This window comes from Desulfobacula phenolica (assembly GCF_900105645.1).
Classification (GTDB): Bacteria; Desulfobacterota; Desulfobacteria; order Desulfobacterales; family Desulfobacteraceae; genus Desulfobacula; species Desulfobacula toluolica.
Map to the genome: position 1 here is coordinate 230,687 of NZ_FNLL01000005.1, position 165,347 is coordinate 396,033.

165 protein-coding genes, 2 tRNA genes, 2 pseudogenes and 1 riboswitch (1 of these 170 cut by a window edge) are annotated in these 165,347 nt (G+C 41.0%); of the genes and pseudogenes, 81 read left to right on the forward strand and 88 right to left on the reverse strand.

Annotation, left to right across the window (positions count from 1 at the left end; genetic code table 11):
• A protein-coding gene (locus BLT94_RS10030; protein ID WP_092233511.1) for a sigma-54 interaction domain-containing protein crosses the window boundary here: on the reverse strand, window positions 1-810 show its 5' portion. Its footprint begins 594 nt before the window's first position; the window shows 810 of its 1,404 coding nt (coding positions 1-810); its start codon is at window positions 808-810; the stop codon falls past the left edge of the window.
• A 281-nt stretch (window positions 811-1,091) separates the two neighbouring features.
• Here BLT94_RS10030 and BLT94_RS10035 point away from each other — a divergent pair, with 281 nt between their 5' ends.
• The 8 genes from BLT94_RS10035 to BLT94_RS10070 all read left to right on the forward strand — a co-directional run bounded on the left by BLT94_RS10035 (window position 1,092) and on the right by BLT94_RS10070 (window position 9,259).
• Complete coding sequence (locus BLT94_RS10035) at window positions 1,092-2,216, forward strand: rhodanese-like domain-containing protein (RefSeq protein WP_014957267.1); 1,125 nt, start codon at window positions 1,092-1,094, stop codon at window positions 2,214-2,216.
• 43 nt (window positions 2,217-2,259) lie between these two features.
• Complete coding sequence (locus BLT94_RS10040) at window positions 2,260-2,610, forward strand: cytochrome c family protein (protein ID WP_092233514.1); 351 nt, start codon at window positions 2,260-2,262, stop codon at window positions 2,608-2,610.
• A 166-nt stretch (window positions 2,611-2,776) separates the two neighbouring features.
• Entirely contained in the window at window positions 2,777-4,414 is a 1,638-nt protein-coding gene (locus BLT94_RS10045; RefSeq protein WP_092233517.1) for a tetrathionate reductase family octaheme c-type cytochrome, read from the forward strand.
• On the forward strand, window positions 4,415-5,059 hold the full coding sequence (locus tag BLT94_RS10050) for a cytochrome b/b6 domain-containing protein (protein WP_092233520.1): 645 nt from the start codon (window positions 4,415-4,417) through the stop codon (window positions 5,057-5,059).
• 483 nt (window positions 5,060-5,542) lie between these two features.
• The gene (locus BLT94_RS10055; RefSeq protein WP_092233523.1) at window positions 5,543-6,856 is read left to right on the forward strand and encodes a cytochrome ubiquinol oxidase subunit I; all 1,314 of its coding nucleotides are present in this window, start codon (window positions 5,543-5,545) and stop codon (window positions 6,854-6,856) included.
• 108 nt (window positions 6,857-6,964) lie between these two features.
• Window positions 6,965-7,993 carry a cytochrome d ubiquinol oxidase subunit II gene (gene cydB / locus BLT94_RS10060; RefSeq protein WP_092233526.1) on the forward strand — a complete coding sequence of 343 codons (1,029 nt, stop codon included), beginning with the start codon at window positions 6,965-6,967 and terminating at the stop codon, window positions 7,991-7,993.
• Between the two features lie 59 nt (window positions 7,994-8,052).
• On the forward strand, window positions 8,053-8,211 hold the full coding sequence (gene rd, locus BLT94_RS10065) for a rubredoxin (RefSeq protein ID WP_083863545.1): 159 nt from the start codon (window positions 8,053-8,055) through the stop codon (window positions 8,209-8,211).
• A 229-nt stretch (window positions 8,212-8,440) separates the two neighbouring features.
• The gene (locus BLT94_RS10070; RefSeq protein WP_092233528.1) at window positions 8,441-9,259 is read left to right on the forward strand and encodes a DUF3786 domain-containing protein; all 819 of its coding nucleotides are present in this window, start codon (window positions 8,441-8,443) and stop codon (window positions 9,257-9,259) included.
• A 184-nt stretch (window positions 9,260-9,443) separates the two neighbouring features.
• Here the strand turns inward: BLT94_RS10070 and BLT94_RS10075 are convergent, their stop codons facing one another.
• The gene (locus tag BLT94_RS10075) at window positions 9,444-9,908 is read right to left on the reverse strand and encodes a Crp/Fnr family transcriptional regulator (RefSeq protein WP_092233531.1); all 465 of its coding nucleotides are present in this window, start codon (window positions 9,906-9,908) and stop codon (window positions 9,444-9,446) included.
• A gap of 782 nt (window positions 9,909-10,690) precedes the next feature.
• Here BLT94_RS10075 and iorA point away from each other — a divergent pair.
• The 5 genes from iorA (at window position 10,691) to BLT94_RS10100 (ending at window position 19,977) form a co-directional block, all read left to right on the forward strand.
• Window positions 10,691-12,541, forward strand: a complete 1,851-nt coding sequence (gene iorA, locus BLT94_RS10080) for an indolepyruvate ferredoxin oxidoreductase subunit alpha (RefSeq protein WP_092233534.1) — start codon at window positions 10,691-10,693, stop codon at window positions 12,539-12,541.
• Between the two features lie 26 nt (window positions 12,542-12,567).
• Window positions 12,568-13,167 carry an indolepyruvate oxidoreductase subunit beta gene (locus BLT94_RS10085; RefSeq protein ID WP_092233537.1) on the forward strand — a complete coding sequence of 200 codons (600 nt, stop codon included), beginning with the start codon at window positions 12,568-12,570 and terminating at the stop codon, window positions 13,165-13,167.
• A 126-nt stretch (window positions 13,168-13,293) separates the two neighbouring features.
• Window positions 13,294-15,243 carry an acetoacetate--CoA ligase gene (locus BLT94_RS10090; protein ID WP_092233540.1) on the forward strand — a complete coding sequence of 650 codons (1,950 nt, stop codon included), beginning with the start codon at window positions 13,294-13,296 and terminating at the stop codon, window positions 15,241-15,243.
• A gap of 336 nt (window positions 15,244-15,579) precedes the next feature.
• Window positions 15,580-17,160: a hypothetical protein gene (locus BLT94_RS10095; protein WP_092233543.1), complete on the forward strand. Its 1,581-nt coding sequence runs from the start codon at window positions 15,580-15,582 to the stop codon at window positions 17,158-17,160.
• 441 nt (window positions 17,161-17,601) lie between these two features.
• Complete coding sequence (locus BLT94_RS10100; RefSeq protein WP_092233546.1) at window positions 17,602-19,977, forward strand: HDOD domain-containing protein; 2,376 nt, start codon at window positions 17,602-17,604, stop codon at window positions 19,975-19,977.
• 156 nt (window positions 19,978-20,133) lie between these two features.
• Here the strand turns inward: BLT94_RS10100 and BLT94_RS10105 are convergent, their stop codons facing one another.
• From BLT94_RS10105 to BLT94_RS10135, 7 genes are all read right to left on the reverse strand, one after another.
• Window positions 20,134-20,319, reverse strand: a complete 186-nt coding sequence (locus tag BLT94_RS10105) for a hypothetical protein (RefSeq protein ID WP_092233549.1) — start codon at window positions 20,317-20,319, stop codon at window positions 20,134-20,136.
• An 18-nt stretch (window positions 20,320-20,337) separates the two neighbouring features.
• Window positions 20,338-21,663, reverse strand: a complete 1,326-nt coding sequence (locus tag BLT94_RS10110; RefSeq protein WP_092233552.1) for a phenylacetate--CoA ligase family protein — start codon at window positions 21,661-21,663, stop codon at window positions 20,338-20,340.
• Between the two features lie 148 nt (window positions 21,664-21,811).
• Window positions 21,812-22,825, reverse strand: a complete 1,014-nt coding sequence (locus BLT94_RS10115; protein WP_092233555.1) for a TRAP transporter substrate-binding protein — start codon at window positions 22,823-22,825, stop codon at window positions 21,812-21,814.
• A 299-nt stretch (window positions 22,826-23,124) separates the two neighbouring features.
• Entirely contained in the window at window positions 23,125-24,003 is an 879-nt protein-coding gene (locus tag BLT94_RS10120; protein WP_092233861.1) for a PAS domain S-box protein, read from the reverse strand.
• 16 nt (window positions 24,004-24,019) lie between these two features.
• Entirely contained in the window at window positions 24,020-25,009 is a 990-nt protein-coding gene (locus BLT94_RS10125; RefSeq protein WP_092233558.1) for a DHH family phosphoesterase, read from the reverse strand.
• Window positions 25,002-26,105, reverse strand: a complete 1,104-nt coding sequence (locus BLT94_RS10130; protein WP_092233561.1) for a hypothetical protein — start codon at window positions 26,103-26,105, stop codon at window positions 25,002-25,004. Before BLT94_RS10130 ends, BLT94_RS10125 begins: the two co-directional genes overlap by 8 nt.
• A gap of 56 nt (window positions 26,106-26,161) precedes the next feature.
• Window positions 26,162-27,553, reverse strand: a complete 1,392-nt coding sequence (locus BLT94_RS10135) for a TIGR01777 family oxidoreductase (protein WP_092233564.1) — start codon at window positions 27,551-27,553, stop codon at window positions 26,162-26,164.
• Window positions 27,554-27,762: 209 nt separating this feature from the next.
• Between BLT94_RS10135 and rd (BLT94_RS10140) the strand changes: the two genes are divergently transcribed.
• The 3 genes from rd (BLT94_RS10140) to BLT94_RS10150 all read left to right on the forward strand — a co-directional run bounded on the left by rd (BLT94_RS10140) (window position 27,763) and on the right by BLT94_RS10150 (window position 29,729).
• Window positions 27,763-27,921, forward strand: a complete 159-nt coding sequence (gene rd, locus BLT94_RS10140) for a rubredoxin (protein WP_092233864.1) — start codon at window positions 27,763-27,765, stop codon at window positions 27,919-27,921.
• Between the two features lie 120 nt (window positions 27,922-28,041).
• Window positions 28,042-29,238 carry an FprA family A-type flavoprotein gene (locus BLT94_RS10145; protein WP_092233567.1) on the forward strand — a complete coding sequence of 399 codons (1,197 nt, stop codon included), beginning with the start codon at window positions 28,042-28,044 and terminating at the stop codon, window positions 29,236-29,238.
• A gap of 23 nt (window positions 29,239-29,261) precedes the next feature.
• The gene (locus BLT94_RS10150; RefSeq protein WP_092233570.1) at window positions 29,262-29,729 is read left to right on the forward strand and encodes a ferritin-like domain-containing protein; all 468 of its coding nucleotides are present in this window, start codon (window positions 29,262-29,264) and stop codon (window positions 29,727-29,729) included.
• A gap of 126 nt (window positions 29,730-29,855) precedes the next feature.
• Here the strand turns inward: BLT94_RS10150 and BLT94_RS10155 are convergent, their stop codons facing one another.
• From BLT94_RS10155 to BLT94_RS10175, 5 genes are all read right to left on the reverse strand, one after another.
• Window positions 29,856-30,236: a desulfoferrodoxin gene (locus BLT94_RS10155; protein ID WP_014957243.1), complete on the reverse strand. Its 381-nt coding sequence runs from the start codon at window positions 30,234-30,236 to the stop codon at window positions 29,856-29,858.
• Window positions 30,237-30,355: 119 nt separating this feature from the next.
• Window positions 30,356-30,562, reverse strand: a complete 207-nt coding sequence (locus BLT94_RS10160; RefSeq protein WP_092233572.1) for a hypothetical protein — start codon at window positions 30,560-30,562, stop codon at window positions 30,356-30,358.
• A gap of 634 nt (window positions 30,563-31,196) precedes the next feature.
• Window positions 31,197-31,646, reverse strand: a complete 450-nt coding sequence (gene trxC, locus BLT94_RS10165; RefSeq protein WP_092233575.1) for a thioredoxin TrxC — start codon at window positions 31,644-31,646, stop codon at window positions 31,197-31,199.
• Window positions 31,647-31,655: 9 nt separating this feature from the next.
• On the reverse strand, window positions 31,656-32,087 hold the full coding sequence (locus tag BLT94_RS10170; RefSeq protein ID WP_014957239.1) for a flavodoxin domain-containing protein: 432 nt from the start codon (window positions 32,085-32,087) through the stop codon (window positions 31,656-31,658).
• On the reverse strand, window positions 32,072-33,262 hold the full coding sequence (locus BLT94_RS10175; RefSeq protein ID WP_092233578.1) for an alpha-hydroxy-acid oxidizing protein: 1,191 nt from the start codon (window positions 33,260-33,262) through the stop codon (window positions 32,072-32,074). The genes BLT94_RS10170 and BLT94_RS10175 overlap by 16 nt, the downstream gene beginning before the upstream one ends.
• 398 nt (window positions 33,263-33,660) lie before the next feature.
• Here BLT94_RS10175 and BLT94_RS10180 point away from each other — a divergent pair, with 398 nt between their 5' ends.
• The 4 genes from BLT94_RS10180 to BLT94_RS10195 all read left to right on the forward strand — a co-directional run bounded on the left by BLT94_RS10180 (window position 33,661) and on the right by BLT94_RS10195 (window position 36,222).
• Window positions 33,661-33,927: a glutaredoxin family protein gene (locus BLT94_RS10180; protein WP_092233581.1), complete on the forward strand. Its 267-nt coding sequence runs from the start codon at window positions 33,661-33,663 to the stop codon at window positions 33,925-33,927.
• Window positions 33,917-34,246 carry a ferredoxin-thioredoxin reductase catalytic domain-containing protein gene (locus tag BLT94_RS10185; RefSeq protein ID WP_014957236.1) on the forward strand — a complete coding sequence of 110 codons (330 nt, stop codon included), beginning with the start codon at window positions 33,917-33,919 and terminating at the stop codon, window positions 34,244-34,246. Before BLT94_RS10180 ends, BLT94_RS10185 begins: the two co-directional genes overlap by 11 nt.
• A gap of 17 nt (window positions 34,247-34,263) precedes the next feature.
• Window positions 34,264-35,442 (forward strand): citrate/2-methylcitrate synthase, encoded by a 1,179-nt coding sequence (locus BLT94_RS10190; protein ID WP_092233583.1) that lies wholly within the window; start codon window positions 34,264-34,266, stop codon window positions 35,440-35,442.
• 123 nt (window positions 35,443-35,565) lie between these two features.
• Window positions 35,566-36,222, forward strand: a complete 657-nt coding sequence (locus tag BLT94_RS10195; protein ID WP_092233586.1) for a rubredoxin-like domain-containing protein — start codon at window positions 35,566-35,568, stop codon at window positions 36,220-36,222.
• 13 nt (window positions 36,223-36,235) lie between these two features.
• Here the strand turns inward: BLT94_RS10195 and BLT94_RS10200 are convergent, their stop codons facing one another.
• The 5 genes from BLT94_RS10200 to BLT94_RS10220 all read right to left on the reverse strand — a co-directional run bounded on the left by BLT94_RS10200 (window position 36,236) and on the right by BLT94_RS10220 (window position 40,958).
• The gene (locus BLT94_RS10200) at window positions 36,236-37,027 is read right to left on the reverse strand and encodes an exodeoxyribonuclease III (protein ID WP_014957233.1); all 792 of its coding nucleotides are present in this window, start codon (window positions 37,025-37,027) and stop codon (window positions 36,236-36,238) included.
• Window positions 37,028-37,096: 69 nt separating this feature from the next.
• The gene (locus BLT94_RS10205) at window positions 37,097-37,777 is read right to left on the reverse strand and encodes an acetate--CoA ligase family protein (RefSeq protein ID WP_092233589.1); all 681 of its coding nucleotides are present in this window, start codon (window positions 37,775-37,777) and stop codon (window positions 37,097-37,099) included.
• On the reverse strand, window positions 37,771-39,138 hold the full coding sequence (locus BLT94_RS10210) for a CoA-binding protein (RefSeq protein WP_092233593.1): 1,368 nt from the start codon (window positions 39,136-39,138) through the stop codon (window positions 37,771-37,773). Before BLT94_RS10210 ends, BLT94_RS10205 begins: the two co-directional genes overlap by 7 nt.
• 294 nt (window positions 39,139-39,432) lie before the next feature.
• Window positions 39,433-39,894, reverse strand: coding sequence for a ferritin family protein (locus BLT94_RS10215; RefSeq protein ID WP_014957230.1), 462 nt, complete (start codon window positions 39,892-39,894; stop codon window positions 39,433-39,435).
• A gap of 158 nt (window positions 39,895-40,052) precedes the next feature.
• Window positions 40,053-40,958, reverse strand: a complete 906-nt coding sequence (locus BLT94_RS10220) for a TIGR01777 family oxidoreductase (protein ID WP_092233596.1) — start codon at window positions 40,956-40,958, stop codon at window positions 40,053-40,055.
• A 241-nt stretch (window positions 40,959-41,199) separates the two neighbouring features.
• Between BLT94_RS10220 and BLT94_RS10225 the strand changes: the two genes are divergently transcribed.
• Both BLT94_RS10225 and BLT94_RS10230 read left to right on the forward strand, forming a co-directional pair.
• Window positions 41,200-42,201 (forward strand): PAS domain S-box protein, encoded by a 1,002-nt coding sequence (locus BLT94_RS10225; protein WP_175530318.1) that lies wholly within the window; start codon window positions 41,200-41,202, stop codon window positions 42,199-42,201.
• Window positions 42,198-42,611 carry an HIT family protein gene (locus BLT94_RS10230; RefSeq protein WP_092233602.1) on the forward strand — a complete coding sequence of 138 codons (414 nt, stop codon included), beginning with the start codon at window positions 42,198-42,200 and terminating at the stop codon, window positions 42,609-42,611. The genes BLT94_RS10225 and BLT94_RS10230 overlap by 4 nt, the downstream gene beginning before the upstream one ends.
• A gap of 21 nt (window positions 42,612-42,632) precedes the next feature.
• On the opposite strand, the gene BLT94_RS10235 is transcribed toward BLT94_RS10230, so the two are convergent.
• The 5 genes from BLT94_RS10235 to BLT94_RS10255 are packed head-to-tail and all read right to left on the reverse strand — an operon-like array spanning window position 42,633 to window position 45,635.
• Entirely contained in the window at window positions 42,633-43,232 is a 600-nt protein-coding gene (locus BLT94_RS10235) for an MlaC/ttg2D family ABC transporter substrate-binding protein (protein ID WP_092233605.1), read from the reverse strand.
• A gap of 24 nt (window positions 43,233-43,256) precedes the next feature.
• Window positions 43,257-43,622 (reverse strand): STAS domain-containing protein, encoded by a 366-nt coding sequence (locus BLT94_RS10240; protein WP_175530319.1) that lies wholly within the window; start codon window positions 43,620-43,622, stop codon window positions 43,257-43,259.
• Entirely contained in the window at window positions 43,612-44,049 is a 438-nt protein-coding gene (gene mlaD / locus BLT94_RS10245) for an outer membrane lipid asymmetry maintenance protein MlaD (protein WP_092233611.1), read from the reverse strand. Before mlaD ends, BLT94_RS10240 begins: the two co-directional genes overlap by 11 nt.
• 17 nt (window positions 44,050-44,066) lie before the next feature.
• The gene (locus BLT94_RS10250; protein ID WP_245743081.1) at window positions 44,067-44,840 is read right to left on the reverse strand and encodes an MlaE family lipid ABC transporter permease subunit; all 774 of its coding nucleotides are present in this window, start codon (window positions 44,838-44,840) and stop codon (window positions 44,067-44,069) included.
• Between the two features lie 9 nt (window positions 44,841-44,849).
• Entirely contained in the window at window positions 44,850-45,635 is a 786-nt protein-coding gene (locus BLT94_RS10255) for an ABC transporter ATP-binding protein (protein ID WP_092233618.1), read from the reverse strand.
• A gap of 733 nt (window positions 45,636-46,368) precedes the next feature.
• Between BLT94_RS10255 and BLT94_RS10260 the strand changes: the two genes are divergently transcribed.
• The 10 genes from BLT94_RS10260 (at window position 46,369) to BLT94_RS10305 (ending at window position 51,736) form a co-directional block, all read left to right on the forward strand.
• On the forward strand, window positions 46,369-46,767 hold the full coding sequence (locus BLT94_RS10260) for an iron-sulfur cluster assembly scaffold protein (RefSeq protein ID WP_014957221.1): 399 nt from the start codon (window positions 46,369-46,371) through the stop codon (window positions 46,765-46,767).
• A 197-nt stretch (window positions 46,768-46,964) separates the two neighbouring features.
• Window positions 46,965-47,363, forward strand: a complete 399-nt coding sequence (locus BLT94_RS10265; RefSeq protein WP_014957220.1) for a response regulator — start codon at window positions 46,965-46,967, stop codon at window positions 47,361-47,363.
• Window positions 47,364-47,368: 5 nt separating this feature from the next.
• Window positions 47,369-48,223: an ATP-binding protein gene (locus BLT94_RS10270; protein ID WP_092233621.1), complete on the forward strand. Its 855-nt coding sequence runs from the start codon at window positions 47,369-47,371 to the stop codon at window positions 48,221-48,223.
• The gene (locus BLT94_RS10275; RefSeq protein WP_014957218.1) at window positions 48,220-49,119 is read left to right on the forward strand and encodes a 4Fe-4S binding protein; all 900 of its coding nucleotides are present in this window, start codon (window positions 48,220-48,222) and stop codon (window positions 49,117-49,119) included. The genes BLT94_RS10270 and BLT94_RS10275 overlap by 4 nt, the downstream gene beginning before the upstream one ends.
• A gap of 30 nt (window positions 49,120-49,149) precedes the next feature.
• On the forward strand, window positions 49,150-49,536 hold the full coding sequence (locus BLT94_RS10280) for a NifB/NifX family molybdenum-iron cluster-binding protein (RefSeq protein WP_014957217.1): 387 nt from the start codon (window positions 49,150-49,152) through the stop codon (window positions 49,534-49,536).
• Between the two features lie 37 nt (window positions 49,537-49,573).
• Window positions 49,574-49,933, forward strand: a complete 360-nt coding sequence (locus tag BLT94_RS10285; protein WP_092233624.1) for a NifB/NifX family molybdenum-iron cluster-binding protein — start codon at window positions 49,574-49,576, stop codon at window positions 49,931-49,933.
• A 227-nt stretch (window positions 49,934-50,160) separates the two neighbouring features.
• Complete coding sequence (locus tag BLT94_RS10290; protein ID WP_092233626.1) at window positions 50,161-50,415, forward strand: FmdB family zinc ribbon protein; 255 nt, start codon at window positions 50,161-50,163, stop codon at window positions 50,413-50,415.
• A gap of 2 nt (window positions 50,416-50,417) precedes the next feature.
• On the forward strand, window positions 50,418-50,861 hold the full coding sequence (locus BLT94_RS10295; RefSeq protein ID WP_092233629.1) for an iron-sulfur cluster assembly scaffold protein: 444 nt from the start codon (window positions 50,418-50,420) through the stop codon (window positions 50,859-50,861).
• A 15-nt stretch (window positions 50,862-50,876) separates the two neighbouring features.
• Window positions 50,877-51,398 carry a gamma carbonic anhydrase family protein gene (locus BLT94_RS10300; RefSeq protein ID WP_014957213.1) on the forward strand — a complete coding sequence of 174 codons (522 nt, stop codon included), beginning with the start codon at window positions 50,877-50,879 and terminating at the stop codon, window positions 51,396-51,398.
• A 26-nt stretch (window positions 51,399-51,424) separates the two neighbouring features.
• On the forward strand, window positions 51,425-51,736 hold the full coding sequence (locus BLT94_RS10305; RefSeq protein ID WP_139169010.1) for a hypothetical protein: 312 nt from the start codon (window positions 51,425-51,427) through the stop codon (window positions 51,734-51,736).
• 107 nt (window positions 51,737-51,843) lie between these two features.
• On the opposite strand, the gene recD2 is transcribed toward BLT94_RS10305, so the two are convergent.
• Window positions 51,844-54,387 carry an SF1B family DNA helicase RecD2 gene (recD2, locus tag BLT94_RS10310; RefSeq protein WP_092233635.1) on the reverse strand — a complete coding sequence of 848 codons (2,544 nt, stop codon included), beginning with the start codon at window positions 54,385-54,387 and terminating at the stop codon, window positions 51,844-51,846.
• A gap of 201 nt (window positions 54,388-54,588) precedes the next feature.
• On the opposite strand from recD2, the gene BLT94_RS10315 reads away from it, so the two are divergent.
• From BLT94_RS10315 to BLT94_RS10330, 4 genes are all read left to right on the forward strand, one after another.
• On the forward strand, window positions 54,589-54,864 hold the full coding sequence (locus tag BLT94_RS10315; protein WP_092233638.1) for a GIY-YIG nuclease family protein: 276 nt from the start codon (window positions 54,589-54,591) through the stop codon (window positions 54,862-54,864).
• Window positions 54,861-55,103 (forward strand): YheU family protein, encoded by a 243-nt coding sequence (locus tag BLT94_RS10320; RefSeq protein WP_014957209.1) that lies wholly within the window; start codon window positions 54,861-54,863, stop codon window positions 55,101-55,103. The genes BLT94_RS10315 and BLT94_RS10320 overlap by 4 nt, the downstream gene beginning before the upstream one ends.
• Window positions 55,104-55,191: 88 nt before the next feature.
• Window positions 55,192-56,394 (forward strand): type IV pilus twitching motility protein PilT, encoded by a 1,203-nt coding sequence (locus BLT94_RS10325; protein WP_092233641.1) that lies wholly within the window; start codon window positions 55,192-55,194, stop codon window positions 56,392-56,394.
• A gap of 43 nt (window positions 56,395-56,437) precedes the next feature.
• On the forward strand, window positions 56,438-57,166 hold the full coding sequence (locus tag BLT94_RS10330; protein ID WP_092233644.1) for a zinc ribbon domain-containing protein: 729 nt from the start codon (window positions 56,438-56,440) through the stop codon (window positions 57,164-57,166).
• Between the two features lie 33 nt (window positions 57,167-57,199).
• Here the strand turns inward: BLT94_RS10330 and BLT94_RS10335 are convergent, their stop codons facing one another.
• The gene (locus BLT94_RS10335) at window positions 57,200-58,246 is read right to left on the reverse strand and encodes an HDOD domain-containing protein (RefSeq protein ID WP_092233647.1); all 1,047 of its coding nucleotides are present in this window, start codon (window positions 58,244-58,246) and stop codon (window positions 57,200-57,202) included.
• A gap of 379 nt (window positions 58,247-58,625) precedes the next feature.
• On the opposite strand from BLT94_RS10335, the gene BLT94_RS10340 reads away from it, so the two are divergent.
• The 6 genes from BLT94_RS10340 to BLT94_RS22525 all read left to right on the forward strand — a co-directional run bounded on the left by BLT94_RS10340 (window position 58,626) and on the right by BLT94_RS22525 (window position 62,247).
• Entirely contained in the window at window positions 58,626-58,832 is a 207-nt protein-coding gene (locus tag BLT94_RS10340) for a dodecin family protein (protein ID WP_014957205.1), read from the forward strand.
• Between the two features lie 297 nt (window positions 58,833-59,129).
• Window positions 59,130-59,774, forward strand: coding sequence for a DUF3786 domain-containing protein (locus BLT94_RS10345; protein ID WP_092233650.1), 645 nt, complete (start codon window positions 59,130-59,132; stop codon window positions 59,772-59,774).
• Between the two features lie 190 nt (window positions 59,775-59,964).
• The gene (locus tag BLT94_RS10350) at window positions 59,965-60,309 is read left to right on the forward strand and encodes an antibiotic biosynthesis monooxygenase family protein (RefSeq protein WP_014957203.1); all 345 of its coding nucleotides are present in this window, start codon (window positions 59,965-59,967) and stop codon (window positions 60,307-60,309) included.
• Between the two features lie 86 nt (window positions 60,310-60,395).
• Window positions 60,396-61,394 (forward strand): potassium channel family protein, encoded by a 999-nt coding sequence (locus tag BLT94_RS10355; RefSeq protein ID WP_014957202.1) that lies wholly within the window; start codon window positions 60,396-60,398, stop codon window positions 61,392-61,394.
• 82 nt (window positions 61,395-61,476) lie between these two features.
• Window positions 61,477-61,692 carry a DUF3820 family protein gene (locus BLT94_RS10360; protein ID WP_014957201.1) on the forward strand — a complete coding sequence of 72 codons (216 nt, stop codon included), beginning with the start codon at window positions 61,477-61,479 and terminating at the stop codon, window positions 61,690-61,692.
• Window positions 61,693-61,701: 9 nt separating this feature from the next.
• Window positions 61,702-62,247 (forward strand): rhomboid family intramembrane serine protease, encoded by a 546-nt coding sequence (locus BLT94_RS22525; RefSeq protein ID WP_092233652.1) that lies wholly within the window; start codon window positions 61,702-61,704, stop codon window positions 62,245-62,247.
• Between the two features lie 180 nt (window positions 62,248-62,427).
• Here the strand turns inward: BLT94_RS22525 and BLT94_RS10370 are convergent, their stop codons facing one another.
• Together BLT94_RS10370 and BLT94_RS10375 are read right to left on the reverse strand one after the other, a co-directional pair.
• Window positions 62,428-63,042: a pyridoxamine 5'-phosphate oxidase family protein gene (locus BLT94_RS10370; protein WP_092233654.1), complete on the reverse strand. Its 615-nt coding sequence runs from the start codon at window positions 63,040-63,042 to the stop codon at window positions 62,428-62,430.
• Between the two features lie 24 nt (window positions 63,043-63,066).
• Window positions 63,067-63,324, reverse strand: a complete 258-nt coding sequence (locus BLT94_RS10375) for a hypothetical protein (RefSeq protein WP_092233656.1) — start codon at window positions 63,322-63,324, stop codon at window positions 63,067-63,069.
• Between the two features lie 825 nt (window positions 63,325-64,149).
• Here BLT94_RS10375 and BLT94_RS22645 point away from each other — a divergent pair.
• The 4 genes and pseudogenes from BLT94_RS22645 to BLT94_RS10395 form a co-directional block, all read left to right on the forward strand.
• Window positions 64,150-64,368, forward strand: a pseudogene (locus tag BLT94_RS22645) (hypothetical protein); the annotation flags it as partial.
• Window positions 64,358-65,926, forward strand: a complete 1,569-nt coding sequence (locus BLT94_RS10385) for a PAS domain-containing sensor histidine kinase (RefSeq protein WP_014957197.1) — start codon at window positions 64,358-64,360, stop codon at window positions 65,924-65,926. The pseudogene BLT94_RS22645 and the gene BLT94_RS10385, both read left to right, overlap by 11 nt.
• 2 nt (window positions 65,927-65,928) lie before the next feature.
• On the forward strand, window positions 65,929-67,275 hold the full coding sequence (locus tag BLT94_RS10390) for a sigma-54-dependent transcriptional regulator (protein WP_092233658.1): 1,347 nt from the start codon (window positions 65,929-65,931) through the stop codon (window positions 67,273-67,275).
• Window positions 67,272-67,799, forward strand: coding sequence for an archaemetzincin family Zn-dependent metalloprotease (locus tag BLT94_RS10395; protein ID WP_092233660.1), 528 nt, complete (start codon window positions 67,272-67,274; stop codon window positions 67,797-67,799). Before BLT94_RS10390 ends, BLT94_RS10395 begins: the two co-directional genes overlap by 4 nt.
• A 14-nt stretch (window positions 67,800-67,813) precedes the next feature.
• Here the strand turns inward: BLT94_RS10395 and BLT94_RS10400 are convergent, their stop codons facing one another.
• Window positions 67,814-68,734 (reverse strand): glycine cleavage system protein H, encoded by a 921-nt coding sequence (locus BLT94_RS10400; protein ID WP_014957194.1) that lies wholly within the window; start codon window positions 68,732-68,734, stop codon window positions 67,814-67,816.
• A 609-nt stretch (window positions 68,735-69,343) separates the two neighbouring features.
• Between BLT94_RS10400 and BLT94_RS10405 the strand changes: the two genes are divergently transcribed.
• Window positions 69,344-70,174, forward strand: coding sequence for a cytidylate kinase family protein (locus BLT94_RS10405; RefSeq protein WP_092233662.1), 831 nt, complete (start codon window positions 69,344-69,346; stop codon window positions 70,172-70,174).
• A gap of 235 nt (window positions 70,175-70,409) precedes the next feature.
• On the opposite strand, the gene BLT94_RS21995 is transcribed toward BLT94_RS10405, so the two are convergent.
• On the reverse strand, window positions 70,410-70,583 hold the full coding sequence (locus BLT94_RS21995) for a hypothetical protein (protein WP_158406088.1): 174 nt from the start codon (window positions 70,581-70,583) through the stop codon (window positions 70,410-70,412).
• Window positions 70,584-70,984: 401 nt separating this feature from the next.
• Here BLT94_RS21995 and BLT94_RS10410 point away from each other — a divergent pair, with 401 nt between their 5' ends.
• The 5 genes from BLT94_RS10410 to BLT94_RS10430 all read left to right on the forward strand — a co-directional run bounded on the left by BLT94_RS10410 (window position 70,985) and on the right by BLT94_RS10430 (window position 73,641).
• Window positions 70,985-71,431 (forward strand): Hsp20/alpha crystallin family protein, encoded by a 447-nt coding sequence (locus BLT94_RS10410; RefSeq protein WP_092233664.1) that lies wholly within the window; start codon window positions 70,985-70,987, stop codon window positions 71,429-71,431.
• A gap of 38 nt (window positions 71,432-71,469) precedes the next feature.
• Window positions 71,470-71,856, forward strand: a complete 387-nt coding sequence (locus BLT94_RS10415) for an Hsp20/alpha crystallin family protein (RefSeq protein ID WP_092233666.1) — start codon at window positions 71,470-71,472, stop codon at window positions 71,854-71,856.
• A gap of 105 nt (window positions 71,857-71,961) precedes the next feature.
• On the forward strand, window positions 71,962-72,525 hold the full coding sequence (locus tag BLT94_RS10420) for an Hsp20/alpha crystallin family protein (protein ID WP_014957189.1): 564 nt from the start codon (window positions 71,962-71,964) through the stop codon (window positions 72,523-72,525).
• A 281-nt stretch (window positions 72,526-72,806) separates the two neighbouring features.
• On the forward strand, window positions 72,807-73,226 hold the full coding sequence (locus BLT94_RS10425) for an Hsp20/alpha crystallin family protein (protein WP_014957188.1): 420 nt from the start codon (window positions 72,807-72,809) through the stop codon (window positions 73,224-73,226).
• 34 nt (window positions 73,227-73,260) lie between these two features.
• On the forward strand, window positions 73,261-73,641 hold the full coding sequence (locus tag BLT94_RS10430) for an Hsp20/alpha crystallin family protein (protein WP_014957187.1): 381 nt from the start codon (window positions 73,261-73,263) through the stop codon (window positions 73,639-73,641).
• Between the two features lie 169 nt (window positions 73,642-73,810).
• Here the strand turns inward: BLT94_RS10430 and BLT94_RS10435 are convergent, their stop codons facing one another.
• The 14 genes from BLT94_RS10435 to cmoA form a co-directional block, all read right to left on the reverse strand.
• Window positions 73,811-75,976: a TonB-dependent receptor, FCYXU motif-type gene (locus BLT94_RS10435; RefSeq protein ID WP_175530320.1), complete on the reverse strand. Its 2,166-nt coding sequence runs from the start codon at window positions 75,974-75,976 to the stop codon at window positions 73,811-73,813.
• A 260-nt stretch (window positions 75,977-76,236) separates the two neighbouring features.
• Window positions 76,237-76,449, reverse strand: coding sequence for a hypothetical protein (locus BLT94_RS21775; RefSeq protein WP_139169011.1), 213 nt, complete (start codon window positions 76,447-76,449; stop codon window positions 76,237-76,239).
• A 65-nt stretch (window positions 76,450-76,514) separates the two neighbouring features.
• Complete coding sequence (locus BLT94_RS10445) at window positions 76,515-77,138, reverse strand: class I SAM-dependent methyltransferase (protein WP_092233672.1); 624 nt, start codon at window positions 77,136-77,138, stop codon at window positions 76,515-76,517.
• Window positions 77,135-77,284, reverse strand: a complete 150-nt coding sequence (locus BLT94_RS22000; protein ID WP_175530321.1) for a hypothetical protein — start codon at window positions 77,282-77,284, stop codon at window positions 77,135-77,137. Before BLT94_RS22000 ends, BLT94_RS10445 begins: the two co-directional genes overlap by 4 nt.
• Window positions 77,285-77,398: 114 nt before the next feature.
• On the reverse strand, window positions 77,399-79,444 hold the full coding sequence (locus BLT94_RS10450; RefSeq protein ID WP_092233674.1) for a TonB-dependent receptor: 2,046 nt from the start codon (window positions 79,442-79,444) through the stop codon (window positions 77,399-77,401).
• A 103-nt stretch (window positions 79,445-79,547) separates the two neighbouring features.
• A complete protein-coding gene (locus BLT94_RS10455; RefSeq protein ID WP_092233676.1) occupies window positions 79,548-80,558 on the reverse strand; it encodes a methyltransferase in 1,011 nt (336 codons plus the stop codon).
• Window positions 80,555-81,835 carry an MFS transporter gene (locus BLT94_RS10460; protein ID WP_092233678.1) on the reverse strand — a complete coding sequence of 427 codons (1,281 nt, stop codon included), beginning with the start codon at window positions 81,833-81,835 and terminating at the stop codon, window positions 80,555-80,557. The genes BLT94_RS10455 and BLT94_RS10460 overlap by 4 nt, the downstream gene beginning before the upstream one ends.
• Before the next feature lie 103 nt (window positions 81,836-81,938).
• Window positions 81,939-82,121, reverse strand: a riboswitch (cobalamin riboswitch).
• A gap of 101 nt (window positions 82,122-82,222) precedes the next feature.
• Window positions 82,223-83,200 carry a helix-turn-helix domain-containing protein gene (locus tag BLT94_RS10465; RefSeq protein WP_175530322.1) on the reverse strand — a complete coding sequence of 326 codons (978 nt, stop codon included), beginning with the start codon at window positions 83,198-83,200 and terminating at the stop codon, window positions 82,223-82,225.
• Window positions 83,201-83,396: 196 nt separating this feature from the next.
• A complete protein-coding gene (locus BLT94_RS10470; protein WP_092233683.1) occupies window positions 83,397-84,416 on the reverse strand; it encodes a hypothetical protein in 1,020 nt (339 codons plus the stop codon).
• Window positions 84,394-84,843 (reverse strand): DEAD/DEAH box helicase, encoded by a 450-nt coding sequence (locus BLT94_RS10475; protein ID WP_092233685.1) that lies wholly within the window; start codon window positions 84,841-84,843, stop codon window positions 84,394-84,396. The genes BLT94_RS10470 and BLT94_RS10475 overlap by 23 nt, the downstream gene beginning before the upstream one ends.
• A complete protein-coding gene (locus tag BLT94_RS10480) occupies window positions 84,813-85,139 on the reverse strand; it encodes a BREX system ATP-binding domain-containing protein (protein WP_245743083.1) in 327 nt (108 codons plus the stop codon). Before BLT94_RS10480 ends, BLT94_RS10475 begins: the two co-directional genes overlap by 31 nt.
• Before the next feature lie 150 nt (window positions 85,140-85,289).
• Window positions 85,290-86,516: a BREX system ATP-binding domain-containing protein gene (locus BLT94_RS10485; protein ID WP_092233688.1), complete on the reverse strand. Its 1,227-nt coding sequence runs from the start codon at window positions 86,514-86,516 to the stop codon at window positions 85,290-85,292.
• A 137-nt stretch (window positions 86,517-86,653) separates the two neighbouring features.
• Window positions 86,654-87,625 (reverse strand): tRNA 5-methoxyuridine(34)/uridine 5-oxyacetic acid(34) synthase CmoB, encoded by a 972-nt coding sequence (cmoB, locus tag BLT94_RS10490; protein ID WP_092233691.1) that lies wholly within the window; start codon window positions 87,623-87,625, stop codon window positions 86,654-86,656.
• Window positions 87,626-87,712: 87 nt separating this feature from the next.
• On the reverse strand, window positions 87,713-88,441 hold the full coding sequence (cmoA, locus tag BLT94_RS10495) for a carboxy-S-adenosyl-L-methionine synthase CmoA (RefSeq protein WP_092233867.1): 729 nt from the start codon (window positions 88,439-88,441) through the stop codon (window positions 87,713-87,715).
• 281 nt (window positions 88,442-88,722) lie between these two features.
• Here cmoA and BLT94_RS10500 point away from each other — a divergent pair, with 281 nt between their 5' ends.
• A complete protein-coding gene (locus BLT94_RS10500) occupies window positions 88,723-89,898 on the forward strand; it encodes a ParM/StbA family protein (RefSeq protein WP_092233694.1) in 1,176 nt (391 codons plus the stop codon).
• A gap of 14 nt (window positions 89,899-89,912) precedes the next feature.
• Window positions 89,913-90,671 (forward strand): nickel pincer cofactor biosynthesis protein LarB, encoded by a 759-nt coding sequence (gene larB, locus BLT94_RS10505; protein ID WP_092233696.1) that lies wholly within the window; start codon window positions 89,913-89,915, stop codon window positions 90,669-90,671.
• Between the two features lie 33 nt (window positions 90,672-90,704).
• On the opposite strand, the gene BLT94_RS10510 is transcribed toward larB, so the two are convergent.
• Window positions 90,705-91,853, reverse strand: coding sequence for a response regulator (locus BLT94_RS10510; RefSeq protein WP_092233699.1), 1,149 nt, complete (start codon window positions 91,851-91,853; stop codon window positions 90,705-90,707).
• Window positions 91,850-94,285, reverse strand: coding sequence for a response regulator (locus tag BLT94_RS10515; RefSeq protein ID WP_175530323.1), 2,436 nt, complete (start codon window positions 94,283-94,285; stop codon window positions 91,850-91,852). The genes BLT94_RS10510 and BLT94_RS10515 overlap by 4 nt, the downstream gene beginning before the upstream one ends.
• A 510-nt stretch (window positions 94,286-94,795) precedes the next feature.
• Between BLT94_RS10515 and ilvD the strand changes: the two genes are divergently transcribed.
• The 5 genes from ilvD to BLT94_RS10540 are packed head-to-tail and all read left to right on the forward strand — an operon-like array spanning window position 94,796 to window position 101,884.
• On the forward strand, window positions 94,796-96,472 hold the full coding sequence (gene ilvD / locus BLT94_RS10520) for a dihydroxy-acid dehydratase (RefSeq protein WP_092233704.1): 1,677 nt from the start codon (window positions 94,796-94,798) through the stop codon (window positions 96,470-96,472).
• A gap of 9 nt (window positions 96,473-96,481) precedes the next feature.
• Complete coding sequence (gene ilvB / locus BLT94_RS10525) at window positions 96,482-98,173, forward strand: biosynthetic-type acetolactate synthase large subunit (RefSeq protein ID WP_092233706.1); 1,692 nt, start codon at window positions 96,482-96,484, stop codon at window positions 98,171-98,173.
• 27 nt (window positions 98,174-98,200) lie between these two features.
• Window positions 98,201-98,692, forward strand: a complete 492-nt coding sequence (gene ilvN, locus BLT94_RS10530) for an acetolactate synthase small subunit (RefSeq protein WP_092233710.1) — start codon at window positions 98,201-98,203, stop codon at window positions 98,690-98,692.
• 50 nt (window positions 98,693-98,742) lie between these two features.
• The gene (cimA, locus tag BLT94_RS10535; RefSeq protein ID WP_092233713.1) at window positions 98,743-100,338 is read left to right on the forward strand and encodes a citramalate synthase; all 1,596 of its coding nucleotides are present in this window, start codon (window positions 98,743-98,745) and stop codon (window positions 100,336-100,338) included.
• A gap of 1 nt (window position 100,339) precedes the next feature.
• Window positions 100,340-101,884 (forward strand): 2-isopropylmalate synthase, encoded by a 1,545-nt coding sequence (locus BLT94_RS10540; protein WP_092233716.1) that lies wholly within the window; start codon window positions 100,340-100,342, stop codon window positions 101,882-101,884.
• Between the two features lie 240 nt (window positions 101,885-102,124).
• Here the strand turns inward: BLT94_RS10540 and BLT94_RS10545 are convergent, their stop codons facing one another.
• Window positions 102,125-103,570: a sensor domain-containing diguanylate cyclase gene (locus tag BLT94_RS10545; protein ID WP_092233719.1), complete on the reverse strand. Its 1,446-nt coding sequence runs from the start codon at window positions 103,568-103,570 to the stop codon at window positions 102,125-102,127.
• 224 nt (window positions 103,571-103,794) lie between these two features.
• Here BLT94_RS10545 and BLT94_RS10550 point away from each other — a divergent pair, with 224 nt between their 5' ends.
• The 4 genes from BLT94_RS10550 (at window position 103,795) to BLT94_RS10565 (ending at window position 106,544) form a co-directional block, all read left to right on the forward strand.
• Entirely contained in the window at window positions 103,795-105,006 is a 1,212-nt protein-coding gene (locus BLT94_RS10550; protein WP_014957167.1) for a putative sulfate/molybdate transporter, read from the forward strand.
• 88 nt (window positions 105,007-105,094) lie between these two features.
• Window positions 105,095-105,646 (forward strand): RNA polymerase sigma factor, encoded by a 552-nt coding sequence (locus BLT94_RS10555; RefSeq protein WP_092233722.1) that lies wholly within the window; start codon window positions 105,095-105,097, stop codon window positions 105,644-105,646.
• A gap of 15 nt (window positions 105,647-105,661) precedes the next feature.
• The gene (locus tag BLT94_RS10560; protein ID WP_092233725.1) at window positions 105,662-106,078 is read left to right on the forward strand and encodes an anti-sigma factor family protein; all 417 of its coding nucleotides are present in this window, start codon (window positions 105,662-105,664) and stop codon (window positions 106,076-106,078) included.
• A gap of 1 nt (window position 106,079) precedes the next feature.
• The gene (locus BLT94_RS10565) at window positions 106,080-106,544 is read left to right on the forward strand and encodes a Spy/CpxP family protein refolding chaperone (RefSeq protein ID WP_092233727.1); all 465 of its coding nucleotides are present in this window, start codon (window positions 106,080-106,082) and stop codon (window positions 106,542-106,544) included.
• Between the two features lie 112 nt (window positions 106,545-106,656).
• Here BLT94_RS10565 and BLT94_RS10570 read toward each other — a convergent pair whose 3' ends face one another.
• The 4 genes from BLT94_RS10570 to lepA form a co-directional block, all read right to left on the reverse strand.
• Window positions 106,657-108,789: an acetate--CoA ligase family protein gene (locus BLT94_RS10570; RefSeq protein WP_092233729.1), complete on the reverse strand. Its 2,133-nt coding sequence runs from the start codon at window positions 108,787-108,789 to the stop codon at window positions 106,657-106,659.
• 18 nt (window positions 108,790-108,807) lie between these two features.
• On the reverse strand, window positions 108,808-109,572 hold the full coding sequence (locus tag BLT94_RS10575) for an enoyl-CoA hydratase/isomerase family protein (RefSeq protein WP_092233732.1): 765 nt from the start codon (window positions 109,570-109,572) through the stop codon (window positions 108,808-108,810).
• A 78-nt stretch (window positions 109,573-109,650) separates the two neighbouring features.
• Window positions 109,651-110,019 carry a cytoplasmic protein gene (locus BLT94_RS10580; RefSeq protein WP_092233735.1) on the reverse strand — a complete coding sequence of 123 codons (369 nt, stop codon included), beginning with the start codon at window positions 110,017-110,019 and terminating at the stop codon, window positions 109,651-109,653.
• A gap of 116 nt (window positions 110,020-110,135) precedes the next feature.
• Window positions 110,136-111,938, reverse strand: a complete 1,803-nt coding sequence (lepA, locus tag BLT94_RS10585) for a translation elongation factor 4 (protein ID WP_092233738.1) — start codon at window positions 111,936-111,938, stop codon at window positions 110,136-110,138.
• A 129-nt stretch (window positions 111,939-112,067) separates the two neighbouring features.
• Between lepA and BLT94_RS10590 the strand changes: the two genes are divergently transcribed.
• Entirely contained in the window at window positions 112,068-112,985 is a 918-nt protein-coding gene (locus tag BLT94_RS10590) for a GGDEF domain-containing response regulator (protein ID WP_092233741.1), read from the forward strand.
• Between the two features lie 71 nt (window positions 112,986-113,056).
• Here BLT94_RS10590 and nadC read toward each other — a convergent pair whose 3' ends face one another.
• The 3 genes from nadC to BLT94_RS10605 all read right to left on the reverse strand — a co-directional run bounded on the left by nadC (window position 113,057) and on the right by BLT94_RS10605 (window position 117,136).
• Entirely contained in the window at window positions 113,057-113,887 is an 831-nt protein-coding gene (nadC, locus tag BLT94_RS10595) for a carboxylating nicotinate-nucleotide diphosphorylase (RefSeq protein WP_092233744.1), read from the reverse strand.
• Window positions 113,888-113,893: 6 nt separating this feature from the next.
• Window positions 113,894-116,551 (reverse strand): valine--tRNA ligase, encoded by a 2,658-nt coding sequence (locus BLT94_RS10600; protein ID WP_092233747.1) that lies wholly within the window; start codon window positions 116,549-116,551, stop codon window positions 113,894-113,896.
• Between the two features lie 87 nt (window positions 116,552-116,638).
• Window positions 116,639-117,136, reverse strand: coding sequence for a hypothetical protein (locus tag BLT94_RS10605; protein ID WP_092233750.1), 498 nt, complete (start codon window positions 117,134-117,136; stop codon window positions 116,639-116,641).
• 170 nt (window positions 117,137-117,306) lie between these two features.
• Between BLT94_RS10605 and BLT94_RS10610 the strand changes: the two genes are divergently transcribed.
• The 5 genes from BLT94_RS10610 to BLT94_RS10630 all read left to right on the forward strand — a co-directional run bounded on the left by BLT94_RS10610 (window position 117,307) and on the right by BLT94_RS10630 (window position 122,472).
• Complete coding sequence (locus BLT94_RS10610; RefSeq protein WP_175530324.1) at window positions 117,307-118,041, forward strand: 16S rRNA (uracil(1498)-N(3))-methyltransferase; 735 nt, start codon at window positions 117,307-117,309, stop codon at window positions 118,039-118,041.
• A gap of 79 nt (window positions 118,042-118,120) precedes the next feature.
• Window positions 118,121-118,196, forward strand: a tRNA-Phe gene (locus tag BLT94_RS10615).
• Window positions 118,197-119,152: 956 nt separating this feature from the next.
• A complete protein-coding gene (locus BLT94_RS22185) occupies window positions 119,153-120,343 on the forward strand; it encodes an LTA synthase family protein (protein ID WP_281243375.1) in 1,191 nt (396 codons plus the stop codon).
• Between the two features lie 55 nt (window positions 120,344-120,398).
• Window positions 120,399-121,073 carry a heavy metal response regulator transcription factor gene (locus tag BLT94_RS10625; protein WP_092233756.1) on the forward strand — a complete coding sequence of 225 codons (675 nt, stop codon included), beginning with the start codon at window positions 120,399-120,401 and terminating at the stop codon, window positions 121,071-121,073.
• Window positions 121,051-122,472 carry a sensor histidine kinase gene (locus BLT94_RS10630; RefSeq protein WP_092233759.1) on the forward strand — a complete coding sequence of 474 codons (1,422 nt, stop codon included), beginning with the start codon at window positions 121,051-121,053 and terminating at the stop codon, window positions 122,470-122,472. Before BLT94_RS10625 ends, BLT94_RS10630 begins: the two co-directional genes overlap by 23 nt.
• Before the next feature lies 1 nt (window position 122,473).
• Here BLT94_RS10630 and BLT94_RS10635 read toward each other — a convergent pair whose 3' ends face one another.
• The 19 genes from BLT94_RS10635 to coaE all read right to left on the reverse strand — a co-directional run bounded on the left by BLT94_RS10635 (window position 122,474) and on the right by coaE (window position 142,419).
• Complete coding sequence (locus BLT94_RS10635) at window positions 122,474-123,091, reverse strand: class I SAM-dependent methyltransferase (protein WP_322787276.1); 618 nt, start codon at window positions 123,089-123,091, stop codon at window positions 122,474-122,476.
• A complete protein-coding gene (locus tag BLT94_RS10640) occupies window positions 123,078-125,375 on the reverse strand; it encodes a DNA translocase FtsK (RefSeq protein ID WP_092233762.1) in 2,298 nt (765 codons plus the stop codon). The genes BLT94_RS10635 and BLT94_RS10640 overlap by 14 nt, the downstream gene beginning before the upstream one ends.
• Complete coding sequence (locus BLT94_RS10645) at window positions 125,372-127,021, reverse strand: ribonuclease J (protein WP_092233765.1); 1,650 nt, start codon at window positions 127,019-127,021, stop codon at window positions 125,372-125,374. The genes BLT94_RS10640 and BLT94_RS10645 overlap by 4 nt, the downstream gene beginning before the upstream one ends.
• A gap of 21 nt (window positions 127,022-127,042) precedes the next feature.
• Window positions 127,043-127,375: a hypothetical protein gene (locus BLT94_RS10650; protein WP_092233768.1), complete on the reverse strand. Its 333-nt coding sequence runs from the start codon at window positions 127,373-127,375 to the stop codon at window positions 127,043-127,045.
• Window positions 127,376-127,537: 162 nt separating this feature from the next.
• Entirely contained in the window at window positions 127,538-128,362 is an 825-nt protein-coding gene (locus tag BLT94_RS10655) for a phosphoribosylformylglycinamidine synthase subunit PurQ (protein WP_092233772.1), read from the reverse strand.
• Complete coding sequence (locus tag BLT94_RS10660) at window positions 128,359-131,367, reverse strand: phosphoribosylformylglycinamidine synthase subunit PurL (protein WP_092233775.1); 3,009 nt, start codon at window positions 131,365-131,367, stop codon at window positions 128,359-128,361. The genes BLT94_RS10655 and BLT94_RS10660 overlap by 4 nt, the downstream gene beginning before the upstream one ends.
• A 1-nt stretch (window position 131,368) precedes the next feature.
• A complete protein-coding gene (gene rseP / locus BLT94_RS10665) occupies window positions 131,369-132,439 on the reverse strand; it encodes an RIP metalloprotease RseP (RefSeq protein ID WP_092233778.1) in 1,071 nt (356 codons plus the stop codon).
• A gap of 14 nt (window positions 132,440-132,453) precedes the next feature.
• The gene (locus BLT94_RS10670) at window positions 132,454-133,602 is read right to left on the reverse strand and encodes a 1-deoxy-D-xylulose-5-phosphate reductoisomerase (RefSeq protein ID WP_014957147.1); all 1,149 of its coding nucleotides are present in this window, start codon (window positions 133,600-133,602) and stop codon (window positions 132,454-132,456) included.
• Window positions 133,599-134,414 carry a phosphatidate cytidylyltransferase gene (locus BLT94_RS10675; RefSeq protein WP_092233781.1) on the reverse strand — a complete coding sequence of 272 codons (816 nt, stop codon included), beginning with the start codon at window positions 134,412-134,414 and terminating at the stop codon, window positions 133,599-133,601. The genes BLT94_RS10670 and BLT94_RS10675 overlap by 4 nt, the downstream gene beginning before the upstream one ends.
• The gene (locus BLT94_RS10680) at window positions 134,390-135,151 is read right to left on the reverse strand and encodes an isoprenyl transferase (RefSeq protein WP_092233783.1); all 762 of its coding nucleotides are present in this window, start codon (window positions 135,149-135,151) and stop codon (window positions 134,390-134,392) included. The genes BLT94_RS10675 and BLT94_RS10680 overlap by 25 nt, the downstream gene beginning before the upstream one ends.
• The gene (gene frr, locus BLT94_RS10685) at window positions 135,141-135,698 is read right to left on the reverse strand and encodes a ribosome recycling factor (RefSeq protein ID WP_014957144.1); all 558 of its coding nucleotides are present in this window, start codon (window positions 135,696-135,698) and stop codon (window positions 135,141-135,143) included. The genes BLT94_RS10680 and frr overlap by 11 nt, the downstream gene beginning before the upstream one ends.
• A 26-nt stretch (window positions 135,699-135,724) precedes the next feature.
• On the reverse strand, window positions 135,725-136,450 hold the full coding sequence (gene pyrH, locus BLT94_RS10690) for a UMP kinase (RefSeq protein WP_014957143.1): 726 nt from the start codon (window positions 136,448-136,450) through the stop codon (window positions 135,725-135,727).
• Between the two features lie 4 nt (window positions 136,451-136,454).
• Entirely contained in the window at window positions 136,455-137,051 is a 597-nt protein-coding gene (gene tsf / locus BLT94_RS10695) for a translation elongation factor Ts (protein WP_014957142.1), read from the reverse strand.
• A gap of 19 nt (window positions 137,052-137,070) precedes the next feature.
• The gene (rpsB, locus tag BLT94_RS10700; protein WP_014957141.1) at window positions 137,071-137,925 is read right to left on the reverse strand and encodes a 30S ribosomal protein S2; all 855 of its coding nucleotides are present in this window, start codon (window positions 137,923-137,925) and stop codon (window positions 137,071-137,073) included.
• A 135-nt stretch (window positions 137,926-138,060) separates the two neighbouring features.
• Entirely contained in the window at window positions 138,061-138,951 is an 891-nt protein-coding gene (prmC, locus tag BLT94_RS10705) for a peptide chain release factor N(5)-glutamine methyltransferase (RefSeq protein WP_014957140.1), read from the reverse strand.
• 17 nt (window positions 138,952-138,968) lie between these two features.
• Window positions 138,969-140,033: a peptide chain release factor 1 gene (gene prfA / locus BLT94_RS10710; protein WP_014957139.1), complete on the reverse strand. Its 1,065-nt coding sequence runs from the start codon at window positions 140,031-140,033 to the stop codon at window positions 138,969-138,971.
• Window positions 140,034-140,119: 86 nt separating this feature from the next.
• Entirely contained in the window at window positions 140,120-140,338 is a 219-nt protein-coding gene (gene rpmE, locus BLT94_RS10715; RefSeq protein WP_014957138.1) for a 50S ribosomal protein L31, read from the reverse strand.
• Window positions 140,339-140,392: 54 nt separating this feature from the next.
• Window positions 140,393-141,640, reverse strand: a complete 1,248-nt coding sequence (rho, locus tag BLT94_RS10720) for a transcription termination factor Rho (protein ID WP_014957137.1) — start codon at window positions 141,638-141,640, stop codon at window positions 140,393-140,395.
• Window positions 141,641-141,804: 164 nt separating this feature from the next.
• Window positions 141,805-142,419, reverse strand: coding sequence for a dephospho-CoA kinase (gene coaE, locus BLT94_RS10725; RefSeq protein ID WP_175530325.1), 615 nt, complete (start codon window positions 142,417-142,419; stop codon window positions 141,805-141,807).
• Between the two features lie 202 nt (window positions 142,420-142,621).
• Between coaE and ndk the strand changes: the two genes are divergently transcribed.
• The gene (ndk, locus tag BLT94_RS10730) at window positions 142,622-143,041 is read left to right on the forward strand and encodes a nucleoside-diphosphate kinase (RefSeq protein WP_014957135.1); all 420 of its coding nucleotides are present in this window, start codon (window positions 142,622-142,624) and stop codon (window positions 143,039-143,041) included.
• Window positions 143,042-143,337: 296 nt separating this feature from the next.
• On the opposite strand, the gene larE is transcribed toward ndk, so the two are convergent.
• Together larE and BLT94_RS10740 are read right to left on the reverse strand one after the other, a co-directional pair.
• Window positions 143,338-144,168 carry an ATP-dependent sacrificial sulfur transferase LarE gene (gene larE / locus BLT94_RS10735; RefSeq protein ID WP_092233786.1) on the reverse strand — a complete coding sequence of 277 codons (831 nt, stop codon included), beginning with the start codon at window positions 144,166-144,168 and terminating at the stop codon, window positions 143,338-143,340.
• Between the two features lie 15 nt (window positions 144,169-144,183).
• Window positions 144,184-144,468, reverse strand: coding sequence for an antibiotic biosynthesis monooxygenase family protein (locus tag BLT94_RS10740; RefSeq protein ID WP_014957133.1), 285 nt, complete (start codon window positions 144,466-144,468; stop codon window positions 144,184-144,186).
• Between the two features lie 151 nt (window positions 144,469-144,619).
• On the opposite strand from BLT94_RS10740, the gene BLT94_RS10745 reads away from it, so the two are divergent.
• A tRNA-Gln gene (locus tag BLT94_RS10745) sits at window positions 144,620-144,693 on the forward strand.
• A gap of 255 nt (window positions 144,694-144,948) precedes the next feature.
• Window positions 144,949-146,184 carry a hypothetical protein gene (locus BLT94_RS10750; protein ID WP_092233789.1) on the forward strand — a complete coding sequence of 412 codons (1,236 nt, stop codon included), beginning with the start codon at window positions 144,949-144,951 and terminating at the stop codon, window positions 146,182-146,184.
• A gap of 147 nt (window positions 146,185-146,331) precedes the next feature.
• Here BLT94_RS10750 and BLT94_RS10755 read toward each other — a convergent pair whose 3' ends face one another.
• From BLT94_RS10755 to BLT94_RS10790, 8 genes are all read right to left on the reverse strand, one after another.
• The gene (locus BLT94_RS10755; protein WP_092233792.1) at window positions 146,332-147,180 is read right to left on the reverse strand and encodes a ComF family protein; all 849 of its coding nucleotides are present in this window, start codon (window positions 147,178-147,180) and stop codon (window positions 146,332-146,334) included.
• A 27-nt stretch (window positions 147,181-147,207) separates the two neighbouring features.
• On the reverse strand, window positions 147,208-147,951 hold the full coding sequence (gene rlmB, locus BLT94_RS10760; RefSeq protein ID WP_092233795.1) for a 23S rRNA (guanosine(2251)-2'-O)-methyltransferase RlmB: 744 nt from the start codon (window positions 147,949-147,951) through the stop codon (window positions 147,208-147,210).
• A gap of 3 nt (window positions 147,952-147,954) precedes the next feature.
• Complete coding sequence (gmk, locus tag BLT94_RS10765) at window positions 147,955-148,518, reverse strand: guanylate kinase (RefSeq protein WP_092233797.1); 564 nt, start codon at window positions 148,516-148,518, stop codon at window positions 147,955-147,957.
• 4 nt (window positions 148,519-148,522) lie between these two features.
• Window positions 148,523-148,783 (reverse strand): DUF370 domain-containing protein, encoded by a 261-nt coding sequence (locus BLT94_RS10770; RefSeq protein ID WP_014957125.1) that lies wholly within the window; start codon window positions 148,781-148,783, stop codon window positions 148,523-148,525.
• A 141-nt stretch (window positions 148,784-148,924) separates the two neighbouring features.
• The gene (locus BLT94_RS10775) at window positions 148,925-149,806 is read right to left on the reverse strand and encodes a YicC/YloC family endoribonuclease (RefSeq protein ID WP_092233800.1); all 882 of its coding nucleotides are present in this window, start codon (window positions 149,804-149,806) and stop codon (window positions 148,925-148,927) included.
• Window positions 149,799-150,347: a DUF4416 family protein gene (locus BLT94_RS10780; protein WP_092233803.1), complete on the reverse strand. Its 549-nt coding sequence runs from the start codon at window positions 150,345-150,347 to the stop codon at window positions 149,799-149,801. The genes BLT94_RS10775 and BLT94_RS10780 overlap by 8 nt, the downstream gene beginning before the upstream one ends.
• Window positions 150,348-150,350: 3 nt before the next feature.
• A complete protein-coding gene (locus BLT94_RS10785) occupies window positions 150,351-150,518 on the reverse strand; it encodes a Trm112 family protein (protein ID WP_092233806.1) in 168 nt (55 codons plus the stop codon).
• An 11-nt stretch (window positions 150,519-150,529) separates the two neighbouring features.
• Window positions 150,530-152,293, reverse strand: coding sequence for an ABC transporter ATP-binding protein (locus tag BLT94_RS10790; RefSeq protein WP_092233809.1), 1,764 nt, complete (start codon window positions 152,291-152,293; stop codon window positions 150,530-150,532).
• Window positions 152,294-152,368: 75 nt separating this feature from the next.
• Here BLT94_RS10790 and BLT94_RS10795 point away from each other — a divergent pair, with 75 nt between their 5' ends.
• Both BLT94_RS10795 and BLT94_RS10800 read left to right on the forward strand, forming a co-directional pair.
• Window positions 152,369-153,649, forward strand: coding sequence for a 3-deoxy-D-manno-octulosonic acid transferase (locus BLT94_RS10795; protein WP_092233812.1), 1,281 nt, complete (start codon window positions 152,369-152,371; stop codon window positions 153,647-153,649).
• 195 nt (window positions 153,650-153,844) lie between these two features.
• Window positions 153,845-154,462 (forward strand): GAF domain-containing protein, encoded by a 618-nt coding sequence (locus tag BLT94_RS10800; RefSeq protein WP_092233814.1) that lies wholly within the window; start codon window positions 153,845-153,847, stop codon window positions 154,460-154,462.
• A gap of 88 nt (window positions 154,463-154,550) precedes the next feature.
• Here BLT94_RS10800 and BLT94_RS10805 read toward each other — a convergent pair whose 3' ends face one another.
• Entirely contained in the window at window positions 154,551-155,582 is a 1,032-nt protein-coding gene (locus BLT94_RS10805; RefSeq protein WP_092233879.1) for an NAD(P)H-dependent glycerol-3-phosphate dehydrogenase, read from the reverse strand.
• A gap of 278 nt (window positions 155,583-155,860) precedes the next feature.
• Between BLT94_RS10805 and BLT94_RS10810 the strand changes: the two genes are divergently transcribed.
• From BLT94_RS10810 to BLT94_RS10840, 7 genes are all read left to right on the forward strand, one after another.
• Window positions 155,861-157,936 carry a cache domain-containing protein gene (locus BLT94_RS10810; RefSeq protein ID WP_092233816.1) on the forward strand — a complete coding sequence of 692 codons (2,076 nt, stop codon included), beginning with the start codon at window positions 155,861-155,863 and terminating at the stop codon, window positions 157,934-157,936.
• An 11-nt stretch (window positions 157,937-157,947) separates the two neighbouring features.
• Window positions 157,948-158,505, forward strand: a complete 558-nt coding sequence (locus BLT94_RS10815; protein ID WP_092233818.1) for a SiaB family protein kinase — start codon at window positions 157,948-157,950, stop codon at window positions 158,503-158,505.
• 10 nt (window positions 158,506-158,515) lie between these two features.
• A complete protein-coding gene (locus BLT94_RS10820; RefSeq protein ID WP_092233820.1) occupies window positions 158,516-158,914 on the forward strand; it encodes a DUF1987 domain-containing protein in 399 nt (132 codons plus the stop codon).
• On the forward strand, window positions 158,911-159,633 hold the full coding sequence (locus BLT94_RS10825) for a GGDEF domain-containing protein (protein ID WP_092233822.1): 723 nt from the start codon (window positions 158,911-158,913) through the stop codon (window positions 159,631-159,633). The genes BLT94_RS10820 and BLT94_RS10825 overlap by 4 nt, the downstream gene beginning before the upstream one ends.
• A 98-nt stretch (window positions 159,634-159,731) precedes the next feature.
• Window positions 159,732-160,520 carry an FAD binding domain-containing protein gene (locus BLT94_RS10830; protein WP_092233824.1) on the forward strand — a complete coding sequence of 263 codons (789 nt, stop codon included), beginning with the start codon at window positions 159,732-159,734 and terminating at the stop codon, window positions 160,518-160,520.
• The gene (locus BLT94_RS10835; protein ID WP_092233826.1) at window positions 160,511-160,993 is read left to right on the forward strand and encodes a (2Fe-2S)-binding protein; all 483 of its coding nucleotides are present in this window, start codon (window positions 160,511-160,513) and stop codon (window positions 160,991-160,993) included. Before BLT94_RS10830 ends, BLT94_RS10835 begins: the two co-directional genes overlap by 10 nt.
• The gene (locus BLT94_RS10840; protein ID WP_092233829.1) at window positions 160,980-163,289 is read left to right on the forward strand and encodes a xanthine dehydrogenase family protein molybdopterin-binding subunit; all 2,310 of its coding nucleotides are present in this window, start codon (window positions 160,980-160,982) and stop codon (window positions 163,287-163,289) included. Before BLT94_RS10835 ends, BLT94_RS10840 begins: the two co-directional genes overlap by 14 nt.
• Here the strand turns inward: BLT94_RS10840 and BLT94_RS10845 are convergent.
• The 4 genes and pseudogenes from BLT94_RS10845 to BLT94_RS10860 form a co-directional block, all read right to left on the reverse strand.
• On the reverse strand, window positions 163,260-163,934 hold the full coding sequence (locus BLT94_RS10845; RefSeq protein ID WP_092233832.1) for an HAD family hydrolase: 675 nt from the start codon (window positions 163,932-163,934) through the stop codon (window positions 163,260-163,262). The two genes, BLT94_RS10840 and BLT94_RS10845, sit on opposite strands and share 30 nt — an antisense overlap.
• A gap of 12 nt (window positions 163,935-163,946) precedes the next feature.
• Window positions 163,947-164,261, reverse strand: coding sequence for a TIGR04076 family protein (locus BLT94_RS10850; protein ID WP_041279379.1), 315 nt, complete (start codon window positions 164,259-164,261; stop codon window positions 163,947-163,949).
• Window positions 164,262-164,325: 64 nt separating this feature from the next.
• A complete protein-coding gene (locus BLT94_RS10855) occupies window positions 164,326-164,967 on the reverse strand; it encodes a UbiX family flavin prenyltransferase (RefSeq protein WP_092233835.1) in 642 nt (213 codons plus the stop codon).
• Between the two features lie 35 nt (window positions 164,968-165,002).
• A pseudogene (locus tag BLT94_RS10860) lies at window positions 165,003-165,347 on the reverse strand (CBS domain-containing protein); the annotation flags it as partial.

Below are 165,347 nucleotides of genomic sequence, written 5' to 3' on the forward strand. Positions count from 1 at the left end.
ACCGACCCGCTGAATCATTTTTTCTTCCAGAACTCTGAGCAGTTTTACCTGGACTGAAAGAGGAATATCCCCGATTTCATCCAGGAAAATAGTTCCTTTGTGGGCCGCTTCAAACCGCCCTACCCTGTCACTGTCCGCACCCGTGTATGCGCCCTTTACATGGCCGAACAATTCACTTTCTAGAATATGTTCACTTAAAGCAGCACAATTGACTTTAACAAAAGGTTTTGATGCTCTTTCCCCGGTTTCATGAAGGGCTTTGGCAACCATCTCCTTGCCGGTCCCGCTCTCCCCTAAAATCATTACCGGCGTGTCCTGTGAGGCCACACTCTCTATAAGTTCATAAAGACTCTGCATTACCGGTGTTCTTCCAACTATGCCATGAAATCCGTCATCAATATGATACATTCTTTTTATGGATGCCAGTTCATTTTTATAATTAATATTTTCAGATATGTCTTTAAGGGTTTCAACAGCACCTATAATCTCTTTTTTATCATCAAACAATACGGTTGCACTCTTTATAATCGGTATGGTCCTGTTCTGCCTGTTGGTAATCAAACATTTTTTTTCCCTGATAAGGCCTTGGGAAAAAAGTCCGCACCAGTTTTTCCCTTTGCCTTTTCCGATAATTTTACAGCCCGTGCAATTCAAAATCCGGCAGGATTGGCCTTTGAGTTCTTCTTCAGTATAACCGGTGATCCATTGGGCCGTCTGGTTCGCTGCAACAAAACACCCTTTTTCATCAACAATAATGATGCCGTCCTGGACCGAATCAATAATATGACGCCATTGTTTTCCAATATCCATGTTATCCTCACAACATTAACAGTGTTAATCACAAAGTTAACACACAATTAACACATTTACAATAAAGCCACTTAATATCCCACGGCAAAATAAAAATATTACCCATAATTATTCTTTTAATTTAAACAGTTACAACAATCATAAATGAATATTTTATACTACGGCACACGCATTGCTTTAATGTAAACAAACTAAAACGAAACAAAAAATAGAAACAAAAAAAACTTAAATGGTAACATTCATAACACGAACTTAAACCGATAAAACCTTAAGGAGATTCCATGAAAAAAAACAAGGCAAACATTTTTATTCTGACCTTGGTGACAGGCATTTTTCTATTAACAGGATGTACTGCAACAAATTCGATCAAAACCAGTGAAACAGCCAAAGAAGATATGTCATGGATGTTTCATGATACCGTTGATTCCCAATTTGTAAAAGCACACATGTCGGTTCCAATGCCTGAAAACGTTATGATTATTGACGCCAGACCGTATAAGGGGAAATATGTAAAAGGTCATATCCCAGGTGCAGTCAGCATCCCGTTTTCAGAATTTGACCAAAAAACTGATCTTCTGCCAAAAGACAAAAATGCCCTGTTGATTTATTATTGCCAGGGGCTTAAATGCAAACTCAGCCACAAATCTGCTAAAAAAGCTCAAAAGTCAGGATATAAAAACGTTAAAGTCTATGCAAAAGGATATCCCGAATGGATAAGCCTTAAAGGAAATTATCCTTCCGTAAGCGCCGGGTATGTGGCACAACAGATAACTGAAAACAAGACCGTAATCATAGATGCCAGACCACAGGAAACCAAGTTTGTCAAAGGCCATATTCCTACGGCAATAAATATTCCCTTTTCAAAATTTGATGCCCTTAAAGGAAAACTGCCCAGAGATCCGAATACTCCGATTATTTTCTATTGCGGAGGCCTTAAATGCAGGTTAAGCCATAAATCAGCCGTAAAAGCGATTGAAATGGGATACACAAATGTCTCTGTTTTTGCCAAAGGCTATCCTGAATGGAAAAAAACATATGGCGCATCCAATGAGACTGTTCAGGTAAAAGCCGGGGAGATTGAAGGTTCGATTGATATTGAACGATTCAAATCCATTATTGCGAAAAACCCTGAATCCATAATGCTCATTGACGTAAGAGATGCTGATGAATTTGCAAAAGGATCTTTTAAAACAGCTGTTAATATTCCGGTTGAAAATCTTGAATCTAAGATCAAAAATTTTCCTGATGACAAACCCATTGTTTTTGTATGTTCAACCGGCGCAAGAAGCGGCGAGGCGTTTTACATGACAAAAGATGTGAGAGAATCTTTAAAAGACGTTTTCTATGTTGAAGCTGAAATTGATTTCAAAAGTAATGGAATTGTTGAGATTAAAAAACCCAAATAAGGTCGAAAATACAAACAAATAAAATCTACAAAGGAGATATATCATGTTTAAAAAAAGTATTCTTACCATCACGGTTCTTATCTTTTCAATCGTTTCTTTTTCCATGGCATTTGCCTATCAAGGCCCTGACGGCAACAAAAGAAAAGGCAAATACACTTATCGCAAAGTGTTCAAAGCCTGTGCGGCAGCAGGCATGATTGAATCCGCAACCCCCACCATAAGCCCTGCAGACAAAACCATGGGGCAATGGAAAAATATTTTCGAAAATAAAACCTTTGACGAGTTCAAGTGTACGGACAACTGGGCAGCACTTTCCGACACTGATATTCTTGACATTTATTCATATTTCTATCATCATGCATCTGATTCACCTACACCTGCAAAATGCCAGTAAGTGCAACGGTCAGCCTGGGTATTTAGCCTTGGCTTACCCACAACAAAAATTGGAAGTCTCTGTGTGTTTGTGTGATTTTTTTAAGACTTTCATATAAAAAAAAAGAAAGGGTGGTGATTTTATCCCGCCCTTTTTACAAAAAAATCAAAAATCCATGGAGATGCCAATGAAAAAACGGTATTTAATAAAACGCTGCCTGGTCGTTATTGCAACGATAACTTTTTTTTACTCTTTTCCATTTCAAGCTGCAATTGCATCACCGCCCCAAAACGGTGAAGAGGCATTAGGAAGGAAACTGGCCAGACAGGCGGTTAAAGGCAGTAAAAGGTGGAGTACGATTGACCATAAAAAAATCGAGGCTTTAAACAAAGATTTCACAACTGGAGAAGAAATCACTCAAGCCTGCTTGTCCTGTCATTCCGAAGCTGCAACCCAGTTTCACAAATCCATTCACTGGTCATGGCTTGCCTCGGAAGACAAGAACGATATACGCTACGGCAAGGCCGGGTACTCAGTCAATAATTTTTGTATTTCAGGTAATGCCATGGAAGATAAAGGCTGTCTGAAATGCCATCCCAGCTGGAATAAAAAAGGAATAAAAGGTGAAGTCAACTGCCTGAAATGCCATAATTCATCCGGATTTGATTTTACAGAAGCTTTTTCAGACATCAAGGCATTTTCAGAAGACAATGATCCTGAAACCCAAGAAATAGCAAAAGACATTCAGCAGGAAGTTAAAGAGGCAACCACCCAGGTAACGCTTCCCACACGAAAAAATTGCGGCAGCTGCCATTTTACCGGCGGCGGCGGAGACGGGGTAAAGCATGGAGACCTTGACACCTCCCTGACCAAGCCCAACCGTATGCTGGATGTACATATGGGCGTTGACGGTAAAGATTTTTCCTGCACCAGGTGCCACACAACAGTGGACCACCATATTGCCGGACGGATCTATACAAACCCTGCCGTTGAAACAAGAAAAAGCCTTATCGAAGATGATCTGGCACCCAAAATAACCTGTGTCTCCTGCCATAGCAGCGAACCTCATAAAAACGATTCAAAAATGAATGACCATACAGATGTAGTTTCCTGTCAGGCATGCCATATTCCAACATTTGCAAGGGTGAATCCAACAAAGATGTGGTGGGACTGGTCCAAGGCTGGAAAAATGAAAGACGGCAAACCCTATGAGGAAAAAGGCCCTTTTGGAAAAGCGATTTACAAATCCATTAAAGGCGAATTCAAATGGGAAAAAAATGTAGTGCCTGAATATTTCTGGTTCAACGGCTCTTTGACCAGCACCACGGCCAATGACATCATTGATCCGGCTCAAATCGTAAAGGTCAGCCACCCGGTGGGGGATAAAAATGATCCCGAAGCCCGTATTTTTCCATTTAAAATCCACAGGGGAAAGCAACCCTACGATAAAATCCACAAAAAAATGCTGGCCCCTATGCTCTCAGGCAAAAACGGATATTGGACTACCTTTGACATGAATGATGCAATTGAACACGGCAACAAAGCCATCGGCATTCCCTATTCCGGAGAATTTGATTATGTGGAAACCACATATGCGTTTCCCATCACCCATATGGTGGCACCAAAAGAAAATGCATTAAACTGCACCCAATGCCATGCCAGAAAGAATTCCAGACTTGCCAATATTACAGGATTGTATCTGCCGGGACGAAACAAATCCGATCTTTTTGATGCAATTGGCTGGATTTCCGTTTTTGGCGCCTTGGCAGGTGTATTGCTCCATGGACTGGGACGGTTTTTCACACGCAACGGCAAGGAGGATTAAATGGCGGATAAAAAAATCATCAAAATTTATCTTTACACACGGTTTGAACGGTTGTGGCACTGGCTCCAGGCACTGATGATCATCTGCCTGATTATTACCGGTCTTGAAATTCACGGCACATACCGGTTAATGGGTTTTCAGACAGCCGTCAATGTTCATAATTTTACGGGCCTGTCCTGGCTGATCATGTTTGCCTTTTTTGTCTTCTGGCTTCTGACAACAGGAGAATGGAAGCAATATCTTCCCACAACCAAAAGACTTTTTCTGGTCATCCGGTACTATGCCTGGGATATATTTCAGGGAAAACCCCATCCGGTTCAAAAATCAAAAGGGGCAAAGCATAACCCGCTGCAGCGGCTGGCATATCTGGGAATCTCCGCCCTGCTGCTGCCGGTACAGATGATAACAGGATTACTATACTATCTGTATAATGATCTGTCAGGTGCCCTTCCCCTGGAAGTTCTTGCCGTTATGCACATGTTAATTGCACTTTTTCTGTTAAATTTTTTGATCATTCATGTTTATATGACAACCACTGGCCATTCGATTTTCAGCCATATAGCAGGTATGATAACAGGATGGGAAGAGATTTACGAGACCACAAAAATTGCCGACTGGGAAACCCAGGCCACCCGAAAGAAATAAAAAGACGGCGGCAGGAATCTTTATTCCTGCCGCCGTCTTAAACCAACCCCCTCATCCTCCCTGACAATACGCAGTAACAGCCTTGACAAATTGCCTGCCACAACAAAACATAAAAATTGCCGCTTGAATTTTTCAAGACTTTCATATAAAAAGTTATACATTCATAACTTTATTATATACAAATTACTTATGTCTCAAGAAAACAGCCGACACACTATTGTTTCAAATTCCTTGCTTTCCTGATACGGATTTGATTGAATTTTTACTATGGGACACTCTGAAACCAAGATAACTACAAAATTGATCCAATAATCTAAAACGCCCTTGCCATAAGCCTGAAAATCATTTAATGTTCTGATATTCATCTTTTAAACATTTTATTTCAACCTCGTTTTTCTTGTATGGCATATTATTTGCTATTTTTGAAAAAACATAAAAAAAGCTTTTTAAGCAAATCAAAACAACTATTAATTGGAGGAATGTATGGACCCGGTTTTTCTATCAAGATTACAATTTGCCGCAGCAACCATGTTCCATTTTCTTTTTGTACCCCTGACCCTTGGAATTTCAGTTATAATTGCCTACATGGAAACAAAGTATGCAAGAACCGGGGAAGAGGTCTATTTGAGAATGACAAAATTCTGGGGCAAACTTTTTTTAATTAATTTTGCCTTAGGTGTTGTCACAGGCATCACCCTTGAGTTCCAGTTTGGAACCAACTGGTCAAGATATTCCGAGTATGTGGGGGATGTATTTGGCTCACTTTTAGCCATTGAGGCATCTGTTGCATTTTTTCTTGAATCCACGTTCATAGGCATCTGGATTTTCGGCTGGAAAAAAATGTCAGCCAAAGCCCATGCAGGCGTTATGTGGGTTGTTGCAGCAGCAGGTAACCTATCCGGCATATGGATACTGACGGCCAATGGATTCATGCAAAATCCGGTTGGCTATACCATCAGAAACGGAAGAGCAGAACTGACTGATTTTTTTGCTGTTCTTTTTAATTATCACGGCATTCTTGAAATTTTACATGTTCTTCCTTCCGGCCTTCTGGTCAGCTCGTTTTTCATTATGGGAATTTCTGCCTATCACCTGCTTAAAAAGCAGGAAATCGATCTTTTCACCCGTTCTTTCAAAATAGCTCTCTTTGTTGGCCTTGCATCTTCAATCATAGTGGCTTTGGTTGGCGATTTTCACGGTGTCAACGTTGCTAAAACCCAACCCGCCAAGCTGGCTGCCATGGAATCCCACTGGGAAACCCAGACCCGGGCACCCATTGTTCTGTTTGCCATACCCGATGAAAGCCGGGAAAAAAATCTGATTGAGATTGGCTCAATCCCCGGCATCCTGAGCTTTTTAGGGTTTCATGATTTTAATGCAACCGTTATCGGACTCAAAGACATTCCCAAAGATGAACGTCCGCCGGTTCTGCCCACTTTTATCGGATTCAGAACAATGGTGGGAATTGGCACACTTTTGATCCTGCTGACCATTTACGGATGGTTCAAAAGAGACAAGCTCATGGAAAGCCCCACATATCTGAAATGGATGCTGTTTTCCATTCCCTTGCCCTATATTGCCATAGAAATGGGATGGGTGGTTTCAGAGGTCGGCAGACAGCCCTGGATAGTTTATGGAGTTCTTAAAACATCAGATGCCGTATCCCCAATTGCCGGAAACCAGGTTCTGTTTTCCCTGATCGGTTTTATTATCGTCTATGGCATGTTAGGGGCCCTGGGCTTTTATCTGATCAGCAAATATGCCAAACAAGGCCCTGAGGCCGCTGCAACCAAATAACTGCCAAGGGCATACTGGGTATTTGACCCGAATTTGCCACAACAAATAATGAAAGTTGCGATTTGGTTTGCTAAAACTTTTATATCAAAACATTACAGGAGTTTAAATATGTTACTTCAATATACTTGGTTTTACTTGTGGGGACTCTTATGGGCTGTATTTTTTATGACGGACGGGTTTGATTTTGGAATCGGGACACTGTATCCTTTTCTTGGCAAATCAGACCGGGACAAAAGAGTCATGATCAATTCCATAGGCCCGTTATGGGACGGAAATGAAGTCTGGTTGATCACTGCCGGGGGCGTCACCTTTGCAGCATTCCCCCAAGTGTATGCCACAATGTTTTCTTCCCTTTATACCCCTTTGATGCTGATTTTATTTGCCCTAATTTTCAGGGGAGTAGCCTTTGAATTCAGGGGAAAAATCGAAAGTAACGGCTGGAAAAAACTCTGGGATACTTTTATTTTCCTTGGCAGTTTTTTACCGGCTCTTCTTTTTGGAGTTGCATTTGCCAATATTTTTCAGGGTATCCCCTTTGACGGCGATGGCATTTATCATGGCAACACCTTAAAGTTGCTCAACCCTTACGGGCTTTTGGGGGGTGTTTTATTTGTCCTGTTATTTTTGCAGCATGGTGCAAACTGGCTCAACATCAAAACCACGGGGGAGCTTAGGGAAAGATCCATTTTGGTATCTAAAAAAATATGGCTCTTTCTGGTTCCTGTTGCCGTAATTTTTCTGATCGCAAGTTATTTTACAACCAGTCTTTATGAAAATTATTTTAAAACTCCTGCCCTGTTCCTTGTGATCCTTGCAACAGTTGCTGCACTATTTGCAACCCGTTTTTTCATTGAAAAACAACTTTTTTTTAAAGCCTGGTTTGCATCAGCATTAACGATTGTGGGCGCGATATTCTTTGGAGTTATCGGACTTTTTCCTGCACTTTTTCCCTCCAGCATGGACAAAGCATTTTCATTAACTGCATTCAACGCATCATCAAGCCCCTTAACATTAAAAATCATGCTGGGCGTTGTCCTGGTATTTATTCCCATTGTCATTATTTATCAGGCCTGGGCCTATCATTTTTTCAAGGAGCCTGTCACACAGGAAGATCTTGATATGGATGAAGCATATTAATTCTATGCTTAAGTATAAATGTAATATGATTAATCAATTATTAAAAAGGAGAATGTATTATGGACAGGTATGTATGTGACCTTTGCGGTTATGTGTATGATCCGGCAGACGGAGATCCCGATAACGGTATTGATCCTGGAACAACGTTTGAAGAGCTTCCCGAAGACTGGGTCTGCCCTATTTGCGGTGCCGGGAAAGAAGATTTTTCAAAAGAGTAACTGCTACGGGCAAACCTGGTATTGCATTCTGATATTGCGTCCTGGTTTGCCCACAATAAAAAGTTTGCCCACAACAAAAATTAAAAATCACGATTGAATTTGTCGGGATTTTATTATAAAAATTGATTATAATCGCCAGACAGATTGTCTTTTAGACAAAATACTTTTTTCTTCCTGGCTTCTTGTATTAAATTTTACCAAATTTTATCTGAGAGAGGAGGAAACAACCATGGCACTTTCTGTTGTAGATCTTTATGTAAAAGTCCTGCCGAAAACAAATTGTAAAGAGTGTGGATACCCCACATGCCTTGCTTTTGCCGGAATGGTGGTATCTGAAAAATATCCGTTAAAAAACTGCCCGCACATTGCCCTGGAAATCTTGAAGCCAGCCCAAAAAGAGCTTGAACAACAATATAAAGAAGGTAAATGGCTGAAAAAAGACATGGCAAAAGAGGCCCTTGAATGGGCAAAAAAACGGGTGGTCTCAATGCAATTAAAAGATATTGCATCCCGGATTGGAGCAAAGGTAACAACCGTTGACGATATGGATCAGATCACCCTTCCCTGCTTCAATAAAATTCTCCTGATAACCAAAGACAGCGTCCGGGATGCATCAGGCAACGAACTTACCCGCAATGAGCAGACATTTGTTTATATCCATATGGCCCAGGGAGGATCATCCCATCCGGCAGGGAAAATGAAAAGCTTTAAGGAGTTTCCCAATACCGTATCAAAAATAGTTTCCATGGAAAAGAATGTGGAAATCCCGCTTAAAAAAGCATTTGCATCCCATAGAACTGAACTCAAACAAGCGTGTGAAAATTCAGGCGGAGAAAATGTTACTGCCCAATATGAATCCTGTGATCTTGCCTTCCGGTTTACAGCATTTCCAAAAATCCCGGTAATCCTTTTATTCCGGGACGAAGAGGACGGATTTGAAGCAGACATAAAACTCTTATTTGACGAAACCATTATTGAACACCTTGACATTGAATCAATTATGTTTTTAAGCGAACATCTTTGTCAGATGCTGCTTGGCAACACTTAATCTCAATTTGTTTTTTCAGCTATTTTCCTTGTTCTTTGAATTCATCCGCCAGGTTCAAATTCACAGGGTTCAAACTTGCAGGCTTTAAATTAATACAGCACACCACTAACGGCAGGACCGGAAGGCTTTAATCGTCCGGTCTGAAGCACCACAACCCGACCATGGGAACAAAAAAAATCGTCTTTTAACCATAAGACGGTTTTGTTTGAGAGCCCTTGGAAACCAGCAAATCCAAATGTGCCCGATATGCATTTAAAAGCCTGTCTGAAAACACGTCCATCAGCCTGCGCAGAACTTGAAAACCGGCTTCCGGATGATGTTTAAAAATAGTATCCAATTTATTCCTATCAATCTTAACGGTTTTCAAGTCAGTTGCACAGACTCCGGAAGATGTATATTTTCCTGACTCTGCCATGCTGGACCAGCCAAATATTGTTCCGGGTTCAGTTAAGCTGAAATTCAGCGAAGCTCCATTTTCAACCACCAGTTTAAGACCTCCTTCCACAAGAATATAAAGACAATCGGCAACCTCTCCTTTTTCAAATATCCGGTCATCCTTCTTAAAAATCTCTTCAACACAGATATCTGCTATCTGCTCCATTATTGCATAATCTATTCCTTTAAAAAGGTCTATTTCTTTTAGAATCATTTCCAATCTCCTTTCATATGGCTCTTTTTAGGCTTAATCACACAAAATAATCTTCATGCCTCCCCAACAATTAAAACACCTTGAGGAGGCATAAAAACGGCAATTTAATACAATGTATTAGAAAAAAAATTTTCATAACAAAAAAAACTCCAAGCATAATAGGATTAAAAACAAAAAGGGGCTGAAAAAGAGGCAGCTGAAAAAGAGTAAAAAAAATGAACAAGCAAAATTGTAGGTTCTTAAAAAATCTACCTTAATACGAATGAAAAGTAAAACTTTTTATAGGGTTTTCCAAACAACTGCACACCCTAAGCCGATAAAAACAGACAACGAATGATAAAGCAATGCCGGGATAGCGAAAACCGCAGTATGGAGCAAAAGCATAGCAAAACACCTATAAAAACAGGTCTTGTTATGGATATCGCAACAGATGACAAATTAAATTAAAATAAGGTGTTTTTATATAATTTACTTATAAAATAAGCTAATATCAAGGTATATGGTTTCGATAGTTATGAAAATTTAAAATTTTTCCTTATAAAATTAAAATTAACTCTTGACAAAAACATGCTGATTTGATTAGTCTAAAAACAAAGGATATGCGATCATTCACCCTGCGGTTTAATATAACCGGCTAAAAAGTTTATTTTGATACGATTGAAATAACAGGGCGAACGAAGATACAGGGAACTCAGGAAACTGGATATTGACGTTAATCATTGAAGACGTGGAAAAGTTATATTCATAGTGATTATAAACAGCTTTTAAATTAAGGAGAACAGATGCACAAATTATTGAATGACAGCCCGGGTGAAAAAATCATGCTCCTGGGGAATGAAGCCATCGCAAGAGGTGCTGTTGAGGCAGGTGTGGCATTTGCCACAACTTATCCGGGCACCCCTTCTTCTGAAATTTCTTTGAATCTTTTTCAGATGTCTCAGGAATCAGACCTCTATTTTGAATACAGCACCAATGAAAAAGTCGCCCTGGAAGTGGCGGCTGCTGCTGCCAACTCAGGACTTCGGACCTTTTGCATGATGAAACATGTGGGATTAAATGTTGCGGCTGATCCTCTGATGACTCTGGCCTATGTCGGAGTGACCGGCGGCATGGTGATCCTGACAGCTGATGATCCGTCCATGTTTTCAAGCCAGAATGAGCAGGACAACCGTTATTATGCAAAATTCGGCAATCTGCCCATGCTTGAACCCTCATCCGTACCTGAAGCAAAAGAGATGATCAAGTATGCATTTGAACTTTCAGAGGAACTCAATCAGCCGGTACTGTTAAGAACCACTACCAGAATCAACCATTCCAATGCCTATGTGACCTTTGGTGATATAAAACCAATGCAAACCAAAGGCAGATTTGAAAAAGATCCGGGCCGATGCGTTACTGTTCCGGTGGTCTCAAGGCAACTTCATGTCAAAGTGCTTGAAAAGATGAACAGAGCAAAAGGCATTGCTGAAACCTCCGAGTTTAACTTGATTGAAGGATCTGGAAAATTTGGTATTATTGCCAATGGTGTCAGCTATCACTATGCTCAGGATGCCGTAAAAGATCTTGGTATTGAAAACGATGCAAAAATTTTACGCCTGGGATTTTCCAACCCCATGCCGGAAAAACAGATCAAAGATTTTCTGGCAGATTGCGAAAAAGTCCTTATCATCGAAGAAGGTGAACCTTTCATGGAGGAAGCTGTAAAAGCCTTTGCCCAGGAGGCCGGGATAATCATACCCATTAGTGGCAAATCAGAAGCATTGTTCTCACGCCTCTATGAATATGATCCTGCCATGGTCAGAAAAAATATGGCTGATTACTTTGGTATTGAGTACACACCAACAGAAAAACTGTCTGTCGACAATGTTCCTGAAATTCCCATGCGTCCGCCAAATCTTTGTTCAGGGTGTTCACACCGGGCAACCTTTTATGAGATTCAGCAGGCAGCCAAAGACATGGATATCATCTGCCCCAATGACATCGGCTGTTATACTCTGGGGTTTATGCCGCCTTTAAGTACGGGTGACTTTGTGATCTGCATGGGTTCTTCGGTCAGTTCTTCCTGCGGCTTCGGACAGGCCACGGATCAGAAAGTGGTCTCGGTTATCGGCGATTCCACCTTTTTCCATTCAGGCATGACAGGACTTGTCAATGCCGTATTCAACAACCACAATTTCACCCTGGTCATCCTTGAAAATGACATCACGGCCATGACAGGACACCAGCCCCATCCTGGCGTGGACATGGAAAGATTCGGCTTGGACGGATTCGGCCGGGTGAATATCGAAAAAGTGGTCAGGGCCTTTGGTGTGGAACATGTTTCCATCATCAAACCGTTCAAGGTGAAAAAGAGCATCGAAACCATCAAGGAAGCCCTGGCATACAAAGGTGTTTCCGTTATTATATCCCAGGAACCTTGTGCTTTATATGCAAAAAGCTTGAAATTGCTCAAGCCCAGAGCATTCAAGGTTTCCGACAAGTGTGTGGATCACAAGGATTGCATCAACACCATTGCCTGTCCATCCTTTTATCTTGAAGACGACAAGGTGAAAATTGATGCAGATACCTGTGTAGGGTGTGCGGTTTGTGCCCAGATATGCCCTGAAAATGCGATCACGCCTTTAAAAAAATAACCTTTAAAAAGAGGATCATATAAACAATGGAAACAACCAGATTAATCATCGTAGCTGTGGGCGGCCAGGGCAATCTTCTGGCATCCAAGGTATTGGGTGAGGCGGCACTGATTTCAGGCGTGCCGGTCAGAATGAGCGAAATACACGGAATGGCCCAGCGGGGTGGTGTTGTTGAATCAGCCATAGTTTTTGGAGATGCAACCAGTTCTATTATTTCAGACGGTGAGGCAGATATCCTGATGGGATTTGAACCTGCTGAAACATTGAGAGCCTTAAACCGGTGCAGCAAGAACACAAAAGTTATCACCAATACGGCAACCCTACCGCCTTTTACCGTATCCATCGGCAAGGGGGTTTACCCTGATGTTGAAAATGTAAAAAACCTGCTCAAAGAAAAATGTGCAAGCCTTGTTGCCATTGATGCAATGAAGCTTGCCAAAGAAGCCGGAAGCCCCATGAGTGTCAATATTGTTCTTTTGGGTGCCCTGGTCCAGTCAGGCGGACTTGGTTTTACAAAGGAAAATGTGATAGAGGCCATTAAAAGAAGGACAAAAAAAGCGTTTTTAGACATGAACCTTAACGCTTTTGAAATGGGATATGAGGCTGCAAAAAATTATAGCAGCTGACAATATGGAATGGGGAAATAAAAACAGTGGGTGCTGCCTGCTATACACTATTTCCCCATTCCATCATTGCAACAATCGAAAAAGTCACCATACTTGCTGTTCTCTATGAATAAGGAGGCAATACTCATGTCAAAACTCTTATGGCAGCCGTCAGAAGAAAGAATCAAAAATACCAATATGTATCAGTTCATGAAACTTGTGAATGAAAAATTCAACAAGGATTTAAAAGACTATCCTTCTCTTTGGGAATGGTCAGTGGACAATATTGAGGATTTCTGGTCAACCACCTGGGATTTTATCGATATCAAGGCCTCAAGATCTTATGACAAGGCCATTGATGATCCTACCAAAATGCCGGGCGCAAAATTTTTTGTTAACTCCAAACTGAATTTTGCAGAAAATCTTTTACGATTCAGAAATGATAACATAGCCTTGATCTTCAGAGGTGAAGATTCTGTTCGAAGAACCCTGACCTATAATCAGCTCTATGATGAAGTGGCAAAAACAGCAGCCTCATTAAAAGCACTTGGCATACAAAAAGGCGACAGGGTTGTTGGTTTTGTTCCCAATATGCCCGAAAGTATTATTGCCATGCTGGCCACCACAAGCCTGGGTGGAATCTGGTCTTCCTGCTCTCCTGATTTTGGTATCAAAGGGGTTCTGGACAGGTTCGGCCAAACCCAGCCCAAGGTATTGTTTACGGCTGACGGATATTTTTTTAAGGGCAAACCTTTGGACAGCATCAAAAGAATTGCCGGCATTGTCAAGGAAATCCCCTCCATTGAAAAAATTGTTGTAATTCCCTATGTATCAGAAGAAGCGGATATAAGCTCTTTACCAAATGCTGTCCCCTTCAAGGATTTCAAAGATCCTGATGCCACTGAAATCAAATTCGAGCAGATGAATTTTGATGATCCGCTTTATATAATGTATTCTTCAGGAACAACCGGACTGCCCAAATGCATGGTGCAAAGTGTGGGAGGTGTACTTTTACACCAGAAAAAAGAATTGGTTCTGCATACGGACTTGAAACAAGAAGACACCATTTTTTATTTTACCACCTGTGGCTGGATGATGTGGAACTGGCTGACCACATCCTTGAGTGTGGGCGCAACCCTTGTTCTTTATGACGGCAATCCGTTCCACCCCGGCCCTGATACGTTATGGAAAATGGCCCAGGATGAAAAAATAACTATTTTCGGAACCAGTGCAGGCTATATTGAAGCTTTAAAAAATGCAGACGTGAAACCCAGACAACAATTTGATCTGTCTGCTTTAAAATCAGTTCTTTCAACCGGCTCACCCTTATCTGATGAAAATTTTGAATTCATTTACAATGAAATAAAAGAAGATCTCCAGCTATCCTCCATCTCCGGGGGATCAGACCTTAACGGCTGTTTTGCATTAGGCAATCCAATGGGTCCGGTCTATACAGGAGAACTTCAATGCCGTGGACTTGGCATGAAGGTTTATGCCTATGATGAAACCGGAACTCCCGTGGTGGGCAAACAGGCTGAACTTGTCTGTACCGCACCCTTCCCTTCCATGCCCATTTTTTTCTGGGGGGATGAGGATGGATCAAAATATCATTCTGCCTATTTTGATGAATATCCGGGAATCTGGACTCATGGCGATTTTATCATGGTCACTGAAAATGGTGGTGTGATCATGTTCGGCCGGTCGGATACCACACTGAACCCAGGTGGTGTAAGGATCGGTACTGCAGAAATCTACCGTCGCCTGGATGCCATGGAAGAGCTTGAAGATTCTGTTGTTGTGGGACAATCCTGGGACAATGACATCAGGGTTATCCTCTTTGTTAAGCTTGCCAATGGATTTGATCTTACTGACGAACTTCAAAATAAAATCAGGGCAGACATCAGAGCCAATGCTTCCCCAAGACATGTGCCTGCTAAAATCATTGAATGCCCGGACGTTCCCTATACGCTCAACATGAAAAAAGTCGAGCTGGCAGTCAAAAAAATGATTGAAGGCAAAGAAGTGAAAAACAAGGATGCTTTAAAAAATCCAGAAGCCCTTGACTTCTTTGGCAATATTAAAGAACTTAAATCCTAATTTTTTACACTCCCCCCCCCTTTGGATGAATCCCAATGATTCCAAAGGGGTTCATAACAAGATCTCTCCCCCCTGAAATATTCTCATATAGATTTTTTTCGTGTTATTTTTTGATTCAGCTGTGATCATAATCATCCCGCAACCCAATGGAACTTGTCATTTTTTTTGTTTAAAACCTTTAATTTTATCGAAATTTCCCGAAAAATAAAGGATGCCATATTTTGTTGTTTACATTGGGTTCCATATGTTTTAAATTTTTCAGTTAATTAAGTTTGAAGTATTGGGGTTAAAATTTGAAATATTGGGGTTGAAAATAAAAAACAAGAGAGAGGTTCTATGGCTTCAGAAGCAATATCCACTGATAGTATTGAAAAAATCAAAGCACAGTTTGAACAAATAGCTGTAAAATCAGGATTGGATCATGAACAATTCCATTCCATCCTGCACGCTTTTTGTTGTGAGAACACTCTGGATGTGAGTGAAGATAAACATCTGGTTCGTGCAGAGTTAAACCGGCTTCAACTGGTTTTGGAAAATTTAATCACCCGGGCTGAAGACCCGGATGCTGAAACGCGAAAATTATTAACCGTCCAGGATATGGGAGTGTTATGGCACTGTCTTAAAGGTATTTCAAAAGTTTTAATCAGAAACATTAAACCGGTAATTGAATCCAGAAGACAACTCAGAAGGCAGGCCAGGATGGAAGGTCAGCTTTTTTCACTTCCCAGGCAAAAAGCACTGAGCATAGGTGCGGTAACAAAAAAATTTGAAGCTGAAAACGCATCGCTGAACAGCAAAATAGAAGAAATGATCCGCGTTGCAGAAGAAGCGGAATCAAAAAACAAACAAGCCATTGCAGACCTCAATTCAAAACAGAAAACACAAATTGACTCTTTGAATTCCAAAATCAAAGAGATGGCTGATGCGGCCAAGGAAGTTGAAAAGCATCACAATAAAACTATTGCTGATCTTGAAGCCAAGAATAAAAAAGAAATTGAAGATCTAAACAAAAAAACAGAAGAAATTGCTGCCGCCGCGATAAAAGAAGCTGATATCCTTAACCGGAAAAACACAGAAGAGCTTGAGGCAAAATACCAGAAGGCCATAGAAGAACTTGAAGCAAAACATAAAAACCAATTGATAGTCTTGACTGACAGAGAAAAAGAACTCACTGCCGCTGCAAGTGAAGCTGAGATTAGCCACAAAAAAATTATTAAAGAACTTGAAGCAAAACATAAAAACCAATTGCAAGCCTTGAACATAAAAATAGATGAACTCACTGCCACTGCAAGTGAAGCCGATATCAGGAACAAAAAAACCGCAGAAGAACTTGAGACAAAATACCAGAAGGCCATAGAAGAACTTGAAGCAAAACATAAAAACCAATTGGCAGCATTGACTGACAGAGAAAAAGAACTCACTGCCGCTGCAAGTAAAGCTGAGATTAACCACAAAAAAATTATTGAAGAACTTGAAGTAAAATACCAGGGAAAAATGGCAGAAATTTCGGAAAAGCTAAATAGTGAATATACAGAAAAACAGACTGCCTGGGATACCCTTGAAAAAAAGCTTAAAAACACAATTGCAGAACTCACAGAAACACAGACACAACTTTTAAGCAAAAATGACACACTCACAAAAGAGTTTGACCAGACCAAGCAAAATATGGAAGAGACGTACCGAAAAGAAATTGAAACTCAGGTGGAAAAATCTATCCTGACGGAAAAGGAAAAAGCCGACACCAGGGAATCGGAACTTCAGGACGAGATCAAAAAAATACGGGAAGATTATGAGGAAAAAATAAAAGGTCTTGAAGAAAAGGCAATCAAAACAACTCCTAAAAAAAAGAAGACACCGGCAAAAGCACAGAAAAAAGCCAAATCAAAGGCAAAAAAAGCTGCAAAGGTAAAAGCTTAAATCCTTGAACCCCTCGGGTTGGGCCGGACCCCAAGCCCAACCCGCAAACTTTGCAAACCCTTCTGAAGATCTTCTCATTTGAAATGCTACAAATACGATATAAATTTCAGCAACCAGCCAACTCTTAACTTGTGTATTTCCCTTTTTCTATAACAGCCATGGGCAAACCTGGCATTTTATTTGAAATTTACCCGCAACACAACCTTAAAGAGATCTGATTTCAACAGGTTAAAAGTCCTTTTATGTGAAAGTATTAAAAAATTCATACAGAGACTTTAAATTTTTGTTGTGAGCAAATCTGATCGAAAACCCAGGTCTGCCCGTGGCAGTTATATAAAAAGTTGAAAAATAAAGGCAAACTGATTATTGTATGCAAAATATTTTTGTTTAGAAACAAACAGATACTTATAACAAAGGGTCATATTTTTTAGGATGTCAAAAATGCAAGATAAATTAAATCTCCCTTCGGAGTCAGATATAAAAAAAAATCTCACGTTAGATGATAAAAAATTGCCAAGCTTTCCACAGGTAGCTGCAAAGCTGCTAAAAATATCCGGGGATAAAACATCCTCACTGCCCGACATATCAAAAATTGTAGAAACAGATCCGAGTATTTCCATCAGGGTACTTGAGATTGTCAACTCAGCCATGTACGGACTTGGGAAAAAAGTTACATCCCTTTCCGAAGCTGTTGTGTTTTTAGGCGTGGATGAAATAAAAAGGCTGGCTATCGGGATGACGGTCTTTGAAAAAATGTTCAAATTCGGCCATGCCAAACAGTTTGACAGGCTCCTTTTCTGGCGGCACTGTATTTGCGTTGCCGTATTAAGTATGGAAATTGCCAAAGAAACCGGATATGCTGACCCTGAAGAAGCTTATATTGCAGGGCTTATTCATGATATAGGCAAAATATTTCTCGATATCAAAGGCAAAAAAGATTATAATGACTTCATACTCGAACTATCCTTATCTACAGATCTGGTTATTGAAAAAGAACGCAGTACAATTGGGATAGGCCATGATGATGTAGGTGCTTTTTTCTGTTCATTGTGGGAACTGCCTGAAAAATTAATCATCGCAGTCAAATATCATCACCAGCCCTTTGAACATAAAGACTTGACCAAAGAAGAGATACAGTTGATTTCCATTGTATCTTTAGCAAACTTCCTGTGCTGGACACAAGGAATCGGATCTTTTGATTTTATCCGTCCCCCAGTACTTGCACCTGAAGTTGAAAAAACAATACGTCTGGACAAAATTGATATTATCAAATGCATTCTTCAAATGAACAAGGAAGTTGAAAATATTTCCAAATTTTATCATTTTGTTTTCCCATCCATCAGTCAGCTAAGGGAAAACTTACTCTGGGCCAATCTTAAACTCTCAAAAGCAAATACAAAATATTATTACCAGAAAAACCCCTTAACAAAATCCCAGGATATGGCTCAAACCAAGAATTCAGGCAGCATGCCATCCGATATGGCACTTGAGCTTGGCAAACCCCTTGCCAAAGCAAAAAGCATCAAAGAAGTTCTCGATATCGTCATGTATCAGGTCGGCCGTATTTTTCAACCCCAGCACTGGTCTATACTGTTAAAAGATCCAAAAACCTCGGACATGGTTTTTTCTGTTGTGGTGGGGACAAATAAAAAAAAGCTGCAAGGGCTAAAACTTCCCAAAGGAGAAGGGGTCGCAGGGCATATCATGGAAACCGGAGAATCTTTGATCATTAGAGATGTTGCACAAGATAAACGGTTCAGCGTCCGGGTTGATAAGTATACAGGATTTAAAACCAATTCCATAATAGGCACCCCTCTTAAAACCGATGCAAAAATTTTTGGTGTTATTGAACTGATCAATAGAATTAATGAAGATCCTTTCACCTCCCTGGACTTAAAAATTTTATCCTCAATTGCTGAATATGCTGCCATTGCCATTGAAAGATCTTATTATAATCAGGCACTGACAAATCTTGCCACAAAGGATTCATTGACCGGCCTTAAAAACCGGTGGAGCTTTGAGCATGCCATCGGCAATGAGAAGGAAGTCCTTCGAAGGTATGGCACCATTTTTTCCATATTGATTATTAAAATCAAAAGATTCCGGCGAATCAATGAAACAATGGGACAATCTGCCGAAGATAAGATTCTGAAAGAAATGGCTCTTATTTTGAGTAAAATTAAACGCCAAAAGGATGAAATTTTCCGTTATGGCGAGGACTCATTTATCCTGCTTTTGCCCCAGACTTACGCGGATGGGACAAAAACAGCAAAACAAAAAATCACAGACGCTTTTTCACTGGCTCTTTGCCAAAAGGACACCTCACCAATACAAATAGATATCTTTCCCCATACTCTTAGCGCTAAAGATTCGGGGCAGTTAAAAAATATTGTGGGTAATTTCCTGTCCAAATCAAAAGTTCTCTTAAACGAAGACACGATTGAAGATTTTGAAGACAGCCTGCATCCGATTCTGGAACAGGATCACACTGAAGCCTCCCCTGAAATTAAAAACAAACAGACCTTTGGCAAACTCGTATCATTAGGGGGAAGGTTTATTCGCCTAAAGACAGGGGAATCCGGCCATATCAGAGTGGAAAAGCTGTCCATGCTGTCCATTGGTTTCAGAATTTCAAAATCACACAGAATACAAGTCAATGATTTTCTGGACATACAATTCACTCTGGACAATATAAATAAGGCAATTATAAAAAGACGAATTATGGTCATAAAAATAAAAGGCAATTATATTGATGCGGATTTCTATAATCCGCCACCCTATGCAAAAAATCTTGGATTTTACCTTATGGGCGGTTGATCAGAAAACAGTCCTTTACTTTAAACAAATTCAATGGCAAGGCTAAAGCCCTGCCATCAAAAAGAAGCTGCAATCAAAAAAGCGGGGAGAAATTTAACTCAAAACAATAATGATCCTTCCCGCCAACTCTTTCAATCAATGGGATTTCACCCCCAATCATAAGTCTTCAAGTGATACAATATCTGAAATATTCAACTCAAGCATTTTTATGCTCACCAGGGCTTTTTTTGAATTTCGTGCCAGAGCAGGAAACTGTTCTCCTTGTGCCTCAAGTTCAAGCAGCAACTCTTTTACCTTGAGAATTTTATCGTTAATTGCATTGATATCAGACGAGTTTTTCATGGCCATCATTCCTTTTCACTATTGTTTTTTCCGCAGATCCTTAAACCGTTTTGCCTTAACTTCATACCGCGGCAGACTGCCATAATCATAGTATTCAATTTGATACCTCAGGTTTGTTTTCAGTCTGAGCTGATCGATCAGGGTATTTTCCACACTGAGCCTGGTCACCTCGGGCAGGAGTTCTACTTTCAGCTTTATCCTGTCCACATCGCCCTGTTTGTCCACGATAATCTCAAACTCGTCGCCCAGGCCGTCAATGGATCTGACTACCTCTTCTATGGCAGCCGGTGAAAACAGCACCCCTTTGACCTTTGTAATGTCATCGGAACGTCCCAGAACACCGCCTTTGATCAATCGAAACGTTCGGCCGCAGGTACACGATTCCGAATCCCATTCAATCACATCCTTGGAATCAAACCGGACACAGGGCTGGGCAATTCTGTCCAAGGCAGTTATGATCATTTTTCCTCTCCGGCCAGGCTCTTCTATGATATGACCTGTTTCAATATCTTCAATTTCCACAAGGAACATGGCTTCATTCACATGCATGCCGTGGGGCTGATCCTCACACTCGTATGCCCATGCACCGATCTCAGTTGCACCGCAATGGTCATAGACCTTGGCACCCCAGGCATCTTCCATTCTTTTTTTCGTACTGGGAATGCCGGCACCCGGCTCTCCTGCACAGGTAATTTTGCTGATGGACAATTCCCGGGAATCAATTCCCATCTTGTTCTTTGCCACATCAGCCATGTTTAACACATAGGTCGGGGTGGCCATCATGGCGGTGGCATTCAGTTCCTGAATTTTCAAAATCCGGGCCTGGGTATCCAGTATCCCGCCGGGAACCACTTCACAACCCAGCTTTTCAGAGCCATAATGAGCCGCCCAGAACGCAACAAAAATATTATACCCAAAAGGAAGAAACACACGATCTTTTGCGCGATACCCCTGGGACCACAGGATAAAGGCCCAGCATTCAGCCCACCAGTCCCAATCCTGCAGGGTATCGGGTTGATATACCGGCTGTCCGGTAGTGCCGCTGGTCTGACGAAAGGCTGAAACCTCTTCCAATGGAACACACAGGGCATCTCCATAGGGATAGGGATCTTTTTTCTGAATATCTCTCATCATGGATTTTTCAACCTTTGGAATCTTCTTGATATCATCAAAGGACCGGATATCATCAGGGGTTAACCCTGCTGTATCATAGAGTGCCCTGTGAAATTTTGAATGGGTATAGGCCCAGGTCAATATTCGCTTGAATTTTTTAAATTGCAGTTGTTTAAGTTTTTCCCGGGGCATTGTCTCCAGTAACGGATTCCAATATTTTTGACGATTCATCTGCTTTTCCTTACATAATGGTTTTAAATAGCGGGGACATGGTTTTTCATGCGGCCATTTAAACCTTATACCCCGCCATTTCAAATATTTCATTCCGACCAAATAATTTTTTATTAACTGGTGATATGCGCGACACATGTTCTATGGCTTAACGATTTTTTTCCATGCTTTGTTTTACAAAATCAACAATTTTTCTGCCGTCAAATCCTTTTTTATTCATCTTTTCAACATATTGATCAATAACCGGCTCAATGGCATTTTTCCATTTTTCAGATTCCTCATCACTGAGTTCAATCACTTCATGCCCAAGGCTTTTAAAATAGGCCAGCCCTGTCTTATCGCTTTCATCCCATGCCTGACCGTGCTTTACAATCCATTCTTTGTTGATTTGACTGATAATTTCCTGAAGATCTGCCGGGATTGAGTTCCATTTTCTCTTGTTCATAACAACATAAAATGATGAAGTATATGCAATTGAAGTACTCATGGTCAGGAAATCAGTGACTTCCCCCATTCGCCAGCCTTTGTTTGTTTCAATGGGATACATGGCTCCTTGAACAATATTTTTTTGAAGGCTTGAATAAAGTTCGGGCATGGGAAGAGAGACCGGAGTACCCCCAAGGGCATTGATTACCATTGCACTTGTACCATGGCCCCGAAGTTTCATGCCTTGAAAATCCGCCATGGTTCGAACAGCCTTTCCCTTTGTATGAAGAAGGCCTGCACCATGAGCATGAAGATACATCACCCGGGTATCGGACAATTCTTTGGGCTTGAATTCATCGTACAGCTCATTTACCACTTTGGTGGCCTGAACACCGCTGGTATACCCAAGGGGCAGATCAGCAGCTTCCAAAACTGGAAATCTTCCCCGGGTATAGGCAAACAATGCCAGGCCCACATCAGAAAGCCCAACTACCACACCGTCATAAACCTGTTTAGACTTGCTCAGTGTCCCTCCTGGATAATATTCAACCACCACCTTGCCATCTGTTCGTTTTTTCACTTCATCGCACCAGCCTTGAGCCAGTTTGCTTTGAACATGGGTGGGGGGGAAAAAATTGGAATAGGTTAATTTAATGGGTTTGGCATAAATAATTGAACTAAAGAAAAATGCACAGAACACAATGAGGGCAATCCGAAAACACATAAAATTTTTCATTTTATCGATCTCCTTGGTTAAAGTAGTCATACGATCTTCAGTTGAACGATTACATCACCTCCTTTCATATTTTTTTGACATTTTTTTTAAAACCGGTCAGATCCAGTTGCCACAAATCAGTGCCAACAGCTAATGATACATAACTATACTGAAAAAAATCATCACACAAGAGGGATATAACAGGGGTAAAACAGGTATAAAATATACCAGGTCATATAAAATTTTGATAACACTCAATAGTGACCTTAATTATTTATTGCGAACAGACCCGTGGGAAACACCAGGTCTGTCTGTGGCAGTTATTCAGTGGAAGATAAAAAAGTCTGAAGGTTGATGGATTTATTGGTAATGCCGACCTTTTTCCTGATACGTTTGCGATAAAATTCAACGGTTTTTCCGGATAAATTTAAAATCTGAGCTATTTCCTTGGTTGTCTTTCCGTATTTAACCATATTTGCCACCTGAATCTCAGATGGAGTAAGATTTAAGAATTCCAGGGAAAGTTTATGCAAAAAAGGGGAAACAATATCATACAGGGTTGATTCCATGATATCCAGGCACCCTTGCTGACTGTCGCTGAGATTGTCTTCCCTTATTCTCTCAATATAAGGAATAATAAGTTCCCTGACATTTAAAACCATTCTTTCTTCAAGCACGGTTTTATCTTCTTCTCTTTTCTTTAACAGAACCCGTAAAGCAGTATTCACTTCTTCAAGGTTTCTAGTTTTATTTTCAAGCTCCCTGGTTCTTTGTTTAATCCTGAGTTCCAGCAGATTCTTTTCTTTTTTATGCTTTGAAATATCGGTAACAATGGCAAAACTGCCCTTAAACTTACCATTGTCATCAAAATAAGGGGTCGGGGTCATAATGGCATGAAGTTTAGACCCGTCTTTTCTGGTCCACACAATTTCATAGGGGTGGCTTTCCCCTTTTTGGCGTTTTTCATGCTGCGCAAAAAGAATTTTTTTATTCTCGTCATCTAGAAATTGATCAACTTTCCAACCTATGATCTCATTTTGCGTGCGTCCCCACATCCGGCAGAGCATCTCGTTGGCATAGGTAGCCACCTGGTTTTCATCAACTTCCGTCAAGCCGTGCCCCATGGTTTCAACAAGTTTTCGATACCGCTTTTCGCTGTTTGATAAGGCTTTTTCTCTGTCAGGCTTTGGTAAAATCATCGTTCCATTTTTAAAGTTATTCGATTTTTTTCCCGGCTGTCTTTTCAATAACCGATATTATCCAGTCTCCCAGCGTTTTTCTACCAACTGATCCTATTTTTTTTCTGATCAGTTTCAAATCAAGCTCAGCCCTTGCCATTGTCTTGTGCCCGCCAGCAGACCCAAACATGGAAAACGCTTCTTTTACAGTATTTCCAGCCCCTTTTCTCAAACCGTCATTTCGAATGATAATTATCAGTTTTTTTTCATACACACCTGAAATAATGCTCCAGTTAACCTTTGAAATGGTTAAAAAAAAGTCTGCCACAACAACCAGTTCATCAGGTTTGGAAACATTGCCGGCATGAAAAAAAATCCGGTTGTTGATCACTTTTCGGCCCCTTATGGCCCTGCCTAAAAAATCAAGATCCTCCTGGGTAAAAGCTGCTCTTTCCACTTTGGTGACAATATTATTATCTGCATACTGATACAGGTATTGGAAAGCCCGAATATCTTTCAGGCTTGCCTGCCGAGTAAAATCAGATGTGTCGGTTTTAATTCCCAGCATCAGGGCTGCTGCAAGCCGTGCAGAAGGTTTTATTTTTTTTGATTTTAAATATTCGGTCATAATAGTGGAACAGGCACCGTATTCAGGACGTATATCAACATAGGCTGCCTCATCAAAACTTATTGGATGGTGATCAATAATAGCATCAAAACAAAACCCTGAAAATTGTTCATTATGATCCGGCTGGGAGTCCACCACCACAAAAACATTAAAATTTTCTTTTTGAATATCATCCAATACCATAAGACCCGGTTCTGTATATTCAATCATGGCAAGGTTATCGGGCCGGCTTATCTTGTTGAAATGGGCAATACAAACTTCACTGACCTTTCGCCACAGCAATCGTTTAATCACCATGGCACTGGCAATGGCATCTGGATCGGCATTGATAACTACAAGGACTTTTGAACTTCCTGTGAAAAGGTTAAAAAACCGTTTGAGTTTTTCCCGGTTACTCATCTGCTGTTTTCCTCTTATTGCTGCTAAAGAACAGGGTCAACGTTATAAAAGAATATCCAATAATGGCAAAAATTGCAAACCAACCGTAAAAAACACCCAGAGGCGCAAGAACTACCGCAGTCAACCAGTGAATACAGATCACCGTTGCAGAATGCAATTTTATGGGAAAATCATCAAACCTGCAAATAACGGATAATCCGCACAGGTTCCAGCCATAAAGGGAAGCAAACACATGCATATGTATCAGCCATTTTGTTTTTAAAGGGTCATACCCTTCAGACATTTGCAAAAATATATAGGCAATGCCGGTTATTGCGGTAAAGATTAAAAATCCGATCCCGGATGTTAAAAAAAGCTTTTGCTGAATTTTATCTGCAAACTTCGAGTAAAGGTAAAATACGGTTACAACAGCCACAAAAAGTGCTGACGTCACAAAAACCTGGGGAATAAATCGTTCAAATAAAATAAAAACAAAAAAAATGATCACACCAAGAGTAATGATCCAGAAACACAATTCCATAAGCAACTTGACCCAAGATGCTTCTATCTTTTTCAACATTGAAAAAACCACTGACAAAGAGATCAGAGACAATGGAAAAGAAAATCCCAGAAAAAATGTATTCAGGGTCAATTTTTCCATATTCACGAAATTAAAGTATTCATTATTTAAAATAACCAGTGTTGCAATAACAAGCCCGCAGGAAAGACACAACAGCGATGCCTGATGAAATTTTTCAGAGACCGGTTCTCCGGGCTTAAAAAAAAGAAAAGGCAAAAATGAAAATTTATCCGTACGGATTTTTTCCACCAGAACAAACAGTATAATGGAGACAAGGATGGTAATTGGATAGAGTTTTAAAAAAGCTGAAAACGCATAAATAAGCGAGCCTGAAAAAAAAAACCACACTGTTTTGGATACCGTCTCTTTGCCCTGTGTATAATAAAGGAGAATGGTGCCCCCGGTGCAAAGATTAAAAAGAAAAATATGAAGCCGTTCAAAACTATAATTATCTGCCGGAAAATAAATATGAACAAACCCGAAAACAAGGGCAATGATCATTAAAAAAGAGAAAAGAAGTTTTAATTTTATACTCATGTTGATCTACCTTAATAATTGTGTTGGTGATGAGGCTATATAAAATCGAAAAAATTTTATCTGCCAAGAGTGTCTTTTAAGGCCCTCAAAAGTGTTTTATGCTGAAATAAAAACCCGTTTTTCAACAATTTTTCAGGTTTCACGCGTGCGCTGGCCAAAAGGGTTTCTTTTCCCATTTGCCCCCATAAAACAAGGGCCACAAACCTTGGAATGACAAAAAATACTTGTTTTGAAAAAACTTTTGCCAATGTTTTTGAAAATTCTTTGTTGGTGACAGGATTTGGTGCAGTAAGGTTAACCTTTCCTTGGATCTTATCATTGTTTAAAATATGCAAAATTCCTGACACTGCATCATCCATACTGATCCAGCTCATATATTGCCCACCGCGTGAAAGCCTGACCCCGCAACCAATCTTAAACGGCAGTTCCATTCTTGCCAAAGCGCCGCCGGAAGGCGTAAGTACCACACCGATTCTGAGTTGAACAGTTCGAATCCCGGCCTTTTGTGCATCAGCGGACGCATCTTCCCATTGCCTGCAAACCTTTGAGATAAAACAATTACCCATACTTGAGGCTTCTGTTAACATTGCAGCGCCTCCTTCACCATAATATCCAATGGCCGAAGAAGAGATAAAAACCTCGGGTTTATGATCAAGACTTTTCATTTTATCCACAAGCAGGCGAGTGGGAATTATCCTGGAGTCAATAATCTGTTTTTTTTGCCGGTCCGTCCACCTTCCTCTGGAAATATCAACCCCGTTCAAATTGATAACAGCATCAATGTGTCCGATAGTTTCAAGGTCAAGAATACCCTTGTACGGATCCCAGAAATATTCGCCTGGTGACAAGTCCTTATCTGTTCGCACCAGACGGACAACCTCATGACCACAGGTTTGCAAAAAAGGAACCAGCATACTTCCTATGGTTCCGCTTGCACCTGAAACAAGAATTCTTTTCTTTTTGTCTCCTATTTTATTTTCATTTCTATTGGCATGATGCTCCAGGTCATATTTTAAAACCCTGTGCCGGTAGGCAAACATTCTTTCAAACTCTTTTTTGGCCACCCTGTAAAACGGCCTGCTTAACCAGCCAAACGGCAGTTTAAATTCAACCCTATCCTCCATGATGGAACTTTGCAGACCATCAGGATAAAACCTGTGGGTATGTTCCCATTTGGAAAACGGCCCTTTTATCTGCCTGTCTTTGAACACCTTGTTTTCCTGATAATCGAAATGTTCGGCTTCCCAGACCATGGGTATCTTAAAAACACTTAGCCTGAAAATTACTTTTACTCCTTTTTTAACACCATCACCACTGCGGGCGATCATTTTTAATGGTGCCCAGGGAGGGGTCAACCGCAGAATGGCTCCGTTTCTTTCATGCCAGGCAAAAAGCCTTTGGACGGGTGCATTAATTTTTGTTGTTTTTATATAAATAGCATGGCTCATATTTTACTCTAAAAAATAAATGATTCATTGATTTTACGCACCTTATACTATAATAATAATCTTGTTAAAACCCTTTTATCAGTAAGGAAAATTTAAAAACTCAAGGCACACTCTTTGCATTATTTTGCAATAAGACGATGACACTTAAGAGTGATGAAATAATTCATCAGCTGATTTTAATTGATTATTATTTGGAGGAGCAAAAAACAATGGATAAATATCAATGTGTTTGTGGATATGTGTATGACCCGGCAAACGGCGATCCTGACAATGGAATTGAACCTGGAACTTCTTTTGAAAATCTGCCCGAAGAATGGGTATGCCCCCTTTGCGGCGCTTCAAAAGAAAATTTTGAAAAAAAAGATTAAGGTTCAATAACTGCCACGGGCAGACCTGGTCTTTCAACCATGTTTGCCCACAACAAAGCTTGAAAGTCACTGTTTAGATTTTTAAAGACTTTCATATAAAAAAAGGAGGCAAAACATCAAATGTATAAACCCATTGAAATAGCGGATGGGATCTATTCTGTCGGATGCCGGGACTGGGATATTCGGGATTTCCATGGTTACTCCACCTATGAAGGTACAACCTATAATGCATTTTTAGTACTGGGTGAAAAAAATATTCTCATTGATACTGTAAAAGAAAAATTTTGCGACGAACTGCTTTCCAATATCAGCCAGATTATTGATCCAAAGAAAATTGATATACTGATCAGCAATCATACGGAAATGGATCATTCCGGAGCCATCCCCAGAGTGATGCATAAAATAGGAGAAAACAAACCGCTCTATTGTTCAAAAATGGGCGCGAAAAACCTGAAAAGCCATTTTAACCGTGACTTTAATTTCCAGGTTGTGGGAAGTGGCGATGAACTTAAAATCGGGAACCGGACATTTTCGTTTCTTGAGACAAGAATGCTTCACTGGCCGGACAGCATGTTTACATATCTTGTGGAGGATGCCATCCTTTTTTCAAGTGATGCCTTTGGACAACACTATAGCGGAGACATGTTCTTTGATGATCAAATTGGAGATGCGATCATGTCCCACGCAAAAAAGTATTATGCCAATATTCTGCTTCACTTTTCACCAAGGGTTCAGGCACTTTTAAAAGATGTTGCAAAAATGAACCTGAAAATCAATATGATCTGTCCGGATCACGGCATTATCTGGCGAAACAATCCATCAAAAATCATTGAAGCTTATGACAAATGGTCCAGACAGGAACCTTCCAAAAAAGTGGTTGTCATTTTTGATTCCATGTGGGAAAGTACCGCCAAAATGGCAAGGTCCATTACCAATGGGATTGAGTCAAAAGATGTGAGTGTAAGGCTTATGAACACACGCAAATGGCACAGAAGTGATATCATGACGGAAATTATTGATGCCGGAGCTATTGCCGTGGGCTCTCCTACCCTGAACAACGGTATTTTCCCGGTAATTGCAGATGTCATGACATATGTCAAAGGATTACGGCCCCAGAATAAAATTGCAGCAGCATTTGGTTCTTACGGATGGAGCGGTGAAGCTGTTAAAATACTGAATAAGGATTTTTCTGAAATGAAGTGGGATATTATTGACGACGGCGTTAAAGTTAAATATGTTCCAGATGAAGATGATCTGAACAGATGTTTTGATCTGGGGGTAAAAATAGCGAAAACATTAAAGAAAAAACTATCTTAAAAAAAGAGAATCTGGAGGAAAGAATGCCTAACGAATTTAATGCAAATGAAATTTTTGAAATTGCTATAAAAATCGAACAAAATGGTGCAATATTTTATCGAGATGCTGCAAAACAAATAAAAGAAGAAAACCATAAAGAATTTCTCCTTGAGCTGGCAAAAATGGAAGATGAGCATGAAGCCACCTTTGTCAATATGCAAAAAGATTTGCAAGACGAGGAAAAAACCTCTACAACCTTTGATCCTGATGATGAGACAGTTCTTTATTTAAAAGCACTCGCAGATATCCGGGTCTTTTTTGAAAAAGGTCAGCCTGACAACAGCTTTAAAGGCATATTAAACAGTGCTATTCAGGCAGAAAAAGATTCCATCGCATTTTACCTTGGCATGAAAGAACTGGTCCCCGCAAAACTGGGCCAATCAAAAATTGATGCGATTATCAAAGAGGAAATGAGCCATATAAGACTTCTTGCAGGAAAATTAACCAAATAATATTATTTTGTTTTGTTAATTTAAAAACCCCACTGTACCATACCCTATCCATACAGTGGGGTTTTATTTATCCGCTTAACCCGGCTCTAAAATTTTCAAAAGCACACTTGATTTTTAAAAGCACGCTTAGGATTTCCAAAGGCCATGAAGATTGCAATAGGCTCTTGCCACAACTTTTGCAGCATCAGTTTTAAATTCAGCTTCAGGCGCACTTGAAGGTGTCAGCATCTGTCTTTGCACAAACGTATTATCCTCTGACGCAAGCTCAATCCACTCAATCCAGTGATCATTGCCCATGGGATGGGCAACACTTCCCACCTTTACCAGGTATCCGCCATCAAGTTTTTCAATCACGGGTACATGTTTTTCCAATGCCGCATCCACTGTATTCTCAACCAGACGGTCCATTGCCTGACCACAACACATTACGGGCGGTTTTTCTCCATGAAGTACCTGTACAATATTTCCACATTTGCCGCATTTGTAAATACCAAGTTTTTCAGCCATTGAATCTCTCCTTGCTCATGTTTTATAATTATTATAATCAACCAAAAAAGAAGTTTTGGATCTAAAAAAACCGACGAAAAAAAATAACAACTCAAGATATAGAACATCTTATATGCTAGTTATAAAAATTTTTCCAGCAATATTTCAGATTTATTCCCGGTTAAAATCCCACTGCAAATATTTTCCGCCAGTTGTTCTTCATTTTTGGTAACTGCTTTAAAAATAGAGGCCATTTGATAATAAATTTCGTCTTGGGATTTTAAAGCGAAATAGGAAATAGACGAGTCAACACTTTTCCTTTTTTTTCCAACTTTTAATTTGGACATCTTTGATCCCCCCTAAAATATTTTATTATACCCTCATATTACGATTAACCTTGCAAACACCGTACCAGTCAATCAAAACAAGGAGATTTATGTTCGCCTCCTTATCTTTTTATAAACTGCCATTACAGACAAGCTGCCACAATAAAAAGCAAAAAAAATCTGACTCCAATATATTATAAAAGCCTTCATATAAAAGCCTTTAAAAATTCAAACAGCGATATTTATGTTTTGTTGTGGCAAAATCCAGACAAAAAACCAGGTCTGCCGTGGCAATTATTCAGCAAATCGTTATGCCTGATAAAAACAAAAGGCAGTCAATAAAAACAAAAGAAACAGTCATGTCTCAAACAACCGTATCAATTATCAACAACAGAAAATACAACTATGTCCCATATTAAACAAAGACTGTGATGATAAAAAAAAATTGGATTTAAAAAATTGATTTTTTATACTAACAGAAATTTAAATATTTTTTCAAGACCTTATTTTTTTAATTTTCAATCCCGGCTCACCATTTGTTGAAACACAAAAAAAGTCCGCCCGGAATGGCCTTGAACAGCCATATCCAGACGGACAAAAAAAACATTCAAAATTCAACCGGCAGCCTAACAAACCAACAAATTATTCATTCCTTTTATCCAAGAACTCTTGCAATCTGCGATTCCAATTGTTCTTTTGGCAGGGCACCAATCAACTTGTCAATAATCCGGCCATTTTTTACCAGGAACATGGTAGGAATACTTGAGATGGAATATCTTGAGCCAATCATGGGATTTTCATCTACATTCAGCTTGGCGATTTTTAATCTGCCCCTGTATTTTATCGCAAGTTCATCCATAATCGGGCCAATTGCCTTGCATGGCCCACACCAAGGTGCCCAGCAATCCACTAAAACAGGCAGTGAAGAGGACATCACTTCGCGGTCAAACGTATTGTCCATAACAATGACCGGTCGGCTTAAACTTTCCACAGGCAAAAATTTTTTACATTTCCCGCATTTGGGTGCTTCATCAATTCGCGATATCGGCACCCTGTTTTTTGCGCCGCAATTTGAACACGCCAATATCAATTTATCAGCAGTCATTATTTTTTCCTAAATCATTTTTGCAATGCTTTTTCCATATTCCTGAGCCGCCTGAATGCCCCCTTCAACCCCGCTTGCCTTGAGCATCAAGGGACCTGATACCATTTTCATACCAAAAATATGATCCATGGTATCAAATATTCTTCCAGGCGCTTCCCCACTCCAGCCATATGCACCAAAGGCACCGCCAGGCTTATCTTTAAGCTCTGCGCGTTCACCAACAAACAGAATCTGTTTCATGGATGTGATCATTTCACCATGATAGGTAGCAGATCCAAATGCATATCCGTCATACCCTTTGAGGTCATCTTCACTCTTAATATCGCTTGTTCTTTTAAGTTCAGCCTCGTGTCCTGAAATACGAATCCCTTCAGCAATCAGTTCAGCAATTGATTTTGTCTCATCCGACCTTGATGCATAAACGATTAATACTTTTCCCATTGCTCCTCCTTATTTTGGTTATAATCAAATAAAATTTTTGAATCAATCATTTTTATATTTTTCATCCCAGTCATAAACATAGCTTTTTTCAATGTTTTTTTAATATGTTCAAGATGCATTTTCACACCCAAGGTTCCGGCACCCACAGCCGCCCTTATGATATCTCTTCCCAAAAGCACTGCATCTGCACCCAGGGCAAGCATTTTTAACACATCATACCCTGTTCTCACCCCTCCGTCGGCCGTAATTGTAACCAAATCCCCCACTTTTTCCCTTATCAACGGCAACATGGTTGCAACCCCAGGGGTGGAATCCAGGACCCTGCCCCCGTGGTTGGATACAGCAACAACAGAGGCTCCTGCATCTGCACACATTAAAGCCTCATCAGGAATCATGATACCTTTGGCGATAAAAGGCAAATTTGTAAAACTCACCAGCTCTTCAATATCTTTGACACTCTTTTTGAACACCGGCTGCCCATGCAACGCCATAATGCTTGACCCGCAGCCGTCCAGATCAATGCCAAACGCTTTGCATCCAAAGTCTTCAGCCTTTTCAATCAGATTTTTCAGGACATCTTGTGATCTTGGTTTAAATATGGGAATGCCGTATCCTTCACAGGCTTTCATGGCATTCAGAGATGGATTGTCATCAAGTGTATAAAACCATGTATCCCCCCGCAATCCAATAGTGCCCGCTTCTTTTGATCCCCTTAACACAGATGTACAAAACTGGGTTTCATCCATAGCATCATTATATTTCTGGGCTCCGGCCGTGGAGGATGCCAACACTGGAAATTCAAGATCCACATCCAGAAAAGAACAGGTTGTATCCGGCTCAAAATGCTCTCCAAGTACTGACATATTCAATTGGATTTTCTCAAGGGCTTCTGAATTTCCCCTGAAAGATCGTCCCAACCCTATGCCGCCAAGACCGATAGGCTTGCCATAAGCCTCCCTCTGGCATATTTTATCAAAACTGCCGTCACAAGAAGGATAGCCTGCACAGATTCCTTTGAGTTTTTTCCTGGCCAGATCCCTTACCTGCTCAAGGGATTGGGGAACCTCTTTTATATTAAAAATCATTCGATGGTCTGCATCACAGATTTCACAGATGACGGGTTTATCTTCATAATCAAACATTTCATGACAAACAGAACAATACCACTGATTCATTAATTTCCTCCTTTTTTGATTTAGAGTCTGCCAAGGGTATCATTCATTCTAATTTTAGCAAACCCGTATTCAAAAAACCGGTTTATTTTTACAAACCCATTAGAATCACTATAAAGCGCTATAACAACTAATGACTAATAACTAACCATCAAAAGACAAAGCAAAATCCGGGCCAATCTTATTTTAAAATTTTTACAACATATTTTTTTGACTAATCTTTGTTCGCAGCAAAGTCAACGGTCAAAAATCAAACAAACCAAAGTAAGCGGTCAGATGTTACTTTAAACTTGCAAAACCGGCATAATTTATGCACAATCCATTATCTTAAGTTTATTGTCTTAAAATCAATCAGGACAGATTGTTTTTTTTTAAAACAGATATTATCAAAGGAGAAACAAATGGCCAAGGATAAAACAACTTTATATGCATTAAGCACCTGCAGCCATTGCAAATCAACCAAAAGGCTTCTTTCCGAATGCAATGTGGAATATGAGTATATTGAGGTGGACGACCTGGAAGGAGAAGAACGCAAAGCAATTCTGGCTGACATACGAGAGCTCAATCCTCGCTGCTCTTTTCCCACCATCAAAATCAACGAAATCGTCATTGTCGGATATAAGGAAAAACAAATCAAGGAGGCATTAGGAATTAAAAATGAAAGTTGAACAATTGTATGAAGCATTGAAAAAATCCCAGGAAGCCAAAGGAATTTATTTTAACAAAGACAAAGATCTGGTGTTTGAGCTTCTTGAATCACTTCTTTTAAATAAAAACCGGTATGGATATATGGCCTGCCCCTGCAGGCTCGCCTGTAATGACAAAGAAAAAGACAAAGATATTATCTGTCCTTGCGATTACAGAGAGCCTGATCTGGAAGAATTCGGAGCTTGTTTTTGCGGTCTTTATACTTCACAGGCACTTCATAATAATGAAATCTTGTCAACATATGTTCCTGAAAGAAGACCCCCTGAAAAAATATTTTAATCTTTAAGGAGATAATCATGGATGAATGTTTGCCTGTTATGAATACCGGCCTTCGGGGTGTTGCCGTGGCCAGTTCAAAAATTTGTGATGTCCGGGGAAAACAAGGAAAACTGATCTATAGAGGATTTTTAATTGAAGATCTTGCCCAAAATGCAACATTTGAAGAGGTCTGTTTTCTTTTATTGTACGAAAGGCTTCCCAAAAAAGCGGAACTGGAAGACTTTCAGCAAAGCCTGAAACAAAAAAGAAACATTCCTGAAAATATTTTTTCTTTTCTCAAAACACTTCCAGCAGACACAAACCCCATGGATGTCCTTCAAATGGCCACCCCATTGTTGGTTCAAAATGATCTGACTGTCGGAAAGCCCGGAATTGAAAACACTCTTTACAGTGCGGAAAATCTTATTTCAGGACTGGCGATTATTACGGCTGCATGGGACCGGATAAGAAATAAACAAGAAATTATTCCACCGGACAATAACTTATCCCATGCTGCAAATTTCCTGTATATGCTCAAAGGAAAGATACCTGATGATGAAACAGCCCGTTTTTTTGATACAAGCCTTGTGCTGCATGCAGAACACTCTTTTAATGCCTCAACATTTACGGCACGACAGGTTGCATCCACCAAAGCACATATTTATGCTGCCATATCCGCTGCCATAGGTTCCCTTTCAGGTTCTCTTCACGGAGGTGCCAATGTCAGGGTGATGGAAATGTTAAAGCAGATAGGATCTGTTGATAAAATCGACGGATATATTCAAAATATTTTAAATGAGGGCGGGCTCATCATGGGGCTGGGTCATGCAGTTTACCAGACAGACGACCCCAGGGCGATCATACTTGCTCCCATGAGCCAAAGGATGGGACAGATTGCCAATCAACCCCTGTGGTATGAACTTTCAAGGGAGCTTGAAAAAAAAGGCAAGAATGCCTTTAAAGCAAAAAAACAAAAACAAATCTTTTGTAATGTAGATTTCTACAGTGCCTCGTTTTTCCATGCCATAGGCATTGCCATGGATCTTTTCACACCTGTTTTTGCGGTTTCAAGGGTCAGTGGATGGTCAGCCCATGTCATTGAAGAACAATTTGCCATGGCAGCCCCTAAACCAACCCTTTACAGGCCGGGAGCCGAATATATCGGGGACTATTGCGGACCGGATGAATGTCTGTTTACGGATATGGATGAGCGTTAATAACGACCAAGGGCAAATCCTTGATTTTATTTGAGATTTGCCCAAACAAATTTTGAAAGTCTCAGTGTGATTTTTTTTTGAAGACTTTCATATAAAAAAATATAATTGTAAAGGATGATATAGATGAAAGTTTGGCAGTGCAGTATTTGCAAGTATATTCACAGGGGAGACACTCCCCCTGAAAAATGCCCTATTTGCGGAGTTGATGCAAGCAAGTTTGTGCAAATCGATGAGGCGTCCATACCTCAAAAAATTCCCCCAAAAAAAACCGTTAAAGAGCCCGTTAAAGAAACGGGACCAAAAACACCTGTGACCAAAAAAGGCCAAACACCACCTCCTCCTGAAAAATGGTTTGAAAAAATCATTTCTTTGCTGGTCAAACATCATGCCCACCCGATTAGCGTACATTCACCCAACGGGATACTGCCGGCTGCCGTCATTCTCTGGCTGTTGGCATGGTTTTTCAGTTTCGAGCTTTTTGCCAAAACCGCTTTTATCAATATGGTTTTTGTTGTCCTTGCCCTTCCTTTGGTAATTTTCACAGGCATACTGGAGTGGAAAAAAAAATATAAGGGAGCTATGACCTCAATTTTTAAATTAAAAATTCTAGCCGCTACAGTGACAACAATTTCATGCACTATAAGTCTTGTGTGGTATCTTTTAGACCCCGATATTTTATCTTCACCCAAAGCCTGGGTATTTATTTTCATCAACATCATTATGCTTGCTGCCGTAGGCATTGCAGGACATATTGGTGGGAAACTGGTATTTAAAGATTAACCGGACATCCCCATCAGATATTTATTACAATACCAATTGGGCAATGATCTGATCCAAAAACCGTATTATCGATAAAGGCTTGCTTGACCAAGCCTTTATCGATAAGGTCTTTTGTCACAAAAAAATAATCAATACGCCATCCCGCATTGTTTTTTCTTGCATTAAACCGGTAAGACCACCATGAATACTTGACTTTTTCAGGATAAAAATATCTGTAGGTGTCCACATACCCCATGTCAACCATATGATCCAGCACATCCCTTTCAATCCTTAAAAAACCGGATCGTTTGGAATTGGGCCCAGGATTTTTCAAATCAATTTCATTGTGGGCCGTATTAAAGTCCCCAGTAATAATCAGGCTTTTTCCCTGGTCTTTCAATTGATTTGCATAGTCTAAAAACCAGTCATAAAAAGCAAGTTTATACTCAAGCCGTTCATCACTCATCTGACCATTGGGAAAATAGATATTAAATAATATAAATTTCTTATAATCCAATTGAATGACACGGCCTTCATTATCAAATTCAGGCCTGGAAAATGATGTGATAACTTGTTCTGGTTCTATTTTTGAATAGGCTGCAACACCACTGTACCCTTTTTTTACGGTTGAATAAGACCAGAAAGATTCATAGGAATTTAACCGGATCATCTCATCTGTGCGCTGGTTTTCCTGGAGCTTTGTCTCCTGGAGCAGGAGAATATCGGGATCAAGCTCACAAATACTGCTTGCAAACTCTTTTTTCATCACTGCCCTAAGGCCGTTTACATTCCATGAAATTATTTTTAACTGCTGTTTATCAGACATAGTTGTTTCCCGTATTGTTTATCTTTCATGTCTCATGGTACAAGTTTGTACCAATACAACCCGCTCACATCAAAATGACGGCAATATAATTCTTGCATCAGCGATCACACACCTGTCCCTGGTACAAATCACAGGATTCAAATCCACGGATTCAATATCTTCTTCAAGCTCCATGATCAAATAAGAAAAATTAACCATCAAATAGGTCAGAACCTGCATATTCACACCATGCCCTCCACGATATCCGGATATGAGATCTTTTGCTTTTAATGATTCTACCATTGAATAGACATCGCCGGGTTTAAGCGGTGCCATCCGGATGGCCGTATCATTATAAATTTCAACGGATGTGCCGCCAATGCCAAAAACAATAACAGGACCAAACTGATAATCATTTTTTGCACCAATAATAATCTCAAGCCCCTGTAGCATCTGTTCGACAAGAATCATTTCACACCCGTCAAGTTTTTGCAGCCTTTTCATTTCTTTTTTCAAATGATCGCTTGAAGAAATGCCCGTAACAACGGCCTGAACCTCTGTCTTATGAAGGATTTTCTTTGAAACCGCTTTTGCAACAACCAAAGATTCGGATTCTCTCATGAACTTGTCTGCAGTCTCAAAGGAATTGGTTAAAACAAAATCCGGGATATCAAGCCCCCGCAGCTTCATCAAAGCTTTTGCATCCGGTTCCAGAACCCATCCCAGGGATTTGCTTTTATCTATAATTTTTTTGCTGTTTTTTGTTAACATGGTCTGCACCTTTTCAATGCCTTAGCCATCATGACTGCCCCGTCCACAGAGGATGCCACCGGAATATTATTAAGTTCAAATCCTTCGATGATGATTTTATATTTATCTTCATGGGGTACATAGGCAATCAAAGGTTTTCCTTCATTTCTTGCCAACTGGCTGAGCTTTGCACCAATATCTGCTGAAACGCCCGGCGAATAAGGAATCAACAAGGCCAGAATACATTCAATATTTTTATCTCTTGACAGATATCTTGCCGAAGTCAAAATATCACTGTCCACAGAACTCCCGGTAAGATCCAGGGGGTTGGCAAGAGAAACAATATTCCTGATTTCCGGTGATAATTTCTCTTTAATAGCATCCATGGTCTGCTGTTCTATCCCGGGAATGGACAGTCCGTACAGATCACAGGCATCCGCTGCCAGAACGCCATGCCCGCCGCTCAGGGAGATAATGCCGACATTGCCGTTAATACCTTTGGGATAACAGCTTAATGCCTCACAAAAGGAGGTCAGCTCATATTCATTATCTGCCTCAGCCACACAATGCTGTTTCATGATTTCAGAAAATACCCTGTAGTCTCCTGCCAGAGAAGCCGTATGACTGGAAACCGCCTCAATACCTTTTTGGCTCTTTCCAGCCTTTAAAATTACAATAGGTTTGGAACATTGCTCAGCTTTTTTAATAAACTGTCGCCCTTCCCTTTTTTCAAAACCCTCGACATAAAAAGCGATCACCTTTGTATCAAAGTCCTGCTCAAACCACTCCAGCATGTCTGTTTCCCTGACACATGCCTTGTTCCCGATACTTACTGCCAGTGACACACCAATCCCCTGGCCTGCAAATTTAACCATTTGATCCACTAAAACCCCTCCGCTCTGACTGACAAAACCGATATTGCCTTTGTCCGGACGAATAATCCGTTCACCAGGCAAAAAAAACGTATCCACATGATCAGGAGCATAAATTCCAAGGCAATTGGGACCGATAAAAGGAAAAGATGCTTCTTTGGCAATATCAATCACCTGTTGCTGCAAGCTCAAATTTCCAGCTTCTGCAAATCCGCCGGATACGATTACCGCACCTCCGACACCCTTTTTAATACATTGTTCCATCACCTTGGGAATAAACTGTGCCCGGACAGCAATGACAGCCATATCAATGTTTTCTTCGATATGGTCAACCTGTTGATAAAGTGTTTTCCGATTTAAAATTCCCCCCTTTGGATTGACAGGAAATGTTTTTACCGGATAACGCAGATGATTTTTATTATATATCACATTGGCCGGGTGATTATCCTGGGATGTCGACACTCCTATAACCGCCATAGTCGATGGTCTGAAAAGATATTTTAAATCCACTTTTTTCCTTTTTTTCAGGCAATCTTAAGTTACAGCAATAAAACTGCCGTCATTTTTAAAAAATCGTTGAAACAAATACAATGCACAGGTGGTTGATTTTAAAAACCAAAGCCGTTGCAAAAAAATATTTTTTACAACGGCTCAATTAGTTATGTCAGGTAGTGTGTCAGGGTTAAAAAAATAACAGCACATATATTGGATACAATTTGCTCAAAATTCATTTTAAAACCCTGTAATAGATTCAGCAGAAGGGTTGATACAATTTTGCGGTCAAACCTTTTTTACTGATGTAATTTAATTATCCTGATCAGCCAGGTAATCATCATACATTGATTCTAAAGCAAGCTTGTGTTTTGATTCTTCCTGAACAAGAATCATAAAAACCTTTTTTGCATCTTCATTGTCTGACTGATCGGAAAGCATTGAATAAAGCTTAACCGCTTTTTCTTCTCGTTTCATGGCAATTTTGAGAATCTCAGGCATTGGCATCCCTTCTTCATACTCGGTTTCAACCAGGTAATCACTTATTTTAAGATCTGTGATTTTCTTAAACTCATAGGAATCCATTTTCTTTTTATTACCTGAAATATCGGAAAGAAGTGCAGCATGTTTTTCTTCTTCTTTTGCAAATCTCTCAAAGGTCTCTTTAAGAGATGCCCTGGTTGCTTCTTTGGCCAGGGATAAATAAAATTCAACTGCTTCTTTTTCCTTGTCAATGGCAAAACTTAATATTTCATCAACCGATCCAAATTCCATGTTACTCTCCTCATGTGTTAGCGGTTTTAATTATATTTACTTTCAATAATAAATAATAACAAAGTGATTAAAATGCAAATTGCATACCATATCAATTAAACTATATATACCACATACTCTAATATATATGATAACCCGACTAATTTTCAATTAAAAATTCATTTTCCAAAAATATCGTTAAGCGCAGTATCAACATTCGCAAATAAAAAAGGATATCCAACATCTGCCAAATGCTTGGGAACCGCTCTTTGACTTTGCAAAAAAGCCTTGCCAAGCTGACCCATCACCACCTTCACCATAAAAGCCGGCGCAGGTATAACCGCAGGCCTGTGCAAAACACGCCCCAGGGATTTGGCAAACTGCTTCTGGCGAACTGGTGTCGGCCCTGTAAAATTAAATATTCCCTCAATATCTGAATTTTCAACGATAAATTCAACGGCTTTTTCAAGATCCTTGATATGTATCCATGAAAACCATTGCCTGCCATCTCCTAACGGACCTCCTGCAAACAGCTTGAATGCAGGGGTCATCAAAGACAAAGCCCCTTCATTCCCAAGCACAACACCCAGTCGCATGACTGAAACGCGGACTCCTTTTTGTCGGGCTTTTAAGCCTTCTTTTTCCCAATCCTTACACACATCTGAAAGAAATCCCCTTCCAGGCTCTGTTTTTTCCGTTAACACATTTTCTTTGCGATCCCCATAAATTCCCACGGCAGAAGTTGTCAAAAGCGTGTGTGTTTTTCCGGGTTCAATGGCATTAACAATATTCCGGGTTGTTAAAATACGGGAATCATAAATAGCTTGTTTGTATTTTTTTGTCCAATACCGAAAAATATTTCGACCGGCCAGATTAATGATAATATCCGATCCTGCAACATGATCCTGCCATTTTCCTTCAATGGCCGTATCAGCACTGACCCATTCAAACCTTTGAGATTTTCTTGAAAACAGATGGGTTTTAGATGTACCCATACCGGTTACAAAATATCCCTTTGACAGAAAAAGCCGGGCAACTCTTTTGCCGATAAACCCGGAAGCACCTGTAATCAATATTTTTTTCATAACAATTAATCCATTATTATGTTGTGCTTGATAAAAACATCGGTCACCCGTCACATTTAGTGAGCCAATGTCCGGTTTTGTGATCAAGCCATTTATCTTTGAAAGGTTAAGTTAAAGAATAACCACACTTTTTAACTTAACAACTGTAAAATAAAATATGCATGGGCCTTTTATTGATTTTTTCTTTGTGCTATATCCAGATAACAAAAAATTGAACATAAAACTCTCAAGGCGGGTAAAGATGTCATCAGAGCGACAAAAAAAAAATGTCATTTGTGAAAGCCTGTTTAAAAATTCCCATGCAATAATGTTGATCATCGATCCTGAATCCGGGTCAATTATTGATGCCAACCCTGCAGCGCTTAAATTTTATCAGTATTCAAAAAAAGAGCTGATAGGCATGAATATATCAAAGATCAACACCCTGTCTGAAAAAGAACTAAAACAGGAAATGGAAAACAGCAAACTTGAAAAGCGCAGTTATTTCAAGTTTCACCATCGGTTAAAAAATGGTGAGATCCGAGATGTTGAGGTGTACAGTGGACCTGTTAAATTTGATAATCATAAGGTATTGTATTCTATTGTCCATGATATTACAGAAAAAAATCAGGCTCAGGACATCCTGAAAAAAAGCGAAAGCACCATAAGGGCAATGATTAATGCCACAAAAAGCCTGGTTTACCTCTCCGATATAGAAGGCAATATTATCAACCTGAATACACCTGGAGCATTACTGTTTAACAACAGTCCCCAGGAGATGATTGGCAAGAATCTTAATGTTTTTTTCAATGAACCTGATTTTTCAAAACTCAAATCACTGATGAATGAAGTCACTGAGACCCACAACCCCATCATTTATCAAAAAGAGCATCGCAAAAGACATTATGAGGTTACCCTGTACCCGGTTTTTAACAAATCAAATCAAGTAGACAGAATTTGTGTCTTTGCCAATGATATTACCGATTTAAAAACAACTGAAAAAGTATTTGCCGCCATAGAAACAGCTGGCGGAATCTGCAATGAAATGACTCAGCCCTTGCAGATTATTATCGGGAACCTGGAACTTCTCAAATTAAATATCAAAAATGATGATCCAAACAGGCTCTTTATAAATGCCATGTTATCCCAGGCAGAACGACTCGGGGCTATCACAAAAAAACTGACCCATATCACACGTTATGAAACAAAAAAATACACAAAAGGAAATATTTTTGATATCGATAAATCATCGGGAATCAAATGAACTGCTCACCTGTTTTATCAGAAAACAACACAACAACAAAACATTGTGTGTTTTGCATGACAGAACAATTAAACATACTTGTTGAAAATAAAACGGTTTTTGCCATCAGGGACCGTTCACCCGTAAGCCAGGGCCATCTGCTTGTCATTCCCAAACGACATTGTATTGATTATTTTGAAATGACCCGGCAGGAACGTTGCGATTCCCATAAATTAATTGAAATACTGAAAGAAAAGATCCTTAAAACAGATACAACGGTTAACGGCTTTAATATTGGCGTCAATTGCGGTAAAACCGCCGGTCAGACAATATTTCACGCCCATATCCATCTTATTCCCAGAAGAACAAATGACACACCAAATCCCAGAGGAGGAGTCCGTGGTGTTATTCCTGACAAAATGAACTACTGATTCTAAAAATCGAAAAAAACATCAACTGCCCATTTTCTCTTTGAGTTCTTCCACCAGCTTCTCATAAGAATTTTTCCGCAGGATCTGATCAAACTGGGAGCGGTAATTTCCCACCAGACTTACGCCTTCGATCACCATATCATAGACCATCCAGGAACCATCCTTTGCTTGATACATTCGATAATCAATGGGAATTTCAACTGTATCCGAAACAACTTTGGTAGACACCTGTGCTTTATTCTTTTTTACAAACTCTTTTACATAGATCACTTTTTCACTGGTATAGGCTTCTATTTTGGCAACATAGGTATCCTCAAGGAGTTGCCCAAACAGTTCAATAAATGCTTTTTTTTCCTCATCGCTTCTCTGATTCCAGTGTCTGGCAAGACTCAATTGTGACATTTTAGCAAAAGAAAATCGTTCATGGATAACTTTTCGAAGGGATGCTCTTCTTTTTGCAGTAGATTCTTCTCCAGTAAGAGACGGATCACTCAATATTTGCATAACTTTATCAATAGTGGTTTTCAACTGATCCTGAACAGAAGATGCACCGGCATTATTTGCCGGAGAAAAGACACAGACCGCGAACAAAAAAAAAATAACCAGCCCCAACCGTTTCATCTATTCCTCCCAAAAAGAATATGTTTAACGCTCACACAATATTTTATATGCACCATCGATATCTGTTTTTATATCAAATGCATTATCCAGTTTTGTCAGGGAAAGTGAATTCAGCACATTTGTCCCCAATCCTGTCAAAATAAAATCCTTATTATTTTTCTTGCTCCATTGAAGTCCCTCAACAAGTGTCGCAATACCTGAACTGTCCATGAACAATACCCCTGAAAGATCGACAATAATCCCTTTAACTTTTTTTTTAAAGTAAGGCACCAGTTTATTCCGCAAACCAGGAGAGGTGAGCATATCAATTTCACCCTCAACAATAATTACACCTATGTTGTTTTTTTCTTCACTTTTAATTTTAAGATCCACGGTATGGTTACTTTTCAAAAATATATTTGCTGACCAATTCTTCCAGACTGATGGCAGACTCCGTATCCATCAAAGAATCTTTATCTCCCAATATATCATCAGACCCCCCAGGGGATAACTTGACGAATTTGTCTCCGATCACGCCTTTTGTACGAATGGAAGCAATTGTATCATCCGTGATTTTCGTCCCGTTTTTAATTTCCATTTGTACAAGGGCTTCATTTTCTTCAAGAGTAATTCTTTTTACTTTTCCCACCGACACCCCGGCAATCTCAACTGATGCACTGACCTCAAGGCCTTCTATGGAACCAAATCTTGCATCAATCATAAAAGAGTCAGACCCGAAAAGATCAACATCGCCCAAATTAACGGATAAATATACCAGACAGGCAATGCCCACCATCATAAAGATACCCACTGAAATTTCTGTTTTCCGTCCATACATAATGAATACGTTAAATCCTATAGTAATAAAGATGTCAAGATATAATCCATAACTAGAATTGAAAGGGATGTCAAAACAACCGTGTTGGTGGTTGCACGGCTCACGCCTTCCGTGGTTGGTTCAGCCGTAAACCCCATAAAAGTAGATATCCAGGTGATCAAAAGGCCGAAACACAGGGACTTGAGGATTCCCCCGCAAATATCCGTAAATGTTATGGCGGTCACCATCTTGCCCAGATAAGCGCCTTCGCTGACCCCTAACAGCTTAACGCCGACAAGGTATCCTCCGGCAATACCGACCAGGTCAAAAAAAGCGGTTAAAAGCGGCAGGCAGATAATCCCGGCAAGAACCTTAGGACTGATTACATATTTCAAAGGATCAACAGCCATCATCTCAAGAGCTGGAAACTGATCCGTAATTTTCATGATACCGATTTCTGCGGCAATGGCAGATCCTGCCCTGCCTGTCACCATCAATGCACAAAACACAGGCCCCAGTTCCCTGATGATTGAAAGGGCAACCAGTATACCAAGGGCGGCTTCTGATCCGAACTGGTTTAATGAATAATATCCCTGAATGCCCAGGACCATACCGGTAAAAAGAGCTGTAATAAAAACGATCAAAAATGATTTTGATCCGATAAATTCAATTTCTTTGATCAGGCGGGATATCCGGAACGGCGGAACAAATGCCTGAAAAATAGACACAAACAAAAAAATCCCGCTCCTGCCAAAGATCTGAAGACGATTTAAAGTAAAACGTCCCAGTAATGCTGCAATCTCCAAGTTCACATTTTTCCTTTAATCAAACAAAATTTCATCCAGATAATCCTTATCCGCACGGGTAAAGGGGATGGGTCCCTCAGGCTCCCCATTGATAAATTGCTTCACCCTTAAATCCTTACTGTTTCTTATCTCTTCCACGGTTCCTTGTGCAATAATGTCCCCGTAAAAAAGAATAATAATATTATCGGCAATCCTGAAACAGGACTCAATATCATGAGAAACCACAATGGTTGTAATATCCAAAGTTTGGTTAAGATCCTTTATCAGCTTATCAATCACACCTGTTGAAATGGGATCAAGGCCGGATGTGGGCTCATCATAAAAAATTATTTTGGGATCCATTACAATGGCACGGGCAAGCCCTGCCCGTTTCATCATTCCTCCGGACAACTGGGAAGGCATAAGGTTCTGCGCTCCCCTTAAACCCACCATTTCCAGCTTCATGGTCACGATTATTTTGATGATATTATCGGCAATTTTTGTATGCTCGCGCAAGGGGAATGCTATATTTTCAAAAACATTCAGGTAGTTAAAAAGGGCTGATCCCTGGAACAGCATGCCCATTTTTTTCCTGATTTCATATATTTTTTTTTTGCCCAGGGTTGTCAGGTCCATACCATCAAAAAAGACAGACCCTGAATCGGGTTTTTCCAACCCTGTGAGCTGCCTTAACAGGGTGCTTTTCCCTGATCCGCTGCTCCCGAGAATGACAGTGACTTTCCCTTTCTCAAAATGACAATTCATATGGTTTAAAGCGGTGATACCGCCATATTTTTTTACAAGATTTTCTACTTTGATCATAGATTGATTTATCACTTATATGTTTATGATTTTCAATAACTGCCACAAGAAGACCTGGTCTTTCAAGTTAATTTACCCACAATAAAATATAAAAGAGATTTAATTCCAATAAGTTATATTTTTTTAATACAAACATATATATATATCAGATTTGTCAGCCACAACAAAAGCCAAAAACCTTGTTATTACAGTATATTGAGCTTGATTTCATATAAAAAAAATAACACAATCCAAGCTTAAGCCTGGCCCCATCTAAATTTTGCCGACTAACACTAAATTTTACCAACTACATAAGGTTGAGTAAGTAACTCACCACATTCACCGTGTCAACGACAATTCAGGATTGATGACAACATCGGCCATTCTTTCATATCAAAATTTATATCTTTATTTATTTAAACTTACAACTTAAGTCAAGATGGTTTAAAACGATCCTTTTCCCCGATCAATAGTCGCATTTGCGCAACATTTTAAAATAACACCCTTGATTATTATTACGATCTTATTTCATAACAAACTAAAACCATTCAGTTATCATCATTCAAAAAACCGGCACTAAGTTTGGCATACTCTTTGCTGTATCTTAAAAAAAAACAAAAAAAACATTTGACTAAATTAAAGACTTAATTTAGAAGCAGGTGTTATTCGGATTCCACAAGACATACTAAGCTTCAATAATTGTAATCCGGGCGAATAACACCTGTTTTTATTTTTTTTTAAAATGGAATTAGCAATGATGAGTCAATATGATACAAATTTTTTAAACCACCACTCTTTAAAATATATAGAAATGGCATTAAGGACAGACAGGATTGAAAGAGTTGCCAATCCTGACGGATATGGAAAAAGAACAGGAGACTGTGGTGATACCGTAGAATTCTTCTTAATCTGTAAAAACGATATTATTGAATCCGTCTCTTTTTATATTCAGGGTTGTATAAATACAGCGGCCTGCTGTAATACGGTTGCCAAATTTGTCCAGGGCAAAACAATTGAATCTGCATGGCAGATTTCACCTGAACAAGTGGACAATTTTTTAGAAACCCTTCCTGAAGATCACTTCCATTGCGCAGAGCTTGCAGTGGGAGCGCTATACCTTGCACTGGCCGACTTAAAAAAGGATAAAACCTGATATAAAAAACGATTCGAATAGTCGCGTAACTGCGACTATTTTTTTTTATTTCCAAAACAAACCAGTAACTCAAAAACATTCCAACCCACTAAAATAATTCATTTATCAACCATCAGTCATTTTATCATCCTTCATGGCACATGGCTTGCAAATTCATAAAAGCCGAACCAAAAAAAATCAAGGGAGATAAAATATATATGATTCATATACTGTTGGTAAGCCGGGAAAAAAACGCCTTTGAAAAACTTGAAACAGCCTTTTCGGACAATAAGATAACAACCGAATGGACTGACAAGGGACAAGAAGCCCTTTCCAGACTCACAGAAAAAAAGATCGACCTGTTCATCACGGAGGAACAACTGCCTGATATGACAGGCAGAGAGCTGATCGAAAAAGTCCTCTTTAAAAATGCCATGATGAACTGTGTGGTATTAAGCGAACTGGCCCATGATGAGTTTCATGAAGCCTATGAAGGATTAGGCGTTCTGATGCAGTTCCCTTTGGTTCCGGATAAGGAACATGTCCAAAAGCTTTTGGATCACCTGAACCTCATTGCTCAAATTGCAAGCCGTACAAGCAAATCAAAAGGAGAATAAATCTGATGATTATCAGTATTGCAAGCGGCAAGGGAGGAACCGGTAAAACAACCGTATCAACCAACCTTGCGCTTTCTATTGAACATAAAGTACAACTTCTTGACTGCGATGTTGAAGAACCCAATGCACATCTTTTTCTCAATCCTGTCATGAAAAAAAAAGAACCGGTAATTGCTCCCATACCTGAAATTGATCTTGAAAAATGCACCTTTTGTAAAAAATGCATGGACATGTGCAGATATGGTGCCATTGCTGTTTTAAAAAAAGATGTCCTCACCTTTGACAACCTGTGCCATTCATGCGGCGGATGTTTTGAGATCTGCCCTGAAAATGCAATTGTTGAAAAAGACCGGATTCTGGGTGAAATTGAGCATGGATCAGCAAGAGGCATTTCTTTTATCCACGGCCGCATGGATGTCGGACAGGTCATGGCTCCGCCCATTATCAAAAAAGTAAGATCCTATACTGACCCAGACTTTGTTACCCTTATTGATGCGCCTCCCGGAACCTCATGCCCGGTAATTGCAGCAATGAACAAAGCTGATTTTGTCCTTCTGGTAACCGAACCGACACCCTTTGGTCTTCATGACTTAAAGCTTGCCGTTGAAACGGTTAAAATTCTTGGTATCCCCCACGGACTTGTCATCAACCGGGCAGGTTTGGGAAATGATGATGTAAAAATATATGCAGGAAAGGAGAACCTGCCCATACTCATGGAAATTCCTTTTGATAAAAAAATTGCACAGATCTATTCCAAAGGTCAAATGGTTGTTGACGAACTGCCGGAGTATAAAGAAAAATTTCAGGCCTTGTTCGAGAAGATAGTGCAATTGGTTGAAAAAGGAGGACAAAGCAAATGAAAGAGCTGGTTATTTTAAGCGGAAAAGGCGGTACGGGAAAAACAAGCATCACATCAGCTTTTGCCTCTTTGGCACAAAACATGGTTCTGTGCGATGCTGATGTTGATGCAGCAGACCTTCACCTGATATTAAGTCCTGATTTTAAAAAAACTGAAGATTTCAAAGGCGGCCATGAAGCAGTGATCGATCAGGACAAATGCACACAGTGCGGCAGGTGTCTTGAGGTGTGCAGGTTTGATGCGGTCAAGGATACCTTTGAAATTGATTCAATTGAATGCGAAGGCTGCGGAGTTTGCGTTGACCTTTGCCCTGAACAGGCCATTGATTTTCCAGAAGTCATTTGCGGACAATGGCATATTTCAGACACACGTTTTGGTCCCATGGTTCATGCAAGACTTGGCATTGCCCAGGAAAATTCAGGAAAGCTGGTTGCCCTTGTCCGGCAGGAAGCAAAAAAAATCGCAGAAAAAAACAAGCTTGATCTGATTTTAACGGACGGACCTCCGGGCATCGGGTGTCCTGTCATTGCCTCCATCAGCCAGGCAACCGCCATACTGATCATTGCCGAGCCAACGGTTTCAGGTTTCCATGACATGGAAAGGGTCGGGCAACTGTCCAAACATTTTAACATACCTGCCATGGTCTGCATCAATAAATATGATCTGAATCCGGATCAAACTAAAAGAATTGAAGATCTTGCCAAAGAGACTAACATTGCTGTTGTGGGCAAAATATCATTTGACAAAACATTTACCCAAGCCATGATCCAGGCAAAAACCATTTTTGAATACGACAAAAACTCACAAGCCAGTCTTGAAGTACGGCAGATATGGGACACCATTGTGTCTTTGCCGCAATTCAACACACCTGTGAACAATATACTGCAACATTTATAAAAATAAATACTTAAAAGGAGCAATTAAATTATGAAAAACGGAAGAATAGCAATCCCTTCAAATGGCCAGGGCGGACTTGACGGAACAAGAGCAGGCCATTTCGGACATTGTGATGTATTTACCTTTGTAGACGTGGAAGATGGTGAAATCAAAAAAGTATCAGTCCTCCCGAATCAGGAACATGCCCAGGGCGGTTGCATGGTGCCGGTCAACCTCTTGTCTGAAAACAGGGTAAATGCACTGATTGTCGGCGGCATTGGAATGCGCCCCCTGATGGGTTTCAGACAGGTAGGAATTGATGTATTCCATGACGACCAACGTCCTGATATCAAACCCGTTGTAATGGACCTGATTGCAGGCAAGCTGTCTGAAATCAACAATGATCAGGTTTGTGGCGGTGGTGGCGGACAGGTGTAGAAGACAGCGCAATCAATTTATAAAGGAGAATAGTATAATGAAAATAGCTGTCACGTCACAGGGAGACACGCTGGATGCCCAACTTGATCCAAGATTCGGAAGAGCGGCGTACATTATCGTAGTAGATACGGAAACACTTGAATTTGAAGCATTTGATAACAATGAAAACAAAAATTCATTCAAAGGAGCAGGTATTCAAGCGGCAGCAATGGTAAGTGAAAAGGAAGCAGAGGTATTGCTGACAGGATTCTGTGGCCCCAATGCCTTTAAAACCCTTGAAACAGCCGGTGTAAAAGTAGTAAATGATCAGAGCGGCCGGATCATTGATGTGGTACAGAACTTTAAGCAGGGCAATGTTGTTTTTGCCGAGGATGCCAACAAAGACGGTCACTGGTAAGCCATTTATATGAAAGTCTTCAAAAACCCAAACAGAGACTTTCATATTTTGTTGTGGGCAAACCAATGTGACCAGATTGTTATAGAAAATGGCCAAGTCTGCCCATGGCACTTATTCGGTTAGAAAAGAAAAGCACCCCCCAAAAGCATAGAACCGCCCATTCAAAGGCCAGGGTGCTTTTCTTTTCTCTATTTCCTGTGTTGATTAATTAAAAAAAGGAGAGGTGAATGCCCCTTTATGATTTTAAATGTGAGGATTGCGGAAGAAACAATGAAATCCTTATCATCGGAACACAAGATATGCCTGCATGCAAATCATGCGGCAGCACAAACATGACAAAGCTTTTATCCGCCCATTCGTCAAGCTCAGGCCCTGTTAAAAACAGCATGCCCGGCCCTGGCGATACGGCATGCTGCGGATCTGCACCCGGTCAGGCGCAAGGATGCGCTGGACCTGGAAGCTGTTGTGGAAAGAGTTTTTAATCATGAGCAACTTAGATGATTTTTTAGACAATCTTCAAAATGAAATATTTGAGGAAGCAAAACAATCCCTTGGTGAAAAAGGATTCCAGCGGTGGCGCAACCCTAAATTTCACGGAAGAATGGAGAATCCAGATGGTCAGGCAAGGGTAATAGGCGAATGCGGCGACACCATGGAAATCTATTTAAAGTTTGAAAACAACAGGGTTTGCGATGCGTCCTATTTTACGGACGGGTGTGCTTCAAGCGGAGTCAGCGGTTCCTTTGCAGCAGAACTGACTTTGGGCAAAGACCCGGATGAGATAACGGATATAACCGCAGACACGGTTTTAGAGACAATAGGCAGGCTGCCTGAAAAAGATTTGCATTGTGCAGGACTTGCGGCAAGAACCGTCCAGGAAGCATTAAGCAATTATATGTCAAGCCTTCAAAAAAAACATTTAACATAAAACCAGGGAGACCACATGGCGTTATATAGATATGGTGACAGAATCCCCCAAATTGGAAAGAACTCATATGTAAGCGATTCCGCAAGGGTCATTGGTGATGTCACCATTGGTGACAATTGTTATATAGGTCATGGGGCTGTTGTCCGGGGAGATTATGGTAAAATTATCATTGGATCAGGAAGTGCCATAGAAGAAAACTGCACTCTCCACATCAGGCCCAACGGTGTTCTTGAGCTGGAAGAAAGTGTTACAGTTGGGCACGGGGCCATTATTCACGGTAAACTCATAAAATCCCATGCCGTAATAGGAATCGGCTCCATTATCGGATTTGATGTGGTCATCGGATCATGGGCCATTGTTGCTGAAGGGTCTCTCATACCCAAAGGAAACATCATTCCCGACGAAAAAATCACCGGTGGCGTCCCTTTTAAAATCATTGGAGATGTCAAACAAAAACATAAGGATTTTTGGACATATGGAAAACAGCTCTACGTTGACCTTGCCAAAGAATACCCTGAAAAATTTGAAAAACTTTAAATACCCTTAAATACTTAAAGATCACAATGGAAATACCTTTAAATTTAACTCATCACTGCATCGAAACAGCATCCAAAAGAGAATATGAGCGTATGGTCAGGCAATGCTTTAAAATATCCGATGATGACAATGAAAGAATGCCCCTTGAAAATAAAATCAGTGCTTTAATATATTTCCTTGAAAACACTGACTTTTCTGATCTCAGGAACCGGTGTAACAAGATCTATTCAGATAAAAAAGATGAAAAAAAAGCTGATCTGATCATACCTCAAAACTTTAAAGACATGTATGTTTGCATCGACAAAACAACCCTTTACCCGATCTGGAAAAACAAGTAGAATATTTAGATCCTAATCAAAGCACAAGAAGGGGTGGCTGCGTTTTTTTTAAAAGCGCAATCCTCTGTGGCAGGGAAAATGACCTTGCCGGTAATGTTGATGTATGCTCATTGATTCAATAATATCAACAATTGCTTCAAGGCTGTTTGCCTTTGACTGATATCATGATTTCTGACAGCCATTGACAGGGCTTTTCGCGTACCCACAAAAACGGCAAGTTTTTTTGCCCTGGTTATCCCTGTATAAATCAAATTTCGAAAAAGCATTTTAAAATGCTGGGTCACAATCGGGATAATAACAATTTCAAATTCACTGCCCTGGGATTTATGTATGGTTATGGCATAGGCCAGGTCAAGCTCCATAATATCATTTTGCCTGTAATGAACCTGCCGGTTATCAGGATAAAAAGAAACCGTGCATGTTAAATCAACATTGTCAATCTCTGTGATAACGCCAATATCACCATTAAAAACTCCCAGATCATAATTGTTGCGCCGGTGAATAACCCGGTCTCCTGCTCTGAAAATTCTTTCTCCAACCTTTAACTGCCGTTTGCCTTCAGCATATGGATTTGAAGTTTCCTGAATCAGTTTGTTTAAACTGACTGTCCCAAGGCTTCCTCTTGTCATGGGAGAAAGGATCTGAATTTCACAATTGCCATAATATTTGGGAATCCATTCCTGATAAAGCTTTTTAACAACATCAACCGCACAAATGCCGTAATGCAGAGATGACCAGGGATGAACTTTTTTTACAACCATAAGCAGTTCTTCACTCCTGGTTTGGGCTGCATACACTTTTTGCAGATCCACATGCTCAAATTTTTTGGGGATGGTTATTTCCGTTTCATAGGGAATCACAGGTTCTTGGACACGAAACTCAAACAAGTCGGCATCAGCGGATTCCCCGGACAAATTGGATTGATTGGACAGATCGGACAGGTTGTTTTCCAATTCAGGAGGTGTTAACCCATAAAAATGTTTCACCCGTGCAATAAAATTGACCTGCTCTTTGGTTGCCTCCTCCGAATCAAGAAACAGGCAATCGCTTGTATCCTGCCAGATTCCAGGACTTTTAAAGGGTGATTTAATCCAGGGCATCTTGCCTTTATTGATCTGGTGGGCATATTTGATGATCAAAGACGATTGAGCCTGCCGAAATATTTTTGTCAGTTTAAAACACGGCACCTTGCCTGATGAAATGATGTCCTTTAAAACATTTCCCGCACCCACTGAGGGCAACTGGTCGGAATCTCCGATGAACAAGACCTGGGCGGTTTCAGGAACCGCCTTGAGCAATGATGCCGTCAAATTGATATCCAGCATTGAACATTCGTCAACAATAAGAAAATCTGTTTTAAGCGGTGTTTTTTCATCTTTTTTAAATTTTCCGCCCTGCCATCCCAGCAGCCTGTGGATTGTTTTGGACTCTTTTCCAATAACATCCATCATTCTTTGGGCCGCTCTGCCGGTCGGTGCTGCCAGAATAACATTTAACCCCATGGCTTCGATTAATTTAACAATGACAAGGGTGGCAGTGGTCTTACCACACCCTGGCCCGCCTGTAAGAATTGAAAATTTTTCACGCACAACACCGCAAACCGACTCTGCCTGCTCATGGCTCAAACAGATATCTTTTGCTTCACAGTACACAGATATCCAACGCTCAACCCTTGCCTTTTCAACCTTTGGTGGATTTCCAATATCACTAATTCTTTTTGCAACATAGAGTTCATCAAAATACAAAGATTTCGAATAATAGCATCGTTCACTGGTGCCGTTTTCCAAAACAAGATCCCTGACCATGAGAAGCGTTTCTTTTTCCATATCTTGCAACAGCTCCATCAGTTTATGGGACAGATCCAATTGCAGTAACGCTGTAACCTGCTCATCAATCTGGGAAGCCGTCAAATAACAATGCCCGAAATTCCTGCTTGCAGCCAGGGCATGCTTGATGCCGGCCATGATGCGTTGCCGGCTGTCAGGTTCAAGCCCTATACTCAACGCCACCTTGTCTGCAGAAAAAAAACCTATTCCGTAAAAATCATTTGCCAGCCGGTAAGGATCTTGAGTAACAATCTTTATTGCGTCATCCCCGTACTTTTTATAGATCCTGACCGCGAACAAAGTGCTGATGCCATGGGACTGTAGAAACATCATCACTTCCCTAATGGATTTGTGTTCTGTCCAGGCCTGACTGATCATATCCAGTTTTTTTTGGGCAATGCCGGGAACCTCAGTGAGTCTTTCTATATTTTCTTCAAATATATCAAGAGTTTGTCTGTCAAAATGCATGACGATTTTTTTAGCGGTTTTGGGTCCGACACCTTTTATCAACCCTGAACCCAGATATTTTTCCAATGCAGCAGCTGTGGCAGGTTTTTTTTCCCTGGCAGCTGTTGCCTGAAACTGGCGGCCATATTTGGGGTGAATCGTCCAGAACCCTTCAAATTCCATTGTAGCACCGGCAAATACTTTTGTTTGATGCACAATAACGGTTTCCTGTCCATGGGGATTATTAAACGGCAATACCCGGAGAATGGACCATCCATTATCAGGATTGTGAAAGGTAACCCTATCCACAATCCCTTTGATGATCTCAGTGATAACACCTGTCTGGTTGACCGCTTGGTTGACTGCCTGCTGTCTCATTTTATCCTAATCCTTGACAAGATCCATACAATGACATTAGATACACTAAACTAAAAGGTTTTTTCAATATATTAATAACTGCTATGGGCAGACCCGACCTTTTTATACAATAATCTGGTCAACTTGGTCTACCCACAACAAAACAGGAAAGTCGCTGTTTGAATTTTTGAAAACTTTCATATAAAAAAATAAGGATGGAAATTGAAAAATTGGCAGGTCTATTTATTAAAATGTTCTGACAACTCTTTGTACTGCGGCGTGACAAAAGATCTTGATAACAGATTATCAAACCATAATAATGGCACTGCATCAAAATATACAAGGTCCAGGCTTCCGGTAAACATTGTTGCAGTAAAAAATGATCTTACAAAAAAGGAAGCTTTTAAACTTGAATATCAAATCAAAAAACTGCCGGCAGAAAAAAAAATTTCTGCTTTGAAACGTGGAAACCCTGAACGTGGAAACCCTAAAAAATGAAAGCTGTTAAAATCCCATATGATCAGTTGAACCCTGACACGCTTCATGGCGTTATTGAAGAGTTTGTCACCCGTGACGGCACGGATTATGGAGAAATTGAGGTTCCCCTGGAAACCAGAATTTCCCAGGTGCTTGCCCAACTCAAAACCCAAAAAGCCGTTATTGTTTTTGACCATGATTCTGAAACCTGCACGATTTTGAGAAGCGATGACCCTGTTTTAAAAAAACTTAAAGATTAATTTTTTTTCTAAAAAACAACACAACCCATGAAAATAACATACAATTATTAATTCTTTCCGATTTTAATTCTTTCCAAGGGGAAAAAAAATGAAACAACCTGAAATTGATTATTGGATTACCTGCATGCTGGAGACCTTCAGCAATGTATCCGATCTGAATATTACAGTGGGAAAAGGTCTTCAGGTGGAATCTTCAGGAGAGCTGACCACGGTTCCCGTTGTCCCTGAAGTAACAGAACTCACCCCGTTCCAGGCGGAAGTGTTTGCCTTAAACCTAATTGGAGGCGATCCTCGGCTTCTTGAAGATCTGGTTACCACGGGCTCCTGTGACCTGTCCTACTGGCTGGGTAATAAAGCCAGGTTCAGGGTCAATATTTTCAAACAAAAAAATCATCTGACCACGATCTTAAGAAAACTTGAAACCACCATCCCCAGCATTGAAAAATTAGGACTTCCCCCTATTTTTCATAAAATGGGCGAAGAAAAGAACGGTCTTATACTGGTTACCGGTGCCACGGGTTCAGGAAAATCCACCACACTGGCGGCACTGCTCAATCAGATCAACGAAGAAAAATCCATTCATGTGGTCACCCTTGAAGACCCGGTGGAATTTGTCCACCCCCATAAAAAGGCAACCTTTAACCAGCGGGAACTGGGAAATGATTATGATTCTTTTCCAACGGGACTGAGAGCGGCGCTTCGGCAGGCTCCCAAGGTCATCCTGGTCGGGGAGATGCGAGACCGGGAGACCATGGAAATAGGACTTTCAGCTGCCGAGACAGGGCACCTGGTGGTTTCCACCCTGCATACGGTTGATGCAGGACAAACCATCAATCGTATCCTTGGAATGTTTGACCAGGAAGAACAACCCCAGATTCGCCACAGGCTTGCGGATACCATTCGATATATCGTCTGCCAGCGCCTGCTACCCAAAATCGGCGGAGGGCGGATCGCAGCCCTGGAAATTCTCGGAATGAACCTGAGAATCAATGATATAATCCTGAACGGGGAATCTGAAGGCAAGACCATTAACGACGTCATCACCAATTCCCGGGCATTTGGCATGCAGGCATTTGACCAGCATATTCTGGAGCTGTTCCAGGAGGGCCTGATCTCAGAAGAGACTGCCTTTGCCTATTGTTCCCAAAGAAATGTGCTGTCCCAGGAAATGGACATCTTAAAACGGGAAAAAGGGGAAAAAACCTCTGCCATTGAAGGCCTTTCCATTGACTGGCGGAATGATGAAAACACAGACGAAAATGAAACCGACAATCCCGTTGATCCGGCTTAAAACCGCATGCTTGAACGAGTGGAATAAATGAAAGGAAAAACAAATGATTTCAGAATGCCCCAATTGCAAACAAGCCCTTCGTTTTTCAGATGCCCACAAACAGAAACTGGCTACAGCCATTGAAAAACTGGCACCCGGCCGGACCCTGAAATTTGGATGCCCAAAATGCAAAAAAACCATTGAGCTTGGCCCGAACGGATCTCCTGTTGAAAGGAAAAAGACACCTGCCACAGCAAAGACAAGCGCACAGCAACCACACCGGACTCCTGTTGAACCACCCGAACCACAGGATATCGGATGGCTTTCCAGCGGAGAATTAAATGAGGATCAGATTGTTAATAATATCCCCACTGCCATGATTCTTATGCTGGAAGATGAAATAAAGCAGAACGTAATCAAAAGCCTTGAAGAACAAAAATATCAGCTCTATTTTCCCAAAACAGTGGATGAAGCCATTAACAGCATGAGATTCCGGGATTTTGCAGTGGTTGCCTACCACAGTGAATATGAGGCCAAACCATTAAAAACCCAGGATTTTCATCAATTCATGATGCAGCTGAGCATGTCAAAACGCAGATCCGTTTATTACATCCTTATCGGACCGGAGTTTCAGACGCTCTTTGATCTGGAGGCACTGACCAACAGTGCCAATCTTGTGGTAAATACAAGTGAGACAGAATATCTTTCCACTATATTAAAAAAGGGCAGCGCAGATTATGAGGCACTCTTCAAACCCTATAACACTCTTTTAAAAAAGCATGGAAAAAATTAAAAAAACGGGGATGCAAAACAAAAAAATGCCGTATCAACCGAACAATGACTTTATCCAGGCAAGCAATCCTTTGTTATCTGTTTTCGGCTGTGTTCTTACAGAAGAATTCTTATGGTTATCAACTGGTATTTTTGAATCCGGCAAAACATCTCTTTTTGGGGGGATAACGCCTGTAATACTCTCTGATTTTTTTTCCAGGGATTCCAATATTTCCTGGACAATATTGTCCCGGATTCTTTTTTTTGAAAGCAGCACGCCTGACTGCCCGGCAATCCAAGTGGATTCGAGTGTCAGCACCCCCCCGTCACCATTGATTCCAATGCCGGACATTGCGGCTATAGAATATGCAGATTGGAGCAATGCCGCAATATCCCTGCACTTTTCCGGTGCAGAACCCGGATCCTGATAAAATTCAACACCTGCACGAATACGGGAAGGGATATTCCAGATGGTCATCAGTTTCGATGCAATAAGGGTATCTGTGGTGCCGAATTCATCCAGTTCAATAGTGTGAAGCGGCTGCTTTAATTCAGCCGCTTTTTGTATGCATTTTGAAAATTCAACCGGATAATGGATAGCAAAAATTAATTTTCCAATACCATGAAGCAATCCGGCAATATAAAGTTCGCCCGGCAAGGCCTTCATATTCAAATTAGGATGGCCAAGGCGCCTGGCGGCAGTGGCACAGGCCCAGGAAAATGCCCAATAGTCTTTGGTTGAAAATCCCTCTATTTCAGGAATTTTTGGAAGTATGCGCTGGAAAAAGTAAAGATTAACGAAATTAATCGTTTCTTGAAGCCCGACACGGGTAATGGCTGCCCGCAAACTGAAGATTTCATCAATCCCCTTAAAATAAATGGAATTTGCCAATTGAAGAATCATGGAAAAGAGTCCCGGATCCGAGTCGATTAGTTTGGCAAAAGAATCAATATCTATTTTATCAATTGGTTGCTGGATTAAAGCCATAAGCTTCGAACCATTTGCCGGCATGGGCGGAAGTTTAAAATTTGAATTTAAAATATCCAATGTTATTGCATTTGCAATGGTTTCTTCTCCCTGCAGTTCATTTTGCGCTTTCATATTTTTTCCCTTTTATTCAAAAACCGCTCTACCCGACACTATTTTTTTAATAATACCAGTAAAATGACGAACTCAACCCTATAACACACCGACAAATAATAAAAAAGCCAACAAATTTCAGGAAATAATTCTGTAAATATTTAACCCTTTTTCCTTAACCTTTAATTTTATATCCCCAAATTTAAAAATTTATTTTCTTCCAATACAAACATGGTCTGATCATTCCGAAAACAAGATTATCTCATCTTTAAAAAAAATAACTTGCAAACCGGTTGGTTATCTGTATCATTAATGAACAGGTGCAATGATTTATCTCACAATTCCAAGATTGTACCAAACTCATTTTTAAGATCATTTTAAATTTTGAAAGGAGATTGTCATGGAAAAAAGTGTTTACAAATTAATTGAAGTCGTAGGATTTTCTGAAACTTCCTGGGAAGATGCCGCAAAGGTTGCTGTTGCAGCGGTTGACAAATCTGTTCGTGACATACGCGTAGCAGAGGTGGTTAAGATGGATATGCGTTTGGAGGATAACAGAATTGTTGGTTACCGTACCAAATTAAAAGTTTCATTTAAGCTTGAATAATCAATACAGTAAAATCAAATGCCAAGATGGAAAATCTCATCTTGAGATTAATTTTACTTAATTTCAATGGGTTGAAATCCGTTAACACAGGGAAACAAGAAACGGGCGCAGAAAAATATTTATTTTGATAGGTTTCAAGAGACCGATTCTGTCCCGGATTCGGTCTCTTTTTTTAAAATTCCTTTTACTTATTTTATTGTCATGACGATTGATCCATCCCAATTTGCCGTTATGTACCGAAACTCAAAACTGAAAAAAGCCCAAAATCGCTATTAAAAAGGTTAAAAAAACAATCCTATGGAACCCAAATCCAAAATGTTTGAAAAACATTATAACGACTATCTTCAACGTATTGCATGCCTTGACTTTAATTCCATTTCAAGAAAACTGGGCGGGAAGATTCATGAAAACCAATGGGGCAAATCCGTAAAATTGACTTTTTTTGACAAAGTCTATGACATCTCATCAAAGGGAATCAAAGACACCTCAGGGAAAAGACCCATCTATGATATCTGTATTATTTTGTTTCGTTATTTACTGATGTGCCCGGTAACACTGCCCCATGACCCGCAATGGGTCAGTTTCAAAGATCTCAAGGATGCCGGCCCCCTGACCGTCTATTTCCGGGACAATGGAGAAAAGGCCATTGCTGAACGATTTGCCGGGAATACCGAGAAACTAAAACAATACATGGCCGCATTGAACGGATACCCCCCGGATCTGAACGTCAATTATGACCTGGCCATACAGATTGATGCCCTGCCAAAAGTTCCGATGCTCTTACTGTTCAATGATGCAGATGAAGGATTTCCGGCAGACTGTTCTATTCTTTTTGAACGAACCGTAGAATCCTACCTTGACGCAGAGTGCATTGCTATGCTGGGCTACCAGTTGTATGTTCACTTAAAACCACTGATTCTAAAATTTATATCGCCTTTTTAATGAAAGTTCTGGGTAACCCCAATAGTGACTTTCATTATTTATTGAGGGCAAAACCTGGTGAAACACCAAGTCTGCCCGTAGCAAATATTAAAAAGGAAATACCTTTTCCAAGCCACAAAACATAAAGTTTCGAGTTGAATACTATGAAAATCAACTCTTTTTTAAAAAAAACACTGTTAAAGGGGGAATCATGATTGTAAAAGTTATAATCAAAAGGGACGTAACCGATGGAAAGGAAAAAGATTTTTTTGCACATCTTAAAAATCTGCGTTTCAATGCAATGGATCAAAAAGGATATATTTCAGGAGAAACACTTATTTGTGCGGAAAAGACAAACAAAGTGATGGTGATCAGCAAATGGGAAAAACTCGAAGACTGGAACAATTGGAGAAACAGCAAAAAAAGAATGGAATTGGATGGCAGGCTCAGTAAACTTCAGGACAACCCGACAATTTACGAACCATATGTTTTCAGCAAATATAAGATGGCTGCCGAACAGGGTTTCCCACTCCCACTCCAGGATCAACAATTGTAAAATTTTATACCTGCCGTCTAAAAACATCCAAACAAATTTAATAAAAAGTTTGTTTAAGGCATTGCAATGATTCCAGTGGTAAAACAATGAATCGACCAAAACAAATCATCACATCCATCCTACTTTTTCTTACACTTATCATCCTGGGGATAGTTGGATATATGGTTATCGAACACTGGCGGTTCATGGATTCTTTATATATGACAATCATCACCCTTGCTACTGTGGGATACGGCGAGGTGAGACAAGTCAGTGAAAAGGGACGCATTTTTACAATTCTGCTTATTCTTCTCGGCGGCGGGTTTTTCCTGTATTTGATCAGTGATATTATTAAATTCCTGGTGGAAGGGCGAATCAGACTTGTACTTGGGAGGTATAAATTGGACAATCAGATCAAAAAACTTAAAGGGCACTACATTGTCTGCGGCTATGGAAGAATCGGCAAGCTGCTGACTCGATATCTTATTCAAAAATATATTGATGTGGTGGTGATAGAACGCGATCATGATCTTGTGGAAACCATGAATGAAGACGGCATCCTGTATCTTATGGGCGAGGCTGCCAATGAGAACCTTTTGATAAGAGCCGGGATTGAAAGAGCTGTGGGAATAATAGGCGTGGTTGCAACAGATGCGGAAAATGTTTTTCTGGTATTGCTTGCCAAGCAGTTAAATCCCAAACTTTTTGTGGTGGCACGGGCAACTCAGGATTTATCCAAAAAAACATTGCTGGCAGCAGGTGCGGACAAGGTCATATCGCCTTATGATATTGGCGCAAGGCGCATGGCCCATGCCATTCTTCGCCCCACGGTAATTAAGTTTCTTGAAATGGCTTTTGCCGATGACACAACCGATATTCAGATTGAAGAACTCTTAGTAAAACCAGGATCAAAACTGATAGGCGTAAAACTTATTGATTCCGGAATACGAAAGGACATGGATCTGATTATAATCGCCATACAAAACAAAGAAAACCGCATGATTTTTAACCCCAAAGCAGACACAAAACTTGAACAAGGAGATATAGTTGTGGTTATGGGGTGCGCAAAAAGCATCAAACAACTTGAGCTTGCCCTGCACGGTTAATTATTTTATTATCGGTTTTTGTATTGTTGACATTCTATCTCAAACCATAACAGCTCTTTTTTTTTAGGGAAACCACTTTATAATGACTAAACTTATTCAAACTGATAAAGAAGCATTCATTGCACTTGCAACTGCAAAAATGCCATTTGGCAAATATAAGGGGTTGCGCTTAGTAGATCTTCCGGAACGGTATTTGGTCTGGTTTTCACAAAAAGGTTTCCCGGAAGGAAAACTTGGAGAGATGCTGCGGGCTGTTTATGAAATCAAGCTTAATGGACTTGAATATCTTTTTAGATAAGGACTGCAGATGAAGATCAAATACAATGCACCGGTAATTTTGACCTATGCGATATTCTCTATATGTGTTTTGACGTTTTTGAGCAATGAAATTTTAGCAAAATATTTTTCTTCCCCTGCCAATTTATCATTCTCAAACCTGTATTTTTATCTCAGATCAGTGTCTTATATTGCCGGTCATGTCGGTTGGAATCATCTCATTGGAAATCTGATGATAATTCTTCTTGTCGGCCCTTTGCTTGAAGAAAAATACGGTTCCGGTAAGCTGTTAGAGATGATCTTGATCACAGCAATATCCACAGCATTATTAAACGCTTTTTTATTCTCAAATTCTCTTATAGGTGGCAGCGGCATAGCATTCATGCTGATTTTGCTCAGTTCTTTTTCAAACATCAAATCCAAAGAGATACCCTTGACATTTATAGTGATTGCAGTGCTTTTTGTTGGGTCTGAAGTGGTTTCGACTTTAAAAATAGACAGGATCTCACAATTCAGCCACCTCGCCGGAGGATTTATTGGAGCGGGTTATGGATTTGTTCGAAGCTGTAGAAAATGAATAAGAGCTATGATGTGAAACCTGTTTTGATCATGTTAAAGGTGACACCAGAAAACTCAGCACCCATCTCAAAGAAAAAGTGGGCAATTTCCATATCAAAGCCGGGAGGTTCGAAACCCTACTGAAGAACCCGATATTCACTTAAGCAAATTAAGCTTAAGTGAATTGTGCCATAAAAGATCAAGGGATTATCCATGATGCGTCAATGTGATCTTTCTCCCAGTGAAATCTCGCCCGGAGGTGACCCGTCAATTTTAGCATCAGCCAGTCCATTTGATCGAATCGGCAGACAATAACGGCAAAGTTTTTACGGGCTTCAGGACAGTCAAACAGCTTAGACGTCTTATCACGAAGAAAATTCGGCAGGCCTGAAGTAGGTTTCTCCGTGACCGAACCTGGCGGGATTTCAGCACAATAATTAATTCGACTTGTCAGGCGCACCTTTTCCCATTGAGATTCAGCAATTTTATCATCGGTATGGATCACAGCTTTTCCTGAAAGGCGAAGTTGCAGCCATTCTTCAGGATGATAAAATAACCAGCTCACATTGGGATTATCTTGGATCTGTGAAACCTTGGGAGTTCGAGCATCACAGTGACATATCAAAGTCCTGTCCTCTTCTGAAAAACCCCTCAAAATGACAGTTCGCACATCGGGTTTGTTACCATTCATGGTGGAAAGGACTGGTCGATAAAACGGATGCTTGAAGTTTTCAACGCCTTTATGCAAAAGTCTCCAGCTTGTATTGAGGACATCGTCCAGTTTTGAAATGGTTTGTCTTTTTCCAAATACCATGTAATTTTCCTGTGCATTTTTTTTTTATGTTTGCTGATCTCTTTCAATCACCCTTATTTTTTTAAAACTTGTCATTAAACCCATTGCTGCTAATTTAGCATAACCATGCTCATTGAGAATAGTATGCAATAACTCATCAAATTTTTCTTCAATAGCCGGGGTGAGCAGTTTGTTTGTTTCAATTCCATTTTTTTCTGCAGCCCTAATTAAAGTTTCTTTTGTTTTTTTGATGGCCACATCATCTGCCATATTCTTTGCAACACTCAATAACTTTTTCAACATGATTTAAAATCTCCAATTATTTCCTTTCACGCAAAGAATATGGCATAACCAAAGTCCTATCACAAGACAATAAACTAATAGCCGAAAGTTCAGGTTTGCGGTCGTGGGGTGGAGTTCCATGTGTAATCCAGGTATTCAATACCGATTTTATTCATTTAACCCTCCATCCTTAACTTGCCGGTATTTTTTGATTCTCTCGACTGACTCAGGGCCGAATTTTAAAAGCAGGTTTATTATTTGTTCCACCTGATGTTTATCAAGGCTGAACAAAATTTTGTTTTCATTCTCCTTTATAAAAACACCGGCGCTCCCGTCCGGTCTCTGTTGTGGTTTGATTTTTTTTTAAAAACCTGGCAACATAACAAATTAAAAGGCACGCTCGGGCCTCGACGCTGAAGCCCCCGCATTTCATCTGCCAGTCCTGCCTATTTTGAAATCAAAGCCGATCACCGATGATGCCGGTAATGTGTACGCCCTGACAATTGTTGAAAACCAGTCCAACTATACCTTGATCAGCACCCTTTTTTATCCTGGATATTATTTGAATTCATGAGTATCTTGAGCATCCAGATTGATGCAAGTTATGATTTTTTGAAGAATAAGTTGTTTGAATGAATCTAAAATCATATACTATGACATAATTCAAAAGGATTAATCAACAACTCAGGAGAGTTCATGAATATCCTAAATTTTCTATTTTTTTTCACTGCAACTATGTTGAGTTTTTGCAGATATCCGGCAAACTCATCTGAAAAGCTGAAACCTGTTACGATACAGTTAAAATGGTATCATCAATTTCAATTTTCCGGATAGTATACCGCTGTTGAAAGAGACGTTTATGCTAAAGAAGGGCTTGATGTCACCTTGCGGGAACGCGATCTATCAGTTGACCATATTCAGGAGGTCGTCAAGGGTAAAGTGAAGTATGGTGTGGTCGATGTCAGAGTAATCGAACCCGCATCGCTTAAAAACGAAATCCAGGCAGAGGTCGTCTCAATTGCGGGGCAGTATAATCAAACTGGAGGGTGGCCGAATGGAGACTAAAAACAATATCCCAGGGAATCATGAAAATGCCACGTTCTCACTTAATATCGCCATTGTGGGCGGCGGCCGGACCTGCCGATTTTTCCTTGGACTCATCCATAATGATCCTTTTCCCTTTTTCGATATCAAAATACTGGGGGTGTGCGATAAGAATGCTCGTGCAGAGGGTATCCTGCTTGCCGAAAAAATGGGAATTTATACGACCGATGATCTCCATGATTTGCTGAATATCGAACACCTTGACAGTGTCCTGGAGCTTACGGGTAGCCGGAACGTACTGCTTGAGATCATCCGTTTGAAACCCAAGGGCGTCGGTGTCCTTGAGTACAATATCAGCAGAATACTGCGCAACTTATTGGATACGAACCAGCGGCTGAAATCAACTGAAAAGAAGCTTATTGCCGAAAAAACCTTTTCCAACTTACTGATCCAGCAGAGTACGGCTGCAATTGTCATCATAAACACGGATTTTACCATTGTCGATGTCAACGATGCCTATCTTAATACGGTAAAAAAAACAAAGGACCAAGTTATCGGCGCCCATTGCCATGAAATTTCCCACGGAATAAAGGCCCCTTGTTCAAGTGCTTTTCCCGGGGTGAAATGCCCCATGCTTGAAACGTTAAGAACCGGCAAAAATGCCCATGTGATCCATGATCATCCAGGACCGGACGGTCATAAGATGTACTGCAACCTTACCACCTATCCAATTAAGAATGACGACGGTGATGTCATACAGGTTATCGAGTTCTGGCGGGATATTACGGCTGAGTTCTCAGACCGGTGGAACAAGCGGGTTAAAGAATTCAAATCCGATATCCAGAAAATGATCCAGGAAGACCGGATGATTTCTTTAGGCAAATTAGCGGCAAGCTGTGCCCATGAAATCAACAACCCCATCCAGGGAATTTTAACATTCTGTGATTATATGCTGGATATTTTAAATGCCGGACGCCCAGAGGATGATGACTTAAAAAAATTCAAAGACCATCTGTCGCTCATGTCAACGGAACTGGAGCGTTGCGGGAGTATCGTTTCCGGGATGCTCTTCTTTGCCAGGGAATCCGGCCTGGAACATAAGCATATCGATTTAAACGAAGTTTTAAATGCAGTTCTCTCCCTTACCCGGCATAAGCTGGAACTCGGGAATATCAAACTGGCAACAGATCTGTACCCTGCTCCGCTAATTCTTGAAGGGGATATCAACCAGCTTCAGCAGTGTTTCCTGAACCTGATTTTTAATGCCAATGAATCAATGCTGGACGGTGGGGATCTGGTCGTTACATCCTGGATGGATAAGGAATCGGAAAACGCCTGTGTTGAAATCCGGGACACCGGGTACGGCATTCCGGAAAAGTTAAGGGATAACCTGTTCGATCCTTTTTTTACCACAAAGGATGTCGGCCAGGGTACGGGGCTGGGACTGTCCATTGTACACGGCGTGGTCAAGAACCATAAGGGGACTATAAAAATCAAAAGCAGGGAGGGAGAAGGCTCTGCATTTACACTGACTTTCCCTGTAATATCTTCGGTTGACCATGATCCTGACGGAGGATAAGCATGGATAATAAAATTAGAATCATGATTGTGGATGACGAGCTGATTGTTCGGGAATCTCTTTTGACCTGGTTTGAAAAATACGGCCATGAAATGGATACTGCCGCTTCCGGTTTAGAAGCTCTGGAGAAACTTGAACAAAAGCCTTTTCAGGTAATGTTTGTGGATATTAAAATGCCGGGTATGGACGGCCTTGAACTGCTTGAGAAAGTAAAAGAGGAATACCCGGAGATCATGGTGGTGATCATTACCGCCTACGGTTCCATTGAAAGCGCGGTAAAAGCGATGCGCACCGGTGCCAGCGACTATTTGCTTAAACCTTTCAAGCCACGCCAGCTGTCACTGGTGATGGAACGGATCTTCCGACAGCAGAAAATCACATCGGATTATTATTATTTAAAAGGACATCTGGAACAGATCACCCGGTTTGACAACATCATCGGCCAGTCAGCACCCATGAAAAAACTGTATTCATTAATCCCGGAAGTGGCGCAGAGTGATTCGTCCGTTTTGATCACCGGAGAAACCGGTACGGGAAAAGAACTGGTGGCAAAAGCCATCCATGCCAAAAGCCCAAGGGCAGAGCTTCCCTTTATTGCCATCAACTGCGGCGCACTGCCGGACACGCTCATGGAAAGTGAATTGTTCGGGCATAAAAAAGGGGCGTTTACCGGGGCGACACATGCCAGAAAAGGCTTTCTGGAAATAGTTTCCGGCGGCACCCTGTTTTTGGATGAAATCGGTGATATCAGTGCAAAAATGCAGATAGATCTACTCCGGGTACTGGAGGACAAAAAAATATTCAGCGTTGGCAGCAAGACACCTGTTGCGGTTGATTTCCGCCTTATTTCAGCTACCCGGCAAAACCTTGAGAACCGCATCATGGACGGTGTGTTCAGGGAAGATTTCTATTACCGCATTAACGTGATAAAAATCCATTTGCCAACCTTGCGGGAGCGGAAAGATGATATTGAACTTCTAACGGTGCATTTCATGGAAAAATACAGCCATGAAACAACGAAACATGTGGATAGGATCAAACCGGATGCCATCACGCTGTTGAAATCTTACGACTGGCCGGGAAATGTCAGGGAACTGGAAAATGCCATTGAACGCGCCGTTGTGTTGAGTAAATCCCGGACTCTCGGTGCCGGGGATTTTTCATTTCTGCAGCCGGCACGGGCAGCCGTACCTATTGAACAGACATTAAAGGCTGTACAAAAAGAACATATACTTCGGATACTGGATGAACAGGACTGGCAGATTACCCGGTCGGCAGAGATCCTTGGCATAAACCGCGTGACGCTCCATAAAATCATTAAACGGGACAATTTAAAAAAACGTACATGAAAAAACAGATCGGGGTGGTGCCGCTGGGAGAGGTCCCGGCGTTCGTGTTAAAGGTTATCGCAGCCAATGTTACGGCCTATTACAAGTGGCCGGCCATTGTCCTGCCCCGGCAGCCCGTTCCCAGGTCCGCTTTTGATGACAGGCGGCTCAAGTATGATGCCGGTATCATAATCAACAAGCTCGATGCATTGGATTTTAGCGATTATTCTAAAATTGTCGGAGTGATTTCCCATGATATTTTTATTCCCATTTTCAATTATGTTTACGGTCAGGCCGTCCAGGGAGGCAATCTCGCCATAGTTTCGCTGTTCAGGCTGAATAAGAACGCCGACGGATCATTACCGCCGCCTTCCCTTTGTTATGAGAGGGCAGCTAAAGTAGCACTCCATGAACTTGGACACCTGTTCAATCTTTTCCACTGTAATGAAAACAAATGTGTCATGCACTTTACCGGGGCCATTGACGATTTGGACAATATTCCCTTTTATCTTTGCCAGGACTGCGAAAGACGCATGACACCCTGACCGTATCGCCCTTGTTATTTTTTGGTTCTCAAAAACTCCCTCACAAGGATTTCCCATTCGATCTCAGGAAAACTGCCGTATATATCATCTACCGGTTCACCGCCCGTGGCAGCCAGGTCCATGTATTCAGGCTCGATCAGGTGTAAAAGCCTCTGGCTTTCGCGGTCTGTCCATTCAAGGCTTTCTTTTCCGTAAAAAAGTCCCTTATGATTTCGTTTGGGCATGTTTGGCTCAAGGATACAAAGCCAGCCTTCATGGTAAGGGTCTTCATGGACGATTTCCGGGTGTTCCTTTGCTTTGATGTTAACTGCCAGCACATTCCCTGTGACAGGTGAAAGGGCTGTAGCCGTCTTATCTGAGCGGGAAAATGTCAACCCGGCATGATCTTTTTTTAAATTAGTGCCGATGGGGGGAATCAAAATTTTTGAAGGGGGGCCAAAAAGCTTGACCATGAAATCATCAAACCCGACCGTCACCCGGCCGCCGTGCTCGAACCGCGCCCAGGTATGTCCCATGTGATAGTAATAGCCGTCGGCCAGGCGATACCCGGATGCCAGTGTCAAAGACGGTTTTGCGGGGAGCCCGGTCAACTCTTCCTCATCCAGCATCTGGTCATAGGCGCAGTGATAACATTCATAGTTCATAAGACAGGTTTTCAGTGCATGGACGCGACCGGTCAGCGAGTGACGGCAGGGACGGGTGGTTGATTTGTAAATATTTTCTAAATTTTGAGCCCACCTTGAAAAGTCTCTTTGGGAATTCATATGGCGTTTTGCATTCATTTTTTTCTGCATGGCTTTATCAAACGGACAGGTGCGGCAGTCATACGCATTATCGCACAATTTGAAACTGACAATACCCGATTTCATCCAGATACAATCGTTTTCAACAACTTGAAACCCTTTGACGATGTTTTTTTGTTTTTTGGGTATCATTTTTACTCCTCCTTTATATTTAATGGTTAAATGCTTTTATTCATTGATATTGCAAACCCGGTACCACAAGAAAAAAAGATGGAACACCTAAAAGTTATCCTATTGGAATCAAAGGATTATATTGCATTCAGACATAAAAAGATTTCAAACGGCCATGCATGATTGATATATCAATGTATTTTTTTGCTACATGTCTGTCCGCTGTTTTTGAAGATATAAGTTCAAATGGGCTATAGATAGGCGGTCTTGGCCGATGTTGCCAAAAGTTACAGACGTGTAGTGACTTTTCACACAGAATTAGCGCTTATTTTTCTATCAGGTTTTAACAAGGTGACTGTCTTTTCAAACTCTGCCGACAGGGATTTCAATTTCACAGATTTTGATCCTCCCCCCCAATGAAAATTGCTGTTTGAGATCAAAGGAGGTTGACCCGGTTATGCTAATGTATTAAACTTAATGGACGATTGGCTCATTTGATGTAGCGTAGGAAGCAGTCTTAACTCATTGACTTATCTGACTTATCCTCTTCAATTCCGGTTTAATTATCGCGATAAATGATTTCTGGTAATGTAAAAAAAATATGATAATTACTTGAAAAGGAGTTATAAAATGGCAATAATTACTATTTCACGGCAACCCTATAGTTTCGGTGATGAGATTGCTCAAGAAATTGCAAAAAAACTAAATTACAAACTTATTGATAAGTTCATAATTAACAATAAAGTTAAAGACTTTCATTGCAATTTTTCCGATGAACTGCACGATTTGGCGAATGAAAAAGAACCTGGTTTTTTTAAACATTTTTTTAAAAACCCAGAGGTTTACAACTGTCTCGTACAGGCTATCCTTTTTGAAGAAGCAAGTCATGACAACATTGTTATCAAGGGACGTGGTGGTCAGTATATCCTGAATCAGCCCTATGTGTTAAAAATTCGAATTATGGCCCCTTTTAATGTGAGATGTTCTTATCTTGAAAAAAAAGAACGTGTAAATCATAGCCTTGCTGAAAAACTTCTTGCAAAAAAAGATCATGAGCGTGAGTATTTCATACGGTATCTTTTCAAAAAAGATATTTCAAAAACGAATTCATATGACCTTATTTTTACAGGGCAAATCAGCTGTTTTGATCACTATAAACTTGGCGCGGATCTCATTATCTCAACGATTCTTGATTATGCAAAAAAAATTGAAAAAACACAGCCTTTAACAGAAAATAACAAAGATAACCTTAAACGTCTGTCTCTTGAAAAAAGGGTCGAAGCAACGATAAAAAAAGAAATATCCTCCGAGCATGTTGATCTAAATATTGGATGCGAAAAACTGGGTGATATAAAAATTAACGGTTTTGTTGCAGATGAAATAGAACGAAATAAAATATTCAAACTGGCTCAATTATGTCATGGTGTCAATTCCGTTGACAATCAATTGAGTGTAACTTAACCTGGACAAGCCAGAACCAAAGATGTTTTCTGATTTTCTTGCCAAAACAACACGAAAATCAGAGATAAAAATCTAAATGCAGAACTCCTGACATAAAAGTTGAAAATAAAAACAGAATGCATCTGTATTTTAAGATGGATTTTTTATTATTAAAAGAAAAATAAAATTAAGGTGTCCTCATTTAAAGACATCTTTTTTTGAGGACACCTACTGAATCTCTCTGTTTTCAGGACAGCTAAAATTCGGGATAATGTTCAGGTACAAAATCATCATTCACATTGATCAATTTATCCATATCCAGTTCGATATCAGAAAAGTCATTATAATTGTTGTCATACCCACAAACAGAACATATGCGTGTGTAGGGAGATAACAACATTCCACAGTCCATGCAAAAGTCATTAGACATTGTTTCCTCCTTAACAATAATTTAAATTTTTGGTTTGGATTGACACAGCCTTATTTATGTCAATTCCTTAAATCTTTCAAAAAATAATTTCATATTTTATCGTGTCAAGAGTACCATTTTCAGCCCTGTTTTTAATAGCCAAGCCTAAATCAGCTTATGATAAAAAAATGCACTGTCAGACAAAGATTTCTCATGCCATAGAATTTCTCTTTCATCATCTCTGAGTTCCTTTAAAAAGGGAAACAAATATTTTTCATTACTTTATCAATAAAAATTATATTCGTAATAAAAATTATATTGACATGTTGTTTTTTATGTCTATTTTAGTTTCAAATTCAAGGCGGAGGTCGAGATAAACTCAGCCTCACAAACAAAAGAATTAAAGAAAAGGAGTCTCAGCTATGTTTACAAGAATGAATTACATCGACAGAATGTTCGGAGCCATGGATCTGCTCCGGAGCAGAATGGACAGACTTTTCAATGATTTTGACCGATCATGTCTTTATGGGCCTGCCTTCACATTGCCATCTAATTCACCCAGAACCAACCTTCTGGAAAATGGTGACAACTTTGAAGTACAGACTGAAATCCCCGGAATTTCAAAAGATGACCTGAACATTAAAATCCAAGGAAACTACCTCGAAATCAGTGGCAAACGCTCTGTGGATACCCCGGAAGGCTATAAAACCCATTGCAGAGAAAGATGCGGCAGCACCTTCTCACGAAGTTTCACCCTTCCTGACGATGTAAATGCAGATAAAGTTGAAGCTACTCTGAAAGACGGCATCCTTTATCTTACACTGCCGAAATCAGAAGTTGCCAATCCCAAACAAATCACCATCAATTAATCAATAAATAATAGTATCAAATTGATTAGGAGGTTATCATGAGTGACAGAAAAGATATTGCTAAAAAACAAGCAAAAGACATTGAAAAAACCAGGGAATTAAGGACTGAAATCCCATATGTTGATATCTATGAAAATGATGATGAAATACTTCTTCATGCAGATATGCCTGGTGTAAACAAGAATGATGTTTCCGTAAATATTGATAACGGAACACTTTATCTTTCAGGTTTACGACGGTGTGACAACAAAGGGATTTCAACCCGGGAGGAGTTTTCTGATGTTGAATATGTCAGAAATTTTTCCGTACCCCCGAGCATTGATGTTGAAAGGGTGAAAGCAGAACTCAAAGACGGTGTTCTCAAACTGCATATGCCCAAATCTGAGGCGGCCAAACCCAAAATGATCGAGATAAAAGCCGCATAAAATCACCACACCATCTCTTGTCGCAAGATGGCTGCGGAAACTTTCCAGTCAGGAGCATTGCAGCCATCTTGTGCGAAAACAAGCAGCAATAAAAGGAGATGAAAAATGGATATTAAGAAATTAGCACCATGGAATTGGTTTAAAAAAGAAAACGGCGACATTGGCCATACTATTCCTGTAAAGTACAACAACAAAGCAAGTAACAGCTATTCACCAAACTCATTGAGTATCTTTCACGATGAAATGGATCGGTTATTTGATAATTTTGTCAGCCAATTTGGATTGTCACCCTTTAGGCCCGGCTCACGGATGCTTGAGGGAATCACCGGCAGCTTACTAAAACCCCGGCTCGATCTGGGTTCAACTCAGAAAGAATACACGGTTTCTGTAGAAATCCCAGGCGTCAGCGAAAAGGATGTTAGCCTTGAACTTGTTGATGACACATTAATAATCCGAGGCGAGAAGAAACAGGAAAAAGAAGAAAAAAGCAAGAACTTTTACAGACTCGAAAGATCCTATGGGTCTTTTCAACGCACGTTGTCACTGCCTGAAGATGCCAACAAAGATAATGTAAAAGCTGATTTTAAAAACGGAGTGTTGAATATTACTATACCCAGAATGGAGATTGTCGGAAGCCGCGCAAAACAAATTGAAATCAAAGACGGTTAACAGACTGATATCAAACAAAATCACAAGTCAACACAAAAGCAACAAAGTAAACATGAGACCATTTATTATTACTAATAATAAAAATTTTATGAAAAACAATAAAACCCTGTTGACATGAAAAAAACAAGAATTAATTTAGGCTCAAATACAGATAATTTTGTGGGAGCAAAGGTCTTGCAGATAGATTGGACGACACCTTAAATCTTTCATAAATAGTCGAGTCTACTTTGCAAATGGTTCCCGCAACAACTTAAACGCCTATCAAAGAAGGAGGAAGAATTATGCTTACAAGATTAAGTGATATAGACAGATTGTTCGGGTCCATGAATCTTCTCCAGAAGAAACTGGACAATCTTTACGGTTACAGATGGGATTTAGAAGAAACCTCTCCCCGGACAAATCTTTATGAAAACGGCGATAATTTTGAAATCAGGGCCGAAGTTCCAGGACTTGAAAAGGAAGATCTGAATGTAAAGATCCAGGGAAACTATCTTGAAATAAGCGGCACCAGGGGATCTGATGCACCAGAAGGGTATAAAACCCATAAAACAGAACGGGGGGTCGGATCATTTTCCCGAAGTTTTACCCTGCCGTCGGATGTTGACTCCACAAAAGTAGAAGCAACATTAAAAAACGGAGTGCTTTACCTTATTCTTCCCAAACATGAGGCGTCAAAACCCAAGAAAATTAGTATTAGTTAAACTCCAAAATTAATTCATAAAAAGGAGGTTTGCCATGGATAAGGCCCATGAAATCACAAAACAAGATAAAAAAAACGTTAAAAAAACACGCTATGAAGCAACCCCTGCAGTTGATATTTATGAAAACGAAAATGAAATTCTTCTCCACGCAGACATGCCGGGAGTTGTAAAAGAAGATATCTCAGTTGATATTGATAACGGGACATTGTCTATATCCGGTGTCAGGCATCTTACCACAAAAGGAACAGCTACCTATGAAGAGTTCTCAGATGTTGAGTATGTCAGAAATTTTTCCGTTCCCCAGACAATAAATGTTGAAAAAGTTGAAGCTGAGCTGAAAAATGGTGTTTTAAGGCTGCATCTACCGAAATCTGAAGCAGCAAAACCCAGACAGATTGAAATAAAAACCGCTTAATCATACAAACTCACCCGGAGACACTTGATCCTCCTTAAAGAATATTAAGGTTAATCTAAGGTGGGGAGCTTTCTCCGGGTGGCTCCTCATCTTTTACATATTGCCCGATCCAGGGAGAAGGTCTGAAATATAAACGGCGACAGATAGCGGGAATGTAACCGCAGGCACGCTAAAGATCAAAATTTAAAGCAATGCCGTATGTACGATCCGTGGCCGGATACCCGCTGAGATTTTCATAATCTGCATCAAACAAATTGTTGATATAGAGCTTTATAGTTCCGTTTTTAAACATGCCCCAATTTTGGAAAAAGGTTTGTTGAACTGCAAAATCGAAAACATGATAAGCTTCCATGGGAATTTTAGTAAAAACCCATTCCCCCGGTTCAATCTCTTCAGCCTTCTGGGCAATCTGTTTATCCTGGTATTTATAATCCAAAAGCAACAAGGTGTTCTTGAATAAATCATAGCGCAGTCCTGCGTTTACCCGGTGTTTGGCTTGATTATCCAGCCCTGTTTCTCCTGCCGGTTCACCCCCCTTATTGTCAAACGACTGGTAAGCATAACCCAGGTAAAAAGAAAGATCCTCCATAAGATGACCGCTCAACTGCAACTCAACACAATGATGGATGACTTTGTCCAGGTTGATAAGATAATCCTTGTACTCCATACCGGGTGAAACAAGGTTACCGCTTACAGGTGTATATTTTGCGTAATCCCAGTTCCAGGCGATATAGTCGTTTATCTCATAATAGGCGTAGTTGACTTTCATTTGAATATCATTCACCACCCTCCTTGATAATACCAAGTCATAACCCATGCCGTGTTCGGGTTCCATCCATGCACCTGCCGGCATTCCCCGAGGATTATAATCACCATGCCAATCAGGGGCTTTCCAGATTTTGCTGACACCCAAAGACACGGATGTGTCCCTTAGTCCCGGTGCTATGTTGTCCAGTTCATAGGTAAGAAAGGATTTGGGAAGCCACTGGTTCCAGTTACGCTCGATCCACCTGGGTTTTCCAGTAATAAACATGTTGCCGGTGCCAACGCAATAGTTGTCTACCTTGATGCTGACATCTTCATAGCGCATGCCGGCCGTGAGTGTCAGGACGGGTACGATCTGCCAGCGATGCTGGGCAAAGCCTGATATGATTTCTATCCTTTTTTCATCTTTAAAGGAAGCAGGTGAGACCTGGAAAATATCGGAGCCGTCAAAGCACTGCGTAAGATCGGTTCCGATAGTGGTCACATGATTGTCTGAAAATCGTATTGTATCCTGCAGCTTTGCCCCTTGCTGATGCCACTTGGTCTCCCACGAGGCGTCATAAATTCCACTGGAGTTTTTGCTCAGGTATAATTTTTTCCACTTTTCTTCGCTGTAATAGGCATTAAGGTCCAAAAGGCCTATGGGTGTCGCCTGATTGAAATTAAGACGAAATGATGTCGCTGTTTCATCCCATTCCGGATTTTGCCATTCCATATATGAAGAGGCTTCTACCACAGGACGGCTGCTGTCAAAATCTGCAAGGCCCGGATCATTTTTGACGGGTATTTCACGATTTGCTTCGGTATGGAAAACCGTAAGCGCGATGTGGCCGTCTGAAGGCAATATATAACCGATACGCCCAAAGACCGTGTTGATATCCGCTGCCGCATTTCTCAGATACCCGTCGGTTGAATACTTTTGGCTACCCAGATCATAGGTAAAGGCGCTTGCACTGCCTTGTACGTCAATGCTGTGATTCTGAGTGTTGTAAGATTTATAGCCCGTTGAAATAGTTAAATCAGGTTTTAAGGTATCATGCCTTTCAGGGGATTTGGTGATTAAATTAACCACACCCCCGATGCTCTTGGCAGGAAACAGGGCTGAGTGGGGACCTGGCAGAATTTCAATTTTTTCAATCAAAAATGTCGGGAGCAATGAATAGTCTACAATATGAAGCGTGTTGCGCCCGCCGCTCTTGCGAAGGTCTGATCCGTCGATAGCAGTGCTAAAACGATTGCTCCCGAATCCCCGCATCCAAAGGGTGTCATCACCATTCACCAAGTCTCCCGGCACAAGGTCAGAGGCTCCCCTAAAATCAATGATCGGTTGATCCTTGATAATGTCGCCTATGTTTTGGACATTCCCAACTGACTGATATGTCTCAACATCAATAAAAGTCTTTTCCGGGGTATAGGAAATCTGTTTGTCCTTAATTTTGTTGGTGACCACCACCTCGTCCAGAGTATGAGCCTTTTTTTCTTCAGCCCACGCACCAGCCGTTAAAACCAGATACAATAAAATCACCATAAAAACTTTTATTTTTTTTCTTTTTTCCCAAATCAGTTTCATTATTATTTCTCCTGCAACCATCAATTGCTTTTGCTTAAATATAAAAATATTCCGGCATGCAGATTTCAAGGCTGTTGCTGATTGGCAATGCCGGCTCTCTTTATCCTGGGATGAAACTTCTCTGGCAGGTTTCCTGAATTTAAACAAAAAAAAAGCCATAAAGGTTCCTTCCCTTTGCTTGGAAAAAAACCTTCATGGCTTTGATTGTCTGCTGCTCTGCTACAGACTCATAAATATCTGAATCTGCTGTGCAGTTTTTCCTATAAGGCTGTACAGATACCTCGCCTTTCCAAAGGCATGGTACAGGCGGCTTCAGCCGCTTGTTTTTTTGCTTTGCTTGTTGTTCCCGCCAGGGCAATAAGGAGAAAAAGCCCCTGCAGTCCTTGTTTTTCCTGTTGCCGCGCCCGATAAAACTTATAGATGTTGCATTGCGAATCAGCATCTATGGATTTATCAATAAACCAACTGGACATATCCTGTCTTTTGATCAAAGCACATTTTTTTATGAATGCCGCACAAATTGATTTAACAGATCTCCTCAATAATTTTTAACAAACTGAATCAGATAATTATAACCAAGATCAGTAACACCTGTTTTTTCAAATCCTGAATCTTTTATTGACAACTCCACTTCTTCCGGGGACAGGCGCATATGAATCGGTGGGCCAAAGGGCATTTCTTCTTTTTTGCACTCAATAATTGCCAGACGTCCGCCTGGTTTTAAAATACGGCTTACCTCATTGTATATCCCCCTGCCCTGTCTCGAAATGTCAAATATATGCAATACGGTAAATATCAGGCAAATATCAATATCATTATCCTTGACAGGCAGGATACCCAAAAGGTCAGAAACCAATGGTTTAATATTTGTCAGCCCCAGGGATTCAACTGATTTTTTTAAAGCATCAATGGTGGGGGGCCAGTGGTCAATTGCGTACACAAGACCTGAATCTCCAACAATGCCGGATGCCTTAACCGAATAATCCCCTGCACCGCAGCCCAGGTCAAGAACCCTGTCCCCAGACCTGATTTCAAGTGCATCAAAAACAAATTCCGGGTCGTGCATCCAAAAACTGCTTGGCCCTTGTCCCTTATGGCCATGTTTTTGCTTACAATTTTTTCTTGCCATACCTTCCTTTAATACTTCCTCTTTGCTTTTCATTGGTGTTTTCCAGTTTTTTTTAAACGATATATAACAGGAATCTCAATAATTGCCATGGGCAGAGCTGATATTTCACCTTGGTTTGCCCATAACAAATATTGAAAGTCGCTGTTTGGATTTTTGAAGACTTTCATATAAACGGCCATGGTAGATCGCCCCGCCACAACAAGCAATGAAAGATGTTTAATTTCAGTAACTTAAAAAGCATTTCATATAAAAAACACTATGATTAATAAATTCTGCTTGCGTGTCAAAGTTTTTTAAAACCGGTAGACACAATTGATTCCCACGGTTCTTGGAGAAGCGTCAAGCCCTACATCGCTCTGTTCATCAAACGGGCTGACATAGGTAAGGTATTCTTCATCAAAAAGGTTATCGGTCCATATATAGATATCAAAAGACTCTCTTTCATATCCCAGACGAAGGTTTACTGTTTTATAAGCTTTCTGGCTGGATCTGTTTGCAATATCACCATAATAAGCATCGGCTCCCATCAGATCTGCACGGCAGAAAAATCCTTCTTGACTCCGGTATTGAATACCTGCGTTATAGCTATATTCAGGTGCATAGGGAAGATGATTATCCTTATGATCACCCTCAATAAATCTTGAATCAGTATAACCAAGGCCTGCAAATATATCCAATCCTTGGATCGGCGTTGTTTTCAGCTCAAGTTCCAGTCCCCGGGAGCGTGCCTTTGCCGCATTTGTAATACTGTTCAGCAGAGTGCTTGTGTCAAATTGGGTAACCTGTTTATCTTCTATATCAGTATGGAAAAAAGAAAAGTTTGCCATTAGCTTTCCTTCCAGCCATTCTGCCTTGAGTCCCAACTCATAGTTCCAGGTATATTCAGGTCCGTAGGAAAATGTTTCTGTGACGGGATTCATAAGCCAATTATATCCGCCTGCAAGATAACCTTTGGATGCTGATGTATAAATCATAACGGCCCCGGACAAATCATAGGCAAGGGCAAATTTGGGCAGATACTCGTCATAGCTTAAATCCTGGCTGCAATGGCTGTCCCTGGCCGGATCAATAAGAGTTCCCTCCTGGTCCTGGTGATCATACCTAAAACCTGCGGTCAAATGTAATTTATCAAACAAGGAGTAGGTGCCCTGACCGAAAAAGGCATACCCGCTGGTGTCGATATCTGTAATGGGATTTTTGACGGTAATTGCTTTTGAAACAATATCATATTTGTAATTGAAATCCGATTTTTCAAGGAAACCGTAAAATCCTGCCAGCCATTCAAATTTGTCGTTTTGAGAAGAAAACAGACGAAATTCCTGGCTGTATTGGCGCTCCTTGATTTGTAATCTATTCTTCATCCTGTTTGCAGGATCATCCCATAGGTCGTTATCGGCAAGCCTGTCAATTGTCTGGTAAAGGGCACCGGAAACCGAGAGGAAATCAATTGCATCACCCTTGTGTTTTATGCGTAAAACCTGGCTATTTCCTCCCTCTTCATAGTATTCATCTTCATCTTTTCGAACTTCAAAGGGTTTGGTTGCATGAGGGCCGTTTACAAGCCTGTAGGCACCTATATGGTTATCTGCATCTATGTAATCGGTGGTAACGGATATATCCCATTGGCCCATGGGCTTCCAGCGCAGAGTGGTACGCGCATTTGTCTGTTCGGAATCAGCGACTTGGTCATTGTTGTCGGAAAGATTTACAAAATATCCGTCTGAGTTTGTATATTTGACCGCAGCGCCCATAAACAATTTATTCGTTATCAGAGGACCGCTGATATTTGCACCGGATCCAAGTGTATTATCACTGCCGTAGTCCCCGTAAACTTTGCCCTGAAATTGATTGCCGGGCTGCCTTGTAACTATATTGATCACTCCCGATTCGGTATTTCTTCCATATAATGTGCCTTGGGGACCCTTGAGGATTTCTGCCCGTTCCACGTCAAACAATGTGGTATTTTGCATATAGTGCAAAGGATAACATATGTCATCCACATAAAGACCTGCGGGAGAATGAGTGGATGCCCTGAAAGATGGGATGCCCCGGATCACAATAACATGATCAGTATAATTTTGTTTTATATGTACATTAGGAGAAAATTTTGTCAAATCATGGACATTCTTAATCCCTGCATCCTGAATCATGATATCTGAGAAAACATCAACGCTTACCGGCACTTCCCGGACACTGGCCTCTGTTTTCCGGGCGGTTACGGTTATACTTTCCAGTTTACGGTTATGATCTTGTGTCTTATAAAACTCTCCATGGGCATTGATACAGGATGCTCCCAAAATAACAGCCACCATTACGACCATATTATAAATTGACCTCATCTTACTCTTTTAGCTCCTTTTTTTGATTGAATAGAAAAAAAATGTCTTTGCGGCCTGGACAAAATATTCATGACCAGGCCCGCAGCAATGGGAATCTGCTCTCCTATTTCCGAGCTATGTCCATGTCCATCTGCCCCCAGCAGGTCTGCAAAATTCTGGATTTTACGGTTTTAAAACCTGCATTGAGCATGGCATCGGCAATAACGCCTTGGTCAAAGGGCCTCATTGGATTTTGCATGGCCCACACAAGGGTGCAGAAAACAAAAAAATCCGGTTTTGTTCCCTCATGGGTGAGGCCCTCGGACAGGTTGATGAATACCCCTTTGGGGTTAAGGGCTTCATGGATTTTTTTCATGACCTTTTCCATGTTGTTCTGGGCAAAATTCAAAGTTGAACTGGCCCATATGAGATCATAACCCTTGCCCAGAGAATCTTTGTTGAAATCCCCGGCAAGCACATCTATCCTGCTTTCCAGGCCATACTCCCGAATAAAACCTTTGGCCACTTCCACCACAGGTTTTTGATCAAAAACTGTCCCTTTCATGGTAGGGTGTTTATCCACAATGGCAATGCCGAATATTCCAGGTCCTCCACCCAGATCAAGCATCTTTTCAAAAGATGAAAACTCAGGGAGAGCAGACACTATATCCGACATCTGCTGGGCAATACCGGACCTTTCATTATTGGCCATCCAGGTTGCATTATGCCCCCATTTTTCCCCGGTATCCATCCTGTTTTCCAGGGAAGGCGGGCCGTTTAAAACCAACGTGGACAAGTCTTCAGGCATAAGGCCATACATGCTACCCTGGTGAATAAATCCTTTTCCCAGGCTGGTGGAGTATCCTTCCACTAAAAATGTTTGGGCAATCGGGGTGTTGGAATAGATCCCCCTTTTTTTTAAAAGCAAGTCGCATGCTACCAGGCCGTTTAAAAAGAGCATGGTGTTTTTAGGATGGCCGTTGATCACCCGGGCAAGCTGATCTGCTGTTTGTGGTTTTGACAAGTGGTTGAAGACCTTCAGCTTTATCCCTGTGAGTAGCAGACTTGATTGAACAGATGCATAACACATCCTATAAAGTTTTTCAGGGCTAACATTAACTTGGGGTAAACTCATGGGTGTTGCTCCTTTGTTTGATTGGATTGGTAAAAAAAATTCAGCGGGTAGCGCAGCAGACAGATTCCCATAAAAAGTGTCATAAGAGCGCATGTGCCAAGGCCGGTATATAATTTAAAATAGCCTGTAATATCACAAAGATTTCCGGTTATGGGCATAATTCCCAGGCCTGCCAGATGGGTGATACTGCACAATATGGCATAGCGGGTTGCAGAATTGTGCCCCGAACTTAAGGTCATGATCGTGTTGTAAATCAGGACCATAACAATACCGGTCATCAGTTTGTCCCATCCTGTCATAACCATGATCTGCCATATTACGGGGGATAAATTATGAGATATGAAGGCGGAAAAAAAATTAAGCCCTGCAATTCCCGTGCAGCACATTGCAAAGACCTTTCCCAGCCCCAGGCTTTTTAGAAAAAAACCGCCAAAGATAGAACCCAATATGGTCATGGGAGCCCCGACCCATATGTTTAATTTCCCCAGATCAATGCGATCAAATCCCAGGTCAATCAACAGGGGCAGGCGCAATTGGCTGCCGCCCTGACAGGAGATTGTCAGCAATGCTGAGAATATTAAAAAAATCAGGATATTGGGTTGTCTTAAAAATCTGGGTAAATTGAGAGTTAATCTATCCATTATTCCAGAAGATCCGGGCAAAAATCTGAGGGATATCTCATCATGAAATAAGACCGGGATCATCAATATCAATTGCAGCGCTGCAATCATAAGCAGTGTGGTCAGCCATCCCTGGTTCTCATAAACAATTAGGAAAACGCCTGCCCCCAGCATATAGGCTATGACATAAGCCGTCATCTGAACCGTATTGCCCCAGGGCCTCTCATGGGGTTCAAGCATATCTGTTGCATAACCGTCCACTGCAACATCTGTGGTGGCAAATATCAGATTAAGTACAAATACGCAGATCATGAACAATTTTAAGTTTTCTTCAGGTGGCAATACTGCCAGAAACAGCAGGATAATCTCTGAGATAATAAGCAAAGGAACAATCCAGCTTTTGCGCCTTCCAAGGCCAAGGTTGTAAAAACGATCAACAGCAAAAGCATAAAGGAATTTAAGTGCCCAGGGGCTGTATACCAGAGCAGTAAAGCCAATGCTGCCAAGAGATGCTCCATGGCTGCGTAAAATAATGGGTATCAGGGTCCATGAAAAACAAAGAAAAATTTTTTGTACAATATACATGAGAAACAACAGCCCCATTTTATAATGGAATGAGGCAGCAGTTTTAATTATACCTGTATTGACATCTGTCATAAATTTTATCCAAAAAAAAAACCCGTCTTTGATAATCAAAGACGGGATACCGTTGTTAATCCACGTATATTATCTAATGCTCCCCAATCCACGGAGGAACAATGATATTCAAATCATGCAGTCAGGTCTTCTGGCTTCCGGTTCTTATGATTTGCCGGGCCTTCCCGCCTTTAAAGGCAGTGACATATTTCCAGCTTTCATCCCCGGTTACAGCGGCGGGTCCGCAACGGTTTTTCACCGTTTTCCCTTAAAGCTCTTAGGCTTTTACTGCATTAATATTTGCATATGAAAAACAAATTTCATATTATGAAATGTTTAATATACCGCTTACCAAAGAGAAGTCTTTTGCAGAATGCATTTTATTTTATGAGAGCCGCACAAAAAAGATTATAAATGGGCTATAGATTCCAGACGAACTGATTTCGGGGTTTTTCCGCATTGTCTGCGAAAAGCTGTTGTGAAATTGGCCTGATTATTGTATCCAACTGAAAAGGCGATCTCTGACAGGCTCAATTCCGTGTTCAGCAGGAGAGTCCTTGCTCTGTTAAGTCGTATATTGCGCAGGGTGTTAAACACAGTATCTCCGTAAATCAGCTTGAATCCCTGGTTTAGCTTGTTACGATTGATTCCGACCTGCCGGCTCAGATCGTTGAGGCTTGGAGGAGACTCTATCCTGCTTGTTAAGATATGATATGCCTCCCTTATCTGTTCCGAATCCGGGCGGCTCAAATTTGACGGATAGTTATCCTGATATTCTCCCATTTCCATTAGCTTAAGTGCCACCAGCTCTAAAGCTTTGCTCTCGAAAAACAACCTTTGGATTTCACCCTGGTATGGACAGGCAATGATTTGTTGAAGAACAAGAGCGGTTTCCTTGTTAAAGGCGGACTGCTGATAAAAAGATTGGGTTGTGTTAAGGTCTGTAAGAATTGGAGTGAGGCATTGAGGCAGTTGCATGAACAAGTCTCTGAACGATTGAACTGAAAAATGAATTGATATCCCCAGTTTTTGTTTCCCCGGCAGCGTTTCAATAATGCCTTTGGTTTCAGGAAGATAGGCCAGCACACTGTCTCCAGGAACTCTTTCCATGACCATTCCTTTTTTATCACCTTCAGTGATGGTGCAGCGGTTCCGAAAAGACAGATTGTAGCAGAAACTGACAGGGGCATTGCCAATTTCATAAATCATTCGAAAATTCCGGGAAATTTCACGTTTAGAGATAATCAATCTTAGGCCCGGTCTGAGGCTGATATTTTCAAAAAAAGATTCTCCATTGGAATCGCTATGAGTTATGTCTATTTTTTCAAAATGATTTGGCTTGGTGGAATCTGAACCCTGCTTCCTGATATTGATTTGACGAATCATTTTTTTATTTTCACCATTAAAACAGATTATTGACACTTCCTTGCGGCACATTACACCACAACAATGTTTTATATCTCACAAAAACATTTTGTTTCAAGCCATTTTTCAACCGTATTTTCAAAATCTTCCTTTCAGCCCAAAGCACAACCTTGGTCAAAATCATAAAAAACAGCATTTTGTTTTTGGCAGTGAATCATTAGTTTTTTAAAGCAATAATTTTTCTCCAGCACAGCTTCCGAGTCAGGTATAACAGAAAAAAAGGCCGGGTGTTTTCTTTTACCAGAAAAATTTGATTTTCTAAAAACGCATAGCAATTCCCAAAAATCTGCTTTCTCTGCTCTAAACTAAAATTATTTTGTTCATCCAAAAGATCATCATTGTCTTCAAAAGCTGTTTTTACAGATTTTGTTTTTCTAAGTGCTGTTTTTACAGGTGCTGTTTTTACAAAGGCAGCATGGGTCTGGGATATAGTTGCATATCCCGTCTGCCGTAATTTCAATAATTCTCCAGAAGTTAACCCAGGCAAAAATTGTATGTCTTCGCTTTCAAGTGCAATGTGATAGCAGGACAAAAAACAGTCACAGGACACACAACTGGATTGAAGCCTGTGATCCGCAACAGCTGCCGGGCGGGATAAAACAGTGCAAAAAGTTTTAAAAACCGTTGGAAACGCTGCCTTATAAGCTTTCAGTTCAAACTCATGCCGTTCGTAAAAACAGGCTTTATTTTGTATGTTTTTGCCTGATGAGCGGGTGATTATAAAACCTGTTTTTGCCACCCTGACCAAAATGCCATGAGAGTCTATTATTTTTTTCAAAAGCCGGGCATAAAATGCAACCTGCCACTTATGATGATAGCGCGGTGATGTGCTGCTTTTAATGTCTCCCACTTCAATTACGGCTGTTTTTTCACCATTCACCTCTTTGCCTGATATGACAAGAAGATCCGGGACACCGATACCTCTTATTTTTACGCCGCCCTGCTCCAAGCCATTTATTTCCAATGAATCAACCTTAAGCAGGCATTGGGAAATAAAAACCGGGGTAATCTCATCCCCTTCATGGGATGTGATCTTCAAAACAGACAGGTTCAACTGCTCCAGAAATGCCTTAAACCGCGATTCCTGCGATCCTGTTGATTTCATGGAGATGATGATGGCACCCTGTTGCTTTAAATGGTTCATCACCTGTTCTTCATAACGGATGCCGTGATCCAATGCCAAACAGCCTGTCGCAGGCAACCCGGCTGTTGACAAAAATCAGGATTTTGCGGTACTGCCAGGTATCATACAGATCATTTAGCAATGCCGGAATCTCGGTTTTTTCTTTTTTTATATGCAGCAGTCGAGCGCTTATGTTTCGTTTAACACTTGCCATGACCGATTGTGCAGAATTTTGAAATTCGAAAAATTCAATAACAGCATCCACCTGGGAAATGGTTGCGGACATGGCGATTTTCTGTAGGGGCAGACCTGTTTTACGTTCAAGGCGGATGAAAAGATAAACCAGATGCCGCCCCCGGTACTGGTGAATCAAAGAATGAACTTCATCAATGATCACAATTTTCACACGGAATAAAAACGCTTTAAGATCTGAATTGGAACTGCCCAGCATCACGTCCAGGGATTCGGGGGTGGTGAGCATGATGTCAAGGGTGCCAGTACAGCCTCGCTGGCACCCATCAATGCCCGGTAAACACTCTTAAAATCATGAAACGGAACCTGTCTTGGGTCAAGATTCACATAACTGACCACAAAATTCTGATCCAAAGCCCTCTGTTTAATATAATTGAGGCTGTGGGATTTGCCTTGTCCATATGCACCGCAAACACACAGATGGGAAGATTTATCACTGTCAATGGCTTTAACGCCTTTATCAAAGGCAGTGGCAAGTTGTGTCTCACCAGTTGTGAGCAAGCGCACACCCAGAAGATCAAACAAACCTTAACGTAACCGCTCCACTGCCCTGCGAAGTTCAAAATTATCCAAAGTGTTCAACTGATCCTGAAAATCCAGATCATCCATTCTTGTGTGTCCTGTTTGGGTTTTAGGTTTTGGGTTCTTGTGTTGGATTTTGGGTTATGGTTTTGGTCAATTATCCCAGGAAGGCTGCTTTTGTTCAATTTTTTCAGCCTCCATTTTCCGTCTGGTTTCCACCATCTCCCGATCCATATCCAAATCCTGAGAAGACTGTCCCTGTTCAGCCATATCAAGGATGTGAATCAAATATTTAATAAACAAACGAACCTCGCTGATAACCCCCATTCGCTTCTGGTTGGAACAGATCTGCTCCATCAGCTCATCAGTTACCATCTCCTTTGGTTCCCAGCGGTAGGAAATTCCATGCAAAGTTCGCAGGCACACCCCAAGCTCAACTAACTCTTCGGTCTTAAGCGGGGTTTGATGGATATCCACCAGCACACCCCTGTAATTTAATTTTGCTGATTCACCAATGGATCGGATACGGCTCCACAATGCATCATAAGACTTAAACCCTTTTTCCGACATCAACACATCGGGAATAATGGAAAAAAAGATGTGAAGATATTGTGAAGACTCACTGTTATCAATCAGCAAACGAACATTTTCATAAGCTGCATTACGAATGGAAGCACTTTGTGCCACAACAGTTTCCATCTCATCCATGAGCAGGATCAATTCCTGATGGCCGATATGTCGCAAAAACAAAATCAAAGAGTTCATAAACTGCTTGCTGTTGGTTTTGTTAAGAAACTCATAGATTTGAAACGGCTTGAGTTCGCGTTTGGTCACCTTGCCCCCTTCAAACCAGTGAAGCAACACCTCATGGTCGGCATCCTGTTTTTCTTGATCTTCAAAAACCTCGGGGTCAAACCTGTTGTTCACAAGGGCGGCCAGGGCATTGGCAAAATTAATGTCCATGCCCTGGATATTTCTGAACTCTTCAGACAAAGCCATCCTCTTTTTCCGGGCGTCATCCGTTTTGACCTGAACCGTTGTTGTATCCAGTTTTTCCAGCCATGACGCCAGCATGTTCCTGATACCGATTCCTTGAAAATCACCCTGAAGCTGCCTGACAATTTTCTGGTAAACGGTTTCAAATTTATGAATGGGAACTTCCCGTGTAAGAACCACAAAAGAGACGGCAAATCTCTTTTCCATGGCAAGATGCCGGATTACCGACATAAAATGGGTTTTACCATCACCATAATCGCCGTTGACAAACCTCACTTTGGAGCCGCCCTGCCCGATATAATTTTCCAGATCATCCTCAATAAAGGTAAGCCAGTTTTGCCGTCCTACTGTAAAAAAAAGAAACTTGTGTTTTCCGTCATATATTGCCTTTTTTTATTTTATTCCCTTTTCAGGTTTATGTTTTATGAATTAAAAGCAACCCAGTATTCTACAAAAATTTATTTTTTTGTCAATATTTTGGATTTTTAAAAAAGTCTCCGGTTCCCATATCTAAAGTCGTTTTAAGTTGCCGTTGCCAGAAAAATTGCCCGCACCGGTGCCGGATATCCTTCTATGGTTTTATCAGGATCATCCGGGTCCAGAAAATCCTTTAAACTTTCCGTTTGTATCCACCTGGTTTTTCTCTGCTCCTGCCCGCAGGTTTTGGTAATATCCACACACCTGATGTTTGTAAAACCCGCCCGCAGCAGCCAGGATTCCATTGCCAGAAGATCGGGAATAAAAAAAATGTTTCGCATTTTTGCATACCGGTCTTTTGGAAAAAGACAAAGATTTTGTTTTGACTCAATAACAAGATTTTCAAGCACCAGTTCCCCGCCTGGTCTCATTGAATCACAAATATCCTTGAGCATTTGAACAGGAGATTTTCGATGATACAACACCCCCATGCAAAACACCGTATCAAAATAATTGTCTGTTTTCGGGAGTTGATCATGAGTAACGGGCAGACAGAACACGTTCTTTTGCCTTAAAAACTTTTGAATAATAAGATATTGAAAATAAAACGTACTTTGAGGTTCCACGCCCAAAACCATCAATGGATTTTGAGCCGCCATTTTAAACATGTAATACCCGTTGCTTGACCCGATATCCATAATTCGCCGCCCTTTAAGGCTGCCGATATGAGGTTTAAGCCTTTCCCACTTCATCCATGATTGCCACTCAGAATCAATCTTGATACCAAAAAGGCTGAACGGCCCCTTTCGCCATGGACACAGTTGTTCAACACTGTTATTCAGCAAATGGTATTGATCCGGTGTAAGATCTGATGAATCACCAATGGTGACGGCCTGATTTTCAAGATCTATGATTGAAGGACGAAAGTCCGGCAGGGCATCCACAATCTGTTTGAATTTTAAAAAATTACCTTTGGCATGATCCAGAAAAGCTCTTTTTTCGTTTATGAGTCTTTTGAACTCATTATAATGCTGATCTAATCTCAAGTGATGATAATATTGAAGAAAATTTTCCATTTTACATGTGACCTTTATGGTTATGTGTGATCTGAAGAATAAGCCAATAAACCAAGCCTGACCCCAATATCTGCAATATATGACAGATTATTTTTTTATCGCAATCATTGAGGCAAAGTTAAACCATTTAAGCCAGACATCAAATAGAGCAAAACCTGCATTTAAAATTCTGTTTTTATGGGTTTCAATAGTATCCGGGATGAGAACTTTTTCAAGTGCATCCCTTTTTTGACTGATTTCAAGCTCTGAATAACCGTTTTCAAGTTTGAAAATTTTATAAAAGCTTGTTTGAAGATCATCTAATTGTTTGGATTCATGAACGGTTTTTTCCGTTAAAAGAAGAATGCCGTTTGGATTCATCCCCTGATAAATTTTTTTGATAAGAGCATCTCGTTTTTTCATATCAAGAAACTGCAAGGTCAAATTTATCAATACCACCGAGGCATTTTTAATATGAATATTTTCTAAAAAACCGCAAACAAGGTCAACCGGCCGGGTTTTCCCCTGATATACAAGCCGTTTTTTATACTTTTCAATCATGGGTTTTGAACTGTCCACAGCAACCATTGAAAAGGGGCGTTCCTTTAGTTGATTCAAGATCAATATCCCAAGATTTCCATGAGAACAGCCAAGATCATAAATCCGGCTGCCCGCCTGATAATATTGAGCAGTCAGTTTGGACTGCCGCTCAATGCTTTCCATATACAAAGGTACTGACCGGTTCAGCATATCATCGAACACATCAGCCACTTCTTTATTAAATTCAAAGGGTTTAACCTTATTTTTTTTTTCTGCAAATACTTTGTCTTTAGCCATTTTTGCTGCCTGTAAAATATTTTTTTTACAGGTTTTATAATATTCTGCAAATAAGTGCAAGAATACCTGAAATCCATTTCATTATCCCTTGACGCAACTCATTTCATAATGCTATTTAGCAGCTGAAATTAAATCTTTAACTCAACTTTCGGACTTTAAGCTTAGCAGACGGGCTTTTAGCATACCCCACCTAAATTTGCCGACTTTCGAAAGTTAAGTCTTCAATTGATCCCACAATGGTGATCCCACAATGGAGTTAAAAGCTTCAGGAGGAAAATAATATGGAAATTATTGGAATTGATGTCGGGTTTGGGTTTACAAAAGCATATAATGGCAAAAATTCCGTCATATTCAAATCAATCCTCGGAGATGCCACGGATATCCATTACCGTTCTTCATTGGGTGAAGATTCTTCAACTTCAAATCTGCATATTACCCTGGAAAACAAATCCTATTTTCTTGGCAATTATGCCGAACTTCAGTCAAACATCCGTGAATTCACTCTTGACCAGGAAAAACTTATTGAAGAGTTTGTTAAAATCCTCGCAATCACAGCCGCAAGCATATGCACAGACACCTCAGCACCCCTTCATGTTGTATCAGGCTTACCTGTTGGATATTTAAAAAGGGACCGAAAAAAATTAAAAGAGATGATCTTGGGGGTTCACGACATAACCATTCACCATACAAACGGACAGGATGTAAAAAAAAGAATTAATATTGATAAAATTCATATCATTCCCCAACCCATTGGCTCGATTTTCAACCTTCTTTTTGATGAACAGGGAAAAATAAAAAACCGGGAGCTTGCCACCCAGAAGGTAGGCGTTGTGGATATTGGTTTTAAGACAACGGATTTTAGTATTTTTGACCACCTTCACTATATTGAAAGAGGCTCCCTTACAATGGATACCGGTATTTCAAAATGCTTTTCCGTAATAGTCAACAAATTAAGGCAGGAAAGCAATATGAATATTGAATTGTATCGAATGTTTAAATTCATTGATTCGGGAATGATCAAAATCAAGGGGAAAGAATATAATATCTCAAATCTGAAAAAAAGGGTATACACCCATGCCGCATCAGCCATTGCATCCGATCTAAACCGGCTGTGGGAAAATGACTGGGATATGGATTCCATTCTCCTTTCAGGCGGAGGAAGTGTAGAATTGGCAAAATATCTCAGCCCGAATATTGACGGCAATGTTATCCCCATTGAAAACAATGAGGATGCCCGATTCAATAATGTCCGTGGATATTGCAAATTCGGCAGGTACAAGTGGGGATATGCCAAATATATTGCAGAAAACACAAAAGAACAAAAAACCACCAAAGAACCGGAAAACACGCAAGAGCCTGCTGAGGATCAAGACAAAGCAGACAACACCCCTGATCAGGATGAATCAAAAATCAATAATCAGTCCAAAGGACTTTCCTGGCTGAAACGCCAGGGCTAAATTCACAGGTTGCCATGAACCAAAACGATTTAACAAAAATTTTATCTCTTGTAGCCAAAGGATCGCTATCTGTTGAAGATGCCAAAAGCCAGCTGAAAAACATCTCTTTTGAAAATATTGATTTTGCTCAGATTGATCATCACAGGTCTCTGAGAAAAGGTTTTCCAGAAGTTATTTTCGGACAAGGCAAAACAAGTGGACAAATTATTGAGATCATGGAAAAAATCATCATCCATGAGGATATCGTTCTTGTGACCCGTCTTGAAAAAGAAAAAGCTCAAAAAATAAGCTCAAAAATTCAAGGAACCCAATATTTTGAAGACGCAAAACTCATGTGGTTTAAAAAAAACGAGCCAAAAATCACAGGGTTTGGTCAAATCCTGGTCATAACTGCCGGCACATCTGATATTCCTGTTGCAAAAGAGGCTTTGCTAACCGCCCATGCCATGGGAAATGAGGTTAAATCGATTTTTGATGTTGGTGTCGCAGGCATTCACCGTCTTTTTGCCCACCAGGAACAAATCATGACGGCTGCTGTCATCATTGTTGTTGCAGGAATGGAAGGAGCGCTTCCCAGTGTGGTGGCAGGAATGGTCAAGGCCCCTGTCATTGCAGTCCCCACCAGTATTGGATATGGTACAAGTTTTGGGGGAATGACAGCTCTTTTGGGGATGCTCAATTCCTGCAGTTCAAATATTGCCGTGGTAAATATTGACAATGGATTTGGGGCGGGATTTATGGCCTCATCCATTAACCATGTCTCCGTAGCCTGATAATAAAATTGACTTCCTGAAAAAAGATTAACATTAAATTTTTTTTCTAAAGTTTATTGCCGCTTCATTTTTGGGATCTATCCTGAGGATTTGATTCAGATAGTCATCTGCCATAAGAACCTTTTGATTCATGTAATGTATTTTTGCAATCTGGAATTTTGCCTCGACATGGCCCTTGGCCTGACGGTCAACTTCCATAAAACACTTCAAAGCTTTTTCCCGTTCACCCGCCTGCTGGTGTATCAGCCCTGCCTTATAGACCATCTCATAATTGGAGGGATTATCTTTGATAACATGCTCAAGCAATTCTTGAGGATACTCAAGTTCATCATGTAACAGGCAGGTTTCAATGACTTTTTGTCTTGCCGCATTTTGTTTTTTTGAACGGGTAATGAATTTTGAAAAAATATTCAGCGACAACTGCCTGAAATCATTTTTAAGCAATTTTTCACCAAGATCAAATGCCTTGTCATTATACTGGTTCGTTAATGATAAAACTTCAAGACAATATTTACCCGCTTTTTCAAGCTCATTTTTACGAAGATAATAATCAGCAAGATATACCCTTGACATCGAGTCTTGCTTATTCACCGATATGGCCTTTAGCAAACATTTTTCGGCTATGGCATTTTTTTCAATCTTAAAATGCAGCAACCCTAACTGACGAAGAAGCCTTGAGGCAGAAGGCTTATGGGACAGGGCAAGTTTGAGTTCTTCAATGGCGGCTTCATACTGTTCTTTTTCTTCAAGATCCCTTGCCTTTAGCCGGTGCAGGGTAGCAGGGTCCGGGTTATTGATTTTTTCCACAACCGCCTTTATCTTTGCATCTAAAGATGCAAGGGTTAACGGCTTAAGAAGATATCCGTCAATTTCAGTCTCAGCCACTTCAGAAACAATATCCCGCTCAGCTTCAGCCGTTACCATGATAACCGGCAGATCCCTGAGTTTATTATCATTTCGAATTTTATCAAGCATTGAAATTCCGTTCATGACAGGCATATTCCAGTCAATAATGGCCAGATCAAATTTCTCAGTATTCAGTATTTCAAGACCTTGTTTTCCATTTTCAGCAAATTTTAATTTCGTTCCAATACCCAAATTTTTAACCATTTTTCGAATGGTTAATCGCATGCTTTTCATATCATCAACAACAAGGATTGACATATTATCAATATCGATCATAATTTTGCTTTCCTGACAAATTTTTTGTATTCATTTTGAATTGCCTCAAACGTTAAGGCAAATGAATTGAATTTTTCTATTTTTGCATGGGCTTCCATATCCAAAGCGGCATTTCTCAACAAATCTGCGTTAACATTTGCGGCAGATCCTTTTAATGCATGTGAATTTAATCTTACACCCTCTGCATCATTTTTATCAATTGCATAGTCTATAGCATCTATCAACTCCGGGGCTTCCTGGAGAAAAGAATCCAATACAACTTCGATGATCTCCTCATCGCCCCCAAACCGTTCAAATAATTTATCCTTGTTAAAACACATATCCATTTTCATATCTGTCTTGGACAACAAATCCGATTGCACTGTTTCAGGCATGATATCAATTTGACCGGGCTCGTCATTTTGTATAGGTTCATCAATTTGATCAAATTCATTATCTTGCCCAAATTCATCATCGGATTTTTCAGGACACTCTTTTTTTAGAAACTGTAACCTGTCCGTTAAATTTGAGCTTACTTTTTGTGACAGGATATCAGGTTCAACCGGTTTTGAAATAAAATCGTCCATTCCTGCTTCAAAACATTTTTGACGGTCTTTTTCAAATGCATTCCCGGTCATGGCGACAATCGGGATATGATCCATTTTCAATATTTTCTCATTCTCCCTGATCTGCCGGGTTGCTTCAAACCCGTCCATCACAGGCATCTGACAATCCATTAAAATCATATCATATAGGTTGTGTTTATGTTTATTGACGGCTTCAAGCCCGTTTTTTGCGACATCTGTTTGATATCCCAATTTACCAATCAATGCTTTTGCCGTTAAAAGATTGGTTTCCATATCTTCAACAATCAAGATCTTCCTGACATATTTTTTACTTTCAAGGATACTGTAACGGGTTATAATCGGCAAATTCCCGGCATTTCCGTTGTATGACCTTGATAAGACAGCTTTGATACAATCTTGAAGAAGTGATTTTTCAACCGGTTTACTCAAAAATGCCGAAAAACCAATGTCTTCAAACCGCCTGGCATCCCCTTTTTTTCCGATTGATGACAGCAGTATCAATCGTGTATTCTTTAATTGATCATCCTGCTTTATTTTTTTCCCCAAGGCTTCCACGTTTTCATCAAATTCCTTGGCTTCCATGATCACCATATGAAAGGGATTGTTATCATCTTTTGCCCATCTGAGCATTTCCATGGCTTGTGTATCATCAAAGGCCTGGTCATAATCGATTTTCAATTCATTCAAATTGTTCTCAAAACTCTTTCCAAGGATTGATCCGTCACTTAAGACAAGTATTCTGCAATCTTCAGCATTCCGGGTAAAAAGATCAACCGTCTTTTCTTTTTCAACTTGTTTTTTTAGCGGCAGTGTAAACCAGAAGGTAGTCCCTATCATATCAATGCTTTCTGCTCCGATCTTGCCACCCATTTTTTCAACCAGCAATTTTGATATGGCCAATCCCAATCCAGTACCCCCGTATTTTTTGGTGATGGAAAGGTCTGCCTGGGTAAAGGATTCAAAAAGGGTTGTCAACTGATCATCCTTGATACCGATACCGGTATCTTCCACAGAAAAATGAAGAGTTGCGGATGTTTCATCTTCCCTTTTTAAAGTGACACTTAATCTGACTTCTCCTGAACCTGTAAACTTTATGGCATTTCCAGTCAGATTATTAATGACCTGACGAATCCGGCCGATATCTCCTTGCAAAAGACAAGGAACATCGGAATCTATAAAACATAAGAAATCAATTCCCTTCTGCCTGGCCTGTAGTTCAGGCAGGGACACCATATCTTTTATGGCAATATCAAGATCAAAATCCCTGACATCCAGTTCAAGTTTGCCTGCTTCTATTTTTGACAAATCAAGTATATCGTTGACAATGGTTAATAAAGCTCTGGTACTGTTATAAACAATCTTGGAATAGGAACGTTGTTCTTCATCCAGATCAGAATCAAGCAAGACATGCATCATACCGATGATGCCGTTCATTGGATTCCTTATTTCATGACTCATGTTTGCTAAAAATTCATCTTTTATTTTCGTTGCCTTATCGGCATTCTCAGAAATCCGGCGACACTCCTGCCTGGATTGAGTAAGCAGTATGCCCAATTGCTCATAATTCTTTTCCCGAACCATGACAATAGCAAAAAAACCGCCTAAAATGGCCAAAAGATTATAAAACCGGTAAAGACTTATATTAACAAATCGTTCACTGACCAGGATGCTTAAATTCAGGCGTTGATCGAAATAGAATAAAAAGAAAAGCAAACCGGCAACGATCAGATATGGCACTCCGGATTTTCTATCCGGAAAAACGGTTGTCAGCAAAGGTACAAACAACAAAAAAACCATGGAAATGCTGTAAAATCCCCCGGTTTTATAGCAAAGACAGCTAAGATAAAATACAAAGGAAGTATTCAATATATGACTGCGAAAAGTTTTGCCTGATTTTTTCAAGACATATAAATTGACTATATTTATAAGTAAAACAAAACAGCCCAATGCAACCAGAGAAACAGCACCCATCTTAAAAAACAAACCGGACTGGAGGATAAGCAATCCTGAAAAAATAAGAGAAAAAGCCTTTAGATTTATGGAACCATAAACTGTCATATCAGACTTATATAGAAACCTGCTCTATATTGTCAAATTTATTTTCAGAATAACTGCCATGAGCAGGCTTGGCATTTCATGAGAAAAAAACTTTCTTGACTTTTACGAAATTTATATATAATAAATATACTTTAAATAAAGTAAAAATTATGATTACAAATATTCTTAGCATACTATTAGTCCTTATTATCGTGGGGGTGATTATTAACACCTCCAGGCGAAGGGGCTCTTAGTGGCATAACTTTAAATAAACTTTAAAAGCCGTTATCAGCCCCAAGAGGGCTGATAACGGCTTTTTTGGTTTGGAGACAAAAAAACATGAGAAGTCACATTGCAACAAAAGGTATAGCCAGGGCACCCCACAGGAGCCTTTTCAAGGCCATGGGGTATACGGACAGGGAAATTAGCCAGCCCCTTATCGGTATTGCCAACTCAGCCAATGAATTAATTCCGGGACACATGCACCTGGACCATATTGTAAAGGCTGTAAAATCAGGCATCAGTATGGCAGGCGGCACTCCCATGGAGTTTTCAACCATTGGGGTGTGTGACGGTATTGCCATGAACCATAAAGGCATGCACTATTCACTGGCCTCCCGTGAACTCATTGCAGACTCCATAGAGGTCACGGCAACAGCCCATCCTTTTGATGCCATTGTCATGGTTCCCAATTGTGACAAAATTATTCCCGGCATGCTCATGGCGGCTGCACGGTTGAATATTCCAGCCATATTTATAAGTGGCGGCCCCATGCTGGCAGGGAAACACCCGGATAATAAAAATCAGCAAATTGATCTTGTCACGGTATTTGAAGCCGTGGGGGCGGTTCAATCCGGCAAAATGACGGAACAACAACTTTTCGCCATTGAAAATGCCGCCTGCCCCACATGCGGATCATGTGCCGGGATGTTTACGGCAAACTCAATGAATTGCCTGACCGAAGCCATTGGGATGGCCCTTCCGGGAAATGGCACCATTCCAGAACCCATGTCTGAAAGAATCAGACTGGCCAAACAAACCGGCATACAGATCATGGAATTGCTTGACAAAGCAATTGCACCGGATAAAATCTTGACCAAAGAGGCATTTATGAATGCCCTGGTGGTGGATATGGCCCTGGGATGTTCCACCAACACAGTACTTCACTTAAAAGCGCTTGCCCATGAAGCCCATGTTGATATAGATCTGAACTTAATTAATGAGGTCAGCAGAAAAACTCCTCATTTGTGTTCTTTAAGCCCAGGAGGCCAGGACCGTATTGAAGACTTGAATTTTGCCGGTGGCATACCTGCTGTCATGAAAGAACTTTTTGACCATGACATGCTCAATACAGACTGTCTTACAGCCACAGGAAAAACTGTCGCCCAGAACCTTGAAGCAGTTGTAAAAAAAGACCAGCAGGTGATAAGGCCGATTGAAAACCCCTATCACAGCGAAGGAGGGTTAGCAGTACTCTTTGGCAATCTTGCCAAAGAAGGCTGTGTAGTCAAACAGTCTGCGGTTTTAGACGAGATGCTCCAACACCAGGGACCGGCAAGGGTATTTGATTGTGAAGAAGACGCAACCCAGGCTATTGTCGACAACCGGATCAACAAAGGGGATGTCATTGTCATCCGGTACGAAGGGCCGGCAGGTGGTCCGGGCATGCGTGAGATGCTGACCCCCACCTCTTCCATAGCAGGCATGGGACTGGATGACACTGTTGCCCTGATTACCGACGGCAGATTTTCAGGAGGAACCAAAGGGGCATCCATCGGCCATATCTCACCGGAAGCAGCAGAGGGAGGAACCATTGCAATCATTCAAGAAAATGACCAGATAAAAATAGATATCCCGGCAAAAACCATTGAACTTCTGGTTTCGGAAAATGAGATTGCAGACCGGTTCAGCAGATGGAAAAAACCTGAACCTAAAATCAAAACAGGTTATATGGCCAGGTATGCGGCAATGGTTAGTTCTGCCGGCAACGGTGCCATATTCAAAGACATATTATAGGAGAAAAACATGAAACTTACAGGTGCCCAGATTCTTATCAAAATGATTAAGGCAGAAGGGGTTGACACAATCTTTGGATATCCCGGCGGTGCTGTCATTGATATCTATGATGCACTGGCAAAGCAAAACGGCCTTAAACATATCCTGGTCAGGCACGAACAAGGCGCTGTCCATGCCGCAGACGGCTATGCAAGAGCCAACAAATCAGTTGGCGTGGCCCTGGTTACCTCGGGTCCCGGAGCCACGAACACGGTTACGGGAATTGCATCTGCATACTTGGATTCCATCCCCCTTGTTGTGTTTACAGGCCAGGTTCCAACGGCATTGATCGGCAATGATGCATTCCAGGAAGTGGATATAGTGGGCATTACAAGGCCATGTACAAAACACAACTACCTTGTAAAAAACGTGGAAAAACTGGCTGAAACCGTTAAACAAGCCTTCCACCTGGCAAGATCAGGCAGACCCGGCCCGGTCCTCATTGATCTGCCAAAAGATATTGTGGGAACCCAAATTGAGTTTGAAGAACCTTGTGAGATTTCTTTAAAATCCTACAAACCCAATTACACACCCAATAAAAAACAGCTCTCCAAGGTGGTTGATCTGATCAAACAGGCCAAACGGCCGGTTATTTTTGCCGGTGGCGGTGTGATTCTTTCCGAGTCTTCCGAGGAACTTACCCGCCTTGCAAAGATTACGGATATCCCTGTCACGGCATCCTTGATGGGACTGGGTGCGTTTCCAGGATCTGATCCCCTGTGGTTGGGAATGCTGGGAATGCACGGAACTTACAGGGCCAATATGAGCATTGGCAATTGTGATCTCATGATTGCGGCAGGGGTCCGGTTTGATGACCGTGTGACCGGAAATGTTGAAAAATTTGCACCTGATGCCAGAATTGTCCAGATTGATATTGATCCCACCTCCATCCATAAAAACATTGAGGTTCAATGCCCCATAGTGGGAGACTGCAAGGCTGCCTTAAAAGAAATTGTTCAATTAATGGAAGGCCGGGACCCGGAAGAATTTAAAAATGACCGCCTCAAATGGCTTGCACAGATCGAAGAATGGAAAAGCACAATGCCCTTGAAATACGACCAGGGCAATGAGGTGATAAAGCCCCAGTTTGTCATTGAAAAGCTCTATGAACTGACAAAGGGAGATGCCATTATTACAACTGAGGTCGGGCAAAACCAGATGTGGACAGCACAATATTATCATTTTAACAAGCCCAACCATTTTATTACATCCGGCGGACTGGGTGTCATGGGATTCGGGCTACCGGCTGCTATCGGGGCTAAATCCGCCTGTCCGGACAAGCTTGTGGTTGATGTAGCAGGCGACGGCTCCATCCAGATGAATATCCAGGAGCTGATGACGGCCATTGAATCAAAAATAGATGTTAAAATCGTCATCCTGAACAATCAATATCTGGGTATGGTAAGGCAATGGCAGGAACTGTTTTATGATAAGGTTTACTCTTCCACGAACATGGAAAATGCCCCTGATTTTGTAAAACTTGCCGAAGCCTACGGTGCAAAAGGATTAAGATGCACCCGGCCTGATGAGGTTGAATCCACACTCAAAAAAGGCCTGAACACCGAAGGAACGGTAATCATGGAATTTGCCGTGGACAGAGAAGAGTCTGTTTACCCCATGGTTCCCGCAGGTGCCAGCATAACGGAAATGCTCCTGGTTTAATTTAAAATCTGAAAAAGGATATTTATCATGAAAACAAACAGCTACTTACTTTCTATCCTCGTAGATGATGAACCAGGCGTTCTTTCAAGAATTGCAGGGCTTTTTTCAGGGCGCGGATTTAACATTGACAGTTTGAGTGTTGCCAACACTGCCGAACCCGAAGTATCAAGAATTACAATGGTTACCAATTGTGAACCCCATATTATTGAACAGATAAAAAAACAGCTCAATAAGCTGATCAATGTCATCACGGTAACAGACCTGACAGACAAAAAATATGTCCAGCGCCAACTGGCATTAATCAAGGTCAATGCACAGCCCGAAAAAAAAGCGGATATTTTGAGAATTGTGGATATTTTCAGGTGCAAGATTGTTGATGTGGGGCTGTCCCATTACACCATAGAAGTGTCCGGGGACAATGAAAAACATGATGCAATCATCTCTTTATTAAACCCTATGGGGATCATTGAAATCGCCTCCACAGGCTCCATTGCCCTGGCAAGGGAGAATGGCAAGTAAGCAAGTTAAGAATGTGATTAACAGGTAAACATCACCAGACAGGACAAACAATGGAAAAAGCACTTTTATACGATACCACGCTAAGAGATGGCATGCAGGGAGAAAACATCTTTTTTTCTCCTGAAGACAAGGTAAAAATAGCACGAAGACTTGATGATGCAGGCATCCACTATATTGAAGGGGGATGGCCGGGATCAAATCCCGGTGCCCAGCATTTTTTTGAACTGGCAAAAAAGATGGAGTTTAAAAATGCCAAGGTGACAGCCTTTGGTTCCACCCGGCGCCAGGGCAAAACCTGTGAACAGGATGGCAATCTTCAGGCATTAATAAATAGCGGAGCGCCTGCGATCACAATTTTTGGAAAATCATGGGACCTGCATGTTGAATCCATAATGCAGAACACAAAAGAGGAAAACCTTGCCATGATAAAGCAGAGTGTTGCCTATCTGTTAAGTCATGACAAAGAGGTCATCTACGATGCGGAACATTTCTTTGACGGATATAAGGCCAACCCGCTCTATGCCTTGAAAACTCTTGAAGCAGCGGTTGAAGGCGGAACAAGGTGCCTTGTGCTGTGCGACACAAACGGCGGGTCCATGCCCTGTGAAATTGACACCATAACCCGGGCAACAATCGATCATTTCAAGAAAATTGACGTACCCGGCCTGATCTTCGGCATTCATTGCCACAATGATTGCGCCATGGCGGTTGCCAATTCCATTAATGCTGTTCATGCAGGTGCGACCATGGTTCAGGGCACCATTAACGGATATGGCGAACGATGCGGCAATGCCGACCTTACCGCAGTCATTCCCATACTGGCCCTTAAAATGAACCGGGAATGCATCTCCAGCGAAAACCTTGCAAAGATTTTGAACCTGTCCAGGTTTATCTCTGAAACCGCCAATGTCCCGCCGGTCAACTCAAGGCCATTTGTGGGAAAAAGTGCCTTTGCCCACAAAGGCGGGGTCCATGTCAGCGCCATCATGAAAAATCCCCTGGCCTATGAACACATGGCCCCGGAACTGGTTGGAAACAAGCGCAGGGTAATTGTTTCAGAGCAATCCGGCAAAAGCAACATCGAATACAAAGCAAAAGAGATGGGCATGAATATGGGCAAAAGCGGCGTCAACGGCCATCAGATTGTTTCAAGCATCAAGGAGCTTGAAGATGACGGGTTTGAATTTGATGCGGCAGAAGCCTCTTTAAAACTGATCATGGAAAAACTCACCGAACAGTTTGTCCCATATTTTGAGCTTGAATCCTTCCGGGTAACTGTTGAAAAAGACAAGGAACGACCCTGCTGTTCTCATGCCATGATCAAAATCAAGGTGGACAAGGAAACCGAAATCACTGCGGCAGAAGGAGACGGGCCTGTCAGCGCATTGGACAATGCATTAAGAAAGGCACTGACCAAAATATTCCCCCAGATCAATGACATGCGCCTGGTGGACTTCAAGGTCCGGGTCATTGACGGAAAAGACGGCACTGATGCCAAGGTCCGGGTTCTTATTGAATCCCGGGATGAAAATAACATTTTTTCAACCATCGGCGTTTCAGAAGATATTATAGAAGCAAGCTGGCAGGCATTGGCTGACAGTTTTCAATACAAACTTTCATTAGACGATCAAAACAAGGCAAAATAAGATGACAACAGACAACCAGATAATAATTTTTGACACAACTTTAAGGGACGGCGAACAATCACCCGGAGCCAGCATGAACCAGCCTGAAAAGCTGCGTATTGCCACCCAGCTTGAAAAACTGGGTGTCAACGTTATTGAAGCAGGATTTCCGGCAGCATCAGAAGGTGACTTTGAAGCGGTCAAAGCGATTGCTGAAACCCTTAAAACCGCCCAGATTGCAGCTCTTTGCAGGGCCAATAAAGACGATATCAACCGGGGATGGCAAGCCGTTAAAAATGCAGCACACCCCAGAATCCACACCTTTATTGCAACCTCTGAACTGCACATGAAATACAAACTCCAGATGACGCCGGAACAGGTGCTGGAACAGGCGGTTGAATCTGTAAAGCTTGCCGCCTCCTATACGGACAATGTGGAGTTTTCAGCAGAAGACGGATCACGGTCTGATCCAGCATTTTTGTGCAAAGTGTTTGAAGCGGTAATTGATGCAGGCGCCACAACGATTAACCTTCCTGACACGGTGGGCTACGCCATCCCGGAAGAGTACAGTGAGCTTATCAAACATGTCATGCAAAACACTCCCAATATGGACAAGGCTGTGTTGAGCGTTCATTGCCATAATGATCTGGGACTTGCCACAGCCAATACCCTTGCCGCCATAAAAGCCGGTGCAAGGCAGGTTGAAGTAACCATCAACGGTATTGGAGAACGGGCCGGCAACACCTCGCTTGAAGAAGTGGTCATGTCTCTGCATACACGGCCCAATTTTTTCCCTCAGACCACATCCATTGACACCACAAAAATTTACCCCACAAGTCGCCTGGTCAGCATGATAACCGGAATTTTAGTGCAGCCCAATCGCGCCATCGTTGGGGCCAATGCCTTTGCCCATGAAGCCGGGATTCACCAGGACGGTGTATTGAAAAACCCCATGACCTATGAAATCATGAAACCGGAAACCATTGGCCTGAGCAAAAACAGCCTGGTGTTGGGCAAACATTCCGGACGTCATGCTCTTAATTCCCATATTCAGGAGATGGGATACAATCTTTCAAAAGAAGAGCTGAACAAAGTTTTTGAAAAGTTCAAACACCTGGCCGACAAGAAAAAAAGCATCCAGGATGAGGACATTGAAGCCTTGATCAACGAAGGAGTATTAAGAAGCTCTGAAGTCTTTACCCTGGAATATATCAATGTTGTATCTGGAAACACAGTTTTTCCCACAGCCAGTGTAAAGCTCAACATCAACGGCCGTCCCGTCCAGGGAGCGACAGCGGGAAGCGGTCCCATTGATGCGGTATACAATATCATATCAAAATTAACCGGGACCACATCAGAGCTTTTAAGATTTACCATTTCAGCGTTGACCGAAGGCACGGATGCCCAGGGTGAGGTAACTGTGCGGCTGCAGGAAGACGGAATCGTGGCATTGGGAAAAGGCACGGACCCGGATATTATTACGGCCAGTGCCCTGGCTTACATCAACGGCTTAAACCGATTGGAATACCTGAAAGCTCATCCAATTGTAAAACCCGACAACCTTTAAATTATTCCATACACCAGGAACTGAAATCACGATTTTCTTTTTAATAACGGCCATGGCATATCACTCTGCCACAACAAATAATGAAAGATATTTAATTTCAGCAGGTTAAAAGTTCTTTCATATAAAACGATTCACCACCGCTTTTACGCTGAAACCATCAGAATAAAAGCGGTGTTATTTTTTTGCAGTATTCAAAATAATTTTTTTTTTCAACCAAAGGCAAAATACCTTTGCTGCACCTTATGAAAATTCTTTTTCAGACCTGTTTCTTCCGTTTTGTTTTGCTTTGTAAAGAAGCTTGTCAACCCTGGAAAGAAAAATGTCTTCCTTTTCAAAAGGACGATACTGACCCACTCCCAGACTGATTGTGGCGATAATCTTTTTATCCTCATACACTGTAGAGGTTTTTGCCACAGTATTCCTTATTTTTTCTGAAATTGTATAAGCATCATCCAGGCTGCATTTTTTTAAAAGGATTAAAAATTCTTCACCTCCCCACCTGCATAAAACATCTGATCTTCTTATGGCAGCATTGGAAATTTTTACAATATTTTTAATTACAGCATCTCCTGCCAGATGCCCGAATTGATCATTCACATTTTTAAACCGGTCGATGTCAAACAAAATAATTGACAGTGTGAAATCTTTCCTTTGGATGTCCTGGAGTAATTGATGAAAAATCATATCAAACGCCTGACGGTTGTATATGCCTGTCAACTTGTCAATTGTTGCCATTTTTTCCAGACGGCCCTGGTAAGATGAAATGGTCAAATTGGTTAAAACAAGCACAACACTTGTAATCAGCGCACATATTGCAAGATTGATCAGAAGAGTGTGAAGAATCTGTTTTATTGCTTTTTCTTCTGTCTGTTCAACCAGTAAGTACCAGTCAAATTCAGGGATGTATCTTGTGTTCAAATGAACTGTTTTTCCATCTCTTTTGTATTTAAAGCAGCCACTTGATTTTGATAAAATTTCATCTGCTATGGGTGATATCTCTTTCATCCTGGTAATCGGTTTATCGGGATTTATCAAATTTGATCCATGTAGCGTTATATTGCCTTGTTTATCTGTAAAATATATCTGCCTGTCATAATCTTTTTGATATTTTTTGATCAATTCTTTAACTGCGCTTACCTTAAGCCCCACACCGGTTGCACCGATAAATTTTTTATCATAATCAAAAACCTTAAAATTAATAAAAATGGTCATGGAATCATTGTTGGCCATATCCGGATCAATATTAATTTCATAATCAGATGTCAAAGCCCTTACCCTGAAATACCAGATGTCCCGCTGCTGGTTCTCTTGTACTTTTTTTAATATTCCCTTTGCCTGATAATATATCCGTGTCTGTTCGGAAACAAAAAAACTTGTAACGGCATTGTATTTGTTCCGGATTTCTTGAAGATAGCGCACAATTTGTTGTTCATCTTCTTCTCCTTTTATCACCCAGTCCCGAAGAAAGGTGTCATTTGCCATCAAAGAAGATATAAAAATAGTCCGCAGAAGATCTCTTTGAATTTCCGAATAAATATTGTCACTGGTTAAGGGAAGTTCACGTCCGACAATCTGATCTCTTAGTGATGACCTTGAAACAAAATAACTTGCCAGGCTTGTTGCGCCAAATCCAATTATCAACAGCAGGCTTATCATTAACATCAATTTATTTTTTCTTTGTTCCATCCACTCCTCTGAATTATTACGCAAACAATTAACTATCCGACATTTTTATAATGTAAAATTTTATACCATTAATTCCAAATCAAACAAATATTATAAGCTGCCATAGTATTTTAACAATAGCCAGAAAAAAATCTGCAAGTTTTTCATATTTGAGTTGTTTAACAGTTTAAAGCCGAATTTAAGCACTGAATTACTATAAACAAACAAGGTAAAGGAGTGAACAGATGATGACACAGTACAAATTCAACCGAATGGAAGTTGCAGGTTCTCTGGGAGATCTGGGCACTCTACTTCCAATGGCCATAGGCATGACAATGATCAACGGCCTGAATCCGATGGGCATATTTTTAAGTGTCGGTCTTTTTTATATTCTTTCCGGACTGTATTTTAAAGTCACCGTACCTGTTCAGCCAATGAAGGTTATCGGAGCCTACGCAATTGCAACCGGGATGAGTGCTTCCCAGATATCGGCCTCGGGATTTTGGGTGGGATGCTTTCTTTTAATCATAGGGGGAACCAATGCGATCAAGGTTATAGGAAAATATGTTCCCAAACCGGTCATCCGGGGGGTACAGTTATCAACGGGTGTTCTTTTGATGGCTCAGGGAGTCAGGTTTATCATTGGCACCTCGAAATTCCAGATACTGAGACAGGCCGTTGAACCTTATCTTACAGTACAGAATCTCGGGCCTCTGCCCGTTGGTATTGTTATAGGGATTATCGGCGGACTCCTTACTCTGTTGCTACTGGAAAACAAACGATTACCGGCCGGACTTTTTATCGTATCAGGCGGCATTTTTATAGGACTCGTCTGGGGAACCCACGAAGGTATTTACAAAGCATTTAATAATCTTATGGGCGGACTCAATCTTTCTGAATTTTTTCCTTTTGAATTTCCCACACGGGCAGACTTCACCTTTGCTCTACTTGCCCTGGTTCTTCCTCAAATACCAATGACATTAGGGAATGCAGTTATTGCCTATGCAGATCTGTCCAAGGACTATTTTGACGATAAATCAAAAAAAGTAACTTATAAATCAGCTTGCATCAGCATGGCATTGGCAAACTTTATGAGTTTTTTCCTTGGCGGCATGCCGCTGTGCCATGGTGCCGGCGGGCTGGCAGCTCATTATCGGTTCGGCGCACGTACTGCCGGATCAAATATGATTATCGGCTCCATCTTTTTGATTTTAGCTGTTGTATTCGGCTCTCATCTGCTTTCGATTTTATACCTTATTCCCATGTCGGTACTGGGAGTGTTGCTCTTGTTTGCAGGCAGTCAACTGTCAATGACAATAATTGACATAAAAAATCACAAAGATCTGTTTGTTTCTTTAATGATGCTGGGCATAACACTGGCCTCAAATCTTGCAGCGGCTTTTATTGTCGGTATTGCCATAGCTTATGCCTTAAAATCAAATAAATTGACGGTTTAACATAAAAAATAATAATATCGGCAAGTCCAGTCATTCAAACAAGGAAGGCCCGATATGATAAAATCAAAACAGACTATTGCAATAGTCAATGAATAATATGATCAAAAAAGATCAGGACGCAGAGCTTATAACGGCAGCAGGAAAAGGAGATCAAAAGGCGTTCGAACGTCTGGTTCAAAAACACGGAGCCGCACTCTTTAATTTTTTACTCAGATACCTGGGTGACCGTACAACAGCAGAAGATATCGTACAAGAAGTGTTTATAAGAATTTACACATCTGTACATAAATTCAAAAAAATGACCGGCGTAAAAGCATCCTCCTGGATATTTAAAATAGCATATAACCTTTCGATCAATGAGATCAAACGACGTAAACGCTACAAACACTTTTATGATGCATTAAATCAAAACGCACAAAACACAAGGCAACCAGATCAAATCAAGGAGTGGGAAACAAGAAAAGATATCATGGCAGGTTTAAAAAGGCTTCCTGAAGACCAACGGGCAGCATTGATTTTAAGGGTGAATGAAGGGTATTCTTACAGGGAAATCAGTGACATTTTAAACCTTTCAATTTCCAGTGTGGAGTCTTTAATTTTCAGAGCCAGAAAAGGCTTGAAAAAACATCTAAAATTTTAACAAGGAAACAGGATCATGAAATGTCAGGAAATTTTGGAAAAATTATCAGCCCATTTGGACAAAGAGCTGGATTTGATCCAGAACAAAAACATAATACAGCATCTAATCCAATGCAAAGAGTGCAAAAAAGAATTAGAGGCTTTTCAGTATACAGATCAAATGATTCAAAACCTGCCACAGGAAAAAATGCCATCAACGCTCATCAGACAAATTGATTCAGCGGTCTGCAGGGTATCTTCTCCTCTTGAAAAATCATTTTTTCAATCCCGGATTTTTACACCTCTACTTGTTTTTTTTGAAACCTTGTTTGAATTGCTCAACCCGCTAATCGAAAAGGAATCACGCCCAATAGAAGAATTTAATGATTTTCCGCCCGAGTCATTTGGCTATATATATTTCAAAATAATGAATCCAAGTCATATGAGGTCTTAATATGCACATTTTTTTACATTATGTTTCCGGCTTTTTAACGGCCTTGATTCTTGTATCAGCCATTCTAATCATCGTGTATAATCATTTAAAACGCAAACATTTGAAAAAAAACAAAGTTATCGGATATTTAGATTTAATTCCAGATCTTACACAGCAACAAAGAAAACAGGCCCAATCCATTCGCAAAGTGTTTTTACCAAAAGTCGCAGGCATCAGAAAGTGTCTCCACATTCAGCGGAGCAAACTGGCGGAAGCCCTGTTTATGGAACCTTGCAACGAACTGGAAATACAATCAATCTCAAAAAAAATTATCCGACTCCAGACGGAACTTGAGCATGAAGTTGTGGAGCATATTTTAGAAGAAAAAGAACTTCTCTCTCCATCCCAGAAAAGAAATTTCTACACTATAATTGTTGACCAATTTTCCGCCGGCGGACTGGGAATCCATGATATAAAAGGCAAATAATCAAAAAAAGAAGCCGGACAGCAGGCTGATGAAAAACATATTATCAGTCACCAAAAACTTGCTTGGCTGTCCGGTTATTTTTAACTTATATTTGTTGTTTTTATTTGAAAAATTATTTTTTAAGGATTATCCTGGCATCCACAACATCCAGGCCCTTTTCGTATAAAATTATGGGATTCAAGTCCATTTCCTCAATTTCAGGATAGGCCTCTATCAGTTCAGAACACATGGCTATCAACCTTCTTAATGATTTTTTATCATATCCTTTCTGACCCCTTACGCCTTCTAAAAGAATTGATGATCGCGTGTCTTCCAGCATTTTCTTACAAGAGTTCGGTGAGACAGGCAATACCCAGAATGTCACATCCTTCATGATTTCAACCATAATTCCACCCAACCCGTACATGATAACCGGCCCGAACTGTTCATCTATTTTAGTGCCGATAATAATTTCAAGGCCTTTTTGAGCCATAGGAGAGACAAGAACCCCTCGAATGTCCGCTTCCGAGTTATAGGCAATAGCGTTTTCCATAATCTGACAATATGCTTTTCTCACTTCAAGTTCAGATTTCAAATTCAGTTTCACCCCACAGGCATCACTTTTATGCAGGATATCGGGTGAAACAATTTTTAATACAACATTCTCTTTGATTTTCTCTGCAATTTGCCATGCTTCATCTTCGCTCCTTGCCACCTGCCCCACTGATGTGGGGGCACCATGAAGCTTGATCAATTCTTTTGCCTCATTTTCTAAAAGCACATGACGGCCTTCTTTTAAGGCATTGTCAATGATCTGATTGCCTTCAGGCTTTGCCTTTGACCGCCAGTTAAACACAAAGTTGGTTTTTGCATGATAGGATTTCAGATAACTTCCGTATTTACAAAGAGAGGCAACACACTTACATGAAATATCCAGGGAATCATGAACCGGTATATCATAATGACGCAACAAATCCAGGGCATGTGACTCGTATGAACTGTAAAGTGAATGCACAATAATGGGTTTATTTTTGCGTCTTACCATTGCCCCCATTCGATGAGCTGCAGCTTCTTCTCCTATGGCAAGACTGTCGTCAAACCGGATGCCGTATCCGCCAAACAACCCGACTACCAGAAGACCTCCCACACTGGAATCTTTTAAAATAATCTTGGCACAATCTGCAAAAAGTCCGGGATTGGCATCCGTACCACCCGCCACATCAACGGGGTTCACAACTGATGCGGCATCAGGAAGAAGTTTTCTCAAATTATTTTTTGTTTTATCAGACAATTCAGGCAAAAGGATTCCGTAATCCGTTAAAAGATCAGCCGCGATTGTGGCATGCCCACCGCCATCGGCTAGAATTGCAATGGATTTATTCTTAATGGGCGGCTGATTTGAAAGAGTCGTGGCTACGGGAAACAACTCATCTGAATTTTCAATCACAACAATCCCGGTCCTTTCATAGGCTGATTTTGCAACTTCGCTCATACCTGCAAGAGACCCCGTATGTGATCCTGCTGATTTTTTACCCGTTGCAGACCTGCCGCTTTTTAAAAGAACAATCGGTTTTTTAATGCTTGTTTTATAAGCTTCCTGAAGAAATTTTCGGCCCTCGCTCATACCTTCCACATACATGAGGATGGATTTTGTATCAGGATCATTTCTTAAAAATTCAAGATACTCATGAAACTTGATATCTGATTCATTTCCAACGCCCACATAGTAGGTAAATCCCTCTTGCTTACGAATGGTAGCTTCTGTGATAAGTGTCAGGGCCATGTTTCCGCTCTGGCAGAGCAGGGCAATATTTCCCTTGGGTGCATTCTGAATGCCCACAAGATTCATATTGGATTTAAGATTTATCATACCCGAAGTATTGGGGCCGATCAATCTTACCCCGGTCTGTTTTGCAACGGCGACAACCTCGCGCTCAAGTTCTTTGCCCTTGAGGCCCAGTTCCCTGAAACCACCGGCAATGATGACTGCCCCAGCGACCTTCTTTTCACCGCACTTTCTTAAAATATCCGGAATTGTCCGGGCAGGAGTTGTAATCAGGGCAAGATCAACAGGATCTTTAATCAGTGTGATATCTTTATGGCAGCGAATCCCAAGAACCATGTCCTCATTGGGGTTCACCGGATAAATTTCTCCTTCATACCCATCGGCCAGCAGGGTTTTAATGGCCTGGTATCCGCGTTTTGTTTTATTTTTTGAGGCACCTATGATGGCAACTGATCTGGCATTGAGTACTTTATCCAACATAAAATTGTTTTCCTTTAATTATTTTTTTCTCTGCTCAAAATCATCTAAGGACTGTTCTCTGTCTTTGGTGGAAACACAGGCCAGGCAGGCTTCAATCTCATAATCCATCAGTGCTTCAAGACTGCACTCTCCCCTGGCCATAAGGAACCCCTTTTTAATGAGTTTTAAAGAAAAAGCGGAATTTGCCACAATTTTTTTTGCCATGGCAAACGCTTCATCCATTAATGTCTCAAGGGGAACGACTTTATTAACCAGTCCGATTCTCTGTGCCTCTTCACCTGTAATATTTTCTGCGGTAAATAAAAGTTCCCTTGCCTTGCCGGGTCCAACAAGATCCTGCACAAGCCTGAAAGCACCGCCGGTGACAGACGAGGTCACCTTTGCCTCGGGAGAACCGATAAAAGCTTCTTTGGCGGCAATCCGGATATCACAGGCCAGGGCAAGCTCATACCCTGAGCCCAGTGCATACCCGTTAATTGCTGCAATGATCGGTTTTTCAAAACGTATTATTTTTCGTGATGCCTCCTGAAGAGACTCAAGATATCTTCGATAATCTTCAATGCTTCTGTCTTTTGAATCCTTAAGGTCTGCACCAGTGGAAAACGCCCTGCCCTCACCCGTAAAAATCAACGCTTTGATTTGATTATCCTGTTTTGCGATTTCAAGGGCGTCCTGCATCTCGATCCAAAGCTGCCGGTTCATTGCATTGAGGACTTTTGGCCTGTTCAATTTAATCAAGCCGACCTGATCTTTTTTTTCATAAATAATGCATTCATAGTCCATGGGGATTCGCCTTTTAGATTTTTTTTAAATACAAGTTTAGGAAGGGATGAAATACCTTTAACAGGTTATTTTAAAAAATCAATTATTCCTTCCCGGAACAATAATTCTTGATTGTTCCTCATTTTTCTGCTGTGCCTGCATCTGCCTGAAGCTCTCCATAACCTTTTGGGTTTCACCTTCCATGGCTTTGGGAAAAACGTCCATGGCCTCTTCAAGGGTTTTGACCTCCAGGCGGGCCTGTATGGGAATGGGTCCCTGGGGAGTGGAAAGCTGTGATCTTCCCAGAAAAATAGGTTCCCGGCTGTTGTCGTCTGATCCGTCGCGATTGACAGGTATCATCCGCAATATACTGGCGATTTTAAGATCCGTGATGGATTCTTCACGATAAAGGTTGTCTTTGTCCACTGTAAAATCCAGGCCGGCTGGCTGTCCGCTGTTTGTGTTCATAATATGTCTCCAGTTAAAAGTTTAAACCTGATCCTGACTGTTTTACCAGAATCAGGTTCCATCTTTAACGTTTTTGCGGGATGATCGCAAGGAAAGATTATTTTTTTTCAAGAAGGCTAATCGGTTTTCAAGACAGACAAAAATGCTGATTGAGGGATCTCAACAGACCCTACCATTTTCATTCGTTTCTTGCCTTTTTTCTGTTTTTCAAGAAGTTTTCGCTTTCTTGAGATATCGCCGCCATAACATTTGGCAGTAACATCTTTTCTGAATGCGGATATGGTTTCCCGGGAAATAATTTTCCCTCCGATAGCACCCTGAATGGGTATTTTAAACTGCTGCCGGGGAATTTCTTCTCTTAATTTTTTACAGGCGGTCCTGGCCCTGGCTTCTGCCTTATCCCGGTGTATCAACTGGGAAAGGGCATCCACCCGCTCACCATTGATAATAAAATCAAGTTTTACAAGATCTGTCTCCTGATATCCTGCAATTTCATAATCAAAAGACCCATATCCCTGGGTGACGCTTTTAAGCCGGTCATAAAACTCATAAACCACTTCGGCCAGGGGCAGCTCAAATTTCATTTCCATACGGTTGGAGGTCAGGTATTGATAATTTTTACTGACACCTCGAAATTCGTGACACACCTGCATGACATTGCCCATATATTTGTCCGGCACAATGATGGACGCCTTAATAAACGGTTCCCGAACCCGTGAAATTTCAGCCGGATCAGGATACTGTACAGGATTATCAATGATTTTTATTGTACCATCAGTATAGGTGATCTCATACATAACAGAAGGCGATGTCAAAATAAGGGAGACATTATATTCTCTTTCAAGTCTTTCCTGGACCACCTCCAAGTGTAAAAGACCTAAAAATCCACAACGGTATCCAAACCCAAGGGCAACGGAGCTGTCTTTCTCATAAATCAGGGATGCATCATTGAGTTTGAGTTTCTCCAGCGCCTCGGTGAGTTCCTCATAATCGTCAGATGCCACAGGATACATGGAAGAAAACACAACCGGTGTGGGTTCTCTGAATCCATCCATTGCTTTGTCACACCTTTTGTCAGCCATGGTAACGGTATCACCGATTTTCACATCACTTATATTTTTAATGCCGGCAATAAAATACCCCACCTGCCCTGCTATGAGTTCATCTTGAGGTTGCCGGACAATCTGGAACAATCCCACCTCTTCAACTTTATACTGGGCATTGTTGGACATAAACTGGATCTTCTCACCTTTTTTAATGCTGCCTTCAAAAACCCTGAAATGAACAATGGTCCCCCGAAAGGCATCATAATGGGAATCAAATACAAGGGCCTTGAAAAAACCGGCATCTCCTGAAACAGGCGGTGGAATTTTTTTGACAATGATCTCAAATATTTTATCAACACCAATACCTGTCTTTGCAGAAACAAGAATGGCATCATCGGAATCCAGTCCCAGATCCTCTTCTATCTGTTCTTTTGCCCACTCAATTTCAGCAGAAGGCAGATCTATTTTATTGATAACCGGTATGATTGCCAGATCATGCTCCATGGCAAGGTATAGATTTGCCAATGTCTGGGCTTCCACTCCCTGGCTTGCATCGACCAGTATCAATGCCCCCTCACAGGATGCTAAAGCCCTTGACACCTCATATGAAAAATCCACATGTCCCGGGGTATCTATCAGGTTTAACAAATATGTTTTACCATCCTGCGCTGTATAAGGAAGAGAAACAGTCTGGCTTTTAATGGTAATGCCCCTTTCCCTTTCAATGTCCATGGAATCCAATATCTGTTCTTTCATATCCCTTTCCGATATAATACCGGAAAGCTGAATCAATCTATCCGACAGGGTAGATTTCCCATGGTCGATATGAGCGATAATGCTGAAATTTCGAATATTCTTTTTGTTTAACTTCAATTTTGCTCCAAACTAATAATTGACAAATACCATGTATACCGTTAAATTTTATTATATTACATTTATCAATTGAGTTGAAAAGTGTCAAGAAAAGCTCTCATTGAAGGAGATAACCATGGAGAAAAACGCATGGCATATTCCATCCTTATAGTTGATGATGATAAAGCCATTAAAGATTATGTAGAAGCGCACCTGAAGTGTTTCAGCTATAAAGTTAAAAGCGCTGAAAATGCTTATGAAGCGTTGAAAATACTCAAATCATTTAAAGCTGATATTATCCTGACGGATATTACAATGCAAGGCATGGACGGACTGGAACTTACACGAAAAATAAAAAAAACATTTGATACGGATGTTATGGTAATGACCGGTTACAGCGCTGATTACTCATATGAAAAAGCGATTCAGGCAGGTGCAAGTGACTTTATTTTCAAACCATTTCGACTGGCAGAACTTGATTTGCGAATTAAACGGGTTTTAAGAGAAGCCGAGTTCAAAAAAGAACGCTCCAAGCTTTTAAAGGAACTTGAAAAACTTGCCATTACCGATGCATTAACCGAACTTTATAACTCACGACACTTTTTTTCACAAATCAAAACTGAAATCAACAGGCATAACAGATACTTGCGCCCTTTGTCTTTGCTTATCCTGGATATTGATTTTTTTAAAATCTATAACGATACCTGGGGTCATCTTGAAGGCGACAAAGTGCTGATGAGAATTGGAAAAGTCATCAATTCCTGTATGCGATCCATGGATACGGCTTATCGTTATGGAGGAGAAGAGTTTGCAATCCTGTTACCGGAAACCGGGCTTCAAAAGGCATGTATGGTTGGAGCAAGAATAAAAGACAATATCTGCTCCCAAATCTTTGAACCTGAACCTATGACTAAACGCTCAATAACCGTCAGCATAGGTGCCACAGAACTTGTGAAAGGAGAAGATTTCAAATCTTTTATCAGCCGAACCGATAAAGCCCTCTACAAATCAAAAGAAACCGGCCGGAACAAATTAACCTATATTGTCTCAAACCCGAACAACACTTAACCTGCCGGACTGACACCCCGGCACCAGCACACACAATACCCGGCAGCACCCAGCACCAACCCAATAAACAATTAAGCTGTATTGATTCGCATACTCAAATCCACCGACCTTGCCTGATGTGTAAGTGCGCCACAGGAAATCACATCCACCCCGGTGGCTGCAATTTTATTCAAGGTTCCCAGAGAAACATTTCCCGAGGCCTCTACCACTGCCCTGCCGTTTATATAATTTACTGCCGCTGACATCTGGTCATAATCCATATTATCCAGCATGATCACATCAACACCCTCATCAACAGCCTCTTTGACTTCATCAAGACTGGTCACTTCAACTTCAATTTTCATCAGATGTGATATCCTGTTTCTAACGGCATAGACTGCACTCTTGATGGAGCCTGCAACCGCGATATGATTATCCTTGATCAAAACACCATCGTATAAGGACATGCGGTGATTATAAGCCCCACCCGCACGGACGGCTTCTTTTTCAAGCCCCCGCAGCCCGGGGGTTGTTTTTCTTGTGTCGGTCAGCCGGACATTTGGAAATTTAAGTTCATCCACATAGACACGGGTTAAGGTTGCAATCCCTGAGAGGCGCTGTAAAAAATTCAACGCCACCCGCTCCCCTTTTAGAAGCGCCACAAGATCGCCCTGTGCCTTAAAAATAATGTCACCTTCCTTTATGTGAGAACCATCTGAAAACGAAGAAAAAACTTCGCAATCAGAATCCAGCAGCTTGAATGTCTTTTTGGCCACCTCAATTCCGGCAAGAACAAATGATTCTTTGGCAACGATAACGCCTTTGCCCAAAAAAGATTCCGACAAAATTGATTCCGTTGTAATATCACCAAGCCCTGAATCTTCAAAAAGGGCTAGTTTGATTATGTTTTCTGTTGTATTCATACCCCCTCATTTCATTTGTTGTATTCGTTCAAGATTTTCCTTGAGCTTGTTGTTTTTTTCTTCAAAATCAGCGTATTGGGCCTTTACTTTCTGAACCACAGTTTCCGGTGCCTTTTCAAGAAAGCTTTCATTGTGAAGTCTTTTCTGGACACCCAGAAGATCTTTTGTGTTTTTTTCAAGTTCTTTTTCAAGCCGTTTGATTTCCTTGTCAAAATCAATCACCCCTTCCAAGGAAACAAAACAGGTGGTATCCCCGGTAACAGATGTTGCACAAGATGACGGTATATTATCCGCATCACAAAAATAAAAACTCTCAAGTGTGGCAAGATTCACAATCATTGATTTATTTTCAGCGATAATTATTTTTTCTTTTTCATCGTTTGTATATCCCAGCACTTTTATTTTCATGGACGGTTGAATATTCATTTCGCTCCTGATATTCCTGACACCTGAAATCAGGCCGAACACAAAATCCATATCTTTTTCAACGGTTTCATCCCTGAAGGTGTCATATGTTTTTTCATCATAGGGATAATCTGCGGCCATGACAGAGCCAGTGGTTGACGGCAGGATGCTGTAAATTTCTTCGGTCACAAAGGGCATAAACGGATGAAGTATGACCAGAATATCTTCCAGAACTTTTGCCAGAACACTTCTTGCACAATCCCTTCTCTGGACGCCTTCTTTTTCATAAAGTGCGGGTTTGGCTATTTCCAGAAACCAGTCGCAGAATTCATGCCATACAAACTTGTATGCGGCTGATGCAGCCTCGTTAAACCGATAGTTTTCAATGCCTTGCTTCACCGCAAGAGTGGTGCAGGCACATCGGGAAAGTATCCATTTTTCAGACAAAGTAAGCTTTTTAGGGTCTATCTGACTATCTTTTGGCGTAATATGCATGAGGGCAAATCGTGATGCATTCCAAAGCTTGTTGACAAAATGCCGATATCCTTCAACCCTTGATTCCGACATCTTGACATCACGACCCTGGGCCGCAAATACCGCCAAAGTAAACCTAAAAGCATCTGCACCATATTCGTCAATCACTTTTAACGGATCAATAACGTTCCCGACTGATTTGCTCATCTTTTTTCCATGTTCATCCCTTACAAGGGCATGGATATAGACATCATCAAACGGTACCTCATCCATAAAATGAAGACCCATCATCATCATCCTGGCAACCCAGAAAAAGAGAATATCAAAACCGGTCACAAGAACATTGGTAGGATAAAATGTTTTTAAAAGTTCTGTATCATTTGGCCATCCCATGGTTGAAAACGGCCATAGCGCACTTGAAAACCAGGTATCCAGCACATCAGTTTCCTGAATAATTTCTTTTGATCCGCATGCCGGGCATTGGGTCGGATCATGTTCTTCAACAATCACCTCTTTACATGCCGGACATTTCCATACGGGAATTCTATGGCCCCACCAGATCTGCCGTGAGATACACCAGTCCCTGATATTATCCATCCATTCAAAATAGGTTTTTGACCAGGTTTCCGGAATAATCCGGGTTTGTCCGTTGCGGACTGCATCCGAAGCTTTTTGGGCTAAAGGAGCCACTTTTACAAACCATTGCTTGGAAATAGACGGTTCAACAACGGTTTTGCACCGATAACAATGTCCGACACTGTGCTTTAACGGCTCTTGCTTGGCCAGCAGGCCCTGTTCTTTAAGTGCTTCAACTGCCTGCCGGCGGCACTCGAACCTGTCCAGGCCCTTAAACCGACCTGCCCCGTCAAGCATGCATCCGTCATCATCAATGACTTTCAACTTTTGAAGGCCGTGTTTTTCTCCCAGATTAAAATCATTGGGGTCATGGGCAGGTGTGACCTTTAAGGCACCTGTTCCAAACCCGGTATCCACATACTCATCTTTGATAATTGGAATGGTCCTGTCCGTCAAGGGAAGCATGACCTCTGTGTCTTCAAGGTCACAAAAGCGCTCGTCATTGGGGTTTACCGCCACTGCCGTATCACCGAACATGGTTTCAGGCCGTGTGGTTGCAACTGTAAGCCCTTGTTTTTTATTCACAAAGGGATATCTGATATAATACAGGTAAGAATCTTCTTCTTCATGCTCAACCTCAAGATCTGCAAGGGCTGTTTTGCACCGGGGACACCAGTTGATAATATAATGCCCCTCATAAATCAAACCTTCTTTATACAGCCTTACAAACACTTTGCGAACCGCATCGGAAAGCCCCTCATCCATGGTAAAGCGCTCCCGGTCCCAGTCACAGGAAGCACCCAGTCTTTTGAGTTGGTTGATAATGGCACCACCGGATTTTTCACGCCATTTCCAGACCTGTTTGATAAATTCCTCCCGGCCAACCTGATCGCGTGTCTGCCCTTTTGCTGCCAGGTCTCTTTCAACAACATTCTGGGTTGCGATCCCGGCATGGTCTGTTCCCGGCATCCAGAGAACATTATATCCTGAAAGCCGTTTATACCTGCACATAATATCTTGAACAACATTATTTAAAGCGTGGCCCATGTGAAGTACGCCCGTGACATTCGGCGGAGGAATAACAATTGAAAAGGCTGGTTTATCGCTTTTATCTTCAGCTTTAAAAAATCCATTATCAATCCAATATTTATACCATTTTTCTTCAATACCTGATGGCTCATAGCCTTTATCCAGAGAACCGGAACCCATAAATCAACTCCTAAAACCCATATTAATGAAAAAGGGGATCACTTGATGAATCCCCAGAACCTTTTTATATATATCAATTGCCTGAACTTAATTGTTTTCAATCTGATCAAGACCTTTTTGCAAACTCTCCTTGATCCCGGCAATTTCTTTTTCAATTACTTTTTCCATGGCCTCAAACAAAATGGTTTCAATTTTGCCGGCAATTTTTTTTTCAATTACCCTCTCCAACGCCACCTCCACCTGTTCTTGACTCACATTTAAATCAGCTGCGGACTCTTTAAATTCTTCAGTCTCAAACGAATCATCGCCATTTTGATCAGCATCTGTTGGATCACCGATTTCAAGTTCAAGGCCTTTATTGAAAGAAATTTCTTCTTCTATCTCAAAATTTTCTTCAAGTTTAAACTTGTCTTCCTTAGCATCGTCTGGATCAAGATCAATATTGTCATTTTCAATAATATCGGTCAATTCAATGATATCTTCCTGTATAGTCTGGCCTGAGCCGTCCTTAACAATATCCGTCAGTTCGATAATACTGTCACCTGTCTCATCTTCACTCAACATATCATCATCATAATCCGTCATAAAGGCCTCACTTTATTAGATATTAGGAACAATACCCTGTCCAGTATTTTTAAACATCAAAAAGTATCAAAGCCGGATCAAAGTGTCAACTATTTAAAAAAGCCAACACTTTGACCGCAGCAGAACAAAAAATCCATTTACAATACCACAGCTTTGTTTTAAAAAATCCCATGATGCAAAAATTCATTATTCCAAACATTGACAATATACCGTCCAGAGCAAGTATCCAAGGCCAGGATGCAAAACACATCTTTAAAGTTCTCAGGCTGAGCCCGGGAGACCCCATTGAAGTTACCAATGGAGACGGCACGGATTATAAGGCACGGATTGCTGCCGTCTCACCGGGTAATATAGAAGTTGATATTATTGACGGACATGATTCTTTAACAGAATCTGCCCTTCATATCACACTTTGTTCCGGCATGCTGAAAGACAAAAAAATGGATCTTGTGATCAAGCATGTGACACAGTTGGGTATCCATCAATGGATTCCTTTTTTTTGTGAACGGTCCATTCCAACCCCGGATGCAAAAAGGATAAAAAACCGGCATCAGCGATGGGAAACCATTGCAGTAGAATCTTTGAAACAGTGCCGTAGAAGCAGGCTCCCACAAATATTAACGCCATTGAGTTTTGAGAATCTGTTAGATCATGCTGAGGCCTATGATTTAAAAATTGCCTTCTGGGAAAAAGCAACGCAAAAACTTGATACTTTGACAAGAAATTCTTCACCTCTTAAAGTCATTATTTTGATCGGCCCGGAAGGAGGGTTATCGGAAACGGAAATAGAAATAGCTCAAAAAAAAGGCTTTTTATCTTATTCTCTTGGACCCAGAATTTTAAGAGCTGAAACAGCTGCTATTTCAAGCTGTACACTCATCCAACATATCCTTGGGGATATCTGATACCCCAAAACAATAAACACCTTTTTAATATTTCCCCTTGACATAATCAGCCAAAAGGAATATACCCCTTCTTGTTTGAGCCCAGGTAGCTCAGTCGGTAGAGCAGGGGACTGAAAATCCCCGTGTCGGCAGTTCAATTCTGTCCCTGGGCACCACAACAAATCAAAATTTAAATAAGCTTTCGGTGCTTTTCACTGGAAGCTTTTTTTTTGTGCATTTCAGCGACTGTCCCATCTTTATTCCCACTTAGATTGAACCTCCAAACAAATATTTGAAATTCTTTATTTGAGTTGTTTAAAATGAGGTAAAATTCAGATTACAAATATTTAATGAGGTTGTCATTTTCCTGTCATCTTAGAGATGTATAAATATATTTTCATACCATAAGGAGAACAAGGAAATGAAAATATTAACAAATATATTAAAATTTTATCTCTTTATCATTACCGTCTTTTTTATAGGAAGGATGTTTCTTTTTATTCAATACTTCAAACGATTTTCAGAGATTGAGACCAATTATTGGTTAACTTTCTTATATGGCTTAAAAATGGATACAATTGTAGCATGCATGATTATAGTTATCCCCATGTTACTTTTCACCTTGATGCCAAAATCTCTTGGGAAAAAGGTTGATTTTTTTTTAAAGGGATACATTCTGATAATGATATCCCTATGTATTTTTATAGAGTATGCAACCTTTCCTTTTTTTGCACAATATGATGTGCGGCCTAATTATTTATTTGTTGAGTATCTTATTTATCCTAAAGAAGTTTTCGGTATGATTATGGGTGACTATAAGCTTATCGTCATGGTGGGGATTTTGTTAATAACGGGTTTCATTTATTTGTTTGCTAATTATATAAAATTTAATTTTAATCAAATTTATAAAATCACTTATGCTAAAAGGGCTTTATTATTTCTCCCCCTGGCTCTTGTCCTTTTTATAGGCATTCGTTCATCTTTGGGACACCGCCCGGCAAATTTGTCTGACGCCATGTATTCTTCAAATAGAATAATAAATGAAATTACAAAAAATTCTATTTATTCTATTTGTTATTCTATTTATTCTGACAAAAAGTATGAAGCAGATGTGTCAAAGCTATATGGTAAAATGAACATTGAGGAGGCATTAAATCGCTTTAAAAACAATTTAAACATTCAATCTTTAGACAAAAAAACACCCCTTCATCGAAAAGTAAAAACAAATTTTAAAACTGACTCATCAAAAAATCTTGTTATTTTCATACAGGAAAGTATGGGATATCAGTTTGTTGAATCAACTGGCGGTGAAAAAGGGATTACGCCGAATTTGAATTTACTTAGCAAAAAAGGACTTCTGTTTACAAATGTTTTCTCCAACGGCACAAGAAGCATCAGAGGGATTGCCGGATGTGTTTCAGGTATTTTTTCAACCCCTGGAAAAGGAGTTGTAAAGAAAAACAAATCTCAAACTGGTTTTTTTACCATTTCATCACTCCTGGAACCATTTGGATATCATACCCTTTTTTTGTATGGAGGTGAGAGCAGGTTTGATAATATGAGAGGCTGGTTTCTTGGGAATGGATTTGATCAGATCATTGATGAACCGAAATTTAAAAATCCAGAATTTATAGGCACCTGGGGAGTCTCTGATGGAGATTTGATAAACAGGGCAAATGAGGAATTTATCAAACTGGACAAAAAGAAGCAGAAGTTTGCAGCAATACTGTTTTCCACTTCAAATCATACACCTTTTGATTTCCCAAAAGAAAAAATTGATTTGATAAACGGGATACCTGAAAAAAGTGTTAAAAACGCTATAAAATATGCTGATTTTGCGATTGGAGAATTTATCAAAAAAGCAAGGCAGGAATCTTACTATAAGAATACTGTTTTTGTCATCATAGCCGATCATAATGTGCGAGTATACGGTGATGACATGGTGCCCGTAAATATGTTTCATATTCCAGCATTAATCTTAGGAGAAGGTATTAAACCTGAAGTATATAGCGGCCTGTCAACACAACCGGATGTCCTGGCAACGGCCCTGGATTTACTGGGATTAGATTTAACATATCCCATCATGGGGCATTCAATTTTCAGCAATAAAAAACAAGCCCTGTCATTCATGCAATTCAACCAAACCTATGCTTTAAGAATAAATGACAGAGTAGCTGTTGTAAGGCCCAAAAAAGAACCTTTAACCTTTCTTTATGAGAAGCAGCACTTAAAACCTGTAGATCATGATATGGAATTAGAAAAAAACGCATTGGCATTTATCGTATCCTTAAACTATATTTATAATAAACAATTATATAAATAGGACAAAACATTGCCAATTATATATTTCAAAACAATATTGGGCAGAATAAAAAAAAATGAAGATTTTGATAATTGAAGATGATGCAGATGTATTAAGATTTATCAAAAAAGGATTGTCTGAATCAGGTTATACCATTGATGCAGCCTCCACAGGGGATGAAGGCCTTTTTTTAGCAACAACGCAATACTTTGATCTTATGATACTTGATGTAATGCTGCCTGAATTAAGCGGATTTGACATCATCAAAAGGATAAGAAAAAATCACATCAAGACCCCGGTTATTTTTTTAACTGCCAGAGACGATCAAGATGATATCCTTCAAGGATTTAATCTTGGTGCAGATGATTATCTTGTTAAACCATTTTCATTTGCTGAACTTCTTGCCAGGATAAAAGCAATCCTGAGACGCGGCCATGAAAAACCTATCGATAAGCTCTGTATAGGTGATCTTTCCTTGGATTTAATAAAGCACACCGTATATCGAGGTCATACAAAAATTGAAATTTCCGCCAAAGAATTTCTTCTGCTTGAATATCTATTGCGAAATTCAGGCCAGGTACTCACCCGAACTATGATACTTGAACAGGTATGGGGTTATAGTTTTGATACATCCAGTAATATTATAGATGTTCATATCAACCGGTTGCGTGGAAAAATCGATAAACACTTTAACAACAAACTGATCCATACAATAAAAGGTGTAGGCTATGTTCTCAAAGCGGAAGAATAAGTTTATCCATCGATTTGATGTCAGGTTGACTGTTCTATACACAACTATTTTCTTTTCCCTTGCTTTGATATTATGTTCATTTTTATATTACAGGCTTAATCATAATTTAGTTAAGCAGGTTGGTATTGTCCTTGCCGATGAGGTCACTGAGTTCAAAAACGAAATAAACGAAGAATTGTTAAAAAAAAACACCATACAAAGCGGGTGTGAAATATTTGCCGACGATATCAGCAAAAGGAAATATTATCCCATGTATTTTAGATTATACACTTCCTCTGGACAGCAGATCTTCCAATCCGACAACTCTTTAATATCATCATTTCCAAACATAGAACAACACATCACTCAAGGTATGAATAAAATAAAACACCATGGCAGTCTTTTGGTTATTGAAGAACATTTATTTATCTCAGCCTTGAAAAATACATTTATCTTACAGATAGGAACCAGCCTCAAGAGAACAAAAAAAACAAGTGATAATTTTTTATATAATATTATCATTGTTATACCTGTTATGCTTCTTTTCTGTATTATCGGTGGAATGACTGCTTCCAGAAAAGTTCGGGATGTTCTCAGAAATATCATTAGTGTAACAAAACGGATTACATCTAAAAATCTCAAAGAAAGATTGATTGTTCCTCATGAAAATGATGAAATTAAAGATTTGACAGTGACCATTAATTCTATGATTGACCGTCTTGAAAAATCATTTGAAGAGATAAAACATTTCACTTCAGATGTTTCTCATGAACTTCGCAATCCTCTTTTTGCGCTCAAAGGTGAAATTGAAGTAACATTATCTCAGAAACGAAGTGTGTCTGAATACCAAGACTCTATGCAGTTTTGTCTTGAAAAAATCAATACCTTGATTAAAATGGTAAATGATCTTTTTCTCATTACCCGGTTTGATTCAAAAAAGATACAGCTTGATTTTGAAGATATCAATATATGCGATTTAATCAAAGATCTATATGATTTTTTTCTACCTATAACCCTGGAAAAAAAGACAAACCTTAACATCAGCCAATGTGATGAAATCATATTAACCGCTGATAGAATTCAAATTTCCCAGCTGATCAATAATCTGTTGGACAATGCTGTAAAATTCACCCCGGAAAATGGCATGATTGATATTTCTCTTGTTCAAATTAATGACAATGAAATCGAATTATGCATCTGCGATAACGGCAAGGGTATACCACAGGATAAATTAAAAAAAATCTTTGACCGATTTTATCAAGTAGATCCGTCCAGAACCGACAGCCAAAAAGGCACCGGCCTTGGGCTACATATATGCAAAAGGATCGTGCATGCACATAACGGCAGCATTCGGGTCAACTCCAATACAGAGCAAGGTGTTTCTTTTATCATCCGTATGCCAATTGAGCAAATATCATAAATTATTTTTTTCTTAAAACACCCAGGGTTTTTATCATTTCAAGGGCTTCATAATCTTCTGATGCAAGGGCAGTTTCATATATTTCCCGGGGGGCCTGCCCTCCTTTTTCAGGATCCTTGAAAATATCATGAATCACTAAAAATCCATGGGATTTGATATGTCTGGCCCAGGTCAAATAATCCGTACGTACGGCCTCAAAGGAATGACCGCCATCTATAAAAAGCATTGAAATGGGTGTATCCCACATTTTTCCCGCCGTACTTGACCTTGCAACAATGGGCACCACTGTATGTTCAAGAGCGGTTCTGCGGATAGTCTCCCGGAAAAAAGGAAAGGTATTAATTCTTGATATTTGCGGGTCAAACAGATCAGGATCAAAATATTCTTCATTTGGCTGCTGCTCTTCCGATCCATCATGGTGATCAATGGAATAAAGAATGGAATCATTTTCTTTACATGCAGATCCGATAATATAGGCGGATTTGCCGCAATAACTCCCTATTTCAAGAACAGGACCGCTTTCAGAGGCTTTTAACGCAATGCAATAAAGTCTTGCTGCTTCTTCACGATCCATAAACCCCTTGATACTGTCCCACACGTCAAAATCAATCGTCATCATAACTTTTTACCAGTATCTCCCTGGGTTTTGAACCCATCTGGGGACCGACGATACCCTCATGCTCCATCATTTCAACCAACCGGGCCGCACGGTTATACCCGATCCGAAGACGGCGCTGAACAAAGGAAATGGATGCCTGACGGGTTTTGGTAACAAGGGATACGGCCTCATCATATTTTTCATCATAGTCTGATTCATCAAACTCTTTTTCCTCATCATTTCCGCCCAGTGTAATATCTTCAATATAATCCGGCGCTTTCTGGTCTTTTAAAAATTGAGTCACCCGAGAGATCTCTTGTTCGGAAAGATAAGCACCCTGAATTCTGACAAGCCTTCCCGCACCGGGCGGGCAGAAAAGCATATCCCCGTTTCCCAGAAGACTTTCAGATCCGCCGCCGTCAAAAATAGTCCTGGCATCAACCCTGGAAGAGACCTGAAATGAAATCCGGGTGGGAAAGTTGGCTTTAATACTTCCCGTGAGAACATCAACAGAGGGCCTCTGGGTTGCAACAATCAAATGAATCCCGGCAGCCCTTGCCATCTGGGCCAGTCGTGTCAATGCAAATTCCACGTCTTTTGAAGCCACCATCATGAGGTCCGCCAGTTCATCCACAATCACGACAATATAGGGAAGTTTTTCAAACAACTCCTGGGTTCCGGTTTCAGAATTCTCCGACTCTTCCTTTTTTTTCGATGCCACCATGCTGTTATACTGAATAATATTTCTTAGCCCGGTTTGTTCCAGCAGTTCATACCGCCGCTCCATCTCCCGTACCGCCCACATAAGGGCATTTGTTGCTTTTTTCATATCCGTAACCACAGGAGAAATCAAATGGGGAATATCATTATACACGGAAAGTTCAATCCTTTTGGGATCAATCATGATCATTTTAATATCATCGGGTGTGCCTTTGTACAAAAGACTGATGATCATGGCATTCAATCCCACACTTTTACCTGTTCCTGTGGCACCGGCGATCAACAGATGGGGCATGGAATCCATTTTTGTTACCATGGGCCTTCCCAGAATATCTTTTCCCAGCCCCAGGGTCAGAATGGAGGGGGAACTGACAAAATCTTTTGACGCAATCAATTCCCTTAAATTAACGACTTCTCTTTCATCGTTGGGAATCTCTATGCCCACCACATCCCGGCCCGGGATAGGGGCGACAATCCTTATACTTATGGCACTCAGGGCAAGAGCAAGGTCATCTGACAATCCTGCAATCTTACTTATTTTTATTCCCGGGGCAGGCCTGTATTCAAAAGTTGTGATCACCGGGCCAGGAAGAATTTCAACAACCTCTCCGGACACGTTAAAATCCTTTAACTTGCATTCCAGGATATGACTTTTCTCTTTGAGCAGGTCTGTATCAATATTTTTTTCAACCGCCTTTTTTTCATCCAGAAATGAAAGACGGGGCAGATCAAATTCAGCTTTATCCCGGATATCAACAAAATCAGCATCATGCTTAAAGTATGAATCCTGTTCTTCCAGTTCCACTATGTTCGGCTCACATATGATTGGTTCAAATATGTCAGGCTCGCATATGTCAGACTCAAAAACATTTTCAGGTTCATGAAAAAATTCTTTTTGCTGGATCTTTTCAGAAATTTTAATAAGAACATCCTTTTTTACCCTAGGGGTGATGTCAATCTGTTTTTCAGCCTGCGCTCTGTATTCCTTCCATTTGACGTACCTTCCATTAAAAAAATTTATCCCCTCATAGAAATCCGTCTTCATAACGGTCAAAAGGTCAATAATTTTCTGATTTAAAAACAGCCCAAGAGAAATAATAGATATCCCCGTGGCAAAGATAATGCCGAGCATCATAAAAAAAAGCAGGATAATAATACTGCCGATAATATTGGCATATTTTAATAAAAACGAGGTAATTGTAATCCCGATAACGCCGCCGGATGAAATGCTTGTGCCTAAAAGTGCATACCTGTCTTTAAAAAGAAAAAGCAGGCCGCCGGTACTGATAATTAAAAAAAAACCGCCCAGAAGGGTTAACCAGATGATATTTGCCGGTTTTCCTTTTAATAACCAGACACTGATAAGTCCCAGGATAATCGGAATCCAGAATGCACCTAACCCGAACAGAAAAATAAAAAAACCGGCAAGATGTGCCCCTAACAATCCAAAGGCATTGTGGATATGGTTCGGAATGTCAAAAAAATTGTTCCCCACACAGGGATCGGAAACATGATAGGAAAAAAGACTGACCGCTGTTAATACAATGAGAAAGAAAAGAAATATACCATAAAGTTCTTTTTTCATACTTCAATAATTATGGGGACAATTAGAGGCCTGCGGTTTATGGTAAACGCAAAATATTGTTTCAAGGCTTTTTTTAATTTTTTTCTGATCAACTCAACACGAGATTCAAAACCAGCTTCTATCTCTTCAACGATCTCAAGGATAACACACTGGGCATCATCAACCAGGTATCCGGTGGCGGAATCAAAGACAAACCCTTTTGAAATCAACTCCGGCCCGTAAAGGACAACCCCTGTTTCTTCATCAATGATCATGGTGACAACAACAAGGCCACCTTCGGAAAGTTCCCGCCTCTCCTTTAAAACACTTCTTCCCACATCACCGATACCTTTACCGTCAACAAGGATTCTACCTGTATGAACACTGCCGGTTATCCTGCCGCCATCCTTATCAAAGGCAATGATCTTGCCGTCTTCTGCAACAATAACATTTTCTCTGGGCAGTCCGAGCCCTTCGGCAAGCCTGGCATGAACGACCAAATGACGGTATTCCCCATGAATCGGTATAAAATATTTGGGTTTGGTCAGATTCAGCATCAATTTGAGTTCTTCCTGGTGGGCGTGACCCGAGGTATGGATCTTTGCAATTTTTGAATACACCACATCCGCGCCTCTACGGTAGAGCTTATTGATAATATTGGCAATGGCTTTTTCATTTCCAGGGATATATTTGGATGACAAAATCACATTGTCGCCCTTTTTAATATTAATGTGCTTGTGCATGCCCGAAGCCATCCTTACCAAAGCAGACATTGGTTCTCCCTGGCTGCCGGTGGTGATGATGAGTACTTCGTCATCCTTGTGTCTGCTAATCTGCTTTATGTTAAGGATGGTATTTGGGGGATAATGGATATGCCCAAGTTGTGTGGCAACGGCAACTATCTGTTCCATGCTCCGTCCATGAAAAACAACCTTTCGATTATTACGAATGGCTATATCCACCAACTGCTGTATCCTGAACACATTGGAGGCAAAAAGGGCAACAATAACCCTGCCTTTGGCAACAGTGATCAAGTCTTCAAGATTTTTTGCCACTTCCTGCTCAGACATGGTATAACCTTCAACCTCAACATTGGTGGAATCCGACATAAGGGCAAGGACACCTTCTTCACCAAATCTTGCAAAACTTGAAATATCCGTGTTTTTCATTTTGTCGGAATCATGATTGATCCTGAAATCACCTGTATGAACCACAACGCCTTCAGGGGTTTTAATAGCAAGACCAACACCCTCAACCGTACTGTGGCTGACACGGATAAATTCTATTTCAAAAGGATCAATTGAAAGGGTTTCTCCGGGATTGACAAGATTCAAATCAATGTATTTATTGAGATCAAACTCAATCAGTTTGTTCCTGACGATCCCCAGGGTAAAGGCTGTGCCATATACAGGCAACCTGATCTCCCTTAAAAGATAAGGCAACGCCCCAATGTGATCTTCATGGGCATGGGTAATTATGATGGCCTGTACTTTATCACGATTTTCTCTTATATAATCCATGGCCGGGATAACGATATCAATGCCAAGCATGTATTCTTCCGGAAACATCAAACCGGCATCAATGATAAATATGACATCATCGTATTCAATCACCATCATGTTAAGACCGATTTCGCCAAGACCGCCGAGTGGAATTATTTTAAGCATCTGAATACCCTAAGAAGTTGATTAAATACAAATATCAAGTTGTTCAAGAATGGCATCAGCCTGATCAATGAGCCAATTGCGCTGTTTTCTTGTTGCATAATCCATGCAATCGCATTTTATGTTTTTTTTAATTCTTACCAAAAATTCACAGGACAGGGAAGTTTCCTCCAGTTCTAAAGCGAATACATGAGGATGACAACCTTCATGATCTTTTTGAATGGGGGTTAACAATTTTTTATCCAATTCAAGCCAATAAATCCCGCCCAGAGGCGAAGATATCAAGTATTCATCAAAATAGGCTTTTAATTTTTGATAATCCGCAAGCCTCAACCCATCTATTAAATACTGTTTCATACCGAACCTAATTAGCATATATCTATTGGGATATGCAACCCGTATTGGTAATAAATTAAGGAATCAGGCTGAAAATGCCTGCCGTTTGCTCAAGGCTGAAAAATTCCCCCGGCCTTCAGAAACAATCCTGAAATGGCCGGAGAAATTTCTCAAATTCAGATATTAAAAAAATGACTCTTTGATATAATCAACCCCGTTTTTAAACAATTTGACACCAATTGTCATCTCTTTGCCAAGAGCTTTGCCTTCCCGTTTAAGCAGTTGGGTCTGACGCGTCCAGTCCGGATGATTGGTAAAATGATTATATGCTTCAGGATGAGGCATCAACCCGAAAATTTTCCCTGACGGATCACAGATGCCGGCAATATCTTCTAAAGAACCATTTGGATTCAAAGGAAATTCGCCTTTTGCAGGAACTCCTTGAGCGTCGGCATATTGAAACACCACCTGATGATTTGCCAAAAGAGTGTCAATCACTTTCTGGTCTGCAATAAATTTACCCTCTCCATGTCGAACCGGATAATCGGCTGTATCCATGCCCTTTGTAAAAACACAGGGGCTTTGATTGTTTGCAGCCAGATGGACCCATTGGTCCCTGAAATTCCCGCAATCATTGAAGGTAATGGAAACGCTTCTTTTTGTATAATCCTTGTTAAGACCTGGCAGCAGCCCCAGGTTGACCAAGGCCTGGAATCCGTTGCAGATGCCGATCATAAGTTTTCCCTGATCCACAAAATCCAAAAGATCTTTGCCAATGTGATTTTTAAGTTTTAAGGCCTGAATCACACCTGCACCATGGTCATCCCCCCAGGAAAATCCACCGCCAAAGGCAAGGATATGAAAATCTTTTAATGCAATTTTTCCGGAAACCAGGGCATTGATATGAACTCTATGAGACTTGGCCCCGGCAAGTTCAAATACATGGGCGGTTTCATTATCACAGTTTAATCCAAACCCTGTTAATATCAGTGCGTTAACCTTTTTCATATCATCTCTCCAAAGGTCTTGTTAAATGCTTTATCAAGTTGTGTTGTTGTTAGATCTACCAGCGTTTCGCTGTCAAGGCCGAAAATTTTCAAATGATCATGATCTTTTGTTACCCTGCCGATACAATTTGCCGCCATGCCTTTGAATAATTTTTCAAAAATTGATTTATTTTCCGGAGCAATAGTAACAATAAATCTGCCTGCTGATTCTGAAAACAAAAGGGTTTCATTTAAAAGTCCACCACGGTTCACATCCATTGGAAGATCCGATAAATTGACTTCAAGGCCCATTCCTCCTGCCAGTGTCAGGTATGACAGATGAACTCCAAGACCGCCCCTTGCAACGGCGTGGCAAGACGCCACAAGTTCATTTTCAATGGCACTTTGCATTGCCCTGTAGACCACTTTAAATTTATTAAAATCAACATGTGGGATATTCAGACCAATTTCATCAAAAGCCTCATAATATTCAGATGCCCCGAGTTCATTGGCCGTTGTGCCCAGCACATAAACAAGGTCGCCGGCAACCTTTGGTTCCATGGACACGCATTTTGAGATATCTTCAATAACCGATGTGCCTGAAAACTGAACGGTTTCCAGGGCTGACACTTTTATGCGCTCTCCAAATTCTCCTTCAAGGTGGCCGTCCACATACATGCTGTCCTTGCCGGAAAGAAGCGGGATTTCATATTTTTCGCAAGCTTCTTTTAATGCCCTGCATGCCCGGACCAGCTGGGCGGCCTTGAATTTTCCATCGGGATTTTTCTTTGGATCAAATTGTATGTTGGGCCAACAAAAATTATCCAGCCCGCCAATATGGTCAAAATTGCCACCCACGGCAATCAAACGCCGCACCGTTTCATCAATGGTACAGGTCATCATATGGTAGGCATCAATTTTTGAATACCACGGCAGAATACTTTGGGAAAACGCCAAGCCTTTTTGGGAGGTCAGAACCGGACGTGTCACGCTGGCATCGGATGGAATATTATGGTTAACCCCCACAAGGGGTTTGATCACGGAACCACCCTGGACTTCATGGTCATATTGACGGATAATCCACTCTTTGGAGCTGATATTGGGCCGCTCAAGCATGCTGAGCAGCAATGAATTAAAATCAGAAGGAGAGCTGATCACAGGTTCTGTCAAGCCTCTGGTTTCAGGCGAAAGCCAGACTGCATCAAATTCCCATGAGGGAAACCCTTTGTCCAGAAGATCCATATCCACATAAGCACAGGTTTCGTCCTTATATTTGATATGCAGTTTGCCGGTATCAGTATATTCACCGATCACACTGCTTTCCACTTCATGTTCGGCTGAAAGTTCCATAAACCGGTCCAGATTTTCGGGTTTAACGGCAATGGTCATTCTTTCCTGGGATTCTGAAATCCAGATTTCCCACATGTCCAGCCCTTCGTATTTCAGGGGAACTTTATCCAGCCATACCACACAACCATTGGAGATCATTGCTGATTCGCCAACAGAAGAAGACAAACCACCGCCGCCATTATCCGTGATAAACGGAATCAAGCCTTCATCCCGGCATATCAGCAGAAAATCATGCATTTTTTTCTGGGTATAAGGATCACCGATCTGGACATGACCGGCAGGCGTGTTTTCCGAATAACTTTCCGAAGAGGCTGTTACGCCGTGAATGCCGTCTTTTCCAACCCGACCGCCACTCATTATAATGAGTTCCCCAGGGGATGTTTTCTTTTCATGGCTGGGCTTTCCCTTGACCTGGTTGGGCATGATTCCCAATGCCGTCACAAAAACCAGGCTTTTGCCCATGTAACCGGGATTAAATAGTGTCTGGCCAAAGGTGGTGGGAACTCCGCTTTTATTTCCCCCGTCCTTGACCCCTTCTATAACACCGTCAAGAAGACGCCTGGGATGAAGCGGCGGCTTTAAATGTCCGTCATAATTTACATCTCCCACACAATACCCGAAACTGCCCATAAACAGCTTGGAGCCAAGCCCGGTTCCCATGGGATCTCGATAAACCCCTACAATACCGGTTATGGCACCGCCATAGGCTTCCATATTGGAGGGGGAGTTATGGGTTTCGCCGGTCACCACATAATTATTTTCATCATCAAAACTGCCAACCCCTGCATTATCCCATAATACGGAAACCACCCACTCTTTTTGATCTTTAAGCTTTAAGGTCGGTTCCTGGATATAGGTTTTAAACAGGCTGTTTTCAACGACTTGTTCGTTATTGGATGCATCCGTATACCTGAAAATTCCCTGAAAGGTATTATGATTGCAATGATCGCTTCTGGCCTGGGAAATATATTCCAGCTCCACATCTGTTGGCTTGGAAAGCCCTGCTTTTTTTCTGGATGCCATTACATCCGGATCCAGAAAATACTCGCGAATCACCGGGATATCCCTTGGATTTAATGCAAGATTTCTCTCATCGGAAATCTTTGCAAGCTGTTCATCAGAGTCAATGCTGATAACTTCAAAACAGGGTGTGTGGTCAAGGATAACCTTGGCAGGCTTGACATCTGCACCGATTTTCTTATCCCATTCATCCATGGAAAAAACTTTAAATTGCTGAATGATACCATTGGACAAAAGCTCGGAAGCCAGTTTTTCCACATCCTCACGAACCAGTGTATCGCCTTTCAGGCAGTACCGTTTTGATGTATAAATACCTTCATCAGGTCCAAAGGTTTTTCCCAGGTGGTCTTTTATGGCTTCCATTGCCGTGGCACCCGGGTTATCTTTTACCCCTGGCCTGAATCCGACCCAGATACACCAGTGAAAATCAATATCAAGAGGAGTAAGACTTGACACCTGGGTTACCGGGTTGGTAAAGATCTCGTCTTTGACACGCCCAAGCTGCCCGTGATCAAGATCTGATTCAATGGTCACGATATTAATGCATCGCGCCTCTTGAATATTAATTCCAAAATAGGAAGCGGCCTTTTTTATCAGAGAAGATGCTTCAGCATCCCTGAGCTCTTTTTTAAGAGCGATTTCAATACAGCAAATCATATTATCCACCATTGAACATTCTTACAATGTCATTATAAAAAACAAAAACCATGAGTGCCACAAGCACTGCTGCGCCGAATTTAATCAATTTTTCCCGCAAGCTATCACTGACGGCTTTGCCGGTCACAGCTTCAATGCCGAAAAACAATAGATGGCCGCCGTCCAAAACGGGAATTGGAAAAAGATTGATGATACCAAGATTTACTGACAGCAAGGCAATAAACCAGGCAAAATTCATCATACCTGCTTTTGCCTGCTCACCGGCCATTTGAGCAATCATTAAAGGACCGCCCAGGTTATCTGCTGAAATACTGCCATTGATCATTTTCACAACAGACAGCAGGGTTAACTTCACAAGCCCATAAGTATCCTTGATGGAATGCTGCAAAGCCTGAAAAAGATTAAGTTTCTTGTGATAAGATTCCCCGCTGCCGACAATACCAATAATATATTTTTCAATTTCTTCACCAAATACGTTTTTACCTGGCGAAAGAACAGGAGATATAACAAGCTCAATAAGTCTTGCTTCACGCTCAACAATAAAATCCAATTGTTTTCCATAACCTGTAGCTATAATCCTGGGGATATCTTCAAAAGATTCGATTTTAACCTGGTTGATCTCTTTGATCACATCTCCCGGTTTTATTCCTGCCGTAAAAGCCGGCGTATCTTCCAAAACTTGACCCACAACCGGTTCGGCCAAATAAATACCTGAAAACTGGTAAAGGATAAAAAAAATAAAAATAGCCAGAAAAAAATTAAAGAACGGACCTGCTGCAACAATGATGCTTTTTTGCAACAAAGATTTATGAGTAAAAGAAGAGTTGATATCTTCCGGATCAATTTCGCTTCCAGGCTCTTCTCCCACCATTTTAACATATCCGCCAAGAGGTATTGCAGACAGGCAATACTGGGTCCGGCCATATCTCTTTTTAAGAATTTTAGGTCCAAAACCCAGGGAAAACACCTCAACACCTACACCACAAAGCCTGGCCGCAATAAAGTGTCCAAATTCGTGGATAAAAACAAGAATACCAATAACAATAATAAATGCTATAGCCGAATGCCCCATAAAGACCTCACTGTTTATATCAGAGATTGCACTTTGTCCCGTGCCCAACCATCGGCTTCAATAATACCTGAAAGATCGGGATTGTCAATCCGGGTATGAAGTTCCATTGTTTTGGAAATCAATTTAAAAATATCTAAAAAACCGATGCGTTTTTGAAGAAAGGCATTGACCGCCACTTCATTGGCGGCATTCATGACAGCCGGCAAAGTTCCTTTTTGCCGACAGGCCTCAATTGCGAATAAAAGGGAGGGAAACCTTTGGGTATCAGGTTTTTCAAATGCCAGGCAATGAAGTGCTGTAAAATCAGGAAAATCCATTTGCAGTTCAATTCGATCAGGTTCAGACAAGGCATAAGCAATCGCCCCCTTCATATCCGGGCATCCCATTTGTGCAAGAATACTGCCGTCTTTATACCCGACCATGGAATGGATAATGCTCTGGGGATGAACAAGCACCTGGATTTGATCAGGGGTAACATCAAACAGATGAACCGCCTCAATAATCTCAAGACCTTTGTTCATGAGTGTGGCAGAGTCTATGGTAATTTTATGTCCCATATTCCAGGTGGGGTGATTCAGAGCGTCTTTTAAGGTAATTTCTTTGAATGCTTGAAATGGTTTTTCCCTGAAAGGCCCGCCTGAAGCCGTCAAAAATATGGTTTTTAAATCTTTTTTCTGGTTGCCCTTGAGGCATTGATAAATGGCACTGTGTTCGCTGTCCACAGGCAGAATTGAAACACCATTTTCCATGGCTTTGGCCATGACAATTTCACCTGCCATGACAAGAGTCTCCTTGTTGGCAAGGGCAATCTGTTTTTTTGCCTCAATTGCGCAAAGAGCTGGTTTTAAACCTGCTGCACCAACCATGGCCAGAAGAACCATGTCTGAACCATGATATGATGCAGCTTCACTATATCCGGCCTCACCAAACAAGATTTCAGGTCTGCATTTTCCTGTCAGCGCTCTTGACAGTTCCAGAGCTTTGGCTTCATCAAAAACCGAAACCAGTTCCGGTTCAAATTCATCAATTTGCTTTGCAAAACAATCTATATTATTCGCAGCTGTCAATGCTTTTACCCGGAAGCGATCAGGATGCATCCTGACAATATCCAGTGCGCTTGTACCAATGGAACCGGTTGATCCTAAAATTGACAGACGTTTCATAAAACAAACACCAAGCAAACATATACAACAGGTATGCCCAGCAGCAACCCGTCTATTCGATCAAGCATCCCGCCGTGTCCGGGAAGAATCCTGCCTGAATCTTTAATATGAGCTGCACGTTTCATGGCGGATTCAAACAAATCGCCAATTTGTCCGGCAACGGCAAGCAGAAAAGCTCCCGGCAGACTGAAAAATGCAAGGGAAAAATCATTGAAAAATATTTGACAAAAAATAAACCCTGCAACCATAGCGGCTGCAACACCACCCAATGATCCTTCAATGGTTTTATTGGGACTGATGTTAGGACAAAGCGCTCTTTTTCCAAAAAACGTACCCGTGTAAAATGCACCTGTATCATTGGCAAAAATAACTATCAAAAGCCATATGATCCATAATGTTCCCCCCTCCAATTCCTTGATAAAAATCAACAGGGACAAGGATACAGGGACATAAACAACCCCCAGAACCTGCCTGGAAATGGCATCGAATATGCCGGGAGTAACGGCAAACCGTGACAGAACAAAAATGGATAAGGCCATCAGGTTCATGGCAAGGATCAAGAACAATACTTCCCATGATCCTAAACAGGCACTGATAACCAGTGTCATTGAAACGGTATAGGAAATGATCTTGATGGTATTTGAAACAGGATTTTTTTCATTGCCAAAAATAATTATTAAATATTCCCTGATGGCAAACACAGCAATAGCTGAAACCACAACAGCGAACAATAGAGTACTGCCCTTGATGAGAATCCATAATAAGACAGGGACAAGTATGAGTGAAGTTATCCAGCGTTTGAAGTGCTGCATGATACCTTTCCGAACCGTCGATCCCTGTTTTGAAAATTTTTTAAGATTTCGACAAACTCAGCCCTGGAAAAATCCGGCCATAATGTATCGGAAATATAAATTTCAGAATATGCCGCCTGCCATAATAAAAAATTGCTCAAGCGATATTCCCCGCTGGTGCGAATAATCAAATCAGGGTCAGGCATTGTTTTCGTATAAAGATGATTTGAAATAAGATCCTGTGTAATATCAGAAAGTTCCAAGTTATTTGAGTTAATTTTTTTTGCAATTTCCCTTACAGCAGTTGTAATTTCTTCTCTTGAACCATAGCTCAGTGCAAGATTCAAAAGAAGTTTGTCATTATGTTTTGTCAACTCCATTGTTGTGTCAATTTCTTGTTGAACATCCAAAGGGAGTTTGTGTTTTTGACCAATCACATGAACACGAATATTATTTTTTAAAAATTCTTCTCTTTCAGATACAATGAATTTTTTCAGCAGCATCATTAATGCTTTTACTTCAGACTTCGGCCTTGCCCAGTTTTCCGTAGAAAATGCGTACAGGGTAAGTATTCCGATCCCCAATTCCATACAGGAAGTCACGATGGAACGAACAGCTTGAGACCCTCTCTCATGCCCTTTGACACGATTCATAAACCTTTTTTTGGCCCACCTGCCGTTGCCATCCATTATAATTCCCACATGGGCCGGCAAAACTTTAAGATCAGGAGTTACATTTTGTTTTGAGTCAGACTTCAAGAATTTCCTTTTCTTTTCCGGCAAAAATTTCGTCTAACTTTTTAATAAATTGATCCGTACTTTCCTGAACCAGCTTTTGAGCCTTAAAACTGTCATCCTCTGAAATATCCCCTTCTTTTTGAAGGTCTTTCAGGATTTCATTTGAATCTCTGCGGATATTTCTAATCGCCACTTTATAATCTTCACAAATTTTGGAAGCGCTTTTGGCAATCTCTTTTCTTCGCTCTTCAGTCAAAGGGGGTATGGATATTCTGATTAACTTGCCATCATTGGAGGGTGTAAGACCTAGGTTGGCTTTCAATATTGCTTTTTCAACCTGATTTATGACACTGACATCCCATGGCTTCACGGTAATCAGCCTGCTTTCAGGAATGGATACGGTTGCCATTTGCGGCAAAGGCGTCTGGGTGCCGTAGTAATCGACTTTAACACCATCAAGTATTGCCTGGGAGGCTCTTCCTGTACGCACCTTTGACAACTCTTTTTCAAAGGCTTTTTCAGATTTGCCCATTCTTTCTCTGGTTTCCTGGATCACTTCATTTATCATAACAACCTGTCCTCAATAGTGGTTAGCTATTTATTATAAATTCGAGTACCTATATCCTCCTGCCCCGTTACAGCCTTATAGATATTACCTTCCTGATGGAGATCAAAAACCTGCAATGGCAAATCATGTTCCATGGCCAAAGAAATCGCAGTCATATCCATGACATGAAGCTGTTTTTCAATAACCCTCATATAAGATAATTCTCTGAACATGACAGCATCATCGTGTACCACCGGATCTTTATCATAAACGCCATCTACCTGGGTGGCTTTAAAAAGAATCTGGGCATGAGTTTCATGAGCCCTCAACACAGCAGCTGTATCCGTTGTAAAATAAGGATTTCCAGTGCCGGCGGCAAAGATAACCACTCGACCCTTTTCAAGGTGTCGAATGGCTTTTAGACGAATAAACGGTTCCGCAATCCTGTCCATGGGGATGGCAGACTGCACCCGTGTTGGGACATCACACTTTTCCAAAGCATCACAAAGAGCCAGACTGTTTATAACAGTTGCCAGCATTCCCATATTATCGGCAGATGTTCTATCCATACCGGCCGAACTTCCTGCAACCCCCCTGAATATATTGCCCCCACCTACAACAATGGAAATCTGCACATTCAGACGGTAAACTTTTGCAATTTCTTCTGCAACATAATGAATCATTTCAGGGGTAATGCCAAAGCCCTGATTTCCCATCAGGGCCTCACCGCTTAACTTGATTAAAACCCGTTCAAATTCCGGCTCTTTGTTCAAGATTTTATTCTCCTATCTGGAAACGTGCAAATCTTTTAATCTGAATATTTTCACCTATTTTACCGATGGTTTCTTTTACCACGTCCGTAATGGTTTTCTGGGGATCTTTTACATACTGCTGACTCATCAGACAGACATCCTTGTAAAATTTTTCCACTTTACCATCAACGATTTTGTCAATAATATTTTCCGGTTTACCTTCTTCAAGCATTTGTGCCCGGTAAATTTCTCTTTCTTTTTCAATAATTGCAGCGTCAACATCCTCAGGATTCAAACCGGCAGGATTTGATGCGGCAATATGCATGGCAATATTTTTTGCAAACGCCTGAAAATCTTCTGTTTTAGCGACAAAATCAGACTCACAATTCACCTCAAGAAGAACACCTAATTTGGCACCGGTATGAATATAAGAATAAATAACACCTTCAGAGGTAGAGCGGCCTGCTCTTTTAGCGGCTTTAGCCAAGCCTTTTGTTCTCAGAAGATCAATCGCCTTTTCCATATCACCTTCTGCTTCGCCAAGGACTTTTTTGCAATCCATTATACCTGAACCTGTCGCCTCACGAAGCTCTTTTACCATTGCTGCGGAAATTTGCACCATTTTATTTCACTCCTTATCTTTACTCAGTAGCTTCTTTTATCTCTTCAACCGGTGTGGTTCGTCTTTTAATCTTTTCAACCACAGGGCCATCTGTCCCATCGGAAACGACTTCAATCGCCACTTTTTCATCGGAAAATTCAATCTTTTCCTCTATATCATCCTTATCGGATTCAGCTCTTTGTTTTTCTTCATAAAGCTCTCTTCCTTCTATACAGGCATCTGCAATACTGGAAGCAAAAAGACGAATGGATCTGATGGCATCATCATTTCCAGGAATCACATAATCAATATCATCAGGATCACAATTTGTATCAACAACAGCAACAACAGGAATCCCAAGCCGCTTACCCTCTTTTACTGCAATTGCTTCATTTTTGGGATCAATAACAAAAATTGCGCCGGGCAATCTTTTCATATGGCTGATACCACCAATGGCAAACTCAAGTTTACCTTTCTCTTTGAGCATTTTTCCCTGCTCTTTTTTGGGATAATTTTCAAGGGTTCCGTCATTTTCAATTGAATTTAAAAAATGAAATCGGGTGATATTATTCTTTATTGTCTGAAAATTGGTCAACATGCCGCCGAGCCATCTGTTTTGAACATAAAACTGTTCAGCACGGTTTGCTTCTTCATAGATTGCTTCGGATGCCTGTTTTTTTGTACCGACGAACAGGACGTCCTGACCGTTGGCCGCTACATCCTTAATGAAATCATGGGCTTGCTTGAACAATTTTACAGTCTGTTGCAGATCAATAATATAAATTCCATTTCTCGCGCCAAAGATATACTTTTTCATCTTTGGGTTCCAGCGCTTTGTCTGATGGCCGAAATGAACACCAGCCTCCAAAAGTTCTCTAATTGTAATATAAGCCATTTGTTCTCCAAATTAATTAATGGTTTTTTCCACCACTCAGATCATCCCTGAAATTCGACTTTTTTAAAAGCACCTGATTTTCAAGTCCCTGAGTGTGAGTTTTCTTAAAATCCAACAAAAATCCTAATTTATATATCAATAATTATTATTTTTATCAATTGTTTTTTTTATCAAAACAACCCTGTCACGACCTGCCAGATCCCTTATAAAATCAATAGATCCATACTGAGGATACCGTTCAAAAACACCCTGAATCCCATTTTTCTGGTCAAATCCCATTTCAAACAAAACTATCCCTCCGGGAACAAGATAATGATGCGCTTCGTATAGGATAGATCTAAAACAGTCAAGTCCATCACTACCCCCGTCAAGAGCAAGCAAGGGTTCAAACTTCCTTATTTCAGGCTGGAGATATTGAATATCTCCAGACGGAATATAAGGCGGATTTGAAACAATCAAATCAAACCTGGGTATTTTTTTCAGAGATGAAAACCAGGCACTTCCCAAAAACCTGACTTTGCCCTTGACAATTTTTTCAGCATTTTTTTTAGCTATTTCAAGTGCTGTATCAGAAATATCGCTTGCAAAATAGGAATGTCCGGGAGCTGCCTTTGCCAAAGAAACAATAATCGCACCAGAGCCTGTTCCAAGTTCAAGAACGGTTTTGGGATTAATATTTTTTGGATCTGAAAGTAATATTTTTAATGCTTCTTCAACAATGGTTTCCGTATCAGGTCTGGGAATCAAAACACCTTTTTCAACCTCAAAATCAGATTCAAAAAAACCTTTTTTCCCTGTGATATAAGCAACCGGCTCGTTTTGTATTCTTCTTTTGATTAAAATTTTAAAAATGGACAACTCATTTTTCTGAAGCGGCCGATCATGCTGAAGATAAAGATCAAGTCGCTTTATGCCAAGACAATGGGACAACAGAATCTCGGCCGTCAGCCGCGGACTGTCGATGGAGTATTCCTTGAAATAGGATTCTGTCCAGGAAAGAATTTTAATGATTGTCCAGTCAGGCATTGTTTTTTTGCATTGTTTTAGACAATTTCCTTTAATGCCTGTGCCTGATTGTGTGTTTTAAGTTCATCAATAATTTCCTGAATACTGCCTTCCATAATGCTGTCCAATTTATAAAGCGTCAGACCTATTCTATGGTCTGTCATCCTGCCCTGAGGAAAATTATAGGTTCTTATCCTGCCGCTGCGATCACCTGAACCGACTTGTCCTTTTCTATCAGCCGCCCGCTTACCCTCTTCTTCTCTTACCTTGGCATCAAGAATGCGGGACTTGAGAACATTCATGGCCTTGACCTTATTTTTGTGTTGGGATTTCTCATCCTGACAGGTGGCCACCACACCAGTAGGCAGATGGGTAATCCTCACCGCAGAATCCGTGGTGTTGACCGACTGTCCGCCAGGACCTGAAGACCGAAACACATCAACTTTCAGATCGGCAGGATTAATATCAATATCAATATCTTCAGCCTCAGGAAGAACGGCCACAGTCACAGCAGACGTATGTACCCGGCCCTGGGTTTCCGTCTCAGGTACTCGCTGGACACGATGAGTACCGCTTTCATATTTAAAACTGCTGAAAGCACCTTTACCCTTCACCAGAGCGACAACTTCTTTGAACCCGCCCGAACCGGAGACATTTTTCTCGATAATTTCCATGGCCCAGTTTTTGGATTCAACATACCTTGAATACATTCTGAACAAGTCACCCGCAAAAATACCCGCCTCTTCTCCTCCGGTTCCAGCCCGAATTTCAAGAATGACATTTTTACTGTCCCTGGGATCCTTGGGCATCAAAAGAAGATTGATCTGAGAGTGTGCCGCACCTATTCTTGCCTCAAGATCCGGAACTTCTTCTTTTGCCATGGCCCTTATCTCAGAATCATCATCCTTTAAAAGCTCCTTTGCCTCTTTCAGTTCTTCCAAAAGCCCTTCATATTCTCTGAACAACGGAACAATCTTATTAAGCTCCCCATGTTCTATCAAATACTCCTGATATTTTTTCTGGTCACTGATAACGGCCGGATCACTCAAAAGATGCTCAAGTTTAACAAACCTTTCTTCTATGCCTCTTAATTTCTCTATCATAATTTTAAAAACTCAAAGGGTTTTAAAAAATCAAAAGGGGTACTTTTTATCAAGTCCCCTTTTTGATTGCAGATTATCAGGATATGCTAAATAAGTTTTGTAACGTCAAACCCTGCATATTTCTTTTTAAAGCGGTCAATCCTTCCTGCAGAGTCAACCAGCTTTTGTTTTCCTGTAAAAAAAGGATGACACTTGGAACAAATTTCCACTTTAATATTTTCTTTTGTTGACCCGACTTCAAATTTTGCACCACAAGCACAGGAGGCTGTTGATTGTGTGTATTTTGGATGTATGTCTTTTTTCATTTCTCTTTAAACTCCTTACCACGCCTTATTTCAGGCATTCATTTAATTCTCACTCTATGAATTCATCAATTCAAGAAACTCTTTATTATCCTTTGTTCCTTCCATTTTTTCAAGTAAAAACTGCATACTGTCAACAGAATTTAAACTGGACAACAATTTTCTTAAAATCCAAACCCTATTTAAAACCATTGGATCAAGCAGTAATTCTTCTTTTCTCGTCCCGGATTTATTCATGTCAATGGCAGGAAAAACTCTTTTATCAGCAAGCTTTCGATCCAACACAAGCTCCATGTTTCCCGTACCCTTAAACTCTTCAAATATGACTTCATCCATACGACTGCCGGTATCCACCAAAGCTGTTGCGATAATAGTCAAACTGCCGCCTTCTTCGATATTTCTTGCAGCCCCGAAAAATCTTTTGGGCCTGTCAAGGGCGTTTGAATCAACACCGCCGGACAAAATTTTACCTGATGGCGGCATTACTGAGTTATATGCCCGGGCAAGCCTTGTAATGCTGTCAAGCAAAATCACAACGTCATGGCCCTGCTCTACAATTCTTTTGGCTTTTTCAATAACCATCTCCGCCACCTGAACATGTCGTTCCGAAGGTTCATCAAAGGTTGAACTGACGACTTCCGCATCAACGGAACGTGCCATATCCGTAACTTCTTCCGGGCGTTCATCAATCAGCACAATCATCGGAATGATATCTTTATGGGCCTTGATCATGCTGTTGGCAATATTCTGCAGCAACATTGTCTTTCCAGCTTTTGGCGGTGATACAATCAATCCGCGCTGACCAAAGCCGATTGGGCACATCATATCAATCACACGCATGGAATAATTATCTGATTCAGCCTCAAGATTCATTTTCCGATCAGGATAAAGAGGCAATAAATTATCAAAAAGAATGGTTTCCGCAGCCAGTTCTGGATTTTGAAAATTAACGGCTTCCACTTTCAACAATGCAAAATACCGTTCGGAATCTTTAGGTTGCCGAACCTGACCGGAAATAGTATCACCGGTCCTCAAATTAAACCGCCTTATTTGGGAAGGAGAAACATAAATATCATCCGGACCGGGAAGATAGTTATATCCGGGAGCCCTTAAAAAACCAAAACCATCAGGGAGAATTTCCAGTGTTCCTTCACCATAAATCTGACCGCTTTCTTCAATGTTTGCCTGAAGCAAAGCAAATATCAATTCCTGCTTTTTAAGCCCGCCAATCCCCTGGATTTTGTAGTCCTTAGCAAGCTTTGAAAGCTCACTAATCTTCATCTTATTTAATTTTACAAGGTTCATTCCCTCTCCCAAATTTTTGTTTATTATCTTTTACAGGCTAAGATTGTATAAAAGTTGTAATTGAAGTGCGCCTTTTTGAAGTCTGAAAGCCAAAAATGACATGGAAAAAACAGACAGATGGTTGAAATTAAGTTTCCTAAAATTTAACTATTAAGGCAAAAAACTCATGTTGTCAAGAATTCTTTTTGAATTTCTTCAAAGAGATTATCAACAGATTCAAAGAGTTCGGAGCTTGTTCCTTTGTTTATGATAACATAATCCGCCTTGACCGTTTTTTCTTCCTGAGGCATCTGAAGATCAAGCATTTTTTGAGCATCTTTCAATGTCACCTTATCCCTATCTGAAATTCTTTTCACAAGGTCCGGATCATTTGCCGTGACAACAATTGTAACATCAAATTGTTTCTCCATACCCAATTCAAACAACAACGGCACTTCAACTGCAACCGCTTTTTTATCAGTATATGCAGCATTTTTCATCTGGGCAGCCATTTCTTTAATGATTTGGGGATGCAAAATATCCTCCATTTTTTTTCGCATCTTTGGATCATTCACAATTATATTTCGCAGCCGTGGTCTGTCTAAAGAGCCGTCTTTTAAAACTATTTCTTGACCAAACAATTGTGTTATTTTTGTAAACCCTTGCATCCCAGGCTCAACAACCTGCCTTGCAATCACATCACAATCCAAAGTGACCAAGCCGATTTCTTTAAACCGCCGACACACAAGACTTTTTCCGGAGCCTGCCGACCCTGTAACCGCAATCCTTAAAATTTTCATATAAATTTAAAACCAAATATAGGGAAAAATGAGTTTTGAGCAGTGCTTGAACAGTATTTGAGCAGTGAAAATTAAATTATCAGTTCTGCTTTTCTCATAACCCGCTACCCATAATTCACCACTCGCCTTTGTTGACTATAATACGGTTTTGTGGTAGTTTTCAAGCCTATTTTTATAATAATAATTGAAAGGATTTTAGATTTTGGAAAGAACATTATCAATAATCAAACCCGATGGGGTTGCCAAAAACGTAATTGGTGAAGTAATTAAAAGGTTTGAAACTGCTGGCATAAAAATTGCTGCTATGAAAATGATTCAGCTCACAAAAGTACAGGCCCAAGGATTTTATGCTGTTCATAAAGAACGCCCTTTTTTTGGCAGCCTGACGGATTTCATGACTTCAGGGCCGATTGTTGTTATGGTTCTTGAAGGAGAAGATGTGATTGCAAAAAACAGAAAACTCATGGGTGCTACCAATTTTGAAGAAGCAGAAGAAGGCACCATCAGAAAAGATTATGCAACAGACATAGAAAAAAATGTTGTCCATGGTTCTGATGCGCCTGAAACTGCCGCCTTTGAAATCGGATATTTTTTCAATGACCTTGAGATCCAGAAAAGATAACCCGACATTGATATAATGTCTATCTGCGTAAAAGCATAGCCGCAGTCCGTATTTTAATTTTAAGGCTGCGGTTTTTTATCAGGCGACCAGAACACTTTCAGTATCAGCACCCCCACCCCCCTCACAAAACAATCAGTGATACAGCTTTAACCCCTTTTTTTTCTTACAAATCCTTCAAATTCGTCATGTACGATATCATCATCTTCAACGTTAGCCTTAACAAGCAAAAATCAAAGATTTTTTTTTATTTTTTGCCAAAACGACACTAAAATCTTTAAATAAAGACCTGGTAGAATCTAAAGATAAATATCCGACCCGATTTGCCCATTGAACATTTCATAATCCTTCTTTCCCGGCATATAAGCATTAATATCAATATTAGCCTGCTTGAATCCTATGGCTCGAAATTTCTTTGATATCTTCTGTCGAATAAGCACATTTGATATTCTGTCTATGAGGTCGGGTTCAACTTCAATACTGGCCGATTTCCCATTATATCTCACCCGCACCTGAGCAAATCCCAAATTCTGCAAAAATGCTTCTGCCTTATCCACCATAATAAGATGTCCAGCCTTTATTGGTTCATGATAGGGAATCCGCGTTGCAAGACATGATTGAGAAGGCTTGTCCCAGGTTTCAAGCCCCATGTGTTTTGAAAAAAGCCTGATATCAGATTTGGTAAGCTTTGCATCGGCCAGGGGAGAAAGAAAGCCAAGCTCTCCTGCAGCCTTTAACCCCGGCCGAAACTCTTTTAGATCATCCTGGTTTACCCCATGAAGCAAAAACTCAATGCTCTGCTTTTCAGCCATCTTTTTGATCAGCGAAAACATTTGCTTTTTGCAATAGTAACAACGGTCAACCGGATTGCAAACCACATCTTTATTTTCAAGAATATCCACGTCAAGACAGATATGTTCAACACCTATTGAACGGGCGATTTGCTTTGCAAAATCAATTTCCCTTTCCGGCACGAATTGTGATGACACAGTGATGGCAAGCAATTTTTGTGGAACAATTTTTTTTGCCAATGCCAAAAGAAAGGTACTGTCAACACCGCCTGAAAACGCCACAACAAAAGCAGACAGTCTTTTTAATCTTTTTTCAATTTTCTTGATTTTATTTTGCAACCGGTTTTACTCGAATTAATGAACATAAATCTCAAATTTGGTTTCAGCATTGGTAAGGGTATCAATCCGTTTCTGATAAGCTCTTCTTTCTTTGCTGACAAGCCATTTTGACCAGTCATCAATATGCCGCCACTTGCTGACGATGAGAAACTCCCCTGTCTGGTCTACCCGTTTTAAGGTCTCAGCCCCGATATAGCCTTCCTGATTTAACGCACTACCTCTCATTTCCCGGTATAACTCTATCAGCAGGCTTTCGTTTTCAGGCACGACTTTTCTTTTGATCAATACTGTAACGGCCATCTTTACCTCCCCAATATTATGTTATTATGGAAACACACGGAACACCTGTTGTCATATATACCATTTCCACCTAATTTTAACAAACCAATCCCCAAGATAATTCTTGACTAAGCAACAAGCTTGGTATATATAAACCCAACATTAAATTTGCTGGGTGATCGTCCAACGGCAGGACTACGGACTCTGACTCCGTCAATTAAGGTTCGAATCCTTATCACCCAGCCACTTAAAAAACAAAGATTTTCAGCGTTCGCTTGAAAACCTTTTTTACTTCCACAGTATTTTGCCCATCATTTCAATTTAATGCAATGAGATATGCGACGGGGTGAAGACTATTGCAAAATGGCAAACGCAAGTATTGCTTTTGTTTTTGACATATGCTAACTAAAAAGAGTCAACTGAATGATCGGCTGATTTTATAAAAAAGGTCGGTTTTATTTATCAAAAAAATAACCTCTGTTGTAAAAGCCCAGACTAAATATGAAAAACACTATACCTGAAAAAGCAAAATTACTAGACAAGCTCCGCAAAAATGGATTTAATGTCCCGGATTTTATTTATGTGCCCGCAGACAAATTCAACAGCGAAGATTTTACACAACTGAATTCTTTTTTAGACAACCACCGTGAAAGCTATAAAGTTATTGCAAGAAGCGCTCACCCCCTGGAATCAAATTATAAGGGCGGCACCTTTGATTCTCTTGAAACATATGCGGATATTGCCGGAATAAAATATGCAAGAAAGAGGATGATTAAAATAGCAGAAACGTCGAAACGACTTTCCATACGGAGACAACAGATATTTAACCATGCACCGGATATCAATATCAATGAAATGGGTGTCATTGTAATGCCCTTTATCAACGGATCCAGCGTGATGGCAAAAATGATCGTTAATCACTGGGAATTTGGTTACTGCAGGGATCGTGATCGCAAAGTCCAACGGGAACCTTACATCACCAAGGTGCCCCACGACCGAAAGCTTTTGCAGCTTTCAATAGACATACAAAAAAACCTGGGGTTCAGTTGCGAGATCGAATATATTGTCTCAACTGATGGAGAAATCCATGTTGTTCAGGCCAAAGACATTTCAAATATTGAAACCTTGGAAGAAAAAGAGAGCGAACGCTCGATCATGCTTGATGGTGTCAGACGCATGCGAAAACGAAAAAATTACAGAGAGCGGCCGGTTTATATAATGGATAACAAGGCCTTTTATATCAATATAATCAGTCAATGCGAAAATCTTGTTCAGGTAAACAAAGGTCCAAAGCCTGATATCAACGACATCCTCGCCGGCATAAAGGCATATGAAAAGGAACTTGAATCCTTTGCCCTGAGGCACCAGCGATTTGCGGTTATTGGATTTTCCATACAGGACACAGGAGAACTTTACCAGATCGCCAACCACTATCTGGATGATTTGCCGGATCTTCAAAACACCCTGTCAAAAGCCCTGCACAACAACATTTACAAGATTGATATTTTTCTGTCTGAAGCAGACACATTGATTGCAAAAGATAAATTCAGACTCAACCTGTGCAGTCATGACGCATATGGCATTGACTCTGTTCGTAATCCCCTATGGTCGGCATACTGGAACATTGACCGCCACGATCAGGTGGTCAAGGATTTCTTGCGTCTTGGATTTAAAACCGGCGATACCATTGCCATTGACATTGATGCTGAAGACCGCCCCATGGTTTACCGTCATTAGTCCCTCTTTAAGACTGACAAGTTCAAAAAGATTGTGGAAAATTCCAAAGATATCGTTACCACTTACTTTTTTCAATCCTTTTGGACTTTTCTTTCAAGGCAGGGGATAGGTATGTCATTGCTGTTATTTTGTCGGTGTTTCTTGGAATCAGGTTCGGGCAAGCACCAGTGCCGTCACTTTTCCGGCCCCGTGGTTCAACAATTCCTTTGCGGCTTCATTGCAGGTTGCACCAGTTGTAAACACATCATCTATTAACAGGATATGTTTTTTATCAATAGTCGCTGGAGCAACAACCTTAAATGCATTTTTCAAATTTATTTTGCGTTGTTCCATATCAAGTTCTGTCTGTGACGGTGTCTGCTTGAACCTGACAAGCGAATTTGTATCAATCTTCCATGACGGAAGGCAATCAAAATTTTGCCGATACTGTTTTACAAAATTTCGAATCAAAAAAAATGCCTGGTTAAATCCTCTTTGTTTCAGCTTTTTTTTATGCAGCGGCACCGGCATGATCAAATCAACACCAGCAGATTCATAATACCGCAAAAAAGCCTGAAACATCAGATGTTCAAACACTTTTGAAACCGCCAGTTTTGAATGATATTTAAAAAGCGGAACCGCATCTTTTATAATGCCTTTATATTCTGCCACCGCCCTTACCTGTTCAAGCATTAAAGGATTTTTTAAACAGTCTTGACACAGACAATTTTCATCAAAAATCCAAGGAAATTTAACCCCGCATTTAATACAAAAAGGTGTTTCCATGGGGTAAAATCCCGCTGCCATACACTGATCACAAAAACAGGTCTCCATTGAATACGGGTCAAGCTCATCCGAATCAATATAAGCGCCACATTTTAAACACTTTAACGGATACAGCAGCTGCCCAAAAAGCCGAATGCTTTTTTTTACAACTGATATGTAATATGCTCTGGAACAGATCTTGTCACTGACCTTGAAACAGGTCTTGCAACAGGCCTTGAAAATTTTAAACATATTACCTGTTCCTTGTTTTATTGAGTTTCAGGTTCGCTGGCGAAGTGCTTCAAACATGGCAATACCGCCTGCAACAGAAGCGTTCAGGGAATTTATATTTCCTTTATTGGGAATGGACAATAAAAAATCGCACTCTTTTTTTACAAGCGGCCTGATCCCTTTGTGTTCACCACCGATAACCAAGGCGATATTTCCGGTCATATCAGCACCAAACAAAGACTTATCCCCGCCGGCATCAAGACCGAATACCCATACGTTGTTTTCTTTCAAGGTTCTTAAAATGGCTGCGGTATTGGTGATCATATAAATATCGGCATGCTCCATTGCACCGGCAGAACTTCGGGAAACAGTTGAGGACGGCCCGGAAGACCGGTCTTTGGGAATCAGGATATGATCGACGCCTGCACACAGTGCGGTTCTTATCAACGCCCCTAGGTTATGGGGATCCTCAATATTTTCCAGGATCAGGATAAAACAGGATTCATTGTTTTTGCTAATTTTGGTAACCACTTCTGTGGCTTTTTTGACAGGGAAAAAAGAAGTTTTGGCAACCATACCCTGATGCTTTGAAAAAAGGGTCATCTTGTCAAGAAGTTCAGGTTCAACCGCTTCAACAGGAATATTTTTTTCTCGGGCAAGAGCCTCAATCTTTTGTGTTCTGCCCTGAGATCTTTTTTTTGAAATCAGTATGGAATAAATTTTTCTTTTTCCAGCCTTTAAAGCCTCATAAACGGAATGAAATCCAAACAAAATATCAGTTTTATCTTTCATATTTCAAGCCATCTCTTTTTCAAAAATCAAGCAAAGGGCTTCTATGGCTTTATCAAGATCATCATTAATTACCACATGTTGATACCGGTCCTTTTGAGCCATCTCAAACTTTGCATTTTCAAGGCGTCTGGCAATCACGTTTTTGGAATCCGTTCCCCTGCACTCAAGACGCTGAGATAAAATTTCAAAGGAAGGCGGCATAATAAATATGGTCACCGGGTCCAGGTCTGATGCCATAATCTGTCCTGCACCCTGAACATCAATATCCAGAAGAAGACTTAAGCCCTTGTCCAGAGTCTTTTTGACAACTTCCCTGGCTGTGCCGTAATAATTATCATGAACCTTTGCCCATTCAAGCAAGTCGCCCTGATCAATTTTTTGTTCAAATGCCTCTGTACTGATAAAAAAATAATCACGTCCGTCCTGTTCATTTTTTCTTGGATTCCGGGTAGTATGAGACACGGAATAAGAAAGACAGTTAAACCGGTTTAATACCTGCCTGATCAATGTGGTTTTCCCGGCTCCTGATGGAGCGGAGATGACAAAAAGTTTTCCAATACACGTCATGATTCTATTCTTCTTCCTTTTTTACCAGGGATTCGAACCGCTGGGAAACGGTCTCTGGCTGAATTGAGGACAAAATAACATGATTGCTTTCCATAATAATAATTGCCCTGGTTTTTCTGCCATGAGTCACGTCAATCAGGCGTTTTTCCTCTTTGGCTTCATCCTTGACCCGTTTCATGGGAGAGGAGTTGGGAGATAAAATTGCAACGATTTTATCCGCCACAATCGTATTTCCAAACCCGATATTTAAAAGAAGCGGCTCCATTGTTTAACCTTTATATTTAAATATTTGTATAAAAAAACCTTCAAAACTTAAAACAAATACTTTAAGTTTTTGCTGTGGAAAAACCCGTGTGAGCAGATTGTTGTAAAAGTTGTAAAAAATGGTCAGGTCTATCCATTGCAGTTATTCAATATTCTGTACTTGTTCCCTGATCTTTTCAAGCTCTGATTTCAGATCAACCACTTTATGGGACAAGGACGCATTTCCAGCCTTTGAGCCGATGGTGTTAAATTCCCTGTTAAATTCCTGGATTAAAAAATTGAGTTTTCTGCCACCTGCTTCCTCTGAATCCAGAATGTCCCTGAACTGCTTGATATGACTGTAAAGCCGAACAATCTCTTCTGATACGTCACTCTTATCGGCTAAAATGGCTGCCTCTTGGGCGATACGGACCGGGTCCAGCCCTTCCGTATCAGAGGTAAGATAAGAGACTCTATCCATAAGACGTTGCTTATAAATCGGTGGAATTGTAGCGGCATCTGCTTCAATCAATGCTAAATTTTTTTCAATATAATCCATTCGTGCGGTTAAATCCAAAAGAAGATTTTCTCCTTCTGTTTTACGCATAATTTCAAGATGACTACTGGCCGTTTCCACGGACGGTTCTATCGCATTCCACAGATTTTCTGAATCCTGCTCCTTTTTAGAAGGGACAATCACATTACGGGCAGTCAAAATATTGTCCACAGAGATATCACCCGAAAGATTCAAATCGTGTTGTATTTTTTTTAACGCCTGGTAATAGGATATGGCTTTGGCCCCGTCCACCTCAAACTGATCCAGGTCCTGGGCATCATCTTGAACAGACAGCCGAATCTCAATTCTTCCCCGGTCATGGGTTTTGGCAATAATTTTTTTGATATTATCTTCAAACACCTGGCAGGATTCCGGGCAATAAAATGCGATATCAAGATGTCGTGAATTATATGACCGGATTGTAACATCGGCCGTGATGGTTCCAAATGTATGTGAACCCTGGGAAAAAGCGGTCATGCTTTTAATCATTTTTTTTTCCTTTGTCTGCTTTTAAATCCAGCAGATATTTATCCCTGACCTTTGATAAAAATAAAATCATGCTTTTTGATGCATAATCCGGATAGGTCCAGTCCAGGGTTTTAAAACCCTCTTTTTTCGAATACATCAAGGTCAAGTCTGCATAAATTTTCCGACCGATATATATCCTGTGGGAATATTCCTTTCCCGTGGCCAGGATAAACCGCGAAGAAACAAGATATCCCGGATCAATATTCACTGCCCGCCGCCCGGAACTTGTAAACCGGGTTTCAATTTTATTGGTTTTTTCTTTGATCAGGGCCAGGTCATCCTGGGCAATCAATTGTTTAAACACAAAAACCTTTCGAAACAAAGGAGATCCCATTTCTTTATAATAATAGTCGGTATAATCAAAATCAAGCCAGCGGCTGATCATGTCCACAGGTCCGAATGCCTTCTCAAACATTGGATAAAGCGTCTCAACAGATGCTTTATCGTTCATGATACAGCCGACAACCAGTTTTGCCGGGTCTGGAGTTTTGGGAATACTCATCCTTTACAGCGGCTTTGCTTCATCAATGAGCATGATGGGTATATCATCTTTTATTTCGTATAAAAGCTTGCATGCATAACAGATAAGCCCGTCTTCTTTATCATTCAACTGGATCTCACCCTTGCATTTGGGGCAAACCAATATTTCCAACAATTCTCTGGAAACAGCCATTATATTCTCCTTTAATTTTCCAACCCTTTAGCAGCCTGCATGGTTTGAAGTTTAAAATAGTCCCCTTTAAGGGCCATCAAATTATCATGAGTGCCTTGTTCTTTTATAGCCCCGTTTTTCAACAAAATAACCCTTGAGGCATAGTTAATGGTGGACAGCCTGTGAGCAATCACAAATGATGTTCGGCCCCTCATCAAATTTTCCAAGGCCTTTTGCACCACTCGTTCAGCCTCTGAATCCAGTGCGGAAGTGGCTTCATCCAAAATAAGGATCGGGGCATCCTTGATAAGGGCCCGTGCAATACAAATCCGCTGTTTTTCTCCGCCGGAAAGCCGGGAGCCAAGCTCACCTATGACAGTATCAAACCCCCTTGGAAACCCTTGAATAAAATCATAGGCAAAGGCTGCTTTTGCAGCGTTTTCGATTTCAAGGTCCGTAGCATCCATTTTGCCGTACCTGATATTATCTTTTACAGATTCATTAAACAGGATTGGTTCCTGGGTCACAATGGAAATATGATCCCGCAATGACTTGATTGAAAGATCTTTTACATTTTTTCCCGCAATAAATACCGAACCCGTTGTGACATCATACAGCCGCGGAACCAAATTGACAAGGCTGGTTTTTCCGCCTCCGCTCATTCCCACAAGGGCCAGAACCTCACCAGGTGCCACCTTTAAATTTATATCATTTAACGCAGGTGCTTCGTTTTCGTTATAGGAAAAACCAACATGATCAAACTCAACGTCAAAAGTGCTGCCTTCAAGAATTTCAGGATTTTCTTTTTCCGTGATAGCAGATGATTCTTCCAACACATCAAATATCCTTGTGGCCGAGGCCACCCCTTCCTGAATAGTATTGTTCAGCTTGGACAATTTTTTCACCGGATCATACAGCATCATCACAGCTGTAAGAAAAGAAAAAAAAGTTCCAGGGGTTGAAGTGCCGTTAATCACCCGAATACCGCCAAACCAGATAATAAACGCAATACCAAGCCCTCCTAAAAACTCCATAACTGGAGAAGACAAGGCTTTGGCAACAATTTTTTTCATCTCAAGCCTGAAAAGTTCCTGAGTTTTTTCTTTAAACCTGCTCTTTTCAAAAACTTGAAGATTAAAAATCTTGATAATCTTGCTGCCGGTAAAAGTTTCATGCAAAAATGAGTTCAAATCCGCCATGGTTTCCTGGGTACCGGTGGAAAATTTTCTAACCCTGCGGCCAAACAAAACAATAGGATAAAAGGCCAGGGGCAAAACGATAAATGCTCCCAATGCCAGTTGCCAGTCCCGGTAAAAAATAACAAACAAAAAGGCAATCACCGAGAAAGAATCCCTGAATAAGTTGATCACAGCCGTAGAAACCATGCCTTTAACGATGTTCACATCATTTGTAATGCGGGACATCAATGCCCCTGTTTTTTCCTTGTGAATAAAAGAAATGGGAAGGTCGGTGATCTTTTCATACAATGAATCCCTGAAAAATCGAATGATATTTTCCCCGATATAATTCATAAAATATTCCGACCCATAGGAACCCGCGCCTTTTAAAAAAAAAACCAGGATGGCAAGCCCCGGGATGAACAAAAGCATATCCCGATTTTGACTGATAAAGATATCGTCCATCACCGGTTTAACCAGAAAAGCCATGGCACCGTTGGCAACAGCCACAATGACCATACAGAAAGCTGCCAGCAGAAGCCTTTTCCAGTAGACAAAAACCAGTGAAATAATTTCTTTCCGCCTTGATTTGGTGAATTTAGAGTTTTTCTTTTTCATAAACCTTATTTAATACACCAAATTAAATTAAAAGGGGTATTGTTAATATTAAAAAAACATGAGAGCATACGCCCCATGACAAAGAATGCCTTTATACTCAATTTTTTTAAACTTTACAATATGCTCTGGAACATGTGCCTTCCTTTTCTTGCAAAAAACAATCGCATGAAGCAGGGATTCCAAAAACGGGTCACCTCGTTCCACCACTCAAGGGCAGACATCTGGATTCAAGCCGCTTCCGCAGGCGAAGCCTACCTTGCCGTCCAAATCATCAAAAAACTTACCCCCTGGGCACCCTTGACGGTTTTGGCAACCTCAACAACATCCCAGGGTATTGATATTTTAAAAACCAGGTTAACCCGGGAGACAATCAGTTCATGTATTGATCTGAAAATCGAATGGTTTCCATTTGATATGCCCGACACCATCAGAAAAGCTGTAAAAAAAATAAATCCCTGTATCATGGTATTGCTTGAAACCGAAATCTGGCCCGCACTGCTCTATTACATGAAACAAAACAAAACAAAAATTTTTATCATCAATGCACGGCTTTCCCAAAAAAGCTATACCCATTACCGGAAAACAAAAATTTTATGGAAACACCTATCCCCGGATGTGATCCTGTCAACCTCCAAACAAGATGCCGAAAGATACGCCCAAATCTTTGAAACAACAAAAATTAAAACCATGTCCAACATCAAGTTCGAATCCATTGATACGGATATCCTTGATTCCGCCACTCAAAAACGTATAAAAAACATTTTTCCCCAAACCATGCCCCTGACCATCCTTGCATCAATCAGAAAACAGGAAGAAAAAGAGGGTATCCTTATTATAAAAACAATTTTAAAGGCCTTTCCCAACCAGGTCATAGCTATCTTTCCACGTCATATGCACAGGATAGATGCATGGAAACGGCACTTGACATCATCTTGTTTAAAATTTTGCTTAAGGTCAGGGATAACCGATTTTCCAGCCAAACCGAGCATTATTTTATGGGATACCTTTGGAGAACTGAAAACCGCCTATAGCTATGCATCGGTTGTCTTTGTCGGCGGTAGCCTGAAACCCCTGGGCGGACAAAATTTCCTTGAACCAGCCATGCATGGTGCAGTCACTGTTACCGGCCCGTATTATGATAATTTTACCTGGGTAACAGAGGAGATCTTCAAACAAGGAATTGTCATCAAAAAAAACCATTGGAAAGCCGTGGCTGAAACCATCCTTAAAGCCCTTGAAACCACAACTCTCAAATCAGACAGCAGACACCTGGCACAAGAATTCATCAAAACACACCAAGGCGGTGCCAGTCAGGTGTGTGATGAAATTTTAAAAGCCTTTGACGATTTTTTTTGATTGTTATATAGTTTAGAAATCTTATAGACCACTCCGTTCTTCTTTATTAATTTGCTATCCTCTGAAATGTTTATTTGTTTCCCCCTCTCTTTTGTTTTTGCGCTTATTTTTCAATGCACCGGCTTTTGTTTATCAGGCACCCTTATATTCATCAGGGCCCTGTTATTTTATAATCCAAAATAAGAGGAGACCGTTATGGAAAATCATACCATGCAGTATGACACAATCACCCGTTTAACCACCGCCATTTCCCAGTGCAAGGACCCGGAAGATGTGGCGTTGACAACTGCAGAAAGTGTAAAAACAGCATTCAATGCCAAAGGCTGCTCAGTATTTCTTGTCAACCGGGAGACTCGCGAACTTGGTCTTGTTGCATCGTCCGGATTGAGTACAGAATACCTGACCAAGGGACCGATCCATTTTATGCAGACCATCAGGGAAGCAAAAGATGCCATTCCCATTGCCATTTATGATGTAATGGATGATCCGAGAATCGAATATCCCGAGGAGGCAAAAAAAGAAGGGATAGCTTCTTTATTAGGAGTTCCCATTATCAGCCACGATAAAATCATTGGTGCGCTTCGTATTTATACAAAAACCCCATGGGAATTTTCCTTTAACGATATCAACCTTGCCCAGGCCGTTGCATTAATTTGCGGCATGGCCATGGATATGTGCAGAATGTACAAAGGGTATAAAACCAGTATTGAGATTCTTAAAAACATGAGGGGAAAAGATACATACGGCACAAACAAATGGACTCCATATGAAGGAGTTCCCAAAAGCGTGGACAAATCAATACGCGAACATTAATTTTTTAAGTGAACGAACGCGCCTCCCAGGCAGCATTTAGATAAGCTAAAGCTGCCTGGAGACCTTCAAACGGATGGATGCTTAACAATCAACCGTCCACAACCCCGTCCAGTTCATGTTTTAAAGAGCGGTTCATCAGACGTTCAACCGTCTCTTCGACGGAACGGCCTTCAAAAAGGACGGAATAAACTTCATTGCAGATGGGAAGATCAATCCCCAGTTTCTTTGACAGGTTGTATACGGACCGGGTTGTTTTAACCCCTTCTGCCACCATTCTCATTTCGGAAATAATCTCATCGAGTTTTTTGCCTTCTCCGATCTGCTTGCCCACGGTATAGTTACGGCTCAAATCACCAGTACAGGTTAACAACAAATCCCCTACACCGGCAAGCCCGGAAAGTGTCAACGGATCAGCCCCCAGTTTTGTTCCCAGCCGGTTCATCTCGGTAAGCCCCCGGGTAATCAAGGCAGCCCTTGGATTAAGCCCCATGTTCATACCGTCACAGATACCGGCGGCAATTGCCAGCACATTTTTCACGGCACCGCCGATCTGGGTGCCTATAGGGTCGTCATTAATATAGACCCTGAAAGTGGGACAGGAAAATATTTTCTGGACATATTCAGCAGTATCACGGCTGATTGAAGCGGCAGCCACAACCGTAGGCACTTTACTGGCAACTTCTTTTGCAAAACTTGGTCCTGACAGCACGGCAAGATTCTCTTTGGAAAGAAAATCAATTTTTTCCTCAAGAATCTGAGTCATGGTCAGGTGAGTTTTATTCTCAATTCCCTTGGATGCAGTCACAACAATGGTCCCAGGGCTTATAAACTCCTTTATCCTGCCTGCAACATCCCGCATGCAATGAGACGGAACCACCACAAGTACAAGATTTTTATCTTTTACAGCGATGTCAAGATCATTGGTTGGAATGATATTATCCGGCAGTTTTATATCTGGAAGAAATACCTTGTTTTCCCTGTCTGTTTCAATCTGTTCCCTTACTTCCTGTTCAAACACCCAGAGGTCCAGAACAAATCCTTTATCTGCAAGCAATTTTGCAAGGGCTGTCCCCCAGCTTCCGGCACCCACAACCCCTATCTTAGTTGTTGCCGTATCCATCATCCTGCTCATGCGTTAAACTTCCCTTCCAGACCCGACAAGGTCCTGCTGTCAAAGATATTATCTTTCAATTGAGCACAAATGGTTGTTTATACACCATATCACTATTCTGATCAACTTTTATTCTGCTGAATCATCAAACGTCTCAACCTGACCCCACTGGATTGTATTTGATAAATTTAATCTTGACAGAATTTCATTATTTCAATAGATATCTGTTTACTTTTTAAGTAATTAACGAACCGGCACTTGACATACCATACCCAAGGATTCTACTGATGATTCAATCCAGACTCTGGTTCAAAGCAACATTACTGATTTTGGTTATTATTCTAATCAGTTCCATGTCCATTGCCCTGTACACGATCCCCCTTACCCGGGAAATTACCTATAAAATGGCGGAAAACCATGCCACAGCCTTGCTTGATCATGTGTATAATCTTGTTGAAATCAAGCATAAGGAAATAAAATCTTACAAAAACTTTGCCCTCACGGCACGCAAACGTCAAATGAAGGATATTACCTCTGCTGCCGGATATATCATTAAAAATCAATATTCGGCTGCAAAAGCTGGCGAAATATCCGAACCCGAAGCCAAACAGCGTGCAATCAAACAGATGAAGTCCATACGCTATGGTAATAAGGACTATATGTGGATATCAGATTTTAATTCCGTGCTGATTTCTCATCCTGATCCAAAACTTCATAATGCTGATTTCTCTAAAATCACAGATGTTTATGGGCATCTTATTGTCCCGCCCATGGTTGATATTGCCCGAAAAAACGGCGAGGGCTTTACATCTTATTGGTGGAACCGCCTGGAAAAGAATTCCCCTTCGGAAAAACTGACCTATTCCACCCTGTTCCCTCCCTGGAACTGGGTTTATGGCACTGGTGTTTATATGGATGACATTTTACAGGAAATTGACCGGCAGAAAAAAAAACTGGTTAATGATCTTCGGGAGGTCATGCAAGAAGTTACCATAGGAAAATCAGGGTATATGTATATTTTTGATTCTGATATGCACTTGATTATTCACCCCAATGAAAAACTTACTACTGCCAAACTCAACGAGTTGTGCAATCCCAGAACAGGCAGACCAATCTTAAAAGAACTTATGGAAAAAGCCGACATTGAAGGAGTTTACCTGGAATACCCCTGGGATCACCCTGAAGATCCCGGAAATTATGCATATGAAAAAATCAGTTGGGTTAGATATAACAGCTATTTTAAATGGTATATTGCAAGCTCTGTTTACACGGATGAACTTTACAGTCAATCGCGCTTCCTGACTTCCAGAATCGTATTTATCACCATAATAATCCTATTGTTTTCATTGTTCATTGGAAGTTATTGTTTGAAAAAATTTATCAATCCCATTGAAAAATTATCAAAAACGGTTTTAAAAATCCAAGGCGGTGATTTAAAAATCAGAAGCGGCATTGTCAGCAATGATGAGATCGGTATTTTGGCCCGTGAATTCGATGCAATGGTGGAAAAACTGGACAATCACGTTGAAGTTCTTGATCAAAAAGTCAAAGAAAAAACCCGGGAACTGGCTGAAAACTACAAAGAACTGGAATATGCAAACAGCCAGGTCATGGAAAGTATCCGGTATGCCAGAACTATTCAGAAGGCAATTTTACCGCAACCTGATTCCAAACCAAAAGAAATTTCAGATATTTTTATACTGTGGCGACCCAAGGATATCATTGGTGGAGACATCTTCTGGTTGAAACGCAATAGAAACGGTTTTGTTTTTGCGATTATCGACTGTACCGGCCATGGAGTTCCAGGAGCTATCATGACCATGATTGCAAGCATGGCAATCCACCATGTCGTCCAGGAACTGGGTCCGGCAAGTCCTGGAGCGATCCTCAAAGAACTTAACAGGATCATCCAATTTTCATTGGGTCAGCATTCCAAGGATGCAAAATCAGATGACGGCCTGGACATTGCCCTTTGCTATGTGGATACTGCTACGGATATACTCACATTTGCCGGAGCCAATATAAGCCTTTTTGTTCAAGAAGAGACCGGCATACAACAGATAAAGGGAGACAAGCAAAGTATTGGATATAAATCTTCAAACATTAAATTTGACTTTAAGGAACACAAAATTAAACTGAACAGGGGAAAACAGCTTTACATGACCACGGACGGTTTAATTGGCCAGGCCGGTGGAACACATGGCCTTCCTTTTGGCAGACGGCGATTTCTCAAATTCATTTCCGAGCATCATCAATCCGGCTTCTCAGACCAGAAAAAAGCCCTTGAAAAAATTCTAACTCAATATCAGGGAAATGAGGAACAAAGGGATGACATTACTGTTATCGGCTTAACTTATAAATAAGGAGTTCACACATGATCAATGATATGTTTCCATTTTATCAGACCATGAAAAAAGAAGGAATTATTTTTTGCTTCAGCGGCCCGACATCCCAGAGTGTTGTTGAAGGCATAGGAGATGCCTTGAGACAAAAGATGGAACTGGAGGCCATGACACAAACCGCCTCCAGGCATGTTTTCTCAATCTTTGTGGAACAGATGCAGAATGTTGTCCACTATTCTGCTGAAAAGGATGACAGCGACCAGCAAGAAACAGAAGGATGTCTAAGTTATGGAATCATCGTTGTCGGCAGAGATGGCAAGGATAAATTTTATATTTCAAGCGGTAATTATATTCATAAAGATGATACCCGGCGTATTGTTGATCTGCTGGACAAATTAAAAGGAATGGACAAAAACGAACTTAAAATATTTTACAAGGAGCAGCGCAAACTTGAACGTCGCAAAGGCGGAAAAGGTGCCGGCCTTGGAATGATTGAAACCGCCCGTAAAGCAAGTCGTCCCATTGAATATACACTGACCGGCAGCACTGACAAACAACATGATTTTATTTCAATCAAAGCTGTAATATAAGGAGAACCATATGGATACATTATATATTGAGGCTACCAAATCATCTCCTTTTGTGAAATATAACATTGAATCCAATACCCTGGAAATTACAGGCGAATGCTATCCGGAAAACGCAGTTAAATTTTTTTCACCTGTTTTTGAATGGCTGAACACTGAAACAAAAAAACTGGACACTCCTGTTTTAACAGTTAATTTAAACATCAGCTATTTCAACAGCAGCAGTTCCAAAGCGTTGATGAATTTTTTCGATATGCTTGAAGAAGCCTATGATAATGGTAAAAAAATCAAGGTCAACTGGATCTATATGGAAGAAAATGAAACTGCGGAAGAATGCGGAGAAGAATTTCAAGAAGACTTGGAAACCCTGCCGTTTAATCTGGTTGTTTTGAACAGCGGCCAAACGATATGAGTTTTAGTGACCTGTTTCAAAGGGAAATCAATATTCTTACCCAAGCCAGGCAACTGATTCAAGATGAAACCTATTCCGACAACTGCATGCTGCCGGAATATAAGCTGATGGTAAAACACTACAACAAATTACTAAAGCAGACCAGACGCCTTGTTAAAATGTCCGACATCATGCAAAATGATCTTAATGAACTAAATGACCGCCTGGAAAAACTTTCATCACTGGATGGGCTGACTGGAATCCCCAACCGCAGATGTTTTGATAATGCCTATGAAAAAGAATGGAAGCAGGCTCAAAGAAACGGAACTGCCTTATCCATTATCATGGTGGATATTGATTATTTTAAACTATTTAACGATACCTACGGGCATGCCTCAGGAGACACCTGTTTAAAACGAGTGGCATCGGCGTTGTCTTCAGCAACCAAACGCCCCATGGATATTGTGGCCCGATACGGTGGAGAAGAATTTGCAGCTGTTTTACCCGACACGAATATTGAAGGGGCTCAAATTGTTGCCAAAAACATGAGACAACAGGTAGAAGCCCTGGATATTGCTCATGTGGAATCAAAAGTGGCCGATCATGTAACCGTGAGCATAGGCATAAGCTCCATTCAAACCCCGATGTACAGCAGTCACACACCTGAAACCCTTATCAAAGTGGCCGATGATATGCTCTACAAGGCCAAAAGCAGCGGACGCAACAGGGTCTGCTCATAGCTGTTTTCCCTGCACCCATGCCATTATTCCAAGCCGATCCACGGTCGCATCATGCCCGGCCGCAATTTAATTCATTTTTTTAAAGAAGAGGCATCATTATGTTTGAACTAAAAAAATATGTATCGGTTCAAAGCCTTGAACAAGGCCATGATCTGCTGATGCAGGATAAAAACAATGTAATCTTGGGCGGACTGCTCTGGATGAAAATGGGCAAAAAGACCTATCACACCGGCATTGATCTGTCCGGACTGGGACTGAACAAGATCGTTGAAAATGATGAAAGCATTGATATCGGATGCATGACAAGTCTCAGGCAGGCGGAGACAAGCCCCCTGCTTCACAAATGGTTTGGTTCTCTTTTTTCAAACGCATTGGGACATATCGTCGGCATCCAGTTTAGAAACTGTGCAACCATTGGCGGCAGTGTATATTCACGATTTGGATTCTCAGATGTATTAACCGCCCTGATGATCCCGGACACCCATATCCACTTGTATCATGGAGGGATTGTTCCCCTGTCTGAATTTCTGCTGATGCCCCGAAAAAAAGATATCCTGGTAAAGGTTTGCATTAAAAAACAGGCATGGGAAACATGTTACCAGAGCCAACGGCTGAGTGCCACTGATTTTCCGATTCTTTGTGTTGCCGCAGGCAGGTGCAACGAACAATGGAGGCTTTCCCTGGGTGCAAGACCAGACAAAGCCCGACAGGCACAAATATCAGCCGGGTTATTGTCCCGGCATCCTGATGACGCACAGATAAACTCTGCCTGTGATGCCGTTGTCAAAGAATTATCGTTTGGAAATGACCTGCGGGGAAGCAAAGCCTACCGGGAAATTCTGGCAAAAATTTTGGTTAAAAGAGGAGTTCAAGCCATATGCAGATAACATGTCACGTCAATAACAGAAAATTCACCCGGGATATTGCCCCGGATCTTCTTCTCATTGATTTTGTAAGAAGCCTGGGATTCAAAAGCGTAAAATGCGGATGTGATACGGCCAATTGCGGTCTGTGTACCGTATGGGTGGACAGTGTATCCGTATTGTCCTGTGCTGTCCTTGCCGCCAGGGTAAACGGCAGACAGGTGACCACCTTGGAGGGACTGGAAGACCAGGCCTTGGAATTCGGACGGTTCATGGCGGCCCAGGGTGTTGAACAATGCGGATTTTGTGTTCCCGGTCTGATCATGAATGTCCTGGCAATGAAAAACGAACTTGAAAATCCTTCAAGGCAAGACATTCTGCAATATCTTTCCGGGAACCTTTGCCGCTGCTCAGGATATGAAGGGCAGTTAAGAGCTGTTGAAGCCTACCTTCAATCACAAGGGCAAAGAAAAGGAGAAGCCGATGAAATATGTTAACAAAGGGGTTGAGAAAATTGATGCAGCTGCCCTGGTAACGGGCAAACCCGTTTACACAGATGACCTGGCACCGGAAAACTGCCTGGTGGTCAAAGTATTGAGAAGCCCCCATGCCTTTGCCGAAATTCTGGACATTGATGTACAAAAAGCCCGGGAAACGGAAGGAATAGACTGTATCCTCACCTGGCAGGATGTGCCGGGCAAACGATTTACCACGGCAGGCCAGTCCTATCCCGAACCCAGCCCCTATGACCGCCTGATCCTGGATAAAACAGTCCGGTATGTGGGTGATCCTGTAGCCATAGTGGCCGGCACAGATGAAAAGACCGTAAACCGGGCTTTAAAATCCATCAAGGTTTCATATAAACAGTTTGAGCCGGTGATTGATCTAAAACAGGCCCTGGACAATGAAAGTATAATACACCCGGAAAAAAACTATCATGTGAATGTTGACATCGGCAATGATAGAAAAAGAAACCTGTGCTGTGCAGGCGGATTTGAAATATCAGATGTGGAAACAGAATTTGCCCGGTGTGATTGCGTTGTGGACCGTGTCTATCATACTAAGCCTAATAGCCAGGCCATGATGGAAACCTTCAGAACCTATTCATACCTGGATCATGCCGGACGACTGACCCTTGTCACATCAACCCAGATTCCTTTCCATGTCAGGAGGATTACGGCAAAAGCTCTGGACATCCCAAAAGCAAAGATCCGGGTGATCAAACCCCGAATCGGTGGAGGGTTTGGCGCCAAGCAGACCGTTATAAGCGAACTTTTCCCGGCCATTGTAACATTAAAAACCGGCAAACCCGCCAAAATGGTGTTTGACCGGCATGAATCTTTTACCGCCTCCACCAGCCGCCACGAAATGATCATCCGGGTAAGGGCGGGAGCGGACCGCCACGGCAACATCCTGGCCATTCACATCGACACCCTTTCCAATACAGGTGCCTACGGGGAGCATGCCCCCACAACCGTCAACCTGTCCGGCCACAAGACCATGGCGCTGTACAACCGGGCCCGGGCATTTAAGTTCAGCTACCAGGTGGTGTATACCAACACCCTGCCCGCAGGAGCCTTCAGAGGATACGGCGCCACCCAGGGAACCTTTGCCCTTGAGTCAGCCATAAACGAACTGGCGGACGAACTTGACATGGACCCCCTGGATCTCAGGTTGAAGAACCTGTTACGCAAAGGAGATACTCTGAGCGCCTATTATGGCGAACCCCTCAACTCCTGCGCTCTTGAAGCCTGTATCAAAAAAGGCAGGGAAATGATCGGGTGGCATACAAAATACCCGTGCCGAAAAATCAGCAGCACAAAAGTCCGGGCAGTGGGAGCCGCCATCACCATGCAGGGTTCCGGGATCGCCAATATTGATACTGCATCGGCTCAGATCCGGCTTCAGGATGATGGATTTTACACCTTGATGATCGGTGCCGCAGACATGGGTACCGGATGTGATACCATCTTAGCTCAGATGGCTGCCCAATGCCTTGGATGCCCCATGGAACAAATCATTGTCAGCCAAGTCGACACGGATCACTCCCCATATGATACCGGGTCCTATGCTTCCAGCACCACATATTTGACCGGCACGGCAGTGGTTAAAGCCTGTGAAAAACTCAAGAAAAAAATTGTTTCCAGGGCGGCCGCTTTGCTGAAAACCACGGCAGAAACTCTGGAGTTTGACGGAAACAAGATATTCAATGATCAAGCTATAATTACCCTTGATGATCTGGCGCAAAAAACAGCAGTCAGCAATCACACCAGCCTTACAGCCGGGGCATCCCATTCAAGCCCTGTCTCTCCGCCGCCGTTCATGGCAGGGTTTGCGGAAATTGAAATGGATCTTGAAACCGGGGAAACAAAGGTGGTGGATTATGTGGGAGTGATTGACTGCGGCACCCCCATAAACCCGAACCTTGCCAGGATACAGGCGGAAGGCGGCATTGTCCAGGGAATCGGCATGGCCTTGTATGAGGATATTGCCTGCAACACAAAAGGGAAAATGATCACCAGTTCTTTTATGCAATATAAAATACCCTCCCGCCAGGACGTGGGAAAAATTCGGGTTGAATTTGAAAGCAGCTATGAAGCAACAGGCCCATTTGGTGCCAAATCAATCGGGGAAGTGGTCATCAACACTCCGTCACCGGCCATTGCCCACGCCATCCATAATGCCGCCGGGATTTACTTGAGAACCCTTCCCATGACCTGTGAAAACATTTTAATGGGCATGCTGGATCTGGAACAAACCAAATCAGTGGACCAGGATATCGGCAAGCCCTGAAAAAGACGATATCCGGAAATCTGCCGTGAGACTGTCCTCACCGGTAACCCGGCTTTCTCCGCCGGATAGAAAACATGATGTTACGGGAACTTTATTTGCAGCCAGAATATCGTTGATCGAATCACCGACAAACAGAGTTTTGTCAGCGGGCATGCAAAGCTTCTCTATGGCCAGATTCAATCCGTCAGGAAAAGGTTTTAAATACAAAACATCGTTTCTTGACACAACCAGTTCAAAATATCCGGCCAGATCGAAACGTTCCAGGACGGTCTCTGCGGCATAATACCCGCAGTTGCTCACCACGCCCATACGATACTTGCAGACTGAAAGCTTTTCCAGTACAGGCCGTACGTCCGGGTATGGGGTCCATCTGCTCAAAGCATCCAGATCATAAAAATCATAAATCATGGCAAGTTGCCCAAACAATTGCTCAGTCTCTTGAATATCCCAGTCATCCGTAATATCCCTGGTAGTATTGTAAAGACCGGCATACCCCGGAGACTCTCCGTATCGGGCAGGATCAATGCCGGCATTGGACAGAACCTGAAGGAGCTTTATTGCCGCATCCTTCAGGTGCCATTGAAAATTCACCAAAGTGCCTTCAAGATCGAACAGTATAAGTTCAAATTGCCGGTCTTCAAACATGGCGGTTCGCTCCTATAATTTTTCAATTTTAAACAGAACCGGCTTAAGCCAGTCAGTACAACCGGATATGGTCATTGCCTTTTCCTTGAACCAGGGAAATCGGACACTGTTGACAACGGCCATGATATCATGTCTGATATCCGCCCAGGCCCAGTGACAAAATTTATCCGGCATGTCAAATTCAGAATATACCAAAAATTGGTCCCCTTCCTTGAACTTGCTGCACAAACTAATTCTTTTCATTTCTTCTTTCACATAGGCGTCAATAATATCCCGGTTAAGCGATCTTTTTATAACTGTGATCCTACATTTTGGATGTTGAATCATTTGATTATTTCTTCATCATAAATTTTATCTGTATGTTCAGGTTCTATTGCTCCTGATATCTTTTTTATTTTATGGCAACCATCTTTTTGTCACAAGTGTTCTTGTTTTTACCGGCTGCAGATTTGTTCATAAGTTTATCCAGTTCTGAATTATCCCAGCGTTGAAACAGATCATGTTCGATACCAATGTAATCCAAAACTTTTCCCACGGATTGATTGATAATATCATCAATGGTTTTGGGATGATGATAAAATGCCGGAACCGGCGGGATAATATGGGCTCCCATGTCCGCAGCCTGGGTTAAAAGCCTTAAATGTCCTTTATGCAAAGGGGTCTCTCTGAACAGCAGCGCAACTTTGCGTTTTTCCTTGAGTTGAACATCTGCGGCCCGTATCAAGAGATTCTCATTATAGGAATTGGCGATTCCGGACAAAGTCTTAACCGTACAGGGCGCAACCACCATGCCCATGGTCAAAAAAGACCCACTTGCAACAGATGCGGCAATATCTTTATTGGTATAGGTGAAATCAGCCATGGCAAGAACGTCATCCACGTCATAATCGGTTTCTATCCTGATATTGAGTTTTCCAGCCTCTGAAATAATCAGATGGGTTTCAATGCCTTGATTTTTAAGGACTTCCAGCATCCTGACCCCATAAATCACACCACTTGCCCCGGCTATCCCTACAATTAATCGTTTTGCCATACATGACTCCTTTGGGTTTGTCGGTTAAAAACTATTTATTGTTCGTGTTTGACAACTTCTATCAAATTATATCCTTTTTCTTTAATTAACGAGACAATTCTTTTAAAACATTTGGCCTGAAACCTTAAGATAAGCCTTTTTTTGCCGGAATCCGGGTCTTTCAAGGTAAATAACCCCTTTATTTCAAGCCCCATGGCAAAAATATCTTCCAGGATTTTTCTGATGCTGTCCCTTGAATTACCGCTTATCTCAATGGAAGCACTGTGCAACCCCTCATAGGTTCCCAAAAGCTGACCCAAAGCATTGGAAAAATCCCTGTTTGAAAGGGTTCCCACAAGTGTATCATTATCCATGACCGGCAAAAAACTTCTGCCGAAAGC

Bases quoted from the DNA above. Each gene is read 5' to 3' on its own strand.
- BLT94_RS10610 (WP_175530324.1), top strand. From the start codon at position 117,307: ATGATGCAAAAATTCATTATTCCAAACATTGACAATATACCGTCCAGA.
- BLT94_RS10150 (WP_092233570.1), top strand. From the start codon at position 29,262: ATGCCTAACGAATTTAATGCAAATGAAATTTTTGAAATTGCTATAAAA.
- BLT94_RS10170 (WP_014957239.1), bottom strand. From the start codon at position 32,087: ATGGGAAAAGTATTAATCGTTTATGCATCAAGGTCGGATGAGACAAAA.
- BLT94_RS10160 (WP_092233572.1), bottom strand. From the start codon at position 30,562: ATGTCCAAATTAAAAGTTGGAAAAAAAAGGAAAAGTGTTGACTCGTCT.
- BLT94_RS10355 (WP_014957202.1), top strand. From the start codon at position 60,396: ATGAATCGACCAAAACAAATCATCACATCCATCCTACTTTTTCTTACA.
- BLT94_RS10275 (WP_014957218.1), top strand. From the start codon at position 48,220: ATGAAAGAGCTGGTTATTTTAAGCGGAAAAGGCGGTACGGGAAAAACA.
- BLT94_RS10475 (WP_092233685.1), bottom strand. From the start codon at position 84,843: ATGCTCACCACCCCCGAATCCCTGGACGTGATGCTGGGCAGTTCCAAT.
- BLT94_RS10800 (WP_092233814.1), top strand. From the start codon at position 153,845: ATGGAAAATCATACCATGCAGTATGACACAATCACCCGTTTAACCACC.
- BLT94_RS10040 (WP_092233514.1), top strand. From the start codon at position 2,260: ATGTTTAAAAAAAGTATTCTTACCATCACGGTTCTTATCTTTTCAATC.
- BLT94_RS10510 (WP_092233699.1), bottom strand. From the start codon at position 91,853: ATGATCGATATTGATAATATGTCAATCCTTGTTGTTGATGATATGAAA.
- BLT94_RS10400 (WP_014957194.1), bottom strand. From the start codon at position 68,734: ATGATACCCAAAAAACAAAAAAACATCGTCAAAGGGTTTCAAGTTGTT.
- BLT94_RS10290 (WP_092233626.1), top strand. From the start codon at position 50,161: ATGCCCCTTTATGATTTTAAATGTGAGGATTGCGGAAGAAACAATGAA.
- BLT94_RS10465 (WP_175530322.1), bottom strand. From the start codon at position 83,200: ATGATTCGTCAAATCAATATCAGGAAGCAGGGTTCAGATTCCACCAAG.
- rseP (WP_092233778.1), bottom strand. From the start codon at position 132,439: ATGGGGCATTCGGCTATAGCATTTATTATTGTTATTGGTATTCTTGTT.
- BLT94_RS10600 (WP_092233747.1), bottom strand. From the start codon at position 116,551: ATGGGTTCCGGTTCTCTGGATAAAGGCTATGAGCCATCAGGTATTGAA.
- cmoA (WP_092233867.1), bottom strand. From the start codon at position 88,441: ATGGCTAAAGACAAAGTATTTGCAGAAAAAAAAAATAAGGTTAAACCC.
- BLT94_RS10795 (WP_092233812.1), top strand. From the start codon at position 152,369: ATGACAAAGAATGCCTTTATACTCAATTTTTTTAAACTTTACAATATG.
- BLT94_RS10220 (WP_092233596.1), bottom strand. From the start codon at position 40,958: ATGAAAAAAATATTGATTACAGGTGCTTCCGGGTTTATCGGCAAAAGA.
- BLT94_RS10340 (WP_014957205.1), top strand. From the start codon at position 58,626: ATGGAAAAAAGTGTTTACAAATTAATTGAAGTCGTAGGATTTTCTGAA.
- BLT94_RS10135 (WP_092233564.1), bottom strand. From the start codon at position 27,553: ATGAGCCATGCTATTTATATAAAAACAACAAAAATTAATGCACCCGTC.
- BLT94_RS10670 (WP_014957147.1), bottom strand. From the start codon at position 133,602: ATGAAACGTCTGTCAATTTTAGGATCAACCGGTTCCATTGGTACAAGC.
- rpmE (WP_014957138.1), bottom strand. From the start codon at position 140,338: ATGAAAAAAGACATACATCCAAAATACACACAATCAACAGCCTCCTGT.
- BLT94_RS10445 (WP_092233672.1), bottom strand. From the start codon at position 77,138: ATGAAAAGCAAAGAGGAAGTATTAAAGGAAGGTATGGCAAGAAAAAAT.
- BLT94_RS10740 (WP_014957133.1), bottom strand. From the start codon at position 144,468: ATGGCCGTTACAGTATTGATCAAAAGAAAAGTCGTGCCTGAAAACGAA.
- BLT94_RS10390 (WP_092233658.1), top strand. From the start codon at position 65,929: ATGGATAATAAAATTAGAATCATGATTGTGGATGACGAGCTGATTGTT.
- BLT94_RS10435 (WP_175530320.1), bottom strand. From the start codon at position 75,976: ATGAAACTGATTTGGGAAAAAAGAAAAAAAATAAAAGTTTTTATGGTG.
- prfA (WP_014957139.1), bottom strand. From the start codon at position 140,033: ATGATAGAGAAATTAAGAGGCATAGAAGAAAGGTTTGTTAAACTTGAG.
- ilvD (WP_092233704.1), top strand. From the start codon at position 94,796: ATGAGAAGTCACATTGCAACAAAAGGTATAGCCAGGGCACCCCACAGG.
- prmC (WP_014957140.1), bottom strand. From the start codon at position 138,951: ATGCCTGACTGGACAATCATTAAAATTCTTTCCTGGACAGAATCCTAT.
- BLT94_RS10675 (WP_092233781.1), bottom strand. From the start codon at position 134,414: ATGCAGCACTTCAAACGCTGGATAACTTCACTCATACTTGTCCCTGTC.
- BLT94_RS10155 (WP_014957243.1), bottom strand. From the start codon at position 30,236: ATGGCTGAAAAACTTGGTATTTACAAATGCGGCAAATGTGGAAATATT.
- BLT94_RS10105 (WP_092233549.1), bottom strand. From the start codon at position 20,319: ATGAAAAACTCGTCTGATATCAATGCAATTAACGATAAAATTCTCAAG.
- cmoB (WP_092233691.1), bottom strand. From the start codon at position 87,625: ATGGAAAATTTTCTTCAATATTATCATCACTTGAGATTAGATCAGCAT.
- rho (WP_014957137.1), bottom strand. From the start codon at position 141,640: ATGAACCTTGTAAAATTAAATAAGATGAAGATTAGTGAGCTTTCAAAG.
- BLT94_RS10110 (WP_092233552.1), bottom strand. From the start codon at position 21,663: ATGAATCGTCAAAAATATTGGAATCCGTTACTGGAGACAATGCCCCGG.
- BLT94_RS10360 (WP_014957201.1), top strand. From the start codon at position 61,477: ATGACTAAACTTATTCAAACTGATAAAGAAGCATTCATTGCACTTGCA.
- BLT94_RS10410 (WP_092233664.1), top strand. From the start codon at position 70,985: ATGTTTACAAGAATGAATTACATCGACAGAATGTTCGGAGCCATGGAT.
- BLT94_RS22525 (WP_092233652.1), top strand. From the start codon at position 61,702: ATGAAGATCAAATACAATGCACCGGTAATTTTGACCTATGCGATATTC.
- gmk (WP_092233797.1), bottom strand. From the start codon at position 148,518: ATGACGTGTATTGGAAAACTTTTTGTCATCTCCGCTCCATCAGGAGCC.
- BLT94_RS10280 (WP_014957217.1), top strand. From the start codon at position 49,150: ATGAAAAACGGAAGAATAGCAATCCCTTCAAATGGCCAGGGCGGACTT.
- BLT94_RS10235 (WP_092233605.1), bottom strand. From the start codon at position 43,232: ATGAAACGGTTGGGGCTGGTTATTTTTTTTTTGTTCGCGGTCTGTGTC.
- BLT94_RS10215 (WP_014957230.1), bottom strand. From the start codon at position 39,894: ATGGAATTTGGATCGGTTGATGAAATATTAAGTTTTGCCATTGACAAG.
- BLT94_RS10305 (WP_139169010.1), top strand. From the start codon at position 51,425: ATGGAAATACCTTTAAATTTAACTCATCACTGCATCGAAACAGCATCC.
- BLT94_RS10825 (WP_092233822.1), top strand. From the start codon at position 158,911: ATGAGTTTTAGTGACCTGTTTCAAAGGGAAATCAATATTCTTACCCAA.
- BLT94_RS21775 (WP_139169011.1), bottom strand. From the start codon at position 76,449: ATGTCCAGTTGGTTTATTGATAAATCCATAGATGCTGATTCGCAATGC.
- BLT94_RS10405 (WP_092233662.1), top strand. From the start codon at position 69,344: ATGGCAATAATTACTATTTCACGGCAACCCTATAGTTTCGGTGATGAG.
- BLT94_RS10200 (WP_014957233.1), bottom strand. From the start codon at position 37,027: ATGTCTGATAAACAGCAGTTAAAAATAATTTCATGGAATGTAAACGGC.
- BLT94_RS10590 (WP_092233741.1), top strand. From the start codon at position 112,068: ATGGCATATTCCATCCTTATAGTTGATGATGATAAAGCCATTAAAGAT.
- BLT94_RS10660 (WP_092233775.1), bottom strand. From the start codon at position 131,367: ATGATTTGCTGTATTGAAATCGCTCTTAAAAAAGAGCTCAGGGATGCT.
- recD2 (WP_092233635.1), bottom strand. From the start codon at position 54,387: ATGAGACAGCAGGCAGTCAACCAAGCGGTCAACCAGACAGGTGTTATC.
- BLT94_RS10185 (WP_014957236.1), top strand. From the start codon at position 33,917: ATGAAAGTTGAACAATTGTATGAAGCATTGAAAAAATCCCAGGAAGCC.
- BLT94_RS10580 (WP_092233735.1), bottom strand. From the start codon at position 110,019: ATGAACACAAACAGCGGACAGCCAGCCGGCCTGGATTTTACAGTGGAC.
- BLT94_RS10820 (WP_092233820.1), top strand. From the start codon at position 158,516: ATGGATACATTATATATTGAGGCTACCAAATCATCTCCTTTTGTGAAA.
- BLT94_RS10540 (WP_092233716.1), top strand. From the start codon at position 100,340: ATGACAACAGACAACCAGATAATAATTTTTGACACAACTTTAAGGGAC.
- BLT94_RS10560 (WP_092233725.1), top strand. From the start codon at position 105,662: ATGAAATGTCAGGAAATTTTGGAAAAATTATCAGCCCATTTGGACAAA.
- ilvN (WP_092233710.1), top strand. From the start codon at position 98,201: ATGAAAACAAACAGCTACTTACTTTCTATCCTCGTAGATGATGAACCA.
- BLT94_RS10055 (WP_092233523.1), top strand. From the start codon at position 5,543: ATGGACCCGGTTTTTCTATCAAGATTACAATTTGCCGCAGCAACCATG.
- BLT94_RS10835 (WP_092233826.1), top strand. From the start codon at position 160,511: ATGCAGATAACATGTCACGTCAATAACAGAAAATTCACCCGGGATATT.
- BLT94_RS10780 (WP_092233803.1), bottom strand. From the start codon at position 150,347: ATGAGTATTCCCAAAACTCCAGACCCGGCAAAACTGGTTGTCGGCTGT.
- BLT94_RS10095 (WP_092233543.1), top strand. From the start codon at position 15,580: ATGGCTTCAGAAGCAATATCCACTGATAGTATTGAAAAAATCAAAGCA.
- BLT94_RS10425 (WP_014957188.1), top strand. From the start codon at position 72,807: ATGCTTACAAGATTAAGTGATATAGACAGATTGTTCGGGTCCATGAAT.
- BLT94_RS10300 (WP_014957213.1), top strand. From the start codon at position 50,877: ATGGCGTTATATAGATATGGTGACAGAATCCCCCAAATTGGAAAGAAC.
- BLT94_RS10350 (WP_014957203.1), top strand. From the start codon at position 59,965: ATGATTGTAAAAGTTATAATCAAAAGGGACGTAACCGATGGAAAGGAA.
- BLT94_RS10630 (WP_092233759.1), top strand. From the start codon at position 121,051: ATGTTCTCAAAGCGGAAGAATAAGTTTATCCATCGATTTGATGTCAGG.
- cydB (WP_092233526.1), top strand. From the start codon at position 6,965: ATGTTACTTCAATATACTTGGTTTTACTTGTGGGGACTCTTATGGGCT.
- BLT94_RS10285 (WP_092233624.1), top strand. From the start codon at position 49,574: ATGAAAATAGCTGTCACGTCACAGGGAGACACGCTGGATGCCCAACTT.
- BLT94_RS10545 (WP_092233719.1), bottom strand. From the start codon at position 103,570: ATGGAACAAAGAAAAAATAAATTGATGTTAATGATAAGCCTGCTGTTG.
- BLT94_RS10555 (WP_092233722.1), top strand. From the start codon at position 105,095: ATGAATAATATGATCAAAAAAGATCAGGACGCAGAGCTTATAACGGCA.
- BLT94_RS10755 (WP_092233792.1), bottom strand. From the start codon at position 147,180: ATGTTTAAAATTTTCAAGGCCTGTTGCAAGACCTGTTTCAAGGTCAGT.
- trxC (WP_092233575.1), bottom strand. From the start codon at position 31,646: ATGACTGCTGATAAATTGATATTGGCGTGTTCAAATTGCGGCGCAAAA.
- BLT94_RS22000 (WP_175530321.1), bottom strand. From the start codon at position 77,284: ATGGCCGTTTATATGAAAGTCTTCAAAAATCCAAACAGCGACTTTCAA.
- BLT94_RS10450 (WP_092233674.1), bottom strand. From the start codon at position 79,444: ATGAGGTCAATTTATAATATGGTCGTAATGGTGGCTGTTATTTTGGGA.
- BLT94_RS10830 (WP_092233824.1), top strand. From the start codon at position 159,732: ATGTTTGAACTAAAAAAATATGTATCGGTTCAAAGCCTTGAACAAGGC.
- BLT94_RS22185 (WP_281243375.1), top strand. From the start codon at position 119,153: ATGAACATTGAGGAGGCATTAAATCGCTTTAAAAACAATTTAAACATT.
- BLT94_RS10125 (WP_092233558.1), bottom strand. From the start codon at position 25,009: ATGAGTAACCGGGAAAAACTCAAACGGTTTTTTAACCTTTTCACAGGA.
- BLT94_RS10205 (WP_092233589.1), bottom strand. From the start codon at position 37,777: ATGTTAACAAAAAACAGCAAAAAAATTATAGATAAAAGCAAATCCCTG.
- BLT94_RS10840 (WP_092233829.1), top strand. From the start codon at position 160,980: ATGAAATATGTTAACAAAGGGGTTGAGAAAATTGATGCAGCTGCCCTG.
- BLT94_RS10230 (WP_092233602.1), top strand. From the start codon at position 42,198: ATGAACTGCTCACCTGTTTTATCAGAAAACAACACAACAACAAAACAT.
- BLT94_RS10640 (WP_092233762.1), bottom strand. From the start codon at position 125,375: ATGAAAAAAGAACTTTATGGTATATTTCTTTTCTTTCTCATTGTATTA.
- BLT94_RS10575 (WP_092233732.1), bottom strand. From the start codon at position 109,572: ATGGACTATGAATGCATTATTTATGAAAAAAAAGATCAGGTCGGCTTG.
- BLT94_RS10385 (WP_014957197.1), top strand. From the start codon at position 64,358: ATGGAGACTAAAAACAATATCCCAGGGAATCATGAAAATGCCACGTTC.
- BLT94_RS10375 (WP_092233656.1), bottom strand. From the start codon at position 63,324: ATGTTGAAAAAGTTATTGAGTGTTGCAAAGAATATGGCAGATGATGTG.
- BLT94_RS10500 (WP_092233694.1), top strand. From the start codon at position 88,723: ATGGAAATTATTGGAATTGATGTCGGGTTTGGGTTTACAAAAGCATAT.
- BLT94_RS10255 (WP_092233618.1), bottom strand. From the start codon at position 45,635: ATGATCAAAGTAGAAAATCTTGTAAAAAAATATGGCGGTATCACCGCT.
- BLT94_RS10645 (WP_092233765.1), bottom strand. From the start codon at position 127,021: ATGCTTAAAATAATTCCACTCGGCGGTCTTGGCGAAATCGGTCTTAAC.
- BLT94_RS10175 (WP_092233578.1), bottom strand. From the start codon at position 33,262: ATGAATCAGTGGTATTGTTCTGTTTGTCATGAAATGTTTGATTATGAA.
- BLT94_RS10295 (WP_092233629.1), top strand. From the start codon at position 50,418: ATGAGCAACTTAGATGATTTTTTAGACAATCTTCAAAATGAAATATTT.
- BLT94_RS10115 (WP_092233555.1), bottom strand. From the start codon at position 22,825: ATGAAAAATTTTATGTGTTTTCGGATTGCCCTCATTGTGTTCTGTGCA.
- rpsB (WP_014957141.1), bottom strand. From the start codon at position 137,925: ATGGCTTATATTACAATTAGAGAACTTTTGGAGGCTGGTGTTCATTTC.
- BLT94_RS10605 (WP_092233750.1), bottom strand. From the start codon at position 117,136: ATGACGGATTATGATGATGATATGTTGAGTGAAGATGAGACAGGTGAC.
- BLT94_RS10655 (WP_092233772.1), bottom strand. From the start codon at position 128,362: ATGAAAAAGGTTAACGCACTGATATTAACAGGGTTTGGATTAAACTGT.
- BLT94_RS10130 (WP_092233561.1), bottom strand. From the start codon at position 26,105: ATGAGTATAAAATTAAAACTTCTTTTCTCTTTTTTAATGATCATTGCC.
- BLT94_RS10270 (WP_092233621.1), top strand. From the start codon at position 47,369: ATGATTATCAGTATTGCAAGCGGCAAGGGAGGAACCGGTAAAACAACC.
- rlmB (WP_092233795.1), bottom strand. From the start codon at position 147,951: ATGAAAGATAAAACTGATATTTTGTTTGGATTTCATTCCGTTTATGAG.
- BLT94_RS10550 (WP_014957167.1), top strand. From the start codon at position 103,795: ATGATGACACAGTACAAATTCAACCGAATGGAAGTTGCAGGTTCTCTG.
- iorA (WP_092233534.1), top strand. From the start codon at position 10,691: ATGCACAAATTATTGAATGACAGCCCGGGTGAAAAAATCATGCTCCTG.
- BLT94_RS10180 (WP_092233581.1), top strand. From the start codon at position 33,661: ATGGCCAAGGATAAAACAACTTTATATGCATTAAGCACCTGCAGCCAT.
- rd (WP_083863545.1), top strand. From the start codon at position 8,053: ATGGACAGGTATGTATGTGACCTTTGCGGTTATGTGTATGATCCGGCA.
- BLT94_RS10805 (WP_092233879.1), bottom strand. From the start codon at position 155,582: ATGGATACGGCAACAACTAAGATAGGGGTTGTGGGTGCCGGAAGCTGG.
- BLT94_RS10335 (WP_092233647.1), bottom strand. From the start codon at position 58,246: ATGAAAGCGCAAAATGAACTGCAGGGAGAAGAAACCATTGCAAATGCA.
- BLT94_RS10785 (WP_092233806.1), bottom strand. From the start codon at position 150,518: ATGGCTGTTTCCAGAGAATTGTTGGAAATATTGGTTTGCCCCAAATGC.
- BLT94_RS10145 (WP_092233567.1), top strand. From the start codon at position 28,042: ATGTATAAACCCATTGAAATAGCGGATGGGATCTATTCTGTCGGATGC.
- BLT94_RS10790 (WP_092233809.1), bottom strand. From the start codon at position 152,293: ATGAAAAAGAAAAACTCTAAATTCACCAAATCAAGGCGGAAAGAAATT.
- BLT94_RS10775 (WP_092233800.1), bottom strand. From the start codon at position 149,806: ATGATTAAAAGCATGACCGCTTTTTCCCAGGGTTCACATACATTTGGA.
- BLT94_RS10770 (WP_014957125.1), bottom strand. From the start codon at position 148,783: ATGGAGCCGCTTCTTTTAAATATCGGGTTTGGAAATACGATTGTGGCG.
- coaE (WP_175530325.1), bottom strand. From the start codon at position 142,419: ATGAAAATTTTAAGGATTGCGGTTACAGGGTCGGCAGGCTCCGGAAAA.
- BLT94_RS10420 (WP_014957189.1), top strand. From the start codon at position 71,962: ATGGATATTAAGAAATTAGCACCATGGAATTGGTTTAAAAAAGAAAAC.
- BLT94_RS10855 (WP_092233835.1), bottom strand. From the start codon at position 164,967: ATGGCAAAACGATTAATTGTAGGGATAGCCGGGGCAAGTGGTGTGATT.
- BLT94_RS10320 (WP_014957209.1), top strand. From the start codon at position 54,861: ATGAAAGCTGTTAAAATCCCATATGATCAGTTGAACCCTGACACGCTT.
- BLT94_RS10415 (WP_092233666.1), top strand. From the start codon at position 71,470: ATGAGTGACAGAAAAGATATTGCTAAAAAACAAGCAAAAGACATTGAA.
- frr (WP_014957144.1), bottom strand. From the start codon at position 135,698: ATGATAAATGAAGTGATCCAGGAAACCAGAGAAAGAATGGGCAAATCT.
- BLT94_RS10625 (WP_092233756.1), top strand. From the start codon at position 120,399: ATGAAGATTTTGATAATTGAAGATGATGCAGATGTATTAAGATTTATC.
- BLT94_RS10345 (WP_092233650.1), top strand. From the start codon at position 59,130: ATGGAACCCAAATCCAAAATGTTTGAAAAACATTATAACGACTATCTT.
- BLT94_RS10190 (WP_092233583.1), top strand. From the start codon at position 34,264: ATGGATGAATGTTTGCCTGTTATGAATACCGGCCTTCGGGGTGTTGCC.
- BLT94_RS10330 (WP_092233644.1), top strand. From the start codon at position 56,438: ATGATTTCAGAATGCCCCAATTGCAAACAAGCCCTTCGTTTTTCAGAT.
- BLT94_RS10845 (WP_092233832.1), bottom strand. From the start codon at position 163,934: ATGTTTGAAGACCGGCAATTTGAACTTATACTGTTCGATCTTGAAGGC.
- BLT94_RS10750 (WP_092233789.1), top strand. From the start codon at position 144,949: ATGAAAAACACTATACCTGAAAAAGCAAAATTACTAGACAAGCTCCGC.
- BLT94_RS10260 (WP_014957221.1), top strand. From the start codon at position 46,369: ATGATGAGTCAATATGATACAAATTTTTTAAACCACCACTCTTTAAAA.
- BLT94_RS10430 (WP_014957187.1), top strand. From the start codon at position 73,261: ATGGATAAGGCCCATGAAATCACAAAACAAGATAAAAAAAACGTTAAA.
- BLT94_RS10370 (WP_092233654.1), bottom strand. From the start codon at position 63,042: ATGGTATTTGGAAAAAGACAAACCATTTCAAAACTGGACGATGTCCTC.
- BLT94_RS10850 (WP_041279379.1), bottom strand. From the start codon at position 164,261: ATGATTCAACATCCAAAATGTAGGATCACAGTTATAAAAAGATCGCTT.
- BLT94_RS10070 (WP_092233528.1), top strand. From the start codon at position 8,441: ATGGCACTTTCTGTTGTAGATCTTTATGTAAAAGTCCTGCCGAAAACA.
- BLT94_RS10810 (WP_092233816.1), top strand. From the start codon at position 155,861: ATGATTCAATCCAGACTCTGGTTCAAAGCAACATTACTGATTTTGGTT.
- BLT94_RS10085 (WP_092233537.1), top strand. From the start codon at position 12,568: ATGGAAACAACCAGATTAATCATCGTAGCTGTGGGCGGCCAGGGCAAT.
- BLT94_RS10325 (WP_092233641.1), top strand. From the start codon at position 55,192: ATGAAACAACCTGAAATTGATTATTGGATTACCTGCATGCTGGAGACC.
- BLT94_RS21995 (WP_158406088.1), bottom strand. From the start codon at position 70,583: ATGTCTAATGACTTTTGCATGGACTGTGGAATGTTGTTATCTCCCTAC.
- cimA (WP_092233713.1), top strand. From the start codon at position 98,743: ATGGAAAAAGCACTTTTATACGATACCACGCTAAGAGATGGCATGCAG.
- BLT94_RS10195 (WP_092233586.1), top strand. From the start codon at position 35,566: ATGAAAGTTTGGCAGTGCAGTATTTGCAAGTATATTCACAGGGGAGAC.
- BLT94_RS10075 (WP_092233531.1), bottom strand. From the start codon at position 9,908: ATGATTCTAAAAGAAATAGACCTTTTTAAAGGAATAGATTATGCAATA.
- BLT94_RS10090 (WP_092233540.1), top strand. From the start codon at position 13,294: ATGTCAAAACTCTTATGGCAGCCGTCAGAAGAAAGAATCAAAAATACC.
- ilvB (WP_092233706.1), top strand. From the start codon at position 96,482: ATGAAACTTACAGGTGCCCAGATTCTTATCAAAATGATTAAGGCAGAA.
- BLT94_RS10395 (WP_092233660.1), top strand. From the start codon at position 67,272: ATGAAAAAACAGATCGGGGTGGTGCCGCTGGGAGAGGTCCCGGCGTTC.
- BLT94_RS10635 (WP_322787276.1), bottom strand. From the start codon at position 123,091: ATGATGACGATTGATTTTGACGTGTGGGACAGTATCAAGGGGTTTATG.
- larB (WP_092233696.1), top strand. From the start codon at position 89,913: ATGAACCAAAACGATTTAACAAAAATTTTATCTCTTGTAGCCAAAGGA.
- mlaD (WP_092233611.1), bottom strand. From the start codon at position 44,049: ATGTATGGACGGAAAACAGAAATTTCAGTGGGTATCTTTATGATGGTG.
- BLT94_RS10650 (WP_092233768.1), bottom strand. From the start codon at position 127,375: ATGAAACAGTATTTAATAGATGGGTTGAGGCTTGCGGATTATCAAAAA.
- rd (WP_092233864.1), top strand. From the start codon at position 27,763: ATGGATAAATATCAATGTGTTTGTGGATATGTGTATGACCCGGCAAAC.
- BLT94_RS10120 (WP_092233861.1), bottom strand. From the start codon at position 24,003: ATGATTTTACCAAAGCCTGACAGAGAAAAAGCCTTATCAAACAGCGAA.
- tsf (WP_014957142.1), bottom strand. From the start codon at position 137,051: ATGGTGCAAATTTCCGCAGCAATGGTAAAAGAGCTTCGTGAGGCGACA.
- BLT94_RS10045 (WP_092233517.1), top strand. From the start codon at position 2,777: ATGAAAAAACGGTATTTAATAAAACGCTGCCTGGTCGTTATTGCAACG.
- BLT94_RS10035 (WP_014957267.1), top strand. From the start codon at position 1,092: ATGAAAAAAAACAAGGCAAACATTTTTATTCTGACCTTGGTGACAGGC.
- BLT94_RS10265 (WP_014957220.1), top strand. From the start codon at position 46,965: ATGATTCATATACTGTTGGTAAGCCGGGAAAAAAACGCCTTTGAAAAA.
- BLT94_RS10460 (WP_092233678.1), bottom strand. From the start codon at position 81,835: ATGACAGATGTCAATACAGGTATAATTAAAACTGCTGCCTCATTCCAT.
- BLT94_RS10565 (WP_092233727.1), top strand. From the start codon at position 106,080: ATGCACATTTTTTTACATTATGTTTCCGGCTTTTTAACGGCCTTGATT.
- BLT94_RS10100 (WP_092233546.1), top strand. From the start codon at position 17,602: ATGCAAGATAAATTAAATCTCCCTTCGGAGTCAGATATAAAAAAAAAT.
- BLT94_RS10225 (WP_175530318.1), top strand. From the start codon at position 41,200: ATGTCATCAGAGCGACAAAAAAAAAATGTCATTTGTGAAAGCCTGTTT.
- BLT94_RS10050 (WP_092233520.1), top strand. From the start codon at position 4,415: ATGGCGGATAAAAAAATCATCAAAATTTATCTTTACACACGGTTTGAA.
- BLT94_RS10455 (WP_092233676.1), bottom strand. From the start codon at position 80,558: ATGAGTTTACCCCAAGTTAATGTTAGCCCTGAAAAACTTTATAGGATG.
- nadC (WP_092233744.1), bottom strand. From the start codon at position 113,887: ATGAATACAACAGAAAACATAATCAAACTAGCCCTTTTTGAAGATTCA.
- BLT94_RS10815 (WP_092233818.1), top strand. From the start codon at position 157,948: ATGATCAATGATATGTTTCCATTTTATCAGACCATGAAAAAAGAAGGA.
- BLT94_RS10570 (WP_092233729.1), bottom strand. From the start codon at position 108,789: ATGTTGGATAAAGTACTCAATGCCAGATCAGTTGCCATCATAGGTGCC.